Source organism: Thermosphaera aggregans (genome assembly GCF_014962245.1).
GTDB lineage: Archaea > Thermoproteota > Thermoprotei_A > Sulfolobales > Desulfurococcaceae > Thermosphaera > Thermosphaera chiliense.
In genome coordinates this window covers 735,203-965,888 of sequence record NZ_CP063144.1, presented here as the reverse complement: position 1 = coordinate 965,888, position 230,686 = coordinate 735,203, and the positions used below count along the sequence as shown (strand labels likewise).

Annotated in this window: 232 protein-coding genes and 1 pseudogene (2 of these 233 cut by a window edge); 116 read left to right on the top strand and 117 right to left on the bottom strand. The window is 45.4% G+C overall.

Going from position 1 to position 230,686, the window contains the following annotated elements; all coding sequences use genetic code 11:
• The 3 genes in view from IMZ38_RS05495 to IMZ38_RS05485 are tightly spaced (at most 31 nt apart) and all read left to right on the top strand, a layout consistent with a single transcriptional unit that may run on beyond the window.
• Positions 1-171 carry the end of an inorganic phosphate transporter gene (locus IMZ38_RS05495; RefSeq protein ID WP_193435897.1) on the top strand. The gene continues 1,038 nt to the left of window position 1, outside the view, so 171 of the gene's 1,209 nt are visible here — the last part of the coding sequence; its start codon lies off the left edge, out of view; its stop codon occupies positions 169-171.
• Positions 172-202: 31 nt separating this feature from the next.
• Positions 203-1,225: an RsmB/NOP family class I SAM-dependent RNA methyltransferase gene (locus IMZ38_RS05490; protein ID WP_193435896.1), complete on the top strand. Its 1,023-nt coding sequence runs from the start codon at positions 203-205 to the stop codon at positions 1,223-1,225.
• The gene (locus IMZ38_RS05485; RefSeq protein ID WP_193435895.1) at positions 1,222-1,728 is read left to right on the top strand and encodes a hypothetical protein; all 507 of its coding nucleotides are present in this window, start codon (positions 1,222-1,224) and stop codon (positions 1,726-1,728) included. Before IMZ38_RS05490 ends, IMZ38_RS05485 begins: the two co-directional genes overlap by 4 nt.
• 4 nt (positions 1,729-1,732) lie before the next feature.
• Here IMZ38_RS05485 and IMZ38_RS05480 read toward each other — a convergent pair whose 3' ends face one another.
• Together IMZ38_RS05480 and IMZ38_RS05475 are read right to left on the bottom strand one after the other, a co-directional pair.
• The gene (locus tag IMZ38_RS05480) at positions 1,733-2,437 is read right to left on the bottom strand and encodes an alpha-glucosidase (RefSeq protein ID WP_193435894.1); all 705 of its coding nucleotides are present in this window, start codon (positions 2,435-2,437) and stop codon (positions 1,733-1,735) included.
• 149 nt (positions 2,438-2,586) lie between these two features.
• Positions 2,587-4,137, bottom strand: coding sequence for a sodium:neurotransmitter symporter family protein (locus IMZ38_RS05475; RefSeq protein ID WP_193435893.1), 1,551 nt, complete (start codon positions 4,135-4,137; stop codon positions 2,587-2,589).
• A gap of 104 nt (positions 4,138-4,241) precedes the next feature.
• On the opposite strand from IMZ38_RS05475, the gene IMZ38_RS05470 reads away from it, so the two are divergent.
• Positions 4,242-4,757, top strand: a complete 516-nt coding sequence (locus tag IMZ38_RS05470) for a biotin/lipoyl-containing protein (protein ID WP_193435892.1) — start codon at positions 4,242-4,244, stop codon at positions 4,755-4,757.
• Here the strand turns inward: IMZ38_RS05470 and IMZ38_RS05465 are convergent.
• The 6 genes from IMZ38_RS05465 to IMZ38_RS05440 form a co-directional block, all read right to left on the bottom strand.
• The gene (locus IMZ38_RS05465) at positions 4,752-6,254 is read right to left on the bottom strand and encodes an acyl-CoA carboxylase subunit beta (protein WP_227410966.1); all 1,503 of its coding nucleotides are present in this window, start codon (positions 6,252-6,254) and stop codon (positions 4,752-4,754) included. The genes IMZ38_RS05470 and IMZ38_RS05465 overlap by 6 nt on opposite strands.
• A 61-nt stretch (positions 6,255-6,315) precedes the next feature.
• Positions 6,316-7,491 (bottom strand): thiolase C-terminal domain-containing protein, encoded by a 1,176-nt coding sequence (locus IMZ38_RS05460; RefSeq protein ID WP_193435891.1) that lies wholly within the window; start codon positions 7,489-7,491, stop codon positions 6,316-6,318.
• A gap of 226 nt (positions 7,492-7,717) precedes the next feature.
• Entirely contained in the window at positions 7,718-8,041 is a 324-nt protein-coding gene (locus IMZ38_RS05455) for a PqqD family protein (RefSeq protein ID WP_193435890.1), read from the bottom strand.
• A gap of 2 nt (positions 8,042-8,043) precedes the next feature.
• On the bottom strand, positions 8,044-8,508 hold the full coding sequence (locus tag IMZ38_RS05450) for an OB-fold nucleic acid binding domain-containing protein (protein ID WP_227410965.1): 465 nt from the start codon (positions 8,506-8,508) through the stop codon (positions 8,044-8,046).
• Between the two features lie 55 nt (positions 8,509-8,563).
• Positions 8,564-9,034, bottom strand: coding sequence for a GIY-YIG nuclease family protein (locus IMZ38_RS05445; RefSeq protein WP_193435888.1), 471 nt, complete (start codon positions 9,032-9,034; stop codon positions 8,564-8,566).
• Between the two features lies 1 nt (position 9,035).
• The gene (locus IMZ38_RS05440; RefSeq protein WP_193435887.1) at positions 9,036-9,434 is read right to left on the bottom strand and encodes a PPC domain-containing DNA-binding protein; all 399 of its coding nucleotides are present in this window, start codon (positions 9,432-9,434) and stop codon (positions 9,036-9,038) included.
• A 109-nt stretch (positions 9,435-9,543) separates the two neighbouring features.
• Between IMZ38_RS05440 and IMZ38_RS05435 the strand changes: the two genes are divergently transcribed.
• Both IMZ38_RS05435 and IMZ38_RS05430 read left to right on the top strand, forming a co-directional pair.
• Positions 9,544-10,692: an AAA family ATPase gene (locus tag IMZ38_RS05435; RefSeq protein WP_193435886.1), complete on the top strand. Its 1,149-nt coding sequence runs from the start codon at positions 9,544-9,546 to the stop codon at positions 10,690-10,692.
• Between the two features lie 10 nt (positions 10,693-10,702).
• Entirely contained in the window at positions 10,703-12,406 is a 1,704-nt protein-coding gene (locus IMZ38_RS05430) for a hypothetical protein (RefSeq protein WP_227410834.1), read from the top strand.
• Position 12,407: 1 nt separating this feature from the next.
• Here the strand turns inward: IMZ38_RS05430 and IMZ38_RS05425 are convergent, their stop codons facing one another.
• The 3 genes from IMZ38_RS05425 to IMZ38_RS05415 form a co-directional block, all read right to left on the bottom strand.
• Positions 12,408-12,920: a hypothetical protein gene (locus IMZ38_RS05425; protein ID WP_193435885.1), complete on the bottom strand. Its 513-nt coding sequence runs from the start codon at positions 12,918-12,920 to the stop codon at positions 12,408-12,410.
• A 90-nt stretch (positions 12,921-13,010) separates the two neighbouring features.
• Positions 13,011-13,847, bottom strand: a complete 837-nt coding sequence (locus IMZ38_RS05420; protein ID WP_193435884.1) for an XdhC family protein — start codon at positions 13,845-13,847, stop codon at positions 13,011-13,013.
• Positions 13,837-14,112 (bottom strand): hypothetical protein, encoded by a 276-nt coding sequence (locus IMZ38_RS05415; RefSeq protein ID WP_193435883.1) that lies wholly within the window; start codon positions 14,110-14,112, stop codon positions 13,837-13,839. Before IMZ38_RS05415 ends, IMZ38_RS05420 begins: the two co-directional genes overlap by 11 nt.
• Before the next feature lie 76 nt (positions 14,113-14,188).
• On the opposite strand from IMZ38_RS05415, the gene IMZ38_RS05410 reads away from it, so the two are divergent.
• Complete coding sequence (locus IMZ38_RS05410) at positions 14,189-14,713, top strand: THUMP domain-containing protein (RefSeq protein ID WP_193435882.1); 525 nt, start codon at positions 14,189-14,191, stop codon at positions 14,711-14,713.
• Between the two features lie 3 nt (positions 14,714-14,716).
• Here IMZ38_RS05410 and IMZ38_RS05405 read toward each other — a convergent pair whose 3' ends face one another.
• Positions 14,717-15,322, bottom strand: a complete 606-nt coding sequence (locus IMZ38_RS05405; protein WP_193435881.1) for a SagB/ThcOx family dehydrogenase — start codon at positions 15,320-15,322, stop codon at positions 14,717-14,719.
• A gap of 84 nt (positions 15,323-15,406) precedes the next feature.
• On the opposite strand from IMZ38_RS05405, the gene IMZ38_RS05400 reads away from it, so the two are divergent.
• From IMZ38_RS05400 to IMZ38_RS05390, 3 genes are all read left to right on the top strand, one after another.
• A complete protein-coding gene (locus IMZ38_RS05400) occupies positions 15,407-16,081 on the top strand; it encodes a DUF47 domain-containing protein (protein ID WP_193435880.1) in 675 nt (224 codons plus the stop codon).
• Positions 16,082-16,160: 79 nt separating this feature from the next.
• Positions 16,161-16,676, top strand: coding sequence for a flavin reductase family protein (locus IMZ38_RS05395; protein WP_193435879.1), 516 nt, complete (start codon positions 16,161-16,163; stop codon positions 16,674-16,676).
• A gap of 67 nt (positions 16,677-16,743) precedes the next feature.
• Positions 16,744-17,967, top strand: a complete 1,224-nt coding sequence (locus IMZ38_RS05390; RefSeq protein WP_193435878.1) for an aminotransferase-like domain-containing protein — start codon at positions 16,744-16,746, stop codon at positions 17,965-17,967.
• Between the two features lie 12 nt (positions 17,968-17,979).
• Here the strand turns inward: IMZ38_RS05390 and IMZ38_RS05385 are convergent, their stop codons facing one another.
• The gene (locus IMZ38_RS05385; RefSeq protein WP_193435877.1) at positions 17,980-19,128 is read right to left on the bottom strand and encodes a magnesium transporter; all 1,149 of its coding nucleotides are present in this window, start codon (positions 19,126-19,128) and stop codon (positions 17,980-17,982) included.
• Positions 19,129-19,256: 128 nt separating this feature from the next.
• On the opposite strand from IMZ38_RS05385, the gene IMZ38_RS05380 reads away from it, so the two are divergent.
• The 4 genes from IMZ38_RS05380 to IMZ38_RS05365 all read left to right on the top strand — a co-directional run bounded on the left by IMZ38_RS05380 (position 19,257) and on the right by IMZ38_RS05365 (position 22,027).
• A complete protein-coding gene (locus tag IMZ38_RS05380) occupies positions 19,257-20,480 on the top strand; it encodes a potassium channel family protein (RefSeq protein ID WP_227410833.1) in 1,224 nt (407 codons plus the stop codon).
• Between the two features lie 93 nt (positions 20,481-20,573).
• Entirely contained in the window at positions 20,574-21,014 is a 441-nt protein-coding gene (locus tag IMZ38_RS05375) for a DUF4352 domain-containing protein (protein WP_193435876.1), read from the top strand.
• 39 nt (positions 21,015-21,053) lie between these two features.
• A complete protein-coding gene (locus IMZ38_RS05370) occupies positions 21,054-21,509 on the top strand; it encodes a hypothetical protein (protein ID WP_193435875.1) in 456 nt (151 codons plus the stop codon).
• A gap of 80 nt (positions 21,510-21,589) precedes the next feature.
• Positions 21,590-22,027, top strand: a complete 438-nt coding sequence (locus IMZ38_RS05365) for a hypothetical protein (RefSeq protein WP_193435874.1) — start codon at positions 21,590-21,592, stop codon at positions 22,025-22,027.
• On the opposite strand, the gene IMZ38_RS05360 is transcribed toward IMZ38_RS05365, so the two are convergent.
• Genes IMZ38_RS05360 through IMZ38_RS05345 form a run of 4 tightly spaced genes read right to left on the bottom strand, consistent with a single transcriptional unit; the run spans position 22,024 to position 26,100 of the window.
• On the bottom strand, positions 22,024-22,719 hold the full coding sequence (locus tag IMZ38_RS05360) for a hypothetical protein (RefSeq protein ID WP_193435873.1): 696 nt from the start codon (positions 22,717-22,719) through the stop codon (positions 22,024-22,026). The genes IMZ38_RS05365 and IMZ38_RS05360 overlap by 4 nt on opposite strands.
• A complete protein-coding gene (locus IMZ38_RS05355; protein WP_193435872.1) occupies positions 22,716-24,146 on the bottom strand; it encodes an ATP-binding cassette domain-containing protein in 1,431 nt (476 codons plus the stop codon). Before IMZ38_RS05355 ends, IMZ38_RS05360 begins: the two co-directional genes overlap by 4 nt.
• The gene (locus IMZ38_RS05350; RefSeq protein WP_193435871.1) at positions 24,136-24,693 is read right to left on the bottom strand and encodes an ECF transporter S component; all 558 of its coding nucleotides are present in this window, start codon (positions 24,691-24,693) and stop codon (positions 24,136-24,138) included. The genes IMZ38_RS05355 and IMZ38_RS05350 overlap by 11 nt, the downstream gene beginning before the upstream one ends.
• Before the next feature lie 51 nt (positions 24,694-24,744).
• Positions 24,745-26,100, bottom strand: coding sequence for a rhomboid family intramembrane serine protease (locus tag IMZ38_RS05345; protein ID WP_193435870.1), 1,356 nt, complete (start codon positions 26,098-26,100; stop codon positions 24,745-24,747).
• Between the two features lie 45 nt (positions 26,101-26,145).
• Between IMZ38_RS05345 and IMZ38_RS05340 the strand changes: the two genes are divergently transcribed.
• On the top strand, positions 26,146-28,476 hold the full coding sequence (locus tag IMZ38_RS05340; protein WP_227410832.1) for a glycoside hydrolase family 13 protein: 2,331 nt from the start codon (positions 26,146-26,148) through the stop codon (positions 28,474-28,476).
• On the opposite strand, the gene IMZ38_RS05335 is transcribed toward IMZ38_RS05340, so the two are convergent.
• The 4 genes from IMZ38_RS05335 to IMZ38_RS05320 are packed head-to-tail and all read right to left on the bottom strand — an operon-like array spanning position 28,465 to position 31,935.
• Positions 28,465-29,364 carry a cation diffusion facilitator family transporter gene (locus IMZ38_RS05335; RefSeq protein WP_193435869.1) on the bottom strand — a complete coding sequence of 300 codons (900 nt, stop codon included), beginning with the start codon at positions 29,362-29,364 and terminating at the stop codon, positions 28,465-28,467. The two genes, IMZ38_RS05340 and IMZ38_RS05335, sit on opposite strands and share 12 nt — an antisense overlap.
• A 1-nt stretch (position 29,365) precedes the next feature.
• Entirely contained in the window at positions 29,366-29,596 is a 231-nt protein-coding gene (locus tag IMZ38_RS05330; protein ID WP_193435868.1) for a hypothetical protein, read from the bottom strand.
• A 9-nt stretch (positions 29,597-29,605) separates the two neighbouring features.
• A complete protein-coding gene (locus IMZ38_RS05325; RefSeq protein ID WP_193435867.1) occupies positions 29,606-31,438 on the bottom strand; it encodes an aldehyde ferredoxin oxidoreductase family protein in 1,833 nt (610 codons plus the stop codon).
• Positions 31,435-31,935, bottom strand: a complete 501-nt coding sequence (locus IMZ38_RS05320) for a 4Fe-4S dicluster domain-containing protein (protein ID WP_193435866.1) — start codon at positions 31,933-31,935, stop codon at positions 31,435-31,437. The genes IMZ38_RS05325 and IMZ38_RS05320 overlap by 4 nt, the downstream gene beginning before the upstream one ends.
• Before the next feature lie 78 nt (positions 31,936-32,013).
• Between IMZ38_RS05320 and IMZ38_RS05315 the strand changes: the two genes are divergently transcribed.
• From IMZ38_RS05315 to IMZ38_RS05290, 6 genes are all read left to right on the top strand, one after another.
• Positions 32,014-32,808, top strand: a complete 795-nt coding sequence (locus IMZ38_RS05315; protein ID WP_193435865.1) for a slipin family protein — start codon at positions 32,014-32,016, stop codon at positions 32,806-32,808.
• Complete coding sequence (locus IMZ38_RS05310; RefSeq protein WP_193435864.1) at positions 32,805-34,163, top strand: NfeD family protein; 1,359 nt, start codon at positions 32,805-32,807, stop codon at positions 34,161-34,163. The genes IMZ38_RS05315 and IMZ38_RS05310 overlap by 4 nt, the downstream gene beginning before the upstream one ends.
• Before the next feature lie 96 nt (positions 34,164-34,259).
• Positions 34,260-36,215, top strand: coding sequence for an aldehyde ferredoxin oxidoreductase N-terminal domain-containing protein (locus IMZ38_RS05305; RefSeq protein ID WP_193435863.1), 1,956 nt, complete (start codon positions 34,260-34,262; stop codon positions 36,213-36,215).
• A 60-nt stretch (positions 36,216-36,275) separates the two neighbouring features.
• The gene (gene argS / locus IMZ38_RS05300; RefSeq protein WP_193435862.1) at positions 36,276-38,528 is read left to right on the top strand and encodes an arginine--tRNA ligase domain-containing protein; all 2,253 of its coding nucleotides are present in this window, start codon (positions 36,276-36,278) and stop codon (positions 38,526-38,528) included.
• Positions 38,525-39,370 carry a DMT family transporter gene (locus IMZ38_RS05295; RefSeq protein ID WP_193435861.1) on the top strand — a complete coding sequence of 282 codons (846 nt, stop codon included), beginning with the start codon at positions 38,525-38,527 and terminating at the stop codon, positions 39,368-39,370. The genes argS and IMZ38_RS05295 overlap by 4 nt, the downstream gene beginning before the upstream one ends.
• A 46-nt stretch (positions 39,371-39,416) precedes the next feature.
• On the top strand, positions 39,417-40,784 hold the full coding sequence (locus tag IMZ38_RS05290; RefSeq protein ID WP_193435860.1) for an acetyl ornithine aminotransferase family protein: 1,368 nt from the start codon (positions 39,417-39,419) through the stop codon (positions 40,782-40,784).
• 1 nt (position 40,785) lies between these two features.
• Here the strand turns inward: IMZ38_RS05290 and IMZ38_RS05285 are convergent, their stop codons facing one another.
• A complete protein-coding gene (locus tag IMZ38_RS05285; RefSeq protein WP_227410964.1) occupies positions 40,786-42,279 on the bottom strand; it encodes a carboxypeptidase M32 in 1,494 nt (497 codons plus the stop codon).
• 79 nt (positions 42,280-42,358) lie between these two features.
• Here IMZ38_RS05285 and IMZ38_RS05280 point away from each other — a divergent pair, with 79 nt between their 5' ends.
• From IMZ38_RS05280 to IMZ38_RS05245, 8 genes are all read left to right on the top strand, one after another.
• The gene (locus IMZ38_RS05280) at positions 42,359-43,498 is read left to right on the top strand and encodes a sugar phosphate nucleotidyltransferase (protein WP_193435858.1); all 1,140 of its coding nucleotides are present in this window, start codon (positions 42,359-42,361) and stop codon (positions 43,496-43,498) included.
• A complete protein-coding gene (locus IMZ38_RS05275) occupies positions 43,485-44,726 on the top strand; it encodes a phosphohexomutase domain-containing protein (protein WP_193435857.1) in 1,242 nt (413 codons plus the stop codon). The genes IMZ38_RS05280 and IMZ38_RS05275 overlap by 14 nt, the downstream gene beginning before the upstream one ends.
• Positions 44,727-44,785: 59 nt before the next feature.
• Complete coding sequence (locus IMZ38_RS05270; RefSeq protein WP_193435856.1) at positions 44,786-46,192, top strand: ABC transporter ATP-binding protein; 1,407 nt, start codon at positions 44,786-44,788, stop codon at positions 46,190-46,192.
• On the top strand, positions 46,189-46,884 hold the full coding sequence (locus IMZ38_RS05265) for a CbiQ family ECF transporter T component (protein WP_193435855.1): 696 nt from the start codon (positions 46,189-46,191) through the stop codon (positions 46,882-46,884). The genes IMZ38_RS05270 and IMZ38_RS05265 overlap by 4 nt, the downstream gene beginning before the upstream one ends.
• A gap of 71 nt (positions 46,885-46,955) precedes the next feature.
• On the top strand, positions 46,956-47,504 hold the full coding sequence (locus IMZ38_RS05260) for an ECF transporter S component (RefSeq protein ID WP_193435854.1): 549 nt from the start codon (positions 46,956-46,958) through the stop codon (positions 47,502-47,504).
• A 42-nt stretch (positions 47,505-47,546) separates the two neighbouring features.
• Positions 47,547-48,566 (top strand): TIGR00269 family protein, encoded by a 1,020-nt coding sequence (locus IMZ38_RS05255; RefSeq protein WP_193435853.1) that lies wholly within the window; start codon positions 47,547-47,549, stop codon positions 48,564-48,566.
• A 66-nt stretch (positions 48,567-48,632) separates the two neighbouring features.
• Positions 48,633-49,331, top strand: coding sequence for a VTT domain-containing protein (locus tag IMZ38_RS05250; RefSeq protein ID WP_193435852.1), 699 nt, complete (start codon positions 48,633-48,635; stop codon positions 49,329-49,331).
• A 171-nt stretch (positions 49,332-49,502) separates the two neighbouring features.
• Entirely contained in the window at positions 49,503-50,129 is a 627-nt protein-coding gene (locus IMZ38_RS05245) for a mechanosensitive ion channel domain-containing protein (protein WP_193435851.1), read from the top strand.
• Between the two features lie 4 nt (positions 50,130-50,133).
• Here the strand turns inward: IMZ38_RS05245 and IMZ38_RS05240 are convergent, their stop codons facing one another.
• Genes IMZ38_RS05240 through IMZ38_RS05230 form a run of 3 tightly spaced genes read right to left on the bottom strand, consistent with a single transcriptional unit; the run spans position 50,134 to position 53,296 of the window.
• Positions 50,134-51,345 carry a hypothetical protein gene (locus tag IMZ38_RS05240; protein ID WP_193435850.1) on the bottom strand — a complete coding sequence of 404 codons (1,212 nt, stop codon included), beginning with the start codon at positions 51,343-51,345 and terminating at the stop codon, positions 50,134-50,136.
• Between the two features lie 52 nt (positions 51,346-51,397).
• Positions 51,398-52,303, bottom strand: a complete 906-nt coding sequence (locus IMZ38_RS05235) for a protein-tyrosine phosphatase family protein (protein ID WP_193435849.1) — start codon at positions 52,301-52,303, stop codon at positions 51,398-51,400.
• The gene (locus IMZ38_RS05230) at positions 52,304-53,296 is read right to left on the bottom strand and encodes a thiamine-phosphate kinase (protein WP_193435848.1); all 993 of its coding nucleotides are present in this window, start codon (positions 53,294-53,296) and stop codon (positions 52,304-52,306) included. It lies immediately after the preceding gene.
• 88 nt (positions 53,297-53,384) lie between these two features.
• On the opposite strand from IMZ38_RS05230, the gene IMZ38_RS05225 reads away from it, so the two are divergent.
• Positions 53,385-55,010: an oligosaccharide flippase family protein gene (locus IMZ38_RS05225; RefSeq protein WP_193435847.1), complete on the top strand. Its 1,626-nt coding sequence runs from the start codon at positions 53,385-53,387 to the stop codon at positions 55,008-55,010.
• Here IMZ38_RS05225 and IMZ38_RS05220 read toward each other — a convergent pair.
• Positions 54,991-56,208: a molybdopterin molybdotransferase MoeA gene (locus IMZ38_RS05220; protein ID WP_193435846.1), complete on the bottom strand. Its 1,218-nt coding sequence runs from the start codon at positions 56,206-56,208 to the stop codon at positions 54,991-54,993. The genes IMZ38_RS05225 and IMZ38_RS05220 overlap by 20 nt on opposite strands.
• Positions 56,209-56,305: 97 nt before the next feature.
• On the opposite strand from IMZ38_RS05220, the gene IMZ38_RS05215 reads away from it, so the two are divergent.
• Complete coding sequence (locus IMZ38_RS05215; protein ID WP_193436932.1) at positions 56,306-57,730, top strand: elongator complex protein 3; 1,425 nt, start codon at positions 56,306-56,308, stop codon at positions 57,728-57,730.
• A gap of 2 nt (positions 57,731-57,732) precedes the next feature.
• Here IMZ38_RS05215 and IMZ38_RS05210 read toward each other — a convergent pair whose 3' ends face one another.
• From IMZ38_RS05210 to IMZ38_RS05200, 3 genes are all read right to left on the bottom strand, one after another.
• Positions 57,733-58,887: an iron-containing alcohol dehydrogenase gene (locus tag IMZ38_RS05210; protein ID WP_227410962.1), complete on the bottom strand. Its 1,155-nt coding sequence runs from the start codon at positions 58,885-58,887 to the stop codon at positions 57,733-57,735.
• Positions 58,888-58,924: 37 nt separating this feature from the next.
• On the bottom strand, positions 58,925-60,034 hold the full coding sequence (locus IMZ38_RS05205; RefSeq protein WP_193435845.1) for a glycosyltransferase family 2 protein: 1,110 nt from the start codon (positions 60,032-60,034) through the stop codon (positions 58,925-58,927).
• Between the two features lie 110 nt (positions 60,035-60,144).
• Positions 60,145-60,807: a hypothetical protein gene (locus tag IMZ38_RS05200; protein ID WP_227410831.1), complete on the bottom strand. Its 663-nt coding sequence runs from the start codon at positions 60,805-60,807 to the stop codon at positions 60,145-60,147.
• A gap of 109 nt (positions 60,808-60,916) precedes the next feature.
• Here IMZ38_RS05200 and IMZ38_RS05195 point away from each other — a divergent pair, with 109 nt between their 5' ends.
• The 3 genes from IMZ38_RS05195 (at position 60,917) to IMZ38_RS07370 (ending at position 63,244) form a co-directional block, all read left to right on the top strand.
• Positions 60,917-61,144, top strand: coding sequence for a hypothetical protein (locus tag IMZ38_RS05195; RefSeq protein WP_193435844.1), 228 nt, complete (start codon positions 60,917-60,919; stop codon positions 61,142-61,144).
• Between the two features lie 73 nt (positions 61,145-61,217).
• Complete coding sequence (locus tag IMZ38_RS05190; RefSeq protein ID WP_227410961.1) at positions 61,218-63,122, top strand: DNA polymerase domain-containing protein; 1,905 nt, start codon at positions 61,218-61,220, stop codon at positions 63,120-63,122.
• Positions 63,119-63,244, top strand: coding sequence for a hypothetical protein (locus tag IMZ38_RS07370; protein ID WP_264408960.1), 126 nt, complete (start codon positions 63,119-63,121; stop codon positions 63,242-63,244). The genes IMZ38_RS05190 and IMZ38_RS07370 overlap by 4 nt, the downstream gene beginning before the upstream one ends.
• A gap of 25 nt (positions 63,245-63,269) precedes the next feature.
• Here the strand turns inward: IMZ38_RS07370 and IMZ38_RS05185 are convergent, their stop codons facing one another.
• Together IMZ38_RS05185 and IMZ38_RS05180 are read right to left on the bottom strand one after the other, a co-directional pair.
• Positions 63,270-63,977, bottom strand: a complete 708-nt coding sequence (locus tag IMZ38_RS05185; RefSeq protein WP_193435842.1) for a DUF2258 domain-containing protein — start codon at positions 63,975-63,977, stop codon at positions 63,270-63,272.
• Positions 63,978-64,019: 42 nt separating this feature from the next.
• Complete coding sequence (locus IMZ38_RS05180; RefSeq protein WP_193435841.1) at positions 64,020-64,451, bottom strand: OsmC family protein; 432 nt, start codon at positions 64,449-64,451, stop codon at positions 64,020-64,022.
• A gap of 93 nt (positions 64,452-64,544) precedes the next feature.
• Here IMZ38_RS05180 and IMZ38_RS05175 point away from each other — a divergent pair, with 93 nt between their 5' ends.
• On the top strand, positions 64,545-64,772 hold the full coding sequence (locus tag IMZ38_RS05175; RefSeq protein WP_193435840.1) for a hypothetical protein: 228 nt from the start codon (positions 64,545-64,547) through the stop codon (positions 64,770-64,772).
• 7 nt (positions 64,773-64,779) lie between these two features.
• Positions 64,780-65,283 (top strand): magnesium-dependent phosphatase-1, encoded by a 504-nt coding sequence (locus tag IMZ38_RS05170; RefSeq protein ID WP_193435839.1) that lies wholly within the window; start codon positions 64,780-64,782, stop codon positions 65,281-65,283.
• 11 nt (positions 65,284-65,294) lie between these two features.
• Here IMZ38_RS05170 and IMZ38_RS05165 read toward each other — a convergent pair whose 3' ends face one another.
• The 5 genes from IMZ38_RS05165 to IMZ38_RS05145 form a co-directional block, all read right to left on the bottom strand.
• Positions 65,295-66,626 (bottom strand): TldD/PmbA family protein, encoded by a 1,332-nt coding sequence (locus tag IMZ38_RS05165; RefSeq protein ID WP_193435838.1) that lies wholly within the window; start codon positions 66,624-66,626, stop codon positions 65,295-65,297.
• Positions 66,626-68,065 carry a TldD/PmbA family protein gene (locus tag IMZ38_RS05160; RefSeq protein WP_193435837.1) on the bottom strand — a complete coding sequence of 480 codons (1,440 nt, stop codon included), beginning with the start codon at positions 68,063-68,065 and terminating at the stop codon, positions 66,626-66,628. Before IMZ38_RS05160 ends, IMZ38_RS05165 begins: the two co-directional genes overlap by 1 nt.
• 101 nt (positions 68,066-68,166) lie before the next feature.
• A complete protein-coding gene (locus IMZ38_RS05155; RefSeq protein ID WP_193435836.1) occupies positions 68,167-68,724 on the bottom strand; it encodes a chromate transporter in 558 nt (185 codons plus the stop codon).
• Between the two features lie 60 nt (positions 68,725-68,784).
• Entirely contained in the window at positions 68,785-69,348 is a 564-nt protein-coding gene (locus IMZ38_RS05150; RefSeq protein ID WP_193435835.1) for an HAD family hydrolase, read from the bottom strand.
• A gap of 10 nt (positions 69,349-69,358) precedes the next feature.
• A complete protein-coding gene (locus IMZ38_RS05145) occupies positions 69,359-70,342 on the bottom strand; it encodes an isoaspartyl peptidase/L-asparaginase (RefSeq protein ID WP_193435834.1) in 984 nt (327 codons plus the stop codon).
• A 53-nt stretch (positions 70,343-70,395) separates the two neighbouring features.
• On the opposite strand from IMZ38_RS05145, the gene IMZ38_RS05140 reads away from it, so the two are divergent.
• On the top strand, positions 70,396-71,715 hold the full coding sequence (locus IMZ38_RS05140) for a hypothetical protein (RefSeq protein WP_193435833.1): 1,320 nt from the start codon (positions 70,396-70,398) through the stop codon (positions 71,713-71,715).
• Here the strand turns inward: IMZ38_RS05140 and IMZ38_RS05135 are convergent, their stop codons facing one another.
• The 7 genes from IMZ38_RS05135 to IMZ38_RS05105 all read right to left on the bottom strand — a co-directional run bounded on the left by IMZ38_RS05135 (position 71,716) and on the right by IMZ38_RS05105 (position 78,534).
• Positions 71,716-72,684 carry an ROK family protein gene (locus tag IMZ38_RS05135; protein WP_193435832.1) on the bottom strand — a complete coding sequence of 323 codons (969 nt, stop codon included), beginning with the start codon at positions 72,682-72,684 and terminating at the stop codon, positions 71,716-71,718.
• 17 nt (positions 72,685-72,701) lie between these two features.
• Positions 72,702-74,213 (bottom strand): methionine--tRNA ligase, encoded by a 1,512-nt coding sequence (gene metG / locus IMZ38_RS05130; RefSeq protein ID WP_193435831.1) that lies wholly within the window; start codon positions 74,211-74,213, stop codon positions 72,702-72,704.
• Between the two features lie 50 nt (positions 74,214-74,263).
• Positions 74,264-75,745 carry a B12-binding domain-containing radical SAM protein gene (locus IMZ38_RS05125; RefSeq protein ID WP_193436929.1) on the bottom strand — a complete coding sequence of 494 codons (1,482 nt, stop codon included), beginning with the start codon at positions 75,743-75,745 and terminating at the stop codon, positions 74,264-74,266.
• A 25-nt stretch (positions 75,746-75,770) separates the two neighbouring features.
• Positions 75,771-76,130 carry a hypothetical protein gene (locus IMZ38_RS05120; protein ID WP_193435830.1) on the bottom strand — a complete coding sequence of 120 codons (360 nt, stop codon included), beginning with the start codon at positions 76,128-76,130 and terminating at the stop codon, positions 75,771-75,773.
• Positions 76,117-76,491, bottom strand: coding sequence for a hypothetical protein (locus IMZ38_RS05115; protein ID WP_193435829.1), 375 nt, complete (start codon positions 76,489-76,491; stop codon positions 76,117-76,119). The genes IMZ38_RS05120 and IMZ38_RS05115 overlap by 14 nt, the downstream gene beginning before the upstream one ends.
• Positions 76,492-76,562: 71 nt before the next feature.
• On the bottom strand, positions 76,563-78,179 hold the full coding sequence (locus IMZ38_RS05110) for a hypothetical protein (protein ID WP_193435828.1): 1,617 nt from the start codon (positions 78,177-78,179) through the stop codon (positions 76,563-76,565).
• Positions 78,180-78,273: 94 nt separating this feature from the next.
• A complete protein-coding gene (locus tag IMZ38_RS05105) occupies positions 78,274-78,534 on the bottom strand; it encodes a hypothetical protein (protein WP_193435827.1) in 261 nt (86 codons plus the stop codon).
• Between the two features lie 191 nt (positions 78,535-78,725).
• Here IMZ38_RS05105 and IMZ38_RS05100 point away from each other — a divergent pair, with 191 nt between their 5' ends.
• Both IMZ38_RS05100 and IMZ38_RS05095 read left to right on the top strand, forming a co-directional pair.
• Positions 78,726-79,130 (top strand): CopG family ribbon-helix-helix protein, encoded by a 405-nt coding sequence (locus IMZ38_RS05100; protein ID WP_193435826.1) that lies wholly within the window; start codon positions 78,726-78,728, stop codon positions 79,128-79,130.
• Positions 79,131-79,135: 5 nt separating this feature from the next.
• Entirely contained in the window at positions 79,136-79,918 is a 783-nt protein-coding gene (locus tag IMZ38_RS05095; RefSeq protein WP_193435825.1) for a hypothetical protein, read from the top strand.
• On the opposite strand, the gene IMZ38_RS05090 is transcribed toward IMZ38_RS05095, so the two are convergent.
• Together IMZ38_RS05090 and IMZ38_RS05085 are read right to left on the bottom strand one after the other, a co-directional pair.
• Positions 79,910-80,290, bottom strand: a complete 381-nt coding sequence (locus IMZ38_RS05090; RefSeq protein WP_193435824.1) for a metal-dependent transcriptional regulator — start codon at positions 80,288-80,290, stop codon at positions 79,910-79,912. The genes IMZ38_RS05095 and IMZ38_RS05090 overlap by 9 nt on opposite strands.
• A 19-nt stretch (positions 80,291-80,309) precedes the next feature.
• Entirely contained in the window at positions 80,310-81,029 is a 720-nt protein-coding gene (locus IMZ38_RS05085) for a thioredoxin family protein (protein WP_193435823.1), read from the bottom strand.
• Positions 81,030-81,166: 137 nt separating this feature from the next.
• On the opposite strand from IMZ38_RS05085, the gene IMZ38_RS05080 reads away from it, so the two are divergent.
• Positions 81,167-81,898 carry a winged helix-turn-helix domain-containing protein gene (locus tag IMZ38_RS05080; protein WP_193435822.1) on the top strand — a complete coding sequence of 244 codons (732 nt, stop codon included), beginning with the start codon at positions 81,167-81,169 and terminating at the stop codon, positions 81,896-81,898.
• Positions 81,885-82,649 carry a nuclease gene (locus IMZ38_RS05075; protein WP_193435821.1) on the top strand — a complete coding sequence of 255 codons (765 nt, stop codon included), beginning with the start codon at positions 81,885-81,887 and terminating at the stop codon, positions 82,647-82,649. Before IMZ38_RS05080 ends, IMZ38_RS05075 begins: the two co-directional genes overlap by 14 nt.
• On the opposite strand, the gene twy1 is transcribed toward IMZ38_RS05075, so the two are convergent.
• Positions 82,646-83,734, bottom strand: a complete 1,089-nt coding sequence (gene twy1, locus IMZ38_RS05070; RefSeq protein ID WP_193435820.1) for a 4-demethylwyosine synthase TYW1 — start codon at positions 83,732-83,734, stop codon at positions 82,646-82,648. The two genes, IMZ38_RS05075 and twy1, sit on opposite strands and share 4 nt — an antisense overlap.
• Before the next feature lie 226 nt (positions 83,735-83,960).
• Between twy1 and IMZ38_RS05065 the strand changes: the two genes are divergently transcribed.
• Positions 83,961-84,449 (top strand): flavodoxin family protein, encoded by a 489-nt coding sequence (locus tag IMZ38_RS05065; protein WP_227410830.1) that lies wholly within the window; start codon positions 83,961-83,963, stop codon positions 84,447-84,449.
• Between the two features lie 52 nt (positions 84,450-84,501).
• Here the strand turns inward: IMZ38_RS05065 and IMZ38_RS05060 are convergent, their stop codons facing one another.
• Positions 84,502-85,269, bottom strand: a complete 768-nt coding sequence (locus tag IMZ38_RS05060; RefSeq protein ID WP_193435819.1) for a DUF357 domain-containing protein — start codon at positions 85,267-85,269, stop codon at positions 84,502-84,504.
• Positions 85,270-85,350: 81 nt separating this feature from the next.
• Between IMZ38_RS05060 and IMZ38_RS05055 the strand changes: the two genes are divergently transcribed.
• Positions 85,351-87,117, top strand: a complete 1,767-nt coding sequence (locus tag IMZ38_RS05055; protein ID WP_193435818.1) for a type III PLP-dependent enzyme domain-containing protein — start codon at positions 85,351-85,353, stop codon at positions 87,115-87,117.
• 12 nt (positions 87,118-87,129) lie between these two features.
• Here IMZ38_RS05055 and IMZ38_RS05050 read toward each other — a convergent pair whose 3' ends face one another.
• The 4 genes from IMZ38_RS05050 to IMZ38_RS05035 are packed head-to-tail and all read right to left on the bottom strand — an operon-like array spanning position 87,130 to position 91,096.
• Positions 87,130-88,677, bottom strand: a complete 1,548-nt coding sequence (locus IMZ38_RS05050; RefSeq protein ID WP_193435817.1) for a radical SAM protein — start codon at positions 88,675-88,677, stop codon at positions 87,130-87,132.
• A gap of 21 nt (positions 88,678-88,698) precedes the next feature.
• Positions 88,699-89,814, bottom strand: a complete 1,116-nt coding sequence (hypD, locus tag IMZ38_RS05045) for a hydrogenase formation protein HypD (RefSeq protein WP_193435816.1) — start codon at positions 89,812-89,814, stop codon at positions 88,699-88,701.
• A gap of 4 nt (positions 89,815-89,818) precedes the next feature.
• Complete coding sequence (locus IMZ38_RS05040; protein WP_193435815.1) at positions 89,819-90,436, bottom strand: nucleotidyltransferase family protein; 618 nt, start codon at positions 90,434-90,436, stop codon at positions 89,819-89,821.
• 12 nt (positions 90,437-90,448) lie between these two features.
• On the bottom strand, positions 90,449-91,096 hold the full coding sequence (locus tag IMZ38_RS05035) for a DUF47 domain-containing protein (protein ID WP_193435814.1): 648 nt from the start codon (positions 91,094-91,096) through the stop codon (positions 90,449-90,451).
• 241 nt (positions 91,097-91,337) lie between these two features.
• Between IMZ38_RS05035 and IMZ38_RS05030 the strand changes: the two genes are divergently transcribed.
• A complete protein-coding gene (locus IMZ38_RS05030) occupies positions 91,338-91,718 on the top strand; it encodes a helix-turn-helix domain-containing protein (RefSeq protein WP_193435813.1) in 381 nt (126 codons plus the stop codon).
• On the opposite strand, the gene IMZ38_RS05025 is transcribed toward IMZ38_RS05030, so the two are convergent.
• Positions 91,715-92,014, bottom strand: coding sequence for a hypothetical protein (locus IMZ38_RS05025; protein WP_193435812.1), 300 nt, complete (start codon positions 92,012-92,014; stop codon positions 91,715-91,717). The genes IMZ38_RS05030 and IMZ38_RS05025 overlap by 4 nt on opposite strands.
• Before the next feature lie 296 nt (positions 92,015-92,310).
• Here IMZ38_RS05025 and IMZ38_RS05020 point away from each other — a divergent pair, with 296 nt between their 5' ends.
• The 3 genes from IMZ38_RS05020 to IMZ38_RS05010 all read left to right on the top strand — a co-directional run bounded on the left by IMZ38_RS05020 (position 92,311) and on the right by IMZ38_RS05010 (position 94,001).
• Positions 92,311-92,595, top strand: a complete 285-nt coding sequence (locus IMZ38_RS05020; RefSeq protein ID WP_193435811.1) for a DUF211 domain-containing protein — start codon at positions 92,311-92,313, stop codon at positions 92,593-92,595.
• Between the two features lie 6 nt (positions 92,596-92,601).
• Positions 92,602-93,336 carry a BUD32 family EKC/KEOPS complex subunit gene (locus tag IMZ38_RS05015; protein WP_193435810.1) on the top strand — a complete coding sequence of 245 codons (735 nt, stop codon included), beginning with the start codon at positions 92,602-92,604 and terminating at the stop codon, positions 93,334-93,336.
• Between the two features lie 86 nt (positions 93,337-93,422).
• A complete protein-coding gene (locus IMZ38_RS05010) occupies positions 93,423-94,001 on the top strand; it encodes a YfcE family phosphodiesterase (RefSeq protein WP_193435809.1) in 579 nt (192 codons plus the stop codon).
• 11 nt (positions 94,002-94,012) lie between these two features.
• Here the strand turns inward: IMZ38_RS05010 and IMZ38_RS05005 are convergent, their stop codons facing one another.
• From IMZ38_RS05005 to IMZ38_RS04985, 5 genes are all read right to left on the bottom strand, one after another.
• Positions 94,013-95,095, bottom strand: coding sequence for an ABC transporter ATP-binding protein (locus IMZ38_RS05005; protein WP_193435808.1), 1,083 nt, complete (start codon positions 95,093-95,095; stop codon positions 94,013-94,015).
• A 15-nt stretch (positions 95,096-95,110) separates the two neighbouring features.
• Complete coding sequence (locus IMZ38_RS05000; RefSeq protein ID WP_319637034.1) at positions 95,111-97,027, bottom strand: ABC transporter permease; 1,917 nt, start codon at positions 97,025-97,027, stop codon at positions 95,111-95,113.
• Between the two features lie 399 nt (positions 97,028-97,426).
• Complete coding sequence (locus tag IMZ38_RS04995) at positions 97,427-99,061, bottom strand: ABC transporter substrate-binding protein (RefSeq protein ID WP_193435806.1); 1,635 nt, start codon at positions 99,059-99,061, stop codon at positions 97,427-97,429.
• Positions 99,062-99,134: 73 nt separating this feature from the next.
• Positions 99,135-101,033 carry a glucodextranase DOMON-like domain-containing protein gene (locus tag IMZ38_RS04990; RefSeq protein WP_193435805.1) on the bottom strand — a complete coding sequence of 633 codons (1,899 nt, stop codon included), beginning with the start codon at positions 101,031-101,033 and terminating at the stop codon, positions 99,135-99,137.
• A 68-nt stretch (positions 101,034-101,101) separates the two neighbouring features.
• Complete coding sequence (locus tag IMZ38_RS04985) at positions 101,102-103,279, bottom strand: metallophosphoesterase family protein (protein WP_193435804.1); 2,178 nt, start codon at positions 103,277-103,279, stop codon at positions 101,102-101,104.
• 62 nt (positions 103,280-103,341) lie between these two features.
• On the opposite strand from IMZ38_RS04985, the gene hjc reads away from it, so the two are divergent.
• Positions 103,342-103,776 carry a Holliday junction resolvase Hjc gene (gene hjc, locus IMZ38_RS04980; RefSeq protein ID WP_193436928.1) on the top strand — a complete coding sequence of 145 codons (435 nt, stop codon included), beginning with the start codon at positions 103,342-103,344 and terminating at the stop codon, positions 103,774-103,776.
• A gap of 36 nt (positions 103,777-103,812) precedes the next feature.
• Here the strand turns inward: hjc and IMZ38_RS04975 are convergent, their stop codons facing one another.
• The 3 genes and pseudogenes from IMZ38_RS04975 to IMZ38_RS04960 form a co-directional block, all read right to left on the bottom strand.
• Positions 103,813-104,103 (bottom strand): MTH1187 family thiamine-binding protein, encoded by a 291-nt coding sequence (locus IMZ38_RS04975; protein WP_227410960.1) that lies wholly within the window; start codon positions 104,101-104,103, stop codon positions 103,813-103,815.
• A 43-nt stretch (positions 104,104-104,146) separates the two neighbouring features.
• Positions 104,147-104,983: pseudogene (locus IMZ38_RS07315) on the bottom strand (alpha/beta hydrolase).
• Between the two features lie 64 nt (positions 104,984-105,047).
• Positions 105,048-106,343 carry a glutamine synthetase family protein gene (locus IMZ38_RS04960; RefSeq protein WP_193435800.1) on the bottom strand — a complete coding sequence of 432 codons (1,296 nt, stop codon included), beginning with the start codon at positions 106,341-106,343 and terminating at the stop codon, positions 105,048-105,050.
• Between the two features lie 104 nt (positions 106,344-106,447).
• Between IMZ38_RS04960 and IMZ38_RS04955 the strand changes: the two genes are divergently transcribed.
• Positions 106,448-106,900, top strand: coding sequence for an Lrp/AsnC family transcriptional regulator (locus IMZ38_RS04955; RefSeq protein ID WP_193435799.1), 453 nt, complete (start codon positions 106,448-106,450; stop codon positions 106,898-106,900).
• An 81-nt stretch (positions 106,901-106,981) separates the two neighbouring features.
• Here the strand turns inward: IMZ38_RS04955 and IMZ38_RS04950 are convergent, their stop codons facing one another.
• A complete protein-coding gene (locus IMZ38_RS04950) occupies positions 106,982-107,899 on the bottom strand; it encodes an NAD-dependent epimerase/dehydratase family protein (RefSeq protein ID WP_193435798.1) in 918 nt (305 codons plus the stop codon).
• A gap of 182 nt (positions 107,900-108,081) precedes the next feature.
• On the opposite strand from IMZ38_RS04950, the gene IMZ38_RS04945 reads away from it, so the two are divergent.
• The 5 genes from IMZ38_RS04945 to IMZ38_RS04925 all read left to right on the top strand — a co-directional run bounded on the left by IMZ38_RS04945 (position 108,082) and on the right by IMZ38_RS04925 (position 111,890).
• Positions 108,082-109,014, top strand: coding sequence for a S1C family serine protease (locus tag IMZ38_RS04945; RefSeq protein WP_193435797.1), 933 nt, complete (start codon positions 108,082-108,084; stop codon positions 109,012-109,014).
• 186 nt (positions 109,015-109,200) lie between these two features.
• Positions 109,201-110,442: a dicarboxylate/amino acid:cation symporter gene (locus IMZ38_RS04940; protein WP_193435796.1), complete on the top strand. Its 1,242-nt coding sequence runs from the start codon at positions 109,201-109,203 to the stop codon at positions 110,440-110,442.
• A gap of 254 nt (positions 110,443-110,696) precedes the next feature.
• Positions 110,697-111,065, top strand: coding sequence for a hypothetical protein (locus tag IMZ38_RS04935; RefSeq protein ID WP_193435795.1), 369 nt, complete (start codon positions 110,697-110,699; stop codon positions 111,063-111,065).
• Positions 111,066-111,068: 3 nt separating this feature from the next.
• Positions 111,069-111,356: a hypothetical protein gene (locus IMZ38_RS04930; RefSeq protein WP_193435794.1), complete on the top strand. Its 288-nt coding sequence runs from the start codon at positions 111,069-111,071 to the stop codon at positions 111,354-111,356.
• A 57-nt stretch (positions 111,357-111,413) separates the two neighbouring features.
• Positions 111,414-111,890, top strand: a complete 477-nt coding sequence (locus IMZ38_RS04925; protein ID WP_193435793.1) for a ferritin-like domain-containing protein — start codon at positions 111,414-111,416, stop codon at positions 111,888-111,890.
• 36 nt (positions 111,891-111,926) lie between these two features.
• Here IMZ38_RS04925 and IMZ38_RS04920 read toward each other — a convergent pair whose 3' ends face one another.
• Positions 111,927-113,240, bottom strand: a complete 1,314-nt coding sequence (locus IMZ38_RS04920; protein WP_227410959.1) for a RuBisCO large subunit C-terminal-like domain-containing protein — start codon at positions 113,238-113,240, stop codon at positions 111,927-111,929.
• A 110-nt stretch (positions 113,241-113,350) separates the two neighbouring features.
• On the opposite strand from IMZ38_RS04920, the gene IMZ38_RS04915 reads away from it, so the two are divergent.
• The 3 genes from IMZ38_RS04915 (at position 113,351) to IMZ38_RS04905 (ending at position 116,743) form a co-directional block, all read left to right on the top strand.
• Positions 113,351-113,713: a hypothetical protein gene (locus IMZ38_RS04915; RefSeq protein ID WP_193435791.1), complete on the top strand. Its 363-nt coding sequence runs from the start codon at positions 113,351-113,353 to the stop codon at positions 113,711-113,713.
• 39 nt (positions 113,714-113,752) lie between these two features.
• Positions 113,753-115,201 (top strand): beta-galactosidase BgaS, encoded by a 1,449-nt coding sequence (bgaS, locus tag IMZ38_RS04910; protein ID WP_193435790.1) that lies wholly within the window; start codon positions 113,753-113,755, stop codon positions 115,199-115,201.
• 174 nt (positions 115,202-115,375) lie between these two features.
• Positions 115,376-116,743, top strand: a complete 1,368-nt coding sequence (locus IMZ38_RS04905; protein ID WP_193435789.1) for an MFS transporter — start codon at positions 115,376-115,378, stop codon at positions 116,741-116,743.
• Positions 116,744-116,799: 56 nt separating this feature from the next.
• Here IMZ38_RS04905 and IMZ38_RS04900 read toward each other — a convergent pair whose 3' ends face one another.
• The 4 genes from IMZ38_RS04900 to IMZ38_RS04885 form a co-directional block, all read right to left on the bottom strand.
• A complete protein-coding gene (locus tag IMZ38_RS04900) occupies positions 116,800-118,074 on the bottom strand; it encodes a GHMP family kinase ATP-binding protein (RefSeq protein WP_227410958.1) in 1,275 nt (424 codons plus the stop codon).
• Positions 118,067-119,071: a galactose-1-phosphate uridylyltransferase gene (galT, locus tag IMZ38_RS04895; protein WP_227410829.1), complete on the bottom strand. Its 1,005-nt coding sequence runs from the start codon at positions 119,069-119,071 to the stop codon at positions 118,067-118,069. The genes IMZ38_RS04900 and galT overlap by 8 nt, the downstream gene beginning before the upstream one ends.
• Before the next feature lie 51 nt (positions 119,072-119,122).
• Positions 119,123-120,520 carry an aspartate aminotransferase family protein gene (locus tag IMZ38_RS04890; RefSeq protein ID WP_193435787.1) on the bottom strand — a complete coding sequence of 466 codons (1,398 nt, stop codon included), beginning with the start codon at positions 120,518-120,520 and terminating at the stop codon, positions 119,123-119,125.
• Between the two features lie 65 nt (positions 120,521-120,585).
• Positions 120,586-121,323, bottom strand: a complete 738-nt coding sequence (locus IMZ38_RS04885) for an Rrf2 family transcriptional regulator (protein ID WP_227410957.1) — start codon at positions 121,321-121,323, stop codon at positions 120,586-120,588.
• 80 nt (positions 121,324-121,403) lie between these two features.
• Here IMZ38_RS04885 and IMZ38_RS04880 point away from each other — a divergent pair, with 80 nt between their 5' ends.
• The gene (locus tag IMZ38_RS04880) at positions 121,404-122,048 is read left to right on the top strand and encodes a class II aldolase/adducin family protein (protein WP_227410828.1); all 645 of its coding nucleotides are present in this window, start codon (positions 121,404-121,406) and stop codon (positions 122,046-122,048) included.
• A gap of 23 nt (positions 122,049-122,071) precedes the next feature.
• On the opposite strand, the gene IMZ38_RS04875 is transcribed toward IMZ38_RS04880, so the two are convergent.
• Together IMZ38_RS04875 and IMZ38_RS04870 are read right to left on the bottom strand one after the other, a co-directional pair.
• Complete coding sequence (locus IMZ38_RS04875; protein ID WP_193435785.1) at positions 122,072-123,625, bottom strand: xylulokinase; 1,554 nt, start codon at positions 123,623-123,625, stop codon at positions 122,072-122,074.
• An 85-nt stretch (positions 123,626-123,710) separates the two neighbouring features.
• Positions 123,711-125,294 carry a PINc/VapC family ATPase gene (locus IMZ38_RS04870; protein ID WP_193435784.1) on the bottom strand — a complete coding sequence of 528 codons (1,584 nt, stop codon included), beginning with the start codon at positions 125,292-125,294 and terminating at the stop codon, positions 123,711-123,713.
• A gap of 230 nt (positions 125,295-125,524) precedes the next feature.
• On the opposite strand from IMZ38_RS04870, the gene IMZ38_RS04865 reads away from it, so the two are divergent.
• A complete protein-coding gene (locus IMZ38_RS04865) occupies positions 125,525-126,946 on the top strand; it encodes a metallophosphoesterase family protein (RefSeq protein WP_193435783.1) in 1,422 nt (473 codons plus the stop codon).
• Here IMZ38_RS04865 and IMZ38_RS04860 read toward each other — a convergent pair.
• From IMZ38_RS04860 to IMZ38_RS04835, 6 genes are all read right to left on the bottom strand, one after another.
• Positions 126,943-128,274, bottom strand: a complete 1,332-nt coding sequence (locus tag IMZ38_RS04860; RefSeq protein WP_193435782.1) for a cyclic 2,3-diphosphoglycerate synthase — start codon at positions 128,272-128,274, stop codon at positions 126,943-126,945. The genes IMZ38_RS04865 and IMZ38_RS04860 overlap by 4 nt on opposite strands.
• An 86-nt stretch (positions 128,275-128,360) precedes the next feature.
• Positions 128,361-130,853 (bottom strand): phosphoenolpyruvate synthase, encoded by a 2,493-nt coding sequence (gene ppsA / locus IMZ38_RS04855; RefSeq protein WP_193435781.1) that lies wholly within the window; start codon positions 130,851-130,853, stop codon positions 128,361-128,363.
• A gap of 112 nt (positions 130,854-130,965) precedes the next feature.
• On the bottom strand, positions 130,966-132,480 hold the full coding sequence (locus IMZ38_RS04850) for an acetyl-CoA carboxylase biotin carboxylase subunit (RefSeq protein WP_193435780.1): 1,515 nt from the start codon (positions 132,478-132,480) through the stop codon (positions 130,966-130,968).
• 14 nt (positions 132,481-132,494) lie between these two features.
• Positions 132,495-133,172, bottom strand: coding sequence for a hypothetical protein (locus IMZ38_RS04845; RefSeq protein ID WP_193435779.1), 678 nt, complete (start codon positions 133,170-133,172; stop codon positions 132,495-132,497).
• Between the two features lie 27 nt (positions 133,173-133,199).
• Positions 133,200-134,420 carry a M20 family metallopeptidase gene (locus IMZ38_RS04840; protein WP_193435778.1) on the bottom strand — a complete coding sequence of 407 codons (1,221 nt, stop codon included), beginning with the start codon at positions 134,418-134,420 and terminating at the stop codon, positions 133,200-133,202.
• Between the two features lie 48 nt (positions 134,421-134,468).
• Positions 134,469-134,708, bottom strand: coding sequence for a ferredoxin (locus IMZ38_RS04835; protein ID WP_193435777.1), 240 nt, complete (start codon positions 134,706-134,708; stop codon positions 134,469-134,471).
• 183 nt (positions 134,709-134,891) lie between these two features.
• Between IMZ38_RS04835 and IMZ38_RS04830 the strand changes: the two genes are divergently transcribed.
• On the top strand, positions 134,892-135,680 hold the full coding sequence (locus IMZ38_RS04830) for a cation diffusion facilitator family transporter (protein WP_193435776.1): 789 nt from the start codon (positions 134,892-134,894) through the stop codon (positions 135,678-135,680).
• On the opposite strand, the gene IMZ38_RS04825 is transcribed toward IMZ38_RS04830, so the two are convergent.
• Genes IMZ38_RS04825 through IMZ38_RS04805 form a run of 5 tightly spaced genes read right to left on the bottom strand, consistent with a single transcriptional unit; the run spans position 135,681 to position 142,921 of the window.
• On the bottom strand, positions 135,681-136,295 hold the full coding sequence (locus tag IMZ38_RS04825) for a MarC family protein (RefSeq protein ID WP_193435775.1): 615 nt from the start codon (positions 136,293-136,295) through the stop codon (positions 135,681-135,683).
• Positions 136,296-136,302: 7 nt separating this feature from the next.
• Complete coding sequence (locus tag IMZ38_RS04820; RefSeq protein WP_193435774.1) at positions 136,303-137,628, bottom strand: dihydroorotase; 1,326 nt, start codon at positions 137,626-137,628, stop codon at positions 136,303-136,305.
• Positions 137,629-137,673: 45 nt separating this feature from the next.
• Complete coding sequence (locus tag IMZ38_RS04815) at positions 137,674-138,756, bottom strand: SufD family Fe-S cluster assembly protein (protein WP_193435773.1); 1,083 nt, start codon at positions 138,754-138,756, stop codon at positions 137,674-137,676.
• 39 nt (positions 138,757-138,795) lie between these two features.
• Positions 138,796-141,705, bottom strand: a complete 2,910-nt coding sequence (gene leuS / locus IMZ38_RS04810; protein ID WP_319637033.1) for a leucine--tRNA ligase — start codon at positions 141,703-141,705, stop codon at positions 138,796-138,798.
• Positions 141,706-141,760: 55 nt separating this feature from the next.
• Positions 141,761-142,921, bottom strand: a complete 1,161-nt coding sequence (locus tag IMZ38_RS04805; protein WP_193435772.1) for an MFS transporter — start codon at positions 142,919-142,921, stop codon at positions 141,761-141,763.
• Between the two features lie 81 nt (positions 142,922-143,002).
• On the opposite strand from IMZ38_RS04805, the gene lysS reads away from it, so the two are divergent.
• Complete coding sequence (lysS, locus tag IMZ38_RS04800) at positions 143,003-144,640, top strand: lysine--tRNA ligase (protein ID WP_193435771.1); 1,638 nt, start codon at positions 143,003-143,005, stop codon at positions 144,638-144,640.
• A gap of 60 nt (positions 144,641-144,700) precedes the next feature.
• Here the strand turns inward: lysS and IMZ38_RS04795 are convergent, their stop codons facing one another.
• The 4 genes from IMZ38_RS04795 to IMZ38_RS04780 all read right to left on the bottom strand — a co-directional run bounded on the left by IMZ38_RS04795 (position 144,701) and on the right by IMZ38_RS04780 (position 149,740).
• Positions 144,701-145,603, bottom strand: a complete 903-nt coding sequence (locus tag IMZ38_RS04795) for an ABC transporter permease subunit (RefSeq protein ID WP_193435770.1) — start codon at positions 145,601-145,603, stop codon at positions 144,701-144,703.
• A complete protein-coding gene (locus tag IMZ38_RS04790) occupies positions 145,600-146,769 on the bottom strand; it encodes an ABC transporter permease (RefSeq protein ID WP_193435769.1) in 1,170 nt (389 codons plus the stop codon). Before IMZ38_RS04790 ends, IMZ38_RS04795 begins: the two co-directional genes overlap by 4 nt.
• 2 nt (positions 146,770-146,771) lie before the next feature.
• Positions 146,772-148,277, bottom strand: a complete 1,506-nt coding sequence (locus IMZ38_RS04785; RefSeq protein ID WP_193435768.1) for an ABC transporter ATP-binding protein — start codon at positions 148,275-148,277, stop codon at positions 146,772-146,774.
• A gap of 86 nt (positions 148,278-148,363) precedes the next feature.
• Positions 148,364-149,740: a BMP family ABC transporter substrate-binding protein gene (locus IMZ38_RS04780; RefSeq protein WP_193435767.1), complete on the bottom strand. Its 1,377-nt coding sequence runs from the start codon at positions 149,738-149,740 to the stop codon at positions 148,364-148,366.
• 116 nt (positions 149,741-149,856) lie between these two features.
• Here IMZ38_RS04780 and IMZ38_RS04775 point away from each other — a divergent pair, with 116 nt between their 5' ends.
• The 3 genes from IMZ38_RS04775 to IMZ38_RS04765 all read left to right on the top strand — a co-directional run bounded on the left by IMZ38_RS04775 (position 149,857) and on the right by IMZ38_RS04765 (position 154,264).
• Positions 149,857-150,639 (top strand): polyprenol monophosphomannose synthase, encoded by a 783-nt coding sequence (locus tag IMZ38_RS04775; RefSeq protein ID WP_227410827.1) that lies wholly within the window; start codon positions 149,857-149,859, stop codon positions 150,637-150,639.
• A gap of 65 nt (positions 150,640-150,704) precedes the next feature.
• Positions 150,705-153,878 (top strand): isoleucine--tRNA ligase, encoded by a 3,174-nt coding sequence (ileS, locus tag IMZ38_RS04770; protein WP_193435766.1) that lies wholly within the window; start codon positions 150,705-150,707, stop codon positions 153,876-153,878.
• A complete protein-coding gene (locus tag IMZ38_RS04765; protein WP_193435765.1) occupies positions 153,875-154,264 on the top strand; it encodes a cytidine deaminase in 390 nt (129 codons plus the stop codon). The genes ileS and IMZ38_RS04765 overlap by 4 nt, the downstream gene beginning before the upstream one ends.
• 2 nt (positions 154,265-154,266) lie before the next feature.
• Here the strand turns inward: IMZ38_RS04765 and IMZ38_RS04760 are convergent, their stop codons facing one another.
• From IMZ38_RS04760 to IMZ38_RS04735, 6 genes are all read right to left on the bottom strand, one after another.
• Complete coding sequence (locus tag IMZ38_RS04760; RefSeq protein WP_193435764.1) at positions 154,267-154,941, bottom strand: class I SAM-dependent methyltransferase; 675 nt, start codon at positions 154,939-154,941, stop codon at positions 154,267-154,269.
• A gap of 41 nt (positions 154,942-154,982) precedes the next feature.
• Positions 154,983-156,251, bottom strand: coding sequence for a threonine synthase (locus IMZ38_RS04755; RefSeq protein WP_193435763.1), 1,269 nt, complete (start codon positions 156,249-156,251; stop codon positions 154,983-154,985).
• 44 nt (positions 156,252-156,295) lie between these two features.
• A complete protein-coding gene (locus tag IMZ38_RS04750; RefSeq protein WP_193435762.1) occupies positions 156,296-157,219 on the bottom strand; it encodes a carbohydrate kinase family protein in 924 nt (307 codons plus the stop codon).
• Positions 157,220-157,233: 14 nt separating this feature from the next.
• Complete coding sequence (gene fba, locus IMZ38_RS04745) at positions 157,234-158,049, bottom strand: class I fructose-bisphosphate aldolase (protein WP_193435761.1); 816 nt, start codon at positions 158,047-158,049, stop codon at positions 157,234-157,236.
• Between the two features lie 69 nt (positions 158,050-158,118).
• Positions 158,119-158,631 carry a COG2426 family protein gene (locus IMZ38_RS04740; RefSeq protein ID WP_193435760.1) on the bottom strand — a complete coding sequence of 171 codons (513 nt, stop codon included), beginning with the start codon at positions 158,629-158,631 and terminating at the stop codon, positions 158,119-158,121.
• A 40-nt stretch (positions 158,632-158,671) separates the two neighbouring features.
• A complete protein-coding gene (locus IMZ38_RS04735; RefSeq protein ID WP_227410826.1) occupies positions 158,672-160,321 on the bottom strand; it encodes an HD domain-containing protein in 1,650 nt (549 codons plus the stop codon).
• A gap of 135 nt (positions 160,322-160,456) precedes the next feature.
• Here IMZ38_RS04735 and IMZ38_RS04730 point away from each other — a divergent pair, with 135 nt between their 5' ends.
• The 4 genes from IMZ38_RS04730 (at position 160,457) to IMZ38_RS04715 (ending at position 164,351) form a co-directional block, all read left to right on the top strand.
• Positions 160,457-161,194, top strand: a complete 738-nt coding sequence (locus IMZ38_RS04730) for a bacteriohemerythrin (protein ID WP_193435759.1) — start codon at positions 160,457-160,459, stop codon at positions 161,192-161,194.
• A 165-nt stretch (positions 161,195-161,359) separates the two neighbouring features.
• On the top strand, positions 161,360-162,064 hold the full coding sequence (locus IMZ38_RS04725; RefSeq protein ID WP_193436922.1) for a peroxiredoxin: 705 nt from the start codon (positions 161,360-161,362) through the stop codon (positions 162,062-162,064).
• Between the two features lie 68 nt (positions 162,065-162,132).
• Positions 162,133-163,350, top strand: a complete 1,218-nt coding sequence (locus IMZ38_RS04720; protein WP_227410825.1) for an FprA family A-type flavoprotein — start codon at positions 162,133-162,135, stop codon at positions 163,348-163,350.
• A complete protein-coding gene (locus IMZ38_RS04715) occupies positions 163,347-164,351 on the top strand; it encodes a VIT1/CCC1 transporter family protein (RefSeq protein ID WP_193435758.1) in 1,005 nt (334 codons plus the stop codon). Before IMZ38_RS04720 ends, IMZ38_RS04715 begins: the two co-directional genes overlap by 4 nt.
• Here the strand turns inward: IMZ38_RS04715 and IMZ38_RS04710 are convergent.
• From IMZ38_RS04710 to IMZ38_RS04700, 3 genes are read right to left on the bottom strand one after another with little or no spacing between them, the layout of a single operon-like run.
• The gene (locus IMZ38_RS04710; RefSeq protein WP_193435757.1) at positions 164,348-164,788 is read right to left on the bottom strand and encodes an Lrp/AsnC family transcriptional regulator; all 441 of its coding nucleotides are present in this window, start codon (positions 164,786-164,788) and stop codon (positions 164,348-164,350) included. The genes IMZ38_RS04715 and IMZ38_RS04710 overlap by 4 nt on opposite strands.
• Positions 164,778-165,080, bottom strand: coding sequence for a hypothetical protein (locus IMZ38_RS04705; RefSeq protein WP_193435756.1), 303 nt, complete (start codon positions 165,078-165,080; stop codon positions 164,778-164,780). The genes IMZ38_RS04710 and IMZ38_RS04705 overlap by 11 nt, the downstream gene beginning before the upstream one ends.
• A gap of 3 nt (positions 165,081-165,083) precedes the next feature.
• Positions 165,084-165,455, bottom strand: a complete 372-nt coding sequence (locus IMZ38_RS04700; protein WP_193436920.1) for a class II SORL domain-containing protein — start codon at positions 165,453-165,455, stop codon at positions 165,084-165,086.
• A 98-nt stretch (positions 165,456-165,553) separates the two neighbouring features.
• On the opposite strand from IMZ38_RS04700, the gene IMZ38_RS04695 reads away from it, so the two are divergent.
• The 9 genes from IMZ38_RS04695 (at position 165,554) to IMZ38_RS04655 (ending at position 173,917) form a co-directional block, all read left to right on the top strand.
• The gene (locus IMZ38_RS04695; RefSeq protein WP_227410824.1) at positions 165,554-166,141 is read left to right on the top strand and encodes a hypothetical protein; all 588 of its coding nucleotides are present in this window, start codon (positions 165,554-165,556) and stop codon (positions 166,139-166,141) included.
• Positions 166,142-166,155: 14 nt separating this feature from the next.
• The gene (locus IMZ38_RS04690) at positions 166,156-166,998 is read left to right on the top strand and encodes a GTP cyclohydrolase, FolE2/MptA family (protein WP_193435755.1); all 843 of its coding nucleotides are present in this window, start codon (positions 166,156-166,158) and stop codon (positions 166,996-166,998) included.
• Positions 166,995-167,735 (top strand): 6-hydroxymethylpterin diphosphokinase MptE-like protein, encoded by a 741-nt coding sequence (locus IMZ38_RS04685; RefSeq protein ID WP_193435754.1) that lies wholly within the window; start codon positions 166,995-166,997, stop codon positions 167,733-167,735. The genes IMZ38_RS04690 and IMZ38_RS04685 overlap by 4 nt, the downstream gene beginning before the upstream one ends.
• Positions 167,725-168,111, top strand: coding sequence for a dihydroneopterin aldolase family protein (locus IMZ38_RS04680; RefSeq protein WP_193435753.1), 387 nt, complete (start codon positions 167,725-167,727; stop codon positions 168,109-168,111). Before IMZ38_RS04685 ends, IMZ38_RS04680 begins: the two co-directional genes overlap by 11 nt.
• Entirely contained in the window at positions 168,112-168,837 is a 726-nt protein-coding gene (locus IMZ38_RS04675) for a flavoprotein (RefSeq protein ID WP_193435752.1), read from the top strand.
• 5 nt (positions 168,838-168,842) lie between these two features.
• Positions 168,843-170,357 (top strand): dihydropteroate synthase-like protein, encoded by a 1,515-nt coding sequence (locus tag IMZ38_RS04670; RefSeq protein ID WP_227410823.1) that lies wholly within the window; start codon positions 168,843-168,845, stop codon positions 170,355-170,357.
• Between the two features lie 64 nt (positions 170,358-170,421).
• A complete protein-coding gene (locus tag IMZ38_RS04665) occupies positions 170,422-171,195 on the top strand; it encodes an RAD55 family ATPase (protein ID WP_227410822.1) in 774 nt (257 codons plus the stop codon).
• 36 nt (positions 171,196-171,231) lie between these two features.
• Positions 171,232-172,410 carry a CaiB/BaiF CoA transferase family protein gene (locus IMZ38_RS04660; protein WP_193435750.1) on the top strand — a complete coding sequence of 393 codons (1,179 nt, stop codon included), beginning with the start codon at positions 171,232-171,234 and terminating at the stop codon, positions 172,408-172,410.
• A gap of 19 nt (positions 172,411-172,429) precedes the next feature.
• Positions 172,430-173,917 carry a gamma-glutamyltransferase family protein gene (locus tag IMZ38_RS04655; protein WP_193435749.1) on the top strand — a complete coding sequence of 496 codons (1,488 nt, stop codon included), beginning with the start codon at positions 172,430-172,432 and terminating at the stop codon, positions 173,915-173,917.
• Here the strand turns inward: IMZ38_RS04655 and IMZ38_RS04650 are convergent.
• From IMZ38_RS04650 to IMZ38_RS04625, 6 genes are read right to left on the bottom strand one after another with little or no spacing between them, the layout of a single operon-like run.
• Positions 173,904-174,839 carry a beta-ribofuranosylaminobenzene 5'-phosphate synthase family protein gene (locus IMZ38_RS04650; protein ID WP_193435748.1) on the bottom strand — a complete coding sequence of 312 codons (936 nt, stop codon included), beginning with the start codon at positions 174,837-174,839 and terminating at the stop codon, positions 173,904-173,906. The genes IMZ38_RS04655 and IMZ38_RS04650 overlap by 14 nt on opposite strands.
• On the bottom strand, positions 174,824-175,441 hold the full coding sequence (locus tag IMZ38_RS04645; RefSeq protein WP_193435747.1) for a DUF447 domain-containing protein: 618 nt from the start codon (positions 175,439-175,441) through the stop codon (positions 174,824-174,826). The genes IMZ38_RS04650 and IMZ38_RS04645 overlap by 16 nt, the downstream gene beginning before the upstream one ends.
• A complete protein-coding gene (locus IMZ38_RS04640) occupies positions 175,438-176,628 on the bottom strand; it encodes a DUF1464 family protein (protein WP_193435746.1) in 1,191 nt (396 codons plus the stop codon). The genes IMZ38_RS04645 and IMZ38_RS04640 overlap by 4 nt, the downstream gene beginning before the upstream one ends.
• 6 nt (positions 176,629-176,634) lie before the next feature.
• Positions 176,635-178,089, bottom strand: a complete 1,455-nt coding sequence (locus IMZ38_RS04635; protein WP_227410821.1) for an MATE family efflux transporter — start codon at positions 178,087-178,089, stop codon at positions 176,635-176,637.
• Positions 178,076-178,828, bottom strand: a complete 753-nt coding sequence (locus IMZ38_RS04630; RefSeq protein ID WP_227410820.1) for an HAD family hydrolase — start codon at positions 178,826-178,828, stop codon at positions 178,076-178,078. Before IMZ38_RS04630 ends, IMZ38_RS04635 begins: the two co-directional genes overlap by 14 nt.
• Positions 178,779-179,261: a MogA/MoaB family molybdenum cofactor biosynthesis protein gene (locus IMZ38_RS04625; RefSeq protein WP_193435745.1), complete on the bottom strand. Its 483-nt coding sequence runs from the start codon at positions 179,259-179,261 to the stop codon at positions 178,779-178,781. The genes IMZ38_RS04630 and IMZ38_RS04625 overlap by 50 nt, the downstream gene beginning before the upstream one ends.
• A gap of 63 nt (positions 179,262-179,324) precedes the next feature.
• Here IMZ38_RS04625 and IMZ38_RS04620 point away from each other — a divergent pair, with 63 nt between their 5' ends.
• On the top strand, positions 179,325-179,699 hold the full coding sequence (locus tag IMZ38_RS04620; protein ID WP_193435744.1) for an MGMT family protein: 375 nt from the start codon (positions 179,325-179,327) through the stop codon (positions 179,697-179,699).
• Here the strand turns inward: IMZ38_RS04620 and IMZ38_RS04615 are convergent.
• Positions 179,696-180,058 (bottom strand): transcriptional regulator, encoded by a 363-nt coding sequence (locus IMZ38_RS04615; RefSeq protein WP_193435743.1) that lies wholly within the window; start codon positions 180,056-180,058, stop codon positions 179,696-179,698. The two genes, IMZ38_RS04620 and IMZ38_RS04615, sit on opposite strands and share 4 nt — an antisense overlap.
• A 169-nt stretch (positions 180,059-180,227) precedes the next feature.
• Here IMZ38_RS04615 and IMZ38_RS04610 point away from each other — a divergent pair, with 169 nt between their 5' ends.
• The 9 genes from IMZ38_RS04610 (at position 180,228) to IMZ38_RS04570 (ending at position 187,063) form a co-directional block, all read left to right on the top strand.
• The gene (locus tag IMZ38_RS04610) at positions 180,228-181,136 is read left to right on the top strand and encodes a hypothetical protein (protein ID WP_193435742.1); all 909 of its coding nucleotides are present in this window, start codon (positions 180,228-180,230) and stop codon (positions 181,134-181,136) included.
• Positions 181,137-181,226: 90 nt separating this feature from the next.
• A complete protein-coding gene (locus IMZ38_RS04605; protein WP_193435741.1) occupies positions 181,227-182,222 on the top strand; it encodes a molybdopterin-binding protein in 996 nt (331 codons plus the stop codon).
• A 13-nt stretch (positions 182,223-182,235) separates the two neighbouring features.
• Entirely contained in the window at positions 182,236-183,108 is an 873-nt protein-coding gene (gene modA, locus IMZ38_RS04600; protein WP_193435740.1) for a molybdate ABC transporter substrate-binding protein, read from the top strand.
• Positions 183,101-183,862, top strand: coding sequence for a molybdate ABC transporter permease subunit (locus IMZ38_RS04595; protein ID WP_193435739.1), 762 nt, complete (start codon positions 183,101-183,103; stop codon positions 183,860-183,862). Before modA ends, IMZ38_RS04595 begins: the two co-directional genes overlap by 8 nt.
• 51 nt (positions 183,863-183,913) lie before the next feature.
• Positions 183,914-185,005 carry an ABC transporter ATP-binding protein gene (locus IMZ38_RS04590; protein ID WP_319637054.1) on the top strand — a complete coding sequence of 364 codons (1,092 nt, stop codon included), beginning with the start codon at positions 183,914-183,916 and terminating at the stop codon, positions 185,003-185,005.
• Entirely contained in the window at positions 184,998-185,918 is a 921-nt protein-coding gene (gene moaA, locus IMZ38_RS04585; protein WP_193435737.1) for a GTP 3',8-cyclase MoaA, read from the top strand. The genes IMZ38_RS04590 and moaA overlap by 8 nt, the downstream gene beginning before the upstream one ends.
• Positions 185,915-186,367: a cyclic pyranopterin monophosphate synthase MoaC gene (moaC, locus tag IMZ38_RS04580; protein ID WP_193435736.1), complete on the top strand. Its 453-nt coding sequence runs from the start codon at positions 185,915-185,917 to the stop codon at positions 186,365-186,367. Before moaA ends, moaC begins: the two co-directional genes overlap by 4 nt.
• Complete coding sequence (locus IMZ38_RS04575) at positions 186,367-186,597, top strand: MoaD/ThiS family protein (protein ID WP_013129481.1); 231 nt, start codon at positions 186,367-186,369, stop codon at positions 186,595-186,597. The genes moaC and IMZ38_RS04575 overlap by 1 nt, the downstream gene beginning before the upstream one ends.
• 1 nt (position 186,598) lies before the next feature.
• A complete protein-coding gene (locus IMZ38_RS04570) occupies positions 186,599-187,063 on the top strand; it encodes a molybdenum cofactor biosynthesis protein MoaE (protein WP_193435735.1) in 465 nt (154 codons plus the stop codon).
• Here IMZ38_RS04570 and IMZ38_RS04565 read toward each other — a convergent pair.
• Genes IMZ38_RS04565 through IMZ38_RS04550 form a run of 4 tightly spaced genes read right to left on the bottom strand, consistent with a single transcriptional unit; the run spans position 187,060 to position 190,423 of the window.
• A complete protein-coding gene (locus tag IMZ38_RS04565) occupies positions 187,060-188,193 on the bottom strand; it encodes an NAD(P)/FAD-dependent oxidoreductase (RefSeq protein WP_193435734.1) in 1,134 nt (377 codons plus the stop codon). The two genes, IMZ38_RS04570 and IMZ38_RS04565, sit on opposite strands and share 4 nt — an antisense overlap.
• Complete coding sequence (locus IMZ38_RS04560) at positions 188,183-188,470, bottom strand: (2Fe-2S)-binding protein (protein ID WP_013129484.1); 288 nt, start codon at positions 188,468-188,470, stop codon at positions 188,183-188,185. Before IMZ38_RS04560 ends, IMZ38_RS04565 begins: the two co-directional genes overlap by 11 nt.
• Positions 188,471-188,956: an NADH-quinone oxidoreductase subunit I gene (locus IMZ38_RS04555; RefSeq protein WP_193435733.1), complete on the bottom strand. Its 486-nt coding sequence runs from the start codon at positions 188,954-188,956 to the stop codon at positions 188,471-188,473.
• A 6-nt stretch (positions 188,957-188,962) separates the two neighbouring features.
• Positions 188,963-190,423, bottom strand: a complete 1,461-nt coding sequence (locus IMZ38_RS04550) for an FAD-dependent oxidoreductase (protein ID WP_193435732.1) — start codon at positions 190,421-190,423, stop codon at positions 188,963-188,965.
• Positions 190,424-190,546: 123 nt separating this feature from the next.
• Here IMZ38_RS04550 and hypE point away from each other — a divergent pair, with 123 nt between their 5' ends.
• From hypE to IMZ38_RS04470, 16 genes are read left to right on the top strand one after another with little or no spacing between them, the layout of a single operon-like run.
• Positions 190,547-191,581: a hydrogenase expression/formation protein HypE gene (gene hypE / locus IMZ38_RS04545; RefSeq protein WP_193435731.1), complete on the top strand. Its 1,035-nt coding sequence runs from the start codon at positions 190,547-190,549 to the stop codon at positions 191,579-191,581.
• A 9-nt stretch (positions 191,582-191,590) separates the two neighbouring features.
• Positions 191,591-191,836: a HypC/HybG/HupF family hydrogenase formation chaperone gene (locus tag IMZ38_RS04540; RefSeq protein WP_193435730.1), complete on the top strand. Its 246-nt coding sequence runs from the start codon at positions 191,591-191,593 to the stop codon at positions 191,834-191,836.
• A 10-nt stretch (positions 191,837-191,846) separates the two neighbouring features.
• Entirely contained in the window at positions 191,847-194,156 is a 2,310-nt protein-coding gene (gene hypF, locus IMZ38_RS04535) for a carbamoyltransferase HypF (protein ID WP_193435729.1), read from the top strand.
• A gap of 56 nt (positions 194,157-194,212) precedes the next feature.
• The gene (locus IMZ38_RS04530; RefSeq protein ID WP_193436915.1) at positions 194,213-194,689 is read left to right on the top strand and encodes an NADH-quinone oxidoreductase subunit B family protein; all 477 of its coding nucleotides are present in this window, start codon (positions 194,213-194,215) and stop codon (positions 194,687-194,689) included.
• A complete protein-coding gene (locus IMZ38_RS04525; protein ID WP_193435728.1) occupies positions 194,682-195,125 on the top strand; it encodes an NADH-quinone oxidoreductase subunit C in 444 nt (147 codons plus the stop codon). Before IMZ38_RS04530 ends, IMZ38_RS04525 begins: the two co-directional genes overlap by 8 nt.
• Before the next feature lie 2 nt (positions 195,126-195,127).
• Positions 195,128-196,321 carry a hydrogenase large subunit gene (locus IMZ38_RS04520; protein WP_193435727.1) on the top strand — a complete coding sequence of 398 codons (1,194 nt, stop codon included), beginning with the start codon at positions 195,128-195,130 and terminating at the stop codon, positions 196,319-196,321.
• A complete protein-coding gene (locus IMZ38_RS04515; protein WP_193435726.1) occupies positions 196,322-196,726 on the top strand; it encodes a 4Fe-4S binding protein in 405 nt (134 codons plus the stop codon).
• Positions 196,727-196,730: 4 nt separating this feature from the next.
• On the top strand, positions 196,731-197,006 hold the full coding sequence (locus IMZ38_RS04510; protein ID WP_193435725.1) for an MrpF/PhaF family protein: 276 nt from the start codon (positions 196,731-196,733) through the stop codon (positions 197,004-197,006).
• Between the two features lie 2 nt (positions 197,007-197,008).
• Positions 197,009-197,383: a monovalent cation/H(+) antiporter subunit G gene (gene mnhG, locus IMZ38_RS04505; RefSeq protein ID WP_193435724.1), complete on the top strand. Its 375-nt coding sequence runs from the start codon at positions 197,009-197,011 to the stop codon at positions 197,381-197,383.
• On the top strand, positions 197,380-197,658 hold the full coding sequence (locus IMZ38_RS04500) for a Na(+)/H(+) antiporter subunit B (protein WP_193435723.1): 279 nt from the start codon (positions 197,380-197,382) through the stop codon (positions 197,656-197,658). Before mnhG ends, IMZ38_RS04500 begins: the two co-directional genes overlap by 4 nt.
• Complete coding sequence (locus IMZ38_RS04495) at positions 197,642-198,430, top strand: Na(+)/H(+) antiporter subunit B (RefSeq protein ID WP_193435722.1); 789 nt, start codon at positions 197,642-197,644, stop codon at positions 198,428-198,430. The genes IMZ38_RS04500 and IMZ38_RS04495 overlap by 17 nt, the downstream gene beginning before the upstream one ends.
• Positions 198,427-198,846, top strand: coding sequence for a sodium:proton antiporter (locus IMZ38_RS04490; protein WP_193435721.1), 420 nt, complete (start codon positions 198,427-198,429; stop codon positions 198,844-198,846). The genes IMZ38_RS04495 and IMZ38_RS04490 overlap by 4 nt, the downstream gene beginning before the upstream one ends.
• A complete protein-coding gene (locus IMZ38_RS04485) occupies positions 198,846-199,355 on the top strand; it encodes a Na+/H+ antiporter subunit E (protein WP_193435720.1) in 510 nt (169 codons plus the stop codon). The genes IMZ38_RS04490 and IMZ38_RS04485 overlap by 1 nt, the downstream gene beginning before the upstream one ends.
• Positions 199,356-199,366: 11 nt before the next feature.
• On the top strand, positions 199,367-200,989 hold the full coding sequence (locus tag IMZ38_RS04480; RefSeq protein ID WP_193435719.1) for a proton-conducting transporter transmembrane domain-containing protein: 1,623 nt from the start codon (positions 199,367-199,369) through the stop codon (positions 200,987-200,989).
• The gene (locus tag IMZ38_RS04475) at positions 200,986-201,345 is read left to right on the top strand and encodes a sodium:proton antiporter (RefSeq protein ID WP_193435718.1); all 360 of its coding nucleotides are present in this window, start codon (positions 200,986-200,988) and stop codon (positions 201,343-201,345) included. Before IMZ38_RS04480 ends, IMZ38_RS04475 begins: the two co-directional genes overlap by 4 nt.
• Positions 201,282-202,337 carry a complex I subunit 1/NuoH family protein gene (locus IMZ38_RS04470; RefSeq protein WP_319637032.1) on the top strand — a complete coding sequence of 352 codons (1,056 nt, stop codon included), beginning with the start codon at positions 201,282-201,284 and terminating at the stop codon, positions 202,335-202,337. Before IMZ38_RS04475 ends, IMZ38_RS04470 begins: the two co-directional genes overlap by 64 nt.
• Here the strand turns inward: IMZ38_RS04470 and IMZ38_RS04465 are convergent, their stop codons facing one another.
• Positions 202,338-202,913, bottom strand: coding sequence for a TlpA family protein disulfide reductase (locus IMZ38_RS04465; RefSeq protein ID WP_193435717.1), 576 nt, complete (start codon positions 202,911-202,913; stop codon positions 202,338-202,340).
• Positions 202,914-202,987: 74 nt separating this feature from the next.
• Between IMZ38_RS04465 and IMZ38_RS04460 the strand changes: the two genes are divergently transcribed.
• Positions 202,988-203,674 (top strand): hypothetical protein, encoded by a 687-nt coding sequence (locus IMZ38_RS04460; protein ID WP_193435716.1) that lies wholly within the window; start codon positions 202,988-202,990, stop codon positions 203,672-203,674.
• A 6-nt stretch (positions 203,675-203,680) separates the two neighbouring features.
• On the opposite strand, the gene IMZ38_RS04455 is transcribed toward IMZ38_RS04460, so the two are convergent.
• The 9 genes from IMZ38_RS04455 to IMZ38_RS04415 form a co-directional block, all read right to left on the bottom strand.
• Complete coding sequence (locus tag IMZ38_RS04455) at positions 203,681-204,610, bottom strand: DHH family phosphoesterase (protein WP_227410955.1); 930 nt, start codon at positions 204,608-204,610, stop codon at positions 203,681-203,683.
• A 91-nt stretch (positions 204,611-204,701) separates the two neighbouring features.
• Positions 204,702-206,585 carry a glycoside hydrolase family 57 protein gene (locus tag IMZ38_RS04450; RefSeq protein WP_193435714.1) on the bottom strand — a complete coding sequence of 628 codons (1,884 nt, stop codon included), beginning with the start codon at positions 206,583-206,585 and terminating at the stop codon, positions 204,702-204,704.
• Positions 206,586-206,642: 57 nt separating this feature from the next.
• Positions 206,643-208,157, bottom strand: a complete 1,515-nt coding sequence (locus IMZ38_RS04445; RefSeq protein ID WP_193435713.1) for a glycosyltransferase — start codon at positions 208,155-208,157, stop codon at positions 206,643-206,645.
• A gap of 10 nt (positions 208,158-208,167) precedes the next feature.
• Positions 208,168-210,093 carry an alpha-amylase/4-alpha-glucanotransferase domain-containing protein gene (locus IMZ38_RS04440; protein ID WP_193435712.1) on the bottom strand — a complete coding sequence of 642 codons (1,926 nt, stop codon included), beginning with the start codon at positions 210,091-210,093 and terminating at the stop codon, positions 208,168-208,170.
• Between the two features lie 4 nt (positions 210,094-210,097).
• A complete protein-coding gene (locus tag IMZ38_RS04435; RefSeq protein ID WP_227410954.1) occupies positions 210,098-211,651 on the bottom strand; it encodes a glycoside hydrolase family 57 protein in 1,554 nt (517 codons plus the stop codon).
• 57 nt (positions 211,652-211,708) lie between these two features.
• Positions 211,709-213,139, bottom strand: a complete 1,431-nt coding sequence (locus IMZ38_RS04430) for an alpha-amylase (RefSeq protein ID WP_193435710.1) — start codon at positions 213,137-213,139, stop codon at positions 211,709-211,711.
• A gap of 6 nt (positions 213,140-213,145) precedes the next feature.
• Positions 213,146-213,652 (bottom strand): MarR family transcriptional regulator, encoded by a 507-nt coding sequence (locus IMZ38_RS04425; protein WP_193435709.1) that lies wholly within the window; start codon positions 213,650-213,652, stop codon positions 213,146-213,148.
• A 69-nt stretch (positions 213,653-213,721) separates the two neighbouring features.
• Positions 213,722-214,999 carry an ABC transporter permease gene (locus tag IMZ38_RS04420; RefSeq protein WP_193435708.1) on the bottom strand — a complete coding sequence of 426 codons (1,278 nt, stop codon included), beginning with the start codon at positions 214,997-214,999 and terminating at the stop codon, positions 213,722-213,724.
• Positions 214,996-215,727 carry an ABC transporter ATP-binding protein gene (locus IMZ38_RS04415; protein WP_193435707.1) on the bottom strand — a complete coding sequence of 244 codons (732 nt, stop codon included), beginning with the start codon at positions 215,725-215,727 and terminating at the stop codon, positions 214,996-214,998. The genes IMZ38_RS04420 and IMZ38_RS04415 overlap by 4 nt, the downstream gene beginning before the upstream one ends.
• 103 nt (positions 215,728-215,830) lie before the next feature.
• On the opposite strand from IMZ38_RS04415, the gene IMZ38_RS04410 reads away from it, so the two are divergent.
• Genes IMZ38_RS04410 through panB form a run of 4 tightly spaced genes read left to right on the top strand, consistent with a single transcriptional unit; the run spans position 215,831 to position 219,074 of the window.
• On the top strand, positions 215,831-216,505 hold the full coding sequence (locus IMZ38_RS04410; protein WP_193435706.1) for a hypothetical protein: 675 nt from the start codon (positions 215,831-215,833) through the stop codon (positions 216,503-216,505).
• Complete coding sequence (locus IMZ38_RS04405; protein WP_193435705.1) at positions 216,483-217,346, top strand: thiamine-phosphate synthase family protein; 864 nt, start codon at positions 216,483-216,485, stop codon at positions 217,344-217,346. Before IMZ38_RS04410 ends, IMZ38_RS04405 begins: the two co-directional genes overlap by 23 nt.
• Positions 217,347-217,354: 8 nt before the next feature.
• Entirely contained in the window at positions 217,355-218,284 is a 930-nt protein-coding gene (locus IMZ38_RS04400; RefSeq protein ID WP_193435704.1) for a ketopantoate reductase family protein, read from the top strand.
• Positions 218,268-219,074 (top strand): 3-methyl-2-oxobutanoate hydroxymethyltransferase, encoded by an 807-nt coding sequence (panB, locus tag IMZ38_RS04395; RefSeq protein WP_193435703.1) that lies wholly within the window; start codon positions 218,268-218,270, stop codon positions 219,072-219,074. Before IMZ38_RS04400 ends, panB begins: the two co-directional genes overlap by 17 nt.
• Positions 219,075-219,129: 55 nt before the next feature.
• Here the strand turns inward: panB and IMZ38_RS04390 are convergent, their stop codons facing one another.
• Positions 219,130-220,401 (bottom strand): ABC transporter permease, encoded by a 1,272-nt coding sequence (locus IMZ38_RS04390; protein WP_193435702.1) that lies wholly within the window; start codon positions 220,399-220,401, stop codon positions 219,130-219,132.
• Positions 220,398-221,135: an ABC transporter ATP-binding protein gene (locus IMZ38_RS04385; protein WP_193435701.1), complete on the bottom strand. Its 738-nt coding sequence runs from the start codon at positions 221,133-221,135 to the stop codon at positions 220,398-220,400. Before IMZ38_RS04385 ends, IMZ38_RS04390 begins: the two co-directional genes overlap by 4 nt.
• Positions 221,136-221,498: 363 nt before the next feature.
• Between IMZ38_RS04385 and IMZ38_RS04380 the strand changes: the two genes are divergently transcribed.
• Genes IMZ38_RS04380 through IMZ38_RS04365 form a run of 4 tightly spaced genes read left to right on the top strand, consistent with a single transcriptional unit; the run spans position 221,499 to position 225,332 of the window.
• Entirely contained in the window at positions 221,499-222,779 is a 1,281-nt protein-coding gene (locus IMZ38_RS04380) for an alkaline phosphatase family protein (protein WP_227410819.1), read from the top strand.
• Between the two features lie 5 nt (positions 222,780-222,784).
• The gene (locus IMZ38_RS04375; RefSeq protein ID WP_193435699.1) at positions 222,785-223,636 is read left to right on the top strand and encodes a pantoate kinase; all 852 of its coding nucleotides are present in this window, start codon (positions 222,785-222,787) and stop codon (positions 223,634-223,636) included.
• The gene (locus tag IMZ38_RS04370; RefSeq protein ID WP_193435698.1) at positions 223,611-224,387 is read left to right on the top strand and encodes a 4-phosphopantoate--beta-alanine ligase; all 777 of its coding nucleotides are present in this window, start codon (positions 223,611-223,613) and stop codon (positions 224,385-224,387) included. Before IMZ38_RS04375 ends, IMZ38_RS04370 begins: the two co-directional genes overlap by 26 nt.
• Before the next feature lie 12 nt (positions 224,388-224,399).
• Positions 224,400-225,332: a hypothetical protein gene (locus IMZ38_RS04365; protein ID WP_193435697.1), complete on the top strand. Its 933-nt coding sequence runs from the start codon at positions 224,400-224,402 to the stop codon at positions 225,330-225,332.
• A 92-nt stretch (positions 225,333-225,424) separates the two neighbouring features.
• Here IMZ38_RS04365 and coaBC read toward each other — a convergent pair whose 3' ends face one another.
• Positions 225,425-226,645 carry a bifunctional phosphopantothenoylcysteine decarboxylase/phosphopantothenate--cysteine ligase CoaBC gene (gene coaBC / locus IMZ38_RS04360; RefSeq protein WP_193435696.1) on the bottom strand — a complete coding sequence of 407 codons (1,221 nt, stop codon included), beginning with the start codon at positions 226,643-226,645 and terminating at the stop codon, positions 225,425-225,427.
• Between the two features lie 73 nt (positions 226,646-226,718).
• Here coaBC and rimI point away from each other — a divergent pair, with 73 nt between their 5' ends.
• From rimI to IMZ38_RS04340, 4 genes are all read left to right on the top strand, one after another.
• Complete coding sequence (rimI, locus tag IMZ38_RS04355; protein WP_193435695.1) at positions 226,719-227,279, top strand: ribosomal protein S18-alanine N-acetyltransferase; 561 nt, start codon at positions 226,719-226,721, stop codon at positions 227,277-227,279.
• 76 nt (positions 227,280-227,355) lie between these two features.
• Positions 227,356-228,654, top strand: a complete 1,299-nt coding sequence (gene asnS, locus IMZ38_RS04350; protein ID WP_193435694.1) for an asparagine--tRNA ligase — start codon at positions 227,356-227,358, stop codon at positions 228,652-228,654.
• 11 nt (positions 228,655-228,665) lie between these two features.
• Positions 228,666-229,343, top strand: coding sequence for an endonuclease III domain-containing protein (locus tag IMZ38_RS04345; RefSeq protein WP_193435693.1), 678 nt, complete (start codon positions 228,666-228,668; stop codon positions 229,341-229,343).
• Between the two features lies 1 nt (position 229,344).
• A complete protein-coding gene (locus IMZ38_RS04340) occupies positions 229,345-230,205 on the top strand; it encodes a class I SAM-dependent methyltransferase (protein ID WP_193435692.1) in 861 nt (286 codons plus the stop codon).
• A gap of 21 nt (positions 230,206-230,226) precedes the next feature.
• Here the strand turns inward: IMZ38_RS04340 and IMZ38_RS04335 are convergent, their stop codons facing one another.
• A protein-coding gene (locus IMZ38_RS04335) for a PhoH family protein (protein ID WP_193435691.1) crosses the window boundary here: on the bottom strand, positions 230,227-230,686 show its final stretch. 686 nt of this gene lie beyond the right edge of the window; 460 of the gene's 1,146 nt are visible here — the last part of the coding sequence; the start codon falls outside the window, past its right edge; the stop codon is at positions 230,227-230,229.

Genomic DNA, 230,686 nt, shown 5'->3' with positions numbered 1-230,686 from the left:
AGCTCGATGACCGGGTTAGTCCTAGGAAGCGTCGCAGGGGTTGGCTTGGCTAAAGGCGTTGGAAACGTTAACTTGAGACTAGTGATTAGAATACTGTGGTATTGGTACCTCGGCTTCGCACTCGCTTTTGCCGCGGGCCTTGCCACCGGGTGGGCATTAACAATTTTATGAGAAAAACACAGTATTTTTCACGGAGGTTCGGTTGGAGGAAGACGTTTTAGAGATATTGAAGGAAATATTTGTGAAGCCGTCTGAAAAAGCCCATGAACTCTCATCTAAATATAGGATTCTACCGTACATGGCCGAGAGATATATGAGAATTTTAGGGGAGGCGGGGGCCATTGAAATGTTAGGATCGTTTGAAAAACCGGTTAAACCTGTTATTCGCGCTAACACTCTTCGAATCAGTCCCGATAGGCTTAAATCGTCCTTGGAGGAGAAAGGGTTTAAGCTTGAGAGACTATCATGGTGTGATAGTGCTTTTAAAATCATAGAGGCCCCTGAACAGCCGAGCCCCGGTGCAACCCTAGAGTATTTGAAAGGATATTACTACTTACACAGAGATTCTTCGAGCCTCTTGCCAGTCCTTCTTTTAACACACGAGTATAGTGGGGATATATTAGATGCCTGTGCCGCACCAGGCGGGAAAACAACTTTCTTAGCTGAAAAAGTCTATGGTAAAGGAATAGTTTATGCTAACGATCTCGTTCTGAGAAGATTGAGAAGCTTAATAGGGCACATCACCAGGATGCGTATAGAAAACGTGGTTGTGACATGGAGCGATGCGAGAAAAATTTCCAAGGTGTTTAACAGAAAATTTGGAAGAATACTTCTAGATGCCCCTTGTAGCGGTGAAGGCAGGATATCCGTTGACCCGGGGAGAAGAACCCGTACAAGCATTTACGAGCTTGCTTTAATGGTTAAGAGGGAGATCGAACTGCTCGACTCCCTGATTGACATGTTGGATGAGGAGGGGATTATAGCATACTCGACATGTAGTATAGCGCCAGAGGAGAATGAGTATGTTGTTTCGAAAATACTTGATAAGAGAAAAGACGTGGAAGTGGTTCCCCCTCCTGTCAAACTCTTCGAATACTCCCCATGGATTAAACAATACGGTGGCATGGTGTTTCACGAAGAGCTCGACAAATGTGTCAGGCTTTGGCCACATGTCCATGGAACTTTCGGGTTCACAACCTGCTTGCTGAGGAGGACGAGAAGATGAAAAGTTTGACTTCCGAGTTAAAAGTATTTCCCCTTCCCCGTAAGTGGTTGAACAGTTTAAAGGCTATTACGAGGAAGTTGTGGAGCGCAGACCTCGATGATTTTATAGGCCAGTATAATTTCGCTACATGCTTCGGCACGGACTGCCTTTTATGGAGCACGAACCGCAGGGCGAGGGAGCGGCGAGTAATCTACGAGGGTTTCTGGACAGGGGTTTTCCATGAAAAAAGATTGTTGCCCTCAATAAGCTTGGTGGAAAAAATTTTTGCAAACAATCATTTTAGAGCCGCAATAGTAGTGACCTACAAGGCTTCGGAGCTCTTCCTATATGGAAGAGACGTTTTCGAAACAAGCGTTTTGACAAGGTACGAGCCAGTGGACGGTATTGTCGCAGTTCTTGAACCCGAGGAAAAATCCGTGATAGGATTTGCTCATTACGATGCCTCCTGCAAGTGCTACAGAAACCTTTACGACCTCAGTATTTTCCTTAGACTGCTCGGCTGAAAACTTAGAAGAATGCGTAACGGTTCTCCACCAGCTTCTTCAACGCATATGATAGGAGGATGAGGCCTACGAGGCTGCCAAGTGAAACTAGTGCTACGAGTAGGTAAGCAACCTCGGTTGAAACCCCGTACGCTGAGGCTATAAAGGAGATTTCCTCCGGGTTGTTAAAAGCGTAGAAAGCATAGGTCAGCATCATTACGAAAATAACCATTGGCAATGGCATTGTAGCGTACGCAAGCATCAACCCGGTTTCCCTCCTTCTCCTCAGACCCCCCATCGCGAGAATTATGGGGAATGCTAGGACGATTGCCGAGACGGCGAACTCGATTCTGTAGGTGCCTCCGAGCAGTAGAAAAATGATCATGCCCCAAAGATATGAGCGGTAGGCCCTGCGGACATCCCTAATTCTATCTGTAAACTCGTATACACTCATCTTGCAGTACTTCAGGAACAGTTTCAAATCATCTACTAGAGCTTTAGGTATGGGTGCTTGTTTAAGCGTTTCTACTTTTGAAAGAATTTCAAAACTCTTTTCTCTCAAGCTTTTAGCGTATTCAATATTATTCCGAACCATGTATCTAATACTGTATTCTACGGCCTCCTTGGCCTGGTCGATATCTTTCTCCAGTTTTAAACCACTAAGTTTCCTGTTCCCTCTGAGCCTGTCTAGATTTTCCATAACCTCTCTCAAATAAGCTGTAGAATCCATATTGTCCACGAAAAAATGAGATAAGAGGAGGGGTAAAAAACTATTTCTTCGGTTTAAACAATTTTGTAAAACAGTAGGCCGTTAATATTAATATGAATAGCCATGAGCCAATCAAGAACGCAAGGGCATCCGGGTCCATGATCTCACCCTTACTCAACTTTTACGATAACCTGATTCTTAGCCAGCTCCTCCCTGTATTTTCTGGATATTGCGAGGTAGGTTTCGATCGCACCTAATATTAGTATTATGATGATCGCTATCCTGGCTTGCACTATTAACGGGTCACTCTGTGCAAAGATGCCCTGGTTGTAGTAGTCTATGGTCGTCCCTATCAGCAGTATTATGATGTAGAGAGGTGTTAGAGTCATCAATACGTATTTGAAGAATGTTGGAACTTTTATCAACGCACCCTCGTGTAGCTCCTTCCACAGGTTATTCGGCTTGAACAGCCATACGGCCACTATCACGTCGAACAAGCCAAGCAGTACGAGCAGGTAAGACCCAACCCAGTTGTCTAATTCTGCGAAATACGTGAGCGTGGGGTCAAGGGCTACTGGCAGTCCCAGCATTAGGTATATAAGGAATACTAATACTGCTCCTATTTTCCTGTTAATTTTAAGGTCTTCCTCTAGGAGGGCTGTCAGATAGTTGTACATTGCGATGGCTGATGTCCAGCCAGCGAAGAATAGCAGGAGGAACCATATTGTTCCGAAGAACCTTCCAACCTCTCCCATAGAAGTGAACACGTTGGGCAATGCCATGAAGGCTAGGCCAAGCGATCCACTTCTAACCACATCTGGCCCTAAGTACGCATAGGCTATTGGGATAGCGATGCTACCGCCAAGTATGACCTCTGCGAACTCGTTCAAAGAAGCCGTCGTCAAAGCTGACAGGGCAATGTCATCGCCTTTCCTAACATAGGAGGCATAGTTCTGTATGATGCCCATTCCCAGGCTAAGAGTGAAGAATATTTGTCCCGCCGCAGCCAAGGATATTACCCAGAAGTTCTTGGAGAGGGTTTCGAAATCGGGCTTCCAAATGTAGTTGAGCCCTGCGAAAGAGCTCCAATCTGGTCGAACCGGGCTTCCAATCGTTATCGACCTAATCGCTAATAGCACGGCGAAGACGTACAGTAGGGGCATCATTACCTTGTTGAAGGCTTCAATACCTTTTGAGACCCCTCTGAAAGCCGCTATGAACAATAGGATCATTGGAATGAGCCATGTCACCATGACCATTTGGAAGTTTTTAATGTGGTCGAAGAAGAAGTTGACAGTGTCGACGCCGTAGTAAGCCCCTGTTGCACTGTAAATCGAGTACGCCGCCGTCCAGCCGATCACATGGATGTAGTATGAGTTTAAGAGGGTTGTGACGGAGAATGCTATCATACCCCCGATCACTGCAAAGATTAGTGCTTTTCTCGGCTTAACGCTCTCTCTTGCCATTATGTAGAACATGGGCCCAAGCGTTCCATGGCCGTATTTTCCGCCGAGCCTTCCGGTCGCCCATTCAACCCACATTAGTGGTATACCAAGTAATAGGAGAGCTATGAAGTACGGTATCATAAACGCTCCGCCACCATTAGCTGCCAACAGTCTTGGGAATCTCCAGAAATTGCCTAATCCTATAGCGTTGCCAGCCATTGACAGGATTAATCCTATTTTAGTAGCCCAGGCTTCCCTTTCTTTAAGAGAGCTCATGTATTTCCCCTCCCAGATATATAACCGTATATTATTTCGCGTTTACCAATAAAAATTTAACTTCATTAGACCATTATGATTTACAAGTTCAAGGAGGATTTAGTGTGAAAGCGTATACTGTGACAACTAAGACTGGTTTGAAGTTCAACTTTATAGTAGAAGGAAAGGAAGGCAATACACTCCTAGTGAAAGATGCTGAAACAGGTGAGGTGTTTAGGCTGAAATTGTTGAGAAACCATGGCGACAGGTACGTGGTGGATTTGAATGGAGTAGAGTACAGTATCGTGTTATCGGACAGGATATTTGTTAATGGAGAAGTAGCGTGTATTGCCTCTGTTAAGGAGGCTCAAGCAGGGAGCAAGCCTCACAAGGATTCTAAGATGGCTCAGAAAGCAGTATTTGAGAATGTGGTTCAAGCCCCTATCTCCGGCAAGATTCTCGAGCTAAAAGTTAAAGTCAATGACCAGGTAGGCGAGGGGACAGTGGTCGCGTTGATGGAGTCTATGAAGATGATCGTGGAAGTTAAAGCGAACATAAAAGGTATTGTGGATGAGGTTTACGTGGCGCCTGGGCAGGCTGTTAAAAAAGGAGATCCCATTATCAGGTTGAAGAAATCATAGTGGAATGTTTGAGTGTTTCCTAGGCAGGTACATTGCGTGTTCTTCTCTCTTGAACTTCAGGATTTGAAGATACTTGTACAGGACGTGTCGAGTATCCGCGGGATCAATAATATCGTCCACGTATCCCAGCTCGGCGGCCCTGTAGGGGTTTGCAAAAACCTCTCTGTACTCCTTTAATTTCTGCTCGACAACCTGTTGCGGATTTGCCGAGGAATCGATTTCCCTTCTGTACAGGATTCTAACAGCCCCTTCCGGACCCATAACAGCTATCTCAGCCGTAGGCCATGCAATATTTACGTCGCTCCCGAGTGACTGGCTACCCATCGCTATGTACGCTCCCCCGTAAGCCTTCCGCATGATTAAAGTTATTTTGGGAACGGTTGCTTCGCTGTAAGCGTGGAGGATTTTAGCACCGTGTCTTATTATTCCTCCATGCTCCTGATCAACTCCGGGCATGAAGCCCGGTGTGTCAACCAGTGTGATAATTGGAATGTTAAATGAGTCGCAGAATCTCACGAAGCGGGCTATCTTGTTAGAGGCATCAATATCTATGACTCCAGCGTTCACTGCGGGCTGGTTGGCGACTATTCCGATAGTGTATCCCCCAAGCCTTGCGAAACCAACCACTGCACTGGGGGCATACAGCTCGTGGACTTCTAGAAAGTCACCGTCATCCACTATGGTCCTAATCACGTCGCGGACGTCGAACGGCTTGGTAGGGTCTGTTGGGACCACTTCGTAAAGCTCGTCATTCCGCCTGTCAACAGGATCGTCTGAGGGAATGTACGGAGGATCCTCTGAATTATTGTTGGGCAGGAATGATAAGAGCTTCCTCACGAGCATGAAAGCTGATTCCTCGTCGCTTGCTACGAAGTGGGCTACACCGCTAATGCTTCCATGTTTTTCAGCTCCTCCAAGCTCCTCGAAACTCACGTCAACCCCTGTCGCCGCCTTCACTACTTCGGGACCCGTGATAAACATGTAGGAAGACTTGACCATTATTACGAAATCCATTAACGCAGGACTGTAAGATGCCGCACCTGCGCATGGTCCAAGTATCACTGCTATTTGAGGAATCACACCGCTTGCCTTCACGTTAGCGTAGAATATTCTTCCACATCCGTTAAGCGACGCAACCCCTTCCTGGATCCTGGCGCCTCCCGAATCATATAATCCTATCACTGGGAAACCGTTTTGAATAGCTTGCTCAATAGTTTTAGCGATCTTGAGCCCGTGGGCTTCCCCTATGCTCCCACCAAGTACTGTGAAGTCTTGGGCGTAAACGTAGACGTTTCTTCCGTCAATTTTTCCAAACCCAGTTATCACGCCATCATTATAGAAAACAGTTTTATCCAGCCCGAAATACTTAGATCTATGTGTCACCATCCACTGAAACTCTGTGAAGGAATCAGGATCCAGGAGCTTCTCCAGCCTTTCCCTAACCCAAAGCTTCCCCTTCTTCCTCTGCGCATCGATCTTTTCCTGTCCACCACCCATTATTGATTTATCTCTGAACTCGCGAACCCGTTTCAACAAATCCTCGTGGTTGTTTGCCAAGCTATTTCACCCGTCTTAAAACGGTGACAGCGGCGATGGTGCTGATCCCCCCTATGTTGTGTGTAAGAGCTGTTTCAGGACTGCTAGCCTTAAACCCTGGGAAGTCTCCTCGTAATTGCATCGCTGCCTCAGCAATCTGGTATATCCCGGTTGCGCCAACAGGGTGACCCCTTGCCTTCAGGCCGCCGCTGAAATTCACCTCAGGCTTGTCTCCCTTACCGAACCGTCCCTCTTTCCACAGCCTCGGGGCCTCACCCTTCGGTGCAAAACCAAGGTCCTCGAGCGAGGCAAACCCTGTCACATGGAACGCGTCATGTAATTCCACATAGTCGACCTTCCCGGCTTCCACACCCGCCATTTCTAAAGCCGCCCTCGAAGCCTTAACAGTGGATTCTAACGTCAACAAGTCATTTCTTGAGGCTAGGTCAACGCTGTCTGTTGCTAACGCCACACCGGCCACTTCAACCAGGACATCTTTTCCCGTCTGTCTCGCTATTTCCCTCGCTTTCTCTTCTCCCCTTACGAGAAGCACTACGGCGGCACCGTCCCCGATCGGGGCTGCGTGGTATAATCTTATCGGCTCGGCTATCACGGGGCTTTCGAGAATTTCTTTCAAACTCGTCTTCTTCGGTAGCTGAGCGTATGGATTGTGTGAGGCGTATTCGTGCATTCTTAGAGGCCAATAAGAGAGATCCTCTTCCGTATAGCCAAACTTCTCCATGTAAAGCCTGGCAAGCATCGCGTTCAAGCCCGTGAAAGTTGCCCCGTAAAAGACTTCGAAATCAGCGTCAGCTGCTTGAGCTAGGGCTCTTGTAACCACTGGAGTATTAGCCTCCGTTAACTTCTCTACGCCTCCGACCGCGACCACGTCAGCTAGCCCGCTTTTAACCAGGGAATACCCAGAGTAGAATGCGGCGCCGCCGCTCCCGCAAGCGGCCTCAACCTTGAAAGCAGGGATTCCCCTGAGCCCCGAATGATCAGCTAGGAGTGCTCCAAGACTATCCTGTTGCATTAGAACGCTTGAAGTCATGTTGCCGACTACGAGGGCTCTAGGCTTCAAACCCCCGGCATCGGATACTGCTCTTTCAAGAGCCTCCCTAAACAAGCTTGCCGCGGACCTATTGTAGAACCGGCCTATTTTGGTTAATCCAACACCCACTATGAATACTTTCTCCATGAATAACCCTCTAGTGAGCTTCTTAATCCATTAATACGCTCTGAAAGTTAAAAACCTTGGGAAATAGGCGAATCCCTAGGGGTGGAGTTTCTTCATCGATCTGAACTGGAGTCTTCGGTCATCTTCACTCAGTAATCATTACTTCGAAGGGGATTAAAATTTTCGTCAAGCCTTAGGCTGGAAGAAAATTGAAAAATAATGATTAATTCAAAAGATAAGCGTGAGCTCAGTATTTTACAAGGTTAACGTTTGTCAGCTGGTCTAAAGCTATGACGAGGGGTTCGATTACTTCTGAGATTTCTACTTGGACCTCCTTGCTTATGTGATCAGCTATTTGCTCAACGGTTTTCTCACCATCACAGAGAAGCCACACGTAGTAAGCCAGCGGTGAGAGCTCATACACCTCCTCTTGAGACAGAGCTACATAGAATTTCTCGTCCTCTTCTCCCAGAAACTCTCCCTGTCTTGACGGTTTCCATAGTTTAATCTCCTGAAACCTTGCCAGAGTCTTCTCATGGTCGTGTTCATGAGAATGTTCTTCACTTGCCATGATTACTCCTCTCTCCGCCTGAATCCGCCTCTACGAGGTCCCCTGTAGCCTCCAGTCCTCCTAAAGCCCTGTGGGCGAGGGCTTTCCGGCGCGGTGGGCATTTCCTCAGGTATCTCCTCTGCTTGTGGTACTTCTGAGTCATCAATTTTCTTGACCTCTGTTGTCCTACCGATGTTGAGCTGGACCTTCCCCCTAAACTCGGTGGTCCATCCACCCTTTATCTCTACAGCCTCTCCTTCAGTCAGCTGACCCGCTTTTTCGCCCCATGCCGTGACCTCGACTCTTCCCGTTGAATCGCCTATGACGGCGTTGCTTATAGTTCTAGGCCCCTTCTTGGTCTGAATCACGTGCGGAGGCTCAGAGGATAAAACTCTGGCCTTCACGCTTACGTTTTCCATTCCGGGTTTAAGGTCTTTTATATTTGTAGAAGGGTTTTCACCCTGGTTTGATTCGGAACTTACATACATTACGGATTCGACTCCATTTATTATGTTACGCTTAAACATACCGTTAACTGGGTTTTTAAATATTTTGAAACCACGAGGGCTCGCGGACTTTCTCTCTGAGTAATTCATAAACTATAGCCAAACACTCCTCTAAAGAGTGGTTACACTCGAATAGGTGAGAAACGTCTTTAACTTTATCGGTGCACCCGAATCCTGGAATAGGTTTCAAAGCCGTGGACAACGCTCTTGCGATTTCAACCTCACAGTCCCATTCCTTCTGAGAAGGAATAGCGTAGAAACCTGAAACGTACACCTCCTCTGCGCCGAGGAGGTGGTCGATGTGCCAATGTCTTCTGCCCTGGCGTAGTATGTGCCTGAAAACCCTGGCCTTAACCCCTCCTGCGCCTCTAGCTGAGCCGACGTAGAAGTAAACACCTTTTGGTATTTGGAAAAACGAAGATCTTGTTCTAACCTCTAGGTTCTTGCTGACAATTAGGGCTAACACGTAGCAGCCTGGCGCGTCCAGGGCATCTTCTCTAATGCTCATTCTACTTTAACCATCTGTGAGTGAATGTTTTGGATAAGTCCTCGTCAACCTCCACGGCAAATATTTCCAGCATAGGTTTCACGACGCCTGTTAGCAAGTGCCCCGTGAAAACGCCTTCCTCACCACCTATCACAACGTGAAGATGGAGGCTTAATTCACCATCAGGCTTCAGCAAGTAATTCCCCTGTAGAGAGCCGACCTCGAGGATCCCGTTGCCTTTAGACCTGTGCTTGAAAACCTGGTAGGTCTTGGTCGCAGGGTTGTAAACACCTATCTCAGCATACTCCAGACCTCCTATCCCAGTTACGAGCCCGTTTCTAAGGTTGAACCGTCTCAACCGCTCTAATATCGCGCCGGGGATTGCCTCCCCCTCAGAGATTTTGAAGGCCGAGACACGCAATCCTACCTACCGGTTGGAGTTTATTAATCGTCCTGTTAAAATCTCTTGTTCTCGCAAAAAATATATTAAGTTGGCTTAACCATGAAAACAATTGGTGCGGTGAAGTATTTTGCCAAACCCGGGTATTCAGGTTTTACTAGAGAAAATAGTGAGGTTTAGGAACGAGCTCGAGAAGCCTTTTGTGGGCAGGAGTGAGGAAGCAACCGTGTTGACGCTAGCGTTGATAACCGGGGAACACGTTCTTCTTATAGGTGAGCCTGGTACTGCGAAGTCGGCGCTTGCTAGAAGGGCGGCCGAGTTGATCAACGCGAGGTTTTTCAAATACTTACTAACACGTTTCACGGAGCCCGACGAGCTCTTCGGCCCCCTGGACATTAATGAGCTGAGAAACGGCAGGTATGTGAGGATCACAAGGGGAAAGCTTCCAGAGGCGGAGATAGCTTTCATAGATGAAATCTTCAACGCTAACTCTGCAATCCTCAATATGATGCTTTCAATAATGAATGAGAGAATAGTGTATGACGGGTACTCTGAGATAAAAGTTCCCCTCTGGACCATGATATCAGCAACAAACCGCGTCCCGGATGAGACAGAGCTCCAAGCCCTCTACGATCGCTTCCTTCTCCGGCATTTCGTGAAACCTGTTGAGGAGAATAAGTGGGGAGAGCTTCTCGACGCTGTTTGGAGGATTGAATCCGGCCTGTATCTCCACGGGGAGCCCGTTTTAAGCGTAGAGGATCTGGCGAAACTCAACGGGCTGGTATACCAGGTGGATGTGTCGCCCGTTAAGGAGAAGTTGATAAAGCTCTATGGTATTTTCGAGGATCAAGGAATCCACGTTACTGATAGGCGGAAGGGGAAAGCTCTTAAAATTATTGCTGCCAACGCCTTACTCAGGCAGTCGACAAAAGCCAGCGAAGACGATCTCTTCGTGCTGAAGTACGTGATACCTCGAGATATTGAGGAAGCTGAGAAAACCTATGTCATCCTGCTCGACGAGATAGAGGCGAGGGAAAAGCATTTGAAGGAGTTGTCGGAGATAGAGGCGAATGTTAAGGAGGCCAAAACTTTTATCTCCAACACGCCCGAGCTGGATCCAAGGCTCCTGGATTACTTAAGAAGCTTTGAAACGGTTAAGGAAAAAGTTAGGAAACTAGCATCAGAGTCCAGCGACGACGAGGTGAGGAAGAGAGCTATGGATGTCTTGGCCGAGGTAAACGACGTCATCGATTTGATCAAGAAGAAGCTAATAATGTAGCTGATTGAAGATGGAGGAGCAAGTACGCGGCGTGTTAAAAGGCATTGATTATCAAAATCCCCTGACAATTTACAGAGGGGAAAGAATAAGGAGGATCATAGACTTTCTCGGAGGCAAGGGAGAGAAAATCCCTCTAGACTTAGCTATCGACACATTCTATGTCTTCTATCTTCCATTCCCAATACTAAGCGAGGATGCCGATCCGTCTAACCGGAATTACCAAGTTGTAAAATACTTGATGAAATCACCAAGTCTACACTCTATTAAAGGAAAGACGCTTATCGACCCGTTTATGAGCGGCTTGGCCGCTAGCGTTTTCCTTTCAGAATATGAATCGCTGGAGGCTCAAAGGTCGAGGCATTCTCGATCTCCGGATAATAGCGAGGAGTCTAGGGATGCTTCTGAAGTTAGGAGGATCGTGGAGAAGGCTATTGTTAACACGATGATGGACGTTGAGCACGTGAGGAGATTGAAGTCTGTTATGGAGGGGTTGGAGCCAGGTAGCATTAGCCAGTTATCATTCGAAGAATACGGTCCCGAGCTCCTTAGGCTAGCCAGGATCACGGATGTGAGACGGATTCTTGAGCTGATTGAGGGTTTAAAACCTTGGGAGCTTGGATTGAAAAAGAAGAGCGAGAGGCATAAGCACGGAGAGATAGGCGGTTACGAGCTTGGCAGGGACATAGAGAGGCTCACTCCTTCTTCGAGGATTCTTCCAGACGAACTCTTCTACCTAAGATTCCTCTCATCTAGGCTACTTCTCTACGAGAAAAGAGTTGAGGAGAGCCTTGGCCCGATTTACGTATTGCTTGACAAGTGCTTGGACGGGGAGAGCTTGATTGAGCTTTCTAACGGCCGGTTGAAAAAACTGAGGGAGATACGGGTGGGAGATGAGGTGGTTTCGGCAAAAATCAGCAGTAAGGGGGTTCCCGTTGTCTCAAGCGCCGAGGTTGTCAAGATTGTTGAGGATGTTAAGCCGGTTTACGGGTTGAAAACGGAAGCGGGAGTTTTGAAGGCCAGCGGAAACCACGTAATCCCTGTTTTCCAAAACTCTTCAACCATATTAAAGCAGGCTTCCGAGATTCAACCGGGTGAACACCTGTACGCATACGACTATAGGGAGAGCGGTTTCAAACCGGTCAGGCTCCTAGAGAAGATGATGCTGGGTGTGGGGAAAGTATTCGATATAAGGCTTGGGAAGGATCACATTTTCACGGCGAATGGTGTTTTAGTTCACAACAGCGGGAGCATGGATGGTGTTAAAATAACCTGGGCCAAGGCTGTTGCGTTGGGGCTGTATATTAGAGCAGTTAGGGAGCACCGTGAATTCTACGTTAGGTTTTTCGACAGCCAGCCCTACCCGTTGATAAAGGTTGGCAGGAGGCCTAAGGCTAGAGAAGTGGTTGAGTTAATGAACTATATTGCGAGGGTGAAGGGGAGCGGTGGAACCGATATTTCAAGGGCGCTCATAACTGCATCAACCGATATAAGAACCGGTGCGTCGGGCGAAACATCCGACATTATCCTCATAACTGATGGTGTTGACAGGATTGCTGAGCAACACGTGTCTTACAACTTGAAGAGGGCTGGGGCTAACCTGTACTCGGTGATGATATTGGGCGAGAATCCAAGCCTCAAAAAAGTATCCACTAAATACTTTTCTGTCGCCAGGCTCGGGCGCTCGAGCGCGTTAAAAATCATAGAGGTAAGATAGCTTACTGATTGGTAGCGGCGATTAACGTTAAAACGGAGAGCGTCAGAATTTTCTCGAGCCCCTCGGTAGATGCTGATTGCTCCTCCAACCGGCTGACGAGGTTGATTAACTCATCTGCTTCAACCCGGGTGTACAAGTCTGTAAGAACCACCGCCAAGGCTTTTCCAATTACTGAGGCCTCCTCGCTTCCACCGGCTAAAATCGCTTGCTTCAACCTATAAGTATTGAGGAAAAGTTCTTCAACAAGTGTTCCAGGTATTTCAACCTCCCATAGCCTAAGCTCTATCTTGCTAAATACCGCTGAAGCTATTTCAGGATAATATGTGATTGGCGAAACGATTTCTAGGAACCTGTTAACTAGCTTCAGGATTTTCGCGTAAACTTGCTCATCTTCTAATACGCTGTAAACAGATAAATACTCCGACAACTCCCCAGCCAAGTTTTTAATTTCATCTTCAGCGAAATTCACAACACTAACAGATGTTGATGCCGAGTAAGCTTCTCCGTAGCTCAATTAAACCCCGTTGGTAAAATCCCCTTCTGAAGCCATTTAAAACACGGGTCTCAGCGAGAGAGGGTTTTTAAGCTTTACTATCGCATCCTCCTACGCTTCCTTGAAAATACTGAGTGTTTTAACAGGTATTTCACAATTCTTTAGCACGCAGATTATCTCAGACCAAATACTCACGGCTATTTCCTCAGGGGTAGCGCTTTTAATATCCAGGCCGGCGGGCATGTGGATGAAGAATTTATGCTTCTCCACGTCAACCCCTTCCTCGCGGAGCCTTTCAACCATCCACCTGGCTCTATGCCTGCTACACAGAACCCAAACGTGTCTGCTAGGATTGTATTGGAGAATCTTTTTCAAAGACTGATAGTCCGTTTCAACTTCTCCATACACGATAACCGCTATATCGTTGGGGCCTAATCGTATCTTTTCAAGCTCGGACAAGAAGTCCCCTGCGAAAACCTGTTCCGCGAACGGGTATCTCATAGGATTTGCGAGCTCATCACTCCTATCCATGATTACTGTTCGAAAACCAAGCAGGTTTCCTATTTCAGCGATAGGTTTGCCCAGGTGTCCAGCACCTATTATGACTACTCTTGGCTGGGGCTTTAACACGTTTATGAATACTTCTACGACTCCCCCGCACAGCATGCCAGTGGGTTGTGCGTCGCTTGGAATATTATCTCTCCTCAAGGCGAGCTTTACCTTCCTTGGTTCCCCCTTCTCAATAGCCTCGAGCGCATTCCTTATTATGATGGCTTCCAGCTCCCCGCCCCCAATAGTCCCTATTCTCTCTCCATCAACTGTAACAACCATTGATGCACCTATTTCCCGCGGGCCGCTCCCCTCTTTGCCAATAATTGTTGCTATGGCTACAGGATTCCCCTTGTTGAGCTCCTGTATAATCCTACCAAATAATTCCTCAAGCTTCAAGCTTATCTTCCTCCACTATTTTTATATTTCTAAGAAGTAAAATCCTCTTGATAACCCGGTAATCAGCGTCTGTTAAGTCCTTGGCAAGCTTAATGATAACGCTGAATCCGCCAACCCCTAGAACAGGCGTCCCCTCGAAGAAGTAGGTTGGAGAATACCCTTTCGACACTAGTATAGGGTTGATATCGTCAAGAATGTCTCTTATATCGTACTGGGTCCAAGCTTCTTGAATGATGATCTTGTTTTTAGACAACCTCCCAATCATTTCCTCCACTCTCTCAAAGAAGAGTATTTATTGAGACTTGTTAATAACAGTATCCAGTAAAACGGGGGTTTAAGGCTTGAGCTTCAACTTAATGATAACCCATGAGCCAGGGCTTGACAACTACAGATTTGTGATCGGGAGTCTTCGCTCTCTTATCAAGGATTACCAGGTGATCGATAAGGGGCCTTGCGTCATCCTCATTAAAGTGCCAGACCCTTATCAAGCAATTGAAAATCTGAGAAGCATAGTTAAGGAAGCCCCAATGGTCTACAGGGTAATACCTATCGACACGATCGTAGATCCGTATGTGGAGGATGTTGCTGAAAAAGCGAGCGAGCTAGCACTAGCCAGGATTCCACCGGATAAGACCTACCGGGTTACCTTGCACGGCCGTCTTTACTGGAGGGAGACCAGGATGCCGGCGCACAGCATGGATGCTATAAGAGTTATTGCGGAGAAAATCGACCGTCAAGTGTCCCTTACACACCCTGATTACGTTGTCTACGTTCGAAGCGTTAAACTATACCATAGGAGGCGCTACGCAACCATAACTGTTACGATGCCCGAAAAAATAATTGTGAGCAAATCCGAGAAGCCATAAATCCTACTTCACCCTTCCAACGGGGAACACGTAGACGGGCTCATATCCCTCGGGCAGACTTAATAGTTTGGAAACCTGGTCATCGTTAAACGCTCCCACAGCAACCGTTCCCAAGCCCATTTCAACCGATGCGAGATAGATGTTTTGACCAATATGACCGGCCTCGTTGAAAATGTACCGCCACCCTCTTTCGCCGTAGTACCCCGTGGTTCTTTCGGCAACAGCAACAAGTATTATGTTAATAGGGGCGTTCAAAACCCATCTCTGTCCCATGCAGGCTTTCGCGAGCTGTCTGGAGAAATCTCCTTTCAAAACCTCTACCAGTTCGTTCCTCTCGGCATCGTAATGGTATATCCCGGGCTCCACACCCTCAACCCCGTTGTTTCTAACCGAGACGTATATTTCGAAAGGGTATGTTGCACCCGCGGACGGCGATGTCCTTCTTTCACAGTCTGGTTCAACACAGCCATAGGTGAACCATAAGAGGCTTGACAATTCCTGGAGGGTTAAGGATGATTCCTTATAGCTTCGAACACTCCTTCTCTCTTTCAAAAGTCTCCCTAGACAAGTCTCATTGTTGGGTTTTGGAAGCATGATTTTAGACGACATGGCTCTCACTGCTAGAAAATTGTAGTTGGAACGTAATTAATCTTGACTCTTAAATTATTTTAAGACATCCATGGATAAAGGTTATTGGAGGGGTTGAGTATACGGCTTTCCGACATTTTAAGTGCCGAAGCCATTGAGACGTTGATAGACTTTCTAAGCAACCTTGAAAAAATAGCCAAAGCTTTCAGTAGCTCCTTGGATTTGCTCAACACAATGAGGGTTGGAGAGGCAAGGGTACAGCTTGCTGAAGTATTGAAGCTTGAGGAGAAGGGGAAAGACCTCAGGACTAGGCTCGAAGAATTGATTGTCTCCTCGAGGCTGGAGGCTTCTCTTAAAGAAGACTTGTTAAACTTTGTCATCAAGGCTGACGCCATAGGAGATCATATCAAGGAGGCTGCGAGAGAGCTAACCATTCTCCCAATACTGGAGATTCCAGCGGAGATTCGTAACGGAATTATAGAGTTGAGCAAGCTATCTATAACAGCTCTCCACCAACTAATATCGGCTGCTAAGAAAACCATGGAGGGGGATAATGCGGAAGCTCTCGAGGATATAAAATTGATCAACAAGTATGAGGAAAGAGCTGATCAAGTCGATCTTGCGAACAGAGGATTGCTCCTAACCTTAGCAGACAAGTTGAGACCAGTCACCATGTCTATCCTCATACATGATTTGAACAAGGATTTAGAAGAAAGCGTTGATGCCTGCCAGGTGGCCGGCGAGTACTTGAAGCTTATCATCCTTACATGGCTTGTCTAGCTTGAATCCTTCTTTAGAATGGGGTTTTACTAAGCGAAATAGTTTTATTTTCAACTAGCTTAACTGTTAAGGGGTTTGCATGAAAAGGCTTCTGTACCCTATGCGGACTTATCTAATAGTTTCAGGCAGGATTGGCGGAGAAGTAAATGTTATGGCGGCCGACTGGGTCACCATGGTTTCCGCAGACCCCTTCATCATAGCTGTCTCTATATCCCCTAAGAGATATACTCACAAGCTTATAACAAGGTATAAAGAGTTCGTGGTGAGCGTTCCAACCATTGAAATCCTTAGAGACGTCTGGCTCTTCGGCTCGAGGAGTAGGCCGGGTAAATTATCCGAGGCAAGAGTTACATTCGAGAAGCCCGTAGCCGTGAGCGTTCCACTGATAAAAGAAGCAGTTGCTAATCTAGAATGCAAGGTTATAGGTATGCATGACTACGGGGATCACACGCTTTTCATAGGAGAGGTGGTAGCGTACACTTACAATGACAAGGTCTTCCCCGACGATGAGCCGAAGCCAGGCTCAGGCTTCATTCTTCACATCGCTAAGGACAAGTTTACGGTGGAAGAAAGCTCGGCCGTCAAGCTCAGGTAAGGCTTGCTACACGGGATTAGAACCACTTATATATCTGTTGATACCATATTTTCAAGTGTGAACAGTCATGACTAGACCGGATTACTATAAATTCTTAAGTAGCAGGGCCAACCTTATAGAGCCTAGCCCTATAAGGGAGATGGTAAGCAAGATCGCGGTTAAATCAAAAACCAGGCAAGTCATATCCTTTGCGGCGGGAGAGCCGGATCCCGACGTGATACCCAGGGAGCTCTACGCAGAGCTGTCTTCAGAGCTTTTCAAAAAAGTAAGGATAATAGGCAACTACTCCCCTGCTGACGGAGTCATAGACTTGAAGAATGAGATAGCAGGATTCATGAAGGAATTTGAAGGGGTCAGCACAAACCCCGAGAACATCGTTGTAACCCTCGGAGGCTCCCAGGCCATCGATCTTATAGGGAGGCTACTCCTGGATCCGGGAGATATGGTTTTGACTGAGAACCCATCTTACGTTAACACACTCCTCGTCTGGAAGCATTATGGGGTTCAGATTAAGGGAATACCCATGGATGATCATGGGCTGATACCGGAAGAGTTGGACAAGACTCTTTCAAAGCTGAGTAAGGAGGGGAAAAGGGTTAAACTACTCTACACTATCTCGACAGGGCAGAACCCCTCCGGCCTGACTCTGGCCCAGGAGAGGAGGAAGCACGTTCTGGAGATTGCGAGCAAGTACGATATACTCGTAGTGGAGGACACGGCTTACAACCACCTATTGTACGAGCCTATAGAGGTTAAAACGTTAAGATCTATGGATAAGGAGGGCAGAGTTATCTATGTAGGCTCCTTTAGCAAAGTCCTCGGAACAGGATTGAGAATTGGCTGGCTGGAAGGGCCGCTGGAGATTGTTGAGAAAGCTAAGATGGCCAAGGGGCCCATGGACATGTGCCCCCCGGTTCCAATGCAATACTTAGTGCTAGAAGTATTGAGAAACAAGGTTTTCAAGCATGTGAAGGAAAGGGCTATTGAAACCTACAGGTTGAAACGGGATCTAATGATCAACGCCATAGAGAAGTACTTGCCGGGGATCAAGTACACGCGTCCAGTGGCTGGAATGTTCGTGCTGATATGGTTGCCTAGGAACATAGAGGCGGCACAGTTCACAGAAATCCTTCTAGAAAAGTATGATGTCGCAGCAATCCCTGCCACGCCCTTCTACACTGATGAGTCAGGGAGAAATGTCGTTAGGCTCAACTTCTCAATGGCTAAGACAGACCTTATCGATGAGGGTATTAGACGTATAGGAGAGCTTTTAAAGGAGCTCACCACCTAGTCTTCTTTTTTTTTAAACAAAGAAGCTCGCAACGCTTGACACTATGAGTGGCCCGTCCAAATCCACGAAAGTGGTCATTAACGGAAACACAAGGTTGTCAGGGTTCCAGCCCATTTTAAAAGAAACCTGGGTCAAGTAGAAAGTGAGCAGGGAGGAGAGGAGGAAGAGTACTGGGAATGACAATCCTATTATGAGAACACTTATTCCAAAGCTTTGAATGCTTGTCAAGGTTAGCCCTGAAACTATTACCATGCTCACTAACACTGCCACGATGGTTGCGATGGCTATTGTTTTCGAATCATCAACGTACTCGCGCAAAGAGTTTTCAACGCCAAGGTGGAGCTTCACGTTTAAAGAGTTCCCGAGGACGCCCATTCCAGCACCTATTAAAGCGTTGAAAGCTGGCAACGAGCCAAGGATTAACGGTAGCCTCGCAAGTATTGCTGTCCTTGTTGCAAGGGACAGCCCTCCCAGGCTACTGCCGAATGATGCTGCGACAGACGACGCCGTGTTCTCCAACAGGGTTCTCAACCCTCCAGCCCTCCATACCATGAGCACGGAGACAATAGCGACAGTGCTTAGTGAAGCAACAATAATGGCCTCCGAGGAAGGTGAGAGTGCTTGGAAAAGGCTTGAAACAGTGATGAATGTGAAAGGGGTTAGCGCGTCTCCAACGCCTGTGACGATTGTTGCGACGAAATCCGTAGGATCCCTCCCAGTTTTGAACAGAAGTATTATCGAAAAAGTGGTTACCGGGGTCAGGATGAGGTATACTATTGTGCTAGAGGCCAGGGATATGAATAGGAGTGTGAGGAGGTCCGGGGATGAAAGGCCTAGTGAAGCCGAGATAATGTAGGCTAATAGTGCTATTATTATTGATGCAATTATAGTGACGGAGTAGCTGATTAAAACATTGTAGAGATTATACTTTGAGAGAATCCTTGGCTCGGTTTCACCGATGTGAAGGGCTGTTGTAAGCCTGTAGCCGAAGGCTCCGTACACGTCTCCCCGGAGATCCATTAAGCCGGGGATCAGCATTAAGAAGACAGGGTACAGTGTAAGGATTTCAACGCTTGTCTGCAGACTGAGGCCTGCCAATACTTCGCCAACGCCCAGTGCCCCCATGGATATTAACAGCCGGTTCACCCTCTTGTTCAGCAACCCTATCGCCCATGGCTTCTTATCAACGCTCCTCCATGTTTTCCACTAATAATTAATCATAACACGTATATATCTCCTTCTTTAAACCTCTGTAAGGGTTTAAAAACCATTAAGCCATACTAATAGAAGTGTTTGAGGAATCCCTGTTGACCCAGCGAATCCCACCCGACATTCATAGAATGTTGCATGAGAAACCCGTTAAGATCACCTACAAGGCGATGCCGGTTAGAGAGGTTTTAAACAACATCTGGCTACAATCAGACATAGCCCTCGACCTTGCGTTTTACTCTTACTTCGCCCGTGACAACGACACTGCTAAGCTAGTCCTCGAGATAAACAAGAGCATCGACGAGCTACTCGGCCAGTTTATCCTTCACACGAGCCTAGCCTACGGGAGAAGTAGGGAGGGTGGTTTCGCAGTCCTCCTCGCACACTACTATGCTTCGTCAATGGACACTATCGTGGACTCGGTGAAGGATATAGTGTACATGCTTCTAACAGGCTACGACGTACTGGTCAGCTACGAGAACATTCTCTACTACACAGAGGGCGAGGTCATAGCCCCTTACACTCTCGCCGAGGATGTCAGGGTAATGGATATCACCGATAAGTACCCGCTAGACGTTATTCTCGCGGCGAAGAATGGGGAATGGAGGATCGCGCCGGGGTTGCGTGAGATGATTTCAAGGGGGAGCAGAATCTACTTGAGAGGCTTCAAAGAAAATGTTTACAGGTTTTTCAGGGATAAGGGCGTGGAAATCGCGGAGAAGCCGCTCGAGAACAGGGAGGCGGAGCAACTGATTAAAGGGATTATCGAGCTGAAAGAGTTCACAAGGCTGATGGTTGACCTAGCACACTACTCGCTCATGGAGGCCAACCCCGGGGTCATCCAAGAGGTGGAGGACCTTGAGGTCTACGTTGACTGGAAACACCTCCAAGTCCTCAACACCTTGAGAGAGTGCTTCGGGAGAATAGATTCCTCAACCCATGTAGGGCTGACGACCATGTTGAAAGAGCTCGAGGACATAGCCGACGCCAGCAACACGATAAGCCACATAACAATGATGATAGGGGAAACACCTGGAGAATACTACGAGGTCTTCAAGAAAGTATTCGAAACCATTGGTGAAACCCTTAGAACAGTCACTGTTGTAAAAGAGGTTGAGCTGGACAAGCTAACCCTGTGGCTCAGGAAATACGGGGGCTCAGTATTGGCTGTGAAAAGCGGCTCGGAATGGATAGCCCACCCCCTCGCTAAAAGCCTCATGCTAAAGCCAGGGGATAAGATAATACTAGCCCACCAGTCAGAGTTCACAGACGAGGTAAACACGATACTCTCGAAAATATCGTGAAAAACTAATTAAATAATCAATAAAGAGTAACCCATCCATATCAAAACCTTTTTAACATAAAACGCTAATAATATATCGTTGGTGTAACAACCTATGAAAGCAATCTCCCCAGTCATAGCCACAGTCATAATCGTAGCAGTAGCAATAGCAATTTCAATCGCAGTAGCACTATGGCTAACAGGCATAGTCGGAGGATTCACCACAGTAGAAAACCTTCAAATAACTTACGCCTACGTGGAAAGCATAACCGATGATGGATGGGAAATTAATTTAAAAGTGGAAAACAAGGGAACAGCAACAGCAACAATTGACGAGGTGTTCATAAACGGTATTCCGATATCTACCCTAGTGAGCCAAAACAAAGCAGAAATTAATCCACATGTTGGTGGAACTAATACGGTACCTATTCCTGCAGGACAGAGCCAGGAGATAACAATAACCTTGAAGGAAGGTTTCTCTTCGGGTCAGCAGGTTGAGGTAAAGTTGCACACTGCCAGTGGTAAGGAGTATCCGAAAATGGTTACTCTTCCATAATCTTTTTTTCCTCCAGGTTTTTCCATTTGGGTGTTTTGCGTGCGGGCTTTAAGCCCCTTGATTGCTACGGTTATTTTGGTTTCCGTAGCTATAGCTGTTTCCATGGCTTTCGCCCTCTGGGCTTCCAACATTGTGAGCGTGGAGTCTAACAGGGATTTGGAGATCATTTCTTCATACAATGAGCCAGCAGGAGATGGGTGGAGTGTCACCGTTATTGTTAAAAATATTGGGACAAGGTCGACAAGCATTACCAGGGTAATGATTAATCACAGGGTTTGCGACATCATCGTGGAGTTCGACGGGCCCAGGGGCAGGGCTTCATACCCGGCTGGGGAGGCTGGGTATTATCTAGCCCCTGGCGAGCAGGCTGTTTTAAAGTTTAAGCTTAAGAGCCAGGAGTCCTGCAACATGTTTTTTACCCCAGGACAGATGGTCGAGATAACGATTTTAACCTCGACTGGCATGGAGTACCCGCAGAGTATTCAGCTCAGGTAGTTTTTATCTCGAGCCCACTCTTATCCCATTTACACAAGATTTAAATAACACTATATCAAATACTTTAAATGGTGGTGATCGTGAATAAAGCGCTAACGGTGACGCTTCTATCAATCACATCGCTAGTTGCCTTGCTGATCGGCTTATGGTATAGTAACGTGTTCGCATACACCGGGGAATTCCCAACATACGACTACAGGGTTTACGCGATCGCTAAGAAAGACGGAGGGTTCGATCTAACCTTAATCGATAGGAATAAGGGGACAGGCGACCTCGAAATCCACGGGTACTATTTAAACGGCTTGAAATGTGAGTTTAGAACATATGTTATTGTTAACGATACTGTTGTCGAGAAGGAGTTGCCGGTTGTAGTGTCCCCGGGCGAGAGCCAGGAGATAGTTATTGCTTTAAGAGACGATAACGACTGCAACCTGAGGTTCTTGTCAGGGCAGATCATAGAGCTTGTTCTCGAGACGAACACGCCGGTGCAGTATCGAACCCTCATCACGCTTCCTTAGATAAGAAGGGATAAGGCTATCGCTGAAACCCCTGCGTACAGCAGTAAATCCTTTACCCGCCACATCTGTGTTTTAACCGGGGCTGGCGAACCGTAGATAAGGAGGGTTTCGCTAACGCTTCTCGCAGTGCTCATCGCATGCAGCAGTAAAGGATTAAGCATTCTGGTGAAATATTTGCCACCGTATTTTATTCGAACAGATAACAATGCCTCGCTGAAGGCTCTAAGGGTGAGGGGAAGCTGTATCATGGATAGGGCCAGAATCCTTGCAAAACCTTCCGCCCCAGCTGATGAGAAGAGGTAAACCCATTCCTCAATACTCACCCATTGAAACAGGAGGATGGCTGCGAAAGCAATGGCTGAAAGCCTCAACGCACCTGTCAGGACTTTTTCAATGCTGATAGGCGTCAAACCTGTGGCGAGTGCCAAAACGTTTATGAGTAAACCCAGGAGTATGAACAGCAGGATTAGCTGAACCCCTTTTAAAAGCCTGGACAGGCCCGAGTTGTATGCGAGGAGACTGCTCGTGAACGCGAGTGAGGATGTATAGAAGAGTATTGAAGAATCCTTTCTCACGATCGCGGCCAGCAGGGATAAAAGGATGAGTGTTAACGGTACCGCGAGCCTCGCCGCTAGGCCAAACCCTTTTGCACGAGGTTTCGTCACCAACAGCTCGGCTAAGTCTCTGATCACTCTTCAACACCTATCAACAGCTTAGCAAGCTCAATGCTGAACACCGCGTTCAAAGGCTTCTCCAAGGCTTTAGCCGGCTTCAAACCCCCGTTCTCAAGCACCATGAGCCTCCAGTTATTCAAAAGGCTGGTGAATTCAATACTGCTCGTTGTCAAAAGCTTCGCGGAAGGTGTTTCCGAGAGAAGCCTGACAAGGTTGAACCTGTCAACGTAGGTTAGCCCGCTGAAGGGCTCGTCCAGCAGGATCAGGTCCGGCTTAACCGTTTTAGAGGCGAGCAGGACTGCCGCCTTAACCATTTGCCCATGAGACAGCTTGCTCGGAGGCTTGTCAGGGTTCAACCCCTCCTTTAATAGTGCTTTCAAAGCCTCCTGAACGCAGGCCTCGCCGCCACCGTAGGATTCGCACAGCCTTACAGCCTCCTCCCTGAGGCTTCCCTCCGTGTAGAACAAGTGGATTAGCTGCGGGATATATATCAAGCGGCCTTTTACATCAACCCTGCCCTTCCACGGCTTCAAATACCCTGTTATAAGCTTGAGAAGAGTTGTCTTGCCAGTCCCGTTCAACCCTATTATTGCAACACCCTCGCCTCTCCTGAGCTCTAGGCTGGTATTGTTCAACACGGGCTCATTGTAGCCGAATGACACGTTCTCCAGCTTGAGAACCACTTCTCCAAGCCCTCCCCGATCAGATTGCTGAGCCAGGGTTGTTCTAAGGGTTTTCCTCGCTGCAGTCCTGAATAGTGCTGTTAAATCCGCTTCTTCAATCCGCCCGTTTCTCAGGGCGAACACCTTGTCGAAAAACCTGATCACCCTGTTGAAGCGGTGCTCAAAAACAATAATGGTTTTACCAAGCCTTTTCAAAAGGTGTAGCATGTCGAGAAACTCGTCAACACCTTTATCATCCAGCCACATGAACGGCTCGTCGAAAACCAGCACCTCAGGATCTGGTATGAGGGCTTTCCCGGTCGCGGCCCGCCTCGCCTGGCCTCCGGAAAGGTTGAAGAAGTAGCAGTTGCGTAGCTCGCGAAGGTTGAAGCGTGTAAGGGTTTTCTCAACCACCTGCTTCTCGAACCTCTCACCGTAAACCTTTCTCGCGTAATCCCTGTAGTCATCCTCAAGGATGAAGTTAAGAAAGTGGATGTAAGGGTTTTGGGATACAACGTGGATTTTCAGCCCGAGGCTGAAGGGGTCGAGCCCTGAGGCTTCGACACCGTTAACCCTGTACGAGCCTTTCACCTCAACTCCGTAGATGGGTTCCGCGGTTCCGTTTAAAACCCTCGCCAGGGTTGTCTTACCGGAGCCTGTTGCCCCTACTACGAGAACCGACTCCCCCTTGTGAACCGTTAGGTTCAACCCTTTCAGAATCCATTCTCCACCACTATATCTCGCCCACAAATCCTCTAGCTCCACTACCGGTTTACTGCTCATACAGTATACCCATCTTCAACAAGTACTCAACCACGTATATTGTAGCAAGGCTTATTGGCACGGCAATGCTCAGGTTGAAGACGTCGATGAGGAGCACGATGCTGTAGACGTATGAGAGGGCTGACTCGTAGCTCATCCCGTAAGAGTAGACAAGCCAGTAAGGGGTTACTATAATGTTGAACAAGTGCATCACGGAAACCCTGCTCAACGCGGCTACCCCGGTTGAAACAGGGATGGCTAATCTTCCCCGGGACCTGAACTTTCTGTACAGGTAGATTAACGGAATGATTGTTGAAGCCTCAGCCACAACCTTCATAACCATGCCCATGAAGTCTGCTCCCAGGGCAACAGACACTAAGTAGTATACGGGGAGCGAGTAGGCAAGGAGGCCCCAGCCCATGTATCCTAGGATTGCCAACGGGACTCCCGAGGCATCGTATTTTAGCCAGGTGAGCAGGGGGAATGGTATTTCAAGAAACCTTAGAATAACTGCTATGGCTGTAAGCGTGGAGATGTAAGCTATAGTCTTATATCTAGCCTGACTCATTCGTTCACACCACTGATTTATTCAGCGTGCTGGATGGGTTTTAATTTTTAACTACTCGTAAGCTACGTCTGTTACCACGCTGAACCTGTCAGCAGCCAGCACCACGCCTATAGCGATAAGGGTGAGGACTGCTGAAGCGTACACGGAGTAGTTAATGTACTTTAATGTTTCAACCTGGCCTCTCCAAATACTGAACGATACACTTACCTCTTTGGTTTCATCGAGAAATGCCTCCCCGCTCGCGGTTATTATTACGAAATAGCTTCTCATGCTTCCCTTGAAAACCTCCACCAAGCCGTTTTCATCGTAAACGGCTTCATCAATGTAAAGGTTTACAGGTGTTCTAACACCGTGGATTTCAACGAAATACCTGGGTATTGACCTGTTTGTTATAGACCGGCTGGCAAGCTCGGGGTTGGCGAGGAGACCTGCTGGGTGGAGCCTGTTCACGACGAATCTCACAGTGTCCACAGGGCTTTGGGAAACGATCCAGGAGCCCTCCCTGCTGTAAAGAATCACCGTGTCGTTCACCCCTCCAGCCTCAATGCTCAGCGAGTACACGCTTGTCATTTCCTTGTTCGTCTCCCATGAAATGTAGAAGCCTGCTAGGAGTGCGAGGAGAAGGATTGTTACAAGTATCTTGGTTCCCGCACCGAGCGTGTAGAACTTCCTGGGGAAAACACCTATTGAGTGAAGGTATTCCTCTAGAGGGCTTGTCAACCGGGTTTTCAACCGGTTTATCGGTCCAGAGGCTATTAGCCAGACTGCGGCCACGCCTGCTACGAAGCCTCCTGCATGCGCGAAATATGCCACTCCGCCGAGGTTTAAGTATCCGTATATCACCTGCTCCGCGAACCATATCAGCAGGTAGATTGATGAGGGCAGTGGAAGGCATATTGGGAGGAAGAAAAAGAACATGCAAAGCGAAACCCTGGTGTGCGGGAATAGGATGAAGAATGCTCCCAGGACCGCGCTTATAGCTCCTGAAGCCCCTACTGCAGGTATGACGAGGGCTTCATAGCCTCCTATAGGGATTAAAGCAATGTGGAACAGGACTGCGCCTAACCCGCCTATGAAATATAGGAGGAGAAATCTGAGAGAGCCTGTCACAGCCTCAACGCTCTTCCCGAACAAGTAGAGGAAGAGCATGTTGAATAATATGTGGAACAAGTCTGCATGGATGAACATGCTGGTAAAGATTCTTTTAACACCCTCGAGCGTTGGGAGAAGCAGTGGGTTGAATCCGTAGGTGTAGATGTAGTAGGGATCTGTTTGCAGGAAAGACCTGGCCCTGCTAGTGTAGAAGTAAACAGCCAGGTTGGCAAGGACTAGCAGTATTGTCACTACGGGACGCTTTTTCAAGTATCTAACAGGTTGCTCCGGGACAACAACCATTGAAGAGTTCAACCCCAGTTAAATCCAGTATTTAATAGCCATCGTTAGAATTTAAACATGTATACAGAGCTGGTCTACATGAATAGGCGGGTGTCAGCTGTTTTAGCAGGGTTAGTCTTGATCGCGGCAATAATCCTAGCATCCTTCCTCATTCTTAACCTTGAACAAGCTCCAGGCACAACTCCAACGCTTACAACGACTACCACGTTAACCACCCCTGCCACCGAGACTACTACCACTCAGGCGAAGCATTACGAAGACGTGTATGTTTCACTGGTGATTGAGCAGTTAAAATGCCAGCCTCCTAAAGCACCGGTCTACTTTAGATTCACCCCGTTCCCTAATGAGACCATTACCACCGTCTCCGTAGCCGGCGACTTCACAGGCTGGACCCCTCACGACATGTCAATGCTTGACAACGGGACATGGATGGCTCTATTCTGCGTAACACCTGGGACAGTAGTTTACAAGTACTTGATCAACGGGGCTTGGGTAAAAGACATGTCAACCGGCCACTACGGGCTCCCAGTGGATCCTGAGGCACAGGGCTTCGTCGACGACGGCTTCGGCGGGAAAAACGCTGTCAGACAAGTCTCGTTCCCAACAGACACCAGGTTTTTCATCCACATCGATGACGACCCGGTGTACCTTTCGCTCGCGGATGAAATGCTGGTGGCTAGACTGTTCACGTCTAACATAGGTGATGCCTCAGTATACGTGGTCGCGGGGGAGCAGCAGTATAGGATGAAGAAGCAGATGTGGACGGATTACACAGTGGTATGGTATAGAGAGATGCCTTTCAGTGAGACCATGCAATACTTCTTCATAATCGATTACGGCGACCATGGTTTGAGAATATTTAAAGACCCTGTGAACAAGTACTTCAACGGCAATGCTACATCGTTTTTTAAACAAGTATCATGGGTTAGGGAAGCTGTGGGCTATCAGATTTTCCCGGACAGGTTCTACAACGGCGACCCCTCTAACGATCTGCGAGGCAATGAAACAGACGAGTTATGGCTTAACGAGCTTGCGGGAGGGTTGAAGCCAGTGTTCTCCAACTGGAGCGACCCAATCACCAGTCTTCACTGTTGCCACCAGTATTTCGGAGGGGATTTAGCAGGGGTTCTAGCAAAACTCGACTACTTGGACAGCCTCGGCGTTAAGATGATTTACTTCAACCCAATATTCCTCTCCGGCAGCGTCCACGGCTACGATACCTACGATTACTTCATCATTGATCCCAAGTACGGGAATGAAACAGTTTTGAGAGCTCTCCTAGACGAGGCTCACAGGCGCGGTATTAAGGTGATTTTCGACTTCGTCCCCAACCATGTCGGCATAGGCTTCTGGGCGTTCCAGGATGTCTACAGGAATGGTCCGCAGAGCCCCTACTGGAACTGGTTCATCATTAAGAAGTGGCCTTTTAAGCTCGGTGATGGAAGCGCTTATGAGTGCTGGTGGGGTATTGGAAGCCTTCCTAAGCTCAACCATTCAAACCCAGAGGTGAAGCAATACCTTTTCAGCGTAGCCCTTCACTGGCTTGAATTCGGCTTCGACGGGTTGAGAATAGATGTCCCCCTCGACGTGCTTGATGCTGATAATTTCTACAGGGAGTTAAGGATTCTCATCAAGCAACGTTATCCAGACGCATACATCGTGGCCGAGATCTGGACTCTAAGCCCTGAATGGCTTAAAGGCAGGCACTTCGATAGTTTAATGAACTACGCGCTCGGGAGAGACATCCTGCTACAGTACGCGGCTGGGAGGAAGAGCGGCGACCAGGTGTTTAGAGAGCTCTACAGCTACTATTCTCAAATCCCCGTAAGTGTCGCCGGAATGGGCTTCAACATTATAGGGTCGCACGATACCTCGAGGATTCTGACAGACCTTGGAGGAGGGAGGCTTGGCTCAACACCGACAAACGAGTCTATAAGGAGGCTGAGGCTCCTCGTCACTCTCCAGTTCACGGTTCCGGGCATGCCCGTTATTTTCCAGGGGGATGAGAGGGGGATCCTGGGATCGTCCAGCTATTATGATGAGCACAGGTATCCGATTCAGTGGGATAAGATAATACCCGAGGTTTTCGACTACTATTTGAGAATGTCGTGGATTAAAAGAAACATTCCGGCGTTGAAAACCAGCATTATTTCCCTTTACGCCTCGAACGGGCCGGTGATAGCATTCTTCAGAGGGTATGATAACGAGGTATTAGTGGTTGCAAACAACAATCTGGATTCAACAATATTCTCTCTTCCAACGGGTAAATGGGTGGTGCTGTATCCTGGTGAGGCAAGAATTGTTGAGGGGGAGTTGGTTGTCGAGGGCTTGACCGGCATGGTTTTAGCGAGGTATGATTATGCTCTCTCCCTCGGCTTAATCGGTTGAGTGGTCATAATCTATCCTCATATCCGGCTCTAGGTGAACCGTTACCTCCCATCCAAGCTTGTTTTTAACTGCTTCCTCAATTAGCGTGGCTATTCTGTGAGCTTCCTCTAGGCTGATCCTCGGGTCAAGCCTAAGGTGAAGGGTTATCTCAACATGAGCCCCGTACTCGTGGATGTGTATGTGGTGGAGGTCTCTCGCCTGGGGGGCTACTGATGATACTATCTTCATCAACTCATCCTCTTCAACAGGCAGGGGGCTTCGCCCTATTAATAGGTTTGAAGCAGTCTTGATAAGCCCCCAGGCTAAGTAGACGATAAGCCCGGACACTATTAAACCGAGAACCCCGTCCAACCACCAGTAGGTTTCACCTAGCAGTAAACCAGCAATTATTAAAAGAGATGCTATCGCGTCGCTCCTGTGATGCCACGCGTCTGCTTTAACACTGCTTATTTCATGCTTTTCCCCTAATCGCTCAGCCCATCTTGCAAGCAACTCTTTTGAAACAGCTGATAAAGCCATAACGCCGAGTGCTATGCTTGAAAACGTCAGTGATTCCCGGCTGAGAAGCTTTTCAAGGCTTTGCTTGAAAAACTCGTATCCCACTATGCCGAGCATTGTGGCGATCACGATTGTTGCTATGGTTTCAATTCTCTGATGGCCGAAAGGATGCTCCTTGTCAGGTGGTTTAAAACCTAGTTCAACCCCTATTAAGACCACTATTGATGTTAAACTATCTGATAAAGTGTGGAACGCGTCGGCCATTAAAGCTACAGAGCTGGAGATCAGTGCAGCGTAGTATTTGAGCGCGAAGAGAATAGTGTTTAAAAGTATTGAGGCAACCGCTTCAAGATACCCAGCCCTTCTCCTCGCCTGGTCGCTTCGGCTCATGTCATCCCCCTTTGAAAACCCTGCTAAGCCTTATGCTTGAATCCTGGCATAAAACCTCGTCGCTGGAGAGCAGTCTCTCCTCCAGCCTTGCAACCACGGATTCACGTGGAACATTTGCTTCAACGTTTTTGAAGAAATCAGCTAAGATCTTCTCAACCTTAACGCAATCCTCGTAGTTAAAGCATAGTGTTCCTTCATCAATCCATGTTGCCTTCACGCAGATCTGCGGCAAAGCCGAACCCTACTCTCGAACCTGGTTCAATAGCGGCGCGAATTCTCCAAGACCTAGTGCTCTGAGAGTTTCCTCTGTAGGAATACCTCTCTCATCCCACCCTATTTCAGCATAGTACTTCTTCTTCAACTCCTCCACCTCGTCTCTTCCGATGGAGCTTCCTCTGTAGGGTCCTGTTGGAAGGGGTTCGTAGAACCGAGGCGGGTTGTCATCGTCTTTTACACCCCACTCAGCGTCAGGCCCTCCCAGCGATAGGAGCAGTCTTTGCAGAGTGATTATCCTTCTCCCTATGCTGTAGAATTCGTTGAGATTTAAACCCCAGCCTGTTATGATGTTCAAGTATTCTAGGAGTCCTTTGTCGTCAAGCACTGTGAACATGCATACAACACCGCTGTCGAGAATAGCGTACCAGGTCTCCGACTCGGTCGAGTCAACCGGGAATCCTGCCACGCTGGTGTGGTCGCCGCCCTGGGCTGAGAGAGCATAGGAGATTGGCTGGGGGTAGTCTCTCCTGCTTCTAACGCCGTGTGCTCCTACAGCAATGCCTTTAACCTGCACAGCGTACCTTGTCAGGTCCACTCCCTTCTGCTCAGAGAGAATCCTGGCAGCCCTGTATGTACCCTCAGCCAACACCTCCCCTATGCCTCTCCGATAGGCTATATCCCTCATCAATCTAGCTAAGCATTCCACATCCCCCCATTTCAACTCATAGCCTACTTCATCCCTCGTTAAAACCCCTTTTTCGTAAAGCTCAATAGCAAATCCCATGACGTTGCCTGTTTGAATCCCGCAGAGCCCTAGCTCGTCAGCCAGGCTCGAGAGTAGGACAGTCTCCTTAGGGTTGAAAACACCGAGGTTGCTGCCTAGGTAAGCAGCCATTTCATAATCCGGGTTATCAGTAACGTATACTTCTCCTTCACGTTTCACAAGGCTCAGCTTCATGCATGCTACTGGGCATCCCCAATCAGCCCACGGATTCTTCACCCACGTCTCCAGCTCAAACCCAACGTGGGAGAAGTTTTTCACATCATGCCATTCCTCCTGCCAATTCCTCACCGGCATGCTGCTCAAGTAGTAACCAGTGTACCATGTTCCCTCAGTAGTGCCCCACTGCCTGAACCTTTTCATCCTCTCCCTAACGTTTCTAAGCGTGCTCCTGAAAAGGCTGCTCAAGGATTCGGGATCGTATATCGAAGGGAGGCTACCGTACCCCTTAACCGCTATAGCCTTCACCTTCTTAACGCCCATCACTGCACCGTAGCCTCCGTAACCAGCTGCATGCGCCAGCTTCGACATAACAGCTGCTGTCCTAACCCTGTTCTCCCCTGCCGGGCCTATGTAGACGAAGGGTGTACCGGGTTCTCCGTTAACGTCCTCCTTCAAAAGACTGTGGAATTTCTTGATGAGTTTCAAGCCTCCAAGACCCCATATGTCAGAGGCATCTCGCAAGTGGACTCTTCCGTTTTCAACGTAAATGTAGCAGGGTTTTTCACAGCCACCCTTTAAGACAAGACCGTCGAACCCTGAAGCTTTAAGCTCAACGGCGACCTCGCTTGAAACCACGCTCCCCACCACGCTGTTAGACTGCGGCGACTTCCCCGTGACGCTGAGCTTGACGCCCGGGTAGTATCCAGTCAGCGGCCCGGTTAACAGCATGAGCGGGTTCTCAGGGGATAACGGGTCTAGCAGTCTCCACTTCTCCCCGTACTTCTTGGCTAGCAGGTAGGTTGCAAGCCCTCTCCCGCCGAGAAACATCCTGTATGCTTTCTCAGGTATCTCGAGAACGTGTGCAGCCCCGGTAGCTAAGTCAACCTCTAACAGCCTGCCCCAGAAACCCTTCACTCAGCCTCACCCATCATCTTAACCAGTAGCTTCGTCGAGGCTTCCTCAGGCTTTACCAAGTAGTTTTTAACAACTCCTCCTTCAGGCTTGCTAACCAGTTGTAGAGCGTGATAACCCATTTCACTACATACTTTCACACACTCCGGCTCCCCGTTGCACAGGTTGCATATGATTACCCCTTGTTTGCCCGGGAGAATCCTTGGTATGTTTCCAGGACATGCCGTGACGCATGCTCCGCACATGGTGCACTTCTCCTTGTCAACCAGGACTTCCCCGTGCTCGCCCACGCTTAACGCTTGGAACGGGCATGAGGAGACACAGGGGTAGTCGTCGCATTGAACACATAAGGAGATGACGGGCAGCCCCGGAATTATCTCGTAAATCCTTATCCGCGCGGCTTCAGGCCAAACCATGTTCTCATGCTTTAAAGAACACACTATTTCGCAAAGCTTGCAGGAGGAGCATTTGGAGAAGTCCCTTAAAATCCAGATAGGCATTATACATCTCCAGCAATTATTATTTTTAAAAGCATATTATTAAAAAGATTTATTCCAATTATATAAAATGGTGGAAAAATGGATCCATTCACACTACTTATAATTCTAGCGATAGTATTATTCATCGGGATTCCACTACTTTCAGCCAGCATTAAGATTATAAGAGAGTATGAGAGAGCTGTTGTTTTCAGGCTTGGAAGGCTTTTGGGCGCCAAGGGCCCTGGAATAATAGTCATCATCCCGTTCTTCGATAATTTGGCGAAAGTGGATTTAAGACTGGTCTCGGTTGACGTTCCAAAGCAGGAGATAATCACCAGGGATAACGTCAGCGTGAAGGTTGACGCTGTCATCTACTACAGAGTGATAGACCCTGTCGCAGCGATAACCAAGGTGGCTAATTTCCATTACAGCGTGAGCCTGCTCGGTCAAACCGTGCTGAGGGACGTGCTGGGGCAGGCTGAACTGGATGATCTCTTATCCAGGAGGGAAGAACTGAACAAGAAGATTTCAGGCATCCTGGACGAGATGACAATGCCCTGGGGTATCAAGATCTCGGCCGTTACGATCAAGTCGGTCGAGCTCCCCGAGGAGTTAATGAGGGCGATGGCAAAGCAGGCTGAGGCAGAGAGGTGGAGAAGAGCAAGAATTATAGAGGCTGAGGGCGAGAGGCAGGCGTCTCAAATCCTCGGCGAGGCTGCGAGAGTCTACGAGGAGCATCCAACCGCTCTAAGGCTTAGAGAGCTTCAGACGTTGATAGAGGTTGCGAGGGAGAAGGCGCTGGTAGTGGTTACGGAGACCGGGGCGTCGTCAACAGGGGTGTCGATCGCTTCTTATAAGGCGATTAAAGAGTTCGAGAAGAAGCAGGGAGGATGAAGACATCCTTGAAGAGGAGTAGGCTTCAACTGTTTTTTACGATCTACATATTCATTCTCGCATTCACAATCATAGCGGTTGGTTTCACGCTGAAAACTGCTTCTAGCGAGAGAATTACCTCAGCCGTGATGTTCACTATTGAGGCACCATGGGACACTATTGACGATGGAGTCAAGGAATGCTTTATCGACGCTCTTAGATATGCGGAGAGTAAAGGTGTGGTTTTCATCTACAGAGTTGACTCTTACGGGGGCTATCTTGACGCGGGTTTCGAGATAGGGGATGCTGCTTTAAACTCCAAGGTTCCAACCATCGCTTATGTTCACCGTAACAAGGCTTTGAGCGCTGGTACATTGATAATACTGCCAGCAGACATTCTGGCTGTTCAAAAATACTCTATAATAGGGGCTATGCAACCAATCACCGTTAACCCTGTCACAGGTGAGATAGTATATATTAACGAGTCAAAAGTGTTGAACCCTATTATAAAGAGGGCTGAGGCATACTCTTCCCGCGCAGGAAGAAACGTTACAGCCGTAGAACTCTTCATTAAGCAGGCCCTCGTCCTCAATTCAACAGAGGCGCTTCTAAACAACGTAGCCGACTACGAGGTGTCAAGCCTTGAGGAATTGCTTGAAAAGGTAAACGGCCGCACCGTGGTGGTTAACGGTGTTGAATACGTGATAGATGTGAAGCCGTATATGATTGAAGAATACTCGTGCAGTGTAAGGTCGCGGCTGATTTCACTCCTCATGAACTCATACGTGGCAAACGTTTTCGTAACAATAGGCTTGCTTGGAACAATTTTCGCGCTTGTCTCAGGGAAGCTTGCTGTTCTACCTATCACACTCCTCTTCCTCTTACTCGGACTGGTCTCCGTTGGAGTGAGCGCTAACTTCATATCAATATTTCTCATCATACTGGGGGCGGTTCTCCTGGCTGTCGAGCTGTTCGTGATACCTGGGTTCGGGATAGTGGGTATAAGCGGGATTCTCCTACTAGCCTTCGGTTTCGCCCTTCTCCCTGCCTACATCCCCACAGGGGTTTCCCCCTCCCCGGAATATATTAATACCGTGAGAACAATTATTATAGTGGTAACAGCGTTTTTAGCAAGCGTTTTTTCCGTTATGATTTACAAGGTGGTTAAGGTGAGGAAGAAGAAGCCGGTCGAGTTCACTCCTGCGGGAAAAAGAGGGAGAACAGTGGATTGGTTGAGGCCCGGAGAGACGGGTTTTGTCAAGGTTGAGGGAGAGTATTGGAGAGCAGTGTCTGACGAGGTTATACCGCCGGAGACTGAAGTGATTGTTGTCGAAATGCTTGAAACCGGTGTTTTAAAAGTTAAAAAGGCAACATAGTTTAAATGATTAAGTAAATTTTAACAGATATTACCATCAGATTTTCATTGTTAAGTTTAAATAATTGTTATATAGTATTTTGAACTGGGAGTGCATATGAGTTTCACGAGGACGTACAGGGCCTTATTCATTGATACGAGTTCCAGGAAGCACTGGGTTGAAGAATTCCCGTTGAACGAAGTGTTCAGCCCAATATCTCTAGCGTTGAAACTGCACATGGAAAGATATAAGACATGGAGCAAGCCGGTGTACGATCCAAGTAATGCTCTCATCCTTGGAACAGGCTTGTTCGCAGGCAGCAAGCTCTATGGTGTTCACAGATTCATAGCAGTGTTCAGAAGCCCTTTAACCAAGGGCCTTCACGCCTCGGCCATGGGGGGAGCCGCCTACCAGTTCAACGTGAACGCTGACGCAATAGTCGTGGTCGGAAAGAGCGAGAAACCGTTAATCCTCAAGATATATGATGAGGGAGACGGCAACCCCAGGGTTGAGTTTCACGAGATTCCAGAGGAAATGCTCGTAAACATATGGAAGGGTTACGGAGGGTTTAAAGGAATTTACGCTCTACAGGCATACCTGAGCGATCTTCTCAAGGATTTCTACGAGGCTTTTAACGGTAGGAGTATACTAGTAGGTCCAGCAGCAAAGAACACTAACATAGGGGCTCTCGCATCTATAACACTGGTTAAAGGGAAAATGGATTACGGTAGTGAAGACTTCGCAGCGAGAGCCGGGGGTGGAAGCGTACTTTACAGGTCTCACGGGGTTGCAGCAATAGTCTACGGTGGAAGGTTCGACAGGTCTTCCAGGATTCCTGCCGAGCTCAGGGATTTGAGAAGTATTAACGAGATATTCCAGGGTCTTGCCAAAAAAGCTTACGTCGAGTTTGTAATAGAGTCTGGCACAAAGTACAGGTATGATCCGAAAATAAACACTGGTGGAACATTTGGAGGCAACTACCCGCATTTAAAAGTCACGACGCCCATGTTCAACTGGAACATGATCTACTATCCTAAGGAGGTTAGGGAGAGGCTTCACTCACTGATTATGAAGCACATGTGGGAACCGTTCAACAAGGAGGCTATTGAGACAAGGAGTTGGAAGACGTGTGGAGAGCCATGCCCCTTAGCGTGCAAGAAAGTTAGGCTTGGCAAGTACAAGAGCGATTACGAGCCCTACAATGGTTTAGGACCCATGATAGGCGTGTTCGATATTCATGATGCTGAGAAAGTGGTTGAAGCCGGAGACGCCTACGGGTTTGACGCCATAGAGCTGGGCCAAATCATAGGGTTCGTCTTTGAAGCCCTTCACAAGGGGCTTCTAAGGCCTGAAGAGGTTGGGCTTTCATCGAAACCATTCTTCGACCCTGTTAAATACTCGATTGAGAACAGCAGGGTTAACGCTGAGCTTGCGTTGAAGATAGTTGAATACCTCGCCTTCGGCACCAACCCCGTTCTAAGGCTGATAGGCGAGGAGGGTTTAAGAAGCGCTGCCAAGCTCTTGGACCTGCTCTACAAGGAGAGGGTTGATGAATTGAAAACAAGGTTCAGCGACCTACCAGTCTACGCTGTCTTCGGCGAGAGGGGGCATATAACCCCGAACTTCTACTGGACACCGGGTCTAGTGGCGCCTTTGCCTGTTCTCGGGAAGTACTGGACGGTTTACTCTGGAGTGTTCACGGATCCCGAAGAGTTTGCGGCTAAATCGTATGAAAGAGCAGTGTATGAAGCCCTGCTTGAGGATACAGGATTTTGCAGGTTCCACAGAGGCTGGGCTGAGAAACACGTTTCAACAATCCTTGAAAAATACTACGGTGTCGAGAAACCGTTGGAGAGGATTAAGAACATCTACAAGCAGGTGGCAGAGTACCAGGAGCTGGCAGGGGCTTCCCCTGTTTACTGGGATTCTCAGAAAATCATAGACTTCATGGCTAAGGCGAGCGAGGAGTATCAGAACCAGAAGTGGATCGGGTTGTTCGCAATAGATAAGGAAAAGGCGGCTTATGAATGGTGGAGCAAGTTCTACCAGAAACTTAAAGAATTGACCGGGTAATTCTTTTTTAATACTTCAAATTAATTGTTATTCTTGAACCAGTGTTAGATGGGAATTGGATTGGAGAGTCTCATAGAGAAATGCCTGTATCAATACCTTGAAGAAGCATTGACCCGGAGCCTAGGGTTTTCAAGGGAGGAGATTAGAAAACTCGTGGAAGAAGGCAGGTTGAAAATTAACAGGACACCCGATCCTAGAATGGGGGATTACGGAGTCGCTCTTCACATACTGTTGAAAAACATTCCTCGCGAAGAATGGCCTAGGAAGGGAGAGCAGCTTTTAGAAGAGTTAAACAAGCTTGGCTTTAAACAAGAGTGCAGGATCTTGGAGGCAGGATTTGTGAACGGCTATTTAAACGTGACCATAGACTACTCGTCCATTATTTCAAACCTGGTGAAAGAATTCCTCGAGGACGGGTTCAAGAGCACTCTATCGAGTTATGGAGGCGGTAGAACAATAGTTGTCGAACACACCAGCGCCAACCCGGTACACCCTCTTCACATTGGGAGTGGTAGGAACAGCGTCATCGGTGACACTTTCGCAAGGCTTTCGAGGAAACTAGGCTTCAACGTGGTTACAAGGTTCTACGTTAACGATTTAGGAAGGCAGGCTGCGGTTTTAGCCTACGGTGTTTCAAAGCTGCGGAAAAACAGCATATATCCGCCGCAGGGAGTGAAAATAGATCATTGGTACGGCATGGTTTACGCTTCAGTAAACATCATAATGATGATTCGCAAGCTTTCAAACGAGCTTAAAATCATTGAAGAAGAATTGTTCAACAAGCTGAGGCTTTACGTGGAAAGCAATAAGGAGAAATTACGTGCAGCCCCGCTCCTGAATGCTCATTTAGAATCCTTCATAAGCATAAAGCCTCTTGTTCACAATCCCTTTAAAAAACTAGCCGAATTCTCCCGTGAAATCAGGAGGCTTAAGAATGCTGAAAAGGATCCAACAGGGAAACAGGTAGCTGGTGAAGTATGGGGGCTAGTAGCGCCTTTACTGGAAAAATTCAGGGAAACCTACCGTGAATACCTTTCCTACGTTAAAGCAGGAGCACTCCTGCAATCCCTAAACCCCGAGGTCTACACTGCTCTCTCCAGGGAGGTTGGGAGTTACGAAGAAGCTGAGAAGGAGATAACATCGTTAATGTGGAAGGCGGAGCACAGGGATCCCGAGGCTCTTGGCTTGTTGAAACAAGTGAGCAATGATGTTTTAACCGGGTTCAAGGAAACGCTGAGCAATTATGGCGTGTCTTTCGACGGATTTGACTTTGAGTCGGAGGATGAGATTGTAAAATTATCTCAGGAGATCGTTGAGAAGATCCTGGAAACAGGCTATGCTAACATTGTTGATGGTGCAGTGGAGTTAGACTTGAACAAGGCTGCCCAGCAGGTTGAGTTCGTCAGAAACCTTTTCGCACCAGATAATCCTGGAAGATTCATAGTAAGGAGGAGCGACGGCACCACGTTATACGTGACTAGAGATATCGCCTATAGCATTATCAAATTCTCCAAATACCACGCGGAGAAAGTTTACAACGTCATCGCTATTGAGCAGGATCGTGCCCAGAAACAGTTGAGGGCAGCGCTGAAAATTCTCGGGTTTGACAGGGAGGCAGAGAACCTTGTTCATTTCGCATATGAAATGGTTCAGTTGAAGAATATGAGGATGAGCGGTAGGCGGGGAGTCTACTATACGATGGATGAGCTTCTTGTAGATATGACTCGAACCCTGGTGGAGAAACAGCTTGGACAGGTCCAGAGAAAGGGAGTGCAAGAAGATTTAAGCTCAACTCTCCCTTACGCTGGGGAGCTGGCGGTTGCTAACGCAAGGGCTCTTCTCCTCTCCGTTGAACCAGGGAAGGTGTTGTTCTTCGACCCTGAGAGAATAGGGGAGTTCGAGCACGGAGTCACTATTGCATACTCTTTCGCTAGATTGCAGAGTATTTTGAGAAAGCAATGGGGTCTTGAACCGCTGGAGGCGCTGGACGAGATTAAGGGAAGGCTTCTCGAGGAGATTTCAAAGCATGGTATGTCGCCCCCTACCACTGTTGATGAGAAGAAGCTGATCGAGTGGTTGAATGCTTTCACGCAAACCTTGATCACTGCTCACGCAGAGATGAAGCCGAACCGGCTGCTGGAATATGCTCACAGTTTAGCGCTCGACTTAAACAGGTTCTATGAGAAATGTAGCGTGATAGGAGAGAGGGATTTAAGAATCAAGAACCTGAGACTCCTACTAGTAGTGGCAAGCCTCATAACCCTGTCCGAGTTGATGGAAATACTCGGGATTCCAAGGTTGAGAAGGCTTTGAAAGTATTCAAGCTTAAAAGCCTGGTAGACATTCCAGGTTTTCTAGCGATATGGGTTTCCATCTCATCTGCCAGCGTCATAGTAGTGCTGTCTAATGCTCCCGCAGAAGTATGCGCGTTTTGGAGGACTTTCCTCACATCACTAATCTTCGCACCTTTCACACTGACTCAAAGGAGGTTTACTTTCAAACCGCACCACTTGTTATCAGGCATCTTCCTGGGCTTACACTTCGTTTTCTGGATGCAGAGCCTCTTCCTGCTCCCGGTTTACCAGAGCACTTTGATAGTTGTTACATACCCGGTTTTCAACGTTGTACTCGATTTTCTTATCTTTCATGAAAAGCCGGGTTTGAAGAAAATCCTGGGTTTTTCCACAGCCTTGATTCTTCTATGGGTTTTCCTTCAAGTAAATAACTTAACATTCAACTACGGGGTCTTCCTAGCATTCGCAGCGGCCTTGTTTGCAGCCGGGTATTTTGAAATAGGAAGGTACGCTAGAAGCAGGCTGGGGGAATCCACTTTAACCTATGCCACACCAACGTACTTGACAGCGTCAGCACTAGCCTTACTCTACTCTATTTTAAAAGGTTCCGAAATTGTTTCGTACACTTTGGAGACTTATGTAGCGTTCATCCTGCTGGCTCTAGTGCCAATGATAGGGGGACATACCCTGATGAACTACTACATGAAGAAGTATCCGGCTTCAACAGTTACAAGCATTGCTCTTGGGGAGCCATTCGGGGCAGGGTTGCTCGGTATGGTCCTCTTATCGCAACCTTTAACTCCTTTGAGCCTGTTCATAGGCTTCTTAATAATCAGCTCTATAATCCTGATAATTTATTAGGCATAGTATTGACCATATATATTTTTATATACGATATCATGTAGATATGTTAAGGGTGTTTTCTGTGAAGAAGCCTGAAATATTTGTTGAACCGGGTAAGCAGGGGACTAAGAGTAAGTACTGGATTGAGCAGCACTATACTTATATAGCAACAACGACGCATGACCCGGAAGACCTTCCCTTAGTGATTGAGAGAGGAGAAGGGGTCTGGCTTTACGACGTTGATGGGAATAAGTATCTTGATTTCTCCAGCGGCATTGGCGTGAACAACCTCGGGTATCCAACACATCCAGAGGTTAAGAAGGCTATTATCGAGCAGCTGGATAAGCTGGCTCACGGAGCTGGAACAGACTATTTCAACCCGTACCAGGTTATGCTTGCCAAGAAGTTGGTTGAAATAGCTCCTGGAGACTATCGTAGAAAAGTATTCTTCGCCAACAGCGGGACCGAGGCTAACGAGGCTGCTTTAAAAATATCGAGGCAGGCTACGGGGAAGAAGTTCTTCATAGCCTTCTACGGCGCCTTCCACGGGAGAACCATGGGAAGCATGGGTTTGACAGCGAGCAAGCCAATTCATAAAAAGCTGTTCTTCCCCTGGATGCCCGGGGTTGTCCACGTACCATATCCAAATCCATACAGAAACCCGTGGCATATCGACGGGTATGAAAACCCTGGTGAACTAGTAAACAGAGTGCTAGAGTTCATAGAGGAATACGTTTTCGACAAGCTAATACCTCCTGACGAGGTTGCAGCAGTTTTCGCCGAGCCTATCCAGGGTGAGGGCGGCTACGTGGTTCCTCCAAGAGAGTTTTTCAAAGAACTGAAAAAGCTCCTGGAGAAGCACGGTATTCTATTCGTGGCCGATGAGGTTCAAATGGGGATGGGAAGGACAGGGAGAATGTTCGCTATAGAACACTTCAACACGGTTCCAGAAGTAATAACTCTCGCCAAGGCTTTAAGCGGTGGTGCAATACCGATAGGTGCCACCGTGTTTAAGGCAGACCTTGATTTCAAGGCTCATGGAATGCACAGCAACACCTATGGTGGAAACGCCTTAGCATCTATTGCCGCGTTGAAAACCATAGAGGTTGTGGAGACACTGCTACCGCACGTTCAAGAGCTCGAGAAATTGTTCAGGGAGAGCCTGGAAGAGTTGAAAGAGAAGTATCCCTACGTGGGAGATGTCAGAGGCATCGGGCTTGCATGGGGCGTTGAGTTCGTCAAGGATAAGTCAAGCAAGCAGCCAGCGCCCGATTTTAGGAACAAGGTTGTCGCTAGAGCTTTGAGGAAGGGTCTAGCCCTCCTTCCATGCGGTAAGAGCACGATCAGGCTGATACCGCCGCTAATAATCAGCGAAGAGGAAGCCTTGGTAGGGTTAAAAATATTTGAAGAATCGATAAAAGAGATCGTTTAAACTAGCTCAGATATTTTTCACTCAAATACTTCACTAAATACTCGCTATTGTAGGGTTCTCCAAGCATTTTCTCGAGAAGTTGCTTGGGCGGGTAGGTCGCACCCCATTTGTGAATCCTTTCCTTCTGCCATTCCTGAATCCTGTTAAACTCCCCGGTCCTTACCGCTTCCTCCAGCTTGATCTCCCTGCTCATTGCATCTTTCATCTGCGCGCTTAACAGGTTTCCAAGTGTGTAGGTGGGGAAGTACCCTATGCTACCCATACTCCAGTGAATATCCTGTAGAACTCCCTCCCCGTAAGTCTTAGGCTTAACGCCCAGTAGCTCATCCATTTTACTATTCCACAGCTCCGGTAGGTCATCAACTTTTATCTCGTTGTTCAGCATCAGCATTTCAAGCTCTGCTCTTAGAAGAATATGCATGTTGTAGGTTACCTCGTCAGCGTCAACCCTTATTAGGCTGGGCCTGACCGTGTTGAAGTAGTAGTATATCTCCTCCGGCGTGTACTTCCTCACGAACTCTAAGTGCTCCTTGAGAACAGGGTAGATGAACTCTGTGAAAGACATTGACCTACCCACTATATTCTCCCAGAACCTGCTCTGACCCTCGTGAACACCCAGGCTTACCCCACTCCCTATCGGAGTGTAGGATAATGCCGGGTCTATCTGCAGCTGATAGAGCGCGTGTCCATATTCGTGGATGACGCTGTACATTGTCCTCTTGAAGTCCACCCCTTCATACCTGGTAGTGATCCTGACATCGTGAATGCCCATATCTATTGTGAAGGGGTGGGCTGATACGTCCAGTCTCGCCCTCTTACCTAGTGGGAAGTTAAAGAATTCTAGTATTTTCCTGTTAACAGCCTCCATTTTCGACGGTTCATACGGGACTTTCTCTAATTCATGCTCCCTCGGGTATTTTCCAGCAGTGGTAACCTTAACAATCAGATGCTTCAAGCTGGGTTTCAAACCGTTGAAGAGATTGACAACATCGCTGGTCTTCAACCCCTCTTCATACATGTCGAGTAGGGCATCGTAAGGGTGCTTTTCCCACCCAATGTAATCGGCTGCTTTCCTAGACAGGTCGAATATTTTGGCAAGATAGGGCTTAAACATGTTGAAATCGTTTTTAGACTTTGCCTCTCTCCAAACCACCATGGCTTCCTGGGTGGTTTTCGATAGCTCTGCGACCAACCATGGAGGCAAGGCTTTCATTATTTTAATCTCTCTCTGAAGAACCCTAACTACTCCTTTCTCGAAATCGTTTAACCCTTCTTGCTGACCCGCCTTCTCCACTAATTCGACGAATTCTGGTTTAAGAATCAACTGCTGGTGTAGCAGGCTGATCTCAGCCCTTGCAACCGCCCTGTCCTTAACACCCTCCATCGGCATGTAGGTCTCACTATCCCAGCCCATCAGGCTTGAAGCATGCCCTATAGCCCATATCAACCTGTACTTTTCAAGGATTTCTTTTATCAACGGGTTTTCAAACACAATTTTCACCGATATATTATTGCTAACCTGTGGGATAAAAAGATATTTATAGCGCATTAACGAAAATAACATATTGATTGAAATGCCGACAGCGATTATTCTCGCAGGAGGACTCGGTAGCAGGCTCCATCCTTTGACAAAAACCCTCCCGAAACCTCTTATTCCCTTAGCTGGAAAACCAATTCTGCAGTATATTGTAGATTTGTTGAAAATAAACGGTTTCGACAGGCTCATAGTAGCTGCAAGATATTTAGGCCATCATATAGTTAACTACTATAGTGGTTCTAAGGAGGTAGAGGTATACTTAATAGATTCGAAGGACACTGCTGACGTTCTCAGAATACTCGCAGACATTATTTCTGAGGAGTGTTTTCTGGTGTCGATGGGAGATATCTTGACGAATGCCCCGGTTAAAGAGCTTTACAGGGATCATGTCAGGAACAATGCGATAGCGACCATAGGTTTGAAAGAGGTTGAGAACCCCCTACCTTACGGCTTAGTCTTCCTTGATGAGAGGAGAAGAATAGTCTTATTCACAGAGAAGCCGATTTCGCTGGAGGTTTACCTCCTAAGTGTTGCACACTACAAGTACAGAGTTGAGAGCTCCTACTGGAATCTGGTTAACACAGGCTTCTACATGTTCAACGACGACATATTGACTATATTAAGGGAGAATGAGAGTTTAATGGATTTCGGCAGACACGTTTTCCCTTTCCTGCTCGAGAACGACTATGAGCTTAGAGGCTGGATAATGCCGGCTGAAACCTACTGGAGCGATATCGGAAGAATAGAAACCTACAAGGAGGCAGCATGGGATCTTCTCGATAATAAGGTCTCAGGTGTTCAACTCCCCGGGGTTTTAAAATCCTCCGGTATACGGGTAGGGGGTAACGTTGATCTCAAAGGGGAATTAATACCTCCTGTTTACGTCGGGTCCAACGTTGTTGTTGAGGAAGGGGCTAAAATCGGCCCATACTCGATTCTCGAAGACGGCGTCGTCGTAGGTAGGAATGCTATTGTTCACGAGTCCATAATCTGGCATAGGAGCTTGCTAATGGATGAGTCATACGTTTTCGACTCTATAGTCATGAACAACGTGGTTGTAAAACCCGGCGTTAAAATCGTATCCTCGGTGGTAGGTACAGGTAATGTGGTTTCATCAGACCTTTATAGACAAAAATTAGATGTTATGAACGAGGTGTCACCATATGCTCAGGATTGAGAGGGAGCGGTTTATCGGTAAACCCGTGGATGAGGTTACCTTAGAAGACGTCACAGGCCTTGGAGCCCTGCTTGGAGAATATTTTGGAGGGGAACGCACCCTATTCGTGAGCGGCAGGGATTTCTATCCCGCTTCAAGAATGTTTAAAAGGGCTTTAACAGCGGGCTTGATGAGTAGTGGAGTTGAAGTATTAGATTTCCACGAATCCATTAACGGCGAGATAGCTTTCAGTATTAAAAGGTTCGGGGCAAGAGGAGGATTCAGCATAGTGCAGGATCCTTACAATCCCGTTAAGATAATGATTCGGGTTTTCAAAGCCCCAGGTGTTGAAATAGTTGGCGGAGAACTGGAGAAAATAATTTCGAGGGAGAGAATTCTACAGCAAGGTGAGAAAAAAGTCGGATGGGTTAACTACGCAGAGTACATTCATAAACTATATGTTTCAGCCCTGGCTTCTTTTGTTAAGACGGATGTTATTATTGATGAGAAATTAAGCATTGTCGCAGGCTCATCGAGAGGAGCCCTTGACATTGTTCTACCGGAGCTTTTCACCTCTATAAAAATAGATAGCATAGTTTTCAGCACAAGGAAAATGATCGAGGAACGGACGGGCTATCCCTTGACTAATGAAATGTTGAAAACATCGAGGATTGTTAACGCTTTGAACGCGGATCTGGGAGTGATTTTCAATAATGATGCCTCCTCGATCACCGTTTACACTAAGAAAACAGGATTCCTCCTCCCCGAGGAACTAGGTATTATCCTTCTCTCAAGATACCGCCCAGGCTCTAAAATCCTCATAGATAAATGGTGGAATAGCAAATATGTTGAGGAAGTTGAATCAAACTACAACGTGGTTAAAGCTACTTGTGAAGAAGAGTTTTTCACAAAGCTGAAGAAGGAGCAGCCTGTTCTAGCTTTAAATGGTAAAGGCGAAGTAGTTATCCCGTTGTTCAGCATGGGCTATGACGGTTTATTGGGTTTCATGGCGTTGCTTGAGGCAATCTCATTGGTAAACATGAACATATGGGATAAGATCACTGAGACCAGAGCTAAGCTGGTAGGGGAGCGATCGAGCTGTCTCGATCTCGAAAGCGTTATGAAGATGTGTGTTGAAATGGGCGCTAGGTGTGTGAAGTTTGCTGGAGGCGTACGTGTGGAGAGAAATAATACAATTTACACCTACCTTTACGACCCCAATCAAGACTGCTTCAGAGAATTTGAATGATAACTAATTTATCAAAATATTTATAACAAGTTATCATATTTCATACACATGGGCTTAAAGTGATCACCGCTAAAATAGCTGAGGCAGGGTTCTCGGAGGGTAAACCCATCATTAAAAACATATTGATAGAGAGTTCTAAAGCCTCGGTTACTCTCCTATTGGGTGAGTCAGGTTCGGGTAAGACCACATTATTACTCTCCCTTACTGGTGTCCTCGAATTTCTGCTTAACGGCTACGTGAAAGGGTCAGTGAGAATTGATGATTTGAACCCGCTTGATGGTAATGATTACTTGAGGCTTCCGTCAAAGATAGGCTTTGTAATGCAGGATCCGGAGAAACAGCTTGTAATGCCAACCCCATTTGACGAAGCTGTTTTCACCTTCCAGATGAGAGGATATGATGAAGAGGAGGCTATTAAGAGGGCTCGCGACCTCCTTGCAATAGCGGGGCTCTCAAACAAGATGAATCTTCACATAGAAAACCTTTCAGGTGGAGAGAAGAGGAGGCTGTCGATACTCTTATCAATCATTCACGAGCCACCTGTGCTCATCCTGGATGAACCCTCGGCTTCACTAGATGTTGAAGGTATCAAGATGGTTAGAGAAATTGTGAAGAAGTATAAGGAACGAGACAACACCACAGTTCTCATTGCTGAGCACAAGCCCGTTTTCTACACAGATTTAATAGACAATGCATTTGTCCTTGAGAAAACCGGTTCGAGGAAGGTGGACCTTGAAACACTTTACAAATCCTCCGTGGTAGATATAACTTCGCATCACTGCGTTGAGCAGAATAATGAAAACAGCTCGGTGGGAGAGGTTTTACTTGAAACTTTTGATTTAGACATAGGTTTCGACAAGCCGTTGATTAAAAATATCAATCTTTTAGCCCGCAGGGGCGAAGTAATCGGTATATTAGGTCCTAATGGCTCGGGCAAAACAACATTGTTAAAAACCATCGCTGGGTTTTACAAGCCACTGGCGGGAGAGATTAGAATTGCAGGGAGTACTAGGGTTTTCTATGTTCCACAGAATCCTGACCTTCTTTTCCTATTTAAAACGGTTGAAAAAGAGCTGAAGGAGACGAGTAAGAAAACAGGCTTCACATTTGACGGGTTGGTAGAGCTTATCCCATGGTATCCGAGAGTCAGGGGGCTTAATCCCCACTGGCTCAGCCACGGTCAGAGGCGTTGGTTGAGCATAATTATTGCATATGCTTACTCAAGAGGAGTTATCCTGCTTGATGAGCCGACGACGGGGCTTGATTATGTGAGGTTTAATCATTTGAAAAGACTGGTTGATGAGTTAAAGAGGAAGGGTGTTTCATTCCTGGTGAGCACTCATGATCCCAGGGTTGTTAGTGAAATAGTTGACAGGGCTTACGTGATTGATAATGGAAGACTGGTCGAGGTTGACAAGTGCAAGATTGTGGAGGAATACTACTCGAGAACAGGTGTTTCTGCGTGAGGAAGCCTAGTGTAGCAGTGGTTTTCATCTACGCGCTTATTTTGACAACCCTAGCCTTATTGTTGAAAGAACCGCACAGGATTCTGCCGCTGGTGGTTTTCAATGCGTCTATGTCTCTTATTGTGGGATGGAGGAAGGTCTGGTGGCTCTACTTCTTAATACTTGTGGCTTCAATAGGGATTTTCACAAATGCTTTATTCTTCGCCAATACGGGAGGCACTGTCTTAGACACCGGGTTTTTCGTTGTCAGAGAGAACGCTTTGAAAGGCTTTGTCACGGTAACGTTAAGGGTAATGTTGATCGCGGGGGTTGGAGCTTTCTTCGTGGCATTGTTCGAACCTCTGGAAATAATTAAAGGCTTCACGAGAGAGCTCCGCATGCCGGCATCGATCTCTCTTTCGCTTTCATACGCTCTTAGACTGCTACCTCTTCTCAGGAAGGATTTAGAGGAGATAATGTTCTCCCGGAAGCAGAGGGGTTATAGGAAGAGACCGCTAACCCCGGGCGAACTCTCGAGCACGTTAACAGGGCTACTTCTAGCGGGTTTTGAAAGAGCCCTATGGAGCGGGGTCAGCCTTGAGTTAAGAGGGTTTAGAGACTACAAGCCTGCTCGCGGAATCAGCCTCAACCTGTATGATGTTTTAATCATTGCTGCCTTAATCGCCCAGTTAATTTACGCAACAATTATGTGATAAATCGTTTATCAAAAATTTATAACTCAAGCATTGTTATTTCAACAATGAGAATATTTAAAGGTGGGATTATGAAGGCGTCCAAGCCGTTGGAGGCGAGGAAAACGTACACTGTTATCGACTTCCTGTACTTGGGCGTGATAGCAGTAGTGTTTGCAATACTGTTCACTGTTTGGTGGGATGTCTACTATGCTGTGAAAGCACTACTGGGACCTATCGGGACGAGAATATTAACCTATGGATTATGGTTTATGCCTGTACCCCTTGCCGCTAGCTTGATAAGGAAGCCTTTCTCAGGCTTCCTAGGTGAATTCCTCCCTGCGTTGCTGGAGGCGATTTTCCCTACGCCGGGAGGGATCTATAATTTATACTACGGGATAGCGCAGGGTCTTGCCGGCGAGGCGGGCTACGCGATCTTCAGGTACAAGAAGTACGGGATTCTTCAGGCAGGTATCTCCGGTGCACTACCAGCAATACCTGCTCTAGTCTTAGACGCAATACTGTTCGAAGACATCTATCCATGGAATGAAATGATTCTCCTACTCGCGGCTTTAATGATTAGTGGTGCCTTGTACGGGTTAATAGCTTACGGCGTTGCATCATCGGTTAGGAGGAAGTAGTTATTAGTTTTTTACACAATCCTTTTCCCCATAGGTGTGGAAATGGTAAAATGTAGTTTTTGCGAGCGGAAAGCAGTTTACGTTAACCATCTCAACGGCAAAGCCTACTGTAAGTTGCACTTTATTTCTTATTTTGAGAGAAAAGTTAGAAGAACTATTAGAAAGCATGGAATGCTCGGTGAGAAAGAACATATTGTTGTAGGTGTAAGCGGCGGTAAAGACTCAATGAGCCTGCTCCACCTCCTCCATAAACTTTCAAAAAAGAACAAGAACTGGCGGTTAACAGCAGTCCTGGTTGATGAAGGAATAAGGGGTTATCGTGAAAACACCATTCCCGCACTCAAAACTTATGCCGAGAGAAACATGGTGGAGTATAGAATTGTTTCCTTCAAGGAGTACCTGGGATTCACCCTGGATGAAATAGTTTCAATAGGCAGGGAGAGAGGTCTCCCCTATCTCCCATGCAGTTACTGCGGGGTTTTCAGAAGGTATGTGTTAAACAGGGCTGCGAGAGATGTTGGAGGAACGGTACTGGCTACTGCTCACAATCTAGACGATATTGTGCAAACTTACCTAATGAATATTATAAACAACAGCTGGGATAAGATAGCAAGGCTTAAGCCCGTCGCTGAGAGAGGAGGGCACGAAGGGTTTGTGCCAAGGATAAAGCCTTTCTACGAGGTCTTGGAGAAGGAGTCCGCTATTTATGCGCTGGTTAACGGGCTTGTTCGCCCGGATTACCAGCAGTGCCCGTACGCTGAATACAACATAAGATTTACCATTAGGAAAATCCTCAACGACCTAGAGGAAAAATATCCAGGCACTAAGTACGGGCTTCTCAGAAGCCTCGAGAAAGTGTCAGGTTTAATCGAAAACGCTCAGAAAAACGTCTTGAAATCCTTTGAGACATGCAAGATCTGCGGGGATCCTTCCTCACACCCGATTTGTAAAGCATGTATGTATAGGTTCGAGCTGGGAATTCTATCTTCAGAGGAGTCTTCAAGGGTTAAGTACGTAATTAATGAATATCCATACCTTAGAAAATTCTTAGCTAGATTTTAAGAGTAATTTATAAACTAACACTCTCGTAAAGGATAATTATGATTCTCATGAACGGTGAATTGTTGAATGCTTGATCTTGAATTTTTAAAAGGATTTGGGTTCTTCGGGATTTTCCTAATAAGCTTCATCTCTAACGCTATACCTTACTCTACGATTCCATACTTGTTTTGGCTGATACCGGTTTTCGCCCTATATCAAGGCAATATGTTTGAGTACATCTTACTGATAATTCTATCCTCGCTGGGCGCATCGATGGGGAAGATTGTGGTTTACTTCATAGGTAGGGGTTTTTCAAGGCTTGGAGAGGAATCTAGGATTAAAAGAAACCTCAATATCCTGGCTTCTGAGCACAGTAATGCCTTATTCATCACATTACTATTGTTCACAGCCCTCCCCCTGCCTGACGACGTTATCATCCTCCCTCTGGGATACGCGAAGTATAACATCGTGAAATACACTGTGGCACTGCTCACGGGAAAGATAATTGTAACCTCCCTAGCAGCGTTGTACGGTAAAGGGCTTTCGTTTATTTTCTCAGAATCCCTTAACGTTCCCTTGTGGGTATTCATAATCATTTACCTCTACATTACCCTATTGTTCACGTATTTAGCCGGCTCCATAGACTGGCTTAAGCTAGGAGGGTTGGCAAAAAAGTATGGGGTCCGCCACGCGGTAGCGTACTTCTTGAAATGCATGGCTAACGGTTTTGCAAGGTTTCACCTTCTCCCGCTAAAGTTTCTGAGAAACCGAGTGTTTCACAGGTAACTGATTTAAACGGCTTCAAACGTTATTATTTGTGGGATGAAGAGGAACCCGGGAAAAGAGTTTTAGGCGATGAATAAAATAATGGATAAGCGGGCTCTGACCATTTAATTGGTAATTTTTGAAAATTTTATAACCGAATGATTAACTATATATACTTAAGAGGTGTTGGTAATGAGTCAAACAGATAGCGTTGGGAAAGCTTTGGGAAGAGTAATCCTCTACGCTGTGATAACGATAATCATACTGGCAATAGTCCAATGGGTTTTCACCAGCGGTGTTGAAATCCTTGCTGAAACATTGAACTACGAGGGATTCCTCACATTAAAGGAGTACTCAGTATATGTTTACATAATAGTCCTGTTCATTCTCGGCTGGCTGATAGTGAATGCTGTCGCGTCAATGTTCTACGCTATGATGACTCCTAAGTATGGTGCTTCAACCGGTGCGGCTGTGAGAAGCTTGATCAGGATTCTCGGTCTCGGCGCGTTAGTAGCAGGGATAGCCGGCGGCGTTGCGGGAGGCGCGGCTGGCGTGGCATTAGGAGGCTTCATAGGGTTAGTCGTCGGCTTCGCTACACAGCAAGTTCTAGGGCAGGCGATAGCGGGATTGTTCATATTGCTGGCTAGGCCTTTCAAAATAAACGATGTTGTCGATGTTGCAGGTGAAAGCGAGGTCACTGTTAAGGATATTTCAACATTGTTCACTGTAGTTGAGAGAAAGGATGGTTTAACAGTCCTAGTGCCAAGCACTATGATAATTGGTCAGAAAATCGTGATTAGAAAGAGAGCTGAGAAGTAGTTTTTCAATATAATTCATAATCTTTTTTCCTTAAAGCTAAAACAATTTTCGGTGTTGAAAGCAAAGCTACAAGTGTTAACAGTGCTGTTAAACCGTAAACAGAGTATACAAACCCGGATGTTAAAACCCCGATAAGGCTTGACGCCTCGCTTAGGAGAGAGTAAGTACCGGTCCCATACCCTCCCGTGGATTCAACGTACTGAAGATACAGGTTGCTATCAATAATGCTGTTGGCAAGGTAGAGGAATCCTAGGCTGACTGCTATGGCTGATTCATCCAATCCGGAGACTAAGATAACGTAAACGGTTAAGAGTCTTAACGGAATGGATGCGAGGAAAACGATTTTCCTAGTTATCGCTCCCTGGAACAGTGTGTATAGGATGAAAGCAACGATTTTCCCGATACCGTAGATTTGAAACACCTGGTTTAAGTCAAACCTTAATGTCTTAATGAAATGGTAGGGGAGCGGGGTGAACAAGAACTCGTTACCTATTTTAAAACCCAGCAACCCGATCACTATAAGCCTTATTGATATTGCAGCGGGCTGGAGCATTCTGTAATATGGTATGAAGGATCCGTTGAAGTTTTCGAAAGACGTAAGATTCAAGTATCCGTGCACGCTGGTGATCACTGTTGAAATGTTTCTCTCTATCCTGTTAAGAATTCGCTCTATCTTGAAAACAGGTTCCTTCAATTTCAAAACACCGAGGAAGTAAATTAACAGGGTGATTCCGATAAAGAATTCAAAACCATGGAGGAATAATCCAATAGTAATTCGCGAGATGGAGATTAATAAGACTGCGTCGAATAAAAGAGTATTCCGAGAAATCTTCTTGAAAATGGAACTCCATTCACTGCTCTGGAAGTTTTCGAGAACATACGCGTTTACCCCTATTCGGGTAAAAGAGTAAGCTATGGCGTGGACCATGTAGGAAGCGTAAATTAGCCAGTACTCCCTGTTTTCTACCACAATCATTAAAGAAATCTCTGAGCCCAAAACACCTATGAGTCCAAGAATAATCTGTAACCTGGCAATTCCTTGATCTCCAAGCCTGTTAGCGATTTTAACAAAGAAGACGAACACGATTGTCCACGCGAAATTCAGCAGGCTTAATTCAATAATACTCATTCCTATAATTCTCACTGCTACGATATTTATTAGCAGGTCAAGCAGGTTTAGCAGGGATATCAGCATCGCAGGTGTTAGCAGTCTCAACCCCCTATTACCAATATAGCAGGTGGCATTGTTTTTTAAGGAGTGGCAGAGCTTAGACGTAGTCTAGGTAGTTAGCCCAGGATATGTAAACCTCTTTACCCATGATTTCCTCGATAATGTTTTTCTTGGTCGCCGAAATCTCCACTATTTTCTCGCAATCCCACTTACACAGGACTGTTAAATCAACCTTGCTCTGTGATGAATCGTAAATCGTTAAGACAACCCTGCCATCCTGGAAGATATCTAGCGTATGGGTGAATGATAGAAGTCTCTCTGCTGAGGAGGAGAATTCCAAATCCTTGAATAGTTCTTTCAGCTTTGATTGAATTTTCTGGTCATGGAAGTGTAGCAGGGACTGGGTCAGCAAACCCCTCGACAACGTGTTCTCCATAGATAGATTGTTAAGTAGTTCGATCGTGAACTGGGTGGTCTTAGAGGCGTGGAGAACGGCTTGCGGATCATTAAGGGCGAAAATAATTTTACCATAATTTCTCAGCAACTCTTGCCCGAAACTGTTTACGAGGTTATAGTAGTTTTCAAGCATTAATGCTTGACCCTTGTTTTCGACAGCACCAGGCACTGTTGTTCTTACATGTTTTAACGCGCTGTATAAATCATATCCCTTGTAGATTAAGTATGCAGTCGTAACAAGCCCGCTCCGCCCAATTCCTCCCATACAGTGGACGAGTACTCTGCGAGACTCTCTCAGGTTCTCATCAATGAAGATGCTGGTCCTCAGCAAGTCGAAGAGTTCTAAGGGATGGTAATCAGGTGTGGGAACATGGAGAACTTGGAAGCCGTGGCTCTCTAACATGTCAACATATCTCTCGCTGAGCGGTTGTTCATGCGGCATTGTTAAAACGATGACTGCGTCGAAAACCCTCCTGATATAAGCTAGCTCACTCAGGCTTGGCATAGGTGCTTGGGCAAGCTTGTCCTGGATAATCCATTTAAACATTTAGACCCCATTGCTCCATCCTTTAAATTGATCCCATGATGCGAACGTAAGAGGCTTGTCCTCATAGAAAACTCCTGGCTCCCCCTCTACTACTCTTCCTACCAGCCTGTATGGTATTTGATAGTATTCTAGATCTCTCAAGACATTGCTCAACCCTTCAGGCCTGACCCCGATAACGGCTCCGTACTCCTCCCCACCGCTCATTGCGATCTTAACGATGCATTCCATATCGCCCTGGCACTCATCCATTAGGCTTGGCTCATACAATGGTGGCTGGTGAAGCAGGATCCTTGCATTGCTCTCCGATGAAAGAGTGAGCAGAGTATAGCCTAACCCGTCGCTAACATCCATCGAAGCCGTGATCCAACGGTAGTTTGATGATATAACCACACCTAGCTCCTTGTTTGCCACCGGCCTCTTGGTTTTCTCAACCACCCATTTACGTCTTTGCGCCTCCTCGAGACCTTTTATGGCTGCAAACCCCATTGCACCGTAAACCCCTGTCACAACAATGTAGTCATCCTTTCTCAGCCCTTTTCGAGAAGGAGGTTTCTTAGCCGGTGTGAAACCGATTGTGGCAACAGCTATCCAAGGCTCGCTAGAACTGTTAGTATCCCCGCCGAGGAGTCGAACCCCGTAGTAGTTTACAGCATCTCTTAATCCTTCAGCCAGCATCTTCAACTCTTGCACGGGATAATCTGGAGGCAGTCCAAGAGCTATTAGAACAGCATCCGGCACTCCTCCTTTAACTAATATATCGCTAACGGATCCTGTTATAGCACACCATCCTATGTCGCTTGAATCCCGCCAGGGAAGCCTAAGTTTCTCAATCCCGTATCCATCAATATTGACTATGATTCTGGGGGCTTTTGGAAGCAGGTCCTTGGCATCGTCAGGGTAGGATAATACTTCACCTTTGAACACGCGCGTCCCTACTGTTTTAACAATCTCATCAATAACGTTTCTCTCGCCCAGCTCTCTGAGAGTAGTCATCTATGAATCTAGCCTCCTTATTTTAATACCTTAACCTGTCATTATTAATTAATCAGCTCAATCCAGCCTTGTTCATAGGGTTTGAGTAATGAACGAAGAGCAACTAGGACACGTGTCTTTTCAAGCCATGATTTACGGGTTTGCAACCCTGCTTCAAATCATAATTCAAGTTTTCACAATGATGTATATTTCAAGAATCCTGGGGCCAGAGCTTTACGGATTGTACAATCTCTCCCTGGTTCCCTTGACCTTTCTCCTAATGTTCTCCGACCTAGGCTTCAACGCTGCCTTATTCAGATATTCCTCGATAAGTCATTCAAGGAAAGATTACTGTACCGTTAAAAAAGCATTCCTCTTCACTTCCAAGGTTCTTTTCACACTCAATCTTGGATTATCGCTGTCCTTACTGGTTTTTCCAGGCGAGTTAAGCATTATCTTGACACAGAGAAGCGAGTTATCTAGGTTTGTAATGCTAACTAGTATCACACCTATCGCCTCCGCACTGTTCGGGATGTCGATATCTATTCTAGCTGCTGTTGAGGATGCGGAGAAGAGGGCTCTCCTTCAAGTATTGCAGGGGTTAGTTAGAATCGTATCAGCTGTTTTACTGATTTCAGCTGGCTATTTGTTAGAAGGAGCGGTGGCCTCATACGTTGTAAGCTACATCGTGGTAGCACTCATCGGGGTGTTCTTTGTCAAACCATACATTAAAGGGCCTGATGAGTGTTCCTTGGATAAAATCGAGTATGCAAAATTCGCCCTAAGCATGTTTATTCCAGGTTTTCTAACCGGAATTCTTGGCAGGCTGGTATCTATCAGATTAGCCTACACTACAGCCCCCTTAGGAGAGCTGGGTAACTCCATGTTTGGAAACTTCAACGCTGCATCAGCATTCATAGGGGCTGTTTTATCAATATATGGTTCGCTTGCAACCCCGCTCCTACCTTATCTATCCCATCAGTTAGCCAATGGAAACAATGCGGTGAGATCAGTGGAGAGATTAACAAGCATACTGAATGCTACCCTGCTCCCGCTGTCCGTGTTCGCACTTTTCTTCTCGGACGACGTGATCAGCGTGGTCTATGGGGTCAGATATGGTTTAGCCCCGGGCTACTTTACCTTAATGGGGGTGGCGCTCTTAACCTTCCACATAGGTGTGGTATACTCCGCCTTCTTCCAGGTTATGAATGATAAGAAGATCATCATGTTGAACGGATTAGCCACTTTTGTGTTCGGGGTTGTTTTCCTCGAAATATCTTCATCCTTAATCAGCACAGCAGGCATTGCGTTAACTGTTGGATTATACCAAGTTTTCTCACACATTCTTTACCTTGCCTATGGGATAGCAAAGTATAAGACTCGCATTGAGGCGTTGAAAACACTGAAAACCCTCTTCTCCACCATTATTTCCTGCCTCATATCATATACTATTACTTCAGCGATATCAGGGTTTGTTCCAACTCATACACTGCTCAACCCAATAGGGTTGTTTCTGCTGAGAACAGCATTATTGCTTCTCGCATTCGTGATCACTCTCCAAACATACGTGGTTCTCATGGCTGTTATAGGCGGGCTTGACGAGGTCGATATAGCCTTTATTGAGAAAATGTTTTCCAGAATTAGATTCGTGGGCCGGTTTGTCGATTATCTTGCAAAGGCTTACAAGAAAATCTACTACGCTTTCCGAGCCAGGGCTAGAAGAGAAACACTTTAACAATCTCCCCTTTCTCGTAACCCTCAATGTTCGACGGTATTTCCACATACCCTTGTGAAAAGACAAGCGAGGATAAAACTCCGCTACCTCTTAGCATGTAAGGCTCAGCTATTAACCCATCCTCTCCCATTTTCAACTGGACCCGGATATACGTTTGATAACCAACCTGGTTTGGAAGCCTTCTCGCCAGCTTTGCGAAAGCTACACGCCTATTATAGTTTAACAGGTTAAAAGCCTTCGCAACCGCTCTACGAAATATGACCTCGTAACCAGTCCACGCTGCAACCGGATACCCTGAAAGATGCAGTACTGGCTTTCCATTGATCATGGAACTGCTCGTAGGCCTCCCCGGCCTCATTTTAACCCCTCTGAAAACGAGCCCACCTTTTTTCTCAGCAACCTCGACCACTACATCGCTCTCACTAACCCCTGTACCCCCCAGCGTTAGAACAATATCATTCTCAAGTACAGCCTCCTCTAAAGCCTCCGTTAAAGCCTTCACGTCATCTGGGAAGACTCCATAGTAGGTTACCTTGTAGAATCCATCTTGGATCAGTAACTGGTTGATCAAGACACCTGTCGAATCATAGTATTCACCCTGCTTCCTGGCTAGACCTGGGCTGACGATTTCATTCCCTGTAGATATAACACCTATTCTCAACTCCTCGAAGACTTCCACCGTTTTCAAACCATTACTAGCCATGATAGCGATGTGGAAGGGGTTGAGCACTGTTCCCTTGGGAACTAATATAGAGCCTTTAGCGTAATCCTCTCCTTTTCTCGAAATGTTTCCTCCAACAGGCACCGGCTTTAAAACCAGTATCTTATCCTTCTCTCTCACAGTATCCTCCTTCATAACCACTGAGTCAGCACCACAGGGGATAGGGTTCCCCGTGAATACTTCAAACGCTTCTCCTTTCCCAATACACAAATCTCCCCGTCTATCATGAACAAGCCTCAATTCAACAGGGCTGTACTGAGAGGCGTAGTATGTGTCCTCAGCCACTACCGCGTACCCGTCTACAGCGCTTCTATCCTGGTCAGGGAAGTCGAATTCAGCCTTCACCTCAGAAGCTACAACTCTCCCCAATGCTTCACCTATCCTTAAAGACTCTGTTCGCAGGCTTATCTTTGAAAGAGCTCTCGCAAAAGCTTCTACAGCCGTGTCAACCTCTATTAAATCCCTTAGTATTTTCATCGGGTTAATACCCTTGTTGATAAATGAGTTAGAAATATTAAAATGCTTGAGGGAAATCCCTACCTGGAAACGGGAATTGGAGATGGATGCGGAAGTATTGAGGAAGGTGAGGAAGCCTTCGAGAATGCTGAGCGGTATAACCGTAGTAGCTGTTATGACACACCCTCTCCCATGCCCTGGAAGGTGCTACTATTGTCCAGGCGGAATAGAATATGATGCCCCGAAAAGCTATTTCGGCAACGAGCCCGCTGTGAGAAGAGCTCGCAGGAACAGGTTCCACCCTTTTCACCAGGTTTTTGAGAGGCTGAAGCAGTATGAGGCATTGGGTCATAATCCCAGTAAAATAGAAGTCATCATCATGGGGGGCACTTTCCTCGCTCTTCCCGATACTTATAAGAAATGGTTTATAACTAGCGTGTACGAGGCTTTCAACAGGTATCCGGTGAGGATTCCACCCTGGAGGATTGAACTGGAGAATGCGCTGCTCAGAAACGAGACTGCACCATTGAGAGTTGTAGGCTTAACTATTGAGACAAGGCCGGATTACGGTAGGGAGGAGCACGCTGATGAAATGCTCTCCTACGGGGCCACCAAGGTTGAGCTAGGTGTTCAAAGCATATATGATGATGTTCTTCAAAGAATCAACCGGGGACACAGCGTCAAAGATAGTGTTGAATCCACAAGAATATTGAGGGATGCTGGTTTCAAAATATGCTATCACGTGATGCTCGGCCTCCCCGGCAGCGATTTCGATAGGGATTTAGAGATGATTAAAACCTTGTTTGAAAACCCTGATTTCCGCCCGGACATGCTCAAAATATATCCTACCGAAGTAATCGAGGGCACGAGACTCTACGAATGGTGGAGGCAGGGCCTATACAAACCCTATCATGATGATGAAGTCGTAGAGCTTGTCAGCGAGGCGTACAGGTATATTCCCGAGTATGTTAGGGTGATGAGGATTAGAAGAGATATTCCAGCTGACGAGGTCGCAGACGGGACTAAGAAAGCTAATCTCAGAGAATTAGTGGAGAGTAGAGCCGTCGAGAAGGGCGTGTTGATAAAGGAGATAAGGTTTCGGGAGGTAGGGCTTAGATGTTACAAGCACGGGTTGACTCCTGATCCCTCGCGAACCAGGATTAAAAGGCTTACTTATGAAGCGGGAGGAGGGATTGAGGAATTCTTAAGCGTGGAAGACCCTGAGCTGAACATAATTATCGGTTTCCTCAGAATGCGGATCCCTAGCGAGAAAGCCCATAGATGGGAGGTAGATCACAATACCGCGATAATAAGGGAGCTTCACGTGTATGGTCCTGAAACCCCTGTCGGGGACAGGGGTTACTGGTGGCAGCATGTTGGATGGGGCAGGAAGCTGATGAGTGAAGCGGAGAGAATTGCCTCGGAGGAGTATGGGGCTAGGAAGATTCTTGTCATAAGCGGGATAGGAGCTAGAGAGTACTACAGGAGGCTAGGGTATTTCAGACCTCCGGAGAGTCCTTACATGTGGAAAATCCTATCATGAACCTATAGGGCGTCCAGAATAATATCCTTGAGGACATCCTCGCTCACATTTACCGGCGTTGTTTTATACCTTTCTCTGATTATTCTCAGAGTGTAAGCTACGATGCCGGGTATGTCATCTAGCCCGAAGCCGTAGTCGCTCAGCTTCCTCTTCAAGCCAAGCCTGTTCTGAAACTCCCTGACCGCTACATAGGCTTTCTCAGCATCTCCAGACAAGGGTCTTATAGAGGGATCTATATGTTTCAATATAATCGCGGAGTCCTCGGGGACTGCTTTATGGACATGGTATATGATTCTTGGACCGAGAATGGCGAGGCCCTCCCCGTGTGGAAGTCTAGGGTTTAAGCCGGAGAAGGTATGCTCTAACGCGTGGTTTAGATGCGTTAACGCTATGTCAATACTTATTCCTGCAATCATCGACGCGTAAAGTAGCCTAGACCTTAGCTCGAGCGACTTCATGTTTGAAAGAGCCTCTGGTAAGGTTTTAACAATAATCCCGGCGGCCTCGCTTGAAAGAGTCTGCACAAACATGTTCGTGTACAATGAGGTTGCGGACTCGTATGCGTGGTAGAAGGCGTCGAGAGATGTGAACAATGTTTGATCTCTTGGAAGAGTTAATGTAAACCTGGGATCATCTATCGATACCTCAGGATATCTGGCTGTGAAACCTCTTTTCTCCCCTGTTTCCTCGAAGGTGAGTACTGCGTACCGGTCTATTTCGCTACCTGTTCCATGCGTTAAATTAACAGCCGCCAGCGGCAGGGTGTTTTCGGGCTTGACGCCTTTTACAAGCTCGGTAGGTGACAAATTACTCTTCACCAGTATGGAAACAGTTTTCGCAACATCTATCACGCTCCCTCCGCCTATTGCTATGATAGAGTCAACCCTTTCCTTCCTAAACAGTTCTGCGCAGGATACGGCTTGTGATGCGTAGGGATTTGGTGTTACATCGCTGTATGGAACGTGGACAATGCTATGTCTCGACAGTATTTCAAGCACTTCTTGCAGGGCACCCGAGTTTTTCGCAGCCGTCCTGCTCATTACTAATCCCACTACTTGTTTACCGTGAACCCAGGTCTCCAGGTTTCCAATAGATTTCTCGCCAAAGAACAGGGTGGTGTCAGCATATTTGAGTTTAAACTTTTTCAAAGGTGTCACCATTTCAGAATCCACCCTGAGTTTTAAGATTGTTTTATCAGTTTTTATCAATAACCACGAAATCGTTCACATTGATTAATCCATAAACCCTTGAGGAAGCCTCTATGAAGCCGAAGAAGGGGACAAGGAGGAGCATGTAGGGTTTTCCAGACCTGTATACTCCATAGGTGTAGGATGTTAAGTAGTAGAGACTCCCAGGTATCAGCACCCATATCAGGCCCATGTAAGCTAGCAAGGGCCCTATTAGAAGGGTTGAGACAAAGTTGAAACTCCATATCACCGAGCGGAAGCCCACTATAAGCTTCATGGGAACAGGGCTGTATTTAATATCTGACAGCATCCCCTTGAACCATCGTCCACGCTGTTTCACCAGGTCTCTCAGGCTGTTCGGGCTTTTAATAGAGACTCTTGTACCCGACTGCCATGTTTTATATCCCTTCTTAATCAGCTCCGTGGCAAACCTGAAATCCTCTGTTATCGATTTGAACGTGAAGCCTACTTCCCTGAGAACCCTTCCCTTAACTATTAACAGCTCCCCGTGCAACCCTAGCAGGGGGCGTGAAACCAGCCCGGTGAAAAACCTGTAGAGTGTTAAATCATCAACATACCTTATCCAGTCCATAACGTAGGCTATTTTGCTTCTCCCAGGCCTAGGGAGTAATATGCCGTTTCCTGCTGCGAAACCCTTTTCCTCGTAGTAAGGTATTTCGTAAAGGAAGGATTCGTCAAGGATTAGATTGTCATCATCTATGAACACGTACCACTTCTCATCGTCCACCTGGTTCTCGATGAAATAGCTTAGGGCGCGCCCCTTCCCCACAAGGTCTCTCCGGTAGGAGGCTGGGACGATAACCAGGTTCAGCGACCTGATTGATTTCAAAGTATTGGTTAAAGGCGCTCCTTCATCTATGACTACTGTGAGTTTTCCAAACTTCTTCAAGTGGTACCTTACTACTTCGAGAAGGCTGTTCTTAACCTTTTCATCAGCTTTCGAGACAACTACTATTTCATAATTAGTTGACTTAAACAAGCTTTTCCGAGGCTTGTATAAGAAGTATGCAACACCTCCAGCCACTGTTATGGAGACGTAAACCAACCATAGACCCGCTACGACCTCGACAACATTGTCTAGTAGTTCTGACCCCACTTTAACGTCATCTCTACGTCATGGGTTTTCACAGCAATCACTAAGCTAATTATAATAATGACGGCTTAGTTTAAAACCATGACTAGTGTTGGGTGAGGACCGGGGAATAGTCAGCTCCTAATCCAGGCTAGAAGGCTTCTAGAACCCCTTGCCACTACCCCTGCTTCAAGAAGTCTCTCCGAAAAAACCCTTACTCCCTCGTTTTTAACAGGGTGTTTAACGATTTGCGACACAACCCTGCCGTTTCTTCTCATAACCCTCACGATGATCTTAACAGCATGGTGGTGCATGCTACCGCCTTCCGGCATGAAATACCCGTATCTTGAAACAGTGTTGAAGATTACTACTTGGTTGAACACGGATATTCTCGATAAAAGCCCCGTTATCCTGGTTGCTTCACTGTATTTCGAGGGATCGCTGGGCAGGTAGTTGTAAGGGAACACTAGGACTACCACGGAGTCTTTTTCAGCGGCAAGGTCTTCCAGGATTTTCACAGTATCGTTCAACCTGAAGGATCTGGAAACCATTATATTGTCCATCCTGCACTCGAATATTCTGCACAGCCTCACGAGGAGAGGGGTGTGGAGCCCTCCGAACTCCACGTTGTGGACCAGGTAGACCCTGCTCGAAGAGCTTCGCGAAGCAATAGTGTAGTGGATCAGTGGGAAGAGGATTGAGGGATCGCCGTAGAACTCGATGCTCCAGTGTTTTTCAACAGGGCTAACCAATTCGTCCAATGGCTTAAAGCCTGTTACTCTCATTTCATCATCCAAGAAGTATGTGATGCATAAACACGAGAGGGGTTGCCGAAACTATTCCGCAGGCTTTCCACGGGCCCAGTTATTTAAACATTCAGCTAAGGGATTTCTAAAAAGGGGTTTAATGGGCCGTAGCACTCCGTCTCTCTGGATTAGCGTGAGCGAGTATGTTGAGAGGTTGAGGAAGGTTTCCGAGATGCTTCCGATGGATGAGAAAGAAGGGGTCCTGCGCTTCCTCGAGGATTTAGAATCTACAATCTCTCTCTGCATGCACACCGGTGTCGCAGACCCGCTCGAAGTCTTATTCATCCACTTGATAAGAAAGATGAATAAGGAGTGCGAGAGTCGCTAGGGTTTCGGGAAACTTTCGCCCAACTCCCTGCTAGAAGCCAGGGCTTAAAATTCAGGGTTGCTTATTGAGCAGAATGTGGCTTCTGGATGCTTCGATAAGGGAGGACAAGGTCGTTCTATCCCTTTACGATGAGGAAAACCATACTGTAAGAGAGCATGAGACAGAACTGGTCTTCCACGGATACATAGTTTCCGAAAACCCGGTCATGCTGGCGGAAGAGATCAGTAATTTAGACGGGGTTGTCTCAACCTGGGTTGAGAAGTTTAGGATCCCGCCCTACTATGTTGACACGGTGGATGTCGTAGTGTTTAAGACTAAGAGCTACAGGCTGTTGAGGAAGCTGTTGAACCAGGGCGTTAACAAGGGTTTGAAACCGGTGAACAACTACCCTCACCCGCTGGTCGAGGCCCTGTACAGGGCTGGAATGCGCCCTCTAACAAGAGTGAACACTGGTGGAAACAAAGGTCTAGCCACGGTCGAGTGGAATCCTGCTGACAAAGATCCCGTGGTAGACTATGTGGTGCTACGTGTAGAGCACGGATATTTCGTAGCTGAAACCCCGGGCGGCGGGAACCGCTTCTGGAGGTTGGAGGATGTTGCAGACTTCATAGCTTCCAACAAGTTCCTCCTAGCGTTCACAGACGAGTTCATCTACACGCGGCTTCTAGAGGTAGAGCCCCGTCTAGCCCGTAAAGTGTGTAGATGGATTACCGGGGGAGGCTTCCACCCATCAGAATACTTCGAATGGAGCAGGCTGAGCTACACGCCATTAAGCATGATGGGCAGTATCAGCATAGGCAAGATCCTTACCACGCTGGAAGCGTTGCTTGCAAGGGATAGGAAGCTTCTAGTGGATAAAACATACGGGAGGAGAGAGCCTTGGAGAACCATTAGGGAGCTACTGGTTTACGACAGGGGAGGAGTGGTCTACCAGCCTAAGCCGGGGCTTTACTGGGGGGTTTGCCAAGTAGATTTCAAAAGCCTATACCCAAGCATAATAGTCAAGTATAATATTTCAGGCGAGACTGTTGACAAGCCCTCCTGCTCAAGCAGAGCCAGCTTCCACTGGTCACCCCACACCGTATGCATGGATGAGGAGGGAATTGTCCCCGGGAGTATTCGGAGACTGATAGAGTTAAAGGAGCTTTACGATGAGCTTTGGAAGAAGACCGGTGAGGAGCTTTACGAGCATAGGAAGAGTGCTGTGAAATGGATACTTGTCGCCAGCTTCGGGTACTTGGGCTACAGGAACAGCTTGTTCGGCTCGGTGATGGCGCATGAATTAGTCACGAGCACGAGCAGGGAGTTGATGAAACGTGCCAGGCTGGTTGCGGAGAGAAAAGGTTACAGAGTTATCCATGCAATAGTTGACAGCGTGTTCATCCAAGGAGTTGCATCCCCTGACGAGTGCATTATGGTTAAGGACTTGATCGAGGATGCAACAGGCTTCAAGGCTAAGGTTGAGGCTTACTACATCTGGCTCTACATACCATGGGATGTAAAGGGTTTGAGAGGTGTTGCTAACAGGTATTATGGATTACTGTCCAGCGGAGGGTTGAAAGCCAAGGGTATAATGATGGTTAGGAGGGACACGCCAATCCTTGTTAAAGAAGCCCAGTATGAGGCTTTACAGGAGTTGTCGAAAGCTGTGAAGCCGGCTGAAATGGTTCCACTGCTTGCAAGAGCACACGCGATCATAGACTCCTACGTTGAAAAACTCAGGAAGGGCGTTTTCAACACTCTCGACCTGGTGATATCGCGTAGCGCCAGGGGAGGAGGCTACGTGAGGCCGCCGAGCTATGTTTTCGAAGGAGAACCTCCTTACAGGGTGGTGTATGTTTCGGGAAAACTGCGTTTTCTGAGAAGGATGGAGCAGTCAATGATTGATGTAAACAAGTATATTGAATTGCTGGAGGGAGCTAGGGCGGAGCTTCCCAGTAAAAAAGATGTTGAATCATGCCTGGTGAGCAATAAGTGAGAACCTACTGCTTCTTCTCTCCTTCCTTCTTCTTCTCCTCTCCTGAAGTCTTCTTCTTACAAGGCATGTTCCCACCTTATCTTATAATACTAATTGAACAGTATTTAAACAAGAAGGTTTGAAAATTTAAAAAACCTGTGAAATAAGCTACTCCTCTACTCCCTCAGGCTTCTCAATATGCTTCAGCAAAGCCTTCTCCCGAATCATATTAATTATCTTCAATGCTTCAGAATACTCTACATGTATCCCTTTCTTCGTGACAGCTGAGAGCTCATCTTGAAGAGCCTGTTCAACCGTTTTACCGTCCAAAGTTATCTTCGTCTTTTCATAAATCAACGGATTGGGTTGGAGCACACCAGCTTTTTTCAACACAATAGTGTTCTCATCAACTCCCAGGACTAGTGCAGCTCCAACCTCCTCGTGATCCAGCTTAACAAGATAAACGTCATCACCATCCATGGTTGTGGCAATCTTTTCAACCACGTAGTTGATGGGCTTAGCAACTATTTCAGATATCATGGTGATTAAGTGTTCAATATGCTTCTTAACCTCTTCCTTGGGAAGCTGCTTGTAAACCTCTATATCCAAGGTCTCCCATTTCCACAAAATCCTGCGCCCTTCCTCATCGACGTCGAACTCTATTCTAAGCCTGATAACATCGGTTTTATCGATCTTCAAATCCACCGTGAAAAGGTGGTAGAGCGCCCTGTTCAGCTTCCCTATTTCATCGTTGATGATCCTACCCCATTCCCTATCTTTCTTTACAAGTGGTTGAAGTAAAGCGTAAAGGGCTCTACGCGTTTTGGTAGCGTATACTGCTGCGGGGATTAAGCCAGTATTTATCTTACTAGTCAACTCGCCCCCACTTAGATCGTTTTTTACATGCTCATATAAACTTTATTCATCAGGCTTCACGACTACTTCCTCATATATGTTTCCACATGCTTTATTCAAGGTGTTGTAAATCGGGCAGGTTGCCTTAACCTGGTTGATAATTGCATGGGTAATCCCCTCTTCAATCCCTGTAACAAGGTACTTTATCCTGAGAGTTTTAAGACCTTCGCCTACACTGAATTCTGCCTCAACATCTATCTCGATCTTGGGTAGCTTTTTCATCAACATTTTCGCAAACATTCCGAACATGAATGCTTCGCAAGAGGCGAGTGAAGCCAGCATGTACTCTAACGGGGTGAAATCGTTTCCCGCTCCGCCGAACTCAGGCAACTCGCTTGCCTCACGCAGTATGTTTCTAGCCTTCAACAATACGTTAGGGCTTCCAGAATCATAGGAGGCTTTTACTTCTACCTTAGGTATTTTAATCTTCTCCATTCATAACCCTTTAATAAGTATCAATAACAAAGTTATTAAACCTAACGAAAATAATAATACAGGAAACCTTGATAAAACACCTTAGGTGGTGGAATGGAAATAGATTTAACAAAGTCCGCTAGCTGTAGCGATAACCCAGTGTCGAGGATTCTCAGCTTATTGAACGAAGGCGTTGAAGATTTCACAGTGATAGTGCGAGCCGACGTGGTACCTTTTGATTTCGCGAAACTAGTGGCTGGTAAAAAAGGTTACGAGGTTGAAAAGCTGGAGGAGAAGGAAGTAATTGTTAAGCTAAGATTTAGAAAGAAACAGGGTGTGTGAGGTTTAAGTGGGAGACTCTGAGACCTGCAGGATCGTATTTGTTGATCTCGACGGAACCCTGTGGGACCATGAAGATGTTTCACAAATGAAGCCTCCGTTCAGGAAGATAGGTGAAGGCGTTATCACGGATTCCCACGGCTCAATTCTTAGAGTTAGAGAAGACATGCTCAGAATACTCAGCATTCTCAGGGAGGAAGGGGTCTTGCTGTCCACGTTGAGTTGGAACGACCCGGACATAGCTCTCCAGGCTTTGCAGGAGCTGGGACTTCGAGATTTGTTTCATTATCATGCAATAGAGTTTCATCCCAGAAAGGATTTAATGGCTGAGAAAGCCTTAGCATTCTTCGCATCTAGACATGGTTGCAAGGATTTCAAGATAGTTTACATTGATGACAGGGATATTCATTTTAAAGATTTCAAGGAGAGGTATCCTGGTACATGTTTTATAATGGCATGGAAGGATTTTGCCGGGTTTGAAGAGGGGTTGGAAAAAGTTAAAAAATGTTTATAAGACAACCTTCACTAGATTTCTGGACGCGTTACCATTATATCTTTGGCAACTAAGAAGGGTATTCTGGAGGGAGTTCTAACCTCCCACCACATGACATCATATCTTTCCCTGGTGCACCCGGTAGTGTTGGCTAAAAGTATTGGGAATGATGTTGAAAGCCTCACTCTGCCTACCTGGCCGACTACTTCTCCATTTTCCACATACAAGGTGGCGTCTCTGGAGACTGTTGAGAAAACGCCTTCAGCGTAGTTTTGATACCTGGTATACCAGTTGTTTGAGAAGAACACTCCTTTCTCCACGTCTTTGAACAAGTCTTTCTCGCTCAGCTCTCCAGGGGAGAGCTCTAGGTTCCATGGATGCGGGAACATCCATCCAGCATTACCTGTTGATTTAACACCCATTTTACTGGCTGTTGAAACATTGTGCAGGAGGCTCACCAATCTGCCGTTTTCAATTATTGGTTTATCAAAAGTTTCAACCCCTTCGTCATCGAATGATGCGAAACCTGGGAGCGTTGGATCCCTAGGTTTATCTAGGAGCGTTAAAGTTTCAGCAGCAACTTTTTCACCGGGTTTGTACTTCAGGAACATCGAGTAGCCCATTATCACCGCCATAGCAGAGGCCATAAAGGTGAGATAGTTCACCAGGTTTCCAACCACGAGAGGGGATAGGATGACAGTGTACTTGCCCGGTGATAAGTCCACTTTCCTGTTAGAAACCGTTGCTAGGTACCCGGCACGGTCGCCTACTTCAACAAGCTTCGGCTCGTTCAGCCTTGTCCCTCCATAAGCCCAATGACCACTGAATTCTCCTTTGAAAGCTCGTAAATACGCTTCGACGCTTGTCTTGGATTCAGACGCTTCAAATCCTTTGCTATTAAGGACGGCCCTGGTTTCATAGCCGAGCGTGAGAGTGCCGGCTACGCGGTCCACATTGTATTTTAAAGCCGCATCAATCATTCTGTATACTAGCTTTCCAGGCTCGTTTCTAGCTGACAACGCAATGGGGTCGACTCCCCCTTCAACAGGTTTAACAACTCCAGGATCCGGTAACGGGGCATATATTTCAGCCTCCTCGATCTTCTCAGCCATCTTGGGCAGTTCTTCAACATCTTTCAGGAGTGCCTCCGGATCTCTTGTCGAGTATTCAAGTAGGAATAATCTCCTATTCTTTGCAAGCCTTAACATTACATCCGTGATCTTCCAGCTTTGAACCACAGAAGGCTCACTATTCCACAGCTTCACCATCACGTTGTCACGTGTAACAATGCTTACCGCTACTTCGTCAAACCTGCTCCTCAAGCTTTCAATTATTTTGCGTCCGAGCTCGAGATCCATGCTCATTAAGCCCTCACCCCCAGCGTGATCTTTTTCAACCTAACATTGGGCCCTCCAAACCATACGGGGACACCTTGGGAAGGCTCGCCCTTTCCACATGTCCCCGGGTAGAATACTAGGTTTTTATCAACCCCTACTATGCTACTGTAGAATCCCTGCGTCGTAATTTCCAATATAGGGTCTCTTACAGGCTCTGCGAGCTCTCCGTTTCTTATCAAGTATGCTTCTAATCCCACGTATCTCTGATTCCATCTTACATCGTCGATGTTCCACTCCATATAGGACTTGAGGTAAACTCCGAACTCTATGTCTTCTATAAGTTCCTCGAAGCCCATGTCTCCGGGTTTGAAATAGGTGTTGCTCATTCTTATTATGGGCTCGGAAGCGTAATCCATGGCTCTCGCAGCTCCATTGCTCCTGGTGCCGAACAAGAAGGCTGTGTGCCTGTTGTGAAGAGGCTCGTGAATCAACCCCTCTTTATACAGGTATCTCGGCTTAGCGGGAACACCTTCGTCATCATAAAGGTAAAAACCGTTGCCTCCCGGGATAGTGGGGTCTTCTATAACCGTTGCATACTCGTTGCCAATCCGGAACGAGCCTATCATCTCGGGCTTCACATAGGATTCTCCCGCCTGCGCTGCTTCACGCCCCAGGATTCTATCAGCCTCCATCGGGTGTCCCGCAGACTCGTGGACGAGAAGCCCCACTATCTCCGAACCCACTACTACATCCACTTTCTCCCTAGGGGGTTGGACCCCATTTACTAGCACATTCTCCAACCGCTTCATCTCGTCCACAATAGCTTCAACAGGTTTCCACTCATCAATTAGCTCTAACCCTCCTGATGCCGCGAAGCTAACCATTCTCTGCAGTGTTCCTTTTTCAGGGCTAAACAGCACATTATTCGAATCAACATATATTCTAGGAACAATAGAGTGGATGAACGCGCCCTCGCTTGTAATTATCAGCTTCTCCTGGGTATGGGTTTCAAAGCTGAATGTTGAAACTGGTATTTTAGCCTTCGTCAACTCCTTTGTAAGAGTATTGTAGAGGGATGAACCCATTTCCACGACATCCTCTACCACCAAGTCCTCGAGCCTCCGCTTAACCATTACTTGGTAAGACGCTTTCCCAACTCGCTCATTAGAGAACTTGATAGGGTTTTTCCTTAGACTGCTCAGCGATTTAGCCCTGGCCACAGCCTTTTCAACGGCTTCCAAAACGTTTTCTCGATCGATGATATTTGTTGATGAAAAGCCGAGGGATCCGTTTACAAGAACTCTAATGCCGACCCCGCTCTTCCTGCTCGACCCCGCTCCAAGGATTTTTCCATTCCGAAGGCTCACTGCGAACCCGTAGTCCTTCTGAAACCTTGCCTCAACATATTCTGCTCCCAGCTCCGAGGCGTGTTTAATAGCCATGTATAGGAGGGATTCGTCAATCATTACTACCATCCAGTTTTACGTATTCCCTGCGTCAATATATAAATACTTTTCTAACACAAAGGGTTATGTTAAAATATTGTTGTTGAAAAACTTTAACAATTTCATATTCCGAAAAGGAATTTCAAAGCCAGGCTTAACCCTGCAGAAATCACTATTGAGACAAAGGGGTGCTGTTTCAACACGTAAAGGATTATGAATGCTATCAGGAAGATACCAAGTGCTACAAAGTTTATCATTCCCGTATTTTTCTCAAGCAAAACCGTCCTGCTCACGCTGATTAATGCGTATAGAATTAAGGCCACTACCGCCGCGTTAATCCCTCTGAACGCAGTCCTGACCACGGGGTGCTCCATGTATGGGTAGAGAGACAGCACTATCGCCATAATCACGAAGTATGGAACTGTGATCACTCCGAGAGTTGCTAAGAGTGAGCCGGGAATACCTCCCAGCTTGTAACCGATCCAGGTAGCAGAGTTGATGGCTATCGGCCCAGGTGTGCTCTCCGCAACTCCCAAAATTTCTACGAACTCTTGATCGCTGATCCAACCCTTTATCTCCACTAGCTCTTTATAGAGAAGTGAGATGCCGCCGTACCCCCCGCCGAACATGATCGCCCCTATTTTCGCGAACTCTATGAAAAGCTCTAGGAGCGTAACCATGCTAATCCCCACTGGTTAAGTGAAATAGTGCTAATAAATATTTAAATAACACCATTCTTGTCACCTGCCTTGTTGTATTAGTTCCTTAATGAGAGAGGGAAGCATTCTATGCGATATAACTCTCCGAAAAGGTATGTTGAGCTCCCTGGCAGCTTTTTCATCGTAAACAGTGTCCCCTAGGAAACCTGCCCATCCTGCTTTAAGAGACCCTAATGCTTTTTCAAGTTGTCGCCTCCTATCCAGCCCATCCTCTCTCGTAATTATCAGGTCAACACAGTTTTTCAGGTTGATTTTTTCAAGCAAAGCGATTGCTGTTTTACTCGACCTGTTTGTTACCATTGCTATTTTAAAACCCGATTGGTGAAGGTTGCAAATGGTTTCAACGTTTTCCTCGTAATCGTTTGGTTTTAAACTATTTATTGATTCAAGCTCTTCCTTTTCAATAAGCTCCCATGCTTGATTCTTCAGTTCCTCAGGCACGTTCAGCCTTTCCAGCGAGAGGCCCAGTGGTCTAAGTTCTTCATTAACCCCTAGAAGTCTTCTCACCCTCTCCCTTAGGGATTCGAAGTCAACCAGGAAAGGTATTATTGTCCCATCTATGTCAAGAATTAAAGCTTTACCCATACAATTACCCTTAGAACGGTTTCTCAAGATATTGTGGAGGCTTCTCATCAACGACGATTTCGCCGTTTTCAGTAACATAGCCGATCAACATAGCCTCCGTATTATATGCATACGCTATTCTCCCCTTGTTATCAACTAGGACGAAGCCCATAGTATCGCTTCCAACAGCTTCCGTTACCTCCCTTAGCACGTTGCGAGCTGTTTTCCAAGCGTCCCCAAACCGTGGATATTCAAGGTGGGCCTTCAAACAAGGCATTGCCCTTATAATATATTCTCCAATACCTGTAGCGCTACACGCTATATTGTTGGATGCGTAGAAACCTGCACCGGGGATAGGTGAATCCCCCACTCTCCCAGGTAGTTTAAACGAAACTCCCCCGGTGCTTGTTGCAGCTGCTAAAACCTGGTTATCATCTATCGCGACCGCTCCCACAGTGTCTCCGACATCAGCAACTTTTTTCAAAGCTTGTTTAACACTACTGTTTTTAACCAAGTATTCGACCAGTTTTCCACCATACTCGGTTTTTACCTCGTGTGAAAGAAGTTTTCTCAACGACTCGATATATCGTTCATATACATGTAACGGGGGAGGAGGTAGCAGGGGTAGGCCACGGAGCAATCCGTAGTTGTCAGCATCCTCACCAACAATCAACACGTGCGGGGTCTCTTCAGCAATGATTCTTGCGAGTTTAATCGGGTTCCTAATCCTTCTCACTCCTGCGGCGGCTCCTAACAGCCCATTGGAACTCATTACTCCAGCATCAAGGCTTCTACCTCCGTGAAGGTCAAGCACCGATCCAACGCCTGCGTTCAAATAGCCCGAATCCTCCATGCAAGCAACAGCAGAGATTACTGCCTCCACGCTGTTATTAGTGGTGTTCAACGCTCTCCATCCTTCAAGCGTGCAATTCCTGATCGCTTCAACAGCATTCTCCTTAACCTTAGATTCTCTCCAGGAGCCGGCACCCCCGTGAAGGAGTAAGGCTTTAACCATTGAATCACCAAGATTTAATAATATAATGGTTTAACTTTAAAATGGGTGGGAAAATGTCAAGCGAGACGATACAGCAAACGGCTGGAGAGTTAGAGCCCCTTGTCCGGTCTTTCAAATTCGACAAGATCACTTCCTTCATTCACGTACTCCCCGGGATGTTCATCACGGGCTTTATTCTATCTGCTTTGTTAATGCTGGTGGAAGCATTATCCTTAAACCTCACACTATTCACGTCTTCGATCGTTTCCTCATTCCTCATAGCATCACTGCTTTCCTCTAGTGTAAGCACGTATATCCTCTTGGATAAAGTGATCAACCATCTTTACACGAGCGGAGTAACCACATACTACTTCCTAGGAGGAGGGTCTTTCAACGCATCCCTATACTACCTGAAAAACAGGCTTTCAAAGGCTAAGATACCTTCACCGGCTACGGGACTGGTACTCTCACTTGTCACTGGTGGTTTTTCATACCCTATAATTATAAGCTTGGTTGAAAAAACGCTTAGAGACCACATGATCGATGAGGAAGAGGCCCTACTGGGTAAGAAACTCACACCGTATTTCTTCACGGAGCGCATCATTGTTGAAATAGCGCTTGTTTTCCTAACTCTTGGCACTTATCTAATTTACCAATCATTCAGAGTAGTGAAAACCTATAATAGTCACATTGAAAGAGTACATGCCACCCATCCTAACCCTCCTCCTAGGATAGAGTATGAAACAACAGTTTACGAGCCTGCAAAGCCCTTAGCGTTTTTCATAGGTCTTCTTCTAACCTTCAGCTCACTCCACGCTGTGCTAGGATATCTTGGGTTGCCCTCGATTTTTTTAATGAATTTTGGCATAGGCCTTGCATGGAGTTTTGTGAATCTAAAACTCAGGAATAATAGCGTATCTAGGATTCTCCTTGTTAATGCGGGATTAATTTATCTAATGATAATGTTGTCAATAATGATAGGTGTAGCAGGGTACAGGACGTATTCTCTAATATTCAGGGAGTCCTTGCAAGGAATTTCATCTCTCCAGGATTTACCGGTTCTTAGCCTGTCCGGTGCGATCTTCCTGAACAACATGGGGATCGCTTTAGCATCAATTACACCTTGTTTAGGCACGATTCCGATGAGCGTAGGTGTTAACAATGCTGGACTGGTAATAGGTACTTTAACCCCTGAAAAGCTAGCAATGGGAGATTACAGTCCAATCCTCTTATTGATCATGCCACATGCGATCCTTGAACTGATTAGTTATTCATTCTTCATTACCTTTGCCTTTACTTGGAGAAGACCTAACTCCTGGAGGCTACTTATAGTAGGGTTGCTTATATTGGCTCTAGCGGCTTTAGTTGAAGCGTTCACTGTAAAAATTAAATAGTCAAATACCCTGTACTTCGACAAGCTCGCGTGGAGGATTAACCGCTAATGCTAACGCACCGTATAAGCCAACATCATCTCCGAAGCCTGTTGGTTTAATGATAGGCTTTGAAGTTACAACATCGTTCTCCAACCCGTCTAACATTCTCTCGAAGAGTATGTCCTGGTTGTTAAGAAACACTCCGCCCCCTATGACCAGGAGCTCCGGATCGTAAGTATTTATTATGGAGGCTATACCTGCCCTCGAGGCTTTCACGTACAAGTCAACTACCAGCTCGGCTAGACGGTCTCCCCGCCTGTAGTATTCGAAAACATCTTTTGCAGTGGCCTCGGGGTGTTTCATTAAAAATTCGAGCAAGTCTGAATTAATCCCGTGTTTTGAAGCAAGCCATTTAGCCACTCTAGGAATGTTTATCCCGCCTGCAAAAGCCTCCCAGTGCCCCCTTCCCCCGCACCCACATTCTAGTTCGGAATTGAAGTCGACAACAATGTGGCCTACCTCGTGTGCGTTGCCCTCCTTACCAATCAGCAAATGGTTGTCAACTATGACTCCCGCTCCAATACCGGTGCTTAGGGTGAGGTATATGAGGTTTCTGAACGGTTTTCCCAAGCCGTAGTTTTTCTCGCCCCATGCAGCAGCCACGGCATCGTTTGCTACTATAACCCTTGCCTTAAAGTACTTTGTTAAAGGCTCTAGAAGTTTTATTTCTTTAAACGGGAGATTCGTCGGGTTCACGGCTACGCCTCTTTTTACGTCCAAGGGGCCAATGGACGCTACTCCTACGGCTTCAATATTTTCAATATACTCAGGAAAATGTTTCATCACGCCTTCCCAAATAAATCTCGCAATAGTGTATTCATCCCCTTGTTTAGGAGTTGTCTCAACGATTTTTCCAATAATCGAGCCTTTCGAGCAAACTGCTATTCTAGTTTTAGAAGCGCCGAGATCTATTGCAAGATAATACTTCATTCCAAGTATCCCTTAAATCACGTACTCCGCTGTGGCATTACTTTCTTGAAAAGTATAGGAGCATTTCTTATATTGTATCTTTCAAGCACTCCTAGCTGAACTCTTGCAGGATTTTCAATCCTAAACCCAAACTCCTCAGCCACTTTCGAGGCGGCATTAGGAATCACGGGAGCCAACGCTATTGTTGAAACCCTAATAAGCTCTAGTAGACTGTAAAGCTCCTTGCTAGGATCCTCCTTCTCCCAAGGCCTGGTGTTGTTAACGTAAGCATTACCCTCTCTTAAAAGCTCCATTATTTCAATAATTGCGCCTGGCACGTCATAATTCCCCATGCGCTCAAGGTAGGTGTTCAGCCTGAGGGTTATCTGCTCATTCAGCTTCTTATCAACCTCTCTTCTATAGATTTTACCCTTTAATTTCTTCATTGCTAGGGCTCCCACTCTTCTGACAAGATTTCCGTACGTGTCTGCTAATTCATCGTTGTATATGGCATCCATTAATTCGAATGAAACCTCACTGTCTTTGCTCATATTGAATACTCGAGATAGTATGTATCTAACTCCGTCAGGGCCGTTGTATCTTGAAAGCAGATCATCTATCGAAATAACATTTCCAGCGCTCTTACCGATTTTCAAACCTTTGTTTATCAGGAACGCGTGTACAAGGACTTTTTTAGGCAGAGGAATATCTAGTGCTTTAAGGATTGAGAACCAAACAGCTGTGTGGAACCATAAAATATCTTTCCCAACAACATGGTGGACGTTTACCCAATATTTCTCAAACCTTGAGGGATCCGTGGCATATCCTGCCCCAGTTATGTAGTTCAATAGGGCATCAAACCATACGTATATCACGTAACTCGGGTCGAAAGGTACTTTGACGCCCCATGAAACCCTTTCAACAGGCCTTGCAATAGATATGTCTCTCAAACCCTCTTTTTCTATTCTAGAAGTAACTTCAAGGGAATACTCCTCAGGATAGACAATTTTATCGTTTCTTAAAACCTGAAGCAAGAAATCCTTAAACTCGCTTAGTTTGAAATAATATGTTTCCTCCTCTAAGTATTCCAAGGGTTTGTTGTGAATGGGGCAGTAAGGCTTGCCCTCCACTTCAACGTATTCTCCAGGTAAATAGTATTTTTCACACTCTACGCAGTAGAACCCGCCATATTTGTCCTTGTACACATAGCCTTTTTCATATAGTTTTCGGAAACTATCCATCACAACCTTCTCATGAACACTATCCGTTGTGCGGATAAAGTAGTCATACGAGATATTCAGTCTTAACCAATAATCCCTATACACTGTTGCCATTTCATCAACAACTTCCTTAGGGGTTTTACCTAGTTTTTCCGCGAATCTCTGAATTTTCAGCCCGTGTTCATCATTGCCTGTTAAGAAGAAAACGTCTTTTTCAAGAAGCCTGGCAAACCTTGCAAGCACGTCAGCGTAAACTGTTGTATATGCATGCCCTATGTGTGGCGGGCCATTGGGATAGTATATGGGTGTTGTAATGTAAAACGTGTTCATTGCTTCCCCCTATTACTTTCATTTTATCCTCGTTGACACTTTTAAAATCACTACTGTTTAATATATTCTTCAATTTTTGCAACGTACTTATTTACCTGCCTTCTAGCGTATCGTATGAAGAATTTGAGCAGCAGTCTCACGGGGAGATTAGCAGGGGATTTCAAGTAATACTTGTTCATAATGTCTTCAGCCCAGTATATGGAGTGATTGTAAATTTTCAACAGCGCATCCACATGCTCCCGTTTCAAGTGGTCTCTGATGAACCATTCTCCACTCTTTAAAGACCCCATTGGCACGAAGAACATTGGAACTATGAGGCTTCTGTAGTTTTTCAACCTCTCTATTAGCTCAATTGTTTTAACCACGTCATCCCCTGTCTCGCCTGGGAATCCTAGAATAACTGTTGCTGCGGGAATGATAGAGTTTTCATGCATTATTTTGAAAGCGTCTTCGACAACGTCGGGCCAGTCCTCTATGGGATAGGGGAGTGACTTGGCACGCATTATTTCCTGAGCCAGTCTCGGAGAGCCTGTTTCAATACCGACTTCCACCCCGATAAACCTTCTAGAGTCTGTTAGAATATACTCATGCATAAGTTTCGAGATAAGCCCATGATTTTCCTCCGCGAATTTCAAAGCCGATAGACTTACATGAGACCATGCGAACGAGCCGTTTTCTCCCACGAGTTTCAATACCTCCTCGTGGAGTTTGATTATAGCTTCTGGACGGGGTTTAACGCCGTCTGCATGGTAGAGGAGGATGTCTTCGCTGTGGAGAATCGTTCCCTTCACCCCCGCGGTTAAATTCACCTGGACTTCTTTCACGATCTTATCCAGCGGTATGAATCTGAGGGGTCTCAAGGTGACGCTGCAGAACTTACAGCCTCTCGGACAACCTCTCATTATCTCCACGAGCCCATTTACGCTTCCTCCCTTAATAATGGGGATTTCGTCAACGGATGGGACATCACCCGATCCTATGTAAACGTATTTCGGGAGAGGCTCGTTATTTAATGCTTTCTCAACCAGGTCGACGATGATTTTTTCAGCCTCTCCATCTACTACTGTGTCAATACCCCACTCTACGAACTTCCTCACCTCGTAAAGCCATTGCCAAGCTGCTGGACCGCCAGCAATGATCCTCACGCCTTTTTTCTTCGCCTCGCGGACTTCCGGCTTGCTCATTAACTTAATAAAGCTTCTCCGGTTCAGCGGTTCTTTCCCAGTTAAACTCCACCATTCGCTGGTTGGAGGGCCATAGCCAAAGTAATCGTGGTGGCTCAGCATTAATACCTTCATCGAATCCAGGTGCTTTCCCAAATGATCAGGGTCAATGATCGACGCCTTGAAGCCTTTTTCTTTAAGAACCGCCTCGATCTTTCTCATTCCATAAGGTGCCTCCCTGGGCTTTCCCTCATCGTCTACTTCAACCTTGGGTGATGCAATATACATCCATAAGCTTTCAGGTAGAAATATAGGCGGCGCTGTAGCGACGAATCCTAAGAATTCTCTTCCATGATGATTACTCATCATTGTCCTATCGGATGTTAAAACAATCTCATAACCCAGGGATCTCCACCTCCACAACCTCTGTTTTCATCTCAGAGAGCTGCCCAGCTATGCTTAGTGCTACTTCTTTACGTGTCTCGGGGAAAACAATGTAAATCCGATTAGGATTGTGTTTTTTAAGAACCTCTAGATTCGAGCGCAGAACAAAGAACGATAATGTTAATATATGGTTTAAACTTATAATTGATCTTAACTTTTCCACCTGTTTTTCAATGTTTTCACCATTCAACCAGATGTAAATGGATAGCCTTTTCTTGCGTTCTCTAATGCTTATCTTCAACAAGGCATCATAAAGGCGAGAGGCATCAGCGCTGGGTATAAGGATTACTGGAACACTAGCGTCGAACATTATGTTCACCTTTTATATCCCTGAAAGTTTCTAAGTAAAGTTTCAGAAACTCCGGGTTCTCAGTGAGGTTTGCAAGCTGGTTTAAGGAATCAATTAAATTGTTGATGTGCTCTCTCAGCGCTTTTAACAATCCCTGATTATTAACTATGAAGTATTTCTTCTTTCTTTCAACATAGAAATCAACGATTTCTCTTGCATAGAGTAGTTTCAAAGTCTGCGATAGATGACTCTTAGCATAACCTGTCTTTCTAGAGAGCTCAGTAAGATCGAGAGGCGTCCCGCTAGTTAGTAGGACCGACAGAATTATCCCCGCTACCGGGGGGAGCCCTAGCAGGGTCATCAATTTCACAAGGGGTTTCATGAAGCTCCCTGAACAATATTATGAACGTTCAGTATTTAAAGAATTTTTGATAAAAAATATAAGGTAATGGCTTAGGTTAAGATACGGGAAACTTTAACTACGGGTGCATTGCTTCCTTTCAAGCTTTCGAGACTTAGTCTCAGCTTGTCTTGTGTTGAAACAATATCCAGGTTTACGAATAAGCTACTAACATATAGTAGGTTAGCGAGCACAATGCTAGCATAGTACTTTGAGAACAATCCATCAATGTTTATCGTCTTGTGTTGATGACCCACGTAGACACAGAGAACTTTATCGCTGCAGACATTTATGGTTTGCCACGCGTTGTAAGCCTTCCTATCGGCAGTCATTAATATGGCCTTCTCTTCGTGGATATTCTGGGCTACAACAGCTATTGATGCTTCGCATGGAGGGCTAACAGCCGGTATTTGAAAACTTCCATAATACTTTTTAACTTCATCAATAGCTCTATTAGCGAGCAAAGCCATTACGTAGGAGTATAGGGATAAACCTTTGGCCTCTCCCGCGGACTCAGCGACTTTTCCATTAATCTCTGCTTCAGCACAGATCGGTATGTAAATTCTTAAACCATCTATTGACGACCAGGGATGACCGTTCTTTATGCTCGCCTTTAACAAGGTCACATGGAATCCTTGATAAAACATGTTGGTGTCTGGGAGAAGACCGATAGGCTTCTTAACCTGTCTAACCAGGTCGATGAGGAAGCTGTGAATCTTCCAGCCTTTATATTCTCTGTGCTCCCTGGTTTGATCATCCCTACGTATTTCAACACGTGAAGGCTTCATTTCTTTAACAATCAAGTCCACAGCTCCAGTGTATCTCTGAATCTGCATCAGAACCCTATCTAGCAATGTCTTATCAACATCACTATTCTGCTCATGTATCATGTTCGATATGATTTTCCAGCTGTCATACATCATAGTCACGGCTTCTTCGGAAGGACCGGTTTTAGTATCCATGGTTAGAAGTAGTTTCTTCTCATCACTTCCCGGTAGGGAAGCGTAAATGCTTAACCTATCTCCTTCGCTCGGGACATGCCTCTGTCCTTCATAGAATGATTCAACCAGCCCTTTACCTGTAATGCTGTTTAGGATATTGGATATCTCCATGAATACGTACTTGCTACCCTGCCATCTTATTTCGCGAGGTAGGTCCAAGTACTGGTTGCTCTGATTGGATGGTTGGGCTGGTTCAACTTTTCCGTGAATATAGAGTTTGTGAACCCATCTAGGACTGTATGGGTATGGGGGTAATCCTGGAAGAGGTATTATGTCAACGTGTGTGAAAACGATTTCGATATTTAAACGATTCTTCTCCTCCATGATTCCTCCTGCGAAAGGACCAGACATGGCTGATATATCAATGTATAATTTGTTTAGCTTGCCTTCAAGGGATTTAATAAGACTTCTCGTCAAAAACAGGTTTTCAAAAATATTATCTTTCAACAGGCTTTTCGACATTATGTTGTCGAAGTATATGTTAACGTCTGAGGGAAAACTATCCATCACGTTCCTTATGCTTTCAGCCGTCTCCCTACGCGTGATGATTATGAAATCGGTGATATCCAGCTCTTCCTTCAACCTGCTTATTACTGTTGGTACGACGAAAGGATGAATGTCAACGGGAAGTAGCATTGTTTTATCAGGACTGACTTTCCCTCCGAGCAAAATGTTGATAAAAGATTCCAGATTAGATACACCTCGCTAATTCATCAAAAATAATCTATTAAGTAAGTGATAATAAAAACGTGATTTTAGATGATCAGAGCGCGACGCTCTCCTCCTGCGTATTAGTACCGGTAAATAATCCTTCCGCAGCAAGGGAATAAATTTCTTTTACAACAATGTTTTTCAACAAGTTAATCATAGAAAGAGTTGCTTCCTTATCCTCCGGGCTCATATCCGAGGATTCTACCTCAGCCTCATAGACTTTCAAGTCTTCAAGCATCGTAATATACTTCAGCATTAAAAGATTCGTTAAATCCGTTGCTCTCGATATTATTTTTTCACTAACATTTAGCATTTAACTCACCAGTAGCTTATCCGAAGGATACTTTTTTTAAACCGGTTTAGCCGGTATTACTGGAGAAATATCCGGTCCCCCGGTCCGTGAATCAAACATCCTTCGGGTTCTTTCAGGAGGGCTGCGGTCATCCCTATTTCGACAAATATTTGAATAAGCTTTTATATCATGCTATTCAGACGGGGGAGTTAATGAAGGGGGTTAAAATAGGAGTTTACATACCGGCCGACATCTACGAGGAGATTGCCAAGTTTTCTTCTAAAGGGGAAAACGTGAGTTTGAGCAAGCTTGTTCAAGAAGCCTTAAGGCTGTACATGTATCTAAACCAACCTTTGAAAGAGGGGGCCGTGGTTGGCACTATAAATGTGGTTTACGATCATGGCAAGAAAAACATTGACAGCGAACTAACAGATCTTCAGCATGAATTCCTGGAAATAGTTGTTTCAACACTCCACGTTCATTTAGATGAGGAAACATGCATGTTAAACATCATCGTTAAAGGTGAGGGTAAACGGGTTTCAGAATTCATCGACAATTTGAGAATGCTCAAAGGCGTTCTCCTCGTAAATCCGACTCTGTACAAGATGAAGGGGTGATCGACATGAGTAGTGTTTGCATCGAAGGCATCTCCTTAGATGATGCTGTAAACATTTCACACGGGTTAATGATGAACGGTGTGAAACCTGTTGTCGAAAACTGCGATTCTCGCGAGAATCTTATATACAGGATAAAAAACACATGGATAGTTAAGATTCGTGGAGAAGAGTACCGTATAGGCGATGAAGGCGGCATCGTCGTTAACAAACCCTTCAACGGCTTGTTTTACACCGGTTCCTCATCCAGCGAACTGACAGGTTTTCTCACCAGTGAAGCGGTGGATGAGAGAATTTTCATAGGGCTACTAGCAGGATTTCTCTTGAAAGGACTTCCCGTAAACGATGCTTTACAAGCAGTCTCAGAATTCTACGAGTATGACAATGTAAACCCTGCATCTGTTGTTTCTAGAAAAGTGGCGGGCTTCAAGTGCGTTGACCGATTATTCGACGCGATCAGTAGATTCCTCTCTCATACGTCTATCCAAGAAGCTGTTAAGGGGAGAGTGGTTTTCTCGTGTATAACTGAGAGGGGATTATCCTATGAGGTTGAAATCTACTTATCACGACAATACAGGGAGGTAGTAAGGTTGGATAAAATTCAGAGAAAAAGTGTTAAGGATTCACTTATGGAGGATGAGCTGGCTCTTGTTTGTTTTGAACATTTATTGTTCAACGGGTTGAAAGAGTTGGAGTTTGACGAGATGAAATGGTACTGCTTCGCTGGGAAGGATCCTGTTAGAATTGTGGTTGAAATGGAGAAAAACCTTAATAGTGTAAAACTATTTTAGCTCTCCCATGTTGCACTTGCTTAGAAACTCCTTTATCCTAACTATTGTTTCAGGGTGGAGGTAGTGCTCCATTTTACACGCATCTCTTATAGCAATCTCTTTTGGAACTCCTAATGCGATAAGAAACTTGTACAGCAATTGATGTTTCGCTTCAAGAGATTTAGCGAGTTCTAAGCCCTTGCTTGTTAATTGGACCCTTCCCCCCTTCTCATATTCTAGGAGACCCTTCTCCTCCAGCTTTCTTAAAAACTCCACCACGCTACTTGGTCTAACGCCAAGCCTTCTCGCGATCTCCCTTATCTTTAAATTACCGCATTCCTGGAGCTCGTATATTACCTCAATATACTCTTCTTCTCGGGTTGATACGCTCATGCTGACTGAAACACCCTAACTAGCTTCTTTTCAATTTCCTGGCAGCTCTCGATATGACCTTTACAGCTTCTTCAGGGGGTAGGTACCCTGGTATCACTTCAACCGGTTTTGCACCGTATCTGTAATAGTCTTCAACCCTGGTGATGGCTACGAAGGGAACGTATTGTACCCCGTAGTAATCTGCTTCAATGGGGTTTTCCATAGCCTCAATGGTCTCAACAATAATGTTGGGGTTTATTAAGCCGACTTGGTTAGCGAAGTCCACTACGAGTGGACAGTAAGGGCACTCCGGCGTTACAAATACTTTGATGTGAAGCGGTGCATCGATCGCTTCCACCTCCTCGATCACTTCCTTGGGCAGCTTCAGCGCGTTAGTTGCTATGTATTCGTGTACAAATATGAATGGGGCGAATTCCTGCCCGCTTGGGAGACCATAGTATCGCACATTCCTTGACGGTGTGTCGTATATGAATGATGGGAGATATCGGGGTTTATACTCCTTAGCCTCAGCTTTCTTCATAATGTTGAATCTAAGCTTCCCCTCGCTTATCCTGGCCAACTCGTTAACCAGCATCACGGCATCGTCACAAGTGTGGCAGTGGTCAAGAGGGTTTTCATGTGAATGAGGCCCTTCATGCCTATCTTCATCAATTATCAAGGTGTCTTTTAGATTCCTGGGCCATTTAGCGAATATGTTTTTAAGTTCGGATTCTGTTTCCTGGTCGAACAACCCGCTCATTGAAAGCACCTGTTAGGTTTATCTAACATCTTTAATGGATTTTATCCTTTTAAATCCTATCTGAGCCTTTCCTTCTCGAAAATAGGAAGCTACATCTATATAAGCGCTTTACCAGCATTATTAAATTGGGAAAAGTGTTGAGCTCTAGAAGGACGTATACCCACATTATCCTGGAGTACTTAAACACCTACCCTGCTTCAAGTATTAAAGACATATCAAACTCTACAGGTCTCTCCCCGGTTATTGTTCGAAAAATACTATACAAGCTGAAAAACGATAACTATGTTGAAAAATCAGGCAATGGATATGTGTTGACAGAGCGAGGAAGCAGGCTGTTAGAGTACATCGCTTCCAAGACTATTCAGCACCGTGAAAGCGCTGAGAAAGCGCAGCAGACCCCGGCCCAACTAGAAAAATTGACAGAGGAGCATATTAAAGAGGGGGAAGAATCACTTCCTGAGAGCACTCTCGAATCAATCGCGGATGAGACACGATTAAGGCTTGATGCTATTGAGAAACGACTTTCAAAGATTGAGAAAGAAATTGAGGAGTTACGGAAAGCTTTAAATTATTTGACAGAGCCGAGGAAGGAGAGTAAAATGCTACCATCTCCTGTTTTATCGTTCAATGATGCTCAAGCAGTACTGGGAAGCTTATTTGAAAGAATGCTGTATGAAGGTAAGATAGTTAGGATAGGTAAACTCATTGTTGAAAGGTCGTTTTACGACCAGTTTAAAAGAAAGTTTCCTTTAAAAACCAGCGACATTGAGAAGCTAAGCGATACTGAGAAAATACTGCTGGAGGAGATGCGTAGGGAAGCATTAGTCATTCTCTATGCTGGCAGGGAGTTAAGACTTGTCGAGTCATAATAGGCTGAAACTGTCTGACAGGAGAGACGTAGAGCGGAAAACCTTGCACACCCTTTCATTGTTGAATATGAAGAATCTAAGCCCAGTTATCATGGGTGAAGGATTCGTTAACCCGTTCGAATTATACACGACTCAGACCCATATAGAAGCCGATAAGCTGGGTCTCGTGCTTCAAAAAACATTGTTTGAATCCTATGATGTACCGATCATAGTGGTTATTGGAAAAAACGCATACAAGTACATCATAGACGGTCATCACAGAGCATTAGTGTCTCTATGGATGAGAAAGCATGTTAGAGCTGTTTTAATTAATGCAGCCGGCTACCAGCCTGTTTTTTCGACACCTCTATACAAGATTAAATTCGTAAACCCTGTTGACACGCCTGAGTCCTTACTCACCTGGAGACACATGGTCAATACTATTCATTTTCTAGAAGAGCTTCATGGAAGAATAGCGAGAGTATGGTTTGAGAATGTAAGACTTGACGTGTTGAAGCCTACTCAGATGCTTCTGGGTGGAAGCCTGAATAAAGAAGTTAAAATTGAAGAACCCATTCTAGTATACCGGATCAATCATTCATACTATGTTCTAGACGGTCACAAAAGAGTCTGTCTCTCCTTATTAAATAAGCACAAGATAATCCCCTCCGTTGTTTTCACGCTGGATGACTTAGAGATAGGTATTGTTAGACAGGCTCAAATAATAAGAGAGTCTTTCTCCGAAGAATCATGTAAGAAAATCTTCGGTTAATCCGTAAGCTCCTCATACTCCTTCGAGAAGGCTGGAGCGTACTTCTCTGGATGCTCGACACCGTCAGGGCAGCCTTTTCCATGCCTTATTGGCTTATCGATTCGGCTTAGGAGAACGATCCTGCTCGGAATGCTTTCGCTCAATAACTTGTAGCCGGTTTTCTCTGACAGAATCCTTCCCACATTTCTAATATCATCATGACTGGGCATGTTGGAATGCTCAAGCCGTCCCCTGCTCCCCCCTAGGAACATGTATGCTTTAACCTCGATGTATGTTGGCTGGGCTTTCTCCACGAACCTGGAGAAGCTTTCTAAAGCCTTCTCGTTATCATTGTACCCTTTAACTATTGTGAATCTGAAAACAGTTGGCGATTTAAACGAAGGTATTAGCTCTAAAGTTTCCTGGAAGAGCTCCCAAGCCCTTGGAACCAGGGGTCTGTTAAAGTATTCGTATGACTCTTTATCCCATGATTCTATGCTAATGTAGAGTTGAGATGGCTCCTTAACCAGGGATTTTAAAACATCGGGCCTTGTACCATGAGTGACAAGGAATGTGGTGAGGCCTCTTTTATGATATTCCTCGATCAATTCGGATAGGCGTGGATAAAGCAGGGGTTCACCGGTTAAACTTATGGCCGCGTGCTTAGGTTTCAAAGCCTCCTCAACCATTAATTGATCAGCGGAGGGATTCCCTTTATATCCCGCCATTATCTCGCGGTGGACCCTAATACTTTCTTCAACCAGTACTTCCGGGTCATCTATAACCGGCGGCCTAGTATCATCCCAATGCATTCCAACATCTTCTGGCTGAATCCTCCAGCAGTGTAGACACCTGTTCCAGCACCATGCAGCGACAGGGGTCATTTGAATGCACCTGTGGCTCTCAATGCCGTACCATAAGCACTTGTAGCAGAATCTCTTCCTAACTACTGCTTCCTTTGTCCAGTGGCATCTTTTAACGGCTCCAATCGTACCTATTAAGTGATAACCCTGCTTTACCAACCTGTCGTGAATAGCCTTGTAAACCAGGCTACTATTCCAAAACTCCTCCCGCTTCTTCTTTACTTCATGGAAGTTAATGCTCATCTCAATCACTCGCATCACATTGTTATTAATTTATAATCCTTAATAACACATTATCATAACCTGAATGATGAGCGAACCCGTGTCAGATTCATGAAGACGGTTGGCGTTGCTGAATTCTCCTTTTAAACACTTGTGAACCTGAACAGGGTCAATAGGTAGTGAGGTATCACAAAGTCTGAATTTTAAATTAGCTTTTACCTGATACCATTAGTCTGGGTGGTTCCAATTGAAAACATCCAAGCCGAAAATATTAATGATCAATGCGTCTCCGAGAAGCTACGGGTCTTCGAACCAGTTATTAATTGTTGCCGCTAAGGGTGTTGTAGACGGCGGCGGATTACCTGAGTTCGTTCATCTTTATGAGAAAAATATTAAGCCGTGTATTGGATGCGTCTCGGATGGAAACAAGTACTGTAAGTTTCCATGTATTATAAGCGATGACGATTTCAACAATGTAGCAAGCATGTTGCTGGAAGCAGATGGATTGATCGTGTCAACGCCTGTGTACTGGTACGCCCCTAGCGGGGTTTTGAAGAACTTTATTGACAGGTTAACAAGCATGGAGCATATGATCTTTCATAAAGGTAGAAGCCTGCTGGAAGGTAAAGTTGCAGGATTTATTGCTACAGGACTTGACAGTGGGGTTATGATGGCTATCTCGTATCTAGCAATCACCTTGGGTATAATCCAAACGTGGATAAAAACGGGCTGGTGAATATGATAAAAGACTTTGTTAAAACCCTTGAAAACGAGAAAGAGAAAAGGCTTCAATGGCTTTTGAAAGAATCCTCCTGCACATCCTGCGAGTAATTACACGCAATTTTCTTAAGCACTTCTACTATACGGGTGGAACTCCACTCCCCAACTCTTTCTTCAAGTTTTAAAACAACCACATCTGATAAGCCCCTTTCTCTCAATCTCTCCTTCAGCTCTTCAGGAGTAATCCATTGATCCGGTCCGAGAAGGATTATCTCAGGCTTAAGCTCTACAATGGGTTTCAGGAAGTCCTCTTCATCACCTAATACCGCTTTATCAACGTATTTCACGGATTCAAGAATCTCTCTTCTAACAGTATCAGGCAATAAAGGGGTTCTGTTTTTGAATTTCCTGAAGTTTTTATCACGAGAAACAACAACTGTCACGCTTCCAAGCTCCCATGCTTTCCTTAATAAAAACAGGTGTCCGGGATGGAGGAATTCAAAGCTTCCCGCCACTAAGACTCTTCTACGTTTTAAAAGTTCCGAGAGAGCCCTCCATTCAAAGGATAAAAGCCCCAAGTATTTAATAGCGTCTAATAACCCCTCTGCGTAAGCTATGCAGGATAGTGCTGTGAAGAAATCGTTCTGTTCGAGATAGTATTTAGCATCTGAGAGGTAAGATTTAGCCAGCAATACTAATTTATCCACTTTTTCATCCCTGACAGGTTGTGCCGAGACAGCGTTTAATGCTTGTTCAACATTAAGGATATATGCTTTCACCCTTTCCAGTGGAGATGCTTCGCTTGCCAATGCCACCAGCCTTGTATTCCACGACATTAATGGAATAGTAGAGGACTAGTTTAAAAACCCATGACGTATTAAAATCCATTAGAAAAACCAGAGGGAGAATAAAAAGAGATGTCAAAGCCTGCGGAATGGAGCGTTGAAGTTTCAAAACAACTATATGGGTTAGAGCACTCAATTCGCGGGGAATACTTAACTATTGATGAAACAGGAGCATTGGTTCTGAAAATAGGGGATGAATCTGTAAGAATCATTGACTTAATGAAGAAGTACGGTTTTGAAACAGCTTACATCCGGTTCCTTCCGGCAATAAAAAGTACAATGAAAAAAGTTTTCGAAACTTTTAAAACGCTTTCCCAAATTCACGGATATACTGGAAAGTTTCAACCTGTATTTCCAATGAAAGTAAACCCGATTCCTCTTGTTATAGACGCTATTTGGAGGTATGGTGAAGAGTTTAACTGGGGGTTTAACTCAGGATCCATAGGAGAGTTGAGGCTACTACACAGGTATTTGGACAAGGGCTCGAGGCTTCTAATATATGATGGCGTGGTCTCCGACAACGTGTTAAAACTTTTAATGGACTTCAAAAAAGCAGGATGGCATGTTATAGTAGACGTGGAAAGCGAGCACGATTTACAAGTTTTATCGAAGTATGGTGAAATAAACGTAGGAATAAGGGTAAAACCATTTTACAAACCAGGTGGAAAATGGTCGCATTCCGCGGGGCTTGAGGGAAAATTCGGGTTAACTATCAACACCTTGTTAAAGCTGATCAAGGAGTACAAGTGGTTGAATGAAAGAGCGATATTAATCCATATCCACGGCGGTTCTCAGATATATGAGTTGAAACATATTGCAGCCATATTTGATGAAGCTAGGATTTTATTTAATGATTTGAGAAGTATTGGCTTTGAAAACATTTCAATCATAGACACTGGAGGAGGAATGGCTTATCCCTACCATGATAGTAGAAAGGGAACACCGGAGTCCCCAAACTACACAATAGTTGATTATCTTAATTTATTGATAAGAAAGTTCAACGATGTCCACCCACATCCAACACTTGTTTTCGAAGGAGGCAGATATATTGTCGCTTCGCACCGGATTGTTGTTGCCAAGGTAGTTGATGTAAGACCTTATTCCACGGAATACAAGCCTTTTGAAACCGGGAATGGGGAAAGATTAATAGGGATCCCAGAGTCGTTAGAGGGTATTAAAAAGATTCTTCAATACACCCGGGATATTCAGTCAAAGATTAAAGGTAAAACCCTGACTCTTGCAGAGCGGGAGAGGGTTGAAGACATTATCACACATTACAGGGAAGAAATCATTGTAAAACTTGCCGAGATAATAAGGTCTAATCCTAGCTCAGTAGAAAATATAATAAACGATCCATTACTCTACAAGATACTGACGTCTCCTTCTAGACGATTTATTGTCAACCTGTCATTATTTGCGGATATTCCCGATTCAGTACTTGTTAACCAGTACTTCCAGGTAACGCCGATTCAAAAACTCAATGAGAAGCCGGACGTGCTGGCCGTCCTAGGAGACCTGACCTGTGACAGCATGGGTGAGTTAAGAGAGTTCATCAGTGATGTTGAGATAGAAACCAGTGTTGACAGCTGGTTCAATAGAATGGATTTCAGGATTAGTCATCTCCCTAAGAAATATTTGAAGCTGGGAGGCATCCCCCTCCACCTCCCCGGTAAAGATGAAGATTACTATCTAGCATTTCTGGACACAGGTGCTTACCAGGATCCTCTAGCAATGAAGCATAATCTGATATATGGAGCGCCAGAAATCGTGATCGACATCAACGGGTCCGGTAAACCCGTTATCAAGGTTCTTAAACACGGCCGTAAAAGCTATCTTTAGATAATGGAAGTCTCATATGAGCTCGGCTAAAACGCTTTTAGAAGAATGCTTTCGGACAATTCCTGAAACTGTGGAGTATTTTGGAATACTTGAATAAAATTTAACTGCGATGGGATAGCTACCTGGAAATCTTGCCAAGGACATGTTTTTCCCAGATTTTTCCACATAGAGATAGGGGAGAAGAATTCCTTCAGGAACCACTTTCCTAAGCATTTCCTTGTCGAAAAACTTCATAACACTGATTCTGTGGGTTTTATACAGCCATTCATGCTTGGTAAGATTGGCATACACCTGCTTCCTCCTTAGCCATAGAGGAGTGTTTTCCAAAATACTTACTTTTCGAATGTTGACTCTTCGAACAAGGAATCCTTCTTGAATAATTTTATACAGGAATTCCTCGTTTATATTGAAAGTTTCCCGCGTCTCGCCGGGAAGCCCATATAATAGGTTTATTCCTGGTAAAAGATGGGGTAGCCCATTCCAACCTCTAATACGCCCGACTTTATTTATCAATCTCAACGCTTCCATTACTTCGTCAGGAGTTGCTTTGAGATTATTTGCTTTTACAACCTTTTCGTCGAAAGATTCAACCCCTAGAGCTGCGACATCCCCTGGGGCGTGGTATTTCATAATTACTTTAAGCGCTTCTAACGATTCCTCTGGATGCTTCGCAATAGTTCCCGGGTTAACGTTATCGATATGTATTGTTCGTAATCCAGGCGCTTTGTTTCTAATCCCCTTAAAAACTTTCTCTAGAATATTGGGACATGGCTTAGGGAATTCTTCGGTCCCGATTTCGCTTGAACCGTATACTAAGATGTCAGGCTGTCTCCCAATCCTCACGTGTTTAACTCCTAGGGAGTATAGTTCGCTGACTTCTTGAACTATTGACTCCGGGTTACGCGTGATAGGTCTCCCGTATCTGGGCTCAATACAGAAACTACAGCCCCCGGTTATCCATCTAGGGCATCCTCGGAATGTTTCAACCTCTACGATCAAGTTTTTACCGAAATTCGGGTGTTGCTGCACGATCCTGGCTCCCTTGTAAAACGCTTCATCCGCTACGGAGTAGTCTTCCCTTAGTTTATAAGGATCTGCCTTCTCAAAGCCTACTGTAAACAATTCTTTAAAATAGAGTTCTACATCGCCCCTAACTATCTCCTTGAAGTATCTTTTCAAAACCCTAGTAGAATATGCTGATGAGCCTCCCCCAGTGCCAAACCCGAACCTAGCGGCCGGTCCTGTTAAAACGAGGTTTTTACTGAAAAGTCTCATTGCAAGGTACTCTAGTTCCTTGAAAGACATTGGCCTACCTCCAACATAATGTCCTGGAACCTCCATCCCTGCAACAATGACTACTAAGTCGCTTTCAAATGCCTGCTTAAAAAACTCGCCCGGGTTTCTGCGATATTGGTCCACAGTCCAGTAAAGCACCTGTGCGTCCTTCTTTACAGACCATATTGCACCTGCTATGAGTCGAGGATATACGTTTATGTAAGGTGGGACGCCTAATCCTGCTGGTTCATCAGTGTATCCATCAAGGATTAGGATCCTGTTCAACGCGTTCTTTCACCATTAAGACTAAGTGTTTTCTGCCCATATCCTACAAGCTCCCTCGCTACTAACCATGCATGGACCGTAGGGTTGCTGAGGCTTGCACCCTTTCAGGAATAGGGGGCACTCAAAAGGTTTTGCAAGACCGAGGACAACTTTGTCGCATATGCAACCAGGCAGTTTGTCTTCAACTATCCTTTCCTCTAATCCGAGTTGGGCAAGGATGTCTAGTCTTCTATAAGGCTCTCTGAGCCTTACCCCGCTTCCAGGTATTACTCCTATTCCTCTCCAGTAACTATCAGCGTTTTCGTGAACCTTATCTATCACTTTCTTCACGAACGTATTCCCCTCTGGTTTAACAACTCTGGAATACTCGTTGACTAGATCTGGCTTACCCTGGCTCAACATTTTCACAATTAGAAATATTGAGGTGAGAACGTCGACGGGTTCGAACCCGGAGACTACTACAGGGATCTTAAATTCCTCAGGCAGAAACCTCCAGGATTCTGAGCCTATGATTGCTGAAACATGCCCAGGTGCTATAATGCCGTCTATCTCAACCTCTGGGTGATTATTCAATAAGTACTTCATGACTGGTGGAGTATACCGGTAAGTAACTAGGACAAAAAGGTTATCAGGTACTTTACCGTAGAACATTGGAAGGGTTGTGGCGGGCATGGTGGTTTCAAAACCAACAGCGAAGAATACGAATTTTTCAGAAGGCTTTTCAGCAGCAGTTTTAATAGCATCAGTGAAGCTGTAAACGACTTTGACGCGACCCCCCATACTAGCTGCTTGGAAGAGGCTTCTCGGCTTCTTACCACTAGTACCTGGTAGTTTGTAAGCATCCCCGTAAGTTAGAACCGTGTAGCTGTCGAGGCTTAAATCAATAAGCAAGTCAACATAGTAACCTGGGGTGATGCAGACAGGGCAACCTGGACCAGGAATCAGTTCAATACTGGGGGACATCAAGCTTCTTAAGCCGTAATGGGTAATAGTCCATTCATGCGTCCCGCAGAAATTCATTACCCGAACAGGTCTTCCTAATTCCTTGGCTAGGATTTCAGACTCCCTGTTGATCTCGGCAGCTATTTTCAAACCATATTCCCTGCTTCTAAGGGGGTTAATGATTTCATGAGACACGGTTTCACCTCATCAAAGCGTTTTTAACTCTGATGTAGTCTAGGTAGGTGTCGAAGTCCAGTGTTACCCCGGGGTATAGTGTTTCAACTTGTAAAATATTATTATGGTATTTGTCCACTACTTTTTTCAACCCTTTAGTTGATTCATCAATGCTTGTCAAATCGTCAACCAGGCTCGAGGAGAAGAGAATTGGGTGTCCTCTTCTCCCTTTATAACTAGCCACTGCGATCATGGGCCTGTAACTGTAGAAAGCGTTTACAAGTAAGTCGTAAACAAATGGGTGTATCCAGGCTGCATCACCCGGGTTCACCATTACTCCATCTATTCTATCACCATGCGAAACCAGGAATTCAATCCCTTTTTTCACACTACTGCTCATTCCTTCCTGGTAGTTTGGGTTGTTAACAAATACTATTCTTTCATCCTGCACGAATTTGACTACTGCTTCTTCAATCTCCTTATTCATAAACCCTGTGACCACAACTATTTTATCGACACTCCTCGACTCCGTTATATTGCTAATAGTTTGAGCTATGAGCGGTCGATCATGGTACTTGAACAAGAGCTTGTTGCCTTCAAACCTCCTGCTCAACCCAGCAGCCGTCACTATACAGGAAATCATTCATGATCCCGGCTACTTCCCTATGATGAAGAGCTTGTAAATATCTCCTACATCTTCAGCCCTATCCGTTATTTCTTCAATGTCGTCAATGATGCCTGGTAGGAAGAGGCATATTGAATTCACTTTTTCAGAACAGTCCTTGCACAACTTTTCAAGTAATTTGAATCTTAACTCGTCGACCTCTTCCTCTCTTTTCTCAATCATGTTTGAGTACTCAAGCGCCTTAGAGGGGTCTTTGATTATGTTTTCAACCATATTGACAACAAAATCGCACGCCTCGACAGTGTTGTGCATTATTTCCTCCATGACCTGATAGTAACTATCCGGTATACTTAATCCAACATGGTACATTATTATCAATCTTTTAGCAGCCGATTTCGCAAACCCTACTATTTTATCCAGCTCGATGGTAAGCCTCAGAATGTCCTCCCTGTCATCGGGGTGAAGGAAGCTACTGTGAAGCTCTCCAATTATTTCTCTCTTAATCGTGTCAGCCTGCTTCTCAATTAATAGGAGCTCGTTAAAACTTGCCTCTGCATTTCCCAAGTCATTCTTTTTCAAAGCTATGAGTAATTCGTTTAAGAGTTCAACACCTTTCAGTACGTATTTAGAGTGGGATTTAACTTTTTCAAACACTTGCTCAATAAACTTACTTATCAAGCCTCATACCCCGTTCAAGTATCATGTATTCTAACACCACATAATAAGTTTGCGAGCACTCTAACATTTATAGCAAGTTTTCAAAACCTTTAATGCTGTCTAATTCAGTGTATATTGAAATATCTATTTGAACAGTTCTCTACAATTCTTGTTAAAATGGTTTTTCTGTTATTTTTTAACTTTAAATAATTAAATTTATAAAATCGTTTTAATAAGAAATAAATGGTGAAGGCTGATTGATATGAGTGAAATAGATTATTGCAGCATATACGATGTTAGATTCCTTGTTAGAAAAAACATATATTTAACGCCTACGCTAATGAGGAGTCTCGAAGCAGTTATAACCTTGAAAAAAGCAACAGCAGACGATGTGGCAAAATATACTAAACGACCGAGAACCATTGAATCCAGGTACCTCGCCCAGCTGAATAAAATAGGTATTATCGGGAAGGTTAGGGAGGGTAGAAGGATTTACTATTTGGAACCAGTTTCAGCATTAAAGGACTATGTTGAGAAGCTTGGCTATGAACAACTAAATATTGAGCAAATAGCGCATCAAATAAGCATCCCAGCCGATATAGCCAGGATCGTACTTGAGATGATAAAAACCGGGAGGGCCTAGCTGTTTAGGGAGATAAACGCGGTGAAATCTTTACTGCCTATTTTGAGAGTCAAGGCAACTTTATCAATGTTTTCAGGGTTTTGTTTTAAACCTTCAGCTAGGGCTTCCACTAATTTACTAATCAATAATGTTCTAGAACCCATACCCTTTCTTGCAACAAACTTGTCGATAACAGCTAGGGCATCTTCGTCAACTCTCAGGGAGACAACCCTTTTCTTTGATTTAAGAGGAATCTCGATAATGAACGATTTTGAGGGTTCGTATGATGAAGATTTTCTGTAAGCTTCAACGGTCATTGATCATGCCCCATCTTTATATTGTAAAGCTGATAGTTAATAAGTAACTCCTAGTTTTCCCACTTTTACACCACTATGAAAAGCTTTATAAAGAACAGTCAAAAAATTTTATTTTATACAAATAAAATAATTGAATAATTTGAAGCGCCTAGCTTATTAACTCTTTAGGAATATAGATATGATCAGATGAGTCCTGCAACGCCCTCGAAGCGAGGGAGGGTGAGCAGGACTGACTCCCCTGGGCAAGTCACCTTTAAAAACTGCTTTAACACATAAATACCGAGGGATGTCCCGGATTGTTACGTAGGCTCATACTAGACGTTCTATACCCTGTTCGCGGAGAATCCATAGTGGAATTATCCATTCATCTGAGCAAGGTAGAGGGTGTTGAAGCAGTAAACATAACTGTCAAGGAAGTAGATGTTGATACTCAAAACATTCTCGTTGTAGTGGAGGGTGAAAACATCAGCTTTAAAGAATTAAAGGAAGTATTGGAGAAACACGGTGGAGTAATACACAGTGTTGACCAGGTTTCTGCCGGATCTAGAGTGATAGAGCCACCCCAATATCTGATAGAGTGAGCGTGTTTGGAAAGTATATTAAATTACCTAGATGATTTTTCCAGACAGACCCAGGTATATGAATTCAACGGGGAAAAACTAGTAGTTAAAAATTATCGGAAGGAAACAGGAATTTTGAAATGGTTACTTATTAACGCAACAAACTTAACTATTAACATATATCCTTTCGCCTTTCAACCTATTAAGAGGCTTGAAAGAGAAGCTTTTTTCTTTAGGGAAGCACCTGAGGTGTTGAAGAAGCCAAAGGTTTACGTAACCGACTTTATGAGATTGAAGTTAATTAGGGAGTATGTTGAGGGCGATTTTTTCACAAGTGTAGACAGCGAGACAGCTTACCGTGAGCTTGGTTATCATCTAAGCGTGCTTCACAGAAAAGGATGGGCCTTGGGAGATAGTAAGATATCCAACTTCGTATTATCGGTTAAAGGAATCTACATTGTTGATGCTGAACAGGCTACTCCCTCCACTGATATCCGCCACTATGCATGGGACCTGGTAGTGTTGGCTTCAACCATGGTTTTATTCAATATTGAAAGCATAGTTCAACGAAAAAATGATTTGGAAAGATTCATGGAAGCATTCATAGAAGGTTACGTAGAAGGGTCGGAGACGGTTTCACAGGAAGTCGCGAGGGTTTTAGAAAAGCCAAGCTTCAGAGCACTCACCTACCTGCTAGTGCCGCATCCTTTCAGCAAGTTCTTCTTAAATACATGGAAAAAACATGTTGCGAAAGAATTTTAACAAGCTCTGCATGATATTATTTCACGATGATGAATTACTCCCGGATGGAGAGGTGACATAAACATACCCGTCTGAGGTAACAAAGGTTGACTAGAATCCTCATCCTTGGCGATACTCACATACCTGATCGGGCAGAAAGGGTGCCGAAGCCTCTCGTGAGGTTAGTGGAGAACGGGGCGTGGGACTCTGTTCTATTCACAGGGGATTTGACCTCTGGCGAGGTGAAGGCGTGGGTTGAAGAGCTCGGGGAAAATGTTTTTATTGTTAAGGGAAACATGGATTTCCTACCTCTTCCTGCTTACCAAAAACTCTCGATACGTGACTATGTAATAGGCTTGTATCATGGGCACGGGATATATCCGCGCGGAGATTCTAGAAAACTTGCCGAGATCGCTAAAACCATTGGAGCTAGTGTGCTGATTACAGGTCACACGCACGTTCCATTCGTGAAAACCGACCCTTCGAGGGAAATTCTACTTCTGAACCCCGGGTCTGCCACAGGTGCGTGGAGCGGTGAGCTTGAATCCGGGCCACCTAGTCTCATGATTGTTGAAGCCCGAGATGGATATTTTGAGATTAGACTCTTCAAGCTTGTGGGAGGCAGTATTATTGAAGAATTGTTTTCAGCTGAGAGAAAGGATAAATGGTATGTTAGGATGGGTTGAAATGGTTGAAGCTACTCCTGAACAGGAGGTATGACAATCGTGTGTTCAGGCGGTATGTGAAGTAGGATCTCTTCTCCTACTCTAACAGGCATCGTGTTGGGGAAGTAAGCAAGTAGTGATAATCCACCTATTTTAATCCTCGACTCGATCTTATCGCCAATGAACATCGCAAAATCCACTACCCCTTTCACAGCGTTTTTAGAAGGAATCATTGTTGAAACCGGTTTAACTACTTCAGGTCTGATCACCACAGCCACCTTGCCTGGGAGTGAGTCAAACGGGGTTGTACCCTCTAACAGCATCTCAGTGCCTTCGAGCCTGACTGTTACGATGCCATTAGTTTTTGAGACCAGCTCTCCGTAGTAAATACTGCTACGACCTAGGAAGTCTGCTACAAAGATGTTTCTAGGCTTAAAGTATAACTCCTGTGGAGTGCCGACTTGGACAAGACTACCCTTGTTCATTATTCCTATCCTGTCACTGATACTGAGAGCCTCCAGCTGATCATGGGTAACGTATATTGTTGTGATCCCCAGCTTCTTCTGTATCTTCTTAATCTCCTCCCTCATCTCAACGCGGAGTTTTGCGTCAAGGTTGCTCAAAGGCTCGTCAAGGAGTAAAACCCTGGGCTTAACAACTAATGCCCTTGCAAGCGCTACTCTTTGCTGTTGCCCACCACTTAGCTGGAGTGGATACCGGTCCTCCAATCCTGAAAGCTTAACCAGTTCGAGAGCCTCTAACACCTTTTTCTTAATGTCCTCGTCCGTCAGCCCCAGCTGCTTCTTCCTTATTTTCAACCCATATGCTACGTTTTCATAAACAGTCATGTGGGGCCATAAAGCATAGTTCTGAAACACCATTGCCGTGTTTCTCTTATAGGGTTTTAAAAACGTGACATCCTCGTCGTCAAAGTATAGCTTGCCTGAGTCAGGTATCTCGAAACCAGCGATAATTCTCAACGTTGTAGTTTTACCGCAGCCGCTAGGTCCTAGGAAAGTAAATAACTCCCCCTTCTCAATGTCTAGGGTTATGTTGTTAACAGCTATGACGTTACCGTAGGTTTTTGTTACCCCCTCGAGCCTGATCCGTGTCAAAAACCCACCCCCTCCCTAAGCACCTATAAATGCGTATCTTTGCTTAAATACGTAGACAACTATTAACACGGCAACTAGTTGGAGCAGGATCAGTATTGTCCCCATGGCTGCTGTCACTTGAACTCCGATGCCTGCTCCTCCGCTATAGTACTGCCTCATATAATATGTTAACGGGGCTTGATTCTCGTTTATCCCTCCGAAAGTAATGCTCGTGCTTACTTCTGTGGACATGTATATAAATCCTAGTAGCGCCCCGCTTAACACGTATCCTATTATAAATGGGAATATCACTCCGAACACTACTTTGATCCTCGATGCTCCGAGATTCATAGCTGCCTCCTCAAGGTTTTCATGAACCTGCTGGAATCCTGCGAAGACGGATCTGACAACATAAGGTAGCCTTCTAACGCTGAAAGCTATTATAAACACTATCCATGCTTGAAAGCCTGGATTAGCTGGGTGGAGGAAACCTAGAATGCCCGGGTTCAACTCACCAATGAATGAGAAAACTATGTAGTAGCCCAGCGCGACGACTAGTCCTGGTATGGCGAGAGGTGCTGTTGCAAGCGAATCCAGCAGGTTGCTCAGCCACTTGATCTTTAAACGGCTGACGCTGTATCCAACACTAATTGCTATGAAGACTGCTAATACAACTGATATGGATGCGTATATGAAGGTGTTCTTTAAGTAGTTTAAAATATTAGGATCTGTTAAAGCCTTACTCATATAGATGGTTAAATCATTAATTGAAGACGGCATTTGAAGCACTAATCCTTGAACCTGGCCGGCTTCAATTTTCACGTAAGGCTGGAGAATGTTGAATGACATTAAAACCACACCGATTTGCGGGAAAGCAGTGAAGAGCACTAGGGGGAAAATCCCTAGGTAAACCGCTATCGAGCCTAAAACACCCAGCTTATGCTCCCTCTTCTGCCATCTTCCACCCCTGCTTATCATCGCATATGATCTCATTCCCACGTAGTTCCTAATCGCTATGAAGCCTGTTAGCGAGATGAATAACAGGATCAAACCTAGAGCAGCCTTTTCAGGGTAAATCGCTCCTCTAGCGTTTATTATCCCATCGTAAATCTGATAGCTTATTAAATTCTTATAGTTGAAAACTATTGGGGCGGCCAGATCCTCAAGGCTGAAAATAAACACTATTATAGACCCGGCCACAATGCCTGGTAGCGCTAAAGGCAGTGTAACATTGAGAAACAGCTTCAAACCTTTCGCACCCAGGTTTTCAGCCTGCTCCTCAGTTGAGGGATCCACGTTAAGGAAGCTTGCATAAGCGTTCAAGTAAACTATAGGGTAGAAAGTCATGATTTGAGATATGATTACGCCTGCCAACCCCTCTACTCGTAACGTGTATCCTGTGAAATACTTCACCAATTGCGAAATCGGGCCTCCCTCACCCCAAAGCAACCTTATGACGTATGAATTGACAAACGGGGTTACAAACAATGGAACCATAGCCAAAATCCTGAGTAGCATTTTCCCTTTGAAATCGTATCTTGCAAGAGCAAAGGCCACGATAGCGCCGAGAACCGTGGCTACTAAAGTAACAATTGCCGACACTAGTAAACTGTTAATTAATGACCCATAGTCCACTCCTTTCAAAATCATCAGTTTTAAAGGCTCCACGATTTTAATAGGGTCTTTATCGAGGGGGTTGAGGTTAACATATGTTAACGTCGGCGATTCCGGTCTTAAATGCCCTCTTAAGATAGTCTCAAAGTTACTCCACCATTCACCGCCGACAGGAGGGATAAATGCGTAAATTAATACTGAAAGTATAGGAATTATAAGGAACGTGAAAAGGTATGCGAAGCCAAAAATCAGGAAGAACCACATGGTTCTATCAAGTTGAGATATCGTAGACCTGATTTTACGGGCAAATCCTCCCGCAACCCCTCTAGTAACTTCCATTGCAATTTTCCTTTTTTTAAACCTCTCATGTAGAAATCCTGACACAGAGAGAGATAGAAAAGGCGTAAGAAACATTCCTAATGCAGTGGGAACACCTTGTATATAAAGAACAATTACGAAGAAAATGTAGAGAAATGAAATTATTGAAAGAAAACTCAGGAATGAGCTAAACTTGATTCTTCTGAAGTCAAAACCTTTGTACAAGAAAAATGGGCCTAGGCTGAAACCGATGAGCCATAAACCTGTTTCCAATATGCTCCCATCAGTTTTTGAAAGACCTAAATCCGGAATAACCATGTAAACCAGCGAAAGAACAAGCCCGAATATAAATACATATAAAAGCTTTATCTCTCTCATTGCCCTCAACCTTCATTATTAAGGGATTTTTTGAAAAATAATTTAAACCTTCCTCCTTCTAAGGAAGAAATAGAACACCACTATTGCAATCACTGCTATTAGGATAATAATGCTTATTGGGATTTGTCCTCCCTCTCCTCCTGGTGAAGATGTCTCTTGTGTTGTCGTGGTTGTTGGAACCGGCGCCCCATTTAATGCCTGTTGGAGTAGATTCAATGCCTCCCTATACCTTTGACGTGAGAGATCCTCCCATGTTCTTCTCAAAGTACTTTGAATCGGTCCCTGGGTTATGTATGGGTTTATTCGTATCGCATATTCGAGAGTGAAAGTGACTGTTTCATTTGACAAAGGATCTGTGAACTGTAACGGTCTCGAAATATACCATACGAGGTAATTATACCAGTCCTTAGAAATCCTGCCTTCAAGGTATGCGTTAGCGATTTGAGCCCATGCTGGAGTCAGATCATCGTGGGCATTAACAAGGGTGGCCTTAAAATAGTTAACCACGGCGTCAACCCACTTTGTGGATAGAGTCTCATTGAAGAGTATCCCGCCAGCTTGCTGAATATTCTGCAAGGCTTGATAAAGGTCAGGCCTCTCCTGCCCTCCAGGGGTGTTGAAGACCCGCGGGTTTATTGGTAGCCTGTTTATTTCGCGATCTAACCATACCTGTTGTCCACCGTATTCGCTTAAGACCCATGCCACGAAAGCAGCAGCATGGACAGGGTATCTCGAATCTTTCAATAGGGCGATTGGGTCGGCGTTAACTATTGACTCGTTAGCTGGAATAATGTACTCACATGCAGGATTATTGCTCATGGCCATGTATCCGTAGAAATCTATTGTTGTCCCTATTCCTATATCTCCCTGTATGACAGCATCTCTCACGTCTCCGCTTCCCGAGTAAATTATCGCGTTGGCTGCGAGAAGGGTTAGGATGCGCCAGCCTTCCTCCCAACCCTTGGCTTGGAGAATGATTTCAAATATTCTGGTATTACTAGTACTCATCGTTGGGTCAGCTATCCCGACTATGTGAATGTAGGGAAGGTATCTAGCGTACTCTGGAGAGGCGAGATCGCCCCATTTAGCAGGCGTTGGTACTCCATAACGATTTAACACATTCTTGTTGATCGTGAAGCCGAAACTACTAACGCTAGCACCAATCCACACTAAGCTACCATTACCATCAACCCTATAAGTTTCAGCGCCGGCAATTCTTTCCGGGATCTTCGACAACTCATAGAGGATTGCGTTATGGGCAGGATGTATTGAGCTGTTTATCTCCTGGAGAAAGCCCATTGCGTAAATATTATTGAAAAGAGTTGGCCCCCCTCCCCAAGCAACATCAATCGGGGTTCCAAGGGATTTAGCTCTGGTAATGTAATCAGGCCATGATTCCGCTGCAACATACAAGAACTGGATGTCGATAATCCCCAGCTCCTGTGCAACAGGACTATTTAGGAACAGTTGCTTGGTTAGAGACAGAATCGACTGTTCGTGCCGAGTTATCACTCTAAGGACTACTCCTCTATCGTTTGTCAAGCTTTTCAAATATTCAAGCCAAGGATATGGCTCGCTAGGGACCCATGGCCACTCTCCAGTTGTTGAAGGTATCGACACTAGGGATGACAGGATAATCAGTATCATGCTTACGCCGACGAGTAGATTTCGCAACATGATCTCACCTGTTTTACTTATAGGATTTAACTTATTAAATAGTTTGAGAAGGGTTTAAGGTTTAAAAAAGGTTTTACTTTTTCCTCATCATCGTGACTGCCATTACAATTATGACAAGCAGGAGTACTCCAGCAACAACGCCGGTTATAGTGTAGTCTGTCACGGGAGATGTCTCAGTCTTCGTTGTAGTTGATACCTCGGTCTTTGTCGTGGTAATGGTTTGGGTCTCGGTTACCGTTGCACCCACTCCGGGCTCTAACAATCCGAGAAGTTTCACACCGCTTACTTTTGCTGGGATATTGTTAGCTGTGTCATAGCTTGTCAACATGGCATACTGGGCTTCCGGTGTTGGAGCTAAAATGTCTATCACCTTGGGCTGGACACCGGCTAAGATGGCTAAGGGATCTCCTCCGCCTAACACCCACTCTCCAGGATCACCAGTTTGGACTCCTCTTACCTTTCCTTCACTGTATCCGTCATAGCTTGAAAGAGCTACGAATACGATCCAGTTCCTGATATTCTCGACGTCTGCCAGCAGGCTCTTAGCTATTTTAACCTCTATAGTGTTGGGCTCGGCCTCGCTGAGGTAGACGTCAAACACTGTGTTGTTGTTGTACTCATCTGCTAGCATACTCATGTTAGCGTTGAATAGAACTGAGACCTCTCCATCGGGGTAGGGCGTGGTACCCCAGCCCGGTATGGCTATTACTGCGTAGTGCCATCCATGCCATATCTGTACTCCGAGACCTATGCTGTTAGTACTTATCGGCAGTGCTTCAGAAGTCGTTGCTATGTAGATTTGAACGTTCTGGAGGCAGAACCCGTTAGGGCCATTCCACGGGTTTCCGCCCAGGTTCTTCACGGTTGTTCTAAAGTAGATGAAGTTGTCATCCGCGTAGGCTCCGAATTTTACAAGGTCGTATATGGAGGGCTGGAATACAGGGTTGGTTGGATAGAGGAAGGTGCCAGTGCCTTTATCGTCTCCCACCGGGTCTGAGAACACGGCGATCGTCTCCAATCTTGTAATCGGATCATACGTCTCTAGAATCCTTATGAACCATTTTATAAGATTTGTAACAAACTTGGGTCCATCTAGTGTGACATTATAGTATGAGGAAGCCCATGCCGGCTCGTAGTCACCGTAGAGCGACTCTCCAGCTACTACTATCAGGTTGTTCTTCTCCTGATGATACTCGGCCGCGTATGCGATGAAGTTCCAGTCGCCTGTGCCATATATCAACGGGTCGTACACAAACGGGTTTGGAGCCTGGTTGTCACCAATGTATGCTAGATGGTACCAGGCTATTCTTATCAATCCTGGGAATGTCTCGTTCACAGGGTCGTGGTAATTGCCCATCTCATCCTGCCAGATAACAGCTGTCGGTCCGTGCATGAGTATCGGGTATTGCACTCCCTCGTCTAACACGTTTGTGAACAATTCGGAAACGTTGTCAGGCTCGACGAAAGCTGTCATACGGTAGTATGCACCACAGCATACTGGTGAGTCAACTCCTTTGTAAGTGTAGTTTCTGCATGGAGTTGGTGAGTAAACGGCTCCTTGCTCAAGCCTTAGTTTTGCACCAACATACTCTAGCAGGTTGTTCACGGCCGCTATACTGTTCACTCCTCCGCCATAATCACTGTCTCCTGCAACGTACAGCACCTTGTCTCCTTTAGAAAGCCATTTTACCAAGGCGTCTAGCTCTTCTGGCGAGAGACTAGCGGTAGGCTGTCCTATAAGCAGTATGTCAACGTCGGCTAGAACGGTTGCCGTGAAGGATTCATTTATTATTTTCCAGTTGACGAATGTTATATTACCCATTATATAGTCTAAGTACTTATTGCTCTCGCCGTGGGCGAGATCGACTCCAACAGTTACTGTTTGACCGGGTTTTACGAGCGCGTTTGTAGTCAAAGGTATTGCTGATATTAAGAGTAGTGAGATAATTAGGATTAAGATCGCTTTCTTCATACATGTTACACCTTTCAATAAATGTTAATATCGGCATGGTATATAAACTTAAAAGAAGCAAGGAAAAACTATTTTTTAAGAAAGAATACGTAGATTACTGCCACTGCAACAATCAATACGACTATTGCTAACCCGATTAATGTGTAGTCCGCTTCTTCTTGAGGCGGGGGTGGCTCCGTTGTGATTAACGGTGGGGTTGTTGTCATGGTTGTAGTTGTAGGTGTGGTGGTTGTTGAAGCGGTTTGTGTCTCTGTCTCCATGGTTGTGGTTGTAATGGTTGTCGTGGGGGACTCAGGCTCGATGACTACGTCTGAAACTACTAGGATAGGGTTTGCAGGGGCTTGGGCACCGTATGGTACAAATGTGATGTTGAAGACTTTGATACGTGTTCTTCCGTAGTAATCTGTAACAGTCGTGTTAAGCAATACTGACTTGGTAGTGGCGGATACTATTGTGAACTGAAGAGTATAGGTTATGTTGTTTAGTTTCTGAGTATAAGTGCTGGGTGTTTGAGTATATTCTAAAGATGTAGTGTTTGCCCCGTCTGTCAAGACGAATGATACTGACTTGATGCCCCATTCAGAATCCGTTCCTCTAAGGTAAAGGGTGAATGTCCTGTTCAAATACGGAGGCCTCGGAGTATAGGAGCCTACCACGATGTCAGGCGGCTCCGTGTCTGGGGCGTTGAAGATTGTTAGCCCGATATTGTCTCCGTAATTCACAGCTAGTCTCAGAGATAGATAGAGGAGGCTGTTCCTCATATATGCATTAATCTCTAGTACGGAGGGATTCCCCGTGTTGATAACGTAGTTGAAGCTTGACCCGTTCCATGGTAGTATCCAGAACAGCTCTCCTGAAATGTTTAACCATTCCAGATTATTACCAAGCGAGACCGTGTACGCATTGTTAGACTGGGCCAGTTTCACCAGGAAGTATGTCTTGTTAGACCATCCTAGGTTGTTTGTGGGAGGATAAATTCCTATTGGGATACTGTTCAGTGCTAGAGGAGTTGAAGAGTTTTGGAAACCAATGAATGTTGGAGGCTTGACAGGGAAGGAGACTTCTCCGGTTTCAAGGTTGAATTTGAAGAACCCTATTGCGTCGTAACTAGCGGTTCCATGTGCCGTTGTGGTAAAGGTCATGAACAATGTTGTAGTATTAGTTCTAATACTATTGTATTTAACGAAGAAGTCTCTGTGAACGTGTCCTGAAAGAACAAAAGTAATGTTGTAATCCTCGATCAGTTTTAACACGTATCTGAAAGCCGTCATATTGTTACTCCAGTAGCTGCTAACAGGGGTCTGAACTCCTTGAGAGTATGGTTTCAATGTTTCGGTGTCATTGTACCACGTGTATAACTCGCCCTGGTAGTAGAACATTGGGTGGTGAACAAGTATGGCTTTGAACGGTATGTAATTATAGTTAGATAGTACCTCCTCTAGGAAAACTATTTGCTCCCAGCTCGGGGTTCCACCCTCACCGGTGAACAATCCCACTACTAGCAGTCTATCCCCGAGAATCCTGTACCAATAAGAGGGTCCGAGGTATCTCCTATAGCTGGAGTCTGGCACATCATGATTACCAGGAATCCCGAGGATGGGGTACTTGTACAGTAGTGAATACCTATAGGTCTGTGCCGCATAGTACTCTCCAGGAGAGGCTTGATCCGTTATGTCCCCCAGCCAGAATATAAGGTCAGGGTTCAACAGGCCGGCCAGGGTAAAGGCTGAAACCCTGTTCACATCCCCGGTCAAAGTGTCGGGAGTACCTGTTATAAAGTGAAGATCAGTCATTACCGCGATCTTTAGCTCACTAGGCCATTGGGAGACAACCCAAATGCTTCTCTTAACATGGTACGTTGCTGTATTCGACTCAACCACCAAGTCGTATAACCCGTCTTCAACGCCCGACGGCACAATGAAACTATATTGGTCTACACCAGCCTTCTCAACTTCTAATGAGTAGTTAAGATACACCAAGTTGTTGTTCACTATTTTCGCCGAGACCAGGAATGCTCGAGTTATTGATAGCCCTGAATAACCCTGAGCTAATGTAAGCTGTATTACACTGCCAGGTTGGACAATCGCAGGCAATACAGGACCTATCTCTTTAAAGATGTTCTCTGTAACGTTGTAGACAATCCCTGGCAATATTGTCGTGTTCTCCGCGTTTCCGAAGCCTGCACTGGATATGAGAAGCAGGAGGATCATGGTTGCGCCGATCATTAAGTACAACTTGCTGTTCACATCACTCACCATCTTAATTTAATCCTGAAAGGACTATAAATTTAGTATAGGGCTTGACTGGTATGAGCAACCGGAGAAGAGGATTTTCCCATGAAAGAGATCTAGTTCAGAGGTTTTGGAACCATGGTTTTGCCGTAATCCGTTCTCCCGCAAGCGGATCCAAGGCTAAGACAATCCTTTACCCTGATATCGTAGCGATTTACCATGGTAAAGTCCTAGCCATTGAAGCTAAAACTATTAGAAGGGAGAGAACGATTTACCTGAAGAAGCAACAAGTTGAAAAGCTCATCGAGTTCTCTAAACGAGCTGGTGGAGAAGCTTATATAGCTGTAAAGATTGTTGGAACAGGAGAATGGAGATTTATCAGTTTGAACAGCTTACAGGATACGGGGGGTTTGAAGATTACTAAGACACACCTTTCCGCCTCCCTTAAACTAGAGGATCTTGTTTCAATTGTAAAAGGTGTGAGAAGGCTTGGTGACTTCTCAAAACACTGAGGAAACATTTCAGGATAGGTCTTGACAAACTATTCATTATTCGATAACTCTTCTCACCTTGTACTCCAACGATAACTCCTTGTCAAACCTGATGTCAAATGAAACATCGATAGCCATTCTAAAAACCCCTAAATCCCTCATTTTTTCAATTATTTCATCTATAAGTGTTGAAACTTCCATAATGCTTGAAGCCTCGAGAGCGGTTCCAAACGGGGTGACCTGGTAATTCACTCCTCGCTTTTTAATCACCTCTACTACTTCTTTTACATAATCCCCGATACTTGGCTTGCCAGTACCGATTGGGATTACGCGAATCACAGCTAACACTTTCAAGGCTCCAACACCTATTCTTAGATTTGTTGACTTGGGTTTAAGGGTTTTCTCTAGGTAGATTGCTCACCCAATCTATAACGTCCTTCACAACTTTCTCTCCGCCTGGCTCGAAAAATAAGTTATGTCCGAGGTCAGGATACACCTTCAACTCTTTAGGGTATGAAGCGAGAAGCTGATAAGCCCTCTTGCTTGCCTCGAAGGGTATGACTTTGTCTTTTTCACCATGAATAAGCAAGACCGGGACGATGATATCCCCCGCAAGCCTCCAGAATTTGTGTGACGCCTTAATCATTTCGTTAATTAACTTGACCGATACTTCTCTCAGACTGTATTCCAGATCCTTTGCTTTTTGAAAGCCCTCTATTTCCTCGGGTGGCCCTCTTTGTAACAGGATCTTGGAACGCGGAGCAAACCTTAATGCTAGGCTTAGAATGAGTTTTCTAACAGGGTTTAAGGGAATTTGGAGAGCTGGAGCTAGAGCAATAACTCCTTTAGCAACTCCTTTATGCGTTGCAGCTGTTAAAAGCACTATTAAACCGCCCATGCTGTGCCCAAGCAGTACTACTTCCCTGGCTCCTACGCATCATCTAGCATAATCGGAAAAAGCTTTGATATCCTCCACATAATATTGGAAATCATCGACATACCCTTTATCGTTTTCACCTGCGGTTCTACCATGCCCTCTTTGATCATGCATGCAGAATCCAAACCCGTGTCTTGCAAACTCCTCGGCAATAGGAATGTAGATCCCGCTGTGCGCTGTCAACCCGTGCGAACCTATTATTAAAGTGTGGAAAATCTTCTCAGGAACTACGCACCTGTAAAACACCCTTATCCCTGTTTCAAGTAGTGCATAATCTTCCACAATCTTCATAAACATCCCTAAAACTGCAACCATTTAATCTCTAACGAATACATAGGTATAAAACGTTTTAAACCTAGGAGATATGCTCTAGAAGTTGGTACTCGAGAACGCTCGGGAGGGTTATCTCAGCAACTACTTCACGCATCTTTAACTCAACATACTTTTCTATGAAAGATTTTGAAAACACTGGTTTCAAATACTCGTAGTCAGACATTAACTCTTCCAACGCTTCTTTAAGCGACAAAGGCAGTCTCCTAATATTTGAAAACCCCTGTTTCTCGTAAAGATTGAACTCGACCGCATCCCCCGGATCTATTTTCTTCCTCAACCCATCCATTCCAGCTAGTATCAGTGCCGGTACTCCAAGGTACGGGTTCATGGAAGCGTCTGGATTACGAGCCTCAATGCTTTCCCCATTTCTCGGGATCCGCACCATCGCGGTTCGATTTCCATAACCCCATGCTATGTGGACCGGGGCCTCGAAGCCGGGGGCTAGTCTTTTATAACTGTTCAAAGAGGGGTTTGTGAAAGCTGCCAGGCTTCTTGCATGCTGAAGTATTCCTCCTATGAAATACCTTCCCTCCTGGGATAGGGCTCCGTCTTCGAACAGAATATTCCTGGCGCCCACCCATAGGCTTAAGTGCAGGTGTAGACCATTTCCATAATCATCCGTGAATGGCTTTGGCATGAAAACGGCGGTCAGCCTCTTAGCTTTCGATACTTCACGAACTGTTTTAATGGAGAGAATTATGTTATCACAAGCTTCTAAAAGAGGGTAGGGTCGGAATGAAATCTCATACTGGTTGAAAACCCCGTTTTCCCTGTGGATTTTAAGCGGAGCTATGCCTGCTCGTGTAAGAGCTGTTGTAGTCTCTTCGAGGATTTCATCCACTCTTGAGTGGATTGATGTAAAATATTTCCCGTTCCCCTGCCTGGTTAAACAGGTATTCTCCACGGGCTTCGCATAGAATAACTGTCTCCTTGAATCTAAGTAGTGCTTTATTTTCCGCATTATAAAGAATTCTAATTCATAACCAACAAGCGCTTCTAAACCATGCTCGAATAGATACTTACTAGTTTCCTCTGCCTTTAGCCTAGTATCCAAGTAATGCCTCTCACCCTTCGAAAAATAGACAGCGCCAACTACTAGCAACCCGCCCCCATAGCTACTTAAATCGACAAACTTACCTGACGCAGGCTTCAGAAACAAGTCCCCGTCTTCGACGCTTGCGTAATCAGGGAGGCTGGAACCGTCCACGCTCGTCTTAAACCCGTAGAGGCAGTCTGGTTTTTGATGGAGGAATATTTCGACCTCCCTGTGCACGCCTGTCACATCGGGGAATAATATCTTAATTTTTTCCTGCTGCATGATTTCACATACAACGCTTAAAGGTTTGAAATAGTTTAAAAAGCTTGAAAAGAAAAATTATAAAAATTCCACAACTTCATATAGTGTAAATAAGAGGTTTTACAATGATAATAGATGATTTAGACAAGAAGATCTTGGAGTTTTTACGAGAAGATTCAAGAGTAAGCTTGAAAATCATATCGGAGAACACCGGAAAACCCGTATCCACTATTCATGAAAGAATAAAAAGACTCTTCAAGAGCGGGATTTTGAGGAAGTTCACGGTCCTAATAGACTATGGAAGATTAGGCTATGGAATAAAGGTTTTAATACTGGTGAATGTGGATGGTAAGCATATTATTGATGTGGAAAACTATGTATCCCAGCATCCAAACGTTCAAGCAGTATATGACATAACGGGCGAGTTTGACGTCGCTGTTATAGCGGCTTTTAAATCAATGAGCGAGCTAGACAAGTTTGTGAAATGGCTTCTGCAAAACCCGTTTATCCGGCAAACTAGAACTAGTATTATTTTCCGAATTGTCAAAGAGACCTTCCACCTACCCATATCCGACTAGCTGAACAATCCTACAAGCAAAATATTGGATGGGAATTGTTCAATGACCGCGTACTTTTAACTCCTCTTTGGGCGTGTTTCACTATTCAACCTTGTATTTGTGAATAGTTTGGAGAAGCTTACTAATCCCTTCCTCTAAATTGATCGGGTTGAACACGATTCGCCCCCTGAGTCTCGAAACATCGGCTACACTATGCCTAACCTCTCCAATTCTCGCAGGTTTGAAAACAATATTAACCGAGCGTCCTGTAATCCTCATAACCAGTTTAGCGAGATCTATGATTCTCGTCCCAATACCCGTACCGACATTGTAAACCCTGTTGTCGAAAATATTTTTCGAGATGAATTCCTCGACAACTTTCGCAACATCCTCCACGTGGATGAAATCCCTAGTCTGCGTACCATCCCCATAGATTTCAAGGCTTCCGCCTTCAACAATGTTGGCGATGAATCTTGATACGACCCCTGCGTAACTGGGGTTTTGCCCAGGCCCGTAGACGTTGAACAATCTTAGCGAGACGTGTTTAAGCCCGTATATTTTCGAGTAATTCCCCAAGACTTGCTCGCCCATGAGCTTGCTCAATCCATAAGGCGAGGGAGGGTCAACGGGATCGTTCTCACTAACAGGTATTTTAACAGGGTCACCGTAAACTGCAGCCGAGCTTAAATAGATTAAAGGTATCTTCCTCTTAGAACACTCGTATCCTACTCTCGCAGTGCCCATGCTGTTCACATCGTAGTATTCAAGAGGGTTTTGAACACTCTCCTCAACATTCACCAATGCGGCAGCATGCACCACAATATCGAAATTGCTGTAGTCTTGAAAAGATCTCACATCTCCGATAATCACGGGGATCCCGTTATCTTTCAGCCGAGATATCCCCGTAGGGCTGGCTCTTTCAAGGTAGTCTAAAACCTTTATATCATATCCTTTACTACTGAGGTGCAGGGCTACGTGATGCCCTATAAATCCTGCGCCGCCGGTAACGAGCACCTTCACTGCATACTCCTCTCTACTGGTAATATGTTTTCGAGACATTTAATTATCGGTGAGCAACACTGTAAAAAATGTTTGCCTCCAAAATTGAAAATACCTTACATTTCACGGCAAGTTTTTCACGACTTCTTCAATCAACGTTGATTTTTTAAGATTAGAAAGCTTAAGCTTAAATGGTTATAAGCATGGATTTGAAGTCTTTGAGCAATGAAATCTCTAAAATCGTGGAACAGGTTAAACCCTCGGTTGTAACAGTTTCAACCCTTGTCGAGCACCCTCTTACGATTTTCGGGTACGAACCGGTTAAAGGGTTTGGCTCAGGATTCGTTGTTTCAAAAGGTTACATTGTAACCAATGCTCATGTAATCAGGGATGCAGCCAAAGTAACGGTAAGCTATGTAGACGGGTATGCCAGTAGGGCAGTTGTGGTAGCCGAGGACCCCACAAGGGATCTCGCACTCCTTGAAACGGAAGATTATGGTTCCCCGATAAAGCTGGGGGATTCATCTAAGCTCAAAGTAGGTGAAATAGTACTGGCTGTTGGCTCTCCGCTAGGCTTGTTCCAACACACTGTTACACTAGGGGTTGTAAGCGCTACGGGTAGAACCATTGTCGGGGAAAACATTGTTTTAGAAGACCTGATACAGACGGATGCGGCGATAAACCCTGGCAATAGCGGGGGACCCTTAATAAATCTCGACGGTGAAGCAGTCGGAGTGACCACAGCGATAATTCCGTTCGCGCAAGGCATAGGTTTCGCCATACCTATAAACACGGTGAAAAGATTTATCGGAATGATTGAAAAGTATGGGAGACCTTTGAGAGCTTGGATCGGGGTTTATGTAGCTCCCTTAAATCCCACGATAGCCTCTGTTTACAATATACCGGTTAAAGAAGGATTACTAGTGGTTAAAAGTATACCTGGCACGCCTGCTTATAGAAGAGGCATTAGGGAAGGAGACGTTATAATTCAAGCTAACAATGTCCCCGTTACGAGAAGTAGTGATCTTAAAGAAATAATTGAGGATAGCATTGACAAGGGGTTTGTAAACCTTTTGATTCAAAGAGGTTCCAACACATATTCACTTGACGTAGAAATTATTGTTCAACCTCTATAGGGACTAATAGCTAGAATTATCTTTATTTTAAGCATCTATGCGGTCTCCAATTTACAAGTTCAAGTTAAAAGCGTGATGTTCATCTATATACGTACAATACTATTTTTCCATGTTTGAATGAATTAAGATTTTTAACCTATACCTGACAATATTGTAAAATCATGTATATACGTTAGGGGTTGGTACATGAGTAATGAAGTAGTCTTCCAAATAAGGCTGGGTAAAAGACCATTATTGCTATTGATAAGTGCTATATTAGGGTTGGCTGTAGGAATCATTGTCGGAGAGCCTGTTAAAAACATAGCAATACTAGGAGACATTTATGTTGCTCTACTAAAATTCATAGTGGGCCCATTAGTATTCCTCTGCATTGCATGGGCAGTAATGAGCATGGGAGACTTAGTAAAGCTCGGCAAAATCTTCCTAGGATTCATACCCTACTGGATCTTCATGGGACTAGCATCGGTTGGAACAGCATACGCGATAGGCTCAATGCTTAAGCCGGGTGAAGGGGTTCAGCTACCAGGAGGACAGCAGGTTACTCCTGCATCTCTCACAATCGCGGATTACTTGAAAAACATTATACCCTCCAACTTTATCGACATGTTCTTGAATCTTAAAATGCTTCAGATAATATTCACCGCTATACTGGTTGGAATCGCTGTGGGCATAATAGGACGCACCACACCGCAGGTTAAGGAATTCCTGACAAGATTATTCGAATCCCTACTAGCAGTAGTCTACAAGCTATTAGACTTCATCTTATGGTACGGGCCAATAGGTGTTTTCGCATTAATGGCTAATGTAGCCGCTGTCGTAGGAGTCATAGCTGTAGGCGCGTTCGCCAAACTAGTGCTCGCCTTCTACGTGAGCGGGTTAATAGTTCTCCTGATAATCCAGCCATTAGTAATGATTCTCGTGGCAAGGTTGAACCCGGTGAGATTCTGGAAGAAGTACTTCCCAGCCATGATCACCGCCTTCTCAACGGCAAGCAGTAATGCAACACTCCCTGTCACCATAAACTCTGCAATAGAGGCAGGGGTTTCTAAAGAAGTTGCCACGGTAATCCTGCCCGTCGCAGCAACCATCAACATGCAAGGAGCCTGTGCAACTATCACTTTGTTCACGCTGTTCGCTTTCCAGGCATTAGGGATACCGCTAGGGTTTGGAGAGGTGTTAACACTAGTAGTCCTAGGATTCTTGGGAGCGACAGCCGCTGCAGGCGTCCCTGGTGGAGCCGCGATCGTTGCAGTAGCCACTGCAGCAGCTCTAGGTATTCCTGTTGAAGCAGCCGGCTGGATGGTTGGAGTCCACCCTGCAGTAGATCCGTTTGAAACAATGCTCAACGTCATAGGGGACCCGTTGGGCGCTACCATAGTCTCAAAATACGTAACGAAAGACTTTAATGAGGAAAAATGGAGAAAATAGTTTTTTCCACCTTAAATTAATCCCAACGTTTCATTACAACTTATTAACACACTGAAGCAGTTAGGGTACAGGGAGGGGAATATCGTCGGGCCAGGAAAATCCGAATAGGTATGTCTTTTTTCTAACCCCTACGTAATGACTGTTAGCTCCTCTATATTGTCTTATGAAATTGATGTGATCGATTTAACCCGTACAATGGCCGCGAAATTTTTATAGGTGCACCTATTATTAAGACATGTGCACTGGTGAGGCAGATGGCGTGTTTCATAGCACCATTGGTAACAGGCATATTGATTAAAACACTAGAGAGGTTCTTCAAAAATACTGCAGAGAAATTGAAACTCAACATTCTATCAACCATGTTGCTAGGTGGGAGCATGGTTTTAATAGCCGAGCACGCTTGGAATGGTGAAGTAACGATGTATCCGCCCTTCTTAACCGCCATGTCCAACCCCGCCGACATGGCAGTGGCTTTTAACGAGATAACGACGGTGGGCTTATTGATGACACTAGGGATTGCTGGATTATGGGCAGGTGGACTGATCATCTACTATAAGAATTCGAACTTAACCGAAAAGGTGAGGTCAAGGATTCTCACAGCACTGCCCCGCAAATGGTGCTGAAACGTGTACATGATAATCTTAGGATTAACAGCAGTATTCTCCACTGTATTGTGGTATAAGAATCTGGAAAAGGATGACTTACTATTCAAAAATCTTGCCCTTATAAGCTGGGCTGCAACATTAATGTTCATTGTGGATAAGGCGTACGCATTAATGGTTGAAGGCGAAGAATTCATAAGTACCTCGCCAGAATCAGTAGCCCTAGGGCTATTGCTATTGTTTATTGTCTTAACAATTTGGGTTGCATCCATTATGTGGAAGGATCCGAAGAAAGCTTTGAGAGCAAAATAGTTTAATTTTTCAATACAATTATTAACTCTTATGACTATTCTTTAATTGGTGATATTTATGAAAAATAGTGAACAAGTTGAATTATTCAAAAACATGAGCTATAAGGAAAAAGAATACTCTGATAAATTATTATCCACTATTGAAAAATTCAAGCACCCTGTTCTCGCGGCGGTTTTCTCTGCAGTAGGATTGGATTCCTTAAAGCATTCTAGACTATACGAGTCATTGGCTAAGCTGGCAGAGTCTGAATCCCCCTTCTTAACCGAGGAGGAGTATCGTGAAATAGAGAAGTCTATTGAGGAACACATCAGGCTTGAAGCAGAAATGGTGCGTTTGACTAAGGAATTACTCGATAAGGCTAAAGACCCGAGAATGAAGCTCATTCTCGAAGCAATACATAAGGATGAGATGGTGCATCACCAACTCCTAGTTTCTATTAGAGACAAGATTGCAAGGAAAGAGACCTTCACGGAGGAAACATTGTGGGATGCTATTTGGAAGGAAAGTCCCTGGCATGGAACCCCAGGAGGCTGACTGTGATTTAAAAATTTTTATTAAATTTTAAATTACTTACAATCCTAACATTATCGCCAAAGCTCCTTTCTTATACGCTTCTATCGCCGCATTCAGCTCTGGAGCTTCTTTAGCGTATTCTTCAAGGGGAATACCTTTCAGAACAGCATCGATGGCTTGCCTCATCGATTTAGCTCCAGCCTTACTCCCCCATGGGTGCGCATGTATCGCTCCACCGGCGGCTATTCCAATATCCACGCCTAAATCCCCTACCAGCTTAGGAACCTCCAGCTGAGTGTTTCCTCCGGATGGACAGGGCAGTGTCTGTTTCAACCCGCTCATCGGGGCCCTCAGATACTTTGCAACACGGAGGTATTTCTCCTTAGTGAAGGTCGGTACTTTACCATATGGTCCTGGATATATCACCATGTCTGCTCCAGCGATTCTGATGAGTTTACCAGCTACTAAGATTGATGATATTCCGGAGTAAGGTGAAACGTACGACATTGCGACATAGTCGGGAGTGTGCGCAAGTATTGGCATGTTTACGCTTGGATCCTCGGCCAGGTTTTTGAAAGCCCCAAGCCCAACGGAGTAGGCGTTCACCATTAAAGCGTTTCCACCCAACTGTTTTACTTTCTCAGCAAGCTCGAAAAGCTTAGGCGGGTCACTCGTGATGTTTACAGTGTAGAGTTTTTTCTCACCTGTTTCCTGCTCAGCCCTTTCAAGCATTTCCATGAATTTTACAACCCTCTCCTCCACCTTGTTGAAACTCTGGTTTGCGAGTAGCTCGTCATCTTTTATAACGTCCACGCCTCCTACCCATGCTTCGTAAGCCAGCTTAGCACCGACATCCGCGGGATAGTATACGCATGGTTTAACCATGGCAACTATTAAAGGCCTATCGTGAACCCGCATAAGTGTCCTCAATCCTTCTATCCCGTATTTCGGACCCTTGAAAAGTTTAATGTATGCGGGAGGCATCCAAACATCAACTAGCTTTATCCTGCCGAAAGCCATTATGTTGCCGGTAACAGCGGAGAACATTGTGGATAAGTCATTCTCAAAATTAACCCATGGAAACGCGATTGAAACCAAGAATCTCCTATAACCTTCCTTCGGAGTCTCCGTTTCATAGTCGGGAATCTCGTATAATCCTACGACCTTCCCGCCTAGATTCTTCCTCATCTCCACAGTCTCTGCAGGTGTTCGTATCCAGGTTCCAGTGGTCTGCTCAGCTGCGAAAGCCCTTGCAATCATGTCAGGCGGAAAGCCCACGGGTGCTTCAATTATGTAGTGGGCTATAATGTACTTATCGATATCTATGGTTTCATACAGCACGTCTAGAATATCCTCGTAATCTATTCTCATGGGTTTCAAGAACATACACCGTTTGATTTTTTGTTCTACGATTTAAATAAAAATTTGTAATGTTAAAACTATATTAGACATGGGAAGGTTTAAGTATAATTGGGACCTAAATGTCGGTTCCAGCCATCATTCTCAGAAGATTATACGTTAAGAAAAGCTTGAAGAATAATGAAACAGGTTTTCAGTTTTCCCTTAAAAACGTCTTAGCAGATGCTAGTTTGTCTAAACCTCTTGAAATCACCATTGACGACAAACCGGTTCCCCTCGACAAAATAACGCTGGAGTCGGATTCTAAAACAATACTGAACAAAGATATTTCAGACACAAACCCTGTGGACTTCGCACTGAACACTCTTGTAACAATAAGGATTGAAGGAATCAGGCTCGAACCAGGCGAGCATAAAATCGTAATATCCGCGGTAAGCAAGGAGTATGGTCCAATCAAATTCGATATTAAAGACGTTGTGAGCTGACACGATCCAGGATGAACGCTACCTTCCAGTGGTGATCTAATGCTTAAATTCCCCAGCGGGTTTATCATCGGGTTTAGCGAGTCCGGTTTTCAATTCGAAATGGGATATCCAGGATTCGAAGACCCTAATACAGACTGGTGGATATGGGTTCACGACCAGGACAATATAATGTCTGGGTTAGTAAGCGGGCATTTACCCGAGAATGGCCCAGGATATTTGGCACTTTACAAGAAAGACCATGACATCGCAGAGAGACTAGGTGCAGACACTCTACGCATCGGGATTGAATGGAGCAGGGTTTTCCCTAGACCAACCAGGGAAATCCCCGTTAATATCGACAAGGACGAGGAGGGAGTTATAGTAAGCATCGATATTAGTGAAGCAGCTATCAACCAACTGAGAGAGAAGGCGGATAAGAACCAGGTTGAGAAATACAAGGGATTGCTTAAAGACTGGGTTTCAAGGGGGAAAAAGCTTATCATAAACCTCAACCACTTCACTCTCCCATCATGGATACATGAGCCAATACAAGTGAGAACCCGTGGAGTTGAGTCAGCGCCATCGGGGTGGCTTAGCGATGAGACAGTAGTGGAGTTCGCGAAATATGCTTATTATATCGTGAGCGAGCTGGAAGAGTATGCTGATGCGTGGAGCACTCTTAACGAACCCAACGCGGTTGCAACAGCGGGATACTTAAACACTAAATCAGGATTCCCGCCAGGAATCCCAAGCTTCGAATACACTATACGTGCTCTTAGAAACCAGGCAATAGCGCATGCAAGAGCGTATGACTTGATCAAACAAGTCACTAAGAAGCCTGTGGGCATCATCTACAACTTCATGTGGTTTGAACCCCTCAATCCCGTGAATAGTGAAGACGTGAAGGCTGCTTCCACTGCCTCATACATGTACAACTACGCTTTCACGGACACTTTGATTCATGGCGAAAGCCTTTTAGCAGCATCGGAGAGCTTGAGGAGAAAACTAGACTGGATAGGAGTAAACTACTACACTAGAATGGTGGTGGCCGGCGAGAAAAAAGGTCCGGGATGGAGGTATATTCCTGGGTATGGATTCATATGCACGCCTGGTGGGGTGAGCAAGGCGGATAGACCGTGTAGCGAGTTCGGATGGGAAATATATCCAGAAGGGTTGGAGAACATCCTTGTAGAGCTGTTCAACAAATACAGGATTCCTTTAATCGTAACTGAAAACGGGATAGCTGATTCCATGGATAAGCACCGCTCCTCCTACCTTATCACTCATCTCGCCAGCACATTGAAAGCAGTGGAAAAAGGCGTGGATGTGAGAGGATATCTGCACTGGTCACTAATAGATAATTATGAATGGGCCATGGGCTTCAACATGAGGTTTGGCCTGGTAAAGGTTGATTTCGACACTAAGAAAAGGTTTCTAAGACCTAGTGCCTTATTGTTTAGGGAAATTAGTTTACGTAGGGAAATCCCTGAAGAACTATTTTTTATGTGAAATCACCGTATGACCTAGAACGTTAAACTGTTTACCTCCGTATTAAGCCCATCTTCAAGGGTTTTAGCATTCGTGGGCAATCCTAGTGCTTTGTCAGTTAAGAATTATATATAATCTGCGTGAATAAGATATGTGTAGGCTGTTAGAAAATCATGTTTGACCATGGGGGTTTAAATGACGAGGAGACTGGTTCTCATATTCTTCATATTGATGCTCATGATGCTATACGCGGATCAGAATCTTGTTGCACCCATGGTAATAACTCTGAGAGAAGAGGGTATCATTATCGGTGGGGAGCAGGATTGGTATTACTATGCAGGATTACTTGCAACCGTCCCTGTCTTATCCGGCATTGCAACCACGTTTATATGGGGGTACTTAGCTGACAAGCTCAGTAGAAGAATCTTGTTCGCTGCAGCGGTTCTAACAGGCGAAATCCCATGCTTCCTAACAGCGTTTTCACAAAACTATTATCAAATGCTGTTACTGAGAGCGCTGACCGGGGTAGGGATTAATGGGGCGGCGCCGGTGGCTAGAGCATTAATAGCCGACCTCTACCCTCCCGAGGAGAGGGGTAAGGGATATGCTCTCTACAATTTCGGCTCAGGCTTCGGGGTTCTACTTGGCATGATGCTTGCAGCAATAGTGTTGACCACTGGCTTATCATGGAGAATACCTTTCATGCTTGCAGCAGCGCCAAATTTTGTTCTAGTACCCTTATTCCTACTCGTGATTAAGGAGGTAAAGATAGGGTACGCCGAGCCAGAGATTAAGAAACTCTATGACATGGGTATTGAATACAAGTTTAGGATTAACCTGAGAGAGTTTGCAACAGCCCTTGCAGCAACACCTACTCTCATTTTTATATATCTCCAAGGAGTACCCGGGACCTTCCCATGGGGAGCCATACCTTACTGGGCTCCAACATTCTTCCAGAAAACCTGGGGACTCTCAGAAGCTACCGCTACAATGATAGTTTTTGTTGCGGGGTTAGGCATGATGATAGGATACTTCATAGGGGGAATGCTTTCAGATATTCTGCAGAGGAAGGGTTTTGCGAAGGCCAGGTTGCTCATACCTTTCGTGGGCATTTTGATAGGAACTTTCACCATGATAATGTTGCTAACCTACCCATACCCGTATGGAGACGAGTCTTTACCGGCACTAATACCTGTTCTACTTATAAGTCTAATGGGAATGGTTTTCGTAACCTTCGCAGCACCGAACGTACCGGCAGTCCTAAGCGAGATCTCGCTACCGGAGCATCGTGGAACCATATTCGGAATATTCAATATAACAGATAATATAGGTTCAGCCTTCGGGCCGACAATAGCAAGCTTCTTCATGGTCATGTTCCTAGCATGGGGTTTCCAGGAGCCCTCGAACATGAAGCTAGGATTAATAACCATCAGCTTGTTCTGGGTGCCATGCGCTCTCCTATGGCTACCTGCGTTTAGAACGTATTTAAGAGATAAGGAGAAATTAAGGCGTCTGTTGAGGGAAAGGGAGAGGTCACTGGAATCTGTTAAGAAGGAACAGTGAAGTGGTTTTGCGCGGTTAAGAATGCCTGAAAATATGTCCTTAAATCTGGTTGTTTTTTATGGTTCCAACTCTACTCTAACCCCTTCATCCACGCTAACAATCCACGCGCTCCTCACCAACCCACTCGTATGTTTCAATACTTTGATAGCTTGCTCTTCCGAGCCTACTAATCCCAATAAGGATCCGCCTAAGCCAGCCCCAGAGATTTTCACCCCGTAAGACCCTGCTTCAAGAGCCTTGCTTCTTATCAATTCCAAACGTGGTAGACTGACATCGTACAAATCGCGTAGTAGAACGTGCTGATAGTTTACTAAGCCGCCTAAGAGTCTGAGAAAGCTGTTTGCCTCCAAACCGGTTTTACTTAAGCACTCATCGCACTCTGACCGTAAAAACGCTTCCACTTCTTCCCTTGTATCAATACTTGATGAGTCTTCGAGGAGTCTTAAAGCCAGTATTGTTGAATAATGCATTTTAAACGTGAATACTATTCTTTTCATGGAAACCTTATTAATCCGGTGGAGATAAGGCTCGATGCGTTGGTAGTCTAGCCTACCCCACTCCAAAGCGTAGATGTCCTCCTTAAGCATGTTTCTCAAATCTCCAGGTAGGTCATCGAGAAGCAGGAGCTCCCTGACTCCTTGCTTCAGCTCACTTATTCTCACAGGATGGATGCTACCTGTGGAATGCCTTATGCCTGAATCAAGCACTGTGAACAGTATGTCTTTTCTCACAAGAGTCTTAGTGGTGAAAGGAGGTTTGGTTTCAATCAAGGTTACTCCGCCCATGGCTGAACCATATTGATCCAGCCTCCCGCACGGAATACCCATAACATCGTGCTCACTCTGGTATGCTATCTCGGCAATATCCTTCCTCTCTAAGCCAAGCCTGAACAAAGCGTTAAGGCCTGCAACTAATGAGACTTGAAGTGCTGCACTGCTAGCTAAACCCGAACCTATAGGGATCTCACTGTAAATAGTGAGGTTGAAATCATCGATCAGGTATCCCTTCATCCGAAGAGCTTTCACAGCCGACCTGATATAATCGCCAAACCAGCCCTCCTCTACAAGTGTAGGATTATTAGCGCTGAACGTGTCTGCGCACTCAACCCCTTCATCACACAGATTGATCGAAACAGCCTTCGACCTGGTTTTCGAAGTCGAAAGAGCAACATAAGTTCTCTTATTTATAGCGACAGATACAACGGGCAATCCTTTATAGTCCTGGTGAGTGTTTAAAAAATCCAGCCTTCCAGGGGCTGAAGCAATAACTTTGGGCTTTTCACCGTAAAGGCCTTCATGTCTTCTAAATATGAAGTCAACGATTTCACGCACATTTTCCAAAGGTATCACCAATGACCTCCAGGATTTCATCACAGGCTTTGCGCAACTCTTTAACCCTTTCCTCCGGGACACCATCGTAGGTGAAGACCCAATACCCCCACTCTATACCTGCAGCGTACTTTAGCTTTTCAGGATCCCTGTAGGGCTGGTAAAACTCTATGTGGAAGTGGTAATGGTAGTCTCCTTTTGAAGGGTGATTATGCATTACCATAATGTAGGGAGCATCCTTCTTGAGCAATCTTGAATACGTAGCGGTTGCAACTCGAATAGCATCGGCTAATAGTTTTAAATCCTCTTCGGAAAGCTCGCTTATTGCTTTAACATGCTTCTTAGGATATACATGTAGCTCGTAAGGCCACATAGCATAGTAGGGCAGGATTATCATGAACCCTTCGTTCTCGTAAACCGTCCTCTCCCTAACCGCTTGCTCATGGCTTACAACATCGCAGATCAAGCACCTTCCATGCTTTCCATAATATTCCTTGAAAGACTCTAATTCGCTTGCTACTCGAGGAGGTATGAAAGGGAGAGCGTAAACTTGAGAATGAGGATGCGAGAGCGAAACACCTATCTCCCTTCCTTTATTACGAAATAAGGCTACGTATTCAATATATTCGAGACGTGAAAGCTTTTCAAACTCCTCCTTGAACACTTTCATCACCTTCGAAACATGCGAAAGCGTCAAGGTGTGAAAATCCCCCTCATGCATCGGTGTCTCAACTATGACTTCTGAGACGCCCCTAGCTTCCCTGGAGACATATAGGGGAGATCCATATTGAGCTGGACTTCCCGGATGGGGTACGAGAGCAGGGTATTTGTTCGGCAAGACCACAACATCCCATGAAGCCAAATCCTTGAGCTCGGGAGCGCCTGGGCAAAACGGGCATGAGACTCTTTCCTTATCAGTAAGCCTCCACGGCCTAACGGCACGATGAGCCGCGACAATAATCCACTGCCGTATTAGAGGATTCCACCTAAGCTCGTGCAAACCGTTAACCCCAGAGAGGATATGCGGGTGAATAGTATTAAATTTTAAAAACTATGCTTTGGTGAAAGCATAGCCGTATTCTTCGCTTACCTCTATTAAAGCCTCCTCTAAAATGTTTAAGGCTTCATCTAACTCTTCTTTTTTAATGACTAATGGCGGCCTGACCTTTATTACGTTCCTCATGGTTACTTCATCGCCAATAATATCTGGCATGTCAAGAGCGTAGAGTGCTCCCTTCTCAAACGCCTTCTTAACAACTTCTTCAGCCTCTTCTAAGGCAGGTTCCCTGGTAGTCCTGTTCTTAACCAGGTCTATCCCGAGATATAGTCCATAACCTCTCACATCACCGATAAGATCAAACCTCTCCTTCATATCAAGCAACCTCTTCAAAGCATAATCGCCCATAATCCTCGCTCTTTCAACAAGGTTTAACTTTTCAATAACAAGAAGATTTACAAGTGCCGCTGCATATGGGACCGGGTTACCACCGAATGTTGTATGCTCCTCAGGATAGCTTAAACCCTTGATTCCCTCCTTAGCAAGAGTTGCTCCCACAGGGAACCCGCCGCCCAGACCTTTAGTCAACGTCATCATGTCCGGTTTAACATTGTGAATATGTGCAACGCTCCAAGCTCCCACTCTTCCATTAGCTGTCTGCGCCTCGTCGAAGATAATGTAGAATCCGTATTTCCCGCCTAGTTCGATAATTCCCTTGAGAAATTCAGGCGGGGCTGGTACAACCCCTCCAGGCCCTTGAACTGGCTCTATAAGTAGGGCTCCGATAGAATTAACTCCTTTAGTAGCATACTTTATCGTTTTCTCAACAAAGCTTAAACACGGGTCTGCAGCACACTCAGGGTATTTCATCTTGAAGGGACACCTGTAGCAGTAGGGGTAGGGATATCTGACAAATTTTTCCTCCCCGAACAGCTTGTACCGGATTAAACCTGGAAGCGGGTGGGAAGCTGTTGTGAGCGCGAGGCTGTTTCCGTGATAGCTCCTCCAAGCTACGAGAAATGTATCTGCCCCTGGCTTGTTAATCATTGCCAGCTTCAATGCTACCTCTATGCTCCAGCCCCCGCCCTGCGTGTTCAACGCAACCCTTTCAAAACCATATATCTCCTTGAGTTTCAGCAAAAGTTTCAACCTTGGAATAGTTGGAAAACCATATCTTACATGGTTTAACACGCTGGCTTGAAAAGCTGCTGCATAAACCACATCAGGGTGAGAGTAGCCTACGTTAAGAGTCCAGGCTTGAGAAGTCATGTCAATTATCCTTCTCCCTTTCAAATCATAAACGATTGACCCGCCCGGCTCACCCTTGACAAGGACTGTTTCCTCGAGAGATGTTAAATTAACCTTCTTAGCCTCCTTGACTGTGATCTCGTCGATGGTTGTGAGAAGCTCTCTAATTTCTTCTTCAGATAGAACTGAGGGTTTAAGCTCCAACCAACCACCATTCAGAATTGTCTTCTGTAAGATAATTAAACATTTATAATGATAATTACTTTAGCTCAACCATCATCAAACAAGCAATAACCTTCTTCAAGAAAACGTTGAGCCATTCTTGAGGATGGAGGCTTGAAAGCTACTCGTCCCGCCTCCGTATTCACATCCTGACCATTACTGAGAAGTTTGAGTAGCTTGAAAATTGACAAGTACCCGACAAGCCTGCCTTTATCGAATATTAGGGCGCACTCAGCCTTCTTTTTAGACATTTGGCGTAGTAATTCTCTAATACTTTCGGAGGAATCAATTCGCACGGGACTCCTAGGTTTAACAAGCCTCTTCACTATTACTACTACTCTCCTCCCTACCCTATCCGAATCCACTATCACACCGTCTACGAAATATTTCCCGAGGCAAACCACTACTCTATTGCCTTTTCTAATGAATGGTTTAAGCGTAAAGTTCCTTATCTCGAGAGTTAGGTTTTTATCGGTTAAGCAAGCCGTTATTGTCGAGGATACTTTGAAAGAGCTTCCATCACTGGTTAACAACATCACGCTCAAACGGTCCCTCCTAGTAATGGTGCTGATGGCCTTACCTGTTGGAAGATAGCCTCCGAAGGGCCCTCTCTTAGACTCTACAAAACCCAGAATCCTCATCACTGATAAAGCGTTCCTAACGCTTCCAGGATGCACCCCTAATGTTTCCGCGATCTCCTCACTTTTAACAGCCCTGCCATAATCCTCGCTTAAGGAGATTAAACATTCAAGTATCTTTTGTTGAAACCTTGTCAAAAAACCCATCTCAACCACTAATTGATATTTAACAATTGAAACGTAAAAGCTTTTTACGATTATAAGGAATATTACTTCATGGTGTTCTCTTGCACGAGGATTTGAAAAAGAAAATAGTTGAGGTAATGAAGTATTTGGATGATAAAGGTCTTAACCACGGGAGATCGGGAAATGTCAGCGTCAGGATAGGAGCAGATCGTTTACTAATAACTCCTAGCGGGGTAGTTAAATCCGAAATGACCCCTGAGGACATTCTCCTAGTTTCAATGGATGGTGAAGTATTAGAAGGGGCTCGAGCTCCAACAGTGGAAATGCCAATGCATCTTGCAATATACCGTGAGTACCCCTACATAGGGGCTATCATACATGCCCACGGCCTGTACACGAGCGTGCTGGCAGTAGCAAGGGAGCCGCTACCCCCTGTTATAGAGGAAATGATCATGTACACTGGTGGAGAGGTCAGGGTCGCTGAATACGCTCCATTCGGAAGCGAAGAGCTTGCTGAAAACGTAGTGAAAGCGTTGAAAGAGAGAAGCGCGGCCATACTTGCTAACCACGGGGTAGTAGCTTGCGGGAGAAAACTAGAGGAGGCGGTCGAGGTTTTAACCGTGGTGGAGAGGGTTGCCCAGATCTACGTTCTAGCTAGGATTCTAGGAAAGGTGACAACTCTACCCGAGGAAATAGTGAAATTCCAGCAGGCATTATTCCAGAGGAGAATGGGTATTACAAAGTGATGCGCGCAATTGATAGGCCCGTTTTAAACTGAGCATGCAGTATTCAACTGTTTGAAAAATCTTTTGTTCGCCTTATACACGTTTATCATGAGCTTAAGCTTTTCATTGAACACTCTGATTAACGGTTCCCTAGGTTTAAACACTTTCTCGGGTTTAGCGATCTTCTTAACATATTCAAACTCTCCAAGACCCAGTGCTTTAACCCCTATTACAGCAGCTCCAATAGCCGAGGCTTCTCTCAAAGTACTCATCCTCCACACCTCTGCACCCGTGGCGTCAGCTATTAATTGGCATAGAGAATCCCATAAGGCCCCGCCTCCCACTGCATTTAAGACTCGAATCCTCTCGCCGAGCAGCTTCTCGAAATATATTTGAGCCCACTTAATGTTCAATGCAACACCCTCCATTATTGCCTCTAGTATTTGAAACCTTGAATCGCTCAAGCTTACATTGTATAGCACTCCTCTTACATAGGGGTCGTCTATCGGTACTCTTTCTCCAAACATCCATGGGAGGAATAGGATTTTGTTTGAAGCAGGGTCAACAGACCCGATGTTTCTATCTACTTCATCAAACACTTGTTTATCCGCTTTCCCATAGAGAAGAGTCACGATGTAGTCTAGGACTGAGCAACCACACTCCTGCTCAGCGATCAATAAATGCTTACCCGGGATCGCGCTGATTATCGTACCTATAGCGTGGAATATGTCGAGCCTTCTCCTCGGTAAGTGTGAAGCGAGCCAATCACTTGTCCCCAAGTATAAATGCGTCTCAAGATCGCCTATGCCTCCTGAACCTATGGCTGTGGCTGCAACATCCCCAGATCCAATAACTACTTTTACACTTTCAGATAACCCGAGCTCCCCGGCAACGTCAGGCTTCAATCCCCCCACTATCTCGGTTGGCGCTCTAATAGGAGGGAGTTTCTCCGACGATATTTTTAAATCCTTCAAAATCGTTACGCTCCAGTCCAGTTTACCTCTCCTCACATCTGCAAGCCAGGTCACATTAGCCTCGTCAGCGTTAATTGATGGCTTCCCGGTTAATTTCAAAGCAACGAACCCGTTATAGTTAAGAAACTTCCAAGTCTTCTCGTAAAGTTCGGGCATGTTCTTTCTAAACCAAACTATTTTAGAAATAGGGTCTTTCCCGGTTCTGCTCGGAGCCCCACCAGTTATCCTCAAGTATTTTATAAGCTTCAATAGATTGTAACCGCTTATTTTGAAAACGCCTGTGAAAAGCTCCCATGGTTCCCCAGCACCTCGCGTATCAAGCCATGTTAGAAAATTATGTAATGCTTCACCGTCTCTTGAAACAGGAACAACTCCCAGCATTTGCGCATCAATGCTTATCCCTTTCACTTCATCTCGGTTAATCTCCGCTTCCTCAAGCAAATTTTTAATGGATGAAACAATAGATTCCCAGATCTCATCAGGCGACTGCTCGGCCCAACCATTCCTGGGATATAACACTCTCAACGACTCTGTATGCCTCCCGATTACTAATGCTTTCTCAACATCTAATAGTATTGATTTTACAGAGCTTGTCCCAACATCAAGGGCTATTAAAAAAGGCATTTAAATCCTCTCATTAATAGTTTCGTAGATCTAAGATATAAGAATTTGTCATGAAAATTGCGAAAACTGGTAAAGAATTACATCGTTAAGTGATCTTTATCTTTATAGGGATGTTGTACTTTTCCTCCAGCTTTCTTAGCCGTTTCACCCTTCTATTATAGTTTTTCAACATAGACCTGCTAATGGCAACCACGATCATGTTGTCTTCGACCGAGACTTCAGCGTCAGGCAATATTTTCCTCACATTCTCTATGATGCTGTCGAGCAGGCTTGGCTTTCCTCTGAGTTTTTTAACTGGAACCACCACTGTTTGCTCGCCGAAAGTGTATATTTCATACTCTAGTTCACCCGTCAAGAAGTCCCTTACCTCGATCACGGGCCTAGAGAGCTCGGCTTCCTTAAGCCCTGTTGGAAGCTTAACCGTCATCCTCACATCGTACACCTTGTCTACTATGCCCTTTCTAATGAAAATCACCGTGTCAATGATAGACGGGATCATGCCCAGCTCTACCCTGCCTATGAACCGCTGGATCGCATCAATAGGACTGGTTGCGTGTACAACGCCGATCATGCCGATACCTGCTAGTCTTAAATCAGCGAAAAGCTTGAAATCCTCATCATACCTCATTTCGTCGAAAACCGTATAGTCGGGTCTGGAGAGCAGGAGAATATCGTGTAACTCCCCAAGATCCGCGTAGTTTTTACTATACTGTGTTATATTCGGGGGAAGGATCATGTCCCTGGGTGATTCAATAGTTTTCACAACCTTACCCTGCCTCATATAGTATTCTGCGAGGGCTTGAGCGAAAGTCGTCTTACCCATTCCAGGGGCTCCAGCAATCAGTATCCCCTCAGCCCTTTCTCCAAGCCTCTTCACAAGCTCCTCCGGCAGATTATATTCTTCAAGCCGGAGCTTCCTAACTGGTTTCACGGCAGTTATCTCCCATCCATCGCTGAGCGGGGGTCTCGTGATAACTATTCTGTACTCTCCTAGCTGAATAATCGTCGAACCAACCCTGTCTATTTCAATGAAAGCGTCACTCCTCCTTCTAGACTCCTCGATGATTTCATTAGCCATTCTCTCAATATCCTCCTTCCCTAACGGCTTATCCGACAGCACAGAGTAAGCCCACTCGCCCGGCCTCCCCTTCTTAGCCAACGGCTCAACGCCTTCTTTAAGGTGAACACTCATGGTGTCCTCGTCGAAAAACTTCTCGAACTCAAGCCTTGTTTTTTCCTTAGGAGCCACGTATAGCGTTTCCAACCCATAGGCTTGGGCAATTCTGTACTGGACTGGGTCGCCGGTTACAAGAATTGCGCCCAGGGTTCTCGCATGCTCTCTTATGTTGTAGTTAATATCAGCTATAACCTCCTCTTCCTTGAGCCCCATCCTAGGTTTATCCCCTATAAGCTCAATAGTTATCAAACCTTTCTCGTGAAGCATCCTGAGTCTCCGAATCTCCTCTAAACCAGTCATGCCAACCGCTCTTCCCTGGGCTGACAGCTGTTCGAAAACAGTGATCAAGCCCTTGTGAATTAGAACCCTGCCTGAGATCCTCCCTTCCTCGATCATTTTCGCCAAAATGCCCTGGACAATGCCTGAGTAATCAGGGATGTAAATTTTTTCCTCGCTAATTTTAAACGCCACCCTGAACACCGTGATTTCCATGAAATGTTAAGGTTTTGCGATGCTTTTTAAGTTATCTAATTCATAATGAAACCCAACGGTGATTAAACATGACGATAATAAAGAACGGATTTCTAGTTATCGCAATAATCATAACCGCATTCTTACTCATTAATTCCTTCAATATGCAGGAAACATTATCGGCGCCTTCAACCCCACTCATGAATCAAAGGGTTAAACCGATACCCTTAAATCTTCCGTGGTACCCGATAATGGTGTTTGGCGACAATAGGCCTACAAACACTTACGCAAACTACCCTCCGGAAGTGTTCTATACGGTTGTTAACGAGATGGATGCTGCCAACCTTATCGCGACAATAGGATTAGGCGACCACGTAGGCTACGGTTACGAATCACAGTATGCCGTATTTTATGATATAATGAATTCGACGCGTCTCGAAAACATTTGGCTACTCATGGGGAACCATGAAGTAGTATACCCGCAGGGATGGACATACTGGAGACAGTACATTGGCCCAGAGTACTATATTACAGACAGTATTCCGGGATGGAGGCTCGCACTGCTGAACACTGAAAGCTCCCTCGAATCCTGGAATAACCAGTTAAACCAGGCTGTCGCTGAACTCAACGGGAGAGTGCTGATATTATTCATGCATCGACCCGTATACCCCAATGTCAACCACAATCTACAATCAGACAAAAACGCTTCAATACATGAATGGGCTAATACTTACGGATGGCCTCCCCTGGTCGTCCAGGCTCACTGGCATGGCTGGGCATACTACAGGTTTAACAACACAGACTGGGTCATAGCAGGAAGCACTGGAGCACCCTTGTACAAAATCTCTGACTGCCAGTCGGAGGCTACTTGCGTTTCCGCATACCATTACATGTGGCTCATCCTCTATCCTAACCAAACATATTCCTTTAAACCAGTCTTGGCTACAAACGGGACTTTCAGCGTGAGAGTCCTTAACGAAACTGCCTATATTGCAACCAATAACAAGCTGGATGTCTATGGCAACCCTGTGGAAATCCCTGTTAGAGTCAAGTATACTATAGGCGGTACTGACGTTTACATCGTGGCAATGATACCGGCAAACACTACTATAGTATTCAACATAAACCCTGCTGAAAACTACTTAGTCCAAACCAATGCTACAGAGTTCTACGTCTACTTCACAAAAGAGGATGATTACAACGCCACCATCATTTTACCAGAAAACGAATTATCCTTGGCCAGCTACAATGTAACGGGAGAAATAGAACTCTATGAATCGGTCACGCTTACCTCTCCAACCCCGACTACGACGACCACAACAACTACAAAACCCTCGACAACGACGACCACAACTACCACGTCTACGACTACTACAACAACTACTTCGACTACAACAACCCAGACCACGGAGCCAGCCACAACTACGCCACCGACAACCACAACTACCACGGTTACCTCTACTGAGACCACTACTAACGCTACGTTTACCACGACGTCCTTGACAATTACAACGGAGACAATTATCTCTACTCCAACTCCTCAGGCCACAACCGCAGCTACCTTAACAACCCAGCCTAGTGTGGGCGGAGATATGATCCAAATTGCTATCGTGATGGGAATAGTCCTTGCAGGAGTAGGGGTAGGATTATTCACAATCTTGAAAAAGCGTTAAACCACTTTTTTACGAGCCTTCTCAAGGAACATGTCAACATATTCCCTAACGCTCGGGCCCTCAATGATTTTCAACTTAAACTCAACCTTGACAACGGGCTTCTCGATCTTTATCAATCTTGTTATATCTGATGGTGTGCCAAGAACTACAGCTTCTACAGGGGCTTTGTTAACTGTTTCCTCAAGCTCTCTTAACTGTTCAGGCCTGTACCCCGTGCTCGGGAGAACAGGGCCTATGTGTGGGTATTCTTCAAAGATTTTTCTGAAGAAGTTGGTTGCGAAAGGCCTTGGATCAACAGGCTCCGCACCGTATTTCAAGGCGGCAACATACCCAGCAGCGTATCTTGCTCCGCCATGGGTTACTGTTGGAGAATCCTCTATCACCAATACCTTTCTTCCCGAGATTAACTCAGGCTTGTCAACAATGACCTCGCTTTCCGCAACACTGATCACAGCGTCTAGGTTCCTGGTCTTAATGTTTTCCTTTATCTTTAATATTGCCCCGGGTTTCGCCTGATCGGCCTTGTTAATAATGACAGCGTCAGCGATCCTGAGGTTTATCTCACCAGGGAATGCTGAAACTTCTATTCCAGGCCTCATAGCATCAGCTACTGTAACCATGAAGTCCGGCTTGTAAAACGGCCAGTCGTTATTGCCGCCGTCCCATAAGATTATATCGTTCTCCCTTTCCATTTCCCTTAATATTCTCCCATAGTCCACGCCGGCGTAAACAGGGAAGCCTATTCTCAAGTAGTGCTCATACTCTTCTCTCTCCTCTATTGTAGCCTCATACTTATCTAGGTCGCTGAAACTGTGGAATATTTGAACAGCTGATTTCTCAAGGTCGCCATACGGCATTGGATGCCTTACAATACCGACTCTTAAGCCTCTTCTCCTCATCTCCAAGGCGAATTCTCTTGAAACCATGCTTTTGCCAGCCCCTGTCTTAACCCCTGTAACAGCTAGAACCGGCTTAACGCTTTCAAGCATGGTGTCCATAGGGCCGAGTATTTTGAAGGTTAGCCCAGCAGCCGCAACTCTTGAAACCACTTGCCCCAGCTCTTCATACGTTAGGTCGCTGTAGGAGAGAACTGCTTCCTCAACTCCATAGGTTTTCACAATATCTTCTAAATAATCCATGCTTAGAATAGGTATTCCGTCAGGGTAAAGACTGCCTGCCAAGCTAGGCGGGTACCTTCTCCCACTTATCCCCGGTATTTGCGTCTGGAGAAAAGCCACTACCCGGTAATCGGGATTGTTCCTGTAGAACATGTTGAAGTTGTGGAAGTCTCTTCCGCTAGCGCCCAATATTACCACTTTCCTCGGCATGACTTATCACCGAATATTCATATGTAGGAGCCTTGTAAATATATATTTTTGGCATTAAGAATGCAAGGATTTAATTATGGAAAAAACTAGTATTCGAACTGTTTCAACTTATTCATGACGTTCTCGAGGCGTTTTAGCAGTATCTTTCTCTCAATGCTTGCGACCAGCCTTCTTGTCGATATCACTGCATCTGGGTTAACGCTCATGCTATCAATGCCGGCTTCAACGAGGAACTCGACTATTTCAGGGTAGACGCTTGGAGCTTGTCCGCAAATGCTGACGGTGGCGCCCTTGCTGTGAGCTTTCTCGATAATCATTCTTATTGCTTCTAATACGGCAGGATCTCTCTCGTCGAAGTATCCCATCTCGGCTAAGATGTTGCTGTCTCTGTCAGCGCCGAGCACTAGCTGGGTTAGGTCATTGCTTCCAATGCTGAACCCGTCCACATACTCGGCGAATTTATCAGCTAGTAATGCTATGCTTGGAACCTCGGCCATGGCCCATACTTTGAAGTCCTTGCTTCTCTTTAACCCTTCCTCCTCCATTATCGCTATAGCTCTCTCCAGCTCCCACGTTGTTCTCACGAATGGGAACATTACCCAGACATTTGTTAATCCGAACTCCTCTCTTACTTTCTTAATAGCCCTTACCTCTAGTCTGAACGCAGGCTCGTATTTCGGATGAATATATCTGCTGACTCCTCTCCAACCAATCATTGGGTTTCTCTCCTCAGGCTCGTACTTCTCTCCACCCTTTAGACCCTTGTATTCATTGGTCTTGAAGTCGCTGAACCTTACAACTATTGGTCTTGGATAGATAACTTGAGCTACCTTGGCAATGCCCTCGGCAAGCTTGTTGACAAACTCCTCAGGCTTCCCGATTTCTATCAAGTATAATGGATGGTACTGAACCCAGTCAGTTATTATGAACTCAATCCTCATTAATCCGATACCGTCGAATGGAAGATCCTTGTATTTCTCGATCGCGTCAGGCTCTCCAAGATTCATGTATATCTTCGTCGCAGTCACAGGATACAGCGGTAATAGCTGCTCGGGACTTATGCCCACTGCAGCGACGCCAACCGCTTGCGGAGCTGCCTCAGCCTTCGGCTTCACGAGTTCTTCAACAATTCCCTCGTAGATCACTCCTCTTCCACCGTCCACTGTTACATCAATACCGCTTGGCACTACCTGAGTAGCGTTTCCTGTGCCAACGATACATGGAATGCCGAGCTCCCTGCTAACGATGGCAGCGTGACTTGTCATTCCACCCTCGTCGGTAACTATTGCAGCAGCCTTTTTCATCAATGGAACCCAGTCTGGATCCGTCATCTTAGTAACGAGGACTTCTCCCTCCTTGAACTCCATTGCCTCCTTGCTCTTCGGGTCAAATATCACCTTAGCGGTGCCTGCGCCAACACCAGGACTAGCCGGCAACCCCCTGATCAGAATCTTCGCCTCGGCCATTTTCACAGTCTTCCCCTTAACCTCTACGCGCTTCTCTTCCTTAGCCTTCTTCAAGCTCCACACGGTTTCAGGTCTCGCCTGCACAATGAACACGTTGTGCGGGAAAGGAAGATCGCTATCCACCGCCCATTCAATATCCATGTGCTTACCATAGTGTTTTTGAATAACCTTGGCGAGCTCCGCAAGCTTCAACACTTCCTCCTTCGATAGAGAGGGCTTGTCGGGGTGAGCTATCTTCGCCAGTGGGGCGGTAGTTTCTCCTTCTTCTGAGACCCATTTACCCAGCTTCTCATCCCATCTTAAATGCACGTTCTTACCTTTTTCGGGATCGAATGTAATCATGAAGATCTTCTTGTTTATCTTCTCCTCCACAATGTTCATGGACTCCTTGTCAACAACCCATTCGTCAGGTGTTACTTTCCCACCTACGACTGATTCTCCAAGGCCCCAAGAACTTTCAATAACAGCTACCTTCTCGTCTCCTGTAACAGGGTGAAGTGTGAACATTACTCCAGCTGCGCGACTGTTAACCATTTTCTGCACTGTAACGCTCATCAGAGTTCTCTCGTGCGGTATGCCCTGGGCTACACGATAGAATGTTGCTCTAGCCGTGAATAAGCTGGCCCAGCATCTTTTAACACGGTAAACAACCTCGTCCTCGCCGTACACGTTTAAGTAGGTGTCCTGCTGTCCTGCGAAACTCGCCTCCGGCATGTCCTCAGCTGTCGCACTGCTTCTAACAGCGACTCTTACCGCTTCAACAGGCATGTTGAGCCTCTTAGCAAGCTCGCGGTGGAACTTTTTAATCTCGGACTCCACCTCGGGAGGCATTGGCTGGTTCATAATCATTTCTCTAATCGCGGCCGTAGTGTCCTCCAACGCCTTAGTGTTGTTAACATCAAGTTGTCTGAGCATTGAGTAAATCTTCTCTGCCAACCCTGTTTTGTCTAAGAAGTATTTGAAAGCGTAAGCCGTTACCGCGTACCCTGGTGGTACCGGAATGCCGGCAGCGAGCATTTCACCGAGGTTTGCGTTTTTCCCGCCTACCAGTGGAACATCTTCCTTTCTAACCTCATCTAACCACAGAACGAATCTGGTTGATTTATCACTCATGGAATACCATCTCCTATGTTTCAATTGAGAGAATACTGTTTAGGATTAATAAAAGTTTTGTACGTAGTAAACATATGCATCAATATTTTTGAAACACTTAAGAAGGATTGCTCTATCTCTTCCTTAGCCTTTCTCTTGTGGAAACATAGTAATACCATGCTTTCCTTTTCAACTTATCAATGCTTTCCGCATGCTGCTCTGCTAGTTTCTTTGAAGGCTCGATGAGTTTCCTAACATCTTTCCCTGCAAGCTCCTGGAGGCCTGTAACCAGCAGTGCCTCCTCCCTAATTCTTTTCTCAAGCTCTCGTCTGAACAAATTAATGTTCTGAGAGTAGAACTTAGTGGTGTAGACCCCTTTTACGAATTCTTCATGCTTAATGATTTCTCTCACCAGGGGAATATTGGTTAACAATCCATCTATGATAAATTCCTTCAACCCCCTCTCCAATCGGAGAAGAGCTGTTCTCCTATCAGGCCCCCATACAATTAGCTTGGCAATCATAGGGTCGAACTCCGCGGAGACCTTGGATCCGGTCTCAATGGATGAGTCAACCCTGACGCCTGGTCCCGAGGGCTCCCTGTAATACTTGACCACGCCTGTTGATGGCTCCTCTTGGAGAGGGTTTTCAGCGTAAATTCTAGCTTCAATAGCGTGCCCCCGCATTGAAATACTGGATTGCTTCAAATCTAGAACCTTGTACATCGTTATCTCTATCTGCTTCAAAACTATGTCTAAACCAGTAATCATCTCAGTCACAGGATGTTCAACCTGCAGTCTCGCATTAACCTCCATAAAATAGTGTTTCCTAGAACCCACGTCGAACAACATTTCAACGGTTCCAGCATTGCTGTATCTTATAGCGGTAGCAAGCTCCACCGCGTGCTGAGTTATCAAGTCTCTTTCAGCGCTGTTTAAAAACGGGCTTGGAGCTTCTTCAACGATTTTCTGGAAGCGTCTTTGAACACTGCATTCTCTTTCGAATAAGTGAACAATATTCTCTCCATCGCCCAGGATTTGAACCTCTATATGCTTCACATTCTCGATGAATGGTTCAACATAGATCCTAGGATCTTTAAAAGCCTTCTCGGCTTCTTTCGAAGCAATCTCAATGTTCTTTCCCACGTCGTCATTCTCCCTCAATAATCTAATCCCCTTCCCTCCCCCGCCGCCAACAGCCTTTATGAGTATTGGAAACCCGTGTTCTCTCGCGAATTCTAAAACGTCTTTTTCATCCTTCACAATCATCCATGGAAGAGTAGGTATTCCAAGCTTGCTTGCAACCTCTTTAGCCTTGAGCTTGTCGCCTGAAAGCTCCATCGCTGAGGGAGATGGCCCGATGAAGGCTATGTTCCTCCTCGCCACCTCCCTGGCGAACTCAGGGTTTTCGCTTAAGAAACCGTAGCCAGGGTGGACGGCGTCAGCCCCTAACTCCTGAGCTGCTTCAACAATTTCCTCAATGTCGAGATAGCTTGAAACCTCTCTATCCTCCTTTAAGTATTTTCTATGAAGAGACTGCTCATCCTCCTTAGTGTACACTCCTATTGGGACAAAACCGTTTTCCAAAGCAGTCCTAGCAATTCTAATAGCGATCTCTCCCCTGTTCGCTATAAATATTCTAAACGACATTTCCAGCACCTATTCTAAAGGTACGCAATCCTTATTGAATCCACCTTACCTAGTTCATTAAGATAAGAAAATGGATTCTTCTTTTTAATGTTTTTGATGAAAAGGAGCTCTTCAAGCGTGATAGGTTTCACCCTGTAAATAATTAACCCGGCAGTATAGGCTTCAATCCCGTGGGCAATGCCTCTTGAAGTGAACGATCCCACCATGGTTTCTAAATCAGTCAAGCTTGGGAAGGGGTGTTCCTCCGGATGTGTGTGCACGGTTAAAACAGTATTTACCCATGGAATTCTCACCTTCTCAACATCTCCCTCCAGCAGGAACCCTACTCCTTTCGGAGTAACGCCCATGAAGTATTCAAGCCTGTTTTCAATAGTCAAGGAGAGCTTGCTTCTAATTACCGGTCTCAACCCCTCCGCGTAAAGTTTAACTATGTCCATGTAAAGCTCTTTGAAACTTCTATTAACAGGTGAAATCCGGACGTTAAGTTCATAAATACTAGAATAATGGTTTACGGAATTGTCGACTTCGCCAGCACAGTTCACGGGATTTATCAGTAATGTTTCATTCAAGGGTTCGACATAAACGTTCTCGCACTCTGCATCCTCGATAAAATCTTCCACGAACAAGATTGAACGATATAGGAGGCCTATCCTTCTCGTGTACTTGTTGCTTATTTCCTCAATATACTTCAATACAAAAACCTCTTTGGAATAAAAATTTTACTTGAAAAATTCAACCAGTTTAACGTAGACCCTTAAAGCGTTATACAAGCTCTCTAAGGTAACGTACTCGTTAGCCTTGTGAGCCGTGTTTACTTCTCCGGGACCATATGCTACAGCCGGTATTCCCTTGGCCAAGTAGTATTTTAAGTCTAAACCTCCAACGCAAATTGTTCGAGATGGTTCAACGCCTAGGGTCTCCTTTACCGCTTGAGCCAGAGTATTGACATATGGATGATTCTCTTCAACGTAAACAGGGTTGGAGTGCTCGACAATCTCAACCTCGCTATCCACTCCTAATTCTTTGGAGGCTGATTCAATGAAACCTTTGATCTCCTCAATGACCTGATCAGCTCTCTCCTCAACAATCAACCTTCTATCAATGCTGAATCCTACTTGACCCGGGACAATGTTGATAGAGCCAGGGGCTTCCAGCTTTCCACCCAAGGTAATAGTCGGGGATGACGCCCGGGGATCCTCATATTTAAAGGAGCTTTTCTTAGCCTCCAGCACCGGCTTGTACTTTCTCACGATATAGTCTGCGAGAACAATCATTTTCTCGAAAGCGTTTTCACCAAGCCACGGGGTTGAACCGTGTGCTTGTTTCCCGCGAACCCTAATCATCGCCCAAACATTACCCCTATGTCCAATGTAGATGTTTCCAGGGCCTGAGGGCTCAGCTATCACTGCGAAATCAGGCCTGCTTCCAAGCTCGTTAACCAAGTAACCTGTGCCTGTCGCCCCTCCAATCTCCTCGTCCGGCACGACAGCTCCTTCAACTATGATATCCGGTTCTTTACTGATGGTGGCGAAATATATCATAGTTGCAAGGAAGGCTGCTATACCAGCCTTCATGTCCGTTGTTCCACGCCCATAAACCTTACCATCCGTGACCACGGGGTTGAACGGGTCTGCCAACCAGCCTCCTCCAGCCGCTACTACATCGTAGTGTCCATTGAACTGTAAAACCTTTTCACCGCTCCCTATGCGAGCGATCAGAATGTATCTAGGTTTTTCAGGGTTGAACTGCCTAGATAGTACTTTTTCACAATATTCTCTCGGTACTCGATGAATCGTTGTGTGGATCCCGTATTTCGATAATTCATCAGCATAGTAGTTAACTATCTCCTCGTACGAGTCTCCTAGGATGGTAGGGTATTTCACACTGTTAATCAATATTCTCTGAGAAATCTCAAATGCATGCTTTAGAGCAGTATCCATTTAAAACACCATAGCAATTTAAAGATGTAAGGTGTTTAAATAAAAAAACTAAATCTTCTCCAGCAAAATGATTTGGACAGGGCACGCGTTAGCCGCGTCCTGGGCGCAGGTAGCTAATTCCTCAGGGATAACTCCAACAGCTATGTTGCCGCCCTCCCTGTACTTCTCAACAATTTGAGATTTGTTATCGTCAGGATTCATCTCAAACACGTCTGGACATATTGACACGCACACCATGTCTGAGATACAGTTTTCACGAGGCTCTATCTTCACCCTGTATTGGACCATGTTTTCACCACAATTTAGAATGATTTCAAGGTAAAATAAAAACGTAACGTTGACAGAAGTATAGTTTTAAGTGATTTCAGCTATGCGGGACTTAATCACTGATCATCTTTATCCCAGGGTTCTTCATCACCGATTACTTAATTTATTTCTAACCAATACTTAATTCTTTCAAGGTGGGTGTTAATGAACAGGGATGTAGTGCTTATCGTGCTTGGAAGTATTGCAGGAGGCTTGCTCAAAATAATTGGAGGCTTGTTCTTCGGTAGCAACACCTTATTCGTTGATGCTTTAACAAGTTTCGCGAATCTCCTAGCGCTCTTCGTTGTGCTATACTTTAAGCGTGCAACCATGATGCCGGCAGACTCAGACCACCATTTCGGGCATGAACGATTCGAGTATGTAGGAGTGTTGGTGACAATGCTTGCGTATTCTTTCGCAGCAGGAGTGTCGGTAGCCAGGCTATCCTCCCTTAGAGATTACAGTGTAGGGATAGAGGCTTTCTACCTGGCTGTGGCATCAATCATAGCCTACCTGCCCCCTGTACTGCTTTCGAGAAAAATGTCTTCATCGCTACGAGTGTACGGTGAGTTCACCGCGAGCGAGTTCATTGAATCAAGTGTCGGGATTGTTGCAACCATCGGAGGTGCTCTCTACTCATACCTAATCGATTTCTCAGGAGCCTTGTTGCTCACCGGGTTCATATTTTACGAACTATTAAACAACGGTAAAGGTCTCGTGGAAATAATGGTTGACACAGCACCTCCTTTGAACATATATGAGGAGGTTGTGAAGGAAGCTGAAGACCTCGGGTTGAAGATAGAGGCTATTAGGCTTAGAAGGCTTTCTCACACAAAATTCCACGGTGACATCCTTGTTAAAGGAGGTAAGGATATGGTGGAGAAGGTTTCAAAACTTAAGAAAACCTTAAAAACACAGTACGGAGTAGACGTTTGCGTGGAAATGAAGGAATAGTTACTCCATAAAAAACTGGACGTAATACTGGTAAACACCCTTAGCTATCATTTCCACCGCAACTCCTGCGATAATGAGCGCCATGAACCTGCCTATGGCCCTAACTGTTGAGACTTTCAGGTAGGCGACCAGCTTGTCGCTAACCATGAGTATCGCAAAAGTCACCGTGCATGCAACAATGCCTGAAATGAACACCATCATAATGTTGAAGAATGATGGATCGCTTGAAGTGAGCAGGAGCACTGTTGTTATTGTACCGGGGCCTATAATGAGAGGAGTTGCGATAGGGACAACTGCTATATCGCCTGGGTTAACCTGCTTCGTCCTAGGCATTTCTCCAAGCATGTCCAGGGCTATTGTTAACAGTATGATACCTCCTCCCACTCTTAAGCCGGGTATTGAAACATCAAAAGCGTCGAGAAGGTACTTGCCTACTAAGGTAAACGTTACCAGGATGAACAGCCCTGCTAGATAAGCCTTCCTGACAATGCCCACTCTATCACGGTGAGACAATCCTTCCGTTAGCGAGATAAAGCTTGGTATTGCTGAGAAAGGATTCATTATAGCTAGTAGCTGGGTGAAGTATGATATGAATATTATCAAGGGATCAGGCATTTATCCCCTACCTCCCCAGTTCTCCAACATATATACCTGTCCCAGGCTTTCCAACAATCTCTCCCCTCTCAATAATCAACTCGCCGTGAACCATGACATGGTATGGGTGACCATAAAAGCTTAAACCCTCCCAAGGCGTCCAGTCAACCTTGTGATGATGTGTTTTCCAAGAGATAAGCCTCGGCTCCCTAGTGTTTAAGACGACGATGTCGGCGAGACTTCCGACCGAGATTTCACCGAGGAGAGGGTAAAGCCCTAGCAGCTTAGCCGGGTTTCTGGCGAAGACGCTGATGTAGGTTTGCAGGCTTATCTTGTTCTTCAAAACCCCATGTGTGAACAAGAAGGGCCCCATTATTTCTAAATTAGGGATTCCTCCCCAGGCAGACCAAACGTCTCTCTCTTTAAGACTCCTGGGGGAGGGTGCGTTATCACTTGCGTATACTTCCACAATACCTTTCTCAAGCGCGCTCCACAAAGCCTCACGATCAATACTCGTCTTGAGCGTGGGCGCCATTTTGAGAAATGTACCATGCACCTTACTATCCTCCCTTGTGAAAAACAAGTAGTGCGGGCAAGTCTCGGCCGTTATTTTAAGATTCCTGCTTTTCAGGAAAGCCAACGCTTCCACTCCTTCTTTACTCGATAAGTGTGCTATGTGAAGACGAGCCCCTGTCTCCAACGAGTAATACCCGAGCTTAAAGATTGCTGCCGCCTCAGCCCCGGGGCTCCTGCTTGAATGATAAGACAACACATCATTCATCACCCTGTACTTGCTCTCGAGCAATTCGAGAAGCCCCTCATCCTCAGCATGCGCTATTACCACTACATCTTTCTCTGCTGCCTTTTCAAAAATCCTGGCCAATCCTTTCTCAGATGCTTGGAAAGGCCTGCATGTAAAAATTTTGAACGTTTTAACACCGAGTCTCACCAATTCTTCAATAGCACCGTAGTTCTGCTCGTTGAGGAATCCACCGGTCAACCCGAAGTTAACGTAGGAATCCCTTCTCGCTGCCTGGATTTTCTCTAGGGCAACCTGGGGTTTATCAACAAATACTCTTAGAGGCATATCAATCAGGGTCGTGATCCCCCCGTAGGCGGCCGCAAGGCTACCTGAACGCCAATCCTCGTGCTCAGGGTTCTCCGGGTCGTAAACATGTGCGTGAACATCTATTCCTCCAGGCACAGCGGTTAATCCACTCCCCTCTACGACTTCATCCGCTTCAAAAGTCTTTTTAGAAATAGCTTTGATAACACCGTCCTCCACGAGAATGGAGCCCTCTACCAACTCGTTGCCGACAGGGATTTTAATATTTCTCAGAAGAATCGTTCGCATTTAAACAATCCCCCTTTCAGATTAAAATTAATGAGGAGTAGGATTTTAAAGAGTCTTGGAAACAAACATTCTCGTTATTGATAACAAGTACTCCTTAAGCTGCCTAGGCAACTTCTCATAAACCTGTGAGAGAAATCCAACAACTATCAACCTCGTAGCCTCCTCCTCGCTCAATCCCCTCGTCATCAGATAGAAAACCTCGTCGCTCTTTATCTTGCCAAGGCTTGCCTCATGAGTTAATTCAGAATCCATTGAAGCAGATTTCAACGAAGGCGTTGTTTCAAACACTGCGTCACCCAGTAGTAAACCAGTGCACTCAACATGCCCTTTTGTCTCCCCAGATAATGCTTCCAACACAATGTCGTGCTTCATGAATGATTGATCATGAGCAACGCTCCTCACGTTAACTATCGCAGAGGAACCGCTTCCTCTCAACCTCACACGAGTATTGTGGAGCACGCGGGATTTCCTATGCCCTATGGTTGAAGAATAGATCTCAACCCTTGATTTCTCGTAAGCGTCAACCTCGCTAGTCAGTGTTATCGAGTCTACAGGTGTAAGCTTAACATAATACTCCCTGAAAACTGATCCCCGCCCAACCTTAACACTAGTCTTCGCCCCTACTTTTACTTTAGACCTCCAGTTGTGAACCATTATACTGGTTACGTCACAATCCCTGCCGATATCTATCAGCGTCAGAGCCGAGTGCGCTCCCTCCTCGGGAATCGCCGCGCATCCCTTAGCTAAGGTAACCTGAGCACCATCCTCTATTTGAATAATATTCAAAATTTTCTGATAGAACCCAGGGGATTCCAATATGAAACAATAGTAAAGCGGGGCCTCCAGCTTTAACCCGGATGGAACACTGACAAAAAGCCCTGTTAACCCATGCTGCTCAAGCACGTCCTTCTTCAACCCATTCTTCTTCAAAATGACAGCGATCTTCTCCGCATATTCCTTGTTATTAAAAGCTGCCCTAACATCCTCGAATACAATACCCTTGCCTGAAAGAGTCTTAATATACGACCTCACGAATAGCTTTTCGTTTAACACAATACTGGATACTTCCGAAGGAAAAGGCAATCCCGTCTTAGCTATAACCTTATCCATGTTTTCCGTGTTAGGCAAACCGATCCTCCTTAAATAATATTTTAAAAACAGGTCAGGTTAATCTACGTATATCGCCGGCTTTAAAGGCTGGGCTTTCTCGCTCCGTGGAATCCCCCTCGCCCTTGCCTCATCTTCCCAGAGTATTTCGATTTTCAACCCGGTTTTCTTCTCGAGAAACTTCACAGAGTATTCCAATACCTCATACTCTTTTTTACTAGATGTCTTAAACACTTCTTCGCTTGGATTCTTGTTGAACATCTGAACTACTTCAACAATCTCCAGTTCCCGACCCCTTAAGTTATACTTGCTCTTCAACTCCTCAATGATGGTTTTGATTCCTTTTTTCTCACGATATAGCCTCAGCGCCTCCCTCTTCCACTCGGGAGCCACAATGAACACTGCCCTGGACGCGGGCTTCTTCAAAACTTCCAGGATCTTCCTAACATCCTCTACCAGTGAGAAGAGAGAGTCCACAAGTATCTCGGACTCCTCATCTTCCGGATACTTGTCACTTCTTGGCCATTCAGATGTGCTGAGGAATTCGCTACCTCCTAACAGTTCATTCAACTCCTCCGTTAAGTGAGGGATTACAGGGTTTAGCATTATCAACCAATCTTTTGACACGTATTTCACTGCTTTCAAATAATCCTCTCCAACAAGATCCCTGTATTGCTCGAGAAGGTTCATTACTTGGTAGAAGGTAGTCTGAACATAATCCCTTATTTCCAAAGCTTCCATTGATTTCTTCGCATCCGAGATTATCCTTCTGAACTTGCTTGCAAACCATCTCCCATAGTAGTCGCTGGGCAACTCTCCATTGACGTTTCTTGATTGCATCATGATGTTGGTGAACCTGTAGAGCCCGTCTAAAACCAGCTCTATCTCCTTCTCCCTCCAGTCCAAGACGCTCTCAAGGCTGGCGGCGCTCGCGATGTAGAATCTGAACAGGTCTGCTGAGTATATTTTCGCAATGTCTCTTAACGGTATCACATTCCCCTTACTCTTAGACATCTTGGCGCCTTCCCTTATCACGGTCTCGTTCAAAGAAATTATGCGCGGCCACTTGTCCTCAGGAAATATTGCGGTGTGGTGGAAGAGGTAGAAGGTTAAGTGATTGCTTATGTGGGGTATACCCGTATGCCTGTGATCAACCGGGTACCAATAGTTAAACTCGTTCCTCATCTCATCCACGACCTTAACAGGGATGCCTGTCTTCTCACTTACCTCCACGGCACTTCCCTCTCCAAGAAAGACATAGTTGAATAATTCAGGGGTCAACTTCTCAGGCGGGATGTTGTACTCTCTTATTTTGTGGACAATAGTGTAGAATGCCATGTAAATAGTGGAGTCGCTGAGACTTTCAATAATCCACTCTGGCTCCCATGGCAGTTTCGTGCCAAGCCCTCTCTTTCTTGCACAAGGTCTTTTTTCAACCCATTCCAGAACATCCTGGAAAGCTTTCTTATACTTGGACGGTATTATTTCAAGCTTCTCATTTATCAGCTTTCTCGTCCTGTCCTTCCACCATGGTGTGCCGTAGTCTATGAACCATTGATCCTTGATCTTCGCAACAATTATTTCGCCACCGCCTCTGCAGAATGCTTTCCTGTTTAACTCGTAGAAAACAAGTGCTTTCCCTTCCGAGATCAGTTTCACTTTCATCTTCTCCCGTGCTTCAGGCACGCTGAGCCCTTTGAAATCCGGGTCGTCGACAATTAATTTGCCACTGTAGAACTGTTGCTTGTAAACCTCCCTAGTGGCTTCCTCGAGCTTCTCGTCAAGCTGGCTTGTAATCCCGTATTTTTCGACAACGACTTTAGCATGGTGATCGGATACCCCGGGCACGTCTATTATTTTCACGGGATTTATGGTCTCAACCACCCTTGGATTTATCCCGTATGGTTCGAGAACGCGTGGATTCGCTTTTAACTCGACTAACGCAACGTAATCGTATGGGGCGTCACTGGGCTCCGAGTAAACAATGCCCGTGGCGTTATCAGGGTCGACGAAGCTAGCGGGGAGGATCAGGAGTTTTTGGCCCAGAGGGGTTTCAACGGTTTTGCCTACTAATTCTGCACCCTTTAACTCCCCGACTACTCTCATATCGGGTTCAACATACTGGTGTGTCAGCTTCACCCATGCTTTCTTAGAGACCAATAACTTCTCTCCTTTAAACTCCACGATTGCGTAGTCTGCTTCCGGGTTAACCCACATGTTAGTGGCGCCGAGAAGTGTTTCAGGCCTTAGCGTTGACGCCAGCAGGGATATATCGCTTCCTTCAAGCTTAAACTTGATAGCGGTATATTCTAGTACCTCAACAGGGTTCACGTCAGCGTCTTGAATATCGTCTTCTCCTTCAGGCTGCTTGTGGAGCAGGCAATAGGTGACGATGTGCTCTCCCTTTCCCACCACGTCCAGCTGTCTAAGCCTCTCGTACTGCCATGTTACGAAAGCATTGTAGATTGGCTCGCCCGTGTGGAACTTTCTACGCCAGTCAATGCTGTAGCCGAGTGCTTCAAAGTCTGCCTGGACTTTTTCAGCAAAGAAAGTGGCAAGCCTTAACGGGTCTTTAAAGGATTCCAGAATCTCCTCGATCTTCTCACGATCCTCAACGTAGTAGGATATGTAAGACCTGTACATGTCAAGGGTTTTCGCATCCTTCTTCGCAATTCTCTCGGATATTGCAATGATCGGGGTGCCGGTTATATGGAAAGCCATTGGGAACAAGACATTATGACCGGTCAGCCTTTTGAACCGTGCTATAATGTCCCCGATTGTGTATGTTCTCCCATGCCCTATGTGAAGCGGCCCGTTAGTATAGGGGTAGGGAACGGTTAAGAAGTATTTAACCCTTCCCTCTTCAACCTTGGGCTCGAAAACACCTGCCTCCTTCCACTTCCTCTGCCACTTGCCCTCAACGCTTCGCATCCATTCCAGAAAATCCTTCTTTTCCTGAGTAATCAACACTAACACCTAGGTAGACATAAATTGTTAAAATGGTTAAAATTAGTTATTAAAAATCTCAGGTTCTCCTCGAAGGAATGATCAAGTAAAGCAATAGAATCACGGAGATCGCTTCAGATACCACGACAAGGCTTCTCAAGAACTCCATACCTATCGTGTATGCAATGCCCTGCACAACACCTCCTAGCATTAAAGATAAGCCATAGAACAGTCCGAAAACACCGTAGCCTAGAGAGCGTTGAGACGGGTTTACAAGGTCTGAAACAGCTACCCTAACATTGGTTTCGAAAACCCCCATTACAAAACCCCATATCCCGGCATATATGAATAAGGATTCAATACTGGGCTGGAGGAAAAACACCGAACCCGCCAGTGTGATAGGTGCTACGAGTATGCTTGCATAACCTATTTTATCATACAATGCCCCTACCGGAATCGCCACCAGCCCGTCAACCAGCATCGCTACGGTGTAGAAAAGCGGTATTATTTCATCGCCTGCAACATTGTTTGATTTCACCGTGTAGGTGAATATATCCCAGCTCAAGAGGCCGAGGGACATTAGCATCAACCCGGCTACGTAGATGTAGAATGCTTTCCCAAGTCCTTTGAAACCGAGTCTTTTAGGAGGAGAGGAGAATGCTTTCAGAGAGGGATGAAGCATCATTGATGACAGGACTAGTCCAACCGCTACGAGTCCTGGCACACCAAGAGCTATAAACACAAGCCCGTAGTCTCCGCCCGTATTCAGGAGTATTAGCGAAGCTAACAAAGGACCTGTGAAAGCGCCGATTTGATCAAGGAATTCATGTATCCCGAATCCCAGGCCTTTCCCAACGCTTTCCGTTATCTCGGAAAGAATAACATCCCTGGCAGGAGCCCTGAGGCCTTTCCCAACCCTTTCGAGAATGACTAGGGCGAGAACCAGCTCCCACCTTCGTGCGAAAGCGAGGAGGGGTATGGCCACCACGTTGATAGCGTAGCCTGATATCACCAGCATCCATAAAACCCTCGAGCTCCTATAGTAATCTCCTATTAAGCCGCTGAGAAACCTGGTTAAGTAGTTGATTATCTCCCCAATCCTGAGAAACCCTGCGATCAAGGCTGTGGCGCCGATCAAATACAGGTAGCTACCCCTGATGGATGCCGCTCCCTCATAGGTAATGTCCGCGAAAAGCGATACGAGCCCTAGCATTATGAAAACCAGTAATTCCCTCCTCACGCTACCTCACTACAGGGTTATTTAGAAAGGATAAAGTTAAATAAATAGCTATAGCTCATATTCAACGGTAAGGCGGGTTTTATGAGCAGTGTGAAACACTGGATTGATGAGCTTGCTGATCAGGTTTACGAGGACCTGTTGAAAAGAGGGAAAGAGGTCTACGTGTTCAACGGGGGATTATCAGTATCCGGGTTGCAACACGTTGGAAGACTTAGAGGAGAGATCATCATAACGGAAACCCTTAGGAAAATCCTGGCAGCACGAGGTTTAAAGATAAAACAATACCTTACCCTGTACACCCAGGATGCGTGGAAAGGGAAGCAAGCACAGCTTAACGCTTTCCCCAACCCGGATGAGGCTAAAAGGTTTAAAGGATGGCCACTGATAAAAGTCCCAGATCCCTTAGGCTGCCATGCTAACTGGGTTGAGCATTACTGGAGCGATTTCGGACCCTTCATCAAGGATTTCACGGATGGTAATATCGAGGTTGTCACTACTACGGAGATGTATCAAAAAATACTAACACCTTTCATAAAGGAGACGATTGCGAAAAGGGATGACGTGAGGAAGGTTGTCAACAAATACAGGGGGCGGAAGCCTTATGATGAATCCTGGATACCGGTAGAACCGGTCTGCGGAAACTGCGGCAGGATTGACACGACGGAGACTGTTAAAGTAAGCGATGACGACACTGTTGAATACGTGTGTGAGCACTGCGGGTTTAAAGGTAGAACAAGCATCACCGATGGGAAATTAATGTGGAGAATAGAATGGGTTGCTGTTTGGTGGGGTCTAGGAGTTGATTTCGAGCCTTACGGGAAAGACCACGCGATGCCCGGGGGTAGCAGGGACAGCTGTGTTGACCTCGCAGTTAATGTTTACGGGTTGAAGCCGCCTTTCGGACTACCTTATGAATGGGTTGCATTACGCCGGCCAGATGGAAGCGAGGTTGACATGGGTAGCAGCGACTTCCTCGGCTTCACCCCAAAGGACTGGGTTGAGGTGGCACACCCCCATATTTACAGGTTTATTGTCTTGAGAACTCCTCCAATGAAGAAGTATAGTGTAAGCTTGCACGAGATACCTCAGTACTACTCCCAATACTACAGGGCCGAGAAAATATTTTACGGCTTGGAAAAAGCCAAGGATGTCGAGGAAGAAGTGGTGCTGAAAAGAAGCTATGAGTTAAGCTATCCTAGAGAGCCCCCGCCAAGCCAACCCCCTGAGCAAGTTCCTTACACGCATCTAGCAATAATCTCCCAGATCCTACCAAGAGACAAGTGGTCTACAGAAGTTGTGAAAAGACTGCAGGCAAGCGGACATTTACCGGCCAACCCCACGGATTTCGGGATTAAGAGAATAATGGAAACACTTGAAAAAGCTGCTAGATGGGTTGGAAAATACGGCCCTGAAAACATGGTCTTCAACCTGGCAAATCCTCCAACCCCCTCTCAAATCGGAAACATTCCTGAAAAATACATTGCTGTTTTCAAGAAATTATTGAGAAATCTTGAAGAATTAGAGGATTGGAGCGAGGAGAGAATTAAAAACGCCATGGTTGATTCGACGAAGGAGCTGACACCTCATGAGGTTAACGAATACTACAAGTTCTTCTACAAATTGTTCATAGGTAAGGAAAACGGTCCAAGGGCGGCGCCATTCATATCTCTTCTAGGCAGGGAAACGGCCCTAGCCTATCTCGAGGTTTTTAGAAAGTAATCTCTCGTCAACAATTGTGAATTAGTTAAGAGGGAGGAGAAGAAAGAGAAGAAAAAAGGATTACACTGTTTTTTCTTCCTTGTAATATATTTTGCCGAGGCTCTGTGGAGAGGCGAATATTCTCCCAAGCCTGGTGAAGCTGTATGCCAGCATTGCTCCAAGCGCTCCCATGAACGGTATGAGCTTTGCAACGTCGGCCGGCAGTTTCAGCAGAGATTGGATCGTAACACTATACTCTACAAGGCCTCCGAACAGGAACGCCATCGGTATTAGGAATATTGGATGCCTACCAGCTGCCAAGGCTATCGTGAACGCGAGCCAACCATAACCCAGTGTGTAGACTTTGATATCCCAGTACCTCTGCCAAAGCAGGGGGAAGAAGGAGGCTCCGAAACCCACTATCGCGAAGCCGATGGCGGCCGCCACTAAACGTGTTGTCAAGACATTGACGCCAAGAGCTGATGCTGCATGAGGACTCTCGCCTGACGCCCTGATAGCAGCACCTAATTTTGTCTTCTCAATTAAATAGTATGTAAGGAGCCCTAGGAGAAGTGCGACCGCTGATATTTCAAGCAGTGCTTCGTGAGAGTAACAGAAAGCGTAGAGAGCGCCAACCTGCTGTCTGACAGGATACCCTAACACTATCCCCAGCCCGTAACCCAGGAACTGCAGTGACAGCCCCACTGCTCCATGGCTGATGGGCAGGGTCGTCAGCAGGTAAGCCATCAGTAGCCCGAACAGTGATGCTATGAGCGCGGCTATTAAACTACCAGCTATTGGGTTGCCGAACACCACGGCACCGAGGACGGCTGCGCCTGTAGACATGAAGAAGATCCCGTCTATAGCCAGGTCTAACAGACCCGCTTTCTCAAATATGCTGTGGCCGAGTGCTACGAGATAGAATGTTATGAACGCTGCTCCAACACCTTCTATGACCCCTAATATACTTTCCAACCCATTCATTTCCTGATCACCCTCACCTCATAGTCTGAGAGGAATCTTAACACCGAATAGGTTAGAAGGATTGAACCGATCATCACCCATCTAAAGGATAGCTCTGCTCCTGCAAACCCTGCTTGTGTGAGAAATTGCTTAACCTCCGGGGAAGAGCTCTGAGCAATCCCCGCATTAGTGAGGCTAGATATTATGTATGCAGACACTGGAACGAGAGTGATGTCTAGCAGTGAGAGCCATGCTACAAGTATTGCTAGATACCCGTACCCAGCCGTCTGACCCTCTATGGGGTACTCTAGTCTCAAAAGGTAGCCTAACAGGTAAAGAGCTGACATGAAGCCAACTATTGCGCCTGAGATCGCGAATGTGGCAATCGTGACCTTCTTGACATCCCATCCAGCAGTCACGAGGTAGTCGGGATTCGACCCTAGAACCTTCACCTTCAACCCCAGTGAAGTCTTGTTAAAGAACCACCACACTAGGAAGACAACCATTGCTAAGCCCAGAAGCCACCATCCAAATATTATCATCTCCCTAACATATGAGAGCACGCCGTCAATAATAGGGTTGCCTGTCGATGCCAGCTGTATTTTTATCCCCAGCTGGTATGCCTCGGGAATTAAATCTGTTCTCTTATAACCGTACACGTATTTCCCTTGAAACGGTCCAAGAATCAATATATTGACCAGGTAGTACGCGATATAGTTCAGAATAAGAGTAACCGGGACCTCGTCAACTCCTGCATAAGCTTTAATAGCCCCTGCAATAGCGCCCCATAATGCTCCAAATACTATTGCTAGAATCACCGAGCCTGTTATTACTAGGATGGATTGAGCAATGGAAACGCTCCCCATCGTGTAGAACGCTACAGTTGTTAGATATATTACTGGGACAGCACCCATGTAGAATTGCCCCTCAGCCCCAATATTCCACAGCGATCCCTTGAAGGCGACGAGCAGGGCGTATCCCAGCACGGTTAACACAATAAAGTCTTTGATAACCCCGCTTGAGATGAATGATGAAGAGATTATTGATAACGTGAGCAATGGGCTCACGCCTATAGCCGCTAATATGAATGTGTAAAGGAGTATACCGGCAACCAGTGATAGAGTAATCGTGGTTAATTTTCCATGTTTTAATGGACGGGTCCTTCTTAGAACCACAATCCTGATCATTCCTACATCACCATTAACCTTTCAATCTCATCTCTCGGAGTGGTTTCAGGGTCGAATGGGCCATGTATCTTACCGCTATTCATTACATATATAGTGTCGCTTAACTGATAAACCTCGTCTAGGTCCTCACTAGCGAATATAACCGCAATTCTTTCATTCATGGCTTTATCCTTGATAATTCTCCTAACCTGAACCGCGGTTATCTCGTCAAGGGCTCTAGTAGGATTATACGCTATCAGGGCTCTTCTACTATAATTCAACTCTCTTCCCACAACCACCTTCATCAAGTTTCCTCCTGAGAGTATTTTAACGGGGTAGAACTCGCTGGGGGTTAGTATTTTAAAAGTCTTAATAATATCGCGTGTCAACCCTTGTACTCTATCCCAGTCGATGACGAATTTTTCTCTATGGAATAATACCGCGATGTTTTCTATTATATTATTGTCCTGTGAGACGCCGTATCTCAGGGGTAGATCGGGGATGAAGCCTACTCCCATGTTTCTTATGTTTCCAATCCCCTTGTTAGTGACATCTACACCATCTATGTGAACCCGTCCCTTATCGATTCTTCTAAGACCGATCAACGCTTCTAACAGTTCCCTCTGACCATTTCCTACGACTCCAGCTATTCCAGCAACCTCACCCTCTTTGACCTCTATACTCACACCTTTAACAGCGGGAACGCCGAAATCTCCCTGTACCCACAAATCCTCGGCCTTAATCACTGGTCTCTCACCTTTGACCGAGCTGGGAAGTCTCTCATAGGTTATCTCCCTAGCCGCCTCAGCAAACATCAACTCTCTCACCTTTTCCAGAGTGGCCTCCTCCCTCGTGAGCTCCCCTGAAACCCTGCCCTTTCTAAGGACAACTATCCTGTCAGCTACTTCAAGGGCCTCAGGTATCTTATGCGTTATAACAACTACGGCTCCTCCCTTTCTCTTGAATTCTTGAAGGAACACGTAGAATTTCTTACGCTCCTCTAGTGGGAGATACGTTAACGCTTCATCAAGAATCAGTATCTTAGCGCCTAATACCAGTGCCCTGACAATCTCAACAAGCTGTTTCTGAGTGTATGTAAGAGACCAGACCTTGTCATCGGGCTTGATCTTAACACCCACTTTCATGCTATATTCTTTTATCATGATGCTTGCCCTTGAGAACCCTGCAAACGGCTTAACGTTTTCCAGGCCAAGGGTGAGGTTCTCTGCCACAGTCAACCTGTCTATGAGTTGCGGGCTCTGAGAGACCATTATAATACCTCTTCTGATAGCGTCCGAGGGCTTCCTTATCGATAACTCCTCGTCGTTAAGTATTATGGAGCCCTTGTCCGGAGTGTATATCCCGTAGAGGATTTTCATTAATGTTGACTTGCCGGCGCCGTTCTCCCCTAACAAGGCTATGAATTCCCCGTTTTTCAGCTTCATTGACACATCTTGTAGGGCAATGACACCGCCAGGGAATGTTTTCGTTATATCCTTTAACACTAGCTCTAGTTGTTGAGAACCCACTATAGCCTACCCTCTCCTACTTATTTACTGGATTTGTAGGAGGATTATGGAAAAGTAGGGATAAAAAATCTATTGGTGTGGGATGGCTAGCCCTGCTTAACTACCCAGCTCATGAAGAAGTCCATGTTCCAGAGATCGTCGTGACCCAGCCTCAGCCCTGCTGGAATGCTGACTGTGTCACCTGGTGCCTTACCAATACACCATGTAGATAGCGGATTGTCCGTAAGGCAGTATCCTGTTAACGGGCCTGTGAACGGGTCGTACTCTGAGGCTATGGGGTATGGCTTCGACCCTATCTTGCCTCCCCAGTTCATCGTGATTGTCAAGAGGTTCTCGTACTTATGGGTCTCGTTGGAGAATTGGAATGGTATCACTGCAAACGCTCCTCTCATCTGCCAGTATCTCCTCATGACTAGATCGTAAACACTGACTCTCTCTCCCGTTAACTTGTCCGTCACCGTTATTCCTTTCAGTATGGGCTCATATCTCGGGTTTATCAATACGGGTCTTCCATCGTCGCCTATATCTCCGCCCAGGTCTACAGCGCCAGAGCTCAACAAGTACCAGTAGTCAACCTTATTCAAATTATACGGTGTTAACACACCTGCCTTTATTTTCACAAGTATGTCTGCATAGATGACCTCCCATCTCACAATCTGTCCGCTGACCGTGTATGTGGGACCGTACCGCGCCATAGGTCCATAGTGGCTGAAAACATGTACCGCGTTCTCCTCACCATATTCGATTACAGCGCTGGAATCCTCAGTGAAGGCTAACACATCCACATTATAACGTGTTTTCAACGTGCTAGCAGCTTGTCTAGCCTTGGTTGGATCATACCATGAACCAATCTCGATAACGTGAACAGTCACATTCTTGCCTAAGGAATCCCCTACTTCTTTTGCGCCAATCGCGAACGCGTTAATGTGCCTAACTACTTCTGGGATGAGGTATGCTGCAACGTATCCTATCTGGCCTGTTTGAGTGAGGGCTCCGGCCATCAGCCCGTTTAAGTAGTACACCTCGTAGAGGTCTGCGAAATATGTTCCAACATTGGGGGCTCTTCTATAGCCTGAGCAGTGGAAGAACATAACATTGGGATACTTCTTGGCAGCCTCTATAGTGGCATCCATGAAGTCGAACGATGTGGTGAATATTACATTATATCCTTTCGAAACAAGGTCGTCCACTGTAGACACAATCTTGTCAGGTGTTACACTCTCCACGTAAGTGGTGTCAAGCCATTCATCGAATACTGTTTCAACATATTTCCTCCCTATGTCATGCATGAATGTCCATCCAGCATCTCCAATAGGCCCTACATATATCCATGCCGCCTTTATTTTCTCTGGAGGCGTATATTGTTGAACTGGTGCCCCTGTCTGTTGCCCGACAATGTATCCGATTGCTCCAGATATTATTATTAGAACGATGAAGATACCTATCAGAATATTGGTTTTCACATATTTCACCTTTACCATTATAATTTGGTTCCCACTCAGATATAAATATTTCTATATAATCTAGGGATATATGTTCCCCTTCAACATTTATAGCCCTTCCAGCTATCACAATAAACATGGCGGAGGAATCTGGAATGAAAATCACAATTGTGTTGCCAACTTATAATGAGGCAGAGAATCTTCCATTGATCGTGGAAGAGCTTGGTAAAGTCATGGAGACGCTAGAGTGTGAATGGGAGATCATAGTGGTTGATGATAATAGCCCGGATGGGACAGCTGAGGTTGCGAAAAAGCTCGCATCAAAATATCCTGTTAGAGTCGTTGTACGACAGGGCAGAATGGGGTTGACATCCGCGATCCATACTGGGATGAAAAACGCGCAGGGTGATTTAATCATAGTAATGGATGCCGACCTGCAACATCCTCCTTCAACTATTCCTTCACTGGTTCAGAAATCCTCAGAATGCGATATCGTGATCGCTTCAAGATACGTTAAAGGCGGGAAAACCATAGGCTTTCCCTTCTTCAGGAGATTAACTTCTCACGGAGCCATAATACTTACACGAATGCTTATCGGGAAAGCCAGGAAGGTTAAGGATCCGGTCAGCGGCTTCTTCCTCGTAAAGAAAAATGCTGTGGAAAACTGGGAGCCTGTGGAGCCATTCGGCTATAAAGCATTAACGGAGATTCTCGCCGCATCCGGTGAAGCCAGAGTTTGCGAAGTCCCCTTCGAGTTCAAGGCAAGGATGAAAGGCTCATCTAAGCTGTCTTTTAAAATCATTCTAGCACATGTTAAAACACTGTTGAAGCTGAACCCGCTTGGTTTTACCCTTCTCACTTTAGGAGGGGTAAGCTTACTCGTGATTCTCCTATATGCTATCCGTCTCCTCATCAGCTAATACGCCATAATTTTAAATTAGAACATACTATTATTGTTGAAATAGTGTTTCAACGGTGGTTTTAATTGAACACCATTGAATGGCGGCTGGAGGGGAGGTATAGTCCTCATAGCGTAGAGGATGTTGTCTTAAAATACTGGAAAGATAGAAATGTATACAGGCTTGTTAAGGACAGGAACGTGGAAAGAACTCGAAAGTTCAATTTTATAGATGGTCCACCATACCCGTCCGGGGACGTCCCTCACATAGGCACTGCCTGGAACAAATCCTTGAAGGATGCTGTACTAAGATATAAGCGGATGCAGGGGTTTAGGGTATACGATCAACCAGGGTACGACTGCCACGGCTTACCCATAGAGGTGAAGGTCGAGCAGAAGCTAGGGGTTAGGGTAAAGAGAGAGATCGAGGAGAAGATAGGCGTAGACAGGTTTATCGCCAAGTGCCGCAAGCTAGCACTGGATAACGCGGCAGCAATGACCAAATGGTTCATCGACCTAGGAGTCTTCATGGATTGGGAGAATCCTTACCTAACATTGAGGAATGAGTATATTGAAGCCGCATGGTGGCTTGTTAAAAAAGCCGACGAGCACGGATTGCTGGATAAGGATACGAGGATAGTTCACTGGTGTCCGAGATGTTCTACAACACTTGCAGAATACGAGATTGAATATAAAGAGCTAGAAGACCCCAGCATTTACGTGAAATTCCCAGTCGTTGGACAGGATAAAACATATCTTGTAATATGGACGACAACTCCGTGGACTCTACCGGCAAATACCTTTGTAATGATACATCCTGAAGCTTACTATGTCAAGATCAGGGTCGGTGATGAAACATGGGTAGTTGCAGAGGAGAGATTGAATGCTTTTCTTGACGAAACAGGCATTAAGGAATATCGAGTAGTCGAGAAAATAAAGGGTAGCTCGCTGGTAGGGGTCAGATACACCCATCCCTTGAGAGATATTGTACCGCTACAGGCTGAACTAGAACAGTATCACACGGTTTTGCCCGCGCCTGAGTTCGTAACCATGTATGAGGGAACAGGTCTCGTCCACAGCGCACCCGGACACGGGTTCGAAGACTTCACGGTAGCGGTCAGGTCGGGCATTAAAAACATTGCAAGCCCAGTGGATGATGAAGGGAGGTTTACAAGCGAGGCAGGCAAGTATGCTGGCATGTTTGTCAGAGATGCAAACCCCATTATCATCCAAGACCTTGAGGAGAGAAACGCGTTGATTTCCAAAACCTCACTCATACACAAATACCCTGTCTGCTGGCGTTGTAAGACACCGGTATTCCTCAGGGCAACCCAGCAGTGGGTGATCAAAGTATCAAAGCTCAAAGATAAGCTTCAACAAGAGGTTGAGAAGGTTAACTGGATACCTGAATGGGCTCTCGACAGAATTAAAAGCATGCTTGAAAACCTGCAGGACTGGGTTGTTTCAAGGCAGAGGTACTGGGGTACTCCACTACCTGTTTGGACATGCCCTAACGGTCACAGAGTAGTGGTGGGGAGCGTTGCAGATATTGAGGCTTTTGGAGGAAAACCTCCGAGCGAGCTTCACAAGCCTTGGATAGATGAAGTCGTGTTAAAGTGTCCTGTGTGTGGTTCCGAAATGCGCAGGGTTCCTGACGTGATGGACGTCTGGTTCGACAGTGGTGTTTGCTTCTACGCGGCCAAGGGGCATCCGGAGAACCTACCCCTTGAAGACATAGTTCTCGACTTCATCGTTGAGGGGCATGATCAAACTCGGGGCTGGTTCTTCTCCCTTCTCAGAGCCGGAGTGCTAGGCTTCAACCTTGCTCCTTATAAGAATGTCCTCGTCCACGGGTTCATGCTTGACGAACAGGGCAGAGAAATGCATAAAAGCCTTGGAAACTACGTTGGAACAAACGAAGCAATCGCAAAGGCAGGGAGAGACCCGCTGAGGCTATGGTTGTTATCGAACACTACATGGGAGGATGCTAAATTCTCCTGGAAAAGTATTGAGGAAGTGGCTAGAGATCTCTCCATAGCGTGGAACGTGTTTGTTTTCGCCAAGACTTACATGGCTTTAGACGGGTTCAATCCTGAGCAGGCAAGGCTTGAGAGTTTAATGGATGCTTTGAAACTAGAAGACAAGTGGATATTGAGTAGGATTAATTCTTTAATTGAGAAGTCAACGTTATTACTAGAGAGTTATGAAGTCCACACCGCTGTAAGAATGCTCCGTGAATTCATCGTTGAAGATCTCAGCCACTGGTACATAAGATTGATAAGGCCCAGGGTCTGGGTTGAGGAGAACACGAGGGATAAGCTCGCCGCTTACACGGTTCTCTACTATGTTCTAGATAAATTAGTACGGATGCTTGCACCTTTCACCCCGTTCATCACGGAGTATATTTACCAAGCAATGTTCAAAGAGCACTATAGGGAGGAATCCGTTCACCTGCTCGAGTGGCCCAAAGCCGACGTATCTCTCATAAATCCGGAGCTGGAGGAGACAATGGTTGTTGTGAAAAAGATTTTTGAAGCAGCAGCATCCGCAAGAATGAAGGTGGGATTGAAACTCAGGCAGCCCGTTAAAACCCTAACCATTTACGTTAACGACACTAAGATAAGTGAAGTAGTTATGAAAAACCGAGAGCTCATAAAGCTTATCGCTAACGTCAAAAATGTTGAAACCAAGCCCCTCTCAATGCTTAAAGAAGTCACCAAGTACAAGGTTGAGCCAGTTTACAGCGTGTTAGGGCCAAGGTTCAAGCAGAAAACGCGGTTGGTGATAGCCTACATTATGGAAAACCAGGATAAAGTAGCATTGGACATAATCAGTGGGAAAACGCATGAAGCCGTTATTGAAGGTGAGCAGGTAGTAATCGATGACTCCTGCGTTAAGATAACCCCCTACTTCATTGAAGGCTACTCTGTTGTGGATATTGAGTGGGGTAGCATCGCAATCGATACAAGGCTCAGCGAGGAGGAGATGGCGGAGGGACTAGCGAGAGACCTGGTTAGGAGGATACAAGTTATGCGGAAAATGCTAAATCTCTCACTAGACGCAAAGATTAGAGTCGTTATTATTGCCCCTCAGGAGAGAGAACACGTGATCCTCTCTAAGGTTGACTACATCGCAGGCGAAACAAGAGCTGTGGAACTCAAAGTCTCAACAAACCCGAATCTTCTCGCGGATTTCAAGGGATTGGTAAGGGAGTGGGATATTGAAGGAGAAACATACCACATAGGGGTTGAACAGGTTTGACCCTTAACGATGAAGCTCTGATCTCTATTGCGGCTAACGCGTTGAAAAACAGCTACGCACCATATAGCAGGATCCATGTCGCCGCTTCCGTCCTAGGCTCTAATGGGAAGGTTTATACCGGGGTTAACGTTGAAAACGCTAGCTATGGTTTAACGATATGTGCCGAGAGATCTGCTATTGTTCAAATGGTTAGCGACGGCGAGAGGAAGCCTGTAAAGATCGCTGTTGTAACAGACCTGGAGAACCCTATACCTCCATGCGGCGCTTGCAGACAGTTTATTGCAGAGTTCAATCCAGATGCGGAGATAATTCTCCACAGCGCTTCCTCGGGCAAAACGGTTAAAACAAGACTCTCAGAGCTTTTCCCCAACCCTTTCAAGCTTTAACTTCACTGTTTAACCGCTGTTAGCAAAATATTCCTTGTTTCAGCCGGTTTCCTGGGGTTTTCCACCACTGTCTCCACTTTTTCAACACGAAAGCCCGCGCTCTCTACTTCACTTTTAAGCTCGGGTATTGAGTAGAAGTGGTAGAATCTATCACCCAGGCCTGATGAAACTATCACACCATCGCAAACCTCTTTTCCCCTCGGTTTCTCGCTGGGAAACCAGACTGAAAGAATGAGAAGGCCTCCGGCAACCAGTACTCTTTGAATCTCCTTAAGAAATACGAGCCTGCATTCTCTAGTAGGGATATGATGTAGTACGGCCAAAGATATCACCACGTCAAAGGATTCATCCATTAATGGAATGTCCAAGCCGTCAGCATTGAGCAACATGACGTTGCCGGTTTTCATCTCAACTCGGGAGTGATCATCGTAGGAAGGATCCATTAATACCAATAACCCCTGATAAGAAATGTTCTTTCTCAAATACCCTGCACGTCCAGCACCGACATCGAGAACCCTGCCTTTCAAATACTTGGATACGTCAATACTCTTCCATCCCGCCTCCCTGTATCTCAAAGCCTTGCGAAAATATTCAAGTGTGCGAAAGAGTGCTTGGCCACATATATTCCAGCACTTCTCACTCCAGTCACACGCTTCCGCTTCATCTCGTTGAATCATAGTTAAAAAATATGTTGGAAAGGGTTTAATAGAAGAGTGTGCTACATCCGGATTTTGTAATATTTTTCCGACGCCTTCTCAAGCTCCTCGAGGCTTGGGTTAATCAATGGTGCATCCCCAGCAGTTTTCCTGATAATGTCGGGGTCTTTCAAACCATGCCCTGTAACTAGGACAACCACCGTCTCATCCTTGTCGACAAGGCCTTCATTAAGTGCTTTAATCAATCCTGCAAGCCCTGCTGCACCACTAGGCTCTGCGAAAACCCCTTCCAAGCTTGCAAGAAGCTTCATTGCCTGGACTATCTCATCATCCGTGACCACGACCCCATATCCATTCGTCGCATACATCGCCTTCAACGCTGCGTCGCCATCCCATGGGAAAGTGTCTTCAAGCCCTGTAGCAATGGTCTCAGGAGGTTTCTCCCAGGGTTTAATGTTCAACGGGTCTTGCTTCTCAAGCCAAGCCCTAACCAATGGGTAGTTGCCCTCAGGCTGCACAGCAACCATTTTAGGATACTTGTTTATGAGTCCCACCGCGTTGAAATCCCTGAAACCGTTGTACACGCCTGTGAGTAAACTCCCCGCCCCGGTAGGTACAAATACCTGATCCGGGGTCCTCCATCCCAGCTGCTCAATTATTTCCATCGAGATTGTCTTAGGCCCTTCTATTTGATACGGGTTGTATACTCCGAAGCTAGGGCTTGGGTAGAACCCGTATTTCTCCACGACAAGTCTCATCATTTTAACAGTTGGATCCTCGGCCTCAGTCCACCTTACCTTGAACACCTTAGCGCCGTAGTAGAGTAGTTGAGCTATTTTCCCATAGCCGGCGAAATCGGGCACGAACGCGAAGACGTCTATCCCTGCCTTGGCTCCATACGCTGCTAGAGATGCTGCCGCGTTCCCACTGCTTGCGATGGTTGCTTTTTTAAACCCGAAGAATTTTGCCATCGAAACCGAAACGCTCATCGCCCTGTCTTTGAAACTACCTGTTGGGTTTCTTGTTTCATCTTTAAGATAGAGATTTCTCAGTCCAAGAGCCTCCGCCAGCCTCGTTGATTTTAAAAGAGGGGTGCCGCCCTCGCCGAGGGATACCACGTATTCTTGGCTGGGGACAGGAAGGAATTCCATATACCTCCACATGTTGAATGGCCTTTTTTCAAGGTTTTCAATACTGAAGGCTTTTCCTAATTTCTCATAGTCGTATATTATGTCCAGCCTGCCCAGGTCATTGTTTTCGCACAGGACAGGCTTAGACTCTAGTCTATACTCTCTGCCACACCTGTTGCACTTCAAGTATTTCACGAACATGCATGATACCTCATGGTTATGGGTAAAAACTATTTAGAAGAAACTTAAATTCCTTCTCTCTCCCATATGAACTTTACAACTTCGTCATGGGTTGGCACACAGTGGGATCCAAGGCTTGAGATTTTCAACGCGGCCACGGCATTACCGTATTGAAGAGATTTTCTCAAATTGTATCCTCTCAGGAAGCCTGTTATAAAGCCTGATGCAAAAGCGTCTCCAGCCCCCGTGGTATCGATCACGTTGTCAACTCTGTAAGCCGGGATCTCCTCCTCCAAGTCCCTACTGTAGACATATACTCCTTTCCCACCCCTCTTCACGATCACTACTTCTGGTCCGGTTGAAGCTATCTCCTTAGCCGCCTGCTTGTAATCCTCCATACCCGTCAATAAAGTTGCTTCTTTATGGTTTAGGAAGACAACGTTAACCCTGGACACGACTGGCTTCACTTTCTCCAAGCCCTGTGACGCTAGCACTCTTCCAGGATCCCACGAGGATTTCAACCCGTATTTCTCAGCAATCCTGAGGGCTTCAATAGTCGTATCCAGTCTAAGGCTTGTAATGTGAATCCACTTAGCCCTTGAAATCGCATATTCACTAAGGTCTGAAGGCTCCAGCGTTTCAGCAGCTCCTTTGAACCCGTACATCGTGATGTCTCCGTTCTTGTTAATAGCGACTATGGTAAACCCTGTTTGCCCCAGGCTTATCCTCAAACCACTTATATCCACGCCCTCTTTCAAGAGATCGTCGACTATTATTCTACCGAAACTGTCGAAACCTATTTTCGCCAAGATGCTTGATTTCAAACCTAGCCTTCTTACCCCTATGGCAACGTTTACAGCTGATCCGCCGCTCCCCCATGATTGTTCGAGAACTTTGCTCTCCTGATCTATTCCTGGAAAGGTCTCTACTAGAATCCTTATGTCAACAAGAGCGTGTCCTACCGTGACAACATCTATATCGCTTGACATTCCTGACCCACCGGTTACTGCATGGTTTTAAAAGCCTCTTCAGCGGTTAAACCTTCGTGAACAATCTTCATGACCGCTCTTATCGCTAACGCTGGGTTTTCATGCATGAATACGTTTCTCCCTACAACCACTCCTTGAGCACCTGCCTTCATCACGTCTTCAACATCCCTCAGGAAATCCATGAAGCTCTTCCTAGGGGCTCCACCGCTCATTAAAACAGGTATCCCTGAAGAGGCCTTCACCACTTCTCTAAAAGTATCCCAGCTACCAGTGTAGTACGTCTTTATCAGATCCGCCCCAACCTCAATGGCTGCTCTCACACCGTACTTGACCACTTCCACATCGTACATGTTCTTAATGCTGGGACCTCTCGGGTACGCGAGCTGTAAACAAGGATACCCGTACCTTTCAGCCTCCTCTTTTATTGAAACCCATCGAGAAAGCATGACGTCCTCGTACTGGCTACCCCAGTAAACAGTGGCGGCCACTGCATCGGCTCCAAGCGAGACCGCTTCCTCCACCGTGCCTATTAGGCTTTGAAGCATCTTCTGGTCCTCCGGTCTCAAATTAGTTTTACCAGTCACTTTCACGATCAGACTCGTCCTCCCCAGCCAGGAGTCCCGTGTAACATAAGCGAGCCCGGGTGTTAGCATCACCGCGTCAACACCTGCATCAACTATTTTCTTTAACAATCCCCTAGGGTCTATTGTTTCGCTGGTGAAATCCCATGGGCCGTGCTCGAACCCGTGGTCGAATGCGAACACGACTGCTTTCCCATCGCGGAGGATTCTGTTCAATCTTACAGTTTTACCAATATTTGCGTATGACATGTAACCACCTTACATGTTTGATTTAATCTCTACAATGAATTTTAAAAGCCACCCCCTATAAGATTTGAGTTAAAGGAGGAAAATTGTTTTCAATATGGATATTCCGAGGTAAACTGCCGAGTACACTATTAGCGATGCTATCAGCACTCCGAGACTAATTGCAACCATGGCTTTTTTCTTATCAACTCGTAGTAGAAAAGCTATCAGGCTCCCGGTCCACGCACCAGTCACCGGTAGGGGGATGCCGACGAACAATGCTAAGGATAACAAGGTGATCTTTTCCATCCTTGATGCTTTCTCCAACGCTTTTTCCACTATCTTGAGATAAATGTTTCTAAGAAGCCTTGGAAATTTCTCACTCATGACTATTTTTTCAACCGTTGAGAGAATGTTCAACGCTACCGGGGCTATGAGCAGGTTTGCCAGGACACCTGCTAAAATGTAAAAACCCATTAGATTAGCGTCTTCTCCTGCTTTAATTACGGCGTAGGGTATAGCGCCCCTTATCTCGCTAATGGGCAGGAATCCCAGAATGAACACTACCAATAGGCTCTGCAAGTCAAGCATGTTAACCCCAATCATCTATCTCTCCTATATTGAATATTTATGCTGAGGGCTGGTTTTAACTAGTTTCAGGCGCCTCCCTTCCTCCGCCGTACAAGGCTTCTTTTATAACTTCTTCAGCGCTCTCCTGGGCTTTCTTCAAATCACTACTTGATAGGTCTTTGTATTTCTCACGGTTGACGTAGATTGTGAATAAAACCTCGGGAATAAGCCCATGCTGTTGCGCAAACTCCTCATATGTTAAATCTTCTACATCTATAACCTTGCTACCGCGGATCTCTACGACATGTATTTTATCCAGAACTTCGGAACCGGAGGACGGGTATATTTCAACCTTGTCAATAATGGTTAAGATATCAGAAGAGTTGACATTTCTATCTTTCAGCACGCTGGAGATTTCTTCACTAATCTTCTCCTTCAACATTTTCTGATAAGTCTCTCCGAAGCGCTCGCTGAATAAGTGCTTAGCGTACTTTAAATTATAGTTAAACCTGCCTATCATCTTCCATACGGGTTTCCTCTCAATGAAAAGACTTTGCAACGCCTTCCTCGCTAATTCCTTATCGACGCACTCATACGTTGAAACATCTTCATATATTAAGTTGGCCAGCATGCTGTAAAGGGAGTGATCAGTTAAGAGGAAATACTTGGATAAGCTATCAGGTTTCTGCAATATTTCCTCGATTATTTCAACAAGTCTTGATTTCAAGCATTGGAGGAGATAACCGATCATCTCAATAAACGCCACGTTCACCGGGTGGAGGTAAACATTCTTATACATTATCTTTCTCGCATCGAAAAGCCTGGCTATTTCGTCCAAGGATTTTCGAGTCACTCCTGGAATAATCATGTTGTTTTTCTCCACTAGGAAAGTGTTTCTAATGATCCAGTCATCGTTGATCTCGCCTACCGGAACCCCTGTGAAAAAGCTGTCTCTTTTAAGATAATCCATGATATCGCTAGTGTAGGCATAATCCCTAACAACAAGTCTAACCATACTGCTCAAGTCGTTAGAGGATGGGTTGTAAAAGTCCTTATCTGAGAGGAGGGACCGGTTAACAAGGTCTGTAAAATCCTTCATACCCCTGGGAGGCTTCATGCCCTCGTCAAGCAGAGATATGAGAACCTCTGGGTCTAGGCCGAGTGTTTTAGAAGAGTCCAAGGCTTGCTCGTATATTCTCTCCCTTAAAAAATCCCTGTAGAGGAGATAGCCAACGACTTCATGGTTGCCCACGCTGTATCCAAGAAACTCTCGGGTTTTATAAACGTATTTGTCGAATGCGTGGCTGAATGGCCCGTGCCCCAGGTCATGCATCAAGCCCAGCAATCTAGCGGCGAAGATGATTTCTTTCTGATGCCCGATAATGTCTTTTCTATAAGTGCATTCCTCTGGTAGATGATACGATGTTCTAAGCAAGTGTGTTATATATTTGAAAGACGAGTGCATTACGCCTATTGAATGAGCAAACCTTGTGTGGGTTGCGTTTGGATAGATAAAGTGGGCTGCCTGAAGCTGGTAGATGTATCTCAGCCTCTGCATCGCCCAGGAATCAATAACCTTGTCCTCGAACCCTTTTACAAAATCAATATACCCGTATAACACGTCTCTTATCTGACCATTAAACGGTATGAAGGGGGATGGAGAAGACTCCATTTCTAATCCGCCACCAATATCATACCCGTATATTGGAATATATGTTTCAGCCAATGCTTCGAACCTTTACGATGATCAATGATCACAGTAGTATTTATTAAATCAGATATTTAAATTTAACACCCTCAAACATGGTTTAAAAATATTTAAAAGTTTAAACAAAACTATTTTAGCACACCAGGTGCTTATATGTGGGCTTTTAAAGAATGCTTAGGAATAGTAACCCATGGTGTTAGGAATGACATACATAGTCTTCAAAAACTTTTAGATGTTAGCGAAGTAACCATCGTAGATAGGGTTAGAGGAGACCTATCCAGAATACTAGACAAGGTAAGTACTGCAAACCCTGAGGACCACTATTTCGTTGAAATATTTAACGAGAAGTTAAAGACACGTTGCATGCTTGTTTCTGAGGGAAAGAAGCTGTTGAGAATTGCGTGCGGAGGGTTAGAATCTAACACGTCCTTCAACCCTGAGGAGTTTTGTAGAAGTATCGGTGATTCTGAAATAACTCTTATCAAAGTAGTGCCTCCCCTTTTCCAATGGGGAAATGAAATGATCTACGGTTTTGAACCGCTTGATGCACAGCACGAGAGGATTCTTCGTAAATGGAATGAATTAATCGAGGAACTAATAAAAGGAGTAGGAAGAGAGATAATGATTGTCGAAAACCTTATTAATGATGTTTTAGAGCATCTAAAGTTCGAAGAAGACTTGATGAGAAAATACAAGTATCCTAGAGCTAAACAACACTTCAAAGATCACGAAGACTTTAGAAATCTGCTAAAGCATATCCTAGAGAGAGCCAAGGAGATAGGGGTGCTCGATGCTCTAAAAGAAAATATAGGGTTTGTTTACGCTTACCTGGCTCATTTAAACAGTGTTGATCGCGAACTAGCATATTTTTTGAGGAAAAACGTTTTTTGAAAACCTCGTGAAAAAGCTTTAATAATTGTCTAGTTCCTAGTGATCAGCTTACGTCAAATTGTTTGAGAATTTGAGATAGCCCAATAGATTATGAATTTTTCGGTAATTTTTTATAATAGAAAGGTTTAAAAACCTAATAAAACATTAAGAAAATTGGTGGATAACATGCCAGGACAAATACCGTTAATAGGTGAAAAATTCCCTGAAATCGAAGTAGTAACTACACATGGCAAGAAGAAACTGCCTGACGATTACAAAGGCAAGTATCTAGTGTTGTTCAGCCATCCTGCAGACTTCACACCCGTTTGTACAACGGAATTCGTAGGTTTTGCTAAAAGATATGAGGACTTTAAAAAGCTCAACACGGAATTATTAGGGCACAGCGTCGACAGCGTTTTCTCCCACATCAAGTGGATCGAGTGGATAAAGGAAAAGCTCGGGGTAGAAATACCCTTCCCTATAATAGCCGATCCAGCAGGAGAAGTAGGCAGGAAACTAGGCTTCTTGCACGCGCAAAGCGCTACCCACACAGTTAGAGCAGTAATAATAGTCGATGCCGAAGGCGTAATCAGAGCCATTCTCTACTATCCACAGGAGGCTGGGAGAAACATTGACGAAATATTGAGACTGGTGAAGTCATTACAGTTGAATGATAGATTTAAGAGGGCTGTCCCACACCTATGGCCTAACAACGAGCTAATTAAGGATTCGTTAATCGTTCCCCCGCCAACAAGTGTTCAAGCAGCTATGGAGAGATTGGCGACTTACAAATGCTACGATTGGTGGTTCTGCTACGAGGAAGGAAAGGTTCCGAAGGAGGAAGTAGAGGAAGCCAGGAAATGGCTTGAAAGAGCTGCTTCTAAACCTTAACTTTTTTGTAACTCCACCTTGAAAAGTTAAATTCTCATCTCACGTTCATCTTAATCAGGTGGTTGGGATTGAACAATATTGTTTATTCCAAGCTAACAGACAATCTTCACATGCTCCAGTACAAGGATCATGAAACCAAGTACTTCGAAGGATTGTGGCATATTCCAGAGGGAGTAACCTATAATTCCTTCATTCTTGAAACCAAGGAGGGGCTGGTTGTTTTCGACACTTGGAAAAGATCCCTAGGAAGGCTTTACATTGATGAATTCTCCAAGCACTTTGACGTTAGAGATGTCAAGTACCTGGTCACGCATCACATGGAGCCCGACCACAGCGGATCAATTCCCCACTTGTTAGCTTCAAACCCTCGTATAACCGTTTTGGGACACGCGCTGTCCAAGGGGATGATTGAATCATTCTATCAAGTAAAACCCGTTTTCAAGGCTGTTAAAGACGAGGAGGCCTTGCGAATAGGGGGATTTACAATAAGGTTTATTCACACACCATGGCTTCACTGGCCAGAGACGATGATAAGCTATGTCGAAGAGGAAAGGACCCTGTTAACCTGTGACGTCTTCGGATCCTATGGGATCCCTAGCAAGTTATACCTTGATGAGTTAAGCGTGAAGGAGCAAACGGATTTCTCACATTATTTAATCAAATACTTTGCTAACATCATCGGGCATTTCAGAGATTGGGTTGTTAAAAACCTTGAAAAGATTTCACAGTCGAATTTAAACGTTTCAACCATTCTGCCAGCTCACGGCGTATTGTACAGGGGGGAAGACGTTGCCAGGGTTATTGAAAAATATAGAAGGCTCGCTACTGGTGAAACCGTGCCTGGTAAAACAATAATTGTTTATACAAGCATGTACGGTTTCGTAAGCGACATGATCAACGCCATAATAGAGTTTCTAGAGAGAAACAGTGTCAAACCGGTTGTCCACGGCTTCACCGATAAGGAGCGGCCTGATCTAAGCGAGATATTAGCTGAGGCGTATCAAGCTGAGAACGTCATACTCGCTACAGCAACTTACGAAGCTAAAACGTTTCCGCCAATGAAACATATTGCGGAATTACTTATCGAAAAAATCCCTGCCAGCAAGAACATTCTAATAATCGCCCTGTACGGGTGGGGCGGGAAAGCAGGGGCTGAGCTTGAAGAACTCTTCATTAAGCAAGGATTCAAAAACTTAGACGTAATAGAGTTCAGGGCTGGGCAGCACCAAGCTGTTTGGAGACAAGTTGAGGAGAAACTGTCGAAGTTTTTAAGGGGTAATGGATGAACAGTGAAAAGCTTCTCACAGAGAGTTACATCGATGAACTCATCTCCGCGGACTTATATGATTACTTGAAAAGCATAGCCAAGGAAGACAGCTTGAGAACCGCGTTCTCAAGACTTGCCGAAGTAGAGAAATCACACGCAACTCTCCTTAAGAAAATATTGATTAATAGAGGTATAACATGCCCAGAGCCCGGATTAACATTTAAGATCAAGGCAGCTACATACAAGGTGCTTGCTAGAATATTAGGTTACAAAATACTTTTAAGCCTCATGGAAGCCTCGGAAGCCTCTGCTATAAAAACTTACTGGTCACTCCTCAAAGAGGCTTCATCAGAGTTTGAAAAACAAGCATTGGAGGTTCTTTTAAAAGACGAGATTTCACATGAAGTAGGGCTTCAGGAAAGCCTGAACCTATACGTCAAAACCTTACAGGGTTTAAAAGACATCGTCTACGGCATGATTGATGCTTTAATTGAAATAGAAGCAGGCGTGATTGGAATTGCCTCAGCCACTAACTCTCCTTCTCTAGCCGGATTGGCTGGTTTAATAGCCGGGCTAGCCGGCTCATTCAGCATGGCCTCTGGCGCTTACTTATCTACAAAATCTGAAAAGGAACAGCAAGATAAGGTTGTTGAATTAATGAGAATCAGAAGAGAACTGGCACCACCTAATGAAGAAGGAGAAAACTCTTCACTCGATGGAGGAGGGGGAAACGACTACTCTCCCTCTAGAGCAGCTCGTAACGCCGGAGTATTTTACCTTGTAGGCGCGATAGGTCCCATAATCCCATTTCTCTTGAATTTAAGTATCATCCTGGCGATCCCAGCTTCCCTACTTCTATCCACAATCATTATCACCGCGCTAACTTTCGTGACCTCGACATTGTCTGGTAGTTCTTTCAAGAAATCCTTAGTCGAATACTTGTTGATAACTTATTCAGCAGTAGCTGTAACGTATCTTATCGGTAGGCTGGCAGGACAGGTTTTCGGAATAAATGTTTAAACATACTGCTCTGCCTTGACTATGTCTGCGAGTATGGCTGGGTAGATGTGGACTACTCCGTCAATGCTGAGGATTTCCTCGTGGATTTTCTGAAGCTCCTCTCCATTTCTCGCCCAGATAATAGCTATTAACTCGTGATCACCCGACGTTATAGCTAAGTATTTAACGTAATCCTTGGCTTTCAATGCTGCAACGATTTCGAATAGTTTTTCAGGCTTGACATTAATGCCCGTGAAGGATATTTTCTCATACCCTATCTTCGCAGGATCGACTATCAGAGCATACTTCCTTATTACTCCATCACTCTCCAGCTTCCTAACTCTCTTAATAATTGCTACATCGCTAAGATTCAGCTTGCTCGCTATCTCGCTAAACGCTTTCCTAGCGTTCTCGGAAAGCTCCCTTATGATTGCAAGGTCTATCTCGTCAACATCCATTGTTCATCAACCCTTTAATCTTAAATAACCCTATGATTTTAAACTCATCTTTTTCAACATGGTCTTCTAATACGGCGTCAACTCCTTCGCTTCTCAAAATGTATGCAAGATCCTCAAGCCAGTCTCTCAGCCCGCATGTTAGGCAAAAAGACCCTGTAAACTCTACTTTGAAAAATCCATGTTTCTCATCAAACTCTAAAAGCCTGGCCGTGGCCTCAGGCTTACGAGTCCTATTGTACGATTCAATGGAGGATGAAATAGTTTTAATTAAAAAATCGGGGCATGAACTCATATCTTACTCCACACCAATCTCTTTGCTGGACTCCCATAAACCATGGAGGTTGCAGTATTCGATGGCAATTAATCTCCCTGGCTTTGAAATCTTCAAGTATGCCTCCACAACCGGCTCACTGTATACTGGTGTGAATTCGTATCTTCCAATAAGTACCGGGTTAAACGGCCTGTTCTGCTCTTCAAAGTAGAGCTCTATCCATCTAATACTGTGCTCTACTGTATTGGGATGCGGGCCAACCCAGACTTTTACCTTGAATATTTCGCCAGCCTTAACCTTATTCGGTGCCTCGATCTTAGGGGTGTGAGACTCAACTTTTGATACAGCCTCTCCCTTCACGCTCCCCGGCTCATATATGAGTTCTTTTAATCCCATTCTTAGTACCACCAATTTTGGAAATAATAAAACTACCTAATAAGTTTAATTTATTTTAAGTACTTGAGAGTTATCATTAAAATGCTTACATTAACATAATGAAAATATCGGTCAGCAGCGTGATTACCATGGATGATGAAGTATTTGAGTTGCTTAAGAAGCTGTTGTCAAAGCCTGAGAAGAAGTATAAGCCTGAGGTGGGTCTTGAGCTCGACACGATAGGTCCCGAATCCCCTAATGGAATATATGTTTATGATGAAAAGAAAGAGAGATGGGTTCTAAAGTATTTGAACGGCGAGTTTTTCCAGCCCTGGGAGGACGGGTTGTTTGTAGTATACTTTGACAACGCTAAGTGCCCGGCCTGTAGGGCATACGACACCTACTGGTATCCATTCGTGAAGCTTATAGGATCCACTTTCAGGAACGCCCACTACGTGATCATACTGTGCGACTGGTTCGCGAAAGAGTGCGACTCGGAAATAGCAAGGGGTAGTTTCCAAAAATATGATGTCCACGCATCTCCAACCACTCTCCTACTCTACTCAAGCAATGGAAAAATCGTTCTCCAAGACAAGCTGGAAGGGGTTAAAAGAATGGATCAGCTGGCGGACTCTATTCAAGGATTTGTCGACAAAGCCTTGAAAACAATTGAGCTGCAACCGGGAGGGGGGTCGTCGAATAGTTAAAAAGGTGATGAGGAATGAGTAGCGAAGAATTACCGGACGTTCACTCCGAAAAACCAGCATTCCCCATACTAGTGAGCAGGGTTGGATTAACAGGGGTTAAGCTCCCGCCTTTCAAAGCGGGTAATGGGATTTTCACACCGGTTTTCAACATATACGTAGAACTTCCTAAGCATCTTAAAGGAGCACATCTTTCAAGACTCTACAGGGTTTTAACAAGTAATTATGAAATAATGGAAGAGAAGGGTTTTGAAGGCCTTGCTTTTCTAGCGTTTAAGGCTTTAGAAGCTAATGCTTATGCGGGGAAATCATACGTGGAGGTTTACGGGGATTATTTAACCAGGATTAATGATATACCTTTCCACCTTAGACTAGGCTCTGGAGTATCCTTGGATAGGGCTACAAATAAGCTCGAATGGTTCTCAGAGGTCGAGACTGAAACGGTGACTTCATGCCCGTGCGCCATGAAGGTTTCGCTTCATCTTTTCAACACTCCTTTCACCCATATGCAGAAGGCCAAGGTTAAGGTTAGGGTTGAAACAGATGATAAGCATATTTCACCAATCAAAATAGGGGAACTCTTAACGAGGGTGTTAAATACGCCGGTGAATCTTCTGTCTAGGAAGGAAGAAGCGGTTTTCGTTCAGAAGATCTTCGTGAACCCTGAGTTCACAGAAGACGTTGCTAGAAGAATTTTTGTAACTCTTATAAAAGGTTTTAAGGATACCTTGGACTCAAACCATTATATTTCAGTTAAAGTAGAATCCTTGGAGACTATTCACCAGTATCATGTGGAATCCTTGATAACGGGTTACGTGAAGGAGTTCTTAAACGAGTTAGAAAAAGGTGGTTTTATATGAGCTGGGTCATTGACAGGGAATGGTGGATGAGGATATATGCAGATTTAATTGTTAAGAGCATAGACCTTAGCTTCGAAAAGGATCAGCAGGCCACGGATTTATTGAGCACGCTCCTCGATGGTCGCAGCAATCTGATAGAGTTCGACGAGATGATTGGTTCGTTTAAAGGGTTTGACGAGTCCATTGTTTTCGGATGCGGCCCGAGTCTCGTGTCAGACCTTGAGTTTCTCATGGGAAATAATGCTCTTAAAGACAAGCTTCTGATCTCAGCAGACGGCGCTACGACAGTATTGATTAATCACGACATAACACCGCACATTGTTGTCACGGACTTAGACGGCCTCGTAGCCGACATAGCATGGGCATCCCTCAAGGGATCGGTAATAGTGGTTCACGCTCACGGAGACAATATTGATAGAGTCTCGAAATTTGTCCCTATGTTCAAGGGGAGAATAATAGGTTCTACACAGGTTGAGCCAAGACCTCATGTTTACAACTTCGGAGGTTTCACCGACGGCGATAGAGGTGTTTTCCTTTCTCACTCACTAGGGATATCGAGAATCATTCTCGCAGGCTTCGACCTGGATGGAGAGCCCTATTCATGCCCAGGTAAGCTAGTCCCGTTTAACAAAAGGGTTAAGAAGAAGAAGTTAGAAATAGCGAAGACATTGTTGAAAGAATTGGAGTCAAAAGGGGTAAGATATTTCAACGTCAAGGGAGAGCCCTATGTTCTCTGATCCTGCTAGGAAATACTTTCACAAGGACGTAACAGATAGAGAGAGGGCCGCTTTCGAAGCAGGAATTGCTCTAGGCATGGTTGTACACCAGTTTACAGGTGTTCCATTGAGAAAACGCGATGACATTAGTATACTGGAAAAAGTTATTGAGAACGCTATTAAAGCGCAACCTTTCAAGATCGATGCAGAAGTCGTGATAAACGTTGACCTGAAAAACACGGATAACCCCTACGATTATACGGCGCTGAAAACAAGAAACATGAATGTGAAAGTTACTGTGAAATACGGTAAGGCTGTGGTGAAGGCTGCTCTAAGACACATTGATGAGTTAGACTACAATCTAGCCTACATAGAAGAGATAATAGAGGAGGAGTAGTTGCCTAAGGCTATTGCGTGGGGAATAACTGGAGCTGGAAGCTTTCTAAGAGAATCGGTGGAAACGATAATTGAGATCGTGGAGAGAGGGATACCGGTCACTGTTTACTGTTCTAAAGCGGGAGAATCATTGTTGAAATCTTATGGGTTGATTGATAAGCTGGCAGCACGCGTGAAAGGAGCGTATCCTACAGAGATAGTTTACGAGTCTAAGGAGCCTCCAAGCTACCCATCAACAGGGCGCTTCTACGTTGACATATACGATTTAGCTGTCATATCGCCTGCAACCCTGAATACTTCCAGCAAAATAGTCCATGGAATATCGGATTCCTTAGTATCAAACCTAGCATCGCATGCGTTGAAGAACAACATTCAGCTCCTCATACTGCCGGTAGACTATTTTGAGACCAAAAGCACTATCCCCATCAAAATACTGCGCGACAACTGCGGTAAATGCTTTGAATGCACCGCTGCTGAAGCATGTCCAACCGGGGCTTTAACCAATGATAGTAACTGGAAAGTAAGGCTAGATATTTCTAAGTGTACCAGGTGTTTCGAATGCTTAAGGAATTGCCCATGGAACGCGATACTATTCGACGTGGAGATCATGGTTAAGCCTAACCCGTACTACGTTAAAATTATCGAAAAGCTATACGAAATCCCAAATGTGAGAATTATTGAACATCCTAGAAAAGTCCTAGAGTTATTGAGTGGTGAACGCCCCTGAAGATTTTGTTCGTAACAGGGATGGTGGCAAAACCCTTCTTGGAGAAAATTGTAAAACAGCTTTCAGATGTAGAAGCCAAGGTTTTATCGCTCCCTATTCCCATAGCCGCAATGATGACTAGCGAGTATTTAACACGGGAGCTACCCCGATACCCTGAGCTCATTGAGTGGGCAGACATAATAATAGCACCAGGCTTCACGAAAGGGGATTTAAAAGACGTGGCTAAGAAGTTAGGGAAGCCCGTTTACAAGGGGTGCTTGTATGCTTATGACATTCCCATCTTAGTTGAATATTTGAAAAAAGGCGGAGAGTTGTCAACGGTTAACCCGCTAGATGAATTATTGAGCAAGGAGAAGAAGAGGAGAGAGGAGATTATTCTTGCTGAATTAAGGAGAGAAGCTACCAAGTCTTGTTTTGAGGTTGGTGGAAAACCGGTCTCGCCTAAATATCCTTTAATAATGGGCGAGGTTTTCGTGAATGAGGAGGTGGATTTTGACACAATCGCCTCCAAGGCACATAGACTAGTATCTCACGGTTCCGACATACTGGTAATTGGGTCCAGCCGTCTCCCCTTAGATGTTGTAGCAGACTATTCAAAAAAGGTTAAGAGGTTGTTGAACATTCCGGTGGGGTTAGACTATTTCAAATACGAGGATTTCAGCTCCCTTAGCGATGGAGAAGTCGATATTCTTTTAAGCTTCCCAGCTGACTCAATACTCCATTTCAATCCCAAGGAGGAATTTCGAAAAACAGCCGTAGTCCTAATCCCAGACCCGTTCTCCACCACTGTCGGAGACAAGATCTCAAGCTTAAGAGCGGGTTTAAAACATGCTATTGATAAAGGATTCGGAAAAATTATCCTGGACCCGGTGTTAAACCCTCCTCAGCAAGCATTTATAGAATCATTGTATGCGTTTAAAACAGCGAGGAAGGAGTTTCCGGGCTATCCGATATTGATGGGGGTCAGCAATTTCACAGAGTTGATAGATGCTGACAGTATTGGAGTAAACGCTGTGTTAGCCAGTATCGGGGTTGAGGCAGGAGTAGACCTGTTCCTTGTCACGGAAGAAAGTGCTAAAACCTCGTACTCGGTCAGAGAGTTTAGGAAAGCACTGGATATGGCCCTGCTTGCTAGAGAAATGGAAAAGCCTCCGAAAGATTTCTCTGTCAACTTACTAGTGTGTAAAAGCAAGAAGAGGAGAGGCTTGAAGCCCCAGGAGCTGGTAAACCCTGTTAAAGCCTCCAGACCCTACCCTCTTAAAGCAGACCCCTCTGGGTACTTTAAAATATATGTCGACCACGATCAGGAAGCAATAATCGTAGAACACTATAAGCATGGAGATAGTAAGCCGAGCATTACAATACTAGGGACTGATCCGTCTGCGATAATTAATGAAATACTTGAGAGGAAGCTTGCCTCAGCCCCTGAACACTTCTACTATCTTGGTAGAGAGCTTTGGAAAGCCAAGACAGCCTTGAAGCTCGGCAAGGATTATGTTCAAGATGAAGAACTCTTCTAAGCCCCCATTACACTGCTTTTAGAATATAGACGTTTATTAGTAAGGATATAGAAGATCATTATTAGTGATTGATTTGCCTGAGAGCAATTTAATACTGGATGTTGATATTCTTCTCTACGTTTTACCTGAAGGTGTTAAGAGAAACTCACTCATAATTGTTGCCGGCGAAGGCGGTGCTGGCAAGAGCGCTTTACTGGCTAATATTGCTAAATCAGTTATTAAGAACAATGAGCCCTTGCTTTACCTAGGGCTTGACGATGATCCGGCAACCATCGTGGACCAGTTAAGCTCTTTCAACGTTGACATTGAAAAAGTATTCAATGAGGGAAGATTTGGAATCATAGATGGTTTCAGCTATTTAATCAAGGGTAAGAAAGGGAAGAGCCACCCCATGGTTCTTGACGAAGTCAACCCAAGCGACTTAGACAGCCTTGTCTACTCTCTCCTTAAACATGTTGACTCCTTCAACATGAGGGGGCGTGGAATGGTAATGATAGACAGCCTGAACGAGATCATGATCACACTGGACCCGACCAGGATCATAGAGTTCGTGAAAACCATAAGGGCAAATGTAGCCAAACATAGGAGTGTGACCACAATAGCAACACTTCACACTTCAACGGAGGACTTCCTCTCATACTTGCTAAGCATCGAGCACTTGGTTGACGGAATAATTGAAATGCAGACCCTCAAAGACAAGAACCTAGGGGAATTACAAATACCGTTGAGGCAAATGCTGGTGAGAAAGATGAAAGGCGTTCCTCACAGGGCAGTATGGACCCTCTTCACCATTGATAAGGAAGGAGTAAAACCCGTGGTTATTAAAACCTCAAAGTAATATAGTATGATTCTGTTAAACCGTAGGGTGTAGTTCATGCTTTTAAAAGGATTAAAAGTGCTTGACTTAAGCCATACTTTAGCAGGCCCATTCGCGACAATGGTATTGGCCGACCTTGGCGCGGAGGTTATAAAGATAGAGTCTCCCTCCGGCGACGAGACACGGAGCTGGGCTCCGTTCGTTGACGGGGAAAGCTCGTACTACCTCTCGATTAACCGTGGAAAAAGAAGCGTGGTTGTAAACTTGAAAGACCCTAGAGGAGTGAAAATAATCCATGATCTCGTTAAAAGGGTTCAAGTGGTCATAGAAAACTTCAGGCCGGGAGTAGCTGAGAAGCTCGGAGTCGACTATGAAACACTCGTCAAAATAAACCAAAACCTCATATACGCGAGCATCAAAGGCTTCAGTAAGAACAGCATTTACGAGGAAAAGCCCGCGTACGACCTTATAATCCAAGCAATGTCCGGGCTTATGACGACGACCGGGGAAGAAGGCTCACCCCCGGTTAGAGTGAGCTTCGCGCTTTTCGACGTTATAACCGGGCTGATAATTGCCAACTACATTCTTGCAGGCCTATACAGCGGCATAAGGCCGCTCAGAATTGAAGTCCCCATGTATGATGCCGCCATATTTTCAATGTGCTATGTTCCCATGATGTATTTAACTACTGGACGAAAGCCTAGAAGAATGGGGCATGCGCATCCTTCAATGGTTCCATACCAAGCCTTCCAAGACAAGCATGGGAAGTGGTTCATAGTGGCAGCCGCGAATGATAGGTTATGGTTAAACCTTTGTAAAGCGATTGGGAGAGAAGACTTGGCGAGCGATCCAAGGTTTGCCACCAATCCTGAAAGGGTTAAGAACAGGGATGAGTTGATCAAGATTTTACAGGAAATTTTCCATGGAAACACTCGGGAATTTTGGATTGAAACATTGAGTAAATCGGGAGTCCCCGCGGCACCTGTGTATGAGATTGACGAAGTGTTTGAAGACCCTTACGTTAAAAACCAAGGAATAGTCTTCAAAGTCAGGCACCGTAAGCTTGGAGAAATACCGCAGCTCTCTTCACCAGGCTTCATTAACGGCGCGAGAAGCAATAGCCTTACTCCCCCGCCAACGCTGGGACAGGATACGGTGGAAGTTTTAAAGGAACTGGGTTACTCGGAGCCGGAGATAGAAGTACTGAGGAAAGAGGGAGTAGTATACTATCCATAGGATTAGAGAGTGGCGTCATATGCCGGTGAAGATAGCTCAGGGAGGAAAAGGGGTATCCGCTGATCATTACCTAGCTGTTAAAGCAGGCATTGAAATTCTCGAGCAAGGAGGAAACGCCTTCGATGCCGCGATAGCGGTTAGCAGCGTTCTCTCAGTTGTCCAGCCGCAAATGGGAGGCCCAGGCGGCGATGGATTCCTACTGGGATTCCTGGATCAGGATGTAATAGCCTACTCTTCGTCGGGGAGGTCTCCATCAGGGTTCAACCCTGAGAGATTCATCCAGGAAAAACCGATAACGGGACCATTAACGGTGACTGTTCCGGGCCTTGTCTACCTCTGGGGCATGATTAACGAGGAATATGGTACTCTCCCCATGTCTACCTTGTTGAAGCCCGCGATCAGTCTAGCCTACAATGGCTTTAGGGCGGGCTGGTTCCTGGCGTCATCCGTGAAGGCTCGAAGGGATATTCTTTCAAACTATAAGTGGGCCAAGTATTACATGGGACTTTCCCACGGTGATTTAGTGGTTAACAGGGATGCGGGTAGAACGCTTAGAATCATAGCTACTAGGGGTTGGGACGAGTTCTATCATGGAAAACTGGCTGAAGAGTTGGTGAGTGAGCTGCAAGAACAGGGGGTCGACCTGGGCTTGGAGGACTTTATGGAGCATGAGGGATTCAGGGTGACTCCTTTGAAGCTCGAGCTTGATGGAAGAACATTCTACGAGCTTCCTCCCAACTCTCAAGGTATAACGACTTTAAACTTGATAACAGCGCTCCACGAGCTTGGCTTAGACAGGTATGGGTTCAACGATCCTCAAAGAATTCTCGCATGGTCCGAGCCTGTTGAGAAATCATACTTGTTTAGAGATAATTTCATAGGAGATCCTGACTACATGGTGGTTAATCCTTACGAGTACCTGCACTACGGGAAAATCAAGGATGTAAAAACATTCGCTACTGAAGGCTTAGGCGGTGGCGACACGACTTTCTTCATAGTTTCCGATGGGGAGGCCGTTGTGGGCTTCATACAGAGCTTATTCCACCCATTTGGCTCCGGGCTCATGATGGGCGGTTTCCCAGTGCAAAACAGGGGAATCGGGTTCGCGAAGACTAAGGGTTTACCTAATAGCCCAGCCCCTAAGAAGCTTCCCCTCCACACGTTGTCAATACTTGGGATTGATGCCGGGGAGGGCAAATATATCATAGGATGTGTCGGGGGAGACTATAGGCCGCAACTTCATTTGCGAGTGTATGAAAACCTCTTCATATATAACATGGATCTTGCTGAGGCGCTAGATGCTCCGAGGTTCATTTATACTAAACCTTATGTTAAGCAAACCGTTGAAGTAGAGCCTCCGCTCAACACGGTTGAGACAGGTAAGATTTCATCAGTGTTGACTAGACCCTACGGAACACATGGCCACGTCCACGTTGCTATTAAGAAGAAGGGATATGTGGTTTTAGGCAACGATCCAAGGAGCGAGGGGATTGCTATTGCTTTGTAATGGTTAAGAGTGCGCCGGAGTTATCTGGCTCAACTATTAAAACATCACCGCTCACCATGATGGAGACAAGGTTTCTTATCTCGTAGGGGTTTCCACCAGGAGGGATTACCCCGTAGACCGCGGGACCCCACGAGGACTGGCCTACCCCTCTAACACCCAGCTTCTTTAAAATGTCAACCACTTTTTCAGAATGCTTCGAGAAAACACCTCCTTGATACTTGCTGAACATTTTCCCGACAACCAGCTGGAGCTTTTCTAAACCCTCGGAGAAACCTTCAACATCTTCCTCGATGATTGAGGGTATCAATTCAACGAATAAGTGGTATGATGCTTCGTGAATTAACGACTCGGGAATGGTTTCGACAGCTTCGAAAACCCTATTCTCCTCCTCATCGCTCAAGCCGCGCCCTTCAGGTATTACTATGATAAACCTCCAATCCTCGGGAAACTTTAACCTCATGTAAAGCGTTGCAGAGTCCTTCCCTTTCACGCCGGAGTCAACGATAAACCCTCCATACTGGAATGCGTATTTCCCTATGCCGGAAACCCTCCCAATGTTTAAAACGGATGAGACTTCCTCAATGTTGAAAGGAATATCATTGGCTACGAGAAGACCTTTGGCTACCGAGAGGAGCAGTTGCGTTGTCGAACCCAAGCCAACGTGCTTCGGAATAGTCTTCCTTACTTCTACTTCTCCCTTCCGCAAATCATACTTTTCTATGAGTGGTCTTAGCTTCACCCCTACTTCCTCAGATCTGGGCCCTCTGAAGGATAATTCCTTATTCTTTCTAACAACAACTTCAACCCGGGGTTTGTTTACGGCTAATCCAGCTCCCAGGTAGAGTCTGAGATCTCTTCTAAAAGGATTGATCATTCCAAAGTGAAGACGGGCAGGCGCCGAAACAGTTATTTCCTCAGCCAACCTGAAACCATCTCCTTCAACTTGTTCGCAATCCCTAATTCAGCCTGATCCATACATGTTTTAATTACTATTTCATATGAATAGTCGAGCGATTTCTCGAAACGGTTCAGAAGGTCTCCGGCTCCTTCCTTGATTGATACGTCTCGGATCTTCGATGCATAGATTATCATTTCTATAAGAAACGCCCTGCACCTCGAATAAGGCTCAATATTATCACAGTACAAAGGATTATCCATGATTTTCTCAATGTTGTAGTCAAAAAGAAGCACTTCACCCTGTGGTGAGAACTTTCTCCTCTTCATCATTATGTAGCCATAGGCCTTTCTTAACACGGGGTAGCCATTTATGAATTCCACTTCATCTTTAGGAATGCCGCCTGTCTGCTCCTTGAATGTTGATAGAAAGAATAGATATGGGTCGTCTGTGATGTTCAGAACGGCTTCAGGGTATATGGTTAACAGCGAGGAGGTTTTCGCAGAACTATACACTTTTAGCTTGACAACCCCGTTGACTATTTGAAAGCCGAGCGGGGTGAAATAGGGTTGCTCACCAGCTAAAACGCTTACAATGCCTTCATACCACACCTTTTCCCTAATCTTCAAGAACTCCACCATGAAGTGTTCAAGGGCTGGGTCCTAAACCCTACTCCCCTGAGCCGGAGGAAATTCCTGCCCAGCCTGCTTTCAAAGAAGGCGGGAATTAAGACATAGTCTAAGGCGCTTCCCACAGCTTCACCTACTTTTACATGGATGATAAGGCCTTTGAACACCCCACCTGTTAAGCCATCCCCGACTACGGAATATCCTTGAGCCGTTTCCTTGACGCTTCTAGCCCCTGGTAATCCCTTCATAGCCTTTACTTCGCTAATTCCTCCCAATCTCTTCTCCAATTCAAGCCTGATTCCAGGGATTCTCGAAACCCTCCCTGAGAGCAGGATTAAATCAGGGTTCTTAACACTGTGCATTATCTGGTGAACAGCTTTAACAACCCCCTCAATAAAAGCCTCAAGGCATATCCTGCTTCTCCAGTCGCTACCGGACTTCTCTACCATGTCTTCAGGAGTAGACACTCCTGTCAATGGGCCGCATCCTGTTGTGAAAACATCTTTCTTATCGAGTTTTCCAATTGACTGGGCAACCTCTAAGTCTAACGCCCCAGCCGTCAGGAACCCTGGCCCCGGCGTGAATGAGCCTCCAATACCATCAACGATTAAGCCTTTTTCAACCCCCATCACCGCATTATATCCGAATCCGAGCTCGACATGTATGTAATTAACATGCTCGTAGTCGACGCCCAAAGCACTCGCTACTTCATGAATCCCTAAAACAGCTACCGCAAGCTTGTCAGCAGTACCCATATCTATTTTATTAATCTTGCGGTGAAGCGGAACTGTGGGTAGGTTAATAACCCCTGGAATCAGTATCTTTTTCGCCTCAAGCTCGTATAGTTTCTCTACGAGCCTCACCATGGCGTAATATATTTTAGCGCCAATGATTCCTTTTTCAAAGCCCTCCCGTATTTCCTCGCGCGTCGTAGCCAGGACGAACGTATAATACCATTCCTCCAGTAGATCTCGCGGAACCCGTTCCAAATCCAATGGCTCAACACCATACCCCGAGGGCACGACTACGACGTCGAAAGGCTTAAGTTCCGATATTTCTTCAAGGACTGTCTCAGGGTTAGAAGCAACCTTACTGGTTTCGATAGATGCTTCACCCACTACTTCCCCGTTGTCGAGAAGACAGAGATCCATGGTTTTTGTACCAGGGTCTATCCCCAAGACCCTCATGCCGGGTCACCTGTTCAAGGGTTTATTCCCCATTCCGTGAAGCATTATTTTTTCTTGATGCCTAAATAAGGGGACAGCCCACGAGCCTCTGTGAACCCATCCGTACATGGCTAGGCCGGAGAAGTAGTTGCTTAAAGCCATAGCCAGCCAAATACCCACTGTTCCCCATCCCAGCTGATTAGACAGGAAGTATCCGAAAGCCAATCTCACCCCCCACAGCCTTACAACGCCCACTACCGTCGGGATAAACGTCTTGCCGGAGCCTCTTCCAACCGACATGCCTATGAAGAATAAGGTGAAGAATGGGAGGCTTGGAAGAAATAATGAAACAAATCTTTCTGCTTCAGCGTAGACTGCCGCATTACTGGTGAATATGTTGATGAAAAAGCCCCTAAATATAAACACGATCATGGATGCAATGCCCGTAGAAACAGCAATGTACAGCGAGGCCAGCCTCGCTATTTTCCTAGCACGCTCAATGAGATTGGCGCCCAACGCCTGGCCAATCATCACCGCCACGCTACTTGTAAACCCCCATAAAAAAGCGTCGGCTAGATCCATCAGCAAAAACCCTATAGCGGCAGCCGTAGCAGCATACTCACCGTATTGATTGATCAACGCGTTTTGAAACATGAAGGCGAGAGAATTGGAAGCCATCATTAGTGTAACTGGTACACCTATTTTAAAACTCATCAACACCCATTCTTTCTCTAAGCGTCTTGTCAGCTTAGGGGTCAAATAAGGATATTTTTTATTCAGAAACACCATAAGGGCTACCAATCCCGCAGATCTTGCCAACACCGTGGCCATAGCTGCTCCAACCGCACCCATGGGAGGGATTATGTAAGCCCCACTGATTCTTAAGCCTATAATGAATGGCGGATCCAGGATGAAGTTTGCTATTGCCGCGACCAGGTTTACGTAGGCCGGGGTTCTCGTGTCACCTATCGACTGGAGAATCGTTGAATAAGTAAGCGTTAGGGCCGAAAACACTATGTCTATCGCGATGATTCCGGAATACCCTAGAACATCATCGTACAGTGCAGGCGGCGTTTGAACGATGTATCTGAAAATGAATGGTCTAAGATAGAAGTAAGCTATCGCAAGCACCGCGTTAAGCGATAAAGAGACCGTCACGAACTGTGAAACGGTCTTGTGGGCTTCCTCATATCTTCTCCCACCTACTAATTGACTGATAATTGCGAGGTTCGCGGTCATCAATCCATGTATAACAGCATTGAGAAACATGAAGGTGGGCCACACTTGTCTTGGAACAGCCAGAGCTATCTCACTGTATCTGCTAAGCCAGAATGAATCAACCAGGTTGTACGAGATATTAACTAATTGAACCAGCATCAGCGGGAGGCCGAGCCACAGTAGCGTCCTACCGATCGGGCCGTTTAAAATATTGTCTCTAAACTTCCCGAGGGACTCCATATAAACCGCCTTAAAACTGTTCAATCACTCTTAACAGCTCCCGCATATCGTTTATTACCGCAGACCGCAAAGCCTTGACAACTATTGAATCGTTAAGACCTCGTTGAATTAACACAGCATAGAATCCGGCGGAAAGAGCGCCACCCACATCCTCGACGACATTGTCTCCCACGTGGATTACCCTCTCGGGCTCGCACTCCGCGGTTTCTGCGTATTTTAAAAAAGCTTCTCTATCGGGTTTAGAATACCCGATTTCGTCCGAGAAAACATAGATGGAGAAGTATTTAGATAAACCAACTTTTTCAAGAAGCGAGATGGTTAGCCTACTCGGCCAGAAGAGAACGTTACCTGTAACACCTATTTTCAAGCCTAATCGACCCAGTCCGTCAAGAGTTGGAATCACGTCTTGATAAACCGCCTTGTCTACTTCCGCTGTCCTGAAGGCTTCCCCGATTATATTGTCAACCGCCCCTATGTTCATCTCTAATTTTTCAGCCATTATCTCCTTTGACTTCTCCAAAAGCTGGTTTGGAGTTATCTCAGGGTTTCTCCTCCTCAACATCTTAGACTTTTCATAAGCCTCTAACACTTTGGAAGTGTAAAGGTTCACATTCTCTCTCTTTTTCTCCGCAGCGACATAAGCTATTCTCCTCAACATGTAGTTAAGGTCTATGAGAGTCCCCCAAACATCGAACGATACACTGCAGTATTTCTCAATTATGTTGCCCCTCAAACCTGTCAACCTCCTCAACAAGATGCTCAATAATGTTTAACAGAATGTTCAAGCCTAGCTCAACAGCCCCCGGGGATCCTGGGAGGCAGACCGCTATTCTCCCATCGGGGAGAATGAAAAGCTCGCTCCTAGTTAAAATGCCCCTGAAACCTTTTACTTCAAAAGACTTGGCCCTGAAAAGCTCTCCAAAGCCTGGGAGATGCCTCCATGCAACCTGCGATACAACATCCACTGTAATATCCCGAGGGCCGGGCCCGGTTCCCCCGATGAAGATTATTAATCTAGACTTAGAAGTTCTCACAACTCTGAGCAACTCACGGTGAGAATTGGGAATAACTGTAAACTCTTCCACAAAAAACCCTTTTTCCTCAACCATTCTCCTAGCCAACGAGCCGCTAGCATCCTCGGCTAACCCTTCATGAACCCTGTCGCTAACTACTATAATGCTCACTGAGATGCGCATGCGCCGTCAGCTCGTATTAAGCGTTATTTATCATTAAGATTATAAATAAAAAACGTGAATACGATGCTTGTAGTAACCGTTGATCATGAGACTCTGGAAGTACGCCCCGCAAGATTTGACGACATATGCGAAGCCGTCTTAATACTTGTCAGCCTAATCCCTATCGGGAAAGTATCCTCATATAGCGATATCGGCAGGCTACTAGGTGCCCATCCAAGACTTGTCGCCCAGTGTTTAATGAGGAATAAAAACCCTATAGTGATTCCCTGCCACCGAGTTGTTCGCAAGAATGGGAGGCTCGGTGGTTACTCGTTTGGTGGCCCCAAGATTAAGGCGAAAATATTGAGAATCGAGGGGGCTTTAGGAGATAGTGACAAGCCCGGCGTGCCCAAGAATGCTTTCTTCAGGTTAGATGAACTACTCGGCTCAGCCCGCTAATACTGCTTATAAATCCTTGAAGGGCTTTCTTCAACCGCCTTTAAAACTTCATCAACCAAACCCGTCTTCATTAAAAAGCGGCACAGCTCGCAAGCATAGGGTTCTCTATGTTTCTTAGAGGACATTTCCATAGCTAGAGTATCCAGGTATTTCCTGAAGGCCTCGAAACCCAGGATGACTTCGAAATACTTGCTTCTTCTACGGCCTGTCACAGCATAGTTGACGAGGGATTGCTTTAACCCGAGAATTTTAGCCGCGTCTAACTGGCTTAATTTGTACTCTAAGACGAGTTTTCTGCTCAGGTACATCCTTACCGCTGGAAGTATTTTTCTATTGTATACTTCGCAAAAAGATTTCAAAAACCTCCACCATTGTTTCCTAACCATTAACAAAGTTAATAAACATTGTTATTGGAGAGCGTTGTAAACGAGTATCGAATATTTAAGTTTCAGGCAAATACTTTATATGTAAAATTAACAAATACTTTTTATGTAAAATTAAAATGATCTTAATAGTGGTGATTTTGATTTGTCACAAACGAAACAGTATACGAAAGAATATGAGAAACTATTGATACTGCCGGTTTCTAAAGAAGAAGTCGAAAATGCCCTACTGAACTTGGAGGCACTGTTCAGTTTTTACAAAATTTTAAAGACCTCCGGTGGCGGTAGCGATGTGGAGGTCCAGTGGGTTTACAAGCCCTCGGCGATTTCCAGCAAAAAGCTGGTTCTGAAGGTAAAATCTAGGAAGGCAAGGGATGATACAGTAGTTATCGAGGGAGTCTCGGAAGACATGGATTTCACAGTAAACTGCAAGATCCTTCAAGTGTTCTACGCGGTCCACACCAGCATTAAAGTTGTGTGCAAAGGAGTCTCCAGAGACATATGCGATAAATTCTTCACGCCAATCCTAGATGAACTCAGAGAGTATATCGTAAAGACCCCCAAAGAGAAGCCTATTGAGCAAAAACCGGTTGTCCCGGAGAAGAAGGCAGTGCCTCCCCCGCCTCCACCACCTCCCGCCGAAGCTGTCTCAGACAAGCCAGCAAGCCCGCCGACCCCGGTAAGCATAGAGGAAAAGTTCGAAATCAATAAACTCTACGATGAATTCACACTTGCCATGGCGATCATGAAGGCTGAGCTTATAACTACAGTGACATTGAAACCTATATGGAGCGTCCACAGCATTAATGAAATAATAGATTCTAACCTGAAAAAGATTCAGGAGTATAAGTTGTCAATCCTGACCTTGAAAACGCTTGACGGGAGGGCTGAACTCTTCTTATTTATAAAACCGTCTGGAATCCCCGTTGGTTTCAAAGGGCGAATTGAAGGCGTAGAGTATAGAGGGAGTGGGAAAGATTTCGAAAAAATAACGGTTTTGCTTTACGATGCTGAAATACAGGCCAGGCTTTGGGGTTTGAGAGAACTGCCGTAAATTTGATGAATGACAATAAAAGTATTTAACAATTCGCTAAATACACTTTTATATTGTCAATTCCATCATTTTACATAGTAGGAGCTAGTCATGTTGAAAATAATTGAGGACTCAGTAGGGTTGAGGGCGGCTCACGACTATTCTGCTGTAACCCCGGAGTTTAAAGGTCCAATTTTGAAGAAGGGGGAGGTTATTAAGGAAGAACATGTTGAGCTCATGAAGCAACACGGTCACTATTACGTTTTCGTTGAAGAGGAGGATACGGATTGGCTGTGGGAGGATGTAGCGGTTGTTGAGTTTGGAAAATACATTGCTGGTGAAAACGTCGAGGTTGTTTTAAAAAGCGAGGGAAAAGCATTCCTACTTGCAAGAAGTAAGGGATTAGTAAGAATCAATCGCGCAGGCTTGATGAAGGTAAACTCAACAGGCATATTTTTATTGATAACTCTGAAAACAGGTTCATTCGTCCGCGAAAACAGCTTAATAGGTATTATTGACATGGTCCCATTGAAGATAAGCAGGAGCTCGTTCAATAAGCTCTTGGAAGACGTGAAGATGGAAACTCCTATAGTTTCAGTTAAGCCAGCAGTGTCTAAGAAGGCTGGAATCATTGTCACAGGAAATGAAATAATTGACGGGTTGAAGAAGGATCTCGCAGGACCCATTATTGAAGCAAAGCTTAAGCGTTTTGATTGTTCAGTCGTGTTTTACGCCCAGTCCCGTGACGATGAGGATGAGATTGTTCGTAATATTCTGGAAGCTGTCGAAGTAGCGGATGTGGTGGTTGTTTCAGGCGGTATGAGCGTTGACCCCACCGATAAAACTCCCTTAGCTATAGCTAGGGTAGCTGATAGGGTAGTCTTCTACGGAATACCAATAAAGCCCACAACCATGTCCATGCTCGCCTATAAAAACGATAAGGCAATCTTAGGTGTTTCCAGCGGGATCATTCACTTTCCAGAGTACAACGTACTCGACGTTATTCTACCATGGATAGTGTCAAACACGGAGCCCTCGAGGGAGTATATTGCGGAACTGGGGGAAGGCGGGATTTCTAAATACTTCTTGGAGAAAATGAAGCTCTAAGAGGGAGGGTAGCGTGGCGTTTCGCGCTTACTTGTTTTTAAGCCTGATCACTTTAATTCTCATCGCGTACATTATAATATACCCTAGCTTGGCACCAGTCGGGAAACCTGAGGAAATACTGTTCCTACTGCCTCCTTCACTTTACAAGCCTTTGCAACCCTACATAGACCAGTTCAACTCCGACTCCTCGGCTTACAAGATCACCGTGTATGTTCAACCAACAGGTTCGCTTATAACCAGGATTAGGCTTTCAGGAGAGGGAGACGTTTTCGGCTCCGCTGACTCCGAGTACATGAGAGCCATGCTGGAGGAAGGGTTAGTTTACGGTGACAAGGTGTTCTTAGTCTCCTACTCCATTCCAGCACTTATAGTCCCTAAAGGCAACCCTTCCAATATCACCCGCCTCCAAGACCTCGTCGCAAAAGAAGTCAAGATCGCGATTGCAGACCCGGAAACTGCCCCCTCCGGTAAAATGGCCGTGAACCTGTTAAAGTATAATGGAGTTTACGAAGCCGTCAAGGATCGCTTGATCATCCTGGCAGATGCCACCCAGGTTGCGAAGCAGGTTTCACTTGGTCTTGTAGATGTTGCCATAGCTTACCATTTCATCTACTACTGGTATCCCGGCGAGACAGATATTGTCTGGCTCGACCCTACTGAAATACCTGGGATCGATTGTCAATTAATAGGTGTTTTAAAAACCAGTAAAAACCCAGAGTTAGCAGAAAGAGTTTTAAAAACAATACTTGAAAAAGCAAGGATGGACAGTGAAATGCGTAAACTGGGGTATTTTCAGGCAATCGAGGATTTAAAGAATATTACCCCTTACACTGATTTTCAATGGCCCATTCCGCCAGCATGCTACATGGGTGGGGCTCGTGGGTGAGTTGACTCCTCTAAGCCTGGTAGTAGGATTCATAATAGCATTTGAATTAATAGTTTTGGCAACAGTGTTTTACTTGTCGATTTCAAGCCTCCCGTCTAATCCTGAACTGTTTAAGGAGGTTAGGGATTCCACAATACTCTCGGTTGAAACATCGTTAATAACAACGCTGGTAGTGTTGATGCTCAGCATTCCAGTGTCTTACTGGTTCTCACGGCAGAATTTGAAGGGAAAGCATGCTTTGAGGGCACTCCTAAGTATACCCTACATCCTTTCCCCATCAGCCAGCGGTTTAATACTACTAATCTTCCTTGTGAAAAACCCCCTCGGGAGAACGCTCAACGACTCCTTTGAAATCGTGAACGATTTCAAGGGGATCGTGTTAGCACAGAGCTTTCTCGCCTTCCCAATCGCGTTGATATATTTCACTGCACTCTTCAAGACGATACCGCCATCCCTGGAGGAAGTTGCTAGAACTCTTGGATACGGGAGATTAGAAGCATTGTACAGGATTTTTCTCCCTTCTTTAAAACCCCAAGTTGTGTCGGGAGCGCTCCTCGTTTTCGCACGAGCCTTCGGAGACTTCGGAGCCTCCCTAATTCTCGGGGGAGGGATCAGAGGGAGGACTGTTACGCTTCCAATAGCACTATATTTTATAAATCAATATGGAGACATCGTGCTACTGGCTTATGCCTTATCCAGCTATGTACTCATAGCTTACTTAATCCTGTTCTTAACCAGCATACTGGAGAGGTGAGCTTCAACGCTTACAGTAGAGGAGTTAACAGTAGTCTTCAATAACGTTCCAATCATCGAGGATATCTCTTTTCAATTGAGAAGGGGGGAGGTCGCTGTCTTAATGGGGCCTAACGCCTCGGGGAAAACCACCCTAATTAAAGCCATTGCGGGGTTGATAACCCCATTTAAAGGTAGGATACTCATTGATGACAACACTGTTTTCGAAACCAGGAGAAGCGATGGACGTATAGTTGTTAACGCTCCACCTCATTTGAGGAAAATAGGGTACGTGCCATCAGACTACGCCCTCCTCGACCACTTAACCGTGTGGGAAAACGTAATGCTTGGTCTTGCCAAGAAGCCTTTCAGCAGGCATGAGAAGGAGAAAAAAGTTAGAGATATTCTAGAGTTCATGAGCTTGGAGAGATATTCTAATATGAAGCCGCCAGCGCTCAGCAACGGGTTAAAGCAGAAAGTAGCGCTGGCCAGAGCCCTCGTGGCTGAGCCCAAGCTCCTCCTACTCGACGAGCCGTTCTCCTCTATCGACCCAGCGAGCAAACCCGTGATACGCTACGAGTTGAAAAAGCTTCTAGCTTCATGGAAGATTACAACCATTATAGCAACCCACGATGTTGAAGACGCATTTTGGTTTCACGATAGAGTACTCGTATTAAACGGTAGGAAGCTCACTTATGACTCTCCCTTCCTTTCGGAAGAAACCATAAGTAATGAGTACTTAGCGAAGTCCCTGGGATTTAACGTTCTAGAGGGAAGAATTATACAAATCATGAAACCTGGCAAGTATCTTGTCGAAATAGGGAAGTCGACTGTCTTAGCAACTAGCGGTAGCGTAGGGAATAAACTAGCTGAGGGAAGCCTAGTGAATATCGTATTCCCGCCCGTTGTCTCGAAGTTAACACCCGGATGTAGTGAAAGCGTTGAAGTAAACTCCTTGAAAGGTAATTTATTAGAGGTAATTGAGAGATTCGATCACGTCACACTTCTATTGGAAATCGATTCATCAAAGGTTCGAGTAAACCTACTTCGGAGAGAATGGGAAAAACTGCGTAGCATGGTTTCCGGGAATTGTCTAACTCTCATACTCCCCGAGAATTCGGTTTCGATAATAGAAAAACGAGCGCCGGGTGGATGGAATGCTTAGGGATGGTTTTGGAAGAGAGGTGGACAGCTTCAGAATAGTTGTCACGATGAGATGCAACTACAACTGTATTTTTTGCCATAGGGAGGGTTTAACTGGTTTAGATAGAGCGGAGGTGCTAACCCCTGACGATTACCGGTATCTCGCATACGTGTCCCGTAAACTCGGAATAGTGTACTTTAAAATCACTGGGGGAGAGCCTCTTCTCAGAAGGGATACCCCGGATATAATAAAAGGGATTCGAGAATATTCCAAAGAGGTGTCCTTGACAACAAACGGGTATTTTTTGAAAAACCTAGCTGGAAAGCTTGCTGATGCGGGCCTCGACGGGCTTAACGTAAGCGTTCACTCACTAAACGATGAGGTTTACCAAGCTATTACTCGTACAAGGGGTAGCGTCAAGCTAATCCTTGAGGGAATTGAACAAGCATTAGACCACGGTATAAAGGTAAAACTAAACTTTCTCGCGATGAAGATAAACCTTGGAGAATTTGAAAAAATAATCGAGTACGCCTCATCAAAAGGGGTTGACGTCAACGTCATTGAACTCATTCCTCTTGGAACGCCGCACCATGTATATCTCGAGCAGAGAACAAGCCTTGACCCTATCATTGAAAAACTACACAGGATCTCTTCCAATATAACAATATCTAACTTTCAAAACAGACCCATTTACACTCTGCCATCTGGTATAAAAGTCAACGTGATAAAGGGTTATGGAAACCCCGATTTATGTGCAAGATGCACCAGGCTAAGGCTCACCCCGGAGGGCTGGATTAAAACCTGTATCTTCCTGGAAGAACCGTTCGTCGATATTAGTAAGGAATTAAAGAATAAAGATGAGTATGGAGTAGTTGAAAAAATCAAGAAGGCTGTCTCTATTCGAAAACCCTATTTTACGAGGGGCCGGTCATGAGCGTTCACATGGTGGATGTTTCGGGAAAGCCGGATTCCCAGCGCGAGGCAGTCGCAACCGGCTTCATCAAGCTTAAGAAAAGCACTATCGAACTTATAAAAAGCGGGAAAATAGAGAAAGGAAACGTTCTCGATGTTTCATCCGTCTCGGCAATTCTTGGGGTGAAGAAAACCCCTGAGCTACTTCCATTAACGCATAACATACCTATTTCCAACGTTAAGGTAGACTTCAATATTGAGGAAGAAGGAATCCGGGTTTACGTGACCGTTAAAACCACAGCTAAAACAGGGGTGGAAATGGAGGCTTTAGTAGGAGCGACTGCGGCGTTACTAAACATATGGGATATGGTGAAAAAATACGAGAAGGATGAGAAAGGCCAGTATCCTGAAACAGTAATCACTGATGTAAGAGTGCTTTCTAAAGTCAAGACCCCCCAGGGTGATGTGTGATGAAAGTTAATGTAAGAGCATACTCCCTTTTCAGCGAGATAATCAGGGATGGAGTTGTTGAGATAAATGATTATTCAACCGTTAAGGACTTGATTGAAATGCTTCTTGGCGGGTTAGAGTACAGGGGGGTCACCCCAATAGTTTTCGTCAACAAGGAGAAAGCAGGGCTCGACAGGGTTTTAAGAGATGGAGACGAGGTAATTCTAACACCTCCTTTTTCAGGTGGCTAAAATGGTGTTTGTAAACGTTAAAATTTTAGATAGGGGAGAACCAATTTCCATAGATTCAATAATTAACGATCTAGTCAGGGAAGACGCAGACCACCTCGTAGGCGGCGTTGGATTGTTCATAGGGCTGGTTAAAGGCGAGATCAACGGTTCAACAGTGACTTCACTAGAGTACTCAGCTATCAAGGAGGTAGCTGAGAAAGCTTTGAATCATATAGCTTATGAAATTGCCGAGAAATATGGTCTCCAAGGAGTACTAATATATCACAGAATAGGGGATCTGAAACCCGGGGAGACGACTCTGATAATAGCTGTGGCTGGGAAAAGCCGTGTCAACGTTATGCCAGCCTTATCAGAAGCGTTGGAGAGGGTTAAAAAAGAAGTACCGGTCTTCAAGCTAGAGCATCGATCCGATGGAGACTACTGGATCATAGGTGATTCAACCAGGATACCTAGAAAAACAAGCTAGCCGAACACTGCAATCTCCTTAATGACCTCTCCTTTAGTGAACCTTTCATAGTTTAAGTTTTCAAACTCTCTCACAACGGGCTTCCCACCGGTCATGTATTCGGCAAGGGCTTCGGCAACAGCGGGAGCCATCATAAAACCGTGCCCGCTGAAGCCTGCCGCAACATACAATCCTTCAACCTCCTTAATAGGCCCTATGATCGGGTGGTGGTCAGGGGTCATGTCGTAGTAACCTGTCCAGTACCTTAAAATGTAAACTTCTCTCAGCCACGGGAAATATGTACTCCAAACCCTGGCCGCCTTCCGTAGGAATTCCAACCTGTTAGATGCTTCAACATCATATTCCTCGGGGATGTCCGCACCAATATAGAAGTTGCCGTGTAGGAGTTGGAGAATATACGAGGAGGTTGACCAGTCAATTATTAAAGGCTTAATAAGTGGCTTGAAGGTTTCAGAAACCATTACGTGTTTCGGGAGATTCCTAATTGGGAGATCAATCCCTATCGTCTTCAAAAGATCCCTTGACTCTCCGCCAGCGGCAACAAGGACTTGATCCGCATGTATAATCCCTTTACTCGTCAAAACCCCTTTGATAACATTATTCTCTACTATTAGCTTGTTAGCTTGAGTGTTGGAGAGAATAGTAATACCTTGTTTTCTCAAAACTGCTAACGGGTTCAAAACTGCTTCGAAGCAACTAGCTTTTCCGGCCATAGGGTCGTGGACTGCCGCGATAATTTTATCAGTCCTCATGGTGGGAACAAGCTCTTGGACCTGACTGGGCCCTATCATTCTTGTAGGGACTCCTCTAGAGTTTTGGAATTCGACAACTTTTTTGAAAAACTCGACATCACGCTCCCTAGTGAGAATCCACAAGTATCCGTCTCGCGAATATTTTATACCATACTTAGCCGATATGACTGGCCAGAGCTCTATAGCCCTCTTCATTACCTCTATGTGCTCCCTACTTGTAAAGCTTGCCCTAATACCGGTAGCACACCTGAAACTCCCGCCTGAACCCGGATAGTTCTTCTCGACCACTACTATATTGTGTATCCCTTTCTCAAACAGTGCTGCCGAGGTTAAAACACCTGTGACGCCCGCGCCAACCACGACCACTTCAGCCTTCACGACTACCACCTATGAAGTTTTTCAATTTTACAGGGTGGATAGGTGGGCGGTTAACCGGTAAGAAAACCTCCTCAAAAGACTTCCCCGTTTTCTGCATTAGAATTCTAGCAATCATTAGCAAGCAGGTGGTGCCTTGACACGGTCCCATGCCAACTCTCAGCTTTCTCTTCAATAGCTCGAGGCTGTCGAAACCCTCCTCAATAGCGCGTAGAATCTGCTCAAGGGTGACGTTCTCGCATCTGCACACGATTATCTTCCTAGGATCCTGCTGAGTCATTTACCTCCCCTCGATTCTAATAGCTCTTACATCAAACCATAGGTTTTTCTCAACTTCGACCGTGACAACCCATGTTTTTTCATATTCCCACGCCTTCACAATTACTCCTTCGCCCACGATTTTGCCCTCCCTATTGAGCAATTTGACTTTCACTCCTTTCGAAGGTCTGGGGAGAAACTCGTATGGAAGGGTTATATAGGCCTTGTCGCCTTTGCTGACGTCAATCACAAATATCGCGAGCCCGGGGCATTTGGCAACGCATACTCCGCATCCTACACACTTGTTTTCATCCAGCCTGGGAAGTTCATATATCTTATCCATGCTTATTGCTTTGAACGGGCATGCGGAGACGCAAATATTGCACGGGATTTGCTCCGGGCATTCCAGCAGTGCTACAGGCCCCTTTCTCAACCTCTCTTCCGACGGCATCAAGCCTGCTCTCATCATATCCTCCAAAGTTAAAACCCCGGTTTCTTTAAACCCCATGCCCGTCTACCCCCTCAACCTTTTCATTTCCTCCTCACTCACGGTAACCTTAAGCTTTGCGTCCCTGGACCGCTGGACCACGGGGGACTGCCTGTACTCATTCCACAGGTAGTTGAGTATTCTCTCTCTTTCCTCAACCGCTTTAGCAAATCCTTCACGTTCTAAAATAGTGTAAGCCGCTATTTCTCCTTCTATAAAAGCTGTGGTAGCTTCCTCGATCCCGGATAGATCGCCGGCAACGAAAACGTTTCTAATGCTTGTCTCCATATATCTGGTTCTCAATGGGATTAAACCCCCTGCCTCAGGCAGGTACTTCATCAACGCCCCCATCTGGCTCAGCAGTGAATAGTTAGGCTGCAGGCCAACTGCTAAAAGAACTAGGTCAACGTTAAACTCCTTCTCCGTGCCCGGAAGCGGCTTTAAGTCTTTACCAACCTGGCTGATCACGGCCTTCTCAACCCTATCTCTACCCTCAGCCCTCACAATAGTGTGACCCGTGAATATTGGTACCCCGTGCCTTCTAATCTTAGCAGCGTGGACGAACCACCCGCCTATCTCCCTTAACACCTCAGCGATCCCGTGTACCCTGACCCCTGCTTGCAACAACTGATAAGCAACAATCAATCCAACATTACCACTACCTATTACAAGAGCATCCTCACCCGGTTTGACCCCGTATTCATTCATGAGTGTTTGCGCGCCACCTGCCCCCATAATCCCTGGTAGATCATTGTTCTCGAATAACAAGCTTCTTTCAGAGGCGCCCGCAGCAACTATTACGTATTTAGCTCTAATTAGGAGGTGGAGGCTGGGATCCCCGATTTTCTCCGCGCCGAAAAATCCTTCCTTAAAATATCCATACACGAAAGTCCTTGTTGAGATCTCAACATTTGGGTTTCTACTAAGATTTGAGATCAATTTCTCCGCGATTTTGAATCCGCGAACACCCCCGTAGTATGTTGTGTCGCCGAAAAACTTGTGTGTTTGCTTGACCAGCTGGCCGCCAGCCCTGAAGTGATCAGTTGCTACTAGAACCCGGAGCCCGTATCCTCCTAGTATTTCAGCGGCCTTCAATCCCGCTGGGCCCGCTCCGATAATTAAAACATCCACGTCTTTCATTTCTTCAACCACGTCAACAATCTCGCGGGAGACTTTTGGAATGTCTGGTAAGCCCTCCTGTGTTTCAACGATCAATCCGTCCCTAACCGGTTCAATACAAATCCTGGTGTTTGGAATGCCGTTGACTCTGGAAAGGCAGCTTGAGCATCTTCCTATCATGCAGAACGCTCCTCTAAGCCTATCTCCCTGAGGGCTTGTAGCGAAAACGCGAAATCCGGCGGCATATAATCCTGCGAGAATGCTTTCCCCCTCATATGCCTCCACAATTTTCCCATTGTATGTTAGAGAAACTTTTCTACCCCGCTTGAAATCTATTATCGGGTGCTCAACAATTCTATAATCCTTCATCACTACCAGCCTAATCCTGTGCCGAGCATTAAAAACTATCTGTACAAGTATATAATTTTTATTTAAGTATAAAACTCCTTTATTTTATAATCATGTTATAGATACCTACATCGAGGGTTTGAAATGGAGGCTTTCATCACTCTACTCCACGGTGCTGGAGGACAGGAGTCGCATGATTTAATAGAATCTCTGATCGTGAAGAAAGTACCGTTAATCCTTAGGTATGCCCTTGACGGGCGCGGGCTGGACATATTGGATGACGGCTCTTTCATAAAAATTGGAGACACATACGTTGTTTTCTCAAGCGACTCCTACACTGTAAAACCCTTGTTTTACCCCGGAGGAAACATTGGCGAACTAGCCGCATCAGGTGTTTTAAACGACCTAGTCATGATGGGTGCAAGACCAGTTGCTTTTCTCGACAACATCATCGTGGAGGAAGGATTTCCAGTAAAGGATTTGGAAGAGATCATCAACTCCCTCGTCAGGGTTTTGAAAGAAAACAACGTCTCGCTTATAGGAGGAGACTTTAAAGTAATGCCTAAAGGAACACTGGACAAGATCGTTATCTCAGGTTTCGGAATAGGGGTTTCACTGGAAGCCCCAATAGTTGACCAGCCGCATCCCGGCGACGTAATAATTGTCACAAACAATATCGCCGAGCACGGGGCTGCCATCCTGGCTTCCCAGCTTGGGATGGATGCTGAGAACCTCTCCCTAAGGAGTGATTCAAAACCGCTCGTTAAAACCGTTCTACCAGTAATTGAGAAATACAGGAACCATGTGCATGCGGCTAGAGATCCTACTAGGGGAGGCATTTCCTCAATACTTAACGAATGGGTGAGGAATAAAGAGGTTTCGATAATAGTTGATGAGTCAAAGATTCCCATACGCGAGGACGTGAAAACGTTTCTTGAGATGCTAGGTATAGATCCTTTGACCGTCGCATCCGAAGGTGTCGCTGTGTTAAGCGTAAGTCGTGACGTAAGCAACGAGATCATGGAAGCGTTAAAATCCATGGGGGAAAATCCTCAAGTAATAGGTGAAGTGATAATTCCTGATGAAAACTCGTACAAGGGTAAGGTTTTAGGATTCACAGAGGTAGGTGGAAGGAGGGTCATAAAAGGAGAGGCGTTGAACCTTCCCAGAATATGCTAGGTGATACGGATGTGTCTCGGTGTGCCAGGAGAAGTAGTCAGCATTGATAAGAGCTCCACGCCACCAATTGCCAAGGTTAAGATAGGTGGTCTTGTGAAAGAGACCCTATTGGCCATTGATGAAGAGGTGGTGCCTGGGGATTTCGTAATTGTTCACGCAGGCGTAGTGATAAGTAAGGTCGGCAAGGAGGAGTTTGAAGAACTCATCAAGCTTCTCAAAACTGTTTCCGGTCTAGGCGGAGAAATAGAGTTGTGAGGATCCCTCCTTGATAGCTGCAAGACTAGTTATTAACGGGATTGTTCAAGGAGTCGGGTTCAGACCATTCATAGATAGAGCAATGAGGAGACTGGGGCTGACGGGTTATGTAAGGAATGTTGGTGGTTCGGAAGTAGAGGTTTTCGTCGAAGGTGATGAGGAAGCTGTCTATGAATTCCTCTCCACTCTCTACATTGAGAAACCTCCCCCAGCCGAAATAGAGGAAGTATTTCTAGAGCTTACACAACCAGTCGGTTACAAGAACTCTCACATTGAAAGAAGCGGGACGGTCAAGGTTACTGGCTCCATGATCCCGCCGGATTTCGCTGTTTGTAGGGATTGTTTGATAGAAATCATGGACCCCTCAAATCCAAGGTATATGTATCCTTTCAACTCCTGTGCCTGGTGTGGGCCAAGGTTTTCAATGATGTATACAGTCCCGTATGATCGAGAAAACACAAGCATGAGATCCTTTCCTCTATGTGAGTCCTGTTTAAAAGAGTACTCTGACCACGAGAACGTTCGAAGATACCACGCCCAAGGGATCAGTTGCCCGCGCGATGGGCCAAGCCTTGCTCTGTTAGACAGCGATTTCAAACCTTTAAGCACTGATGAACCCTTAAAGGAGGCTGCCAGACTTATTGATGAAGGAAACATCATAGCTGTTAAAGGAATCGGAGGATACCATATTGCTGCTTTAGCTACAAGCGATGATGTTGTTTTAAAACTGAGGAGGAGAAAGAACAGGCCCTCGAAACCTTTTGCAATAATGGGTCTCGACACCTCTATCCTTAAACTCCTCGTTCATATGTCTGAAGATGATGAAAGACTGCTTTCATCGCCTCAAGCCCCCATACTACTGCTTCCTAAACGTGATGACAGCCCCGTGTCCAAGCATGTGTCTCCGGGGCTGAGCCACGAAGGAGTTTTCATTGCCTACACCCCGCTCCACTTCTTACTGTTAATGCACACGAAGGATAAGTTTTTGATAATGACAAGTGGGAACTCAACAGGGGCTCCAATGTGCACCACCGAGGAGTGTGCCAAGAGCAAGCTGAGAAGCATAGCAGACTACTTTCTAGTGCATAACAGGGTCATAGTCAACCGTGTCGATGATAGTGTGGTTAGAAAGACAGGAGAGCACTACGTGCTACTGAGAAGAAGCAGAGGCTACGCTCCAAGATGGATTAGAATTAAGAGAAACCTTGAAAGCCCAGTATTAGGGATGGGGGGAGACTTATCCAACACTTTCGCCCTCGGTTTCGAGGACAAGATCATAATTTCTCAATACATAGGAGATTTAGATGATCCTGAAACCCAGGAACAGCTACTCAGGAGTATAGATTTCTTCATTAGAGTCTACGGACTCAAGTATACGGATCTAACCATCGTTGTTGACAAGCACAAGGCGTATCACTCGAGGAGGATAGGGCTAGATACTGCAAGAAAACATGGCTGTAGAATCGTTGAAGTTCAGCATCACTACGCACACCTTCTAGGCACAGCCATCGACAATGAGTTGGGTGGCAGGGTAGCTGGGATAGCATTGGACGGCTTGGGATGGGGCGATGACGACTCTGTCTGGGGCGGCGAGGTAATAGTTTTCAACACTGAGAATAACCATTATGAGAGAGTGGGTAGTATTGAATGGATTCCGTTAACTAGTGATAGGGATGCGATCAGTATTAGGCGTCTGGTAACCCTTTACTTTGCTAAGAGAAAATGGTCGCTCGATGAAATAATGAGGGTTCTCAAACCAGTCAGCGAGAAGGAAGTAATCGAGCACAGGCTCGTTTACACGATGTTTAATCATGGGAAGTATGTGAAGGCTTCAAGCACGGGTAGGTTGATAGATCTGGTCGCGGCACTCCTAGGCGTTTCCTATATCAGAACATATGATGGTGAACCCGCGATCAAGCTAGAGGCTGTTGCTTCGAGAGGAGAGAGGGTTCTTTTAGAAAATGCTTACTTCAAGCAGGTTAACGGGTTACACATTCTAGATTACGATGGGATTATCGATGAGATCATAAATAAGAGAAATGAAGTGGATCCCGCCACGCTCGCCAGGAGCTTCCTATACTCGTACGGATACTACATAGGGGAGCTTGCTGTTAAATCAGCATTGAAGCATGGGATCGATTATGTGGTTGCGAGCGGTGGAGCAATAGTCAACGAGCACATTTACCAAGGATTAAAGGAGAGATTGCAACTTGAAGGATTTACAATACATCTCCCTCGCAGAATCCCGGCAGGAGACGGTGGGCTCTCCTTTGGACAAGCTTGTTCACTAATTGCTTCGCAGGGTTTAGAACGCTATTAGGAATCCCTAACGCTTTATTTTTAATGCTCACCCTTGATTAATCCAACTTGACACAGGTGATTACGCTGGCTTCGACGAAAGAGGAAACTAGCAAAACCTGTAAAACCTGTAAAATCATTCGGTACTCGCCATGGCTCGTCCACTTCAACACTGGGGCATGCAACGGGTGCGATATCGAAGTACTAGCCTCCATAACTCCTCTATACGATCCCGAGAGGTTCGGGGTAAAGCTTGCGCCGAGCATTAGGCACGGGGATATCTTAGTTGTGACGGGCGCTGTGACTAAGAAAGCTGGCGAAAGGCTTCGGCGATTATACGATCAAATGCCCAATCCGAAATTCGTAGTAGCGGTAGGGGCTTGCGCCGTCGATGGAGGCGTTTTCTACAAATCATACAGTGTTGAAGGAGGAGCTGACAAGGCCGTTCCAGTATCAATATACATACCAGGGTGTCCTCCCAGGCCGGAGGCAATACTGGATGGTATCGTCAAGCTTTTGAAAAAACTCGAAGCAGGTGATGGGGGAAATGAGTAGCCGGCTCGATTTTCTCTCACCTTTCACGCTGGAGACCCAGGTGGTTAAGCCGGGTAGAAAAGTTTATGTTGTGAAGCCTGAGGATTTGAGAAATGTTTTCTCGAAAATGATTGAAGTGTTAGGGGATTCATCGTTTTACGTATCCACCATAATTGGAACAGATCTTAAGGATGAAGGAAGGATTCGCCTGGATTACTACGTAGTGGTTCTACCCGAGGAAGAAACCGTTGTTTTCAGGACATTTATCCCACGGGATAATCCCACGGTTGATTCTCTCATAGATTTAATCCCTGGGGTTTTACCTGGTGAGTGTGAAACCCACGACCTCCTCGGGGTTGTTTTCAAAGGGAACCCGTTTTTAAAGCGTGGTTTCTTTGTCCCCTCCGACGTTGTTGAACAAGGCAAATATCCATTAAGAAAGGATAGCGGGGTGTGAGAATGAGTGTTTCGAAAATCATAGAGGTGCCGCTTGCGCTTGAGCTCCCGGTTGGACCCCAGCATCCAGCTCTCCACGAGCCAGTCCTGCTTAAGGCTTATGCCGATGGAGAGGAAATCGTCAAGGTTGAAATAAACACCGGGTACAATCATCGCGGAATTGAAAAGTTATGCGAGAAGAACTCGTTCTACAGAGACATATTCATTGTTGCACGGGTCTGCGGTATATGCAACCTTGTCCATGCAGACTGCTATGTGAGAGCGGTTGAACAAATACTTGGAATGGAGATAAGCAATAGGGCTAAGTATCTCAGAGTTCTTGCAATGGAGCTGGAGCGTCTCCACAGCCACATGTTAATAAACGCTGTAATGGCGGAGAACATAGGTTTTGAAAACCTCTTCATGAACATCATGCTGGACCGTGAAAAAATTATGAAGGCAAAGGAGATTCTAACCGGTAATCGCGTACTATCAGACTACGTAATGGTTGGGGGCGTTAGGAGAGATATTGATGATGTGAAAAAAGAGAAGATTAGGGATATTCTTTTGAAAACGGAGGAGAGAATTAAATACTACAAGAAAGTTTTCGAGGAAGACCCCACTATTCTTAAAAGACTTGTCGACGTCGGGAAGGTCTCAACGAGGGATGCGGTAATACACTCTCTCGTCGGGCCTGTGGCTCGCGCTTCCGGGGTAAAGATTGATTCAAGGGCAAGCGACAAATACGATGCTTACTCAGAGATACCTTTCAACGTTATTACAAGGACCGAGGGAGATTCATGGGCCAGGATGATGGTTAGATGGGATGAGGCTTTAGAGTCGGTTAAAATAGCTTTACACGTTCTCGACCACTTACCAAGCGACGCAAACCCCGTGCCGGATGAGAAGAAGCTACCTAGGAAAATACCTGCTGGGGAGGCTTACACCAGGGTTGAGGCGCAGAGAGGCGAATTAACCTACTACGTGATGAGCGATGGCAAATCACCTAATCCTTACAGAGTGAAGATTAGGACGCCCAGCTTCAACAACATCATCAGTACCGGTTTCATGTATGTGGGGTACACTATTGCAGACCTCCCCGTGATACTGACCTCGCTCGACCCCTGCATCTCCTGCATGGAAAGAGTGACCGTTGTAGACGTAATCAAGAATGTTTCCTACAAGCTACCTTTCAAAGAATTGGGGAAGGGGGTTTAAATGAGGAAGCCGAAGCTTTTGAAGCTAGCGCTGGAGAACTTGGTTTCAAAACCAGCAACTATTCAATACCCCTATGAGCAAACCGTGATTGAGAAGGATTTTAGAGGAAGACACTACGCAGACTTAAGCAAATGTACAGGTTGCTCCTTATGTAGCATAGAGTGTCCTGCAGACACTATCAAGATGACGCCTATCCCACCGGATTACGAAGTCCCCAAATCCAATCCTAGAAGACTATACCCTCTAATCAACTATGGTAGGTGTGTTTTCTGCTACAGATGTATCACGGTATGCCCGTTTAACGCTTACGTTTCAACCAGCGAGCACAGGCTTGCAGACACAGCTAAGAATGATTCATCCGAGCTCTCGCTTTCAACACTGAAGAAAATCGTTAAAGAAGGGTGATTCGATGGATTTAGTTCAAAGTTTAATTATAATATTCCTCCCATTCTACTTAGCAGCCATAGTCCTCTACTTGATAAGAGGTATAAAGGGACCTACAATAGGGGACCAGGTTCTCGCAATCGATTCAATGACGTATGACCTGGCAGCGTTGCTAGTAATACTTGGCTTATTTTTCAAAGAGCCAGTCCTTATCGTTACGGCCATACCCTTAGCTTTATGGATTTACTCTCTAGACATCTATATTGCGAAGTATCTCGAGAAAGGCGAGATGGGTGGTTAAGGATGATTGATGAAATAATCACTTATATCGGGTTAGCATTAATTGGCCTGGGCGCGTTATCAGATCTAATCGCGTCCATAGGTATGCATCGGTTTAAAAACTTCTACCTCCGTCTTCACGCTACCACTGTTGGAACCATCTGGGGCGCGGTCTTCCCGATCATAGGAGCTTCCCTAATAGCTTTCGTCTACGAGCCATTAGGTTCTTACAGATACCTCATGGGGGGAGCCGGCCTAGTCACAGCCTTGATAATTATGCTACTAGCTCCTGCAGGCTCCCATGCAATAGCGCGAGCAGTTCACAGAGCAGGGGTCGCCAGGGTTGTCCCATGTATTCACGATGAGTTGAACCCCCAGCTTTGTGGTGATAGGCAATGATCCCGCCTGAGACCTTGGTTTACCTATTCATGGCTGTAGCAGGAATAGGTTCAACAATATCCGTGTATTATGCTATTTTCGAAAAGGATTTATTGAAAGCAGTTATCTTCAGCGCTATTCAAAGCACTTTCTATGCTTTATTATACTTTTTACTCATGGCTCCTGACATCGTTCTCGTGTATCTCCCGGTCGCGGTCGGCCTCATACCTGGAGTATTAATTATTCTGATCAGCAAGACTGAGAGGGAGGAGAGGGTGGATGAAGAGGCTGGTTAAAACCCTAGTCCTGGTTTCAATCATACTAGGTTTTAGTCTAATATTGGCTGTGGCATCCGAATACTTCATACCAGGCGAAGCTGTAAGACCCTTGGCAGTCTTCTACCTCTCCACGACGTTTAACCCCTGGATCCCACATTTAACAGTGAACTCTCCAGAAGCCGTTACAGCCATAGTATGGGATTACAGAGGGCTGGACACATTGTTTGAGACAGCCGTATTCTACTTAGCACTCATTGCTGGAATAGCTCTCGCTCGCGGGGTTTCACTCAGGGCTGACCCCAACAGCGAGGGGGGATTGTCAGTTATTGTTAAAACTGTTACAAGGATAACTGGTCCGATGATAGTGGCCGTAGGGGCTTCGATAGGACTCCACGGTCACCTAACCCCCGGTGGAGGCTTCCAAGGCGGCGCGACAATCGCTGTCATTCCTCTAGTGATCATAATAGCGTTCTCCGTGTTCTTCGTCATAGGTAAAGGGGTTACCAAGGAGAAAATGCTTGTTCTAAGAAGTATTGGACTAGTAGGCATTGGTTTAACAGCGCTCGCAGCCTTGATAATCGGGCTGGCAGTAGGGAAAACTGCTTACGTGATTCAAAACATGGCTAAGCCTACTTCAGAAGTATCCTTTCCAGCATACTTTAACGGATCATTGGTAAGTGGAACCCTATGGTTTTTCAACCTGTTTGAAATGATTGCTGTCGCAGCAGGTTTCACTATAGCTTTCCTATTACTAACCTACCCGGAGAAGAAGGAGGGTGAGAACGCGTGATAAGCATCGAGTTCCTCAATACCTACTTATTGTCCATAGTCGTATTCTCACTTATATTAAACTTCGCACTCTCACTGTACGGATTGTTCTACAGGCCTCACTACATTAAGAAGATTATTGCTTTAACAATACTATCTGATACTGCAAACACTTTCGCAATCTACATTGGTTATAGAAGGTGGATTTCTGAGGGTGGCGTGAATCCAAGACCCCCCGTTATACCAACTACCGAAGTAACACCCGGGGTGTTATCCGAATTCGTGGCAAGGAGCGTGGACCCTCTGCCTCAGGCTCTCGTCCTAACCGCAGTGGTTATAGGCTTAGCAGTGACTATCTTCTTAGTTTTCCTAGGATACCAATTATTCATCCACTACAAGACACTAGACATGAGGAGGATAAAGAAGCTTAAGGGGTGATGGATTTGAAGATCGTTAATGGTTTAGTTGTTGCATTAATCGCGTTTATAACTTACATTGTATTCTCAGGCAGTATCACAACTTACGACATAATCACCGGGGTAATTGTTTCATTAGTAACCGGCTTTATTTTCTCCACTATAACGCTAAGCAACCCTCGCAAAGCATTAAACCCTAAGCGTTGGGCCTTATTCGTAATATATGCATTAAGATATCTAATCATCGATGAGACAAAAGCCCATGTGGATGTTATTAAACGCATACTCCACCCGAAAACCCCTGTTAACCCTGCAATAGTTAAAGTCCCGTTCAATGTTTCCACAGACTACGCCATTACAGCTATAGCGAACTCCATAACTAATACTCCTGGCACGGTCGTTGTAGACGTTGATGAAAAAGGGAAAGTCTTTTACGTGCACTGGATAGATGCTAAAACCTTAGAGCCCGAGAAAGCTCGTGAAGCAATTTCCTCAGTGTTTGAAAAGTATGCTGGGAATATGTTTGACTAGAGGTGGTGGGAATGGTTGACTCTCTTGCACACGTTTTAACAGGGTCTTTGGTCCCGGTCCTAGCCCTACTCGCTTTTTCAACCCCCCTAGTTGACAAGCTCACCAGAAATAAGAAGCTAATAGGTTTCATGAGCGTTATAGCAGGCGCGTGGGCATCAATAGCGAGCAGTATAATGTACTACTGGATAGTTGTAAATGAGAAACCCATAATATACGGGTTCGGCGGGTGGCCGCCTCACTTCGGGATAAGTTACGCTGTCGACGGGTTGAACGGTATAATAGGGTTGATGACCTCCTGGGTATTCCTCGCTATCGCGTTATACTCGCTGTGGTATGGTAGACACCTCGACGAGCCTGTATGGTATCATGTATTGTTAATCGGCCTCCTCGCCGGAATGCTGGGATGCCTTTACACCGGCGACGCTTTCAACTTGTTCGTAATGTTGGAAGTACTAGGTATTTCAGCGTATGGATTGGTTGCCTTCCATAAGGAGAGGGCTGAGGCTGTTGAAGCTTCTGCCAAGTATGCTTTAATCGGTGCTGTTGCAACCACAATATACTTCACAGCCCTGGTCGTAGTCTACGCAACATTCGGCTCCCTAAACATGGGCGTGTTGTCCTGCCTATCTAGAACGCCATCATGCCTCTCAATTGTCCCGGTTGTGGGAAGCATTGAGGTCTACCGGCTCGCCAGCTTGCTCGCAGTGGCTCTCTCCCTATGGGTTTTCACCTATAAGGCCGCCTTATTCCCCAATCACTTCTGGCTCCCTGACGCCCATCCCGAGGCTCCAACCCCTGTTTCAGCAGCCCTGTCAGGTCTGGTTGTTAACATAGGCGTTTACGCTACTATGAGATTCTTATATACAATCTTCGGTGAAGGAAGCCTGCTGGGTGAGTATAGAAGCATTGTCCTGATAGCGTTGTTTATCCTCGGCGTGGCAGGCGCCCTTCTCGGAGCCTTGATGATGATGATTCAGAAAGACATTAAAAGACTACTAGCCTACAGCACGGTGAGCCACATGGGCCTAATATTCATGGTTTTATCAGCCCCCGCATTCTCCAGCTCCTTAAGAGTTACCGAATTAGCAGTAGCGGCTGCAGCCCTTCACATAATCTCACACGGGGTCTCAAAAGCTCTGCTCTTCATGACCAGCGGGATCTTCATAGACTCGGCTGGAACCAGAAACATGGATGAGATGAGAGGGATTGGCAGGAAACATCCGCTTGCGTCAACCGCTTTCACAATAGGATTCCTCAACCTGATAGGCCTGGTGCCCTTCATAGGCTTCTTCTCGAAGCTATTAATGTATCAAGCCTATATGGAAGCCGGCTTCCCTATTGGAGGCGTCCTCCTGATAATTGCCTCGGCAGTGTCGATCCCAGGGTACTTGAAAGCACTGTACTCGATAGTTTTCGCAATTGGTAGCGAGAAATCACTAGAGAACACAGGTCACAGTGTTGAAGTATTGATGCTTGCTATTTCAATATCCTTATTAGTGATGGGAGGATTGGTTATCCCCTTGCTTGGACTCGTCTCGAACACCGAGTTAACATCCACGTCCTTGACGGGAGCCTTGAAATATGTTTACGAAACATTCTCAGCCATTATGAAGCTGGGAGGTGCTGCTCCATGACTCATTCATACAGTCTAAATGATCCCTTGGTAACAACAATACTGGTTTTCACGTCAATGAGCGTTAGCTTCCTAGTTTTACTGATTATTTATCAATCATTGAAATCCAGAGTGGTCAGGGAGACAAAAATCTACCTATCAGGTGAGCCAGAGGAAGTAGTAAGAGAGGCGTCCCCTAGCGTGGGAAACCTTTATTGGGGGTTCATCAAGAAGTTCGCGCGGTCGATTTTCAACACATTAATCAATAAAGTCCAAACCGGCAGTATCCATGAATGGTTCAGTTTCATATCCTCATGGCTAGGCATCCTAATCCTTCTGGCAGTATTGATGAGCATCTTGTACTTACTGGCGAGGTGAAACCCATGGATGTGTTTCAACTACTATTTGCAACCCTTATATTCCCGGGCTTGGTTTTTCTAACCGCGTTGTCATTCCTGACCCAGTACCTTGTTAGAAAACTGAGTGCTAGAATGCAGAGGAGAATGGGCCCAAAGTACGTGGGTCCTGTCGGGATCCTTCAGCCTGTGTACGATTTTCTAAAACTGCTTCGAGCTAAGGAGTTGCTGAAAACCAGGTACAGCATGATCAGGGCGGCGGAGATATCGCTTCTCCTAGGCCTTTCCTCACTGGTGGCTTCAATGCTCCTCCTGCCATTGAATGTTTACAGCGTGGGAAGCCCGTACGACTTCCTCATATTCTTCTACATGGCGAGCATATGGCCTATAATAATGATCATAATAGCATCTCTATCGATGCCCGGTCCATACACCAGTGTCGGCGTGTCAAGACTACTATCTATACTCACAGTTTCAGAGCCTGCTTTCTTCACAGGACTCTTAGTACCGGTGGCTCTCGCATCTTTCGACACTAACGCTCCCTTAATGATCTCCGCAACCGCTGTGAGAGTCGTCAACCTATGGATGAATCCTTTAACTCTTCCAATAATGATACTAGTAACTATTTCACTAATCGTTGCTGTCCAGTCTAAACTAATGCTCCCGCCATTCAATATTCCTGAGGCCGAGCAGGAAATAATAGCTGGGTATGAAACAGAGTTTTCTGGACCCCTCCTAGCGCTCGCAATACTGCTTCACGATATGGATACGGTTGTGTCAGCCTTAGCGATCGTCTACCTTGTCCTCGGCGGTCCCGCACCGTTTTCACACGCAAGCATTGAAGGCGTATTGCTCGTAATTCTAAAGTATTTCTTAGTGATTACTGTGGCAACCTATGTTAAAAACGTGTTCGGAAGATACAGGATAGATCAAGCACTAGTACTTCTCCTAAAATACGGGTTAATGCCTGCAGTAATAGCAGGTGTTCTAGGCTCAATCTACCTTTATCTTTAACTAGCTTAACTTCTCTAATAATGAGCTCCAGAACTTTTTGTCCGTTAATTCACCAATCACTATTGCTTTCACACGCCCATTCCCATCTAATACCAAGATCTGCGGTACTGCATAGGCGTACTGCTCTGGAAGCCCGGCCTCATACTCTGCTGTGGCGATCTCCACAAACAATGTAAGGTTTAAGTTCTCACCAGTGGAAACCCAGACCACGAAGTACTTGTCCTGAAATTCCTTGGTAAGGAAATCGTTCATTGCTCCACAGTGAGGACAAGTCTTAGAGCCAAACATTAACAATCTCATATTAGCTAATTCGTAAGTATTGGTAACATTTTCTACAACCTGCTGAACCCTTGTAGCATTTCTAATAACTTTAACACAATCACCCCCGACGTAAACACCGATAGAGCCCTCGCTGAGCTCACACCATTTAAACTCAACACTATTCTCAGCCGCCCTGGACAGAGCAAGGTACGCCCCTAAAGCTATGACGGCAAATACGACGGTAACTAAGATAGGAATGACATAACTATTGTTTCTTTTAGGCCGAGCTTTACCAACGCTCTTCTTCTTTGACACTTGCTCCACCGTCAGCCCAACTTAGATTTATTATTTATAATCACGCGTTTTAATATTTGGTTGACTGAGTAGATATGTTCGAGCAGGATTTACCGTCACTAATAGCATGGATCGTTACATCTGCGTTAATAGATTCTATTGACCCTTGTTTCTACGCGCTTTACCTAAGCATCATAGCCTCAACCACGCTGTCAAATGTTAGAAACATGTTGAAAACCGCAGGGGCGTTTCTCTCAAGCGTTTACCTCGGATACTTATTATTCGGGTTCCTTGTGAAGAGCCTTGCCTCCCAAGTGTTGATTGAAAGATGGCATACTGGAATACTGCTACTATTATACGGCTCCGTGTTAATCAGCTACACTTACCTCGCGCCTAGAAAAGGCGGGAATAAAGAATTGTGCAGGGAGGACAATCTTGAGTGCAAAATCATTAACGCGTTAGGACTTGCACGCAGTTTCACAATCCCCTATATCGTGCTCCTAGGATTGTTATCCTCCTTAACCATACTCCCATGTAGCGCTGGGCTCTACATTGTCTATGTAGTGATAACTACGAAGTACGACATGTTAGTCTGGCTTCCTCTCACAATGCTATATGTCTTCGTATTTATCTCGCCACTCATACTTATGACGGCAGGGCTGGTTGGGCTTGCGAAAATAGGAAATGTTTTCTCCATCATGATACGTCATGAGAGGTTGTTTAAGATTATGGGTGGCGTTCTCGCCTTAGGAGCAGGAACCTATCTTATACTGACTTCCTGAGAAAGATTAGCTAATGTATATAGGGCGGTTCACCCCGTGTTTCTCGAAAGCCTCCATTAATGTTTTCAGGATATTTTCCATCCTCACTCCCCCAGGGATGCCGGCAACTCTTGAATGCCCTCCTCCTCCGTATTGGGATGCTATTTGGGATACATCTACGTAATCGCTCCTCAGGCTTACTCCTTTCGGATATCTCACAACATATGCGTGAGCGTGAAAGCCTTGTCCCGCAACTACTTCGATTAACTCTCCTGGGTGAACCCTTGGGTCTACGTCAGGAAATACGAGGAGCCTTACACCGTTTTTCTCAACAATCTCCATCCTGCCTATTGCCTCACGTATTAGATTTTCATACACGTTTTTCACTTCATTAACGTAGTAGTCGATTAGCCATCTCGGCTCTAAATCACCTTGTAAAAGAGACTCTAAAACCCTGTATCTTATGTCCCAGCCATCCCACTTTAGAACCCTCCTGTAAACCCTTGTGATCTCAAACTTGTTTTCAAAGAAGTCGTCATCGTAAGCAAGGCTTATCAGCTTTCGGTAGTATTCGTTCCCGCCGACCCCGAAATGGTTGGCAACGATGTCTGAAGCAACCATTGAAGGTTCGTGCATGAAGAAGACCACGTCTGGATACTGGTTGAACAAGCTTACCATATCCTGGGACCATTGATGGTGGTCAAACCAGTAGAGTTTTGCCCTCAGCCTCCTAGCTTTCTCTAAAGCCATGTTTAGCTGGTTTTTCATAGAGCTTGCAGGGTTTAAATCAGCTATCCATATCTCATTCAACCCTAAACTCAGCAACTCCTCGATGTAGCGTGTAACACTGTTCACTGATGATAATACTTTCTTCTCAGGATTCAACACTCTGCATAAAATTACTGCCGAAGCTAAGCCATCAATATCCCAATGGGTTATAACTCCTCTTCTCCGCACTGTTCTCAACAATTAGCACCCTACTGCTAAATCAACCATTAAACAATTAGATATTGCGCAATTAGTTTATATAAACATTTGGCTTTAACAACTATGAAGGGCTCGCTGGTAAAAACGGTTTCACCTCTGCCTCAACAATCTTACTAGTGATTATCATATTATTCTTTAACAAGCCGATAAATATTGGTTGTTTCCCAACACGTGTAAGCCTCATCTTGACGTTGAAGCTAGTCACTCCTCTCGGCTTAACCAGGATTTCTCTATCCATGCAATATTCTTCAGCGCATGGAAGAGCTATCAATTCCAGCTTTAGCTGTTTTTCAAGATTGTTCTCCACCTCAACCACCGCTTCGAACTCGATGTTCTCGTAAACCTGTGAAGGTATGATTACCTGCCTAATATTTATCTGGGAAAATCTTGACCCAATAATCCTGCCTGCTTCGTTTATCCAGGTTTCTATCACTTTTGGCATCCAGAACTCGGCCCACCAGTAATCGCTGTCGAGAGCATGCCATATGGCCCATCTAGCTTCTCCACTGTATTCGTCTTTACCCCCTACCGCGGACTCGTAGGCTTTGATCTGTAAATAAGCCTCTTTAGCCTTCACCCAGTACTTTTCTTGATCGGGATGCTGGCCTCTCCACTTTCGGTATGTGCAAAGCCAGGTGGTGGGAGGGATTTTAGTTAAAATCCTACGAACCGGAACATTCTCCACGGCCTCCCTTAAGCTAACCATTTTCAGCACGCCTGAATCATACAGGGATTCTAAATACAGCAGGAGCTTGTCGAAGAAGTAAGCTGTAAGCGGTGGATTCTTCGCGAAAACCATCCAGTTTTCCCCGTCAAGCGCGAGAGTGAGAATCTTGGGCTTCTCACTCACCACTTTCCTCGCTATGACAAATGATGTCTCATATGCATTCCTCCAAGCATGTACTTCGTTTTCAAAATTGTTTTTGAAGCCAAGAATATCGCTTAGCTCATGATCCCGGAAGAAAACTGTTATATGCTTGCCAGTTGATGAATTCAGTAAAAGGTATGGCTCGTACTTTGAGTTCTTCTCGCCCTCTGCAGGGTAGAAGTGGCAGCGATCGTCTAAAACCGTGTATTCAATTCTGTTTTCATAGTAGACATCAACCAAATCCATTGAGAAAGACATTTCAGGAGTCCAAGCCCCAAGGGGGTCATACCCGTCTAAAACCTTCCTAGTAATCTCTAGGCCGTACTTAAGTTCCTCTGCGACTATGTCCTGCGCGTTGAAAACGCCTGAGATAAATCCAGCAATAGTGTGTGCGTAAATGCTTGTTAAGACATCGATTTGCCCACTCTTAACGGATTGCTTATAACGTTTTAACGTTTCCTGTATCAACTTAATTCTCTCATCACTCTTCTCGATCTTCTCGCCAGAGTGGAACAGGATGCCTTCCTCAATAGCCATCTGCCACTGCTGTAGAAGGCTGGGGCTTAGATTATATGTCGCCTTGTAATCCTTATGTTTCTGAAACATTTCAACATGGTAGTGGTAAGGTCCTTTTCCATACGGCTTCAACTGCTCCCCGTACACATAGATGAAAGCCCATGGAGAGTGAAACACCCTGTTTGGCAGATAGTTTGGAGCCTGGTGATGATGCCATACGAAACCAAGAAGAGGGATCCTGTCGAAACCCTCTGTCACAATGTATCTTACAGTGTCGAAAGGAGCGTCATTAAGCCTCAGTTCCAGGCCGTACTCTCCCGGTTTCTCATCCGCAGTGAATGGAATAATCTCGATTTTCGCTTGCGACTCGGGAACTGTCAGAACTCCTTCATGTACTTTAACGTTTCCATTGAAAATTGCGTAGTGAACGTTTTTCGACCCCCCAACCGCCTTTACTAGCAAATGTATTTTTCCTTCCTCTCCGGGTCTAAATACGGGCTTATTAAGCACAATATATCCTTCTAAACCATCCAGTAATTTAGGTAGCACCAGTGAACTCATTGGGAAAACCTTCGCTTAGATTTAATCATACTCTACTCTCTAGGTGTGTTAAAAATGTTAGGAGAAGTAGATTTTTAGGGCTTTGCCGGCTGATTTCTCCCATGAAAACTCCTGAGATCTTTTAACACAGTTACGCCTTATTCTTTCCTGATTAGCAGGGTTTTTCATTATCTCGAGAAGCATGACGACGGCTTCAGCAAGTTCGAACCTGTTTCCAGGCCTTATTAAGAACCCCACCCCTTCTTCAGGGTTTTCTCTAAGATCCACTACTATGTCTTTCAATCCACCCGTGAAAGAGGCAACCACCGGTGTACCAGCTGCCAATGATTCAACAGCGACGAGTCCGAAAGGCTCATACCGGCTGGGGACAAGGTAAGCATCAGCAGCGAAGTAAAGCGACATATAATCCTCTGGGGACATCTTTCCTATTATTATCCGTAAGTTCTCATTAAAAGCCCAGTGATACTCGCCTAGTTTTCTAATCAGTGGCTCGCTTCCCTCAACCGGAATGTACGCGAGGACTATTCTAACCCGCGGGTTTTCAACGATAATACGTTCCAGCGATCCAAGCAAGGTGTCCAATCCCTTCTGCCCTGCCAGCCTCCCCGAGAGGAACACGAGCTGGCCATCCTTGTCGAAAGCTTTAGGCTTATCTAACTCGTAGTGTTCCAGTAGGGATTTAAGAGATTCTTTAACATGAGGCTCCGTGATCACGCCTTTAAACCCGGCCATATCTTCGGTTAATATCTTTCTCCGAACTCTTTTCCGCTCCTCCGGGTCTAGAGGATTCTTAACATCGTAATGTTTCGCTACTGTGTCGAAGACTTCTTTCGATGTCCATACAAGCGCATTCGGGATATAATCTATCCTGCCTGCAGTCTCCCATCCCAGATTCTTCTCAACGTCCTTCACATAACCATTGCTAACGGTTACGTAATGGTCTACTGTAAGATAGGCTAGCTTTTCAACCCAACCTCCTGCTCTATTAAAGTAGTATTCAAAGGGTTTAACGCCTTCAACACCGGTTATAGGAGCATGCATTCTAACACCAATAACACTTGTGAAGAAGTCTAAATCTATTTTCATCTTTGAGAGTAGGTGGAGCTGATAGACAAGTTTAAGGCTCAATCCCTTCTCAACCTTTAACATGTTTGATAAGAGAAGGGCAGGGTAGCTATGCCAGTCATTCCCGTGAATGACAATAGGTACTTTGTCAAAGCCTGTTTCAACAACATGTCTCAAGTAACTACTTACTACAAGGCCGAAAACAGCTGATTTCTCCAGCAACCGGCCCCCTGAGTAGACATTCTCATCCTTGAAAACACCGCCCTCGATTACAAAATGCTCCGGGTTAACCCTGTATCTTAAGATTCTATAATTCTCTCCACGAATGTTAACGGAATAGAGCTCCTCCACGTTTTCAATGAGCTTCACACCATGGCTTGGTGTGAAAACTATTGCTTCATAGCCTTTCTCGCGCAACGCCCTCGCTAACCTAGGTGGAACCTCGCCTAAGCCTCCAACCTTCCTAACCATGTATGATTCGAAACTGAGTAGCCAAATAGGCTTCATTCCCACCAGCCTACGCCTTGATCCGCCATTCAACATTTAATGAAAACTCATCATCTTTCTTCAGCTCAACAAGCTCGCTAAACATCAATGCTAATCCTTGAGGAATCTCCATGACTCCTTTCTCCGTCCTAGCATACATGTTTAACGGGGCTACCCATAAATCGGTATCCCTAGACGCATTGAGGGAAAACACCGGGTACGGTGTTGTCTTAACCTGTACACTCTTACCTCTGCCTATGAAAAACGAAGACAGCTCCCTCTCCTCCCCGTTCACCACGTACTTAGCCCTCTCTTCCGTCTTAGTATTCAGTTTAGGCGATGTATGATACTCAATACCAACTCTCGCCTTCACGGTTTCAGGACCCTTGTTCACTACCTTGTAAATGGTAACATGACCTTCTTCAGTAATCTTAACCCGTTTCTCAACTAAAACCCTGGAGATAAGGTTTCCGAAGACGTAGAACCCTCCCTGCGCCCTTAAAATTATTTCAAAAGGCTCTGGGTTAACCGAGACATAATGTTTTGAAAGGGCTAGATCGCTGAGATCTTTGAAAGGTGAATTATTAATCCATTCGAACAATCCCGTATCGTGACTCCAGAGGTGTAACCGCCAGCTAACCCTCCTATACCAGTCTGGGCGGAACCATTGAATGTTCAGGTATGGTTCATGATACCTTGACATAGTGTTTTGAAGATTATGTTCCAAACCGCTTATTTTAACATCATACTCGAACAATGTGCCTCCATCATCAGGTTTAATGTAAAGGTTCTGGACAGGGGTTTCAACCAATAACTCGTCTTTCCCATCGAAGTCGAAGTCGTACAGCTTGTAAACGACTTCATTGCTTCCAAAGTAGTTGGATTTTTCCTCTGCATACTTCTCCACCTTGATCAGGTTTTCATATATTGCCTGCCTTAGATGCGTAAGATATATCCCGCCGAACAACCCGTGCCAAAATGCGTCATTGCATTGCGCGAGATAGTATTTCATCATTAAATCCCTTGGCAATTCTGCTTTAACAAGTTTGCTTCTCACATACAGTATTTTCTTATGCATGTTGTTGCTCTCCCTGTACTTTACCAGGAAGTTGCGGAAGAATCCCCCGCTCCACTCTAGCATTTTATCATAGCTTCCTGTGTTAAGGTATATCAGCCCCTTTACCCCGTAGAGATCCAGGTACTCTGACGGCTGAATCATTCTAACCTTATCACTATTGTATCTGAGGGCTTCGAGAAAGCTCTTCAGCCAAGACCTGCTCCAGCTAGGGTCCATCCACTCCCCGAACTTCTCGGCATCACTTCCCCATAATAGGACTCGGACCTCATCTCCAGACCTACTCCACATGTAATTAATTATCTTATCCGGGTGCTCCCAGGGAAGGATATACCTCAGCCCTGCATCGATAAAGAACACCTTTAACTTATTGCCTCCTTCCTCCGTCATCCATGCATAGTTTGAGAACCCTGGGTCCAAGCCTGTCTTAGCAAGGGTGGAGTCATCTATCAGCACGTATTCGATATTGTTTTCAGCCGTAACGAACGGGATACTTGGCTCCCAAACCCTTTCAGGAAGCCACAACCCCTTAGGCCTGAACCCGGCGATCTTCTCGAATTCTTCGAGGTAGATTCTAATCTGTCTTACTCTGTCATCAATAGGGAGGAGTGGTATGATTGCTTCACCAATGCTTCCAGCCATGAACTCTATCGTTCCATAGTCATGAAGCTTTAACAAATCATGGAGATAATCAGGATATCTCTCCTTCATGTAAATTAGGAGTGGGCCGCTAACGTGAACTGTGAACTTAAAACTACTATACTCCTTGAAAACGTCGAGCAATAGTTTGTAACTATTCTCCATTATCCTTTCATTCACATATTCAAACTGCCCTGTTGGCTGGTGGTAGTGAAGCGCGAATATGAAGTTCACGGGAGCCATGTTTTCAGCCCTCTAGGTAGGATTGAATTTCCTTTTTAACAAGTTCTACAAGTTTCAAAGGCTCATCAACTTCACGCGACAATACCTGTATCTTCCTCGATAATTCCTCTAAAAGCAGGACCTGGCTAATCCATGCGGATATATGCCCGCTTCTTAAGTGGTAGACAACGCTTTCCAAAGGCACGCTTCCGAGTTTAAAGTACAGTTCCTTTAATGATCTAACATAAACTCCTGTGTAAGTACCATCGGGCATTGTAAAGTAGAACGCCTTCTCTAATGGGAGGGTTAAATTAGAAACGACTTTGACAGGTTTCTCCCTTATTCTATCATATATCAACTTAGACAATACTCCCAAAGCCTCCGTGAATAATCCATACGCTATGCTAGCGTTCTTGAAGGGGGAGAAGTAGGCGTGAACCTCCTCTATAGTTCCAAACTTAGTAGCCATGTAGTAGAAATGATCGCTTATGGTTAACATCTTCCACAGCCTTGTTAAACCTGGATCCTCCAATGCTTTCACGTATGGGTAGAGACTGGCTAAAGCCCTGACCGCTTCTTGTTGCATTATGTTCCCAATCCATGCGCTCAAATCTCTCTCATCAGCCCAACTAATCGTCGACCACGGGGGAACGTCGAAAACATCTCGTGGAGGATACTTCTCAGCCACTTCCCGGGGTGTAGAGAACTCCAAATGGCCGTACTTCAAGACCTCGCCAGGAAGCCATCTGAGAAACTCGTGAATGCCGGACTCCGGCCAGTGATGCTCGCCAAATGTTTCATAATCCATGGCTAAAAACACTACATCGCCAGGGGTTGCTGCCAGCCATGAAGCGTACTTATCTGCGGTCAAGGGATATTGGTCCCATTTCCTATCGCTGAACCTGAACCCGACGTCATCGCTCAACCTATAGTTTCTTGTTAAAACTCTCGCGTCACAGCCCCATGCTTTGTACACGTAGTTAGGGCTTCTCCACCCTAGAATGTGGTCGACTCCTTCTGTCACGATGACCTTGTACCCCATGTTGTAAAAGAAGCAGGCTAAATCGTTATTGAAAGTGAACTCCGTATTCTCTATGGAAACTGGCTCGTAATTGAAAGTATTCTTTAACACTTCCCTGTGCTGAAGCACCTGCTCCTTTAATTCTTCAAAACCATGGTTAGGGAGGAATGCCGCTATACTGTGATAATACGTCTGCTCTACTAGCTCGACCATCCCGGTTGCTACTGCTTCTTGGAGAACCTGAATTATCCCCGGCGCCCATTTAGACGCCTGCTCAAGGAAAACGCCGCTAATGCTGAATGACACCTTGAAAGGTTTGGAGGAGTCCTTATACCTCTTAAGATTCTCCACTATTATCTTGGTCGCTGGAATATAGCATCTTTCAGCAGCCCTTTCCATGACGTACTTGTTAAGGGAGTTATCAAACACGGCTTCTTGAATATCATCGTATTCTAGACTGCCTTTTAAAGCCTTCTCCATCAGCTTCTCATGCATTCTCCTGTCAAGCCTGTAGGGCTGGTGAACCTCGAAGAGGAAAACTATGCTCGTCAAACCCATCGCCACGTTTAGGTATTATCAACTGGAATAAATATATTCAACCCTCATACTATCTGGCTACTTTAAGAAAACAAGCAATGGGTCGAATAACCCTATTATTGGAATGGAGACCCATTCACTCCTATACATTGATTCATAGTACGCCTCGTATAGGGATCGCTCAACAATCCATGGGTAAATCAAAGACAATTGCTTCCTAGGACTCATTTCCTTATACCTTCTAGCTAACTCGGAGCCTACTATACTGGCTAAATAAGAGTTGACCATCGCAATCATGTTTCTAAGTCTCCACTCAAGCGTTGGATCATGATTCAACATAATATCGCTCGCCTGGTCTATTGATACTGCATAAGCGTTCATAACAGCCGCGTGTGAAAGATAATGATAACTCCTCACCATAGTCGCTAGGTCTCTCAGAAGCGGCTCTTTCGCAACCCTCTCCTCAGGGCTTCTCCCCGGCTCCCCCTCGAAATCCGTTATGATGAAGTCGTTAGTGGATGGGATATAAATCATTTGAGCCAGGTGGAGATCCTGGTGAATCCTTCCCTTGTCAAGGCCCTCGTAAGCCCTCAAATATGATGAAGCCTCCTCAACAACGCTTAAACCCTTGTTATCAATTAACCCCCTCCACTTCTCCATCCATTCAGGGCTGACAGACTCCCCTGCCGCGGCTATTTCATCAAGCCTTGTTAAAATCGTGTTGAGATATCTGTGCATCCTTTTTATCCAGTTCTCGATATCGTCTAAACCTATTTCCTCTAAACCGTAAAACCGGTCAGAGTGCCCGATGTTTAATGCTTTATGCATATTACCTATGATCGTGCCTAGCTTAGCTGACAAACCCACGGTCGCGAGTAATCTTGCAGACTTTCTCAAATACTCTATTAGGTGTGTGTAGAAAGGATAACCGCCGTCCCCAACGCCCTCAACGTATTTCATCAATATTCCTGCAACCTGCTCTTCATGCTTTATGAGTAAATAGACCTTAGGTATGTTTTCAAATTTTTTAAGTGCCAGAGCTTTTATCATTAAAGCTTCCAGATTAGTCTCCGGTAACAGCCTATAGCTCTTTAGAACGTATTTTTCCCCAGCATCATCAACCAACAGGGAAACAGCATTTGTTGACTCAAGAGTAACAGGTTTAGCGCTTACAATCTTACGGGGCGGCTCCGAAATAACCTCTATTTCAATCCCCGGTAGCTTAGAAATTAGGGAGTAATATTCAGGGTGATACTCCGCCTCCACAAAGCATTCTTTTTCAACACATAGAGTGCGTTCCCGTAAAGCATTAACCTCCCCGGTGGTTTTCATTAATGGGAGTTGAAAGTTTTGATTATCAGCTTTAAACTTGAGAAACACTAAGCCGTCCAGCTCCTGAAATGAAACAATAGTTATTTGTCTCCTAGTGTTTTTCCAAGGCCACCATCTGGCCTTAGGGAGATAATTGTTCTCTAATATTTCTTTCAGCCTGTTAAGCCCGTGCTCCAAGCCCTCTTACCTAGTAGTTAATGAACTCGTAATGGATAATATAAATTCTAAATATTTTTTCAAATCCTCGATCGAGTTTATCTCGCCCTTACTGATTTTCTCAGCCAATAATTCATCCCCTATTGAGCTCCTCACCCATTCAGGCAGGTAGTTTCTCAGATGGTGTTCCAATACTTCTCGAGGCGCTAACTGATAAGTTATGACTGCGTAGAGTTGCTCGTAGTTGTTAAAGGAAAGAGGTATGGGCTGACCGGTTGAAACATCTGTGATCACGTAATTAGGAATATTTTTAGAAGTAGATATCTCCATAACTTTCTTTATTGAAACACCCAGCCTCGTCAAGACGTATTTACCCTCTTTCGTTTTCTCAACGAATCCTTCATTAATCAATTGTTGAACGTATTTCTTGACGGTTGAAGTAGAAACGCCTAATAACTGGCTAGCCTTGTCAATATCGATCGCGTTGTTTTCATCAGCTATTGTTATCAACCTGTAAGCTGTTTTATACGTCATACTTTTCATCTCGTATAAATATATCCTATCATTAACCTATAAAAATATGTATTTAGAAGCCCATTTACGCTAATCCTGGGTTAACAGTATTTTCTCCTTGTCCACGGTTTTAACCGCTATTAACAGTATGAGTGAGGATAATAAGGCTAAAGCTAAGAGGTTTATAATAGATAAATCCGGTCTCCCATAAATGTAATTTTGAACACTCAATATGCTTTGAGTGTAAGGTATAATCTGCAACATGTTCAACACGTTTGCCTCGAGCTTAGGGAAGTCTATGAAAAATCCGAGGAAGAAGAATACTATTGCCACGCTTGTTATCAAGCCGGCTACATTACCAGCACTCCTTATTCCACGAGTCCTCGTTATGAAGGGAGTTGCTATCGCCACAGTAACCAGGATAGTGAAGAAAGACGTTACAGAGTGGAGGAGGAGTAGCCCCGGGTCAAGAAGTATGAACAATTGGCCACCGTATGCGAGAACAAGGCTACCCACATAGGCTAGCAGTGCCGTTATATCCGCCAGTGATGCCAGAAGCCCTAGAATAGTTGCGACTATTATTTTAGCCGCAAGTATTTCGCCTAGCGATGCCGGCGATGCTAGGAGAAGCTCTAAAGTTTTCCTCTGCCTTTCACCTATTATCCCATCGATAACGAAGGCGGAGGCTGGGGTGACGACGAAGGCGAAGGCGATAACGAGTAAGCGGGCAATATAAGTCCTCAGCTCGGCTTCAACCCCCACTCTCTCCCCTTCAGGGGATAACAGTATAGTTGGGCCGGTTGACACAGGGTCCCTGAAGGCTTCTGGTTTGAACACTCCTGGGTCCAACCCGGCCTTCTCATACAGTCTCGCTATCTTAATGAGGGATAAGTTTACGGAGATAGCGTTCAAAATGCCTCTCGCAACCCCCTCTGCATTGAGGGCAGGCTGAACATTTGCCCTTCTCAGTATCTCAACTTGCCCGACAGAGTCAACACTAGTAGCGTTCCTGGAAAAACCGCTGGGAATGATGATGATTAGGTCAATACTGTTGTTTTCAAGAGCTTCGCTTCTGCTCGGTAAATTGACAACGCTGTAACCCCGAGAAGTGAACGCTAAGGTGAGATTACCCACGACCCATTCCGAGGACATTGCCACGTTCAACTCTGGATTCACGTAGTAGGAATTATCCTCATCTATCAACGCAATATTAACAGGTTGCTGAGATATCAACAATAGAGTGAAAACCCCTATTGAGGGGAGTGATATAAGGGGTAGTAGTACTGTGGTTAAAAGCGCCTTTCTATCTCTAAACAAGTCTTTAATTTCTTTTTCAAGGAGAACCTTAAGCCTTGAATAACCCTTCAAGACTCAACACCTCTAACGAGAAGGGTGAATACCTCTTCAAGATTTGCAACGCCGTACTTCTCGACCAGCTCGCGCGGGCGTCCCTCCTCAATAATCTTCCCTTTAAATATGAGGCCGATCCTGTCGCACAAGTACTCTATCTCAAGCATGTTGTGGCTGCTCACAATGGCTGCGGCACCTGTTGATTTAACATAATCCCTAATGGTTTTCCTAACAGAAACGCTGGCGTGGACGTCAAGCCCGCTTGTAGGCTCATCCAGGATGGCAAGCCTTGGCTTAGTCATCAACACTGCTCCTAGCAAGAGTCTTCTCTTCATGCCGTGACTGTACTCTGAAGTCTTCATCAACAAACGGTTCCCAAGGCCCGTGATTCTTGCCCCGAACTCTAAGTCCTCGCTACTGGCCCCATATAATCCTCCATAGATTTTTAAATGCTCCATTCCAGTTAAGAGCGGGTAGGTATTTGCCTCTTCAGGAAGGTAACCAATCATTCTCCTATTGTTCTTGAGACTTTCGTGAACATTAACACCGCGGATCAGAACCTCTCCCCCATCTGGTTTTATTAGCCCCGCAATAATTCGGAGAGACGTTGTCTTGCCAGCCCCGTTCGGACCTATCAAGCCGTAAATCTCGCCTTCCATGACGTGGAAAGAGAGATTATCCACCGCTAAGATTTTCTTGCCGTATGTTTTTCTAATGTTTCTAACCTCTAACAGTAGGTTAGGCAATAAACACCCCTCTCAAAACCCTGCTGAAAACACATACTTCAATCATTGATCAATAAAAAACTATTTTAAAACCTACCCAGCCTAATTAATAGTGGGGTTTTGAGTGCTTTCCAGCGATTTGAAAGAAAAGGTTTTCTCTTTCCTCCAGAAGTATGGAGACAAGGGTTTCATAGTTTTAAAGACGGCTTTATCCATCGCTAAAGACCCTAATATTGACCACAAGCTGGGGGATTTCAGCTTCAAACACTTAGTATTAAAGCTTAACTCAATGGGCTTCTCGTACAACCCTGTCAACTTGATAAGGATTCTTGAGAAAGAATTCGGCCTTATAGAGAAGACTTATTCATCAAGCAACCAGACTTGGTGGCGGTTTAAGGATATTGATGCTGTCGAGGAAGCGGTTTACTCCGAGAATGATGTGGAAAAAGTTGAAGACCCGAAAATTAGACTGATCGCCGTGAAATACCGCTCGCTGGAGCCAGCTGAAATATATGCTTTTCTGCAGAAAACCCTAATTAAGCCTTCTTTAACCCCAGCCGATAAGGCCAAGTTTAGGTCGATGGTTTTCAACGAAATAGATCAGCTTGTAAAACTAGTTGACGAAATGTATAATTACGAAGAGTTTTTCGAATACGAGATTAGCTTCATCAAGGAAATCTTCAAGTTGGCTGAGAAGCTGTCCAGGAGGATTGAAAACGAGCATTTAAGAGGATTTAGAGGCAGGCAAACAATCTCACAGGAGGATATTTTAAGGGATGATCATAGAGGACATAGCTAGTGAAATCGTTCTACCCAATATAAGGGGAATTCTAGCACACGTGTTGAGAAACCGTGGGTTGAGCCAGCATAGGATCGCAAAGATTCTAAACATTACTCAGCCGCTTGTCCACAAGCTCCTCAGCAAGCCGGTTGAACACTATGTTGAAAATTTAAAGAAGTACTCTATAGATGAGGAAATTGTTCTCCACCAATGCAGGATTCTTGCGGATTTAGCAGTAAGCGAGAACTTTGCAAGATTCGTGATAACCTCCCACGGGTTTACAAGTTACTTATCAGCAATTATTGCTTGTAAGGAATTCACGGAGCTACGAGAAGAATGCGTTAAGGGATTGCTTAAAGACCCGTATATTGAAGTGTATAAGACCGCGCTCTCCAGAATCATGTCTAAGCCGGGTTTGGCCAGGATTCTTCCAGAGGTTGGCAGTAATCTCGTTTACGCGCCAGAACCTCCAACCTCGGAGGCAGACATAATAGGGCTAACGGGTAGGATTGTCAAAACTTTAACTGGAATAGTGGTTACCGGCGAACCTTTTTACGGAGGTAGCCGGCACTTAGCGAAATTACTCCTCCTCATCGTGAGACATAATCCTATGAAGAAAGTAGGCTTTAACTTCAAATACGACTATTCTTTAGTGACTAGGCTGAAGCATCATATCTATCACGTAGTGTACACAGGGCCCCATACCGACTTGAGTGGTTTCTGGAAAACCATGGAGGATGTTGCAGGGAGAAAGCCAGACGTAATTGTTGATAAAGGAGGTACAGGGCTCGAACCTGTTACTTATGTTTTCACTAAAGATTTTTACGAACTAGAATCCATTCTTGAAATACTGCTCTAGTGAGGGAAATGAGCATCAGCGCTTGCATAATAGGCGGGGGCAGCATCGGAAGCATTATAGCTTACTACCTGTATAAGGGAGGTCTATCCAGGATTCCAATTTACTACAGATCCGAGGAGAGCTACCGTAAAATACTGGAAACACGGGCTATCAACATAATCATGCCTTCATCAGGTGAGGTATATGCTGTCCCAGTAGAGCCGAGGCTATCTAATGTCCCGTGGGACAAGTGTGATTTCATATTCAACACTGTGAAAGCATATGATGTAGAATCAACCATAGAATTGATGAAAAGGCTTTCCCATAGGGACTCCGTTATAGTTATGCTTCAAAACGGTTTCGGGAGTTATGAGCTAGTTGCTGAGAGATTACAGGAGGCTAAGGTCGCAGTAGGCGTAGCCTATATTGGAGCAGAAAGATTGAACCCCTACACAATACGATACAATGGTGGTAAAACGGTTGTCGCGGGCTGTCCCGGCAAACCATGCCATGAATTATCCCCGGTCTCCACAGTTCTCATTAGGGGAGGGATGGATTTCAGGATCACATCCAATATTGAATATTACCGGTGGCTGAAGCTTGCTCTAAACTGTGTCGTCAACCCGTTGACCGCGCTGACTAGGCAGAGGAATAAGATTGTTTTAAGCAAGAATGCAGAAGAATTGGTCGACAGAATCCTAGAGGAGTTTATACAAGTAGCGCACAAGCATGGATTCAGGTTTGATAAATCCTATCTGAAAGGCTACGTGTATAGGAATGTTGAGCTGACGAGAGAGAATCTGTCAAGCATGCTCCAGGATGTGTTGAGAGGGGGTAAGACCGAGATAGATTACATCAATGGTTTCATTGCAAAAGAGCTGGATTATCCGGGATTGAACTATTTTATTACTCGCTTGATTCATTTATTAGAAGGGGCTGGAGATGAAGTCAAAAGTTAATGTTAAAACAATTGTGAAAATGAAAGGCCGTGAAAAAATCGCCATGATAACAGCGTATGATTATGTCTCGGCGAAGCTTGTTGACTCAGCGGGCGTGGACATAATACTGGTAGGGGACAGCGTTGGAATGGTTGCTCACGGATTCACCTCTACATTACCCGTAGACATGGCCATGATGCTTCTCCATCTATCAAGCGTGACAAGGGCCCAGCCCCGTGCACTAGTAGTTGGGGATATGCCCTTCCTAAGCTACGAGGCCAGTATTGAAGAAGCTGTTCGAAACGCGGGTTTAATGATGAAAACAGGCGCCGACGCAGTGAAACTAGAGGGCGGTTTAGAATACGAGGAAACGGTTAAAGCGCTTGTAAAGGCTGGAATACCTGTCATGGGCCACATCGGGTTAAACCCTCAGAGAGCCTTGCTCATAGGAGGTTATAAGAAAAGAGGGGTTAGCGAGAAGGAGAGGGAGAAAATCCTGGAAGACGCTAAAGCCCTTGAAAGAGCAGGAGCCTTCTCAATAGTTATTGAGTACACCTCGGCTGACGTGGCTAAAGAAGTAACCGAGCAGGTCAGCATCCCCACTATTTGCATAGGAAGCGGGCCATGGTGTGATGGGCAAGTATTGGTCTTCCACGACCTCCTCGGGCTGAGCGAGAACCCGCCGCCGTTTTCCAAGCAGTACGCAAATCTAAAGGAAATTATCACTAACGCGGTAAGGTCCTATGTTGAGGAAGTGAAAACCGGGAGGTTTCCCGAGGAAAGACACTATTTTATAGAGAAAAAAGATTGATTGTTTCACGTCAGCAAGACTTCACAGCTGTTTTAAAACTCTCTTCATGAGACTTTCACGTTCTTTCCCTTATTTTCAACCTTCCTATTCTTAAACCTAGAACCACTATGTCCCTGTTAAACACATACACGGCTATCGACATTACGCTCAGTGTTGAAACCACTGCGACTAAGAGTGAAACAGCCAGAGTCGTAGTATCCCCCATCATGGTTGAAACCACTGCAACAATGGGCAAGGGGGCAATAGTAACTCCTGCGATCACGCCAGTGACAACGTTTATTGGTAAACCGATAAAGAGCAGTGCGTATCCAACACCTATGAAGACAAACAATATTGGAGTGGTAAGCGCACCTGCTATCCTCTCATCTGAGACTATGGAGCCAAGGGTTACACCTATTGCTCCTGAATATACCAATCCTAGAACTATTGACACGATGGATATCGATATGGATTCGAACCCGAACGTTTGATACAGGAAATCAGCTAGGTTTATAGATGTTTCCGAAGGAGCCGGCGCCGAAGGCGTGGCAGCGCTTGAGAGCATAAACAGTATTCCTGCAAAATAAGCGATCCCCATAAGTAGTGAAGCCACTATGGAGCCAATGATTTTTGCGAAAACAACGTTTCTGCGAGGAATAGGTTGCGCTAGGAGCATTTCAAAAGCCTTCTCAACTTTTTCAGTAGCGGTAAACTGTGAAGCATACATTGCGTTGACGCCAATGATTATTGCCACTATCACTGGTATGATGCCTAGGATGGATGAGAATGCCGTGTATTCCTCCATTCTCATGGTTTTCCCATATAGTTCAACCGTTGAGTTAACCACTATGGGTTTTTCTATTAATGAAGGGTCTATATTGTTTTCAACCGCTATTGTGAATGCCACGGATTTCCTAATGAGCTCGCTAATCGTCATGGCAATCCCTGTTTTAGCACTGCTCACCACTGGTGAAACAGTGTTGATTTTTGTGTATGATTCTAAAACTAGTGTTTCATTCAAATTCATCGCTCTAGATGTGAAATCTGGTGGTATGACCACCACGATCTCGTACATGCTTAGCCCTGAGTCTACACTTCCAACCAGCTTTAATCGACCGCCACTTGTTTCATTCGCTATAGAAAGCACCTTATTCACGAACTCTGAGTTATCCTCAACAACAACACCCACTTGCACGTTAAGTGTTTCCTCAACAACTGTTTGAACCCCTGTTGAAATCAATCTACCCAGGGCGCCATAGAATACGAATAATAACACAATACTCATTATGAACGCTGGGTTTTTAACGAACGCTTTAACCTCCCTTATTATCAAAGGCGTCAAGCTCATGCTGCTTCACCCTTTATCTTCAGAAATACTTCTTCGAGATTCACGGAGTTTGTCCTCGCTTTCAACTCCTCAACCGGACCCTCCCTTAAGAGAGTGCCTCTGTAAAGTATTCCAACCTTTCTACACAAATATTCTACTTCAAGCATGTTGTGGCTACTCAATAATACTGTGATGCCGAATTCCTTGTTATACCTCTTGATCATTTTTCTTACATAAATGCTTCTCTCCACGTCCAGCCCGCTGGTAGGCTCATCAAGAATCAACAACTTCGGATGTGATGCTAAAACCGTGCTCAATGCTAAAATTCTCTTCATACCTTTGCTATAACCCCTAATCGGTCTCTTCAAGTCGTTACCTAAATCAGCTATTTCAATCGCTTCGCTCACAGCCTCCTCCAATCTTCTGCCAGAAAACCTCACCGAGAGCATGAACCTGATGAAATCCAAGCCTGACAGATCCCTGTAAGCCCCAGCTTCCTCGGGGAGATAGTTCATGAGCCTCCGGGCTTCTAAAGGGTTTTTAACCACGTCAATCCCGTACACGTATACCTCTCCCCTGGTAGGCTTTAAAAGCGTCGCAATTATTCTCAAAGTAGTTGTCTTACCGCTTCCATTCGGCCCTATTAGCCCATATATCTCTCCTTCTTCAACAGTAAAAGTCAGAGAGTTAACACCGATGTTTCCGCCCCTGTAGATTTTTGTCAGATTTCTTGTAAGGATCGCGTACTCCGGCATATACACACCAATGTTTAAAACTAATTCAACAATCAATTTAATAATTTCCTTCTAGCTTCTAGAAATACCTCTTAACCTTTCCCATCCAGCATGTTAAAAAGGCATAAAGGAGGACGCTTCGAAAAACGCGTTGGGAAAGGTGAGGATGAAGCCTCTGCTAGGATTAAAATCGTGATTTGACTAAGGAAACCCGGCCTTCTCCCAATAAGCCAGGTAACCATGCACAGCTCTAAGATAAGAAAGTGCTCCAGGCATCTAAGTCGCGGAGAATTCGGTGACTCAGGTGGTTTTCTATTATTCTAACAAATCCGTGCTTGAATAGTATTTTTACCTTGCCAAATGATTATCTATTTGGGTGGCAACATGGGTTTCAACTTAAAATTAATATACCTTGTACTCGATGGCATGGGCGACAGGCTGTCAGATCCTGTTACGACGCTTGAATCTGCTGAAAAACCCGGTTTAGACTTCATAGCCTCCAATTCTAAGTGCGGGTTGATGTATACGGTGGGGAAAGGGGTTGCGCCGGAGAGTGACGAAGCCGTTATCTCGCTATTAGGGTACGATCCTCACGAAGTATACACTGGTAGAGGCCCTCTGGAAGCATTAGGAGCGGGAATACCGATTAAGGAAGGGTATGAGGTAGCCTTCAGGGCTAATTTTGCAACGGTAGATTCTTCTTCGCTAAGAATTATTGATAGAAGAGTTGGTAGGAGCTTGAAAACTGAAGAGGCCCGTAAGCTTGCCGAGGCTCTTGATAAGATGGAGCTGGAAAAGTATGATGGATATGTTAGAGTGATTGCAACGATTGGTCACAGGGCAGTGGTTGTGATTGGCAGTAGGACCCGCAGGCTATCGCCTATGGTGGATAACAATGATCCAGCCTACAAGAGAGTGGGGTTGGTCAGCATCGCGAACCAGTCTTTCAATCCATTCCTTAAGGAGATAGAGCCATTGGATAATTCGGAGGAAGCAAGGGCTACCGCTGAACTCGCTAACTTGTTCATGAAGAAATCCATAGAAATCCTTGACACTCATCCTGTGAACAAGGAGAGGGTTAAACGAGGGCTTCCTCCAGCTAACGCGTTACTGTTGAGGGATGCAGGGGGCTCGTTCCCGAGAGCAACACCTTTAGGTGAAAAATACGGGGGGAGGTTCACGGTGCTCGCAGAAATGCCTGTCGAAATAGGTATTGGTCGTGCATTTGGTGCGGAAACAATCGTTATGGATCCCCCAACCGGTAGGCCAGAGATTGATTACAAGATTAGGCTTGAGAAGACGTTTGAGGCTCTTGAAAAATCCGACATAGTCTACGTGCATTTGAAAGGCCCGGACGAGCCGGGTCACGACGGCGATGCCGCGCTGAAACGAAAGAGGATTGAGGAGATAGATAGGCACTACGTTCAACCACTCTTAGCGAGATTGAAAGACAACACAGCCTTGCTGGTTACCGCTGATCACGCAACTCCGCCCTCAGTGAAGTCGCACACGGATGATCCCGTGCCAGTGGCTTTCTACGCTCCAGGGATTAAAGCAGACGGGTTGAAGGCTTTCAGCGAGAAGGAGTTTGCTAAAGGAAGTCTAGGATTAATAGAACATGGCTGGATGCTCCTTCCAATGGTGGTCAAGTATCTGAAAGAGTGATCTTTTTGATAAAGCTGACTATACCTCACCACGTCTCTGGATTGTGGATTCCTGTACTGAGCAGTAATCCTTTGTTCTCAGGAAGTATTGGGGCCGGGATAAACCTTTCAGTATCGAGCGTTGCACTCCCTGTTGAGGATGAGTGCACGATTCGGTTGAACAATCAAAAAGTTTTTCACGAGCAGGCTAAGGATGTTTGCGAGTTTTACAAGACAAAAGTAGGCGTCACAGTGGAATCTCCCTTCAACTTAGGGAAGGGTTTCGCACTCTCATCCACTCTCTTAATCGCGCACACACTGGTTAACTCCATCTATGCAGGGAGCTCGTTACTCAATGCTTTTCAGAAGGCTCACGAGCTCGAAGTTGTGAGAGGGACGGGGCTGGGGGATGTTATCTCTCAATACTATGGTGGCTTCGTCATTAGAACCCGTCCCGGGCCGCCCGGCATCGGTGAAGCTTTCAAAATCCCTGTTAAATACCGTGTTAAACTAATCGTGTCCAGCCTTCCCTACTCCGAGCCAACTGGTAAAATGCTTGAAAGGATACCGTTAAGCCATTACGAGAAAGGATTATCACTTCTCAAAAAAGTTGCAAGCAGCGAGGATTTGATGGATTACTTCAACGCTGCGAAGGAGTACACTCAGGGTATTTTCGACTATTCTTCAATACCTGCTGAAATACTTCGCTCACCGGGAGTTGTAGGCCTCTACTTGAAGAAGTCGGCGCTCATCATTTGGGTTGAGAAGGATCACGTCACAGAGATTACCGATATTTTATCCCGTAGGCAATTATTTTTCATGGAGAGTGAAATCTCTAGGACTGGTGTTGAAATTGAATATTCCGGCAAACCACCCTAGGCGCGAGAGCCTTTTGATAAGGGAGAAGCTGGTAGAAGGATTTAAGAAAGGGATTGTCGCGCCCGAGGGCTTAATTGCCCATGGGAGAGGGGAATGCTTCGATTACCTTATAGGAGAGAAAACCCAGGGATTCGCTTTAAAGGCTATTGAAGCGGCTGCTGCCGCACTATTACTCGCTAACCACGCAGTTATATCTGTGAATGGGAATGTTGCAGCCCTTGTCCCTGAGCACGTTGTTAAACTTGCTGAAGCATCAGGAGCGCTTATCGAGGTTAACTTGTTCTACAGAACCAGGGAGCGGGAGGAGGCTATAAAGCAGTTCCTGCTCTCTCATGGAGCACGCGAGGTTTTAGGGGTTGGCGAAGACGCTTCTGCAACGATTCCCGAACTATTTAGCGAGAGAAGACGCGTGAGTCCCCGCGGCATATTGATTGCAGATGTTGTCCTGGTACCTCTTGAAGACGGAGACCGCACAGAAGCGCTTAAACGTCTCGGCAAGTATGTTATAACTATTGATCTAAACCCGTTGTCTAGAACTGCTCGAGCCGCCGACATCACCATCGTAGATAACGTAGTGAGAGCAATGCCGTTGCTTGTTGAAAAAGTATCTGAGCTTAAGGGGGAGGACCGGGGGTTTTTGAAAAACATTGTATCGTCGTACAACAATAACGAAGTACTTCAAGAAGCATTAAGATTCATAACCCATAGACTTCTCGAACTGGCCTCCAAAGATCTTAAACTACATGCATGAGGCTGTGAAACCTTGGAGACCTTATGTATTAACGTAGCTGATTCAAGCATTCAGATTCAAACAGAAAGGGCCCAGGAGTTATGGGCATCTCTTTCCAGCGCTTTCGCCAAGAGATACCTGCCCCGTTTAAAAAACACTAGTGAGTGCAGACCTGACGCCGTAATCTATTGGTTCAACAAAGACGTGAAGTTTAAAGTGTTGACGCACGACCTGCTTCCTCACGGGCTTCCATCACTCTTCATTGTTGAAGGAAAATACCCTTCAGCATATTCAAATGAATCCCCATTCTTCTTCCTCCTTCAAGTAATAGCATACGTGTTGGGAAAGAAAGGCTATGTAATGCTAACCGATTCAATCACGATAGAACGCGGTGGAAAAGCCTTGCTCTTTCTAGGGTATCCTCACTCGGGCAAAAGCTCTATCTCAGCAGTGGCGTTTTCTCGAGGATTCAAGGTTTACGCTACAGAGAACACGGTTATAAAAGTTACCAGTCCTTTAAAAATAGTTAACGGTACATCAATGCTAGTCTACGATCCAGCAATCAGAAACCTGTATGGTGTGAAAATCACTCCTGACGGTGTTACCAAGCATGGGTACGAATACCTGGACCTAGAAGCGCGGGGCGTGAATCAGCTGGGAGAACTGGATGTTGATAAAGTGTTTGTCATCCACTCAGGCTTTACCTGCAAAGGGTTCAGCGCATCGCCCATTACGGGCAGGAAAATTAGGAAAACACTGTGGTATTTCTCGACAAGCCTGTTGAAAGGTGTGGATTATTACGAGCCTCAACCTCTTGGCAATTTGATCACCGAGGATGTGGCGAGGACGTTACAAATTTTTCTCGAAATTGTTGAAAAAGACTATCATGACAAGGTTTTCGAAGTTTTTGGTTCAGTGCCAGAGATATTTGAAAACACAGTGTTAAATTCTCACTCCACCATATAGGCTGTGTGTGCTTAAATCTATTTCAATGCATATCAAACCCTTTTCTTGGTGAACGCTCTTAGAGATGTTCTCGCTTCAAATGTCATGGAATCCTATAACTTAAATCTGCCAGCCACGTAGTCAACTATCGCCCTGGCCACTACCTCCTTGAAGGATTCGCCCGGACACTGGAATCCTTCTTTCCAGACATAACATACTTCCAGAAGCGGCTTCGAAAACCCTGCCTTTTCTGACAAGATGTTATTGGCTACTACAAGGTCGAGGTTATAGTCGAGAAGTTTAACTCTGCTTTTTTCAACCAGCTCCTCGGAAACCTTCGAGCTCTCAGCAGCAAAACCGATGAGAAGCCTTGGCCTTTTAACGATGGATTTTAAAACTTTTTTAGTTGCCTCGAGCTCTATCACCAAGCTTCTCATATCTCTCGTAGACAGTTTTTCCTCATGGTAAACTTTGGGCTTGTAATCAGCGGGTGCTGCCGCGAAAATCCCTGCATCATATTCTCTCTCGCTAGTCAATCTCTCTATTGCCAGCGCCATGTCGCTCGTTGTCTCCACGCTTATGTTGTTCACCATGTAAGGAGGGTCAAACCTTGAGATGCCTGAGACAAGGTCGACTATAGCGCCCCTGCATGCTGCTTCGCGAGCGATTAAAATCCCCATTAAACCGCTACTTGGATTGGTCAATACTCTGACAGGGTCTAAATACTCTCTTGTTGCTCCTGCGGTTACAACAATCCTTTTACCCTTTAAATCCTGTCCCCTGTTGACAACCGCGTCAACACAGTGGGCTAGGTCGTCGAGCGGTGGAAACTTGACCTTGTTCTCCTCAATAAAAGGGGGAATAATCACCACGTTATAGTCTTCAAGAAGCCTCCTAGCCTTCTCATACTGTGGCGAGGTGTACAGCCTCATGTTCATTGCGGGTGCAATAATGATTTTCTTACCGTCACCCATCATGGTGGCAGCTGTTAACGGTAGTAATTCATCGAGAATTCCGTAAGCTATCTTGCTCATGGTGTTAAGAGTGGCTGGAGCGATTACAAGCGCGTCAGCCCATTTCGCAACATCTATGTGCTCCGTCTCCCCGGTCATCTCCACAAGCGGCTTATTCCCCGTTGCCCACCACAGTAGATCAGGTCCGATCAGCTTAGTTGCAAACCGTGTGAGTATGGGCCTAACCTCCGCGCCCATTCTAATCAGCTTCCTAGCCAAGTCCACGGACCTGTATGCAGCTACTGAACCGGAAACACCTAAAGCGATGCGTTTACCCGCTAGCGGCATATGCTCATGCTTCCTTATTTCTTCAATAAGCATCCAGCTCACCTTCACCAGAATATATTAATTCCTCACAACTATTTATTATAATGCTTTGAGGAATGGTGATTTCATGCTTTTCAAGAAGGAAAAACCCGCAGTACCATCGGTAACCACGATATTTGAAAACGCGCTGGCAACCTTGAGTAGGGAAGCGCCAGGGTACACGATAAGGCTGGCCAGGAAGGAAGACATAGAATCCATTATACGTATTAATCGGGAGGCTCTCCCGGAGAACTATCCAAGGGCTTTCTTCGAGGATTTGTATAATTCTTATGGAAAATCCTTCTTCGTAGCTGAGGCACCTAACGGCGAAGTAGTTGGCTACGTCATGTGCAGGGTTGAATACAAGCCTGGTTTCTTTAAAACCCTGCTTGTTAAGAGCGGGCACATCGTGAGCATAGCCGTTCTTAAAGAGCATAGGGGGAGGAGTCTAGGGCTAGGGCTTATGGCTCACGCGTTGAAAAACCTCTATGAAAGCTACGGGTGTTCTGAAACATACTTGGAGGTCAGGGTGAGCAATACCCCCGCTATCAATCTGTATGAGAAACTCGGCTACGTAAAGATAAGGGTGGAGAAACAGTACTACCTAGACGGTGAAGACGCGTATATCATGGCGAGACCCCTTCCTTAAGCCTGGAAGAAATTTCTTATAAACAGGCGTTAAATAATCAATTCTACATAGTTTAAAACGAAAATGGTGCGAGTACATGGATTTCAAACCCATAGCATCTGTTATGAACAGGGAGTATGTTGGTAGAGAAGTGTGCATTAGAGGCTGGGTTTACAGGAGAAGCGTTGTTGGGGGCAAGGCTTTCGTAAGGGTCAGAGACTCCTCCGGCGTCATGCAAGTGGTTGTTGACTCGTCAAGACTCGGGGATGAATTAGTCGATTCATTAAAAAACATTGGTTTAGAAGCAAGCGTCATGGCTTGTGGAGAGGTTCGAGAAGAATCTAAGGCTCCGGGAGGTTTCGAGCTTCACGCAAGCTTTTTCAAAATAATAGGAGACAGCCGGGATTTCCCGATCAAAGGCGGTGAAGGAGACGAGTACTTGTTGAATGTTAGGCACTTATGGATTAGGAGTCCCCGCTACGCTGCACTATTCAAGATTAAGCACACCGTGATAAACGCTGGTAGGGAGTACTTCAGCAGAAACGGCTGGTGGGAGGTTACGCCTCCAATCCTAACCGCTTCTGCCTGCGAAGGTGGAGCAACACTCTTCCCAGTCCAGTACTTCGATCAAACCGCCTTCCTAAGCCAGAGCGCCCAGCTATACCTGGAGGTTTTGATTTACACTCTTGAGAAAGTCTACAGCTTAACACCTAGTTTCCGCGCCGAAAAATCCAGGACAAGAAGGCATTTAGCCGAATACTGGCATCTCGAGCCCGAGGCGGCATGGTATGATATGAATGACATGATGAAGGTGGCAGAGGAGCTTGTTGCTTACATTGTTTCAAAAGTCCTTGAGGATAGGAGGAGAGAGTTGGAGGAATTTGGGCGGGATGTTAAAAAGCTTAAGAAAGCGTTGGAAACCCCATACCCTAGGATCAGGTATGATGAAGCAATAGAAATACTTCAGAAGAAAGGGGTCAATGTTAAATGGGGCGACGACCTCGGAGCGGATGAGGAAAGAGTATTAACAATGGAGTTTGAATCACCGTTCTTCCTAACCCACTTCCCGAGACATATCAAAAGCTTCTACATGAAGCTGGACCCAAGCAACCCCGAAGTAGTTCTCGGGTTCGACTTGCTCGCTCCCGAAGGTTATGGGGAAATAATAGGCGGGGGCCAGCGTGAAGATGATTACAAGTTACTGCTGGAAAGGTTAATCGAGCAAGGATATAACCCTGACGACTACAAATGGTATCTAGACCTGAGAAAATATGGGAGTGTCCCCCACAGCGGATTCGGCCTTGGAATCGAAAGAATAGTGATGTGGATAACTGGTTTAGAACACATAAGAGAAACCATGCCCTTCCCGAGATATAGGGAACGCATATATCCGTAAGAGGATCAGGGTTGAATATTGGAGATATCATACTTGAAAAACTGGAAAAATTTTACAAGCTTGATGAAAAAGAATTCACCGTTTCACACGTAAGCAAAACCTCATTATTTGAGTTCATTATCGCAGTTGTCTTAAGCCAGAATACTTTGGATAAAAACGCTGTGAGAGCACTTGAAAACTTAAGGAAAAACCTGGGAGTGATCGATCCCGAAAAAATTTTAAACATAGGAAACAATGAACTCACGGATTTGATCAAGCCAGCTGGAATGTACCGTGAGAGAAGTAGAGTTATCCTTGAACTGGCAAAGATCTTCTCTGAAAACGGCTTTGAGAAAAAGTTGATTGAGGAAATCAATAAGAGTGATGTTGAAACTTCTAGAAAAATATTGACAAGCCTGCCGGGAGTAGGCCCTAAAACCGCTGACGTCGTTCTCCTAGCATTTTTCGGTAAACCGGTATTCCCTGTTGATACCCATATCAGGAGAATTACGAAAAGGTTGGGATATGTTAGAAGGGATAACTATTATGAAATATCTGGTTTCTGGTCCGCTAGCACGAGCCAGGCTAATTATATGAAACTCCATCTCTTATTGATAACTCATGGAAGGAGGACCTGCAGAGCGATCAAGCCATTATGTAGTGCTTGCCCAATAACCAGTTTCTGCGAGCACGGGAAGAGAGTGGTTTAAAATGGGAAGGGGTAAAATTCTACGGGAATTGGCATTAAAGATTTACGGCCCTGAAAAAGCCATGGAGGTGTGGAAGCGGATTGAATTCGTAGGTGATTTAGCCATTATACGGTGCCCTCTGAAAATGACGCCGGAGGAGTTGAAGCCTCTGGCTGAATCGATTCTTTCAAAATTCCCCATGGTTAAAAGCGTGTGGGCTGGATTGCCGGGCGTCGAAGGACCGTACAGGCTTAGGCGTCATGTTCATCTCGCAGGCGAGGTTCGAAGCGAGACCATATACAGGGAACACGGATGTGTCTTTAAGGTTGACATAAACAAGGCCTATGTTTCCCCGGCTTTAAACTACGAGCATAAAAGAATTGCTAAACTGGTTAGGCAGGGCGAGACTGTTGTAAACATGTTCGCAGGCATTGGATTGTTCAGCATAATTATTGCGAAATATTCGAAGCCTGATAAAGTCCACAGTATCGACATAAATCCATACGCGTTTGAATACATGGTTGAAAACATAAGGCTCAACAAAGTTGAAAACATTGTTATCCCCTACCTAGGTGACGCTAAGGAAATTATCGAGAAACACCTGCTGAATACCGCGGACAGGGTTTTGATGCCTTATCCGGAGCTAGCCTTGGAATATTTTGAAACAGCTGTTAAAGCGCTAAAACAACGTGCTGGATGGATACATGTTTACCTCCACGTGAAATCCCTTAAGGGGAAGAATCCCCTTAAAGAAGCTGAAGAGGCTGTTGTAAAAACAGCTTCAAGCGTGGGCGTGGGGAAGTACGTTATTGAAAACTCGAGAATAGTGAGAAACGTTGGCCCTCGACTGGTTCAAGTTGTAGTGGATTTGTATGTCGAGTAACCTTAAAAGACCTTGAATATTTCACTTCTCTCTTTCCGAGCGATCACTCTTAACCTCGTAAACCCTCACGGAAACTCCCAGGAGCTTGCTGAACACGCCGTCGATAAGCCTGATATAAACACCTTTCTGTCCTACGAAAGCCCCATAGCCTTCTTCACTTATCTTCACGGCCAGAACCGGCCCTGCGAAATCCACTTCCTTCACATGCTTTGTAATCCATGCAACAGGGTGAAGAGCCCTTATGAACGGAGTGAAATCCAGTGAGAGCTGGCAAGCCCTTATTTTCAAGCCTAAGTCTTTCTCTACCGCTTCTATTCTTTCGCCTTTCTTCCCAATGATTCTTCCAAGATGCCCTTCTTTAACAACTATTAACGCGTCGGGAACGCTCTCAGTTGTCACGCCTAGTTTCTTTTTGAGTTCAACAAACTCTACCGCAGTTACTAAGTCAGCGTCAGGAGCGTGTAATCTAGCTGTTTCAACT

Bases quoted from the DNA above. Each gene is read 5' to 3' on its own strand.
- IMZ38_RS04925 (WP_193435793.1), top strand. From the start codon at position 111,414: ATGAAAAATAGTGAACAAGTTGAATTATTCAAAAACATGAGCTATAAG.
- IMZ38_RS05430 (WP_227410834.1), top strand. From the start codon at position 10,703: ATGGAGGAGCAAGTACGCGGCGTGTTAAAAGGCATTGATTATCAAAAT.
- IMZ38_RS05190 (WP_227410961.1), top strand. From the start codon at position 61,218: ATGTGGCTTCTGGATGCTTCGATAAGGGAGGACAAGGTCGTTCTATCC.
- hjc (WP_193436928.1), top strand. From the start codon at position 103,342: ATGAGCAACCGGAGAAGAGGATTTTCCCATGAAAGAGATCTAGTTCAG.
- IMZ38_RS05375 (WP_193435876.1), top strand. From the start codon at position 20,574: ATGAAAGCAATCTCCCCAGTCATAGCCACAGTCATAATCGTAGCAGTA.
- IMZ38_RS04870 (WP_193435784.1), bottom strand. From the start codon at position 125,294: ATGGAAATCACGGTGTTCAGGGTGGCGTTTAAAATTAGCGAGGAAAAA.
- IMZ38_RS04400 (WP_193435704.1), top strand. From the start codon at position 217,355: ATGAGCATCAGCGCTTGCATAATAGGCGGGGGCAGCATCGGAAGCATT.
- IMZ38_RS04680 (WP_193435753.1), top strand. From the start codon at position 167,725: ATGTTCTCTGATCCTGCTAGGAAATACTTTCACAAGGACGTAACAGAT.
- IMZ38_RS05175 (WP_193435840.1), top strand. From the start codon at position 64,545: ATGGAAATAGATTTAACAAAGTCCGCTAGCTGTAGCGATAACCCAGTG.
- IMZ38_RS04445 (WP_193435713.1), bottom strand. From the start codon at position 208,157: ATGAAGCCTATTTGGCTACTCAGTTTCGAATCATACATGGTTAGGAAG.
- IMZ38_RS05125 (WP_193436929.1), bottom strand. From the start codon at position 75,745: ATGATGAGTAATCATCATGGAAGAGAATTCTTAGGATTCGTCGCTACA.
- IMZ38_RS04860 (WP_193435782.1), bottom strand. From the start codon at position 128,274: ATGCCGAGGAAAGTGGTAATATTGGGCGCTAGCGGAAGAGACTTCCAC.
- twy1 (WP_193435820.1), bottom strand. From the start codon at position 83,734: ATGAGCATTAACTTCCATGAAGTAAAGAAGAAGCGGGAGGAGTTTTGG.
- IMZ38_RS04485 (WP_193435720.1), top strand. From the start codon at position 198,846: ATGGATTTGAAGATCGTTAATGGTTTAGTTGTTGCATTAATCGCGTTT.
- IMZ38_RS05030 (WP_193435813.1), top strand. From the start codon at position 91,338: ATGAGTGAAATAGATTATTGCAGCATATACGATGTTAGATTCCTTGTT.
- IMZ38_RS05085 (WP_193435823.1), bottom strand. From the start codon at position 81,029: ATGAGCGGGTTGTTCGACCAGGAAACAGAATCCGAACTTAAAAACATA.
- IMZ38_RS04560 (WP_013129484.1), bottom strand. From the start codon at position 188,470: ATGACTCAGCAGGATCCTAGGAAGATAATCGTGTGCAGATGCGAGAAC.
- IMZ38_RS04540 (WP_193435730.1), top strand. From the start codon at position 191,591: ATGTGTCTCGGTGTGCCAGGAGAAGTAGTCAGCATTGATAAGAGCTCC.
- IMZ38_RS05160 (WP_193435837.1), bottom strand. From the start codon at position 68,065: ATGATTGACGAATCCCTCCTATACATGGCTATTAAACACGCCTCGGAG.
- IMZ38_RS04475 (WP_193435718.1), top strand. From the start codon at position 200,986: ATGACTCATTCATACAGTCTAAATGATCCCTTGGTAACAACAATACTG.
- IMZ38_RS05485 (WP_193435895.1), top strand. From the start codon at position 1,222: ATGAAAAGTTTGACTTCCGAGTTAAAAGTATTTCCCCTTCCCCGTAAG.
- IMZ38_RS05195 (WP_193435844.1), top strand. From the start codon at position 60,917: ATGGGCCGTAGCACTCCGTCTCTCTGGATTAGCGTGAGCGAGTATGTT.
- IMZ38_RS05150 (WP_193435835.1), bottom strand. From the start codon at position 69,348: ATGGGTAAAGCTTTAATTCTTGACATAGATGGGACAATAATACCTTTC.
- moaA (WP_193435737.1), top strand. From the start codon at position 184,998: ATGCTTAGGGATGGTTTTGGAAGAGAGGTGGACAGCTTCAGAATAGTT.
- IMZ38_RS04905 (WP_193435789.1), top strand. From the start codon at position 115,376: ATGACGAGGAGACTGGTTCTCATATTCTTCATATTGATGCTCATGATG.
- hypE (WP_193435731.1), top strand. From the start codon at position 190,547: ATGGAGGCTTTCATCACTCTACTCCACGGTGCTGGAGGACAGGAGTCG.
- IMZ38_RS04695 (WP_227410824.1), top strand. From the start codon at position 165,554: ATGAAAATATCGGTCAGCAGCGTGATTACCATGGATGATGAAGTATTT.
- rimI (WP_193435695.1), top strand. From the start codon at position 226,719: ATGCTTTTCAAGAAGGAAAAACCCGCAGTACCATCGGTAACCACGATA.
- IMZ38_RS04795 (WP_193435770.1), bottom strand. From the start codon at position 145,603: ATGAATGGGTTGGAAAGTATATTAGGGGTCATAGAAGGTGTTGGAGCA.
- ppsA (WP_193435781.1), bottom strand. From the start codon at position 130,853: ATGAGTGATAAATCAACCAGATTCGTTCTGTGGTTAGATGAGGTTAGA.
- IMZ38_RS05280 (WP_193435858.1), top strand. From the start codon at position 42,359: ATGCCGACAGCGATTATTCTCGCAGGAGGACTCGGTAGCAGGCTCCAT.
- IMZ38_RS04655 (WP_193435749.1), top strand. From the start codon at position 172,430: ATGCCGGTGAAGATAGCTCAGGGAGGAAAAGGGGTATCCGCTGATCAT.
- IMZ38_RS05140 (WP_193435833.1), top strand. From the start codon at position 70,396: ATGTCAAGCGAGACGATACAGCAAACGGCTGGAGAGTTAGAGCCCCTT.
- IMZ38_RS04440 (WP_193435712.1), bottom strand. From the start codon at position 210,093: ATGGCTCCCGTGAACTTCATATTCGCGCTTCACTACCACCAGCCAACA.
- IMZ38_RS05460 (WP_193435891.1), bottom strand. From the start codon at position 7,491: ATGGAGAAAGTATTCATAGTGGGTGTTGGATTAACCAAAATAGGCCGG.
- IMZ38_RS04820 (WP_193435774.1), bottom strand. From the start codon at position 137,628: ATGCGAACGATTCTTCTGAGAAATATTAAAATCCCTGTCGGCAACGAG.
- IMZ38_RS04730 (WP_193435759.1), top strand. From the start codon at position 160,457: ATGTGGGCTTTTAAAGAATGCTTAGGAATAGTAACCCATGGTGTTAGG.
- IMZ38_RS05395 (WP_193435879.1), top strand. From the start codon at position 16,161: ATGAAAAGGCTTCTGTACCCTATGCGGACTTATCTAATAGTTTCAGGC.
- IMZ38_RS04865 (WP_193435783.1), top strand. From the start codon at position 125,525: ATGGTGTTTGGCGACAATAGGCCTACAAACACTTACGCAAACTACCCT.
- IMZ38_RS05145 (WP_193435834.1), bottom strand. From the start codon at position 70,342: ATGGTTAAAGCCTTACTCCTTCACGGGGGTGCCGGCTCCTGGAGAGAA.
- IMZ38_RS04775 (WP_227410827.1), top strand. From the start codon at position 149,857: ATGGCGGAGGAATCTGGAATGAAAATCACAATTGTGTTGCCAACTTAT.
- IMZ38_RS05155 (WP_193435836.1), bottom strand. From the start codon at position 68,724: ATGGTTACGCTCCTAGAGCTTTTCATAGAGTTCGCGAAAATAGGGGCG.
- IMZ38_RS04520 (WP_193435727.1), top strand. From the start codon at position 195,128: ATGAGTGTTTCGAAAATCATAGAGGTGCCGCTTGCGCTTGAGCTCCCG.
- IMZ38_RS04790 (WP_193435769.1), bottom strand. From the start codon at position 146,769: ATGATCAGGATTGTGGTTCTAAGAAGGACCCGTCCATTAAAACATGGA.
- IMZ38_RS05135 (WP_193435832.1), bottom strand. From the start codon at position 72,684: ATGAAGTATTATCTTGCAATAGATCTCGGCGCTTCTAAAACTAGAATA.
- IMZ38_RS04685 (WP_193435754.1), top strand. From the start codon at position 166,995: ATGAGCTGGGTCATTGACAGGGAATGGTGGATGAGGATATATGCAGAT.
- IMZ38_RS04500 (WP_193435723.1), top strand. From the start codon at position 197,380: ATGATCCCGCCTGAGACCTTGGTTTACCTATTCATGGCTGTAGCAGGA.
- IMZ38_RS05465 (WP_227410966.1), bottom strand. From the start codon at position 6,254: ATGGGTGGTGGACAGGAAAAGATCGATGCGCAGAGGAAGAAGGGGAAG.
- bgaS (WP_193435790.1), top strand. From the start codon at position 113,753: ATGCTTAAATTCCCCAGCGGGTTTATCATCGGGTTTAGCGAGTCCGGT.
- panB (WP_193435703.1), top strand. From the start codon at position 218,268: ATGAAGTCAAAAGTTAATGTTAAAACAATTGTGAAAATGAAAGGCCGT.
- IMZ38_RS05225 (WP_193435847.1), top strand. From the start codon at position 53,385: ATGAACGAAGAGCAACTAGGACACGTGTCTTTTCAAGCCATGATTTAC.
- metG (WP_193435831.1), bottom strand. From the start codon at position 74,213: ATGAACACGTTTTACATTACAACACCCATATACTATCCCAATGGCCCG.
- IMZ38_RS04740 (WP_193435760.1), bottom strand. From the start codon at position 158,631: ATGATTGGGGTTAACATGCTTGACTTGCAGAGCCTATTGGTAGTGTTC.
- IMZ38_RS04760 (WP_193435764.1), bottom strand. From the start codon at position 154,941: ATGATTCAACGAGATGAAGCGGAAGCGTGTGACTGGAGTGAGAAGTGC.
- IMZ38_RS05260 (WP_193435854.1), top strand. From the start codon at position 46,956: ATGAAGGCGTCCAAGCCGTTGGAGGCGAGGAAAACGTACACTGTTATC.
- IMZ38_RS04945 (WP_193435797.1), top strand. From the start codon at position 108,082: ATGGATTTGAAGTCTTTGAGCAATGAAATCTCTAAAATCGTGGAACAG.
- IMZ38_RS04575 (WP_013129481.1), top strand. From the start codon at position 186,367: ATGAAAGTTAATGTAAGAGCATACTCCCTTTTCAGCGAGATAATCAGG.
- IMZ38_RS04690 (WP_193435755.1), top strand. From the start codon at position 166,156: ATGAGTAGCGAAGAATTACCGGACGTTCACTCCGAAAAACCAGCATTC.
- IMZ38_RS05095 (WP_193435825.1), top strand. From the start codon at position 79,136: ATGAGTAGTGTTTGCATCGAAGGCATCTCCTTAGATGATGCTGTAAAC.
- IMZ38_RS04480 (WP_193435719.1), top strand. From the start codon at position 199,367: ATGGTTGACTCTCTTGCACACGTTTTAACAGGGTCTTTGGTCCCGGTC.
- IMZ38_RS04605 (WP_193435741.1), top strand. From the start codon at position 181,227: ATGTTGAAAATAATTGAGGACTCAGTAGGGTTGAGGGCGGCTCACGAC.
- IMZ38_RS05180 (WP_193435841.1), bottom strand. From the start codon at position 64,451: ATGGAGAAGATTAAAATACCTAAGGTAGAAGTAAAAGCCTCCTATGAT.
- IMZ38_RS05055 (WP_193435818.1), top strand. From the start codon at position 85,351: ATGTCAAAGCCTGCGGAATGGAGCGTTGAAGTTTCAAAACAACTATAT.
- IMZ38_RS04995 (WP_193435806.1), bottom strand. From the start codon at position 99,061: ATGTTGCGAAATCTACTCGTCGGCGTAAGCATGATACTGATTATCCTG.
- IMZ38_RS05105 (WP_193435827.1), bottom strand. From the start codon at position 78,534: ATGCTAAATGTTAGTGAAAAAATAATATCGAGAGCAACGGATTTAACG.
- IMZ38_RS04425 (WP_193435709.1), bottom strand. From the start codon at position 213,652: ATGACGTATAAAACAGCTTACAGGTTGATAACAATAGCTGATGAAAAC.
- IMZ38_RS04570 (WP_193435735.1), top strand. From the start codon at position 186,599: ATGGTGTTTGTAAACGTTAAAATTTTAGATAGGGGAGAACCAATTTCC.
- IMZ38_RS04715 (WP_193435758.1), top strand. From the start codon at position 163,347: ATGAACAGTGAAAAGCTTCTCACAGAGAGTTACATCGATGAACTCATC.
- IMZ38_RS05120 (WP_193435830.1), bottom strand. From the start codon at position 76,130: ATGTTCGACGCTAGTGTTCCAGTAATCCTTATACCCAGCGCTGATGCC.
- IMZ38_RS04885 (WP_227410957.1), bottom strand. From the start codon at position 121,323: ATGGGTTTTTTGACAAGGTTTCAACAAAAGATACTTGAATGTTTAATC.
- IMZ38_RS04955 (WP_193435799.1), top strand. From the start codon at position 106,448: ATGATAATAGATGATTTAGACAAGAAGATCTTGGAGTTTTTACGAGAA.
- IMZ38_RS05245 (WP_193435851.1), top strand. From the start codon at position 49,503: ATGAGTCAAACAGATAGCGTTGGGAAAGCTTTGGGAAGAGTAATCCTC.
- IMZ38_RS04835 (WP_193435777.1), bottom strand. From the start codon at position 134,708: ATGGTCCAATACAGGGTGAAGATAGAGCCTCGTGAAAACTGTATCTCA.
- IMZ38_RS04525 (WP_193435728.1), top strand. From the start codon at position 194,682: ATGAGTAGCCGGCTCGATTTTCTCTCACCTTTCACGCTGGAGACCCAG.
- IMZ38_RS05040 (WP_193435815.1), bottom strand. From the start codon at position 90,436: ATGATTTCCTGTATAGTGACGGCTGCTGGGTTGAGCAGGAGGTTTGAA.
- IMZ38_RS04515 (WP_193435726.1), top strand. From the start codon at position 196,322: ATGAGGAAGCCGAAGCTTTTGAAGCTAGCGCTGGAGAACTTGGTTTCA.
- IMZ38_RS05275 (WP_193435857.1), top strand. From the start codon at position 43,485: ATGCTCAGGATTGAGAGGGAGCGGTTTATCGGTAAACCCGTGGATGAG.
- IMZ38_RS05415 (WP_193435883.1), bottom strand. From the start codon at position 14,112: ATGATTGGGAGGTTGTCTAAAAACAAGATCATCATTCAAGAAGCTTGG.
- lysS (WP_193435771.1), top strand. From the start codon at position 143,003: ATGAGCAGTGTGAAACACTGGATTGATGAGCTTGCTGATCAGGTTTAC.
- coaBC (WP_193435696.1), bottom strand. From the start codon at position 226,645: ATGCTTATTGAAGAAATAAGGAAGCATGAGCATATGCCGCTAGCGGGT.
- IMZ38_RS04875 (WP_193435785.1), bottom strand. From the start codon at position 123,625: ATGCCTTTTTTAATAGCCCTTGATGTTGGGACAAGCTCTGTAAAATCA.
- IMZ38_RS05350 (WP_193435871.1), bottom strand. From the start codon at position 24,693: ATGAGTCAGGCTAGATATAAGACTATAGCTTACATCTCCACGCTTACA.
- IMZ38_RS04510 (WP_193435725.1), top strand. From the start codon at position 196,731: ATGGATTTAGTTCAAAGTTTAATTATAATATTCCTCCCATTCTACTTA.
- IMZ38_RS05100 (WP_193435826.1), top strand. From the start codon at position 78,726: ATGAAGGGGGTTAAAATAGGAGTTTACATACCGGCCGACATCTACGAG.
- IMZ38_RS04625 (WP_193435745.1), bottom strand. From the start codon at position 179,261: ATGCGCATCTCAGTGAGCATTATAGTAGTTAGCGACAGGGTTCATGAA.
- IMZ38_RS04915 (WP_193435791.1), top strand. From the start codon at position 113,351: ATGTCGGTTCCAGCCATCATTCTCAGAAGATTATACGTTAAGAAAAGC.
- IMZ38_RS04755 (WP_193435763.1), bottom strand. From the start codon at position 156,251: ATGTTCGTGAAATACTTGAAGTGCAACAGGTGTGGCAGAGAGTATAGA.
- IMZ38_RS04660 (WP_193435750.1), top strand. From the start codon at position 171,232: ATGCTTTTAAAAGGATTAAAAGTGCTTGACTTAAGCCATACTTTAGCA.
- IMZ38_RS04435 (WP_227410954.1), bottom strand. From the start codon at position 211,651: ATGGGTTTGACGAGCATAGTTTTCCTCTTCGAGGTTCACCAGCCCTAC.
- IMZ38_RS04700 (WP_193436920.1), bottom strand. From the start codon at position 165,455: ATGGGATTAAAAGAACTCATATATGAGCCGGGGAGCGTGAAGGGAGAG.
- IMZ38_RS05220 (WP_193435846.1), bottom strand. From the start codon at position 56,208: ATGAAAATACTAAGGGATTTAATAGAGGTTGACACGGCTGTAGAAGCT.
- IMZ38_RS04920 (WP_227410959.1), bottom strand. From the start codon at position 113,240: ATGAGAATAGATTACGAGGATATTCTAGACGTGCTGTATGAAACCATA.
- IMZ38_RS05060 (WP_193435819.1), bottom strand. From the start codon at position 85,269: ATGTCGTGGAATACAAGGCTGGTGGCATTGGCAAGCGAAGCATCTCCA.
- IMZ38_RS04935 (WP_193435795.1), top strand. From the start codon at position 110,697: ATGGCGTGTTTCATAGCACCATTGGTAACAGGCATATTGATTAAAACA.
- IMZ38_RS05250 (WP_193435852.1), top strand. From the start codon at position 48,633: ATGCTTGATCTTGAATTTTTAAAAGGATTTGGGTTCTTCGGGATTTTC.
- IMZ38_RS05310 (WP_193435864.1), top strand. From the start codon at position 32,805: ATGAAGACATCCTTGAAGAGGAGTAGGCTTCAACTGTTTTTTACGATC.
- IMZ38_RS05390 (WP_193435878.1), top strand. From the start codon at position 16,744: ATGACTAGACCGGATTACTATAAATTCTTAAGTAGCAGGGCCAACCTT.
- IMZ38_RS05000 (WP_319637034.1), bottom strand. From the start codon at position 97,027: ATGGAAGTTACTAGAGGGGTTGCGGGAGGATTTGCCCGTAAAATCAGG.
- IMZ38_RS04620 (WP_193435744.1), top strand. From the start codon at position 179,325: ATGCTTGTAGTAACCGTTGATCATGAGACTCTGGAAGTACGCCCCGCA.
- IMZ38_RS04555 (WP_193435733.1), bottom strand. From the start codon at position 188,956: ATGGGGTTTAAAGAAACCGGGGTTTTAACTTTGGAGGATATGATGAGA.
- IMZ38_RS05445 (WP_193435888.1), bottom strand. From the start codon at position 9,034: ATGAGCATTAGAGAAGATGCCCTGGACGCGCCAGGCTGCTACGTGTTA.
- IMZ38_RS05235 (WP_193435849.1), bottom strand. From the start codon at position 52,303: ATGTTTAAATGGATTATCCAGGACAAGCTTGCCCAAGCACCTATGCCA.
- IMZ38_RS05405 (WP_193435881.1), bottom strand. From the start codon at position 15,322: ATGTCGTCTAAAATCATGCTTCCAAAACCCAACAATGAGACTTGTCTA.
- IMZ38_RS05335 (WP_193435869.1), bottom strand. From the start codon at position 29,364: ATGAGCCGAAGCGACCAGGCGAGGAGAAGGGCTGGGTATCTTGAAGCG.
- IMZ38_RS04990 (WP_193435805.1), bottom strand. From the start codon at position 101,033: ATGAAGAAAGCGATCTTAATCCTAATTATCTCACTACTCTTAATATCA.
- moaC (WP_193435736.1), top strand. From the start codon at position 185,915: ATGAGCGTTCACATGGTGGATGTTTCGGGAAAGCCGGATTCCCAGCGC.
- IMZ38_RS05115 (WP_193435829.1), bottom strand. From the start codon at position 76,491: ATGAAACCCCTTGTGAAATTGATGACCCTGCTAGGGCTCCCCCCGGTA.
- IMZ38_RS04830 (WP_193435776.1), top strand. From the start codon at position 134,892: ATGAACAGGGATGTAGTGCTTATCGTGCTTGGAAGTATTGCAGGAGGC.
- IMZ38_RS05255 (WP_193435853.1), top strand. From the start codon at position 47,547: ATGGTAAAATGTAGTTTTTGCGAGCGGAAAGCAGTTTACGTTAACCAT.
- IMZ38_RS04385 (WP_193435701.1), bottom strand. From the start codon at position 221,135: ATGCCGGAGTACGCGATCCTTACAAGAAATCTGACAAAAATCTACAGG.
- IMZ38_RS04495 (WP_193435722.1), top strand. From the start codon at position 197,642: ATGAAGAGGCTGGTTAAAACCCTAGTCCTGGTTTCAATCATACTAGGT.
- IMZ38_RS05480 (WP_193435894.1), bottom strand. From the start codon at position 2,437: ATGGATTCTACAGCTTATTTGAGAGAGGTTATGGAAAATCTAGACAGG.
- IMZ38_RS04850 (WP_193435780.1), bottom strand. From the start codon at position 132,480: ATGTCGTTTAGAATATTTATAGCGAACAGGGGAGAGATCGCTATTAGA.
- IMZ38_RS05230 (WP_193435848.1), bottom strand. From the start codon at position 53,296: ATGACTACTCTCAGAGAGCTGGGCGAGAGAAACGTTATTGATGAGATT.
- IMZ38_RS04940 (WP_193435796.1), top strand. From the start codon at position 109,201: ATGAGTAATGAAGTAGTCTTCCAAATAAGGCTGGGTAAAAGACCATTA.
- IMZ38_RS04640 (WP_193435746.1), bottom strand. From the start codon at position 176,628: ATGAGGGTCTTGGGGATAGACCCTGGTACAAAAACCATGGATCTCTGT.
- fba (WP_193435761.1), bottom strand. From the start codon at position 158,049: ATGTCATACGCAAATATTGGTAAAACTGTAAGATTGAACAGAATCCTC.
- IMZ38_RS05320 (WP_193435866.1), bottom strand. From the start codon at position 31,935: ATGCCTATCTGGATTTTAAGGGACTTCTCCAAATGCTCCTCCTGCAAG.
- IMZ38_RS05290 (WP_193435860.1), top strand. From the start codon at position 39,417: ATGTTAAGGGTGTTTTCTGTGAAGAAGCCTGAAATATTTGTTGAACCG.
- IMZ38_RS04550 (WP_193435732.1), bottom strand. From the start codon at position 190,423: ATGAAGGATTATAGAATTGTTGAGCACCCGATAATAGATTTCAAGCGG.
- IMZ38_RS04470 (WP_319637032.1), top strand. From the start codon at position 201,282: ATGGCTAGGCATCCTAATCCTTCTGGCAGTATTGATGAGCATCTTGTA.
- IMZ38_RS05455 (WP_193435890.1), bottom strand. From the start codon at position 8,041: ATGGCAAGTGAAGAACATTCTCATGAACACGACCATGAGAAGACTCTG.
- IMZ38_RS05475 (WP_193435893.1), bottom strand. From the start codon at position 4,137: ATGAGCTCTCTTAAAGAAAGGGAAGCCTGGGCTACTAAAATAGGATTA.
- IMZ38_RS04390 (WP_193435702.1), bottom strand. From the start codon at position 220,401: ATGAGCTTGACGCCTTTGATAATAAGGGAGGTTAAAGCGTTCGTTAAA.
- IMZ38_RS04840 (WP_193435778.1), bottom strand. From the start codon at position 134,420: ATGGATACTGCTCTAAAGCATGCATTTGAGATTTCTCAGAGAATATTG.
- IMZ38_RS04405 (WP_193435705.1), top strand. From the start codon at position 216,483: ATGATCATAGAGGACATAGCTAGTGAAATCGTTCTACCCAATATAAGG.
- IMZ38_RS04750 (WP_193435762.1), bottom strand. From the start codon at position 157,219: ATGTCAAGCGATATAGATGTTGTCACGGTAGGACACGCTCTTGTTGAC.
- IMZ38_RS04705 (WP_193435756.1), bottom strand. From the start codon at position 165,080: ATGAGTTCATGCCCCGATTTTTTAATTAAAACTATTTCATCCTCCATT.
- IMZ38_RS05450 (WP_227410965.1), bottom strand. From the start codon at position 8,508: ATGTATGTAAGTTCCGAATCAAACCAGGGTGAAAACCCTTCTACAAAT.
- IMZ38_RS05340 (WP_227410832.1), top strand. From the start codon at position 26,146: ATGTATACAGAGCTGGTCTACATGAATAGGCGGGTGTCAGCTGTTTTA.
- IMZ38_RS04460 (WP_193435716.1), top strand. From the start codon at position 202,988: ATGTTCGAGCAGGATTTACCGTCACTAATAGCATGGATCGTTACATCT.
- IMZ38_RS04825 (WP_193435775.1), bottom strand. From the start codon at position 136,295: ATGCCTGATCCCTTGATAATATTCATATCATACTTCACCCAGCTACTA.
- IMZ38_RS05355 (WP_193435872.1), bottom strand. From the start codon at position 24,146: ATGAGCAGTAAACCGGTAGTGGAGCTAGAGGATTTGTGGGCGAGATAT.
- IMZ38_RS05025 (WP_193435812.1), bottom strand. From the start codon at position 92,014: ATGACCGTTGAAGCTTACAGAAAATCTTCATCATACGAACCCTCAAAA.
- IMZ38_RS04725 (WP_193436922.1), top strand. From the start codon at position 161,360: ATGCCAGGACAAATACCGTTAATAGGTGAAAAATTCCCTGAAATCGAA.
- mnhG (WP_193435724.1), top strand. From the start codon at position 197,009: ATGATTGATGAAATAATCACTTATATCGGGTTAGCATTAATTGGCCTG.
- IMZ38_RS04340 (WP_193435692.1), top strand. From the start codon at position 229,345: ATGGGAAGGGGTAAAATTCTACGGGAATTGGCATTAAAGATTTACGGC.
- IMZ38_RS05305 (WP_193435863.1), top strand. From the start codon at position 34,260: ATGAGTTTCACGAGGACGTACAGGGCCTTATTCATTGATACGAGTTCC.
- IMZ38_RS04960 (WP_193435800.1), bottom strand. From the start codon at position 106,343: ATGCAGCAGGAAAAAATTAAGATATTATTCCCCGATGTGACAGGCGTG.
- IMZ38_RS04450 (WP_193435714.1), bottom strand. From the start codon at position 206,585: ATGAGTTCACTGGTGCTACCTAAATTACTGGATGGTTTAGAAGGATAT.
- IMZ38_RS05090 (WP_193435824.1), bottom strand. From the start codon at position 80,290: ATGAGCGTATCAACCCGAGAAGAAGAGTATATTGAGGTAATATACGAG.
- IMZ38_RS04380 (WP_227410819.1), top strand. From the start codon at position 221,499: ATGGGTTTCAACTTAAAATTAATATACCTTGTACTCGATGGCATGGGC.
- asnS (WP_193435694.1), top strand. From the start codon at position 227,356: ATGGATTTCAAACCCATAGCATCTGTTATGAACAGGGAGTATGTTGGT.
- IMZ38_RS05165 (WP_193435838.1), bottom strand. From the start codon at position 66,626: ATGAGCATGGATCTCGAGCTCGGACGCAAAATAATTGAAAGCTTGAGG.
- IMZ38_RS05315 (WP_193435865.1), top strand. From the start codon at position 32,014: ATGGATCCATTCACACTACTTATAATTCTAGCGATAGTATTATTCATC.
- IMZ38_RS04710 (WP_193435757.1), bottom strand. From the start codon at position 164,788: ATGGATGTTGACGAGATAGACCTTGCAATCATAAGGGAGCTTTCCGAG.